This is a genomic window from Macrococcus equipercicus (assembly GCF_004359525.2).
GTDB lineage: Bacteria > Bacillota > Bacilli > Staphylococcales > Staphylococcaceae > Macrococcus > Macrococcus equipercicus.
This window is the reverse complement of record NZ_SCWC02000004.1, coordinates 1-194242: the sequence shown is the minus strand read 5'-3', so window position 1 is coordinate 194242 and position 194242 is coordinate 1. Positions and strand designations below refer to the sequence as shown.

The following is a 194242-nucleotide window of genomic DNA, read 5'->3' as shown; positions in this document are numbered from 1 at the left end:
GGGTATAATTCACCCCATCTGTCTGGTGACGATGGCAGAGAGGTCACACCTGTTCCCATACCGAACACAGAAGTTAAGCTCTCTAGCGCCGATGGTAGTTGGACTGACGTCCCGCGAGAGTAGGACGCTGCCGGGCAGAAACAATTGCGATGAGCCGCATCGAGACCGTTCAGGTCTCTTTTTTTTGCGTTCTTTTAAGGTCCCATTCGTTTATATAAACGAATGGGACCTTGAACATTACACTAACTCCTTCATTAACTTTGTAATCACTTCTTCTATCGCGGCGTCTTCCAGTCCACCAAATCCAAGTATAAATTTGTTGAATGCTTTGTCTTTATGGCACTGCATATAATCTTCCAGCATGCTGATCTTAATATTCATGTCGTCTATAATCGGCCGGATATCTTCGTTTCCCTTCACTTCTACTATAAAGTGCATGCCTGCAAACTCACCGGAGATATTAATCGCTTCTTTATAGTGTGCTAAAGCACTCAGTGCCAGTTCTGATTTACGCTTATAAATTTTACGCATACGGTTAATATTACGCTCAAACTCCCCGTCCTGCATAAACTGTGTGACGATATACTGCATATGTCTCGGCACAGTGATATTCGGCTTATTACTCAGCTGCTGATAACGTCTCAACAGAGGTTCAGGCAGTACTAAATAAGCCATCCGGATGCTTGGAAAAATAGATTTTGAAAATGTACTCATATAGATGACCTTATGACTGTTATCCATTCCCTGCAACGCCTTCAGCGGCCGTCCTTTATATCTGAATTCACTGTCATAGTCATCTTCTATAATGTAGTGCCCACTGTTTCTACCTGCCCAGGCAAGCAGTTCTGTGCGTCGTCCGGCTGACAGTACGGCACCTGTCGGAAACTGATGGCTGGGTGTGACATGCACGATGTTCCCCTGATTATGGATTTCGCTGACGATAATTCCTTCTGCGTCGACATCAATCGTTTTGAATGGCTTGTTTTCGTACTGCAGTACTTTTCGGATAGAAGGGTAGCCGGGATTCTCAAGAAGATAAGTGGCATCCGGCAGCAGACGTGTCAGAAGTGTAAACAGCTGCTCTGTTGAACTGCCGATAATAATCTGTTCATTGGTGCAGTGCACGCCGCGTGAATGGTAAAGATAACGTCTGATTTCATTCCGCAGTGCCGGCTCACCCTGGGCATCCCCACGTTCAAGCAGTATGCTGCTCTCTACTTCGAAGGCATCGCGGGCATATTTTCTGAACAGCTGGAATGGAAACTTAGCCTGATGGCTGTCTTCGATTGTCAGTGAAAGTGTATGATCTATCGTTGAAGGAAGATGAAGCTCAATTGAATTTTTTGGAGCACTATTGACTGTTTTAATATCTTCGACAAAATAACCGACTTTCGGCTTCGAGTAGATGAATCCTTCGTCCTGAAGCTGCTGATAGGCGATTTCTACGGTCGTCTGACTGATACTTAAATGCTGGCTCAGCTTGCGCTTGGACGGCAGTTTCTCAGCGAATGTCAGACGTCCTGCTAAAATATCATCTTTAATGAACTGATAGAGCTGCTGGTATAAAAAATCATTTCCTGTTAATGGATAAGTGAGTTGTTCCATGATTATCACTGACCTTATTATTTTTATGAAATCTGATACTTTTTTAATGTCAGTTATTATTATACAGTAAGGAATGTAATGAAATAAAGGGAGTGTAGTGAATGTCTAAAATTGTTGGTTCTGATAAAGTAAAACGCGGTATGGCTGAAATGCAAAAAGGCGGCGTCATCATGGACGTTGTTAACGCAGAGCAGGCGAAAATCGCAGAAGCTGCCGGTGCAGTCGCTGTTATGGCACTGGAGCGTGTGCCAAGTGATATCCGTAAAGCAGGCGGCGTTGCCCGTATGGCTGATCCACGTATCGTTGAGGAAGTCATGAACGCTGTATCTATTCCGGTAATGGCTAAAGGCCGTATCGGTCACATTACAGAAGCACGTGTATTAGAAGCGATGGGTGTAGACTATATCGATGAGTCTGAAGTGCTGACACCGGCTGATGAAGAGTTCCACTTGAAAAAAGATGAATTCACAGTGCCATTCGTCTGCGGCTGCCGCGATTTAGGAGAAGCAGCCCGCCGTATCGGTGAAGGTGCAGCAATGCTTCGTACTAAAGGGGAACCAGGTACAGGGAACATCGTTGAAGCTGTCCGTCACTTACGTAAAGTGAATGCGCAAGTCCGTAAACTGTCAGTAATGAACGATGATGAGATCATGACAGAAGCTAAGTTACTCGGCGCACCTTACGAAGTGCTGAAAGAAATTAAAGCACTCGGTAAACTGCCGGTCGTGAACTTCGCTGCAGGCGGCGTTGCGACACCTGCTGATGCTGCACTGATGATGGAACTCGGTGCTGACGGTGTATTCGTCGGTTCTGGTATCTTCAAATCTGAATCACCAGAGAAATTTGCGCGTGCAATCGTTCAGGCGACGACGCATTATCAGGATTACAAGTTGATTGGTGACCTTTCTAAAGAACTTGGTGCAGCAATGAAAGGCATCGACATCAACACACTGACACTAGAACAGCGCATGCAGGAACGTGGCTGGTAAGATGAAAATAGGAGTGCTTGCACTGCAAGGAGCAGTCCGGGAGCATTTAAGGCACATTGAGCTGAGCGGTCATACAGGAATCCCGGTGAAACGCGTTGAACAGCTCGATGATATTGACGGCCTTGTCCTGCCGGGCGGTGAATCAACGACGATGCGCCGGCTGATGGACTTATACGGCTTCACGGAATCATTAAGACAAAGTTCGCTGCCGATGTACGGCACATGTGCGGGGCTTATTCTATTGGCAGAAGATATTGTCGGTTATGACGAAGGTCATTTAAAGAAGATGGATATTACAGTAGAGCGTAATTCATTCGGCCGCCAAGTCGACAGCTTTGAAGCAGACCTTGACGTCAAAGGGATTGAGGAACAAGTCAATGCTGTGTTCATCCGGGCGCCGCATATCGCGTCAGTCGGACCGGAAGTCGAAGTGCTCAGTGAAGTGGATGGTAAAATGGTCGCAGTCAGACAGCACGATTACCTCGGCATCTCATTCCATCCGGAGCTCACCGACGATTATAAAATAATGAAGTACTTTATCGAAGAAATGGTCGCAAAATAAACAAGCCGCAGCAGCGGCTTGTTTTTTTGCTGTAAACAGATGATTTCTACTTGAATTAATATCGTGCTATAATGTTTTATTATAATTTAAGGAGTAAACAATGAATAATTTATCTTTAATAGAAGCAATAGAATCCCGTAAATCAGTGAAGGAATTTGACAGCAGCGTTAAAATTCCACGCGCAGAAATGGAAGAAATGATCGCCCTTGCGACAAAAGCTCCATCATCTATTAACTTGCAGCCGTGGCGCTTTGTGATTGTAGAGTCGGAGGAAGCAAAAGCCGCGATTAAAGACCTCGTGCGCTTCAACACACGCCAGCTTGAGACGAGTGCTGCTTTTATACTCGTCCTTTCTGATAATACGCATATTCATGATATTGAAAAGGTCTATGGTAAAAGCGTGAAACTTGGTTATATGCCGCAGGAAGTGATGACAACAAACGTCGCTGCTCTTAAAGAATCGTTATCGAACGCTCCCGAGAGCTATATTCAGATGCAGGGAATGATGGATGCAAATCTTGCAGCAATGCAGCTTATGCTTGTAGCGAAAGATTATGGCTATGATACAAATCCAATCGGTGGCTTTGAACGCGATGAAGTGATGGCTGCACTGTCCATCAATAAAGAGCGCTACATGCCTGTCATGTTCATCGCTATCGGTAAAGGTGTGAAAGCACCGCATGACAGTAGTCGTCACGAATTAGAGGAGATTATGTCCTATAACCACGGAGACGCTGACGGTATTGTCGGTAAAAGTTCATAATAAAAGCAGTCTGACTGATGTCAGACTGCTTTTTATTATAAGAAGAATCCTGCGATAGTTGCAGAGATAAATGAAACAAGTGTCGCACCGTAAAGTAATTTCAGACCGAAGCGGGCAACGACATCGCCCTGCTTGTCATTCAATGACTTGATGGCACCTGCGATGATTCCGATAGACGAGAAGTTCGCAAACGACACTAAGAACACTGAGACGATACCGATAGCACGTTCTGATAACTCACCTGTTTTATTGTTGACGATGTTTTGAACATCAAGCATCGCTACAAATTCATTCGAGACAAGTTTGGTTGCCATGATAGATCCTGCACGGACAGCATCATGCCAAGGGATACCTGTTAAAAATGCAAACGGCGCAAAGACGTAGCCGAGAATCGTCTGGAAGTTAACATGGCCAGGAGTGAATGCATCGACAATGCCGTTTAACATGGCGATTAGTGCGATGTAACCGATCAGCATAGCACCGACGATGATTGCTACTTTGAAACCATCGAGAATATATTCACCGAGCATTTCGAAGAATGATTGTTGATGCTCATTCTCAGTCATAATGACTTCATTTTCTTCTTCATCGGTTACGCGGTACGGATTAATGATAGATGCGATGATGAAGCCGCCGAATAAGTTCAGGACGATCGCTGTCACGACGTATTCAGGTTTGATCATCGAGAAGTAGGCACCGACAATTGATAATGATACGGTCGACATCGCTGACGCTGTCAATGTATAAAGACGGTGTTTCGGAATGTATGGCAGCTGCTTCTTCAATGAGATGAAGACTTCTGACTGACCGAGAATGGCTGAAGCCACTGCATTGTAAGACTCAAGCTTACCCATACCGTTGATTTTAGAAATCGCAAGGCCTAAATATTTGATGATGAACGGTAGTAGTCTTAAATACTGCAGAATACCGATCAATGCAGAAATGAATGTGATCGGCAGCAGCACTTGCGTGAAGAAGTTCTTCAGTGGTGCGCCCTTACTATCTACATTCACCATATTAGGGAAGACGAAGTTGACACCTTCTGCTGCGTATCCTAGCAGGTAACCGAATCCTTTAGCCAGATTATTGACTAAATATACGCCGCCTGGTGTTTTAAGCAGTAAGAAGGCGAGGAGAAACTGAATAACCATCATAATAGCGATATACTGCCATCTGACATTCTTTCTATCTGAACTGACAACCCATGCAAGCAGCAGGAAGACAGCTAAACCGATAAGACCAATTATATATTGCAAGTTTTAACACCTCTTTTATATTTGATAGCGCTATATTTTTTCGCTTTTAATATCATACTACATTTAAAATGGAAGCGGTACAAAAACTTAAAATTTTTGTAAATGCATGATAAACAGTATGTAAATACAGAATAAAACATATTGTTTGCACTTCAGAAAGAATGCTCATATAATAAAGTCAAAGATGGTCAAAAAGAGGTGAAGTCATGAAAAATATGTCGGATATCATTGAGCAGTATTTAAAGCAGCTGCTTGAGCAGAGCGGCGATGTCGTTGAGATTAAGCGCGCTCATATTGCGGAAAAATTTGATTGCGTCCCATCTCAGTTGAACTATGTCATTAAGACACGGTTTACTAACGAACATGGTTATGCCATTGAAAGTAAACGCGGTGGTGGCGGCTATATACGTATCACGAAAATTGAATCCAGTAATCAGTCTGCTTTCATCAATCATTTGAAAGACATGACTGGCAGTCAGATCACTCAGCAGAATGCTGAACATATTATAGAAGGTTTATATCAGAACGAACTGATTACATTACGCGAAAAACGTCTGTTGCTTGTGACTATTCACCGGGACGTACTCTATGTTGATGTCCCGTACCGCGATCACATACGTGCGAATATACTGCAGAACGTGCTGACTGTGCTTCAATATCAGTAGTCAGGAGAGGACGCTTATGAACTTTAATGAAGAAGAATTTACAATGAACCAGCTGCTTAAGCATCTGCTGGCATCCAGTGAACTGAACGGCCGGCAGGAACCCTGTCCGAACTGCGGGCTGACGCTGCGTGAATCGCTGCATATCGGTAAGTTCGGCTGCAGTAAATGCTACAGCACGTTCCAGGCATACTTGCCGCGTATTGTAGAACGCGTTCAAGCCGGTAACCAGAAGCACGTCGGTAAAGCACCACTGAAATCAGCAGAAAAAATTGCCCGCCGCAAGAAGATTGAAGAACTTGAACTGAAGCTGCAGGAACTAGTAGAATTGCAGGACTTCGAGCAGGCGGTTCATGTCAGAGATGAGATTAAAGCATTAAAGGAAAGCGAGGCGGAGTAAATGCTGGATAAACATTTGAGCCATACTTTAAGCGACTGGATGCAGCAGGAAACCGAGCAGCCGATTATATTAAGCTCTCGTATCCGTCTTGCAAGAAACCTTGAGAACTTCGTTCATCCGCTCATGTATGACGAGCAGACTGCGCTCGAAGTGCTTGAGGAAGTATCAGCAGTACTCAAGCCTCATTACGAAGAAGTGCGCTTAAGCGCACTCGACAAAAACGAACGTCAAATACTGGTCATCAAGCATTTAGTCAGCAAGGAGCTGCTCGCCCAGGACCACGGTGCTGTGTTTTTGAATGAGGATGAATCAGTCAGTATTATGGTCAACGAAGAAGATCATATCCGTATACAAGTGCTGGGGCCTGAACTGTCACTGGATGAACTGTACAGCAAGGCGTTAGCAGTGGACAGTCTGATCGACGAGAAACTGACATTGTCATTTGATGAGACGCTCGGTTACTTGACGACATGCCCGACCAATATCGGGACAGGACTGCGTGCAAGTGTGATGCTGCATCTGCCTGGACTGTCCATCATGAACCGGATGGGTCGTATTGCCCAGGCAATTAACCGCTTCGGCTATACAATCCGCGGGATCTACGGTGAAGGGACGCAGGCGCTCGGCCACGTGTACCAAGTATCCAACCAGCTGACGCTCGGTAAGACAGAAGAAGCGATTATTGAAGATCTGAAGCAGATTGTCGAGCAGATTATTACTGAAGAAGAAGGCATGCGTAAACGCCTCAAAGATTATGATTATATCGAGACGGCAGACCGTGTCTATAGAAGCCTTGGAGTTTTGAAATATGCTCAGCTGATCACTGCTGAAGAGGCAAGTTTAAGATTAAGTGAACTGAAAATGGGTATCGATATGGGAATAGTTGAACCGATGCCTTTTCGTTTCAACGAGCTGATGGTTGCGATTCAGCCGCCATTTCTAGCAACACTTGAAGAAGCTATACCCGTTAACGAAAAACGAGCTAAGATGCTGAGAGAGCATCTTTAAAGGAGGAACTATATCGTGTTTGGAAAATTAACAGAACGTGCGCAGCGCGTACTCGCTCACGCACAGGAAGAAGCTATTAGGTTACAGCATAACAATATCGGTACAGAGCATCTATTATTAGGCCTTGTCAGAGAACCGGAAGGCATTGCGGCTAAAGTATTAGCAACATTTGATGTAACAGAAGAAAAGATTATTACAGAAGTAGAACAGTTAATCGGTCACGGTTCTGAAATGTCAGGAACGATTCAATATACACCGCGCGCGAAGAAAGTCATTGAACTGTCACTCGACGAAGCGCGTAAACTGAACCACTCATTTGTCGGTACAGAGCATATTCTGCTCGGCCTGATCCGTGAAAACGAAGGAGTAGCGGCACGTGTGCTGGCAAACCTTGACTTGAACATCACAAAAGCCCGTGCACAAGTCGTGAAGCTGCTCGGCAGCCCGGAAATGAGCGCGAAAAACTCACAGGCGGCAAAATCTCATGCAACGCCGACGCTTGACGGCCTGGCCCGTGACTTGACTGTTATCGCTAAAGACGGCGTACTGGATCCAGTTATCGGACGCAGCAGCGAAATTACACGCGTCATCGAAGTATTGAGCCGCCGGACAAAAAACAATCCAGTGCTTATCGGTGAACCAGGTGTCGGTAAAACAGCGATTGTTGAAGGACTGGCACAGGCGATCATCAATAACGAAGTACCGGAAACATTGAAAGATAAACGCGTCATGAGTCTTGACATGGGTACAGTTGTCGCAGGTACTAAATACCGCGGGGAATTTGAAGAGCGCCTGAAAAAAGTAATGGAAGAAATCCATTCAGCAGGTAACATTATTCTGTTCATCGATGAGCTGCATACATTGATCGGTGCAGGCGGCGCTGAAGGTGCGATTGATGCATCTAATATTCTGAAACCTGCTCTTGCCCGCGGCGAACTGCAATGTATCGGTGCGACGACTCTTGAAGAGTACCGTAAATACATCGAAAAAGATGCAGCGCTTGAACGCCGCTTCCAGCCGGTCACAGTCAATGAACCGAACGTCGAAGATGCGATTGCAATCGTTAGAGGACTGCGTGACCGTTACGAAGCGCATCACCGCATCACAATCACAGACGAAGCGCTGGAAGCAGCAGTGAAGATGAGTGACCGCTACATTTCTGACCGCTTCCTGCCGGATAAAGCGATCGACTTGATCGATGAAGCAGGTTCTAAGGTGAGACTGCGTAATCATACAACACCGCCAAGCTTAAAAGAGCTTGAAACAGAACTCGAACAAGTGAAAAAAGAAAAAGATGCCGCTGTTCATTCGCAGGAGTTCGAACAGGCAGCCGCACTGCGTGACAAACAATCCAAGCTTGAGCAGCAGTTAGATGAAACAAAGAAAGAATGGAAGAAAACACAAGGGAAATCAGAGTCATCAGTCACTGCTGACGACATCGCACTTGTCGTTGCCCAGTGGACTGGAATTCCGCTGAACAAAATCGCGGAGACAGAATCCGCAAAACTGCTGAACCTTGAAGAAATTCTGCACAACCGTGTCATCGGTCAGTCCGATGCGGTGGAATCTATCTCAAAAGCAGTCCGCCGTGCACGTGCCGGACTGAAAGATCCGAAGCGTCCGATCGGCAGCTTTATCTTCCTTGGGCCAACGGGTGTTGGTAAGACAGAACTTGCAAAAGCATTAGCTGAAGCGATGTTCGGTGAAGAAGATGCGATGATCCGCGTCGACATGAGTGAGTTCATGGAGAAACATAGTGTGTCACGTCTTGTCGGTTCTCCTCCAGGCTACGTCGGCCATGAAGAAGGCGGCCAGCTGACTGAAAAAGTGCGCCGTAAACCATACTCAGTCATCTTATTCGATGAAATTGAGAAAGCTCATCCGGATGTCTTCAATATGCTGCTGCAAGTGCTCGATGACGGTCGCCTGACAGATTCACAGGGCAGGACAGTTGATTTCCGTAACACGGTAATCATCATGACTTCAAACGTCGGTGCGCAGGAATTGAAAGACAATAAGTTTGTCGGCTTCGGTGCAAGCGACGTCGGTCCGGATTATGAAACTATCCGCAAAACAATGATGGATGAACTGAAAAATCAGTTCCGTCCTGAGTTCTTGAACCGTGTCGATGACATCATCGTCTTCCACAAGCTTGAAAAAGAACATCTGAAAGAAATCGTGACGCTTATGGTCGAAGGACTGGCGAAACGTCTGAAAGAACAGGACATTGTCATCACATTGACTGACGCGGCTAAAGGCAAGATTGCTGATGAAGGTTATGACCCTGAGTACGGTGCAAGACCACTCGCACGTGCGATTCAGAAAAACATCGAAGACAAACTGTCAGAAGAACTGCTGCGCGGCGAAACATTAGCAGGACAGGACATTGTCATCGATTATCAGAATGATGAGTTCACTGTAGAGAAACAAGAACGCGTCACTGAAGAAGTATAAGCTGACTGATTAAATAATCATCGACCGTAAGATTAACACGGGACAACGCCCTTAATGCTGTTGCATTAGGGGTTTTATTGTATTGAAGAGTGAAACAGTTTACAATAATACCATATTGACACAGGAGGAAATTTTTTGGCGAAAACGAAATCAACGTTTGAATGCATGGCCTGCGGGTATCAATCTCCTAAATGGATGGGCAAATGCCCGAACTGCGGTGCCTGGAACCAGATGGAAGAAGTCATAGAACATAAAGCCAAAGGACCAAAAACCGCAATCACTGAATCATCTTCCAGTGAACGCGTCGAAAAACTTAAAAACATCACTAAAGAGAGCACGCCGCGCTCTACAACATATATTCGTGAATTTGACCGCGTGCTCGGCGGCGGCATTGTGCCGGGCTCGCTTATTTTAATCGGCGGGGACCCGGGTATCGGGAAATCAACGTTACTGCTGCAAGTATGTGCCCTCCTATCAAAGGATAACGCCGTGCTTTATATTTCCGGTGAGGAATCGGTCAGACAGACAAAACTGCGCGCTGACCGGCTGAAAGAAGACGCCGGTGAACTGAGCGTCTATGCAGAAACGAACCTCCAGATCATCCACGAAACAGTGAAGAAGACAAATCCGAAATTTCTTGTCATCGACTCCATTCAGACGATTTTCCACCCCGAAGTGACGTCAGCACCCGGTTCTGTATCACAGGTGAGAGAATGTACGCAGGAATTAATGCGCATGGCGAAGAACATGAATATCGCAACGTTCATCGTCGGTCACGTGACGAAAGAAGGCCAGATTGCCGGGCCGCGGCTGCTGGAGCATATGGTGGATACTGTACTCTATTTTGAAGGCGATACACATCACAGCTACCGTATACTGCGGGCAGTGAAGAACCGTTTCGGCTCCACGAATGAAATGGGTATTTTTGAAATGCGGAATACGGGGCTGAGCGAAGTACTGAATCCGTCAGAGATGTTTCTTGAAGAACGGACAAAAAACGTCGCAGGTTCCACGATTGTCGCGACGATGGAAGGAACGCGGCCGCTGCTTGTTGAAGTGCAGGCGCTGGTCACACCGACGACATTCCACAATCCGCGGCGTATGGCCACAGGGATTGACCATAACCGGTTGAGCTTACTGATGGCAGTGCTTGAGAAGAAGCAGGGCTTACTGCTGCAGCAGCAGGATGCTTATATTAAAGTTGCAGGCGGGGTCAAACTGGATGAACCGGCAGTTGATTTGAGCGTCATTATTAGTATCGCTTCAAGTTTCAATGATAAACCGACGCGTGGTGATGACTGTTTCATTGGTGAGGTCGGCCTGACAGGAGAAGTAAGGCGTGTCGCCCGCATCGAGCAGCGCGTACAGGAAGCGGCGAAACTTGGTTTCAAGCGTGCTGTCATACCGAAGAATAACATTGGCGGCTGGGACTTCCCGGACGGCATTGAGATTGTTGGTATTACAAATATTTCTGAAGCGTTGAGACTGGCATTTAATTAAGGAGGTGACGTTATGCTCAGAAGACTTGTCTTGTTATTATTTATTATTATCGGTGCTTCTCTCGGAATCTTTTTGATTCCGGAAGTTGTTAAAGTGTTCAGTTTGAATGTCCATCCACTCATCCTGAATAGTTATGTTGATGGCATAATCGGTATTATTGTCTTTTTACTATTGTTTTTCTGGTTGATTGATAAAGTGGTGGCATTAATCGAGGCAGGTGAAGGACTGCTGTTGAAGCGGAATTTCATGGAGATCATATTTGCGACGCTCGGTATGATGATGGGACTGATGATCGCATCGATGATTAGTCTGATCTTCGATACAATCGGCTTCCCGCTGCTGAAAAACACGATTCCAATCGCGCTCGCAGTCATTCTCGGCTACCTCGGATTTCAGGTCGGCCTGAAGAAGCGGGAAGAGATTCAAAGTCTCCTGCCGGAAAGATTTCAAGGCAGCAGACGCAAAGGCACAGATGCTGCAAAACTGCTGGATACGTCAGCGATTATTGACGGCCGTATTTTGAAGATTGTCCAGTGCGGCTTTATCGACGGAACGATTGTCGTGCCGCAAGGTGTGCTTGATGAACTGCAGCTGATTGCAGACTCAACAGATGGCCTGAAACGCGACAAAGGACAACGTGGCCTTGATATTCTGCAGGAACTGAAAGAAACAGGACATCCGGTGAAGTTTCACCCGGGGCATAAAGAGATTAAAGAAGTGGATCAGCTGCTCGTGAAAATGGCGGCAGAATCTAATGCCGGTGTGATTACGACTGATTATAACTTGAATAAAGTGTGCCAGGTTCAAGGCATTAAAGTATTGAACGTCAATGATCTGTCTGAAGCGATCAAACCAGTCGTGCAGCAGGGCGACCGCTTCAAACTGCTGATCACTAAGGCGGGTAAAGAAGAAGGTCAAGGCGTCGGCTATTTAGAAGACGGGACGATGGTTGTCGTGGAGCACGGCAAAAATTTGATTAACCAGGAGAAACTTGTGGAAGTGCAGTCGATACTGCAGACGTCGTCAGGACGCATTATCTTTACGAAGAAAGTGGCAGATAAATAATGTATACAGTGATTATTCCTGCAGCAGGGCAGGGCAGACGCATGGGCTGCGGTCATAATAAAGTGTTCCTTGAAGTGGATGGTATCCCGGTCATCAGACGGACAGTGGAAGTCTTCCAGGCACATACAGCATGCAGTGCGATTTACTTGGCCGCTAAAGAAGATGAAATCGGGCAGCTGACTACTTTGCTGCATGATTTCCCGAAAGTAAGAGGCATCATAGCAGGTGGCAGTGAACGTCAGTACAGCATTTATAATGTATTGAAAGTGATTCCGAAGACCGATATCGTCATGGTTCATGACGGTGCGCGGCCGTTTATTTCACATGAAACATTGGACGCGCTCTATGAGTCAGCGCTGAATAACCGGGCAGCCATCGCTGCAGTACCTGCTAAAGATACTGTTAAAGTCGTAGTCGACGGACAAGTCAGCAGCACGCCTGAACGCAGCACATTATGGCTTACTCAGACACCTCAGGCTTTTACATACGACGTGCTGCTGACTGCTTATCAAAGGGCGGAAGCCGATGGGTTTTTAGGGACGGACGACGCTTCGCTTGTCGAACGGACAGGTGTTATAGTTCATGTCGCTCAAGGCAGCTATGATAATATTAAACTGACGACACCGGAAGATTTATATTTTGCGGCAGCGCTATTGAAGAAAAGAGGGATATAATGTTTAGAATCGGCTTTGGTTATGATGTCCACCAGCTGGCTGCTGACAGGAAATTAATCATCGGCGGACTTGAGATTCCGCATGCCAAGGGACTGCTCGGTCATAGTGACGCTGATGTCTTACTGCATGCAATTACAGATGCGATGCTCGGTGCAGCAGCACTCGGTGATATCGGCAAGCTGTTTCCGGATACAGATGCGGCATTCAAAGATGCGGATTCCAAAATTCTGCTGAAGGAATCGTTCAATGAAGTGAAAGCTAAAGGTTATATGATCGGCAACATTGATGCGACGATTGTAGCAGAACGTCCGAAGTTCAGACCGCATATTGATACGATGCGCGGTATTATCAGCGAACTGCTGGAAGTAACGATTGATCAAGTGAATATCAAGGCGACGACTTCTGAGAAGATGGGCTTTTTAGGAAGAGAAGAGGGAATTGCCGCACAAGCTGTGGTATTATTAACAAATAATAATTAAATTGGAGTGACAGACATGGATAAAGTAAGAGTGAGATATGCACCTTCACCTACAGGTTTCCTTCATATCGGTAATGCGCGTACAGCATTATTCAACTATTTATTTGCGAAACATCACGGCGGTGATTTCATTGTCCGCATTGAAGATACGGATACAGCACGTAACGTTGAAGGCGGCGAGGAGTCACAGCTGCGCTACTTGAAATGGCTCGGCCTTGAGTGGGATGAATCCGTTGATAAAGACGGTGGTTATGGACCATACCGTCAGTCTGAACGCAGCGCTATCTACAATCCAATTGTCGAGCAGCTGCTTGCTGAAGACAAAGCTTATAAATGCTATATGACGGCTGAAGAGCTTGAAGCAGAGCGCGAATCGCAGATCAGCCGCGGCGAGATGCCGAGATACGGCGGACAGCATGCGCACTTGACTGCAGAACAGGAAGCGGCGTTTGTCGCTGAAGGACGTCAGCCGAGCATTCGTTTCCGTGTGCCGCAGGATAAAGTGTACACATTCAATGATATGGTCAAAGGCGACGTGTCGTTTGAGTCAAACGGTATCGGTGACTGGGTCATCGTGAAAAAAGACGGCATTCCGACGTATAATTTCGCGGTAGCGGTGGACGACCACTTTATGGCGATTACACACGTCATCCGCGGTGATGATCATATTTCCAACACGCCGAAACAGATGATGATCTATGAAGCACTGGGCTATGACATCCCGGTATTCGGTCACATGACACTGATTGTCAACGAAGACCGCAAAAAGTTATCAAAACGTGACGGCTCAATCATTCAGTTCATCGAGCAGTACCATGACCTCGGCTATCTGCCGGAAGCACTGTTCAACTTTATCGGCCTGCTCGGCTGGTCTCCGGTCGGCGAAGAGGAAATCTTCTCGAAAGAGCAGTTCATCGAGATGTTCGATGAACACCGTCTGAGCAAATCACCGGCCTTCTTCGATAAAGTGAAGCTTGCATGGATCAACAATCAGTACATGAAAGAGCAGGACCTGGATACAGTGTTTGAGATGACGCTGCCTCATATGACAAAAGCAGGGCTTGTACCTGAGAATCCAACGCCTGCTGAACTTGAATGGGCGAAAGAACTTGTCCAGCTGTACCAGCAGCAGATGAGCTATGCCGGTGAAATCGTGGAACTGTCTGAACTATTCTTCAAAGAAGAACTGACGTTGAACGAAGAAGCGACTGCAGTCGTAAACAGTGAACAAGTGCCTGAGCTGATGCGTGCTTTGACAGCGAAGCTTGAAGCGCTGGAAACATTTGATGCAGCAGCGATTAAAGCCGCGATCAAAGCGGTGCAGAAAGAGACGGGCATTAAAGGCAAAAACTTGTTTATGCCGATCCGCGTTGCCGTATCAGGCCAGACACACGGTCCTGAACTGCCGAACACGATTGAGCTGCTCGGCCGTGAGAAAGTGCTTGCACGAATCGCGCCTTACTGTGCTTAAGTGCTTGATATTTCATTAAAACGCCTTATAATAGAACTTAATCAGGAAGACAGAGTAAATAGTGTCAGACTAGTAGAGAGCATCCGGCTGGTGAAAGGGTGTGCTGACATGATTGAATGCACCTTCCGTTGTTTAATTTCATAATTTTAATGAGTGAATGATAGTAATCATTAATGAAGAGTGGAACCGTGTTTATTCAGTTAGGCACCTCTGGCGTAAGTCGGAGGTGTCTTTTAATTTGATGGAAAGAGAGGATACTGATGTTCACACGTATTAAAGATGACATTGCGATGGTATTCGAACAGGACCCCGCAGCACGCAGCCCGATTGAAGTATTCCTGACGTATTCCGGACTGCATGCTGTATGGTGGCATCTTGTCGCCCACTGGTTTTTTAACAGACGCTTGTTTTTTGCGGCGAGAGTCATCAGTCAAGTGTCCCGTTTCTTCACGGGTATTGAAATCCATCCGGGGGCGTCAGTCGGCAGACGGCTGTTCATCGACCACGGTATGGGCGTCGTCATCGGTGAGACTTGCACAATCGGTGACAATGTGACGATATACCAGGGCGTGACGCTCGGGGGAACGGGTAAAGAACGCGGGAAGCGCCATCCTGATATCGGTGATAACGTACTGATTGCGGCCGGTGCTAAAGTGCTCGGCAATATACGAATCGGCAACAATGTCAATATCGGCTCGAATTCAGTCGTGCTGAAAAACGTGCCGGACTGTACAACAGTTGTTGGTATTCCCGGCAGAATCGTCAGACAGTGCGGTATGAAAGTCGGCAAAAGCTTTGAGCATACAGATTTACCGGATCCGATTTTTGAGAAACTAAAAGAACTGGAACGCCAGATAGAAGCGACGAGAAATGGAGAGATTACAGATGATTACGTTATATAACACACTGACACGCAGCAAAGAACTGTTTGTGCCGATTGAAGAAGGTAAAGTGAAGATGTACGTCTGCGGGCCGACGGTCTACAACTATATTCATATCGGTAACGCACGCCCTGCGATCAGTTTTGACGTCGTACGCCGGTACTTTGAGTATCAAGGTTATGACGTCAACTACGTCTCCAACTTCACTGATGTGGACGATAAACTCATCCGCGCAGCCAATGAACTCGGCGAAACAGTGCCGGAAGTCGCTGACCGTTTTATCGAAGCTTACTTCGAGGACACGGAGGCGCTGAACTGCCGGCGCGCGACAGCCAATCCACGAGTCATGGAGCATATGGATGACATCATTGACTTCATCCAAGTGCTGATTGACAAAGGATATGCTTATGCCAACCAGGGCGACGTCTATTTCAGAACGCGTAAGTTCGACGGCTACGGCAAGCTCAGCCAGCAGTCCATCGATGAACTGAAAGTCGGCGCGCGTATTCAGCAGGGCGAACTGAAAGAAGATGCGCTTGACTTTGCGCTGTGGAAAGCAGCAAAACCTGATGAGATTAAATGGAACAGCCCATGGGGGGAAGGACGTCCGGGCTGGCACATCGAATGTTCAGTCATGGCGCGCAAACATTTAGGAGACACAATCGACATTCATGCAGGCGGCAGCGACTTGACGTTCCCGCACCATGAGAATGAGATTGCTCAGTCGGAAGCCCATAACGATAAGTCGTTCGCTCATTACTGGCTGCATAACGGTTTCATCAATATCGACAATGAGAAGATGAGTAAATCACTCGGCAACTTCATATTAGTGCATGACATCATTAAGGAGATCAATCCGAACGTCCTCAGATTCTTCATGATCAGCGTCCATTACCGCAATCCGATCAACTACAATTTGGAGCTGGTCAATGCGGCGAAGGCAGGCCTTGAAAGAATACAGAATGCTTATCAGGCACTTATTGAACGACAAGCCATTGCGGTCGATGTCGTCTCTCACCACGAAGTGATTGACGCCATCAATGCGATACTGTCGAAGTTCGAAGAAGCGATGGATGACGACTTCAATACAGCGAATGCGGTGACTAGCTGGTATGAGCTTGCGAAACTTGCGAATGTCTATAACGCGAATACATCGACTGACCTGTCCGTCATTGAACGCTTTCTTGAAGTGTTCGGTATTATGAGCGATGTGCTCGGGGTGGACTTGGAAGCAGACAATGGTCTGCTGGATGATGAAGTAGAGGCACTGATCGCAGAGCGCCAGCAAGCTCGTGCGGACAAAGACTTCAAACGCGCTGACGAAATCCGCGACCTGCTGAAGGCACAGAACATCATCCTTGAAGATACAGCGCAAGGAGTGCGTTTCCGCCGTGGTTAACGCTGCTCATCTCCATAATCCGCTGACGCTCGCCTATTTAGGAGACGCTATTCTCGACCTCCATGTCAGAGAACATGTCATACTAAAATTGCAGGCGAAACCTAATACGCTGCACCGCGCTGCAACGTTCTATGTATCCGCTAAAAGCCAGGCACAGACGTTCGATGCACTCGTTGACGCACAGTATTTCACTGAGCAGGAATTGGATGTATTAATGCGCGGACGCAATGCGAAGAGCCATACGAAAGCAAAAAATACGGATGTCGTCACTTATAAGAAGAGTACGGGGCTTGAAGCGGTCATCGGCTACTTGCAGCTGGCAGGAGAAGAGGGGCGGCTGAAAGAACTGCTCGACCAAATAGTGGCGCTATGTGAAGAGAGGGAACTGAAATGAACGAAGATATTATCGTCGGCAGACATGCGGTGAAAAGTGCTGCGGCGTCTGACCGCGAGATCAACAAAGTGTTTATTCAGGAAGGCATCAACAAGCAGCAGATCAAACCCATTCTCGACCTGCTGAAAGAACGGAAAATCATGGTGCAGCAAGTGCCGAAAAGCAAGCTGGACCAGATGAGCGATGTGCCGCATCAAGGTATCGCTGCACAGATTTCACCGTATGACTACACCGAGCTTGAAGATTTCATCGAAGCGGTAAAGGATAAGACGGCGACTGTCATGATTCTGGATGGCCTTGAAGACCCGCATAACTTAGGGTCGATCATCCGGACGGCAGATGCGATCGGGGTGGACGGTATCATTATTCCGAAGCGCCGCTCGGTCACATTGAACGCTACAGTTGTCAAAGCATCAACTGGCGCGATTGAACATGTGCCGGTCATGCGCGTGACAAACCTCGCTCAGACGATGGACCGGCTGAAAGAAGCAGGCTTCTGGATCTGCGGCACGGATGCACAGCAATCAGTGGATTACCGGAAGATGGACGCTGACATGCCGCTTGCGATTGTCATCGGTTCTGAAGGCGAAGGGATGAGCAGACTCGTCAAAGAGAAGTGCGACTTTCTTGTTCATCTGCCGATGGTCGGTCATGTCAACAGCCTGAACGCCTCTGTTGCGGCCGGACTGCTGATGTATGAAGTTTATAGAAAGCGTCATGCCATTGACTGATGAAGGCATTCTATACGATAGTGGATGGTTACAATGTCATCGGCCAGAGTGCACGGCTGAAAGCCATGGCACTTGAATCGCTCGAAGAAGCGCGGAAAACGCTGCTGCTTGACCTTGTCAACTATGATGCCAGACAGCAGGGCGAACTGATCTGTGTGTTTGATGCGTATGACGTGAAGCGGACGGAATCAACAGAAGTATTCCACGGCGTCCAAGTTATCTACTCCAAAGAGAAGGAAACAGCGGATTCAGTCATCGAACGTCTCGTCTATGATCTGTATGACAAACACATCACCCGTATTACAGTCGTGACAAGTGATTTGTCTGAACAGCATGCGATTTTCGGGACGGGTGCACTGCGCGTATCATCGCGTGAGTTTCTCGCAGAACTTGAAGAAGAGAAGGCGCTGCTCGCAAAAGACATGGAAGAAATGGACGCGTTTAAGCCGCGGACGAGAATAGCCATCGATGACGAGACAAAATTGCGGCTTGAGCGGCTGAGGCGTGGACTCGACAAGTAAATTTATTATCTTATGAGCAGACCTTGTCAATATTTGTCATCATATTGTAAACTTAAGTGAATACATTTAAGGAGTGTTAACTTTTGTTCAAAGTGCTGACATTCATTCTTTTTGAGACTGAAGAACGCTATGAGACGAAGTCGGATGAACAGTTAATTACTGAGCTTAAAGCAGGGGACGAGCAGGCATTTGAACTGCTTGTTGTCCGCATGCGGATGCTCATACTTACTTACTTGAGCCGTCACCGCGCTATAGATAATGATGATTTATATCAAGAGGCGCTGATTCTGCTGTATCACACTGCCATTGACTACGACCGGGCGAAGTGTGATACATTTAAACCCTATTACTTGCGGCTGCTGCAATATCGGATTATTGACTGGATCAGAAAAGAGCAGAACCGCCTGAAGATTCCGCTCATTAGTCTTGATGCACCGCTGTCCGGGGATAAAGAACGGACATTGACAGAAGAACTGGGCGACTATACGCAGGCATCGCCCGAATCCGTCAGCATTTATAATGAGCTGTCAGCACAGCTTGATCCAGTGACGCTCGGGCTGAGCCCGCTGGAATACCGCATGGCAAAACACTTGATAGCGGGGCGCACGCTGGAAGAGATTTCAGCGTGCGAAGACCGGGACGAACGCATCATCAGAAACGCTTATCACCGGCTGAAACAGAAGGTGCTCGGTCACTTGATGCGTTGACAAGTGAAACTTTACTTTGTATATTAAATAAGATTAAGGTGAACCTCATTGAAAAAAGTGGCATTAAATTGTTCGGTTTGCGGCAGTCGTAACTACACGGTGGCAAAAAAAGATTCAACAACGCGCATGGTGCTCAAGAAATACTGTAAAACATGCGATGCACATACGATTCATAAGGAATCTCTATAGGAGGCTTTAACATGCAGAAAGAAAACTTCTTCCAGGGCGTCGTCTCCGAAATGAAGAAGACGTCATGGCCGACAGGCAAAGAAGTAGTGCGCGATACGACAATCGTTGTCTTGACGGTACTGTTCTTTATTTTATTTTTCTTTGCAGTGGACCTTGGTATTACAGAACTAATCAAGCTAATTAATTAAGGAGGCACATTATGTCTGAAGAAAGTACAAAACATTGGTATGCAGTCCATACCTACTCCGGATATGAAAACAAAGTCAAGGATAATCTGGAGAAGCGTCTGGAATCAATGAACATGCAGGACCAAATCTTCCGCGTTGTGATTCCTGAAGAAGAAGAAACAACGATTAAAGATGGCAAGAAAAAAACATCACTGAAAAAAACATTCCCGGGCTATGTGCTTGTTGAACTCGTGATGACAGATGAATCATGGTATGTTGTCCGTAACACACCAGGCGTCACAGGATTTGTCGGCTCTGCAGGCGCAGGCTCAAAACCTAACCCATTATTACCTGAAGAAGCACGTTTCATCTTGAAATCAATGGGGATGTCCGAGAAAACAATCGACGTTGAACTGGAGATCGGTGAACAAGTGCGCGTGACTTCCGGACCGTTTACGAACCAAGTCGGTGAAATCAAGGAAATGGACGCTGAGAAGTACAAATTGACAGTACTGGTTGATATGTTCGGCCGGGAGACACCGGTAGAAGTAGAATTCGACCAGATCGAAAAGTTATAACGCACATCAAAAAATAACAGTAAAAATACACTTGCAATCGGCGCTAAAAAATGCTATTATTTTAGGGTCGTGCTATTAGCATGCGTGTTTGAGTGGGAGGGTAAATCTCATACCCTGTGACCACATCACGATATTATAGGAGGTGCACATCGTGGCTAAAAAAGTAATCAAAGTAGTTAAATTGCAAATCCCTGCAGGTAAAGCGAATCCAGCTCCACCAGTTGGTCCAGCATTAGGTCAAGCAGGTGTCAACATCATGGGATTCTGTAAAGAATTTAACGCACGTACTCAAGAACAAGCAGGTTTAATCATTCCAGTTGAGATTTCAGTATTTGAAGACCGTTCATTTACATTTATCACTAAAACGCCACCTGCAGCAGTATTACTGAAAAAAGCAGCAAACGTTGAAAAAGGTTCAGGCGAACCTAACAAAAACAAAGTTGCTACAGTGACTGAAGATCAAGTACGTCAAATTGCTCAAGAAAAAATGGAAGACTTGAACGCAGCAAGCGTTGAAGCAGCAATGCGTATTATCGCAGGAACAGCTCGCAGCATGGGATTTGAAATCAAATAATAAAAGTTTTTTGAAAGCAGACGTCGCGACGTCTGCTCTTGCATTGTTCTGCAGTGCAAACGTGGGAGGAAATTCCGCTAAAACCACTATAAGGAGGAAAATAAACAATGGCTAAAAAAGGTAAAAAGTATCAAGAAGCCGCTCAAAAAGTTGATCGTCAATCTTTCTACTCAGTAGAAGAAGCAATCAAACTTGCGAAAGAAACAAGCACAGTTAACTTCGATGCATCTGTTGAAGTTGCGTTCCGTCTAGGAATCGATACACGTAAAAATGATCAGCAGATCCGTGGTGCAGTTGTACTGCCTAACGGTACTGGTAAAACACAACGTGTATTAGTATTCGCTAAAGGCGAAAAATTAAAAGAAGCTGAAGCAGCAGGTGCTGACTACGCTGGTGACACAGAATACATCAACAAAATCAACCAAGGCTGGTTCGATTTCGATGTCATCGTTGCAACACCTGACATGATGGGTGAAGTTGGTAAACTTGGACGTGTCTTAGGACCTAAAGGTTTAATGCCGAACCCTAAAACTGGTACTGTAACAATGGACGTTACTAAAGCAGTGCAGGAAATCAAAGCAGGTAAAGTAGAATACCGTGCTGAGAAATCTGGTATCGTACATGCAGCAATCGGTAAAGTATCATTTGACGACGCTAAATTAGTGGAAAACTTCAACACGCTTAAAGACGTGTTAGCTAAAGCTAAACCAGCATCATCTAAAGGAACTTACTTCAAAACAGTCGCGGTTTCAACAACTATGGGCCCTGGTATTAAAGTGGACCCAAGCGAAATCCGTAACTAATTTATATTGACAGATTACAAACTACACGTTATAGTGTAGTTTGTGTTCATAACCTAAGACAGCAGGGGCGACAGCTTAATCATCCTGCCGAGGTGAAAATTGACTTGATAACGTTCAAGCACTTTTTGCCATAGGTGAAAAGTGCTTTTTTAATTCATATTAGAAAAGCACGAAAATCTAAATGGAGGTGTCATAATGTCTAAAGCAGTTGAACTTAAACAACAACAAACTGAAGTGATCACTGAGCAGTTCAAAAACTCAGTATCTACAATTATTGTTGACTACCGTGGTTTAACAGTTGCGCAAGTAACTGAACTACGTAAACAACTTCGTGAAGCAGGCATCGAATTCCGCGTATACAAAAATACGATGGTACGTCGTGCTGCTACTGCGGCAGGTATCGAAGGAATTGAAGAATTCCTTACTGGTCCTAACGCAATCGCATTCTCTAACGAGGAAGTTGTTGCACCTGCTAAAATCATTGCTGATTTCGCTAAAACAAATGAGAAATTAGAAATTAAAGCAGGTATCATCGAAGGTAAAGTGACTTCTGAAGCAGAAGTTAAAGCAATCGCTTCACTTCCTTCAAAAGAAGGTCTTATCTCTATGGTTCTTTCAGTATTACAAGCACCAATGAGAAACTTCGCTTATGCGGTTAAAGCAGTCGGCGAACAAAAAGAAACTGGTACAGAAGCAGCAGCACCAGCTGAAGCTCCTGCAGCAGAAGAAGCATCTGAATCAACAGAAGCATAAAATAAACTAATAAAAAAACGGAGGAAATAAAATCATGACTAAAGAACAAATCATCGACGCGATTAAAGAAATGTCAGTATTAGAATTAAACGACTTAGTAAAAGCTATTGAAGAAGAATTTGGTGTAACAGCAGCAGCTCCTGTAGCAGCAGCTGGCGCAGCAGCAGGCGCTGCTGAAGCAGAACAAACTGAATTCAACGTAGAATTAGTATCTGCTGGATCTTCAAAAATCAAAGTTGTTAAAGCTGTTAAAGAAGCAACTGGTCTTGGCTTGAAAGACGCTAAAGACTTAGTAGACAACGCTCCTAAAACTGTTAAAGAAGGCGTTTCTAAAGACGAAGCTGAAGAATTAAAAGCTAAATTAGAAGAAGCTGGCGCAGTAGTAGAAGTTAAATAATTTGTCACTTCCATTAAAAACCCGTTATTATTGATAACGGGTTTTCTTTTTATACTTTATAATTTTCACCTGCACTGGAGGTCAATGATGAGTCATTATTATAGTGAGGAACAGGATGTTGAGTCAAATCCGTCCATGTTCACTTACCGTTATGAATCTTACAGTCTTGAGCTGAAGACGGATAGCGGTGTCTTCTCAAAAGGCGGCATTGATTATGGATCGGACGTTCTGGTCAAAGCGTTTCTTAAGGATGCGGGCAGTTATCCGCGCATTCTTGATGTCGGCTGTGGCTATGGTCCGATCGGGCTGATGGTTGCTAAAGTGCGTCAGGAGAGCCTGGTCGATATGATTGATGTCAATGCCCGTGCGCTTAGCCTGGCAGAAGAAAATAAGAAGAATAACGATATTGATAATACACGTATTTATAAAAGTGATGCGCTCGATTCAGTAGCAGGCACATTTGATGCGATACTGACTAACCCGCCGATCCGTGCAGGGAAAGATGTCGTATCAAAAATTCTGGATCAAAGCTATGAGTTTCTTGATGGAGGCGGCGCGCTATTTGTCGTCATTCAGAAAAAGCAGGGTATGCCGTCTGCAAAGAAACGCCTGCAGCAGCTATTCGGAAATGTAGAAATTGTGACAAAAGACAAAGGCTATTATATTTTAAAGAGTGTAAAAGGTTGACCTTATAAAGGCAGTCTGTTATAGTAATAGAATGTAAAAATTTAAATTCAATAAGTGTGTACTTTTCTAGCTCATATTTGGCAGAACTAAGTCGAAAACAAACGAAAATGGGGTTTATTTAGATTCCGTTTTCTTTTTGTCTTATGTCTGCCGGAGAGTAAGGTAACCACAATTTTTGAGGGGTGAATCTGTTGACAGGTCAACTTATCCAGTATGGACGACACCGCAAACGTAGAAGTTACGCGCGTATCTCCGAAATTTTAGAACTACCAAACTTAATTGAGATTCAAACAAAATCTTATGAATGGTTCCTGAAAGAAGGCCTTCTTGAAATGTTCCGCGACATTTCTCCAATCGAAGACTTCACAGGTAATCTTTCTTTAGAATTCGTCGATTATAAATTGGGTGAACCAAAGTATGATTTAGATGAAGCCAAAAATCATGATGCTACTTACTCTAAGCCACTCCGTGTAAAAGTCCGACTGATCATCAAGGAAACTGGTGAAGTGAAAGAACAGGAAGTCTTCATGGGAGATTTCCCGATTATGACAGACACTGGTACTTTCGTGATTAATGGTGCAGAACGTGTTATCGTTTCTCAATTAGTGCGCTCACCGTCCGTCTACTTCAATGACAAAGTTGATAAGAACGGTAAAGTAAGTTTTGGTGCAACAGTTATCCCTAACCGTGGTGCTTGGCTGGAATATGAAACAGACGCGAAAGACGTTGTATTTGTTCGTATTGACCGTACGCGTAAATTACCGATTACGGTATTGTTACGTGCGCTTGGTTTCTCATCTGATCAGGAAATCGTTGATTTATTAGGTGAGAGTGAATACTTGCGTAATGCATTAGATAAAGACAACACAGATTCAGTAGAAACAGCATTGCTTGAAATATACGAGCGTTTACGCCCAGGCGAGCCACCAACAGTGGACAACGCAAGAAGCCTGTTATATTCTCGTTTCTTCGACCCAAAACGCTATGACTTAGCAAGCGTCGGTCGTTATAAAATGAATAAAAAACTTCATTTAAAACACCGTCTGTTCAATCAGACACTCGCTGAGCCGATTGTTGATGTTGAAACTGGTGAAATCGTTGCTGAGGAAGGCACTGTTCTTGACCGCCGTAACCTTGACAACATTATGGAAGTTCTTGAAAATAACGCAAACCGCAAAGTGTATGATTTGGAGAACGGTTTATTAGATGAGCCTGTAGAAATCCAGTCAGTGAAAGTCTACATCCCTGGTGATGAAGAAAAACGCACAACAACAGTTATCGGTAATGCATTCCCGGATGACGAAGTGAAATGTATTACACCAGCTGACATCGTTGCTTCTATCAGCTACTTCTTCAACTTACTGCATGGTGTCGGTGATACAGATGACATCGACCACTTAGGTAACCGTCGTCTGCGTTCAGTCGGTGAATTATTACAGAACCAGTTCCGGATTGGTCTGTCTCGTATGGAACGTGTTGTACGCGAACGTATGAGTATTCAGGACACTGAATCTATCACGCCGCAGCAGTTAATCAATATCCGTCCAGTGATTGCATCTACTAAAGAATTCTTTGGCAGCTCGCAGTTATCACAATTCATGGACCAGGCGAACCCATTAGCCGAGCTGACACATAAACGCCGTCTGTCTGCATTAGGACCCGGTGGTTTAACGCGTGAGCGTGCCGGCATGGAAGTACGTGACGTTCACTACTCTCACTATGGCCGTATGTGTCCGATCGAAACACCAGAGGGGCCGAACATCGGTTTGATCAACTCATTATCAAGCTATGCACGTGTGAATGAGTTTGGTTTCATCGAGACACCGTACCGTAAAGTCGACCCTGAAACAAATCAAGTAACATCACAGATCGACTACTTAACAGCAGATGAAGAAGATGCTTACGTTGTTGCTCAGGCGAATGCCCGTCTTGATGACAACGGTGCTTTCATTGATGACGAGATTGTCTGCCGTTTCCGTGGTGACAATACAACAATGGCCCGCGAACGTATGGACTACATGGACGTATCACCGAAGCAGGTTGTATCTGCTGCGACGGCTTGTATCCCGTTCTTAGAGAACGATGACTCCAACCGTGCATTGATGGGTGCGAACATGCAGCGTCAAGCAGTGCCGCTGATGATTCCTGAAGCACCATTTGTTGGTACAGGTATGGAACACGTCGCTGCCCGTGACTCAGGTGCCGCTGTCGTTGCGAAATACAAAGGACGCGTGGAACATGTTGAAGCACGTCAAATTAAAGTACGCCGTATCATTGAAGAAAACGGCAAAGAAATTGAAACAGATTTAGATACTTACAAATTATCTAAATTTGCTCGTTCTAACTCAGGTACATGTTACAACCAGCGTCCGATCATCGCTGTAGGTGATGTCGTGACAAAAGGTGAAATCTTAGCTGATGGTCCTTCGATGGAACTTGGTGAGATGGCACTTGGCCGTAACGTTGTTGTCGGCTTCATGACTTGGGATGGTTATAACTACGAGGATGCGGTTATTATGAGTGAACGTCTTGTGAAAGATGACGTCTATACTTCTATCCATATTGAAGAATATGAATCAGAAGCACGTGACACTAAACTCGGACCTGAAGAAATTACACGTGATATCCCGAATGTGTCTGATAACGCACTTAAAAACTTGGACGACCGCGGTATTATTTACGTCGGTGCAGAAGTTAAAGACGGCGATATTTTAGTCGGTAAAGTGACGCCTAAAGGGGTAACGGAACTGACAGCTGAAGAGCGTCTGTTACATGCAATCTTCGGTGAAAAAGCACGTGAAGTCCGCGATACATCACTGCGTGTGCCTCACGGTGCAGGCGGTATCGTTCTTGATGTTAAAGTCTTCAACCGTGAAGACGGCGATGAACTGTCTCCTGGTGTCAATCAGTTAGTACGCGTCTACATCGTCCAGAAACGTAAAATTCACGTCGGCGACAAAATGTGTGGTCGTCACGGTAACAAAGGTGTTATCTCACGTATTTTACCGGAAGAAGATATGCCGTTCATGCCTGACGGTACACCGATTGACATCATGTTAAACCCACTGGGTGTACCATCACGGATGAACATCGGTCAGGTTCTTGAGCTGCACTTAGGTATGGCGGCGAAAAACTTAGGCCTGCACGTTGCTTCTCCAGTATTTGATGGTGCGAGCGATGAAGATGTCTGGTCAACGATTGAAGAAGCGGGTATGGCTCGTGACGGTAAAACTGTCCTTTATGACGGTCGTACTGGTGAACCATTCGATAACCGTGTATCTGTCGGTGTCATGTACATGCTGAAACTTGCGCACATGGTCGATGATAAACTTCACGCACGTTCAACAGGTCCTTACTCATTAGTGACACAGCAGCCGCTTGGTGGTAAAGCCCAGTTCGGTGGACAACGTTTCGGTGAGATGGAAGTATGGGCACTTGAAGCATACGGTGCTGCCTACACATTACAGGAAATTCTGACGTACAAATCAGATGATACGGTCGGCCGTGTGAAAACATACGAAGCAATCGTCAAAGGTGAAAACATTCCTAAACCAGGTGTTCCTGAATCATTCCGCGTATTGATGAAAGAACTGCAAAGTTTAGGGCTGGATGTCAAAGTGATGGACAACAAAGACGAAGAAATCGAAATGCGCGATCTTGAAGATGATGACTTCATCGACAACAAAATCACGCTTGACCGCCAGCAGCAGGCTGAAATCACTGAATAATAACTGTCTGACGAGAAATGAGCATTAGAACAGCTTGAGTATTACTATTTCTGACAACTATTCTTACGACTTGTTAAGCCTTGGACGCTTTCCGCGGACGAAACGCGAGCCTGTAGTCTCGCTTGTTTCGTTTTTCCGCAGGAGTCGCCAAAGCAGACAATTCGTCACTAGAATTTTAGTTTGAATAATAGCAAACTTTGCATCGAGATTGTTACTGGCTGATGCCTAAGCATCAACCAGTAATAATTGGTGATGATATATTTAACAGTTAAGCTTGAAGATTATAAAATCAACTGTTGTCAGATGGTGTTAAATACTCATTCGCTTGATTAATATAAAACTTGAGGAGGTAGGGCTTTGATTGATGTAAATAACTTTCATTACATGAAGATAGGTCTCGCTTCACCTGAAAAAATCCGTTCATGGAGTTTTGGTGAAGTTAAAAAGCCGGAAACAATTAACTACCGTACATTAAAACCTGAAAGAGATGGTTTATTCTGTGAGAAGATTTTCGGTCCGACAAAAGACTGGGAATGTAGCTGTGGTAAATATAAACGTGTCAGATATAAAGGGATGGTCTGTGACCGTTGTGGCGTAGAGGTTACTAAATCTAAAGTACGTCGTGAACGTATGGGTCACATCGAACTTGCAGCACCTGTTTCTCATATTTGGTACTTTAAAGGCATTCCAAGCCGTATGGGCTTATTACTTGATATCTCTCCTCGTTCTCTTGAAGAAGTCATCTACTTCGCATCTTATGTTGTCGTAGACCCAGGTCCGACTGGTCTTGAGAAGAAATCATTGTTATCTGAACGTGAATACCGTGAGTATTACGACAAGTTCCCTGGTCAGTTCACTGCGAAGATGGGAGCAGAAGCAATCAAAGATTTATTGACATCTATCGATCTTGATGCGGAACTCAAAATGCTGCGTGAAGAATTAGAATCAGCAACTGGTCAGCGTTTAACTAGAGCAATCAAACGTCTTGAAGTGGTTGAATCATTCCGTAATTCAGGTAATGATCCATCATGGATGATCTTAGATGTGCTGCCGATTATCCCGCCGGAAATCCGTCCGATGGTTCAATTAGATGGTGGCCGTTTTGCGACAAGTGACTTAAACGACTTATACCGTCGTGTCATCAACCGTAACAACCGCCTGAAACGTCTTCTTGATTTAGGCGCTCCTGGTATCATCGTGCAAAATGAAAAGCGTATGTTACAAGAAGCAGTTGACGCATTGATTGACAATGGTCGTCGCGGCCGTCCGGTCACTGGACCAGGTAACCGTCCACTTAAATCACTGTCACACATGTTAAAAGGTAAGCAAGGTCGTTTCCGTCAGAACTTACTTGGTAAACGTGTCGACTACTCTGGTCGTTCAGTTATCGTCGTAGGTCCTAACCTTAAAATGTATCAATGTGGTCTGCCGAAAGAAATGGCACTTGAATTATTCAAGCCGTTCGTCATGAAAGAACTCGTTGAACGTGAAATCGCAACAAACATCAAAAACGCTAAAGGTAAAATCGAACGTATGGATGCAGAAGTATGGGACGTACTAGAAGACGTTATCCGTGAACATCCTGTTCTGTTAAACCGTGCACCGACACTTCACAGATTAGGTATCCAGGCTTTTGAACCAACACTTGTTGAAGGACGTGCGATCCGTCTTCATCCGCTTGTAACAACTGCTTACAACGCCGATTTTGATGGTGACCAGATGGCCGTTCACGTACCGCTGTCTAAAGAAGCACAGGCTGAAGCGCGTATGCTGATGCTTGCAGCACAGAACATCCTGAACCCGAAAGATGGTAAACCAGTTGTTACACCTTCTCAGGATATGGTACTTGGTAACTACTACTTGACGCTTGAGCGTAAAGGTTCTATCGGAGAAGGTAAGATCTTCAAAGATGCGAGTGAAGTCATTATGGCTTACACTAACGGCTATGTTCACCTGCACTCACGTATTGCAGTAAGAGCAAGTTCATTTAGTAACCCGACATTCACAGAAGAACAAAACAATAAGCTGCTTGTCACAACAGTAGGTAAAGTCATCTTCAATGAAATCATGCCGGAATCATTCCCGTACATCAATGAACCGACATTATCCAACCTTGAAGAGAAAACACCTGAGCAGTACTTCATCAATGCAACTGATTTATCAGAACATGGACTGCTTGAATACTTGGAGTCAACACCACTTGTCAAACCATTCAACAAGAAATTCCTCGGGCAGGTTATCGCTGAAGTATTCAACAAGTTCCACTTCACAGATACATCAACGATGCTGGATAGAATGAAAGACTTAGGTTTCAAATACTCTTCACGTGCAGGTATTACAGTAGGTGTATCTGATATCGTCGTATTACCTGACAAACAGGAAATCATCGGCCTTGCTGAAGAGAAAGTCGATAAAGTGACGAAACAGTTCACACGTGGTCTGATCACTGAAAGTGAACGTTACGCTGCAGTTATCGATATCTGGACGAAAGCGAAAGACGAAATCCAGGCGAAACTGATGAACTCCCTTGATAATCTTAACCCGATCTTCATGATGAGTGACTCAGGTGCCCGTGGTAACGCCTCTAACTTCACGCAGCTTGCGGGTATGCGTGGGCTGATGGCCAACCCGGCCGGCCGGATTATCGAGTTACCGATCAAATCTTCATTCCGTGAAGGTCTGACAGTACTTGAATACTTCATCTCTACTCACGGTGCGCGTAAAGGTCTTGCCGATACAGCACTGAAAACAGCTGACTCAGGTTACTTGACACGTCGTCTTGTTGACGTGGCACAGGATGTTATCGTCCGCGAAGCTGACTGCGGCACAGATAGAGGTTTACCGGTATCTGCTATTAAAGAAGGTTCAGAGTTGATTGAACCGTTCATTGAACGTCTTGAAGGTCGTTACTCCCGCGAGACAGTGCGTCATCCTGAAACAAAAGAAGTATTAGTGAGTGTAAACGAACTGATCACTGCTGAAATCGCTAAAAATATCGTCGATGCAGGCATTGAAGAGATGCATATCCGTTCAGCATTTACTTGTAACACACGTCACGGTGTCTGTGAGAAATGTTACGGTAAAAACCTTGCAACAGGTGAAAAAGTTGAAGTCGGTGAAGCAGTCGGAACAATCGCTGCACAATCTATCGGTGAACCAGGTACACAGCTTACAATGCGTACATTCCATACAGGCGGGGTAGCCGGTGCCGATATTACACAAGGTTTACCGCGTATTCAGGAGTTATTCGAAGCGCGTAATCCAAAAGGTCAGGCGATCATTTCTGAAATCAATGGTGAAGTCATTGAGATCAATATCGTGAAAGACCGCATGCAGGAAATCAAAGTTAAAGGCGAGAATGAAGTACGTCCGTACCTTGCACCTGCAACAGCAAGACTTAAAGTAGAAGTGGGCACAAAAGTCAGCCGTGGTGAAGTCATGACTGAAGGTTCTATCGAGCCGAAAGAACTGCTTGCAGTCGCTGGTCTGAATGCGACACAAAGCTACTTACTGAAAGAAGTACAGAAAGTTTACCGTATGCAGGGGGTAGAAATCTCAGATAAGCACGTTGAGGTCATGGTACGTCAAATGTTACGTAAAGTCCGCATCATCGAAGCAGGCGATACGAACTTGTTACCAGGCGCATTAGTCGATATTCACGTATTTACAGATGCCAACCGCGATGTCTTCAAAAACAGAAAACGCCCTGCAACTGCTAAACCAGTGCTGCTTGGTATTACAAAAGCATCACTTGAAACAGAAAGTTTCTTGTCAGCAGCGTCATTCCAGGAAACAACTCGTGTGTTAACAGATGCAGCAATTAAAGGTAAACGTGATGACTTACTTGGTCTTAAAGAGAATGTTATCATCGGTAAATTAATTCCAGCGGGTACAGGTATGAGACGCTACTCTGGCGTGAAATACGAAAAAGGAACTCCTGAATTTGAACCGGAAGAAGCATTCGTCACAGAATAATAATTAACGGATCCTTAATAGGATCCGTTCTTTTATTAATAGCATGATTTTCTCTTAAAAGCACTGTTGAAATTCCGTTTAAAATGCAGAGATTAATACAAGATATATTGTTGACAGTGAGTATGATAGGTGTTAGAATTATTAAGGTTGATGCAGAAGCGCTTTGGAGGATATGATGTCTAATGAAAAAGTTCATTCTAATCAATATGTAGTGGGTCTTAAGGAAACGCTTAAGGCATTAAAGGAACACCGTGCAGCGTCACTTGTGATTGCTGAAGATGTTCAAGTCCACTTATTAACCGATGTGCTGTTAATGGCACATGAGCAGCAACTTCCAATAACGTATAGTGATTCCAGTAGATCGCTCGGCGGTGAATTTGGAATTCAAGTGAGAGCGACTGTCGCAGCTCATTTGAAAAGTGGTTTGTAAGCCGCTAAACTTACAAAATTTTTATTTATCCAAAAAATGAACCACCTGGATGTGTGGAATTAAAGACCAGAGAGGAGGACAATTAAAATGCCTACTATTAACCAATTAGTTAAGAAGCCTCGTACTTCTAAAATTAAAAAATCAACTGCACCTGCATTGAACAAAGGTTACAACAGTCATAAGAAAAAAGCTACAGATGTTGCATCTCCACAAAAACGTGGTGTTTGTACTCGTGTAGGTACTATGACTCCTAAAAAACCTAACTCAGCGTTACGTAAATATGCACGTGTACGTTTATCAAATAATATCGAAGTTAATGCTTACATTCCTGGTATCGGCCACAACTTACAAGAACACAGTGTTGTACTTATTCGTGGTGGACGTGTAAAAGATTTACCAGGGGTACGTTACCATATCGTTCGTGGTGCGTTAGATACTTCAGGTGTTGACGGTCGTATGCAAAGCCGTTCATTATACGGTGCAAAACGCCCTAAAGCTAAAAAATAATATTTCATTTCTGTAAATATTACTGTCCCGCTAGACACTAAAACAGCAAACAAATATACTGTGGAAGGAGGATATACTCATGCCTCGTAAAGGACCTGTTGCAAAAAGAGACGTATTACCGGATCCAATTCATAATTCAAAATTGGTTACTAAATTAATCAACAAAATTATGATTGATGGTAAACGTGGTACTGCTCAAAAAATTCTTTATTCAGCTTTCGACTTAGTTCAAGAGCGTTCAGGCCGTGATGCGATGGAAGTCTTCGAAGAAGCTATCAACAACATCATGCCTGTATTAGAAGTTAAAGCTCGTCGTGTCGGTGGTTCTAACTACCAAGTACCTGTAGAAGTACGCGCTGAGCGTCGTACAACTTTAGGATTACGCTGGTTAGTTAACTACTCACGTCTTCGTGGTGAAAAAACTATGGAAGAGCGTTTAGCTAATGAAATCCTTGATGCTGCTAACAACACTGGTGGTGCTGTTAAAAAGCGTGAAGATACACACAAAATGGCGGAAGCAAATAAAGCATTTGCTCACTACCGCTGGTAAGATGAAAGTTGACCATAGGCATCTGCAATTTATTGCTGTACCTATGGTATCTTTCTAAATATAAACCATTTCCTGGAAGGAGAAAGAATACCCATGACAAGAGAATTCTCTTTGAAGAACACTCGTAATATCGGTATCATGGCCCACATCGATGCTGGTAAAACGACGACTACTGAACGTATTCTTTATTATACTGGCCGTATCCACAAGATCGGTGAAACGCACGAAGGTGCTTCACAGATGGACTGGATGGAGCAAGAACAAGAACGTGGTATCACGATCACTTCTGCTGCGACAACAGCACAGTGGCATGGTCACCGTATCAACATCATCGATACACCAGGACACGTAGACTTCACAGTTGAAGTTGAACGTTCACTGCGTGTACTTGATGGTGCTGTTACTGTACTTGATGCACAATCAGGTGTAGAACCACAAACAGAAACTGTATGGCGTCAGGCGACAACATACGGTGTACCGCGTATCGTATTCATCAACAAGATGGATAAAACTGGTGCGGACTTTGACTATTCTGTAGGAACTTTACACGACAGATTACAAGCGAATGCTCATCCTATTCAAATGCCTATCGGTGCTGAAGACGAATTCAACGCAATCGTTGATTTAGTTGAAATGAAACTTCACACTTATACAAATGACTTAGGAACTGACATCGAAGTAACTGACGTGCCTGAAGAATTTTTAGAAGATGCACAGGCGAAACGTGAAGCGTTAATCGAAGCAGTTGCAGACTTTAACGAAGAATTAATGGAAAAATACCTTGGTGGAGAAGAGATCAGTGCTGAAGAACTGAAAGCTGCTATCCGTCAGGCGACTTGTGACGTTGAATTCTTCCCGGTTTTAGCAGGTACTGCCTTCAAAAACAAAGGTGTTCAATTAATGCTTGATGCAGCAATTGACTACTTACCATCACCACTCGATGTTAAACCAATCGTTGGTCATACGGCTGATGATGAAGACGAAGCAATCGTAGCTAAACCTGATGACTCTGCGCCATTCGCAGCACTCGCGTTCAAAGTTATGACTGACCCATTCGTTGGTAAGTTAACATTCTTCCGTGTATACTCTGGTACATTGAACTCTGGTTCTTATGTACAGAATGCAACGAAAGGTAAACGTGAACGTGTCGGACGTATCCTGCAGATGCACGCTAACTCACGTGAAGAGATCTCGACAGTATATGCTGGAGATATCGCAGCAGCAGTAGGACTTAAAGATACGACAACAGGTGACACACTGTGTGATGAAAAAGTTCAAGTTATCCTTGAATCTATGGAATTCCCAGAGCCAGTTATCCACTTGTCAGTAGAACCTAAGTCTAAAGCTGACCAGGACAAAATGACTAACGCTCTTGTTAAATTGCAGGAGGAAGACCCAACATTCCACGCGCATACTGATCCTGAAACAGGACAAGTTATCATCGGTGGTATGGGTGAGCTTCACTTAGACATTTTAGTTGACCGTATGAAACGTGAATTTAAAGTTGAATGTACAGTTGGGGCGCCAATGGTATCTTACCGTGAAACGTTCAAAACAGCTGCACGCGTTCAAGGTAAATTCTCTCGTCAATCAGGTGGTCGTGGTCAGTACGGTGACGTTCACATTGAGTTCGAACCGAACGAAGTGGGAGCAGGTTTCGAATTCGAAAATGCTATCGTCGGTGGTGTAGTTCCTCGTGAATACATTCCTTCCGTCGAAGCTGGTCTTAAAGATTCAATGGAAAACGGTGTATTAGCCGGCTACCCATTAATCGATGTTAAAGCACGTTTAGTAGACGGTTCTTACCATGATGTCGATTCATCTGAGATGGCCTTCAAAGTGGCAGCATCTTTAGCGCTTAAAGAAGCAGCTAAAAAATGTGACCCAATCATCCTTGAACCAGTCATGAAAGTAGAAATCGTTATGCCTGAAGAGTACATGGGCGATATTATGGGCGACGTAACAAGCCGTCGTGGCCGTGTAGAAGGTATGGAAGCGCGTGGTAACGCTCAAGTCGTTCGTGCGTTCGTGCCACTTGCAGAAATGTTTGGTTACGCTACAAACTTACGTTCTAACACACAAGGTCGCGGTACTTACTCAATGGTATTCGATCACTACGAAGAAGTTCCAAAATCAATTTCTGAAGAAATCATCAAGAAAAATAAAGGTCAATAATCCCTTTAATCAACTCTGATTGATTTTTCCAATGAAATGCTTTATAACAGAGTTATAGCGTTACCTCATGAGGGTGAGAATCCCTCATGAGATATAATATACTTATATTCTAAGGAGAGATTTCAAAATGGCTAAAGAAAAATTCGACCGCTCGAAAACTCATGCCAATATCGGCACAATTGGTCACGTTGACCATGGTAAAACAACTTTAACAGCTGCTATCGCAACTGTATTAGCAAAAAAATTAGGTGGGGAAGCGCGTTCATACGATCAAATCGATAACGCTCCTGAAGAAAAAGAACGTGGTATCACGATCAATACTTCACACATCGAGTACGAAACTGAAAAACGCCACTACGCACACGTAGACTGCCCAGGACACGCTGACTATGTTAAAAACATGATCACTGGTGCTGCGCAAATGGACGGCGGTATCTTAGTAGTTTCTGCTGCTGATGGCCCAATGCCACAAACTCGTGAGCACATCCTGTTATCACGTAACGTTGGTGTACCTGCATTAGTAGTATTCTTAAACAAAGTTGACATGGTTGACGATGAAGAATTATTAGAATTAGTAGAAATGGAAGTTCGTGACTTATTATCTGAATATGACTTCCCAGGCGACGATGTACCTGTAATCTCAGGTTCAGCATTACGCGCATTAGAAGGCGACGAAGCATACGAAGAAAAAATCATGGAACTGATGAACGCAGTTGATGAGTACATCCCAACTCCAGAACGTGACTCTGACAAACCATTCATGATGCCAGTTGAGGACGTATTCTCAATCACTGGTCGTGGTACAGTAGCTACAGGACGTGTTGAACGTGGACAAGTTAAAGTCGGTGAAGAAATTGAAATCATCGGTTTAACTGAAGAACCATCTAAAACAACTGTAACTGGTGTTGAAATGTTCCGTAAATTATTAGATTACGCTGAAGCTGGCGACAACATCGGTGCTTTACTTCGTGGTGTATCACGTGACGATGTTCAACGTGGTCAAGTATTAGCTAAACCAGGAACAATCACTCCACATACTAAATTCAAAGCTGAAGTTTATGTATTATCAAAAGAAGAGGGTGGACGTCATACGCCATTCTTCTCAAACTACCGTCCACAGTTCTACTTCCGTACAACTGACGTAACTGGCGTAGTTAACTTACCAGAAGGTACTGAAATGGTAATGCCTGGCGATAACATCGAAATGGACGTTGAATTAATCTCACCAATCGCGATCGAAGACGGTACTCGTTTCTCTATCCGTGAAGGTGGACGTACAGTTGGATCAGGTGTTGTATCTGTAATCGAAAAATAATTCACAGTTGTGAATCAAAAAATCCGAAGAGGACGCTCTTCGGATTTTTTTGTTATTTTAAGTGACTTATTATTTAGTCAGCTGGTCCATGTTCTCTGCGATTTTCAGGAACACACGGACACCGTTCAGCAGGCCGTTTTCATCCAGATCGAATTTGGGATGGTGATGTGAGTAGTGCGCACCGATCGCTTCATTCATAACGCCGGTATAAAAGTAAGTGCCGGGGCGCTCTGCAAGGAAATAGCTGAAGTCTTCACCGCCGAGCGACGGTGCCTGCTGGATGACTTCATCGACTTCTGTAATACTTTCTGTCAATGCTTTCACCCATGCGGTTTCTTTCTCCGGGTTGAAGAGTGCCGGATAACCATCTGTATAGTCGAGTGTGATAGAGACGTTAGAGCCGATTTCAACAGCATGAATCAGTTCAGCCATGCGCTGTTTAATGAGTGTTTTCACTTCCCGCGTATAAGTCCGCACGGTCCCTGACAAGTAGGCGGAATCCGCAATGACGTTGAAGGCAGTACCGGCCTTGAACTCGCCGATGGTGACAACAGCTGTATCCATCGGGTTCACCGACCGGGAGATGATCGTCTGGAACTGAGTGATCAAGCTGCTCGCTGCGATGATTGCATCGTTTGTTTCATGGGGCGCCGCACCGTGTCCGCCTTTGCCTTGTATATGTAGTTTGAAAGCATCGGCATTTGCGTAGGCAGGACCTGGACAGAAGCCGACTGTGCCGGTCGGGATGTAGCTCGCTGTATGCGTGCCGAAGACATAGTCGACACCGTCAAGCGCGCCTGCTTTAATCATGGACTGAGCACCGCCCGGCAGCACTTCTTCTGCATGCTGATGAATGAGGACGATGTTGCCTGCAAGTTCTGCCTCGTGCTGCTTTAAAATGCGGGCAGTGATCAGCAGCATAGCTGTATGGCCGTCATGACCGCACGCGTGCATGACACCGGGCATTGTTGATCTGTACGGCACATCTTTCTCATCATCTATCGGCAGCGCATCAAAGTCAGCGCGGAACGCAACAGTCGGTCCGGGTCTTCCGCCTTTAATATAACCGAGCAGCCCATTGCCGCCGACGTCACGTGTCACCGGAATATTAAGTGCTGCTAAATAATCAGCGATATAATTCTTCGTGTTTTCTTCCTGAAATGACAGTTCAGGATGCTGATGGAGAAAACGGCGGATCTTAATCAGTTCGTCTTGATGTTGTGCGACTTCAGTTAACCAGCTCATCATTTGCCTCCTTCAAAGAAATCTTCTGCTGCCTGCAGGAATATTTTCACTGCATTCAGCATTCCTTTTTCGTCGATATCGAATTTCGGGTGGTGGTGCGGGAAATCTGCCTTGAAGTTCTCATTTCTTGTGCCGGTGTAAAAGAAAGCGCCGGGTACGCGTTGTAAGTAGTACGAGAAGTCTTCGCCGCCAAGTGCAGGTTCAATCTCTACGACTGATTCAACGCTGTCGATTTTGCGTGCTGCATTGACGATCAGGTCCGTTTCTTCTTTTGTGTTGACGACCGGCGGATAGCCTTTCAAATATTTCAGGTCATAAGTGATACCTGTTGTCGTCACAAGCCCTTCGAGACATTTCTTCAGCTCATCGTACATATGCTGCTGTGTTGCCGGGTCAAACGTCCGGATAGTGCCTGAGATCTTCGCTGTATCCGGGATGACGTTCGTCTGTTCGCCCGCCTGGAACGTTGTGATGGACAGTACAGCGGGTGTCGTCGGGTTCGTCTTTCTGGAGACGATGTACTGCAGGTCATTACAGAGCCGTATGCCTGCTGCCACTGGGTCTACCGTCGTATCAGGATGGGCTGCATGTCCGCCTTTTCCTTGCAGCGTAATCCAGAAGTCATCCGGGATCCCGGTCACCGTGCCGTAACGGTAGCCCACTGTGCCGACCGGGATGCTGCTTGAAACGTGCTGGCCGATAATCGCATCAACACCGCGGAGACAGTTATCTGCGACCATCTGCAGCGCACCGCCCGGGTCCACTTCTTCAGCATGCTGATGGATGAAGACGACGTTACCTTTCAGCTGGTCGCGGTGCTCGCTTAAAATCTTCGCTGTGATCAATAACACGGCTGTATGCGCATCATGTCCGCACGCATGCATCACGCCGGGAACCGTCGATTGATAAGGAACTTCTTTTTCGTCCTGGATAGGCAGGGCATCGAAGTCTGCACGGATGGCAAGCGTCGGCAGTTCTGGATCATTGATTATCCGGCCGACAACACCGCGTCCACCGACTCCGGTCTCTACTTCTATGCCGAGGGCCGTCAAATAGTCAGCGATATACTGAGGTGTTTTCTCCTCATGAAAGCTCAGTTCCGGATACATATGGAAATGGCGTCTGAGATCGATCAGTTCTTCGTACAAATTATCTGCATATTCATTGAGCATGGATGACACCTTCTTCTTCTAAAATAGCGAGGAACATGGTGAGTGCCCCGCTCATTGCATCTTCATCAAGGTCAAACAGCGGGTGATGATGCGGTGCCGTCGTCTTCTTCTCTTCATTGCCTGAGCCTGTCAGAAAGAATGCGCCGGGCTTCTCAAGAAGGTAGTAGGAGAAGTCCTCGCCGATCATCATCGGCGGTGCATCATCGAAGTCGAGGCCGGCACGTGCAGCTGCCCGCTTAATGACCTCGTAGCCCGCTTCGTGATTGACGACTGGCGGATAGCCTGTGACATAGTTCAACTCGTAAGTGATGCCTTTTGAGACGGCGAGCCCTTTTAATTCGTTTTCCAGTGCCGTGCGGATTGTCTGCTGCACATCCGCATCAAACGTGCGGACTGTTCCTGAGCAGGAAGCGCGGTCGCTGATGACATTGAACGTGTTACCGGCTGTCACTTTGCCGATAGTTAATACAGCATTGTCAATCGGATTGACGTTACGTGCGACAATCGTCTGGATGTTCATGATGAACTCTGCCATAACGACAACTGCATCTATCGTCGTATGCGGCTTCGCACCGTGTCCGCCGCGGCCGTAGATCGTGATATTAAACATATCAGGACTTGCCATTAACGGACCGGCTGCTGAGTGGATAGTGTTAGTCTCAAACTGACTCCAGAAATGGTTGCCGTAGACCGCATCTGCACCATCAAGGGCGCCGTCATCGACCATCGGGCGTGCACCGCCCGGCGCCAGTTCCTCGGCAAATTGAAAGAGCAGCACGACACTGCCGGACAGTTCTGATTGATGCGCTGACAGAATGGTTGCCAGGCTCAGCAGTGTTGATGTGTGACCATCATGACCGCATGCATGCATGACGTTCTTAACAGTCGACTGATAAGGCACCTCTTTCTCATCCTGAATCGGCAGTGCGTCGAAATCTGCGCGAAATGCGATGGTCGGTCCTGTGCCGCCGGTAATTTTAGCGACGATGCCGTGACCGCCGACTTGTTCGCGAAGCTCCAGGTTAGGTAGTGACGTTAAATGACGTCGTATGTACTGATATGTTTCTGTCTCATGGAAAGATAATTCGGGGTGCATATGTAAATATCTTCTTTGTGCGATCAGTGGATGCTGTTCTGCTGCTACGACTTCTGCTTTGTTCATATTATCCCTCCATTATGTCTATATTAGTCGATTTTATCAGACATTTCAGTATAATTAAATAGTATGAACTTTATGTTATGATAGAGGAAAAGGGAGAAGGAGACTGATTATGTCTAACGTGTTAAATGAATTTCTGACAACTAACTTAACTGAGCTGAAGGAAAACGGCCTATATAATGAGATCAACGTCGTGCAGGGGGCAAACGGGGCGAAGATTACGATCGACGGCAAAGAGCTGATCAATTTATCTTCCAACAACTATTTAGGACTTGCGACGAACGAGCGCCTGAAAACTGTTGCGAAGCAGGCGATTGACTCTCACGGTGTCGGTGCAGGGGCTGTCCGTACAATCAACGGTACACTCGACCTTCACATTGAACTGGAGGAAGCGCTGGCGAAGTTCAAAGGAACAGAAGCGGCGATTGCTTATCAATCAGGTTTCAATTGTAATATGGCTGCGATCAGTGCAGTCATGAACAAAAATGACGCGATTTTGTCTGATGAACTGAACCATGCTTCTATCATCGACGGCTGTCGTCTGTCTAAAGCGAAGATCATCCGCGTCAACCATTCAGATATGGCTGACCTGCGCGCGAAAGCAAAAGCAGCGGTTGAATCCGGTCTTTATAATAAAGTGATGTACATTACTGACGGCGTCTTCTCAATGGACGGCGACGTCGCAAAGCTTCCTGAAATCGTTGAAATCGCCCAGGAGTTCGACCTCATCACTTATGTGGATGATGCGCATGGAAGCGGTGTAATGGGGAAAGGGGCAGGCACGGTGAAACATTTCGGTCTGCAGGATAAGATTGACTTCCAGATTGGTACGCTGTCTAAAGCAATCGGTGTTGTCGGTGGTTACGTCGCAGGTACGAAAGACTTGATCGACTGGCTGAAAGTGGCATCACGTCCATTCTTATTCTCAACATCTCTTGCTCCTGGTGATACGAAAGCGATCACTGAAGCACTGAGCATTTTGACGGAATCGACAGAACTTCACGATAAGTTATGGGAGAACGGCGACTACTTGAAACAAGGCTTAAAAGAGCTCGGCTTCGATATCGGTCATTCTGAAACACCGATTACACCATGTATTATCGGCGACGAGAAAACGACGCAGCAGTTCTCAAAACGTCTGATGGAAGAAGGCGTCTATGCGAAATCTATCGTCTTCCCGACCGTACCGAAAGGCACAGGACGTGTCAGAAACATGCCGACAGCAGCACATACGACAGACATGCTGGACGAGGCACTGGCAGCTTACGCCAAAGTTGGCCGTGAACTGAATATCATTAAATAACAGCCACCGCATCATTGATGCGGTGTTTTCTTATGGTGTACAAATGATAATGAAAGCGGTAAAATAATAGTGAAAATAATGATTATGTACACTGTCTATGGACAGCTGTCGTTATAAGGAGTATGACTGATGAAAAGAATTATGATTACCGGTGCTTTAGGTCAGATCGGTACAGAACTGACTGTTAAACTACGTGAAATTTATGGTACAGACAACGTACTGGCGACAGATTTACGTCGCCCGGAAGAAGATAGCATTATACTTGCAGGGCCGTTTGAAGAGCTTGACGTGATGGACGCCGAGACAATGGAGCGCATCGCTGCAGACTTCAAGCCGGACACAATAATGCACATGGCGGCGCTGCTCAGTGCGACTGCTGAGAAGAACCCGGTGTTTGCCTGGAACTTGAACATGGGCGGTTTATTGAATGCGCTTGAGACAGCACGCAAACACGACATGCAGTTCTTTACGCCGAGCTCTATCGGTGCCTTTGGTCCAACAACACCAAAAGACAATACACCGCAGCTGACAATCCAGCGTCCGACAACGATGTACGGCGTCAATAAAGTGGCAGGTGAGCTGCTCTGTGACTACTACTATCACAGCTTCGGCGTTGATACACGTTCAGTGCGCTTCCCGGGTCTGATCTCACACGTGAAAGAACCAGGCGGCGGGACGACTGACTATGCCGTTGAAATCTACTTCAAAGCAGTGCGCGACGGCCGTTACGACAGCTATATCGATAAAGGGACGTTCATGGATATGATGTACATGGACGATGCTATCAACTGCATCATCGAGCTGATGGAAGCAGATGCTGACAAGTTAATCACGCGTAATGCGTTCAACGTGACAGCGATGAGTATCGATCCTGAAGCGGTCGCAGCAAGCATCCGCAAGTTCATCCCCGAGTTCGAGCTCGGCTACGATGTCGATCCGGTCCGTCAGGCGATTGCTGACAGCTGGCCGAACTCTATTGATGCAACAGAAGCGAAAGAACAATGGGGCTTCAATCCGCAGTTCGATTTAGACACAATGACTAAGACGATGCTTGACGCTATTAAAGCGAAATAACAGCAATAGAAGCTGGGACATGAGTCCCGGCTTTTTTAGTTGGCAGGCGCTGAAAACCGCGGTAAATCAATTTTAAATTCTCTAATATACATTATTAAAACATCCTTTTTTATAAATATTTATCTATTTCTCTAATTTTTCTAAAGCTATTTTAATATGTTGTAAATGATGCTCTCCATGCCATGCATAAAGACTTATCATTTGTTTTAAAGGAACTAACCCGTTTTCAGGGTGATGCATTGAACGCTCAAACTGTTCATCATTTAATGATTCTAAAACCTTTACCCATCTATTATGAATTCCAGTAATCATCATTATTGAATCATTAATATCATTTTTATTGTCACTTAGTTTAAACCATTCATTTTCCTCAAATGTAGATACACTTGGACAATTTTCCGTTAGAATTAATTTCGTTCTAATATATCCATGTAAATGACTATCAGCAATATGATGTATCAATGTTCTTACATCCCATGAGCCTTCACGATATTGTTGAGTTAATTGATTTTCATTTAAATTAACAGTAACTTGCGCAATTCTTTGAGATAAAGTCTTAATTTGATTAATCCATAGTTTAACTTGTTCTTTTTTAATATCCTTTGGTATTTCATATTTTCCTATTGGAAATTGATTTTTCATGGAATCACCTCAATAATATTTTATGAAATTAACAATCGTTATTAGCAACTGATTGTATTAAATTAATATTTTTACTTTTAAAGACTATTTGATGAAGTTTAATAATTTAATATCGTTCCATCAATATTGTTAAAATGATCTGACAAGATATATGTATTCATGATTTTTAATCCCAAATTCTCGGTCTTTCAAGTCCTGCAGTTCTCATATAATCTAATAATTGTCCTAGATGAACTGCTTCATGGAAAGTTACTCTTTCTATCATATCTCCAATTGTTCTTATATAACCTGCATCTTGAGTTCTATCAATTTTAATATTAGTAAGATTTTCTTCACTTATTTTTTTAATGAATTCTTTGTACTCATCTCTATATTTTTTTGAAACTATTATTAGTTCTTCAATGCTATTATCAATATTATCGTAAGGTGTTGGAATTTCATCAATGCTGCCACCTTTAATAAACATTTCATGGTACATGTATTCTGATTGTAATACATGTTTAATCATTTCATATATTGTTAAAGCATCTTTATCAGGCTTAAATTCATAATACTTTTTATCAATACTTTTCCAAACAATCTCACTACGTCTTCTCACTTCTGACATGTTTAAAATCAAGACATCTATACTATTCATAATACATCCCCTTTTAATTTAATTTATTGTTATATTTTATAATTCATAAGTAAATTATTATTCAATAACTGCTCTTCCTACAACAAAATTTGATTTCTCATTATTAATTACTACTATTTCACTCGGACTACCCATAGCAAACCCTTGATATACCTTTAATTCATCAAAAGATTGATTTATTACATCTCTAACATAAATCCCTAGTGCTGAAGCAGCTACACCAGTAGCTGAATCTTCAAAGTATCCTGTGTTATTAGGGAATTGTCTAGCATGATATATATTGTTTTCATCTTTTACAAAAGGATATAATCCAGTAGATCCAATTTTGTCACAGACTTCCCATAAATAATCGTAATTAGGCTTTAGTTCATTTAATTTTTCTAAATCTTTCAATTCGATAATTGTTTTAAATCTAGAAGTAGAAACGTTCTTCACAAGACTATCTGAAAGTTGATTTACAGATATATTCAAAGCATTGGCAATTTCAAGTTTATCAATATACTGGTTACTAATTTCAGGCTTACCTTGTTTTACTTTGACTTTGAAATCCGAATCGTCCCCTACAATCTCAATCTCTATAACTCCTGCCAATGTCCCTACTGAAAACTTATTTTTATCAAGAAACTTCTGTTCTTTAAGAACAGTTACACATGCTATCGTTGCATGAACGCACATTTCCATTTCTTTATTTGGAACAAAATATTTAAATTCATACTCATATGAAGAATTATTACTATTTAGAACAAATCCCACTTCTAATTTCATTTTTTGAGCTATACCTATCATATCATCGTAGGTTAATTTATCTGCCTCCAACACTACAGGGCAAGGATTACCACCTTTATTATTATATGCAAACACAGTTGTATTATAAATTTTCATATTAAAACTCCTCAGATAATTTTTATCTTATTATATGTTACATCCTCAAAATGTTATTACTTTAATTATATAGATATTTAAGTTACTTTTCTTTATTAATAATAAAAATTACCCCAACTCAGTTTATAATTAAATTGAGATATTCTAAATATTATTCATTTACGTCAGAAATGACTTTGATAAAAACTTGATAGGACTATTTTATTAACTTAAATATATTGCATATCAAAGACAAGGCGATTTCAAAGCACTATATAAAAACAGAATATCTAAGAGTCAATAACCTAGATAATGATTAACTTGGATTAGTCATCCCACAACTGATATAACAATTATCAACTAGGTAGAAATGAATGTAAAAATAGACAACTTACGTTACAAGAGAAAAGTAAAATACTAATTAATGCAAGTAAAATTTCAAAAACATATTGTACAAATTTTCTGATAATGATACATTAATAAGAAACAAAAATAAGTTTAAAGGTGATCTGATATGTAGAGATTTCTTTCTAATCAATAACAACGGACATAGACTTACAAGTCCAATAAAACTAAATAAAGAATTGTATTTGTACGTCTATGATCCTCTATATTAGGAGGGAATCATGAAAAGATATACAAATAACTTTAAATATTTATACTTTAGCCAGCTCTTCGCTAATACAAGTGATAATTTATACATCATTGCGCTCATTGCCTATTTATACGCAATGACAAATTCAGTTCAAACCAGTGCACTAATACCAATCTTCATTACATCAGCTTATTTTTTAAGTGGATTTATTGCACCTTACGTATACTCAAGATTTCAAAAGCAATATATTTTAGTTTTTAATCAAACGACGAAATGTTGTTTATTAATCACTCTTCTTTTGACAATGCGTTTTGAAATTCAAATGGTTTATATATTAGGTTTAGCTTTTCTCATTGCTTTTTTAGATGGATTTACAAATCCATTAAGCAATACGTTGATCCCCTATTTCGAGAAAAAAGAAAATATTCTTGGAGCAAACACAAAAATCAGTAGTATGAATAATATAGTTCAAATATCAGCTTGGGCACTAGGAAGTATACTATTAACTCTTCTTCATAGCGAAGGATTAATCATTACGTGTATAATATTTTCTATTATTTCAGTCATTTTTATTATGAAAATAAATTTTAGTATTAATACTGTAGAAAAAGAAATAGCAGGCTCAAAGAGTTTCAAAGAAGTCATACAAAGCAATGGTAATTCTAGCTACAGTAAATATTTAAACTGGAATACATTCTTAGCATCATTCGGCCATTCAGTTTGGATTGCAGCAATAATGATTGCTTTTGTAAAAGATTATTTAAATGCACCATCATTCTGGTTTGGAATTATCAATGCTACGTTCTTTATAGGTCTGCTTTTTGGAACAAAAATAATTCGTAAAACTACATCCTATAAAATTTTACACATATACTTTATTGGATATCTGGTGCTATCAATCATTACATTGTTATTTGGTATTAATCGTTTCCTCTTCTTTGCCGTACTTCTATCATGGCTTTATGGTGTTATTGAACAAATATTATCAATTACACTCCATACTGAAATACAAAAACAATTAAACCACGAACTGCTGATTGATACTTACACACTAAATCAGACGATATATAGTTTGGGATTCTGTATATCAACATTTGCTATGTCATCAATTGGAGACCACTCCAACTTGACGGTAGTATTTATTATTGCGTCATTAAGTTATTTATCAATATGTCTGCTCACTTATCGATTTAGAAAAATATTTTAAAGTTTAAAAACACGCTTCATTTTGAAAATTACTCAAATTGAAGCGTGTTTCTATTTCATTAAAGTTAAAATTTTCCTCTTTTTATGATGTGGTATCGTTTGATTATGTTTGCATCATTCATCAAAAGGATGATCAGCTTTTTTGATATCTTCAATATCTTCTAATCTCTACAGGCTTATATTCTCTAATAACTTTTTCTAGATTCTCAATTGAATCAGGAAATGCGATATTATTTCTATCACTCTCTGTTAGGAAGCCCTTATTTACCATCTCATCAAAGAACGATGCTAGTAAATCATAATATCCACTTTTATTATAAAGAATACACGGGCGATCATTTTGTCCAATCCTAGACCATGATATAACTTCAGAAATTTCTTCTAGTGTTTCAGGTCCACCCGGCAATGCCACACATACATCACCTATTGATAGTATTTTATTTTTTCTTTCTGACATATTTTCCACGATGATTAATTCACTTAATCCCGGATGTGAAATCTCTCTAGCAGCTAAGAACTTAGGCATTACACCAATCACTTCTCCACCATTTTCTAAGACCGTGTTAGCGATAGTACCCATTAAGCCAACATTTCCACCCCCATAAATAAGAGAATGATTATTATCTACAATCCATTTTCCTAGTTCAACAGCATTATCATTAAATTGAGCTTCATTGCCTTTGCTTGCTCCACAGTAAACTATAATATTCAAAATTATTCTCCTTTTTCACGTAATTTTTCGATTAATATATTAACGGCCGGTGCAATTAATTCACTTTTATTCATTTCAATATATTCTACAGCCGTTATTTCATTTGATTTTTGATACTCTTTAATACCATCATACATATAGCATCTTAATTCTACTTGATTTTCTATGTCTGGATAGGCAGGGCCAATAATAGTATCGTAATATGTTAACCTTACAGGATCTAATTCTACCGATAGTTCTTCCTGTATCTCACGCACTAAAGATTCTTTATCATCTTCTCCTGCCTCTATCTTACCACCTGGAAGATAATATTTTTCATTATCTCTTACCTTTACAAGCAGTATTTTATCACCTTTAATATCTACTAAATTTGAACATATATACTTAATCAATCCAATCGCCCCTAAAAATAATTTCTTATTTATTCGCCGATTGTAAAATTAAGCTAGACAACTAATAAAGCCTTCTGTGCTAAACTCAATATGTATTTCCGTCCAAAGAAAACATAAGGAGTTAGCACAAATGGCCTATACACATCTTACCACGGATGAACTTGCGTTCATAGAATCATATTACCACCAGAAAATTTCGGTCAGTGAGATCTGCCGGAGAATTAAGCGTTCAAGACAGACCGTCTATAATGTAATTAATGCACTCAAATCAGGTATATCTGCACTGGAATTCTATCAGAACTATAAGAAAAGAAAATCTCTTTGCGGAAGACGTAGAATCGTCCTTCCTAAGCATCAGATCAGTTATATTCAAAAAAGGATAGCCGACGGCTGGACACCTGACACCATCATAGGCAGAAATGAAGAACCTATCAGCTGTTCTGTCAAAACTCTGTACAGAATGTTCAGGGAAGATATTCTTCCTGTTCAATCACTTCCGATGAAAGGGAAAAGAAAACCTAACGGTCATCATGAGAAAAGAGGTCGTCAGACTTTCAAACGTCACATTTCAGAAAGAACAGTTGAATTTCCCGACTTTGATAAAGAGTTCGGTCATCTTGAAGGCGATACGATTGTTGGTCGTCGTCATGGCAGCGCAGTCATCACCCTTGTTGAACGCGTTTCTAAGATGATCATCACCCTACGACCGGAAGGTCGCAAGGCATCCGACATTGAAAAAGCATTAAACAGTATGTTCTCGGCTTTACCTTATCGTCTCTTTAAATCCATTACATTCGACTGCGGTAAAGAGTTTTCCAGCTGGAAGTCAATCAGTAACCAACACGATATATCTATCTTTTTTGCTGATCCAGGCACACCTTCGCAGCGTGGTCTTAATGGACATTCAAATGGTATGCTTAGAAGAAACGGTCTGGACAAAGATATGGATTTCAACACAGTTACAGACGATTATATTATTCAAGTTGCACATTCCCTCAATAATCGGCCAAGAAAATCTCTTGGTTACAGGACACCATTGGAAGCATTTATGAGTTTCATCGAAGATGAGAAGTTGTCTAGCTTATTTTGACAAACGAAAGCATAAAAAAATGAACATAAATGTAATCGTTCACAATATAAAATTATTTTAAATTTTCAAAAAACTTATCGTATTGTTTTTATAGTGTGCTATACTAACATACATTAAACCAGTAGAGGGTGTGTGATGATGATTAAACAACTAGAAGTCGTGAGAAGAGAACATCTAAAGGAGAAGCCGGACATGGCGACACTTGGATTTGGGACCGTATTCACCGACTATATGCTTTCGATGGACTACAATCCTGAACAAGGGTGGCATAATGCAGTCATTCTACCTTATCAGAACATCGAGCTGTCGCCAGCAGCGCAAGTGCTGCATTATGGTCAGGCAGTATTTGAAGGCATGAAAGCATATCGTACAGGAGACGAAGTGAGACTGTTCAGACCGGAAGAGAACTTCAGGCGGATGAACCAGTCGAATGCACGGCTCAATATGCCCGAAGTGGATATCGACTTTATGGTGGACACGCTGAAGCAGCTTGTCACGCTTGAAAAGGACTGGATTCCAACAGGCGAAGGACAGTCGCTTTATATCCGGCCGTTTGTTATTGCGACAGAAGCTTACCTTGGTGTCCGTGCAGCGACACATTATAAGCTGCTGATTATTTTATCACCAGTCGGCGCTTACTACGGCAGCGATCACTTGCTCGCGACTAAGATTTATGTGGAAGATGAATACGTGCGTGCAGTGCGCGGCGGCGTCGGCTTTGCCAAAGTTGCCGGGAACTACGCAGCGAGTTTAATGGCGCAGACGCGTGCAACAGAACTCGGCTATGACCAGGTGCTGTGGCTGGACGGTGTTGAACAGCGCTATGTAGAAGAAGTCGGCAGCATGAATATCTTCTTCGTGATTGACGGCACAGTAGTCACGCCGGAATTGAACGGCAGCATCCTGCCGGGCATCACCCGTAAGTCTATTCTTGAATTAGCGCAGCACTTAGGGTATCCGGTCGAGGAGCGACGCATTTCAATTGATGACGTGTTCGAAGCATCACAGGCAGGCACACTGCAGGAGATCTTCGGTTCAGGGACAGCAGCTGTCATTGCGCCGGTCGGGTCCGTGAAATACAAAGACCAGGAGCTTGTTGTGAACAATGGTCAAGCAGGGCTGGTGACACTGGATTTATACAATCATTACACCGGGATTCAAAACGGCACTGAAAAAGATCCGTTCGGCTGGTGCGTCAAATTATAAGATAAAGGAGCAATGTGTATGGAAGAAAAGATGACAACTCGTGAGTATTTATTTAATAGAATGGAAAAAGGAGCAGCAGGCATTTCGGCGGCTATTCTTGTCTCGCTCGGAATCGGCCTGCTGCTGAAATCCATCGGCGGGCTGACAGGTCTTGACCTGTTGCTGACCATTGGTACTGTTGCGACACTGCTTATGGCACCCGCGCTCGGCGCAGCGATTGCTCACAGTCTCGGGGCGAACAGCCTGACGGTCGTCTCTGCAATGATTGCGGCAGCGGTCGGCGCAAGTGCCGTGGCACCTGCGGGTGAGGCTTTCACGCTGAAGACCGGAGACCGGTCGGTGCAATCATCGCAGCGATTATCGCCACTTATGCCGGTAAGAAAGTGACGGGAAGAACATTCCTGGATTTAATGGCTGTACCGCTCGCTGCCGTATTGTCAGGCGGCATTGCAGGCTATTATTTATCAACAGTCATTGCACCGGCACTCGTAGTCATCTCAAAAGCCATTACATCATCTGTCGATGGTCATCCATTACTTGCGTCTGTTGTTATCGTCGTCGTCTTCGCTGTATTAGTGATGACGCCCGCTTCCAGTGCTGCTCTTGCAGTCGCGCTGCAGCTTGACCCGCATGCGAGTGCAGCAGCGCTCGTCGGTATTACCGCTCAATTTGTCGGCTTTACAGCCATCAGTCTGCGCGAGAACGATTTAGGAGGATTTCTGGCGCAGCTGATCTGCACGCCGAAAGTCCAGTTCCCGAACATCGTCCGCAATCCGAATATCTTGATTGCCCCACTGGTCGGTGCTGCTGTGGCAGGGCCGGTAGCAGTCCTTGTCTTCAAGCTCGGTGTACCGTCTGCTATCGCGGGACTCGGACTGAGCGGCCTGATCGCGCCGATACAGATTTTGACGGAGCAGGGCAGCGGCGTGCTGTTGAGTTATATGATCGCAGGCGTTGTCATCCCGCTGTTAGTCGCCGTTGCTGTGCACTATTTGTTGTTAAGAAGAGCCAACCTCGTCAAAACAGGGGACCTTGCATTACAAGTCAGTTAATCATCCTGCAGCTTTTGCTGCAGGATTTTTGTGTTATTATTTTGTTATTCAGTACTTGCTCAGTACAATAGTAGTATTGATAAGAAGAGGTGAGTGTATGGTACAGTTAATTGTCTTTGATAAGGACGGCACATTGATGGAACTCGGCAGCACTATCGTCAAGCTGGCAGATGATTTGATTAACGAATTCTCAGTACGCACACATATTCATGTGCCGAAGTCAGAGATTAAAGATGCGTTCGGCATGGTTGATGACAAGCTGGACATGGTGATGAAATCGAATGCAGCAAAAAGTATCGCCGACCGTCTGAGAGTGCTGCCGCATGGTGACCAGCTGGCTGACTGGACACTTAGTGAGATGGAGCATCTGTCTAATGATAATGAAGTCGACGACATCAAAATCATTAAAGGCGTGCCTGAAGTGCTGCAGCAGTTGAAAGAGCGCGGTTACAAACTCGCGATTGTTTCAGCTGACGATACAGAGTCCATGAATTTGTTCGTTGATAAATATGACATTCGTCAGTATTTTGATTTAATTGTCACAAGCGATAACTCGGTTCATCAGAAACCAGACCGCGGCTTAATGGATGAAATACTGGAGAAAATAGGAGTGGCACGCACAGAAACGATGATGGTCGGTGACACCGAGATGGACGTCATGCTCGGCAAAAACGGAGGCATCGCTCAAACAGTCGGCGTGCTGAGCGGCTCCGGCGATAAACAGGACTTACGCAGTGCCGACGTCATCCTCGACAGTGTTGCTGATTTAATCAATAGCGGCGTGCTGAATCAGTAGTCTATAGAAGAAGTGGCCTTCAAACAGGTCCTGAAGGCCAAAATTCTATAAAATCGACGAAAATCGACGAGAAGTGGCCTTCAAACAGCTCCTGAAGGCCAAAATTCTATAAAATCCACGAAAATCGACGAGAAGTGGCCTTCAAACGGGTCCTGAAGGCCAAAATTCTATAAAATCCATGGAAATTAGCGAGAAGTGGCCTTCAAACGGGTCCTGAAGGCCAAAATTCTATAAAATCCATGGAAATCAGCGAGAAGTGGCCTTCAAACAGCTCCTGAAGGCCAAAATTCTATAAAATCTACGAAAATCAGCGAGAAGTGGCCTTCAAACGGGTCCTGAAGGCCAAAATTCTATAAAATCCACGAAAATCGACAAGAAGTGGCCTTCAAACGGCTGCTGAAGGCCAAAATTCTATAAAATCGACGAGAAGTGGCCTTCAAATAACGCCTGAAGACCACTTCTTTTATTATCGCTGCTGAGATTTTCTATGTTCTTCGATTACACGGCCGATTTTCTCAATGACCGGATCTAATGTATCGATATTGTCAAAGACGTCATATTCATCAATGTGAATGCGGATGACCGGGCAGGCATTGAAGCTGTCGATCCATTGTTCATAACGGGCAAATAATGCACGCCAGTATAGTTCGTCTGTCTCGATCTCCATTTGACGGCCGCGTTCAGTGATGCGGCGGAGAACAGCGTCATAATCACATTCCAGGTAAATAAGGCAGTCCGGCTTCGGGAAGTACGGCGTCATGACCATCGCTTCGTAAAGCTGACGGTATGTCTCGAAATCTTCTGCGGTCATCGTGCCGCCTTCTTCGTGCATTTTAGCGAAGATGTCGACATCTTCATAAATAGAGCGGTCCTGAATGAATCCGCCGCCATATTCGAACATTCGTTTCTGCTCCTTGAAACGTTCAGCAAGGAAATAGATCTGCAGATGGAAACTCCAGCGGTCAAAATCATGATAGAACTTCTCGAGGTAAGGATTGTTATCGACTTTTTCAAATGATGTTCTGAAGTTTAGTTTTTCTGCTAAAGCTTTTGTCAGTGACGATTTGCCGACACCGACTGTTCCGGCAATCGTGATGACTGCATCGCTTGGTATTTTATACATGTTGTTCTCCAATCACTGTGTTTATTTGGCTGAGAATATATTGATAGTCCGCTTCATTATGGACAAAATCGAGGTGGGTTGTATCGATGCACAGGCTGTTCGGTGTCTGGTCGCATATGCGGTTGTAGTCCGCGGTTAACGTGCGCAGGTAGTCATCTGTAATCGCCGACTCGAACTCCCGGTTGCGTTTAGCGATACGTTCTTTTAAGACAGGCAGGTCCGCTGTCAAAAATAGCGTAATGTCCGGCTGGCGCAGTTCAGACGTCATGACGTCATAGATTTTCTCGAACATGCCGTATTCTTTGCTGTTCAATGTATTGCGCGCAAAAATCTTATTCTTCATAATATGATAGTCACTGACGATAGCCGTATCTCCTAAGTCGCTGATCTGCTTATAGCGGTTGCAGAGGAAGAACATCTCAGTCTGAAAGCTCCATTTATTGATATCGTCATAAAAATCACTCAGGAATGGATTCTCTTCTACGATTTCATACAGTGTATCCATATGCAAAGTGTCAGCAAGTTTTCTTGTGAGAGAACTTTTGCCGACACCGATTGGCCCTTCAATTGCAATATATAGTGTCATGTTTCTCTCCCGTAATGATAAAATGTATATGTTATTGTATCACAAAATAATGAAGGCGGATGACAAATGAATCATGAAACTTTTATGAAACTCGCAATCGAAGAAGCACATAAAGCAGGTGCTATCGCTGAAGTGCCTATCGGAGCGGTCGTTGTCCATCACGGAGAAGTCATCGGGCGCGGTCATAATCTGCGCGAGACGGGCCAGAATCCGACGTATCATGCAGAGATGATGGCGATCAATGAAGCAAGTGCGCACCTCGGCTCGTGGCGGCTTGAAGAATGCGTGCTCTATGCGACGCTTGAGCCGTGCGTCATGTGCTCCGGCGCGATTGTCATGAGCCGCATTCCTGTCGTTATATACGGCGCGCATGATCCGAAGGGCGGCTGCAGCGGCAGTCTGATGAATCTCTTGAACGAACCGCGCTTCAATCACCGGGCGACCGTCATCAGCGGCATCTGTCACGATGAGTGCAGTATGCTGTTAACGACGTTCTTCAGAGAACTCAGACAAAAGAAATTACTTGAGAAGAAGCGGGGTAACGAACTGATTTAAGGGTAAACGTATGACATGAAGATATAGGAGATGAATAAATGATTAAATTGATTGCCACTGATATGGACGGCACACTGCTGAACGCAGCCCATGAAATCTCGGAGGAAAATATAGCAGCGATTAAAGCCGCACAACATAACGGAGTAACTGTCGCTATTGCGACCGGCCGTGCTTTTTATGAAGCGAACACACCTGTCAAACCGACAGGACTGGTCGTCCCTTATATTTGTCTGAACGGGGCAGAAGTGCGCGATGAGGCATTCAATATTATGCATACATCGAGTTTAAGCCGCAGTCAGATTAGTAATATTACAGCGATTTTAGACCGCTATGATATTTTCTACCAAGTATATACGAACTTCGGGATTTACACAGAAGACGTTGATAAAGACTTGCAGATCTATATCGATATCGCTGATAAAGCAGGCAATGTGCCTGATGTCGACAAAATTAAAGCAGGCATTCAGAAGCGGATTGATCAAGGGACGCTGAAACAGGTCGACCGCTACGATGCGATTTATGAGCGTGACGGGGAACTAGTGCTGAAATTTCTCGCTTATGCCGCAGACCTCGACAAAATCGACAGGGCAAAAGCTGAACTTGCGCAGTACGAAAGTCTTGCGATCTCCGCGTCTTCCCGCGGCAATATTGAAATCACGCACAATGATGCGCAAAAAGGAATCGCGCTTCAGGCCATCGCTGACCAGCTGCATATTTCAATGGACGAGACGATGGCGCTCGGTGACAACTTAAACGATATTTCAATGCTCGAACGCGCCGGCTACTCTGTCGCCATGGCAAACGGCGCACCGGAAACAAAAGCCGCAGCAAAATACATCACTGAGTCGAATGAAGAGAGCGGCGTCGGCAAAGCTATCTTCAAATACTTACGAGAAGTGAACGGACTGGACGTTTAACTTGCGTACAACTTCACACGCACGACAGACAAAGAAAGCCATGCTCACTTGAGCATGGCTTTCTTATTGTGCTATCACCTGGATGACGCGCGCCGGCACTCCGGCAACGACGACATTGTCAGCGACATCGTTTGTGACGACAGCGCCGCTTGCAATAACACAGTTGTCGCCGATTGTGACACCGGGATTGATGACCGCGCGGCCGCCGATCCAGCAGTTGTGACCGATCTTGACGGGCTTCGCATATTCGACGCCGCTGTTCCGTTCTGCTGCTTTCACAGGGTGGGTCGCGGTGTAGATGTGAACGCCTGGAGCTATCATGCAGTTGTCGCCGATATCGACGCGGGCAACGTCCAGTATCGTCAAGTCGTAGTTGGCGTAGAAGTTCTCACCGACATGAATGTTATAACCGTAGTCGACTTTAAAATTACTTTCAATCCAGATAGTCTCACCGGTCGCACCGAGAATCGCTTTGATGCGCTGTGCACGTTCTCTTTCAAGATTCTCAGGCACGGCGTTGTAGCTTCTCGTCGCAAGTTTCGCCTGAATGCGGTCGTTCACCAGCTCAGGGTCATGCGGATTATACAGTTCGCCTGCCAGCATCTTCTCTTTTTCAGTCATCAGTGGCTCCTATTTAGTGTAACGTAACCGCGCGAAAGCGTCGTGCTGATGAATGGACTCTTCGTTGCGGCATTCAATCTCAAAGCCGGTGACAAAGGGTAAATCCACTAAATCTGCTGCAATCAGACGCAGTAAGTCTTCAACGAAGCGCGGATTTTCGTAGGCGCGTTCAGTCACTGCTTTTTCGTCTGTCCGTTTTAAGATCGGATAGAGCATGCTTGAGGCGTTCGCTTCCATCGCATCGAGCAGCTGCTCTTTAAAGTCGTCAGGCAGCGCTGCTGTCAGCTCTGCTGTCACGGTGACGACACCGCGCTGGTTATGCGCAGAATATTCGCTGATCTCTTTCGAGCACGGGCATAATGTCGTCACATCCGCCTGAATGGTAATAGCTTGTGCCGTCACTTTTTCATCAGCGACAGTCATGGAGAACGTCACATCCGCATGGCCGACCGCCTTTAAGTTAGTGACCGGACTGAAGCGGTCAAAAAACCAGACTGCAGAAGCATCGACTGTCGCATTTTGCTGTCTCATTGTCGTCTGCAGTGTGATAAGCACTTTTTTCAGCGTGTCGAAATCAAGCGGCAGCCCTTGATCATAGTGCGCCTCCACTGATTCGAGAATGCGGCTCATGTTGATGCCTTTTTCGTCCTGCGCTAAGTGCGTCGATAAGCTGAATGTGCCGGCCGTCTGAAAGTCACCGAGTCTGACCGGGTATGTTAAGTTTTTAATACCGACATGGTCGATTTCGAATAAAAAGTCTTTTTTTGAGCTTTGAAGGTCAGTCATGAGTGCTTTTTCGGTCGGTTTCGTCCCCTTGACGGGATCGACTGAACCGAAATGCTTCCAGCGGCCTTCTCGCGTAGCTAAATTATAATCCATAGTTATCTCCTAATTACTTCTCATTAATCACCGATGTGATAGCTGTAGAATCGTTCTATTTTAAACCACATATTTGCTGCGGCTTCTGCTTCCTGTGTATCTGCTGCAAGTGAGGCAAGCATCGGGCCGGTCTGTGATGCATGGGCTTCCAGCACGCGCTGCTTTCTGTCGCTGTAACCATCGATATCGACAGTGATGTCCGGCTCGCCGAGGTCCTCGAATGTATCATTACTGAAAGCGACGAGATGCAGCTTCGGCCGTTCGCTTGCAGGCAGGCGGCGTACTGCTTCAACAACCGCAGCCGCTGTTGCTTCGTGGTCCGGGTGGACAGAGTAACCCGGATAAAATGAAATGATCAGTGACGGCTTCAGCTCATCGATCAATGCACCGACCATATTAGCAAGGTCGCTTGTCTTTTCAAATTCGAGTGTTTTATCCCGGTAGCCCATTTTACGTAAATCAGTAATGCCGATCGCTGCAGCTGCTGCCTCAAGTTCTTGCTCGCGAATATGAGGCAGTGATTCACGTGTCGCGAACGGGGGATTGCCTAAGTTGCGGCCCATCTGACCGAGTGTCAGGCAGGCATAAGTAACAGGGACACCGCTGTCAATGAACTTGGCAAGCGTTCCTGAGACACCGAATGCCTCATCATCGGGATGGGGAAATACGACTAATACTTGTGATTCTTCCATAGTTACACCTCTTATAACGGGAACGGTGTTCTGCTGATTTCAAGAGCAGCTGCCAGCTGTCCCTGGAAATTATGTCCTGCGAGCAGGAATTCACCGTTTTCTGTGATTTCGTAATGCGTTAAACCTTGTACATATACCCAGCCGCCTTCAAGCTTCAGACCGATGCGAAAAGGCTCTTTGCCGCCGCCGGTAATTTTCGCCTGAACATAAGTGACCTGAATATTGCGTAAAAATGTGCCGGCGTTGAACACCTGCTTGTCGAAATGAGAGGCGTAGGCACCATTGGTCGTTTCGACATGTAAATAGACAGGCTGACCTTGATATTCTTCTAAGTGCTGCTGCACTGTTTCCTGGTTAATTAATTCCATCGTCAGGACTCCTTCGTTATTGATACTTTACTATTTTACTAGAACTTGTTGAAAAATTATACCGTTTGAGCTTGATTGTCACTCATTATTGTCACTGACGCATAAAACGCCCTGGCGACTTACAGACAGAGCGCTGTACTTGTGAGTCGGCCAAGGCGTATCGATTGAGTTATACTTCTTTTGTCTGTACGTCGATTTTTTCGACTTTGTTATAAGCGCCGTGCTGTACAGGACCGACGAAGTCATTCATCTTCCAGCCGTTTTTAATCGCTGATGCCACGAATGCTTTCGCGTTGATCACTGCTTCGCGTGGTGTTAAGCCGTTTGCTAAGTTCGCTGTCACAGCCGCTGCAAATGTACAGCCTGCACCATGGTTATAAGATGACTGGAATTTATCCGTTGTCAGCAGTGTGAACGTCTCACCGTCGTAGTACAAATCAACTGCTTCTTCGCCTTCCAGCGCTTTGCCGCCTTTAATGACGACGTGCTGTGCGCCGCGGTCATGAATGATCTGTGCCGCTGTCTTCATAGCTTCTACAGAAGTCAGTCTGCCGAGGCCGGATAACTGTCCTGCTTCGAACAAGTTCGGAGTAACAACTGTTGCGATCGGCAGCAGTTCTTTGATCATCGCTTCAGTATTTCCCGGGTTAAGTACTTCATCTTCACCTTTACAGACCATAACAGGGTCGACCACGAAATATTCAGCGTCAGAATCTTTGAATGCCTGAGCGGCACGGCCGATGATTTCTTCAGTGCCGAGCATCCCTGTTTTAATCGCGTCCGGCTTAATGGATAAAGCAGTTTTCAATTGCTTGTCCAGCAGTTCAATCGGCAGTGCCGTCACATCATGGCTCCACGTTTCAGGGTCCATTGCGACAACCGCAGTCAGTGCGACCATACCGTATGTGTTATGCTCCTGGAATGTTTTCAGGTCAGCCTGCATGCCTGCTCCGGCACTTGTATCTGAACCTGCAATCGTTAAAGTTTTCTTCAAAGCCATTTTGACATACCCCATTCTTAATGTGTTTGTTAATATCATATCAGAAATAAGGGTATGACAAAATAAAATGCTTCAATAATATGATACAATTTATGACGAGGTGAATGAGATGAACTGGGAGACGATTTTCAAGGATATTAAAGACAAGCATGATTTCACGACGATGGATGATTTTCTGGAGAACGCTTATGCTGTTAAGACCGTTTATCCGGCGCGCAAGAATATATACAACGCCTTCAAGTACACGCCGTTTGATCAGGTCAAGGTCGTCATTCTCGGGCAGGACCCGTATCACGGACCGAATCAGGCGCATGGTCTGGCGTTTTCCGTGAAGAACGGGACGAAGATTCCGCCGTCACTGCGCAATATGTACAAGGAGCTTGAAGCGGATATCGGCTGCACGAGAATAACCGGCGAACTGACCGGGTGGGCAGAAGAAGGTGTGCTGCTGCTGAACACGGTGATGACCGTGGAAGATGGCGCTGCGCATTCCCATAAAGGCATCGGCTGGGAGACGTTCACGAATGAAGTGATCCAGGCAGTGAGCGACTATAAAGCGCATATCGTCTTTATACTGTGGGGGAAACCTGCCCAGTCGAAACGCCCACTGATTGACGAGACGAAGCATCACGTCATCACGAGTGTCCATCCGAGTCCGCTCAGTGCATCACGTGGCTTCTTCGGATCAAAGCCGTACAGCAGGACGAATGACTATCTTAAGGCGCATAACATTCCGCCGATCGACTGGTGTAAGGAGGTATTGATGGATGAATCAGCAGCTGATTAAGCAGATAGAACATGAACTCGCACTTGCGAAGACGGCCGGGTCTCAGGCAGCATTCGAAAAACATATGTATGCCATTCAGACGCTGGCAGCACTTTGTTCAAGCACCGGCAGTCACGAACCGACAGCCATATCGTCTATTAAGACCGATGAGATTTCAGCGGCGGAACTGAAGATGATGGGCGGTACGATTAAAGGAACAACGGCAGTAACAGACGACGGCCATGGTAATGGCGCGTCACTATTTGATTTTTAGGAGGACATTTAAATGAAGACATTTTTAATTATCGGTGCGATTAATGCACTGCTGGCAGTGGCACTTGGTGCGTTCGGTGCGCACGGACTGGAAGGGAAGCTGACGCCGAAATATCTGGGTATCTGGGAGAAGGCAGTGCAGTATCAGATGTACCACGCTCTTGGCCTGCTCGTGCTCGGCGTGCTGTCAGGCACAACATCATTGAACTTGAATGTAGCGGGCTGGCTGATGACCCTCGGCATCATCTTCTTCAGCGGCTCACTGTATGTACTTGCAGTGACACAGATCAAAGTGCTGGGCGCCATCACACCGCTCGGCGGCGTGATGTTTATTGCTGCATGGGTCATGCTCGTCATCGCAGCATGGAAATTATAAAAACCAAGCCGGATGGCTTGGTTTTATTTGTTGTAGCGATTGCTGCTAGAACGTTTATTCAGTTGACGCTGGATGATCGGTAATAAGATTGGGCTTAATCTGATTAAGAGACGAATTAATCTGCTCATAGTTATGCTCCTCATTTCACTAGTATTTATTAACCTATAACCGGAATTCAGCCGGTTTAAACATTACGCCTTCTTCAGCATGAAGTAGAATGGAATGCCGACAAGCACGATGATGATAGAGTAGAATGCGCCGAGGAAGTCACTCTGCAGCGTGCTGACAATGATGAATAATCCGCCGAGTATAGCAACGACCGGGATAATCGGATAGAGCGGCACTGAATAGCTCCTTGTCGCTCCTTTATTGCGCTTACGCAGCAGGAACAGTCCGACGAACGCCATAATATAGAAGACATAAATGACAAAAATACATATTTCTGATAAGTAATCGGCATTGACGATAGACGGCACAGCGAGTGTCAGCAGGACAAGCAGCAATCCTAACACATAGACAATCAGCAGCGCGCCAACTGGTGTTTTCGTTTTCGGGCTGATATAGCTGATAGCTCGTGAGAACGGCAGCAGTTTATCATCTGCCATCGCAAACGGCACGCGCGGGAATGTCATAATCTTACCATTCAGACAGCCGAAAATAGAAATGATGACACCGATGTTCACAAACTTCGACCCTAAGCCGCCGAACAGTACTTTCGCCGCTTCTGCTGAACTCGTATTGCCGAGTCCGACGAGTGTTTCAGCCGGAATGACGTGGAAGACAGCGATATTGATGAAGACGTAGGCCAGTGTTACGACTGATAAGCCGACCAGCATCGCGAGCGGCAAGTTGCGCTTCGCATTTTTCATCTCGCCCGTTAAGTTCGTCAGCATGATCCACCCGTCATAAGCGAACAACGTCGCAAGGACGGCACGGCCGAAATTGATCTGGTCTTTGTCGACGATCAAGTGTGTCACGTCCTGATTGAAAATAGTTGCCTTGCCCCATAGCAGCCCAAAAATGATGATCGCAAATACCGGAATGAGCTTCGCGACAGTAGTGATATTCTGCATCGCACCGCCGAGCGATGTGCCTATCATGTTCATCACGACGATAAATGTCAGGGCAGCGATACCGATCCAGACACCTGTCGACTGGTTAAGATTGAAAAAGTTAGAGACAAGAATACCGAAAAATAATGTCAGTGATGCGATGATGGCAGGGCCGTAAATAACAGTCTGCACCCAGCCTGTCAAAAAGCCGAAGAAGCGGCCGTAGATGTCACGGATATAGGCATATAATCCGCCGGTCTTCGGAATTTGAGCGCCGACTTCTGAAATAGTCAGTCCGGCAGCAAGCGTCAGTATACCTCCAACTACCCATGCCCATATAGCCATATTGCTTGATCCTGCGTGGTTAAGCACGACAGCGGGCTTAACGAAAACTCCCGAGCCGATAATAGTTCCTATGACAATAGTGATGGCTGTCCAAAATCCTATCGTCTGCTGTAATCCTTGCTTATTCTCCATAATTGTTCTCCTTTAATACACTAATTGATTCAAATATAACATGAAGTGTAATACAAGAATATATTTTTTTGAAATAATAAAGCAGCCATTATCCACTGTTATTTCTTAGTGATGAAGTCAAGCAGCTGGCATAAAAGTTTATCTTTTTTACTGAAACGGCTTGATTTCCAGACCATTCTTCATTATGATTGATGAGAATGATTCTCATTCGCGAAGGAGTTTGACATGAAGCTACGTTATTTTATTATTGCGCTCTTTGTTCTGTCGATCATATCCATCTTCATCGGAGTAGTAGAGGTCACGCCGAGAAGCTTGCTGGAGTTATCAGAGAACGACAAAAATATATTATTGAACAGCCGGATTCCGAGAACAGTGTCAATTATTCTCGCCGGTGTCGCTTTGAGTGTCGCAGGTTTGTTGATGCAGCAGCTGACGCGCAACAAGTTCGTGTCGCCGACGACAGCCGGAACGATGGATTTTGCGAAGCTCGGCATTTTGATTGCTATGATCTTTTTTACTGACGCGCATATCCTTATCAAGTTATCGTTTGCTATCGTCAGTGCGATCATCGGAACAATGGTGTTCATGAGTATCGTCAGACGGATCAAGTATAAGGATGCCATCTTCATTCCGCTCGTCGGTCTGATGCTCGGTAACATTGTATCGAGTCTGGCGACGTTTATGGCGCTCCGGTTCAACGCTATGCAGAGTATCGGCAACTTTTTTGTCGGTGATTTCTCGATGATAACGACCGGGCGCTATGAAGTGCTCATCATCATTGTGCCGATGGTCATTCTGATCTATTTCTTTGCCCATCATTTCACGATAGTCGGCATGGGTGAGTCGTTCAGCCGGAACCTTGGTATTTCATACGACAAATTCATGAACATCGGCATCGTCATTGCAGCGATTGTTTCTGCGACAGTTGTCGTGACCATCGGTGTGCTGCCGTTTTTAGGGCTCATCGTGCCTAACATCGTCAACTTGTTCATCGGTGACCATCTGCAAAAGACACTGCCGTTCACTGCACTGCTCGGTGCCATTCTTGTCATGGTCGCCGACATCTTCAGTCGATTGATCATCTTTCCGTATGAAATCCCGATCGGACTGACGCTTGGTATACTCGGCAGTGTGATATTCATGACACTGCTCTTGATAAGGAGAAAAAGCTATGCAGAAAAAATATAATGCTATCATACTGCTCAGCGTCGTCCTTATTATATTGATTGCCTCATTCATCGTCATCCAGCTGAACTTTAATATTCTCGGTTACGTATTGCCTTCACGGCTGAAAAAAGTCGCAGCTATTCTGCTCGTCGGCGCAGCCATCGGTGTATCATCGCTCGTCTTTCAGACATTGACCGAGAACAATCTGCTGACACCGTCAGTCATCGGCCTGGATGCTGTGTATTTATTCATCCAGACCATCCTTATCTTTGTGTTCGGAACATTCAGCGCGTTACTGGCGAATACATATGTGAACTTCTTCATCTCAGTGATTCTGATGATTCTGTTCACGCTCGGCCTGTTCAAACTCGTCTTCAAGAAGAGCGTCTCTGTCTACTTCATCCTGCTCTTCGGGATGGTCATGGGGACATGCTTTCAAAGTCTGTCAAACTTCATGCATATGGTCATGAACCCGGACGATTTTCTGATGCTGCAGGACAGAATGTTCGCGAGCTTCAACACAGTGAATTCACGGCTGCTCGGCATCTGTGCTGTTATTATTCTCATCATGCTCTTCATCATTTATAGAAAGAGTCATGAACTGGATGTGCTGAGCCTCGGTAAAGTGCATGCGATGAATCTCGGCATCGATCTCGATAAGCTGACCCGAGCCCTGCTGCTGGTCGTCGCCGTGCTGGTCAGTGTATCAACAGCACTTGTCGGTCCGATTACATTCCTCGGCATTATTGTCTGTAACGTCACTTATCAGTTCATGAAGACATTTGAACACCGTCTGCTTATTCCAGCGACGATTGCTATCTCAGCGATTACGCTCTTAGTCGGTCAGATGATGACGCAGTATTTATTTGACGGGAATACAGAAATTACAATTATGATCAATTTTGCAGGCGGTCTGTATTTTATCTACTTACTCTTTAAGGAGGGTGCACATGATTAACATCGAACAACTGTCAGTCCATATAGGAAAGAAACCGATATTGAACAATGTGACTACGCGTATTAAAGAAGGTGCCATCACTGCTATCATCGGTCCGAATGGTGCCGGGAAGAGCACGCTGCTGAATGCGGCAACCCGGTTGATTGACACGGATACCGGCACAGTTTATCTGGACGATGAGAACATTATGACAATGAAAAGTGATGCCGTTGCGAAGAAATTAGCTGTACTGAAGCAGAGCAATCATACGAATCTTAAAATTACTGTGAGAGAACTGGTCAACTTCGGGCGTTTCCCTTATACAAAAGGTCGCCTGTCAAAAGCAGACTATGCGATAGTAGACGAGGCGCTGGACTATATGGCACTTACTGATATGCAGGACCGCTATCTGGATGAACTGTCAGGCGGACAGCGTCAGCGTGCCTACATTGCAATGACGCTTGCCCAGGACACGGATTACATTTTCCTGGATGAACCGTTGAACAACCTGGATATGAAGCATTCTGTGCAGATGATGCAGCTGCTTCGCAAGCTCGTCCGTGAAAAACAGAAAACGATTGTCATCGTCATTCATGACATCAACTTTGCGTCATGCTACGCGGACTACATCATCGCCTTAAAAGATGGTGAAGTGCTGCTGGATGGCAGTAAGGACGATGTCATTACTACAGCAGCGCTGAAAGCTGTCTATGACATGGATATTAATATTGAATGTATATTCGGCCAGCAGATCTGCGTCTATTTTGATGATGAGAAAACAGTGGATGAATTTATCGAAGAAGTTCAGCTGGTGTAATCAGCAGTCATTGAAAGGAGTGTTGCCGGGGATTTAGTAGTTGATCGGGCATACTAAGCGGGGAAATCATACAATTATAAAGGAGCAGAAAATGAAGAAATTATCATTAGTGTTATTAACTTTAGTGTTTATCCTGACGCTTGCAGCTTGCGGGAATAAGTCAGCGGAGAAAGAAAAATCATCAACAGCAGGTGCGTCGAAAGAGACAGTGAAGATTAAATCATCTTACCAGGTCATGGGTGAGAAAGAAGACGGCAGCGATGCGAAAAAAGTGACAGAAACTGTTGCAGTACCGAAAAATCCGAAAAAAGTAGCGGTGTTTGATTACGGTGCACTTTCTACAATACAGGAATTTGGTGTGGAAGATCGCGTTGTCGGTCTGCCGAAAGGAGAAGGCAACCGCTCACTGCCTAAGTTCCTTGCGTCATTCAAAGATGACAAATATACGAACTTAGGGACACTAAAAGAACCAAACTTCGAGAAGCTGGCTGAAATAAACCCTGAATTAATTCTTATCTCTGGCCGCCAGGCAAACAGTAAAGTGCTGGATGAAATGAAAAAAGCAGCACCTGACGCGACCATCCTTTATGTTGGTACAGATGATAAAGATTACATTGGCAGTGTGAAAGAAAACACTGAAAACCTCGGCAAAATTTTTAATAAAGAAGACAAAGCGAAGCAGCTCATTCACACGCTGGATATGAAGATCAAAGAAGTGAAGAAATTGACAGCGGCATCAGACGCAAAAGGATTATTCGTGCTGGCGAATGAAGGCGAGCTGTCTGTCTTCGGTAAAGGCGGCCGCTTCGGTTTCATCCATGAAGTGCTTGGCGTCAAAGAAACAGACGACCACATTAAAGCAGAAGGCCATGGTCAGGTCATTAACTTCGAATACTTGAACGACAAAAACCCGGATATTATCTTTGCGATGGATAGAGGCGTCGCAGTCGGCGGTAAGTCATCAAGCAAACAGGCACTGTCAAATGAAGTGATTAAAGATGTGAATGCCGTTAAAGAACATAAGATTATCGAGCTCAATCCGTATCTCTGGTACTTCTCAAGTGGCGGTGCGAAAACAACTGTGCAGCAAATTGAAGAGATTGAAAAAGGCTATAAATAGCATCATCCCGCAAAATACCCCGGTACCTTTAACAGGTACCGGGGTATTTTACAGCACTATACTTCAAACAGCGGCGCAAGATCTTCTGTAGTCAGCAGGTGACCGACGAAGAACTCGCCGAACTCTGCATAACGTGCAGATACTTCATCAAAGCGCATTTCGTAGATCAATTTTTTGAATTGGAGAACGTCGTCTGCGAATAACGTGACGCCCCATTCATGGTCATCAAAGCCGACCGAACCTGTGATGAACTGCTTGACTTTACCGGCATAGCTGCGGCCAATCAAACCGTGTGAACGCATCATGCCTTTACGGGCATCCATATCGAGCATATACCAGTTATCTTCTGGTGTACGGCGTTTGTCCATCGGATAGAAGCAGACATAGGCTGAACGTGGCACTTCAGGGTAAAGGCGTGCTCTCACGTGCGGATTCTGATAAGGATCGTCGTTGGATTCTCCTGCTAAGTAGTTGCTCAGCTCAATGACGGAGACATATGAATACGTCGGGATTAAATAATCTGTGAGTGCGAGTTTGTTGAATTCATTCTCAAGGGCGTTCAAGTCTTTCATTTCAGGGCGCAGAAGCCAGAGCATTAAGTCGGCTTTTTGTCCTGTAATATTGTAAAGGGCATATGAGCCTTCTTTAGCGGCATGGTTGTCGTCCAGCTTAGCGACGAACGCTTTAAGTTCATCGACCATCGCATCCCGGTCTGCCTTGTCCAGCACTTTCAAGCTCGTGAAATCGATTGTGTAGAATAAGTGCAGGCTGTACCAGCCGTCTAGAGTAATTGCTGCTTCGTTCATTTCGTCATCTCTCCTTACGATTTGTCACTTCTAATATACCATAATCCACTGAAAATTCCGCATTCATAGTTTTACAAATTGATGACGTGAAATAATAGGTGAAATGTCATATAATGAATAAGGAAATTAACATAAGAGAAGCATTAGGAGGCTACTATGGCTAATTTATTAGATGTATTAAAAAACAATCTGCAAGGTAAAAACGTGAAGATCGTCTTACCGGAAGGTGACGACGAACGCGTCCTGCAGGCAGCGGTTGAATTGAACAACAGTGATTTCGTGTCACCTGTCGTCTTAGGTAACACGGAAAAAGTGACTGCACTGGCTGACCAGCTGGGTATTGCGATTGACGGTATCGAGCTGCTGGACCCTGCGACAAGCGACCTGCGTGAAGAACTGATTGCTGCCTTTGTTGAACGTCGTAAAGGTAAAGCGACTCAGGAGCAGGCTGAACAGTTGCTGAACGACCCGAACTACTTCGGCACAATGCTCGTCTACACAGGTAAAGCAGCAGGATTAGTATCCGGTGCGGCACACTCAACAGCAGATACGGTCCGCCCGGCACTGCAGATCATCAAAACAAAACCAGGCGTTGCCCGTACGTCAGGCGTCTTCTTCATGATCCGCGGCGATGAGCAGTACGTCATGGGTGACTGTGCGATCAACCCGACACTTGAAGCATCTGACTTAGCAGAAATCGCGATTGAAAGTGCGAAGACAGCTAAAGCGTTCGGTATGGAGCCGAAAGTTGCGATGCTCAGCTTCTCTACTAAAGGGTCGGCAAAAACTGACGAGACAGAGAAAGTCGTTGAAGCGACACGCTTAGCTAACGAAAAATTAGCTGGGGAAACAGAACTTGCAGGAACTGTCATCGATGGCGAATTCCAGTTCGATGCTGCATTCGTTCCTTCAGTGGCAGCAAAAAAAGCGCCGGAATCTTCAATTCAAGGTGATGCGAATGTCTTCGTATTCCCAAGTCTTGAAGCGGGTAACATCGGTTACAAAATTGCGCAGCGCCTAGGCGGATTTGATGCAGTAGGACCGATTCTTCAAGGTTTGAACTCACCAGTCAATGACTTATCACGTGGCTGCTCAACAGAAGATGTTGCTTCTTTAGCGATCATCACAGCAGCGCAAACACTTTAATGAACTTGTTTCATGACGAGTGGCAATATGTTGACCACACGACAGGACTGCAGCCGATGCAGTCCTTCAGTTTTGATGATACATTCTGCCATCTGACCGGCACGCTCGGCTGGCAGAGTGTCGTCAGAACGTGGGTGCATCAGCATGTCGTCATACTCGGGATTCATGATTCACGGCTGCCGCACTTGAAAGACGGCATCAGGTATTTAAATGATGCAGGCTACGGTGCCATCGTCCGTAATTCCGGTGGACTCGGCGTCGTGCTGGACAGCGGCGTCCTCAACATTTCACTCATATTCAACGGCGGCAGAAGTTTCTCGATTGATGCCAGTTACGACTTGATGTATGAACTTGTTAAAGAGATGTTTAAAGACGCGGGCGTTATAGCGGCGAAGGAGATTGCCCACTCCTACTGTCCCGGCAGCTATGACTTAAGCATCGACGGCCGTAAGTTTGCCGGCATCTCGCAGCGCCGCGTCCGCGGTGGCGTCGCCGTGCAGATCTATTTGTGTGTGGAAGGAAGCGGCAGCGCGCGCGCTGAACTGATGCGTGACTTTTATGAGCAGGCGCTGCAGAACGAAGAGACGAAGTTCAGTTATCCTGACATTCATCCTGAAGATATGGCGAGCTTGAGTGAACTGCTGCAAGTAGAACTGACGGTAGAAGACGTCTTGTTCAAATTGCTTGCTGCTCTGAAGTCTCTCGGTGCTGCACTGACTCAGAAAGAGATGACAGATGAGGTATGGTCGTTGTATAATGACTACTTCGACCGGATGATTGAACGTAATGATAAGATGATCAAAAATATGAAGGATGTGAGTAACGATGCGTAATAAATTTCAGATCTGTGACGACTGTCAGGCAGTGAACATTAGAACGCTGCTGCCGAAGCTTCGGAAAATGGATCCAGACGCAGAAGTGGAAATCGCATGTCAATCCTACTGTGGTCCAGGACGAAAGAAAACATTCGCATTTGTTAACAACCGTCCATGTGCGGCATTGACTGAAGATGAGCTGATGGAGAAAGTCGCTAAACGACTCGCACAAAAACGCGACCCTGAAGAGGAAGCAAGACTTGCAGCACGTAACGAAGAACGTAAGCGCCGCCAGGCAGAAATCGATGCTAAGCTGAAAGCGAAACGAATGAAATAATATGAAGACGCACGGCTCTCATGGCCGTGCGTCTTTTACTATCTTGTCAACTGAGCGCTTTTACATTCCTACATACTTCTTTATTGTAAATTTACAGTCGCTTTACATGTGGATGCTATATTTAAGTGGAATATAGACTATGGACTAGGGGTGACAATCTGATGGAGCGTGTCTTGATTACGGGTGCACGTGCACCGATTTCCTATGCAGTTGTACAGCAGCAGGTCGCACTTGGACGCCGCGTGTTTCTGACGGATTCTACCAGCAAGGTCAGCATCAAGAACTCTAAGTTTATCGAACAGTTTATTGTGACGACATCGCCGCGTTTTTCAACTGAAGAATACATCCGCGAGATCAACAATACTGTTAGAAAATATCGCATCGATGTCATTATCCCGTTGAATGAAGAATCGTTCTACTTATCGCTGTACAAGCACCGGCTGCTCGCACCGGTATGGGTCGAAGAGATCACGAAGATGCTGTCTGTCCATAATAAATATAACTTTACGCGGCTGATTGACGCCATGGGCTTTAAAGTGCCGGATACAGCTTATGTGTCAAATCAGGCGGAGCTGACGGATTTTATCGCTGCTTTCCCGGGTGATGACTATATCGTCAAGCAGCCTTACGGACGTTTCGGGCAGTCCGTGCGCAGGCTGACACGTATGGAACTTGAGAACAGCAATTTCATCGAGTTCCCGTTTATGATACAGACATTAATCAAAGGAACAGAGTGGTGTTCCTACTCTGTCGCTCTCGGCGGCCGCACGTTATCGACGTCCCTTTACTTATCCAATGCTCACGAGAGCTATAACTGCTCGACGCATTTCCATTCCCGGAAAAATGACGAGCTGAAGGCGATTATCGAATCGATTATCCGTCAGCTGAACTGGTCCTACCAGATAGCATTTGACGTCATTAAGTGTGACACGACAGGTGACTATTATTTCATTGAATGTAATCCGCGGGCGACGAATGGTGCGCTGTTCATGGAGCCCGCTGTCTGGGACTTAAACGTCTGTGAACCGAAATATGAAGCACGTCAGCTTATTTTCGTCTCATTTTACAACTGGCTGCTGCGGCCGAAGAAGCATAACTTCGACAAGCTGAAGTACGGCAAAGATATTTTCTGGCATCCGAGTGAGAAAGTGATCTTCTTCGAACAGCTGATCAGCGGGGCACAGTGGTGGCTCTCGGCTAAGCAGCAGAAAGTCACAGTCAATAAGATCACGACATACGATATCGAATGGAACGAAGATATCGTGAATCTATAGAAGTTGAGGGCAGCATATGATCTATCACACATTAAACGCGCTGCCGATTGCGCAGCTGACTGATATGCCGGTGGATATTGATTACCTGGCTTATATGATGGCCGGTATCGACAGAGGCATCCGTAATGTCCATGCAGACGTGCAGGTGATGGCGGTCAGCGGCCAGCTTGTCCCGGTCAGCATTAAAGACGGGCGTCATCATGACAGCTGGATCCATTCATTCACCGCACAGTATATCGATGAGATGATCGCAGAAGTGGACCGCATGACGCTGAAGCCCGTTATGAAGCGGTCAGCGTCACTGCTGCTCGGTGCAGGCCGGCTGCTGCTTCGTCTGACGAAAGAGCAGACAGTCACGGTGTTTCCGTCATTTATGTCGACGACGCTCTATACAGACAGCCAGTTTGAGCACGTTGGGCGCATCACTGAAGAGCTGACACGATGTTTTCCGCATCATGCAATCGTCTTTCGGACATTGAACACGGTGCATGACGATAGAGCAATCCTCTGTCTTCAGTCAGCAGGTTATAAACCGCTCATTTCCCGTGCGGTTTATTTGTTCAATCCGAATGAAGCACATTCTAAAAATGAACGTAAAGATCTGAAGAAGGATATTAAGCGCTTCAACAAAAGCGGCTATACAGTGACAGACCAGCTGACGGAAGACGAGTTCAGCCAGCTGCTGCCGCTTTATGAGCAAGTATATCTCGAGAAGTATTCCGTCCATAATCCGCATTACACAGAAGCGTTCTTCAAGTTTCTCTATGATGAGCTCAAGCTGCAATGGTTCATCGTCAAAGATCAGAGCCGCATTATTTCATTTATGGCAGTGCAGCAAGTCGGCGACACGTTGTTTCCGGCTTACTTCGGTATGGACCAGTCGGTGAAAGGCCTGTACTTCATGACGAGCGGCCTGCTGTATCAGTATGCCATCGACAACGGACTTAAAGTCAACAACAGTGCCGGCGCTAAAGATTATAAGCTCGCGCGCGGTTCACGGCCGGCGCTTGAATATCATCTCGTCTATAGCGGCCACTTGACGGGTACACAGAAGCTTGCCTATCAGCTGTTCACTGCAGTCGCGACACCGCTCGGCGCGCTGCTGCTAAAACGACTGCAGTTCAACTAAATATATTTATTTTTCTGACAATAATGCTATAATTAGACTACATATATTTTAGGTGGTGATGACTTGGCAATAGAAACGAAAAGGGCAGTGCTTGCAGATCTGCCGCGTATTGTAGAGATTTATAATTCAACCGTAGCAAGTCGTCAAGTTACTGCCGATACTGAGCCTGTCACTGTAGAAAGTCGGACTGCCTGGTTTAATAACCATTCAGATAAGCGTCCGATTTTTTTGTTTTTACAGGACGGAGAAACAGTCGGCTGGCTCAGCTTTGAGACATTTTACGGCAGGCGGGCCTACAACAAGACAGTTGAAGTCAGTCTTTATTTAGACGAACAGTTCAGAGGGCGCGGCATCGGGCAGCAGGCGGTCGCTATGATGAAGGACATTGCAGCGACGCTTGACATTGAGACGCTGCTTGCCTTTGTATTTTCGCATAATACGCGTGCGCTCAAGCTGTTCGGTCGGAACGGCTTCGAAGAATACGGCAGACTGCCTGATGTAGCGGTAATGGACGGGGATAAGTATTCATTATCGATTCTGGGATTTAAATTAGATTAGGAGAGACAACAATGGTTAAAGTAAGACAAGCAGAACGACACGATATACCGGCAATTAAGAAGACAGCGACAATGGCATGGCACGATGCCTATCAGAACATTATGGCGGCAAACACGATTGTGCAGTTTTTAACAGCAGCATACAGCGATGAGCGCTTGGAGAAAAGACTGAATGACTCACTGTTTCTCGTCGCCGAGGAACAAGGTGAAGTTATCGCTTTTGCGAACTTCATCAACGGCCGTGAACTTTATTTGGCGGCGATCTATGTGATGCCCGGCTACCAGCGTAAAGACGTCGGTACAGCGCTGCTGCAGGAAGGCATCAAGCGCTTTGACGACTACACGGCATTGTTCGTCGAAGTCGCAAGCGACAACCAGGGTGCACGGAATTTCTATCATAAGCACGGCTTTGAACTCGTCAGAGAATATGAGGAAGAGATTTTCGGAGAGAAGATACTGACAGGGCTGCTGGAAAAACGATTGAACTTGGAGTGATGCGAAGTAGATTGCTGTAGTTCATGACGCACATCAGCAGTATGCTGTGCGGAACGTTTCGAGACCTATCTATATGGGGGTCTCCTTTTTTTGTGGTAAACTTTAGTTAACATTCATCTAAGGAGAACGCTATGTCCTATCAATTTCAGAAAATGCCTGAAGAAAAAGTGTTTAAAGATCCTGTACACCGCTACATTCATGTCAGAGATCAATTGATATGGGATTTGATCAAGACGAAGGAATTTCAGCGTCTGCGCCGGATCAAGCAGCTCGGCACGCTCTATTTGTCGTTTCATTCGGCTGAGCACTCGCGCTTCAACCATTCGCTCGGCGTCTATGAAATTGTGCGCCGGATGATTGACGAAGTGTTCCACGGCAGGCCTGAGTGGCATGACGAAGACCGGCCGCTCGCTCTATGCGCGGCACTGCTGCACGACTTAGGTCACGGCCCGTTCTCGCACTGCTTCGAGAAGATCTTCAACACTGACCACGAGGAATACACGCAGGCCATTATTACAGGTGACACAGAAGTGAACGCCGTGCTGTCACGTGTGCACCCGGGGTTCGCAGAAGAAGTGGCGGAAGTCATCAACAAGACGCATCCGAATAAGCTCGTCATCTCGATGATTTCGTCGCAGATTGATGCGGACCGCATGGATTATTTGCAGCGCGATGCCTACTACACAGGCGTCAGTTACGGCAGCTTCGATATGGAGCGCATATTAAGACTGATGCGGCCGACTGAAGATGAAGTGATGATCAAAGAGAGCGGCATGCATGCGGTGGAAGATTATTTGATGAGCCGCTATCAGATGTACTGGCAGGTGTACTTCCATCCGGTCAGCCGCGGCGGCGAAGTGCTGCTGAACCGCTGCTTCAAACGCGTGAAAGTACTGTATGAAGCGGGCTACGACTTCAAAGCGCTGCCGACTTACTTGCTGCCGTTCTTTTCCGGCCGTGTCTCCGTCAAAGACTACTTGCGGCTTGATGAGACAGTTGTCTTCTATTATCTGCAGGAGTGGATGGAAGAAGACGATGCGATTTTAAGTGATTTGTCACGGCGGTTCGTCAACCGGGACTTGTTCAAGTATTTGCCGTTTGACGGCTCGGTCATTACGACCGGTGAGCTGACAGAACTGTTTGAACGTGCCGGCATTGACCCGGAATACTACTTTGTCTCTGACTCGTTCAGCGACCTGCCATATGACTATGACCGGCCGGGCTCGAATAACAACCGCAAGCCGATACATCTGTTGACCCGCTCCGGCCGCGTTAAGGAAATCAGCACGCAGTCGGTCATCATCAGCAGTATTACCGGCGTGAACCGCATGGACTATAAGCTGTATTATCCGAAAGAACTGATCCTCGGCATTGAAGACCTCGAAGTCCGGGGCGCCATCATTAATCTGCTGAATGAATTGAACTAGGAGTGATAAGATGAGTAATTTTCAATTCAATATTATAAAAAACGACCCGCTGGATGGTCATAAAGGGACGAACATCGGTGCCATCAGTCTCGACAACGTCGCACCTGTCTTCATCGATGTGCTGGAACAGCGTGCCTTCATCGATATCGGTGCGATGCACGCAAGAAGTGAAGTCGAAAAACGCGTCAAGTGGATTGATGACGAAGAAGCAGTGAAAGGTGACGCGGCAAAGCCGTACTGGCTCGTCTGGGTGACGACAGAACGCGGTAAGGACGGCCCTTATTACGCCGGCGTGACCGCCTGCTATATGCTCGTCAACAAAGAGAAGAAGCGCGCCTTCAAACGCATGCATGAACATGTCAATATGATGGACAAATCGATGAAGCACCACGTTATTGTTGACCATATCGGTGATGGCAATAAGCGTGTGCTTGCAGATTTCCTGAAAAATCATAACGCTGAGATGTGGGAGCATTCAGCAGACACACTTAAAGAACAACTTTTTGTGTCATAATTGTGAACATATTTTCGCTGCCTTGTATTTTAAAGGTGGTAGAAGTAAAATGACGGTAGCTATAAAAATAGCTAGGACACTAAAGAAAGCAGGTCTCTGTACCTGCTTTCTTTAATTTTTGCTATAATAAAATACAGGTGATAATTATGAAAGTCTGGGTCACAACAGAACAGAAGCTGAAGCAGAATAATGAAGTGATGAAGTATCATAACGAGGTAGAAGGAACACTGACAAAGCGCCGCGTTCCTTATGTCTCATATACAGAAATGCTGGACGGTGAACCGATTGATGTGCGCGTCAAGATGGACCCCGCGGGCATCCGCATTTCAAGGCGCGGTGCTGTGAAGATGGATTTTCTGTTCGTCTACGGTGAAACGACGCAGAACGTCTATACGACGCCTGCCGGACGCACTGTGATGGATGTGACAACGACCAGACTCGATTATAAGGCATTGTCTACAGGCGGTCGGCTGATCATTCATTACAAGCTGAGTGAGCGGGGCGAGGACCTCGGACAATTCAAATATCAATTAGACTATAAGGAGAGCGCTATATGAATATCGTCAACCAGTTAAAGGACACTTTAATAGAAGAAATCAAGGCGGCTATTATTAAGGCGGAATTAGTGACTGAAGTTCCTGAAATCAAGATTGAAGTACCGAAAGATACAGCTAATGGAGACTATGCGACGAACATCGCCATGGTGCTGACGAAGCTTGCGAAGCGCAATCCGCGTGACATAGCAGCGGCTATCATTGATCACCTGGATACATCAAAAGCACATGTCGAAAAACTGGATATCGCAGGCCCGGGTTTCATCAACTTTTACATGGATAACAGCTATTTGACAGATATCATTAAAGAGGCGCTCACAAAAGGTGCGGCGTTCGGCCATCATCCGGGCGACCGCAGCGAACACGTGCTGCTGGAATACGTTTCAGCGAATCCGACAGGCGACCTGCATATCGGTCACGCCCGTAATGCCGCAGTCGGCGATACGCTCGCCAATATTTTAGCGGCGGCAGGCTATAGTGTGACGCGTGAATATTACATCAATGATGCCGGTAAACAGATTGAGAATCTCGCGTATTCGATTGAAGCGCGTTATTTGCAGGCGCTTGGCCGGGAAGCGGCACTGCCGGAAGACGGCTACCACGGTAAAGATATCATTGCGATCGGTGAAGACATCGCGAACAACGAGCCGGGTTATGCGTCTCTTACTAAAGAAGAACGCATTAAAGCCTTCCGCAAGCTCGGCCTTGACTATGAGATGAAGAAATTAAAGCAGGACTTAGCAGATTTCAACGTGCACTTTGACAACTGGTTCAGTGAAACATCATTGTACGAATCAGGTGCCATCAAGCGTGCGCTTGAGACGATGACGGCGAACGGCTATACGTTCACGGCAGAAGACGCGACGTGGCTGCGCACGACAGATTTCGGTGATGACAAAGACCGCGTGCTGATCAAGAATGACGGCACGTATACGTACTTCCTGCCGGACATCGCGTATCACTACGACAAAATCAAGCGCGGCAACGATGTGCTGATCAACTTATTCGGTGCCGACCACCACGGTTACATCCCGCGTCTCAAAGCATCTCTTGAGACGTTAGGTGTTTCTTCAAGCCGCCTCGAAGTGCAGGTGATGCAGATGGTACGCCTGCTGCAGGACGGCCGGGAAGTGAAGATGAGCAAACGGACAGGAAATGCCATCACGCTGCGTGACATTATGGACGAAGTCGGTGTCGATGCAGCCCGTTACTTCTTGACGATGCGCAGCCCGGATACACACTTTGACTTTGACATGGAACTCGCAAAAAGTCAGTCAAGCGACAACCCGGTATACTACGCGCAGTATGCACACGCGCGTATATGCTCCATCATCCGTGCGGCAGCTGAGCAGGGCATTACAGTCGATGCGGCCGCTGACTTATCACTTATTACGAATGACAAAGCGTTTGAACTGCTGAAACGTGTCGCTGACTTCGAAAGCACGATCGACAGCGCAGCGGAATACCGTGCACCGCACCGCATGACGAATTATATTCAGGACTTAGCAAGTCATTTCCATAAATTTTATAACGCAGAGAAAGTACTGACAGATGACCTTGAGAAATCAAAGGCACATATCGCCCTGATTGAGGCCGTCAGAATCACCCTGCATAACGCACTTGCATTAATCGGCGTCACTGCGCCCGAACGGATGTAATAATTTAGCCCGGAACATCATCTCTTCAGGGAGAAGAATGGTGTTCCGGGCTTTTTTGCATCATAACTCCGGGACTTGTGATGCAATTCCGGTTTTTTGCATCATAACTCCGGGACTTGTGATACAATTCCGGTTTTTTGCATCATAACTCCGGGACTTGTGATACAATTCCGGTTTTTTGCATCATAACTTTGACACTTGTGATGCAATTTCTTTCTTCTTCGCTATAATGAAGAAAAAGGAGGTCGTTATGAAAAAACTACTGTTAATTATTTTATTAGTCCTGACCGGATGTCAGCACGCTGCTGCGCCGACAACCAAAAAATCTATGCGTATTATTAGTCTCATGCCGAGCAATACGGAAATACTATACCGCCTCGGCCTCGACCGGAATATTGTCGGTGTGTCGACGGTCGATGACTATCCGAAAGATGTCGCGACTAAACAACAGTTCGATAGTTTCAACTTAAATAAGGAGGCGCTGCTTAAAGCACAGCCGACACTGATTGTCGCGCATGAATCCGCGAAAGCCGCAGAGGAGAAAATTTTATCAGCGCTGCAACAAAAGGGCATCAAAGTCATATACGTCAAAGATGCGACGAGTCTCACAGAAATTGATGACACATTCATGCAGATTGCGAAAGCGACAGACCGCGTTAAAGAAGGCAGACAACTGTCGGCGGAAGTCAACAAGGAGATCAAAGAAGTCAGCAGGAAATATCCAGCGGCAGCCGGCAGCCGTGTCTTTATGGAAGTATCCGGGGAACCTGAAATATATACCGGCGGCCGCGGGACGCTGTTCGACGATATGCTGACGACGCTGCATGCAACAAATGTCTTCCATGATATAGAAGGCTGGCAGCCGGTATCAAAAGAAGCAATCGTCCGCAAAAATCCTGACATCTTAATCACAACAAGCGGTCAGCAGGAAGCGGATTACAGAAAAACCGTCGACGGCCGCGGCGGGTTCCGCCAAGTTACAGCGGTCAAGAAATCGCGTGTCTATGCATTGAATGATGACCTGCTGTCACGCCCGGGTCCAAGAATTGCGAAAGGACTGGAAGCACTTGCGGCAGTACTCGCTGATAAGTAAAGCTGTCCTGCTCACACTGCTCGTCGCAGTGGCGGCGCTCCAGCTGTTGATCACACCAAACGGACCCGCGTTGCCTCATGGACTCGTCGAGCGGGCCATTCTGCTGGATATCCGGCTGCCGAGGCTGCTGCTCGGACTGCTGGCAGGTTTTATACTCGCTGTGACCGGCATGGTGTTCCAGACTATCTTCAATAACCGGCTTGCGGATTCTTTTTCGCTCGGTCTGGCAAGCGGCGCAAGCTTTGGCAGTGCTGTCGCGGTCGTCTTCGGCCTCTATAGTTTGACTGCCTTATCGAGCATTGCATTCAGCGTGCTGACGCTGCTGCTTGTTATACTGCTGACCCACCAGTTGTTCCAGGGCCATCAGCAGACCGGGATGGTGCTGTTCGGCATGTTTATCAACTTCTTTTTCTCGAGTGCCTTGTACGGGCTCGTGCTGCTTAAGCCGGCCGAGTCCCGCTCGCTGCTCAATTATTTATTCGGCAGTGTCGGCGCTGCGGAATGGCATGACATTATCGTGCTGACGCCGGTCACTGTGCTATGTACAAGCTGGCTGCTCTACAACGCCCGTGCTGTTGCCATCGTCTCGACCGGCGATACGATGGCAACAGGCCTCGGTATCAGCACGACGACATTCGTCTACAGTGTGCTTGCCGTCGCGTCAATCATGACAGCCGTGCTGATCAGCATGGCAGGGATTATCGGCTTCGTCGGCCTGCTCGTCCCGCAGCTGTGGCGTGTGCCCGACTGCTTCTCAGTGAGGCTCATCTGGACAGGGCTCGCCGGCAGTGTTACAGTCATTCTCTCGGATTTCCTGGGAAATGTTATACTGGCTCCCGTGCAAATACCGGTCAGCATCATTCTGGCATTTCTCGGGCTGCCGCTCTTACTCGTCATCACCATCCGGACTATTAAAACATCAACTATCAAAACTGAATAAAGTGAGGAACCATCCATGGAAACAATATACCGTTATAGCAAAGGCAGCTGGGAAAAATTTTTTATTGAGGCAGAGCAGATAAAGCCGCACGCGCAGTCGTGGACGGCCCGATTCGCTGACCTCGAGAGCTTTGACCGGAACATCGTGAAAATTGATTCAGAAGAAGATTTCAGTGATATGTGGGGTTACTACGTCTACTATCAGAGCCTCGAGGAGGAGCATGACAATCAGGCGTTTAAGTTTTACTTGTCAGCAGAAGAACTGATACTGATCAATCTTGATGTCGCCCGGCTGATGAACACGACCGACGAAGAACTGCTCGTCGATTACAGCAGACGGTCACCGATCGATAACTTCATGGTCATCTTAAAGCATGCGACGTCGACATATATGGCACAGATTGACCGTTTTGAAGATGTGCTGCATGACATACTGTGGGAAGTCAAGGAGCGGAACAACATCAATATTATGGACGCCGTCGCCAAAGCAGACCACCAGCTGCTGCTCTGCAAGACGCAGGTCGTGACGATCACTGAAATCTTCATGGTCGTTCAGGAAGCGTTCTGCAGCGAGCTGCAGGATAACAAATACTTCAACCAGCTGAAGCTGCGCTTAGAGCGGGCGAAATTTCTGATCGACTCCTACGAGCAGGAGATTGATGCGCTGCTTGACTTTGAAAACTTGGTCTCATCATACCGGGGCAATGAGATTTCAAAGACACTCACGGTCTTCACAACACTGTTCGCTCCAGCGACCGTGCTCGGAGCGATATGGGGGATGAACTTCAAAAATATGCCGGAGCTTGACTGGAAGTACGGCTATTTGATTGCGCTCTTGTCCATTATGGCTGTGACGCTTGCTGTTTACTTCTACTTGAAAGGCAAAGGCTGGACGGGCGACCTGCTGGACACTAAGAAAAGAAGGAAATTTTTCTAGTGCATGAGCCACTGATGCAGTGCCGCGATATGGAGCGCGTTGGAAAAACGGCCGTCAGCGATTGCCTGCTCGATTTCGCGGAGCGTCATGAGCTGAATGGTGATGTGTTCGAATGGCTCAGGTGACGGCGTGCTCGTCTGTCTTGCTTCTGGAATATGGACGGTCGTACAGCGATTGGTCATAAAAGCAGGGTTTGCATGCATGGCACCGATAATTTGACCGTCCCCGCTGTAGCCTGTCTCTTCCTGCAGTTCGCGTACGGCCGCTGCAATGACGTCTTCGCCGGGCAGGGTGACGCCGCCCGGAAATTCGAGCACATCGGCTTCGATGCCGATGCGAAACTGTGATTCCACGATGAACCGGCCGGCCGTCTCAGCGATAATCGTGACCCAGTCAGGCGCGTCCACCTGGTAGAAAGTGCCCATCTGATGATTGAGTTCAAGCTCAACAGTATGGACTTTAAATATGCGGTAGTCATGGCTTGCAAGCTGTTTTTTATGCATGGCTTCTCTTCCTTTCTGCGGGCGTTCTGTTACTATTTTAGCAAAACGGGTAAAAGAATAAAAAATTGGAGGAGTTACCAATGCTGAATGCCGTTTTATTTGATCTGGATGGAACGCTGCTCGACCGCGACAAATCACTCAAAATGTTTCTGGAAGACCAGTACGAGCGTTATCGTGAATATATGGTGAATGTCCAGCGTGCTGACTTCATCAATTATTTCATAGACTTTGATAACCATGGCTACGTGCCGAAAACAGCAGTATACGATCAGTTATTCGCCGCTCTCGACATCAGTTATATTAAGCCGTCTGACCTGCTGCGTGATTTCGACGATAAATACCCGCATTTTGCTTACAGCTATGACGATACACTGGAAACACTTCGCCGGCTGCAGGCGCGGGGTTATAAGCTCGGTATCATCACTAACGGCTCAACAAAGCATCAGACGATGATCATTGATGTGCTCGGACTGGAAACGCTCGTCACCGGCTTTGTCATTTCAGAGGAAGTCGGCTACCGAAAACCGTCGCCCCGGATTTTTGAGGTGATGCTTGACCAGTTAGGTGAGCGTGCAGAAGACTGTATGTTCGTCGGCGACCATCCTGATAATGACGTCCGGGCGAGCCGGGAACTCGGGATGATTCCGGTCTTCAAGGACAACGGCTACTTCGAGCGGCCGTCCGGTTACTGCATCACCCGGTTGACGGAGCTGCTTGATATAGTGGAAGAACTGCATGCAAACAGCTGATTACAGCAAGATGAAGGAGATGATTCAATGGATTCTAAGCTTCATGTTACAGAGCCGGTCACAGCGGCCGGCGGCGTGTTCGAACGCATCAACGTGGAAGCGAGGGCAGATTTGACGTCTAGCGTCGAGACGAATGAACTGACGCTCGGCACGGCTGGTGACTTGTTCATTGAAGGGCGGCTGAATGCACCGTACATCAGCAATAAAGGGATACTTGACGTCATGGATACTATTGAGACTGAAGCGCTGTCCAATCATCAAGACGCCGTTGTCAAAGCAGGCGACCAAGTCAACGCCCGTACTATCGATAATGACGGTACGCTTGACTTCGGCCGCAGCCTGCGGGCAGACACACTGCACGCATCAGGAACCGTGACTGCAGGCTTTGCCGCAGTGACCACATTCCAGTCTTCCGGCAAGCTCACAATTGACCAGCTGAGCGGGGATGATGTCCATATTAAAGCGGCACTTAACAGCACAGTCAACTTCATCAATGCGGCACATGTCACTGTCAAAGCACAGCGCGAAGCACTGCTCTTTAAAGACGATGATGCGCGACTTGTCGTCAAAGAGATAGCAGGGAACGATATTGTCATTGAAAATGTCGTGGCCGACCTTGTGCGTGGTGACCGGGTCAGTATCGGGCAGAACTGCATAATCAAAGTCGTTGAATATACGGAGAGTTATCAGCTGGATGACTCTTCTGACGTTTATGAACTCGGAAAGATATCAAGAGATTAGGAGAAAATTATGAATATAGTGATTAGCGAGAAAGATACGGCCATCTATTACGAACTGTCGGGAAGGGGTTATCCGCTTGTCCTCCTCCACGGACAGTATATGAATTCAACGATGTTTGATACATTTGACCAGGAGTTCGGTGAGGATTATCAGCTCATCAAAATCGATTTACGAGGTCACGGTTATTCTGATAAGCCGCTGCATATTAACCTTGATGACTATATTTCAGATGTATTGTCAGTGCTTGATGAACTTTACGTCAAAAAAGCGCATTTTCTAGGCTACGGACTCGGCGGCATGGTGGCACAAGCCATCGCTATCCGCTACCCCCACCTTGTGCAGCGGCTCGTGCTGGTCAGCGTCGGTAACGAACCGTTCAATGATTCAGAGGAGCGGTTCCACCTGGAGTTTGCCAACTTGCTGCGGACGATGAAGCAGAAGGATCAGGATAAGCTGCTGGCTCAGTACATGTACCATGACCGGAAGACAGTTGAACGCTGGAAGCGCCGGCTGAAGGATACGGAGACTACAATGACAAACCTCGAGCGGAAAGCCGTCAACTATTCAACAGAGGATGTCGATCTGCTCAGTCAGTCGCATTTAATTAGTGCACCAGCGCTTGTTGTCAGCGGTGAGCATGACCATATCATCCGTCCGGATCACGGCCGGACATTGAGTGAAAAGATTCCGAACGCTACTTACATGCTGTTTGAAAACAGCGGTCATGCACCGATGATCGAAGAAAAAGACCGTTTCGTCCAGAACGTTAAAATATTTTTAGCACCTGAGCTGGACATTTAATTCCATATTATTTCTATTACAGTGATTAATGATTTACAATCACTGTATTTTATTGTAAAATAATTACATAAAAAACAATAAAACAGCTGATAGAAATGAGGGAGTGCACTGAAAAGCCTTGGATATCAACTATTAATGATTATCGTGCTGGTAATAGTTCTGGCAGGATGCAGTGACGACCGGAAAATAGTAGCAGAGCCGAAAGACACAAAACCACAGCCGCAGACCATGACTAAGACAGAGCTGATTCACCTGACCGCTGCCGCAAAGAACCGCCCTGCAGTGACAGCCGACAACTGGACGGTGCAGGACATCGAGTATAGACAGGTGACGTTCTACTATATAGCAGAAATAGACGAAGTGATCAAAGAGATGAGTCCGGATTTGACGACAAAGACCGCGACCGCCTATTTCAAAACGATGAAAGCAAACATAGCGGCCTATAACGAGAAGCAGAGTAAACTCCAGACCTCGAGCCGGATGACCGAAGTGAAAGGCAATGTCGGAGCAGCTAACGCCAACTATTTAAGCGCGCTCGATAAAGTCGTCACCGGCCTTCAGACGAAAGATGATGCACTGAAGGAGGAAGGATTCTCGCAGTTCGTATCGGCCCATACTTATTTGAACGCTGCCATTTATGAACTGGCTGACGCACCATCAGAAGAGACGACGGCTCCTCTGTCAGAGCAGCCGGTCATTAAAGAAACTTATACACTGGATGATTCAACCAAATAATATTATGAAAAGCGGCCGGTGCGTCATTTTATTGCGAAGTTATCAATTAATTTTGGATGACTTATGATATTCTTTAGTTAAACATCCCGCAAATCGGGTAGTGTTAATTAAAGGAGGGCTCAGACGATGACTACTTTTAAATCTGGTGGGTCTGTAGCAATTGCTTATGAAGTAACCGGTCACGGAGAACCTCTTATACTTATTCATGGAATCAACGGCAACCTTGAAATGTTTTATCACAACGTCGAAGAATTGAGTAAGCATTATCAGGTGATCACTTATGATCTTAGAGGTCACGGCAGATCGGACAGACCCCTTAACTACACAATGGATAATCATATTGATGACTGTTTTCGTTTAATGCAGCATTTGAAGCTCAAACGGGCGAATATACTCGGCTTCTCATTAGGGGCGTATATTGCGCTTGGATTTGCGATCCAATATCCTGAATACGTGAATAAATTAATTCTAGTCGGCGGTAAAGGACATGGTGAGGTCAGTTCTTATGCCCGGCTGATGATAAAGCACCGGCATGAGATTAAAGGGCTGACTAAAGAGCAGGTGCTGGATAAGCTGCATCCTTATATTTATCATAATACTGATATCGTAGACGACTGGCTGCTGAAAGTTAAAGACTATGCGACGATGACTTCGAACGAAGAAGCGATCGCCTCACGCAGCATGGCTAACTTTGATTACAGAGATGAGCTGAAGTTCATCGATAAGGATGTGCTGCTCATCGTCGGTGAGCATGACGGCTTGAATCCGCCGGAAGAGAGCGAAGCGATTGAACATGAAGTCAAACGGAGCTTCCTGCTTGAGTTTCAACACTCCGGCCATGCACCGCTCGTAGAAGAACACGCGCGGTTTAATGACACGGTCATCCGCTTTTTGAGTTAATTCACTGGGAGAGCCTTTCTGGATTGGAAAGGTTTTTTTGTGGTATATATGAGTTAAGTCGATTGAAGGAGACTAAGGCGATGGCTAACAATTATTATGACGACAGTACGATATTTGACAACTACGGTGAAATGCAGCGGTCTCAAAAAGGGCTGGAAGCAGCAGGGGAATGGGAAGCATTCAAGAAGATGATACCTGAGTTACACGGTGCACATGTCCTTGATCTCGGCTGCGGTTACGGCTGGCACTGTGAATATGCGGTCGAACAAGGAGCTGAGCGCGTCGTCGGCATCGATATTTCCGAGAAGATGCTCGAGCGGGCGAAGCAGCAGCCGCATGCAGATCAGGTGACTTACATTCAAGGGAGTCTTGATGACCTGGAGCCGCTGAACTTTGAAGCGCATGAGTTTGACGTTGTCATGAGCAGCCTTGCCCTGCATTATCTCCCGAGTTTCAGCGACGTCGTTGAAGCAGTGAAAGATGTGCTGACGATCAACGGGACGTTTGTCTTCAGCGTGGAACATCCGATCTTCACGGCGCACGGCTCACAGGACTGGCTGTACGATGAGGCCGGCAATAAAGTGAGCTGGCCGGTGGATAACTACCACCGGGAAGGCGAGCGGCAGACGAATTTCCTCGGTGAGCCGCTCACTAAATACCATAAGACCATGACGCATTACTTGAGCGTGCTGATCGACCATAACTTTGTCATTAAAGGAATTGATGAACCTGTGCCGTCAGAGCGGCTCATCAATGAGAACCCGGATATGAAGGATGAGCTGAGGCGTCCGATGATGCTGATTATTGCTGCCAGACGCAAGTAGACTGCCGGACAGGCAGTTTTTTTATGAGAAGAAAAGGGGTAGGACAATGTATAGAGGACAATACGGCATCAGATGGACGTTTTTTGTCACGGGCCTTGCGATTATCGGGCTCGGCATCGCCTTGATGCTGAGAGGGAAGCAGTTCGGACTGAGCAGCTGGGATGTGCTGCACTACGGATTGTGGAAGCAGTTCGGACTGTCGATCGGGCTGTGGAGCATTCTGATGGGGATTGTCGTTGTGCTGCTGACGATTCTCATCACGCGTCAGTATCCGCGGGTCGGCGTCTTTGTCAACATGCTGACCATCGGGACGTTTATCGATATATTCAATGGTCTGCTGCCGGACGCCCACAGCTTTGCCGCTCAGCTCATGACTTATACAGCGGGCATTGTCATCATGACGTTCGGCATCGCGCTCTATATTACACCGCAGCTCGGAGCAGGACCGCGCGATACGTTCATGCTGCTGCTCATTGAGAGAACGCGCTTTGACTTGAAGACCGCCCGCACGATCATGGAGCTTGTCGTCCTGCTCATCGGCTGGCTGCTCGGCGGACCAGTGTCAGTCGGCACGATCATCATCACCTTCATGCTCGGCCCGTTCATCCAGCTCTGGCTGCCCTATACACGGAAGCTGCTGGAAATATGGGTGAAAGCAGAACACGCACAATGAAACGAAGTCGATGTGACTTCGTCTTTTTATGTGTGTTACAATTAATAACTGAATACAACAGTATATCTTAAAATTTATATAAGCGATAAGCTGATTGAGGTGCAGAATGTTTGATAAAGAATTAGATTTAACAGCGATGGACATAGAACAGATCCGGAAGTTCGAACGTCCGCTCGCTTACTATTTAACGAAGCAGAAAAACGACTCATTGAAAGAAATATGCCGGTTCTTCGGCATTAAAGGCTATTCCGGCAAAAATAAAGAGGCGCTTGTTGCGCTGATCAATGACTTCGTGTTCAAAGACAACGCAGCGGCGGACAAAATGTTCGACGACATGGCAGTGGAAGAGTATAACGTCCTCAATCATCTGCTGATATCAGACCATTATGCGGAAGCATTCGATGCAGAGCTGGCACCGCATCACCTGATCTTCTCAGGAAGCGGCTATGCCTTCATGCCGTCAGACGTCAAAGAATACTTAAGAGCGTATGTCGTTGAGAGAAGCGGCGCAGAAGGTCAGGACGATGAAGTGAAGGCATTGGTCAGTGCGGTCAATCTGTACGGCTACTTCTCACTCGACCACTATGCGGCAGTGCTGAAGAAATACTTGAACATCGAGATGACGGCTGCTGACCTGGAGCGCGAACTGGCAGGCGTTGCGACGCTGAAAGACGGCTTTGTGCTCAACCCATTGATGTCTGAGAGCATGTTCAGCGGGCAGGGCGTGGATACCGAGCGGACGTATTACATGCCGGACACGTGGGACGAGTTCCAGCAGTACTTTGCGTTTGAATATCATCCGGAGACACGTGAGCTGACAACGCTGCTTGACCATCTGGAGCAGTACTTGACGACACCGCTGCGCCGGAAAGACTTAATAGATTCTGTCATCGTCATGATGAAGATGATGGATCATCCGAAACACTTGATGAACATCATCACCGATCTTGAGCAGGAAGGGATACTGGCATCTGTGCCGCAGCAGCCGACAGAGCTGTATTTAATCGCGGCGTTCAGAACGGTCCGCAACTGGCATCTCGGCGGCCATCAAATGCTGGAAATCGCAGCAGCAGAAGGCAGTAGACGCACAGCACCGATGCGGGTCATCAACAAACAAGTGAAGAAGAAATCAAAGAAACGCAGAAAGAACATGAATGTCAGCAGGTTCAAGAAATAACGGGTTCAAACTTACCTCTTAATCAATATATTATTATTCCCGCTATCAAATCGCTATAATAGAGGAGTAATAAAAATGAAGATAGAGGAGAGGTAGCTATGTCAGTTTATCAATTTGAAGCGACGGACAGCAAAAATGACAGTTACAAGCTGGATAAATATCGGGGGCATGTGCTGCTCATCGTCAATACAGCGAGCAAATGCGGTTTGACAGGGCAGTTCGATGGGCTTGAGCAGTTATATCAGGAGTATAAAGACCGCGGTCTTGTTGTTCTTGGTTTCCCGTGCAACCAGTTTGCGAATCAGGAGCCGGGTACTGCGGAAGAGGCAGAGGCGGCATGCCGTCTGAACTACGGGGTGACTTTCCCGATGCATGAGAAGATTGATGTCAACGGCGACAATACACATCCGCTGTTCAAATACTTGAAGAGTGAGACGAAAGGTCTGCTCGGCAGCGCCGTCAAATGGAACTTCACTAAGTTTCTTGTCGACAAAGAAGGCAATGTCGTTGAGCGTTATGCGCCGCAGACAGAGCCTGGCAAGCTGAAAGGCGATATCGAAAAATATCTCGAAGCTTAATAAGTCAATTCCCTTATATTTCTTCTTGATTATGTGTAAACTAGTAAGTAGAAGTTGAGCGTCATGAAGGAGATTTAAATGAGCAGAGAAACAAACAATAGACCTATATGGGGAACGGTGTACCGTGTCCTTAACATTGCTGTGATCATGATGATTTTAGCGCGCTGGTTCACGCCTCTGAATATCGGACTGTATATTATTCTGGCACTTGCCGCTCTACTCATTGTAGGGCTGCTTGATAGCCTGGACCGGAACCGCCTGAGAGAAAATCGCAGCCGTCATATATTTGATGCGATCATATTAGTGCTGTTCATGATCCTCTATTCGAGTTAACAAAAGCTGGCCCCACAAAGTGAGGCCAGCTTTTGTTATGCAGCAAGCTTTCTCGTATCGACACCGTATAACTGGCATAATGAATCGATGAGATCATCATCGGCGGCAGAGTGGCCGCTTTCCATGTCAGTGAGTTCTTTGTCAGTCAGTCCGGCAAAGTCTGCCGCTTCTTTAATGGAATAGCCGGCAAGGACACGCAGCTTGCCGAGCAGTGTGCATACATGGACGCTGTATTTTAAGTCAGGTGTCTGAAGCTCATTCATTCGCTCACGCTCTTTCATGTTAATATTAAATAAATTTAATCACATGAGGCTGAACGTTGCTATTAAAATGTCGTGTCATTGAGAAATTTGAATATTACCTATGTATTAATGCATATTAGCGAAAATTTCAGTTATCCCGTATACTAATGATGAAATCAGTGAAGTGGAGTGGAACTATGAAGTTATTAACGATTCTCGATTATTCAAATATTGTCGCCCTGCTGCTCAGTACAGTGCTTGTGCTCGGATTGAAGTTCGCGGGCTGGGATTCACTGGCGATATCAGCATTGATGATTTTAATGCTGCTGCTCGTTGTTGTCAACCGCTTCAAAAACAAGAAATATCGTGCAGCAGCATTACCGGTCGTTGTAACAGCGCGTGACCGCCTGTTCGGCTATGCAAGTATTGCTATCATGGTGCTGCTCTTCGTCATCGTGCTGTTATTTCCGGGCTTAAGGTAAGTCAGCAGGCATGTTCAAACATGATGGATTACAGGACAGGCTCGTCGCTGATATGAATAATCGCATCGGCATCCATTTTTATCGGGTCTTTTCCGACTTCAACAGCTGAGTAATTGTAAAATGTAATGAACTTCAATACTTTGATCAATGTCTGGTCGTTGTTCAGACTTTCAAGTATTTTGTCGAAGCCGAGTCGCCTGCAGCGTAAGCGCATGAAAGACGGGGCATTTCTGTAATCATCGTTATTGTATATGGAACATACCCAGCGGTTGCCGAGGTAATCAAAAATCTCTATATCGCGTGCTATCTCCATAAGATTTAACCTCCTGGACAATGTTTTACTTAAGTAAGAATAACACGAAAAGCCTTATAATAATATAAAAACTATTGGCGGGCTGAAGACTTATATCCAAACACATACGTTAAAAAATAATATGCTCAAATGCATTTTTTTATCTATATGAAAATAATTAATTTACATTATATTACCAGTCCATATGACGCTGGTCGTCACAGATCACGAAAACAGGGTAAAAGATGATGGATACGATATAAGGGGGAGATAGCGGTGAAAGTAACAACAGAGCGATTCGATGAATATCATGGACGCGAGGTTAAGAAGTACACGATAACGACAGACGACATGGTGTTCGCGTTTCTTGATTTCGGTGCCGCGCTTCATAGTGTCATGATGCCTGACAAAGAAGGAAGGAAGAAGAACGTCGTCATCGGCTTTTCGACAGCTGCCGACTATGTGGAGAGCGGCGGCTTCTACGGTATGACACTCGGCCGTGTCGCCGGCAGAATCGCGCACGGCACATTTGAATTGAACGGGGAGACGTATCATCTGGCTAAAAATTTAGGTGACCATCACCTGCACGGCGGCGGCACGATGAGCTACCGCGTCTATGACACGGAAGTCAGCGTCCGTGAAGACGGCAGTGAAATTGCGCTGATCATGACGACAGAAGTGAAGTCGGCAGAAGATCATTACCCGGGCAATATGCGGGTGCAGGTGACGCATACGGTCAATGACCAAAACGCCTGGACCGTGCATTATCAGGCAGTGACCGATGAAGACACACTGTTCAATCCGTCGAATCACAGCTACTTCAACTTGAACGGTATGACAGGTGACGTCACGGGGCAGTTATTGACCATTAACAGTCAGCAGGTTGCTGAGACTGATGACGAACTTATTCCGACGGGACGTCTGCTAGTACCAGACGTCGATTACAGCACTGAGCAGCGCGTGGCGGCAGGGCTCGACACACCATACGTGCTCGCCGGTGACCCGGATGACGTACGCATCACGCTCCGGGACGATGACTCCGGGCGCAGGCTCGATATTAAGACAGACCGTCCGGCAGTCATCGTCTATTCTGCAGGCGGCGTCGACTTTACAGCGTCAGACAGTTTTCATGTCGGAGACGGTGCAGCTATCGCACTTGAGACGCAGGTGCTGCCGGACGCCATCAACAAGCCTGAGCTCGGTGAAGTGAGAGTGCTCGGCTCAGAGACGTTCCAGTCATCAACCAGCTATTATTTCAGTATAGAAAAATAACCAGCTACGAGACAGCTGGTTTTTCTTTGTGCCAGAAAAAAGTGACGGCAAGCGCGGCGACTAAGACAAGCGCGCTGAAATAGAACGGATAGTTCAAGTCGATGTCGAAGAGAATGCCGCCGATCACTGGTCCGAGCACGTTGGCAAATGACGTGAAGAAGGAATTCATCCCGCCGACAAAGCCCTGCTCGTCACCTGCGATACGCGACAAATAAGTCGTGACCGCGGGACGGATCAAGTCGAAGCCGATGAACACGGTGAACGTCACAAGCATGATCATCCAGTATGTTGTGACGACTGTCATCATCACGACGAGGGCGATGGAGACAGCGATGGACCAGCGGACGATGCTGATCTCACCGATCTTGCGGGTGAGCCGTTCAAACAGCAGAATCTGTGCCGCTGCACCGACGACCGCGCCGCCGGTAATGGCAACCGCGATATCAAACGGTGTGAAGCCGAACTTATGATTGGTATACAGGCTGAAGAACGACTCGAAGGCAGCGAGGCCGAATGATGAGATCAGTATGACGATAAACGCATAGAGAAACATCGGCTGCAGTAACTTCCGCGAACTGTTCTCACCGCCTGGCGTTGTCTTCGCCTGCCGCTCAGGTTCCTGCAGTGCAAGCAGCGCCGTGACGGCAATGAGCAGGGCGATGACTGACGCCGCGAAAAACGGGACGCGGGAGCCGAAGCCTGCCAGGAAGCCGCCGATACCGGGACCGATGATCAGCCCCGTGCTGATGGCCGCTGACATATAGCCGATTGCCTTGGCGCGTGTCTGAATGCTTGTGACATCTGCAATGAACGCAGTCACTGCCGGCATGACGAGTGCCGCACTCAAGCCGCCGAGTATACGTGAGAGAAAGAGCCATTCTGTCGCTCTGCCGAGGCCGAAGAGCAGCTCAGATACGCTGAAGACAATGAGACCGACGACAATGATGACTTTCCGGCCGAGCCGGTCCACGAGCTTCCCTGTAACCGGCGAGAAGATGAGCTGCGTCAGCGCGAATGAAGCCGTCAAATAACCGACGACCGAGCCGCTGATATGCAGTTCATTCATAATCGTCGGCAGCACTGGTATGACGAGACCGATGCCGAGGAAGATGATGAACATGATGGCGAGCAAAATGCTGAGTGTTATATTCTTAGTCATAGCAGCCTCCTTAAGCTTTACTACTAGTATGACAAATCGCACGGCTTCGTCAAGGAAGTGGTCCCGGCCGGAACTATGAAATACAAAATATTCTTGAACTTTCTTTGTGTCTCGTGCGCAATTAACATATAATGAAAACAAAATATAGGAACGGGAATGATTGCCATGGATTATAGAGAAGCATTGATGAATTTAAGCGACCAGGATTTAAGATTTATATACAGCCATCTGATTGATGAAGATACTACCGATGTGCACCGCATTGAACTGATTGAATCCATCCGCCAGCTTGTGCTGTCTGAGGACTATATGACGCAGATGCTGACAATGATGCCGGAAGATGAGTATCAGCTGTACATGAATGCCGTGAATCAGGGGCATGACTTTGTGCCGCTGCCGGCAGAACGCATGCTGTTCACGCTGCAGTTCTTAATGATGTTCGAAAGCAGGAAAGGGCTGATGATTCCGCATGACCTGGTCGATGCCGTCAAGGCGCTCGACAAGAGCGCGATTGCCGCACGCCGTACGCAGGTCGACCAGGAGAAGGCATTCATTACAGGTATTATCTTCTTATACGGCTATGTGCACGAGCAGCATATCGCGAAGCTCTATCGCACTTACTTCGAGGAGCCGCTGCCGGTCGATAAGCTGGACGAGTGGATGACGATTCTCGGCTTGAAGCGCGTGAACGATATCGTGATGATGCCTGCGATCTATGACAGCTACGACGGTCAGGAGACACCGGCTTATTCACCGAACTATTACTACGAGCCGGCGACACTCGAAGAACTCGCGCAGTTTTCACGGCCGGACCATCACCGCCATACGCCTGCCATGCAGAATCTGCTCGACTTCATCGCGTTGCATACGGAAGAAGATAACCGCGAGGAAGTCATGGATACAGCAGTCTTCCTGATTGTCGCGAGCAATGATGCCAACGTGACGATGGAGGAGCTGATTGATTTATTCGCCGGCAGCTTATCAGACGAGGCGTTTGAGACGTTTGAGTCATTATACATGAAGACGCTTGAGACAACACGCCTCTGGATATACGGTGGCATGACCGTAGAAGAAGTGAAGGCGGCCGCCGATGAACGCGAGAAAGTCGAAGAAGAAGAGAAAGAGAAGAAGGTCATTAACTTCGACGTCTTCAGACAGAACTGACGATGGAACTGCTGCTGACCATATTAGTCATTGCCGGCGTGCTCTACATCGCAAGACGCGGTCTGACGATAGCCGCACTGCTCGGCCTGATGCTGCTGCACCGCGTGCTGCTCGTCGTGCTGAGAGTGACGTGGTACCATATGGACTACCGTTCAGCTGCCGCTCAATTGCTCAGCCCGTGGACGCTCATTGTCTTAGCCGCTTTAATTAGTGTGCTGATAGCGGGCAGAGTCACGCAGAAACGATACTAGAGATGAGGAAAATCAGATGAAACGACTCAGTATACTGTTAGTACTGCTGCTTGCAGCATGCGGCAATAAGACCAATGTCCAGCCGGACCATGTCGCATCAGTGCAGGAAGCGCCGGACTACGGCGCGCTGACGAAGCAGCAGCTGACCGCCTACTTTAAAGTGCTGCCCGCGGCCCTTAACGCTAAAGATTACAAGCGTATCGAACGCTATATTCAGCCGCAGTCTAAAGCGGCCGAGTATATTAAGCAGACGATGGCGACCGACCGCTTTGACCATTACACGATTAAGCGTGTAACGATCGATAAAGTCTCGGTGAAAGGGACAGCGACTGAAGCTGTCGTCACCCGCATCATGTCATCCCGTGCAACAAAAGAGCAGCTGACGACAGTCGTGACTGTATTCGACATGCGCTATGACAAGGCGGCGCGTCAGATGCGGATCACTGATTTCAACGACAGCTCCGTCCAGGTCAGTAAAAGTGATGCCGAAACTTGTGTCATGAGCGGCCTGAAGTCGCAGTGCAGCGGACTGACGGAGCATGAACTTAAGCAGTCGTACAACAAGCTTGTCACGTCAGGCAGACTTCCGCAGTCGGCGCTTACTGACTGCCTGAACTGTGCCATTAAAGATTCACTGGCGATCCAGGCGGAGAAAAGTGCCGCGCAAGTGGCCGGTCCGATGACCGTGCAGGAAGCAGTCGCACTCGTCGACCGTACTTACCGGACGCGTGTCGAACAGGCACAAGGGACTGCTGTCACTTTCACTTATCACGACAGTCAGCCGGCAGCAGATGCCGGCGGTAAATACTATGCAGTCCAGGCCACAGCTGGTAACCAGCTGGTGCAGTCGTTCAAAGTTTATCTGCATTCTCACGAAATTATCGCTGAATAACAAAGAAGAGTTCTGCGACGTTGTCGCAGAACTCTTTTATTTACTCGCCGCCGACTTCAGTCTTGTAGTCGGCATTGTCAGTGAAGCGTTCTTTCTGTTCAGTAACGAGTCCGTCGCCGTCGACATCGACACCGTCGATGCTCTGATCGAAGTCTTTCGTCAGTGCTTCAGGTTTAGTCGTGCCGCTTTCTTTCGGGTCGACACCGTCAATACTGCTGTCATATTGTTTGTTATCCTCAGTCATCATATATCCTCCCTTGTCTTACGGTCTTGTCTGACCAGCAGTCTGATGATCTCATCGTTCTGCTGAATGAGCCGCTGCTGGTTACGCTGCTGCAGAATGAGCAGCCCGGTCATCACTATCAGCAGCAGGACCGGAATTAACAGTGGCAGCAGCGCGAGGAAGAGTCCCGCCGCACTGATGCCGAACAGCCCTGTCACTATTCATCGTCCTCTGCAATCATCTCGTTATCCATCAATGGGTCAGGATCCAGTTCTTCAACGCCTGCGTCAGGTGCAACGCCTAGTGAATCGTTCACAAGTGCTGCTTCTTCCTGGTCAGTCGTTATCGTTTCATTTGTCAGTTGATTGCGTTCTGTCTCTAAACCTTCGTAGTTTTCTTCAGCCATGTTAGTCGCTCCTTTTCTGGTCATCTTCATCAAATAAGTCGTCTATCAGCTGTTCCAGCTGATTCGTATCTTGTTTATCGTCATGATGAGAGACGGACGGCGTGTCCTGCTCTTCACCGAACTCATCTTTCTCAGTCATCAGCGTTCCCCTCACTTATAAAAAAGGCACGTTGCAGGCAACGTGCGCTGTTATTATTGTTCGTCTCTTGATGTATCGTCTCTGTCCGGGCCTGCTTCCATGTCTTTTCCTGCCTCAGCATTGTCGCCATTAAAGCGTTCAGAGATCAATTCTTTCCCTTTGTCCATATATTCATCTTTATTCTCGTCGAAATGCTGTTGCCCTTTGTCTTTCAAATCATCTAAACTTTTGTTGAAATCCATTAACAATCACTCCATTTCATCTAGTTTAACTGCCCTTTATATTTACCACGTATAGCGCACGTTAAACATCAGCGCTAAATGGCGAAGTAGAGCAGCGCGACGAAATGACACGCCGCACCCATCAATATGAAGAAGTGCCAGATCATATGGAAGTAATGACGGGACTTCTGCGCATAAAACCATGACCCGATGGAATAGGCCAGCCCGCCCGCGATAATAAGCATGACAAACGTCACGCTGACTTTCGTCCACAGTATCGGAAACAAGATGATGCCGAGCCAGCCCATGATTAAATACATGGCGAGACTGACTTTCGGATTGACGTGGACAGAGAGCGCCTTGTATAAGATGCCGCCGATTGTAATGACCCACTGGATGATCATGATTGTCCAGCCGAGCCCGCCGCCGACAAGGCTCAGTGCAAGCGGCGTATAGCTGCCGGATATCGCCACGTAGATCATGCTGTGGTCGATGATGCGCATGACATATTTATGCGGAGAGTTATAAGGCATCAGATGATAGATCGCCGATGACAGAAACATCAGGAAAATACTGATGAGAAAGACGGATATACCAATCGAGAAGACCGTGCCGCCCATCATATAGCTTTTCACAGCGAAGTAGGGGAGAGAGAGCAGGATGAACAAGGCAGGTACGCCGTGCGACACTGAGTTGCCGACCTCTTCCCCGAGCTTCAGCTGCCGGATATGTTTAAAGTTATTTGCTTCCATCATTATCACCTTTAAGTTTGACCTATCATCAGTGTAACACGAAATAGCCGGCATTCAGCTGCAGATGAATCTGCAGAATAAATAAAGAGCAGCATAGTCACGCACTGATGCATTGTAGCAGTCGCTACGAGCGGCGAAATATTTACAAAAAAATAATGGTCTGCAATAAAAATTCTGAATTTACGCCGTTTGTTCGCTGCATAAACTTTATATATAGCTAATAATTACTGAAACTATAGTCGCTGACAAAGTTTTAGGGGCGAACATCAGAACTGTTCATACGCCTACGTTTAACGCTAATATTGCGATGATCTGTTCGGGATAGCAGATGACCGCTTAAGACTAAGTATGACGGTAAATGAAAGAAAACTGTAACACTGTGACAGAAAAGAATATGTCATAATGTTGTCATATCTCAAATAACGGAGGACCACTGTTTGAAGAAAAAAGTTTATATCATGGCCACTACAGCCACTGCTGTTGCAGCAGCATACAGTCATCAGGCTGAAGCAGCAACATACACTGTCAAAGCAAATGATTCATTATGGTCTATCGCCAGCAAATACAACACATCGGTCACTGCACTCAAAAAATTAAACAACTTGACTTCAAACCTGATCTTTCCGAATCAGCCTCTTGTAGTCTCAGGCACCGTGACTACTGACAAACCGGCCGCGACAACGACCGTCACAACAAAGCAGCAAGAGACAACTGCTGGATCACATACGGTGCAGTCAGGTGAAAGCCTGTATATCATCGCCATGAAATATGGCACAACATACACGAAACTGATGGAGCTGAACAACTTAAGCTCTTACTTGATCTTCCCGGGCCAGCAGCTGAAAATATCAGCCGCAGCGTCGACAACAACGACGACATCGTCGACGACAACAACGACGACAACGACACCATCATCGACAACAACAACTGCGGGCGGTACGAAGTACACGGTGCAGGCAGGCGATTACTTATCCAAGATTGCAGTGCAGTACGGCGTCACTGTTGAGCAGCTGAAGCTTTGGAACGGCCTGACATCAAACATCATCTACCCGAACCAGCAGCTGGTCGTGTCAAAAGCGGTCACGACGACCACGTCTCCAGCCAAGCAGGCACCGCAGCAGACGACGACGTCTCCAGTCTTCAATCATCCGAACTGGTATGATTACGGACAATGCACATGGTATGTGTTCAACAAACGGGCGGCAATCGGTAAAGGCATCTCGACTTACTGGTGGAATGCCAACAACTGGGCAAACGGTGCCCGTAACGACGGCTATACAGTGAACCGCATACCGGAAGTCGGTGCGATCGCGCAGACAGCGATGGGCGCACTCGGTCACGTCGCCTTCGTCGAGCGGGTCAATGCTGACGGTACGATCCTCGTCTCAGAGATGAACTACTTGACGCCGCCGACTGTAGTAGGATACAGAACACTGACACGCACGCAGCTGACGCAATACGTCTTCATCCATTAACATTGACAACACATCCTCCGGGGTGTGTTTTTTTGGCCGCAAAAATAGCACACGCAGCTGCGTGTGCTTCATTATTAGTTCTTTTCGCACGCGACATTATCATGGTCGCGGTCCAGCTTCTTCTTGTAGGACGGATGCTTGTAAGTGATGCCGTATGGATAGTACTTTCTGACTGCCGTGCAGTTTGTTAAGACTAAAGGTGCGTTCTTCAGCTTCACTGAAGTCGGGCTTGTGCTGAACACCGGTTTAGTAACGACCGGTTTAGTAACGACGGGCTTTTTCACGACCGGCTTTTTCACGGCTGGTTTTGCAGCTGCTTTCCTGACGATGAACCCTTCACCGTAAGGATTGACGTAGCCTGCTGTCTTCCAGATGCGAAGACGTGAGAGCTTCGCATGAGACTGCGCATGGTTCAGCATGCTCAAATAATGGTGCTGCTGGTAGATGTAGCCGACGCGGGCATAGCCGTTATAGACGAGTCTTTCGTTCAGCATCGTGCTGCCGCTGTACAAATACACAAGGTGGCGGCCGTAGCGGTCGGTCCTGCTGCCAGTATCATACTGGATGGACAAGTTGCCTGACTGTGCGAGTTTCGTCAAGTAGCTTTTAGCTTCCAGACTGTACGGCTGGACGGCTGTGCCGGGCTTGACGGATTCCGGTGTGTCGGTGAGCAGCAGGCGGAGCGTGATGAGCTGTCCGGTCGTCGTCTTGACTTTCAACGTGTCGCCGTCGACCGTTCTTGTATAGAAGACTTTCTGGCGGGCAGCGGCATGGGAATCCGGCAGCGTGCTGAGTGACAGTGTGACGAGCAGGAAGAAACTGAGAGCAATACGTACGAATGACATAGATTTTTTCTCCTTTTGTGTATAGAGTGCATATATTTAGCTTTTATTATACAGAATAATGAGCGTGTTAGCCTACATAATTTTTTACGGCACAAAAAAAAACTGCCCTCGCGGCAGTCTAAAAGTTGCTCATCAGTTCCTTGATCAGTGTATCGAGTGCAGCGTCGACGATTCTGTAGAGTGCCTGGCGGAGCTGTTCGACGAAATCGGTCTCTTTGTCGCGGTCTTCCTGTGTCGTGTTGAACCCTTCGCCGTCTTCGTTGACGTAACCGTCCATCGACCATATGTTAAGCTGATGCTGCTTGGCGTAACGCTGGGCGTCCTCAAGCTCTTTGAGATGGTCCTTCTGCTGATAGATGTAACCGACGCGCGCATATCCTTTACGGACGAGCTGTTCGTTGACCATTGTATCACCGCAGTACAAGTAGACGAGCTCGCGCTTATAGCGGTCGTAGCGGCCTTTCGAATCGTATTCAATCGACAGCGGGCATGTCGATACGAGTGACTCTGTGTACTTCGCCGCTTCCAAGCTGTACGGCTGGACCGGTGTGTTCGGCTTCTTCGACTCCGGCGTGTCGACGAGCAGCAGCCGGATCGTTTTTTTGCGGCCGTGCTGCTTGATGCTCAGCGTGTCGCCGTCAATCGCCCGGTCGAACGTCACCGGTATTCTCTTCGCTTCTGCGGTCGTCGTGAGCATGAGCAGACATGTCAATGTTAAGAGCAGTGCTTTCATATATAATGTCATATGATACCTCCCAAAGATTTATTCATTATAACATGAATGGATATGATAGAATAACAGGTAAATGAGGTGGAATGATGAAACAAGGTTTATTACTGACTGTCATTTTAGCGGCAGTCGCAACGCTCCTCGGCAACGCCGTACCGCTCGTCGGTGCTGCCGTGTTCAGCATCATACTCGGTATACTCGTCCGGCAGTTCGTGCCGCTGACGCGCTATGAACCCGGCATTAAGTTTGCCGGCAAGAAAGTGCTCCAGTGGGCGATCATCCTGATGGGCTTCACGCTGAGCTTCAGCACAGCAGTGACGCTCGGCGTCTCGTCACTGCCGATCACGCTGACGACGATTACAACGGCACTCATCTGCAGCTACGTCATCGGCCGCGTCATGAATATCCCGGCACGCATACGTACATTGATCGGCGTCGGCACAGCGATATGCGGCGGCTCGGCGATCGCAGCGGCAAGTCCGATTATTGAAGCGGACGATGAGGAGATCGCGTTCTCCATCTCGACGATCTTCCTCTTCAACATCATCGCTGTCTTCCTGTTCCCTGTACTCGGCCATTTGATGCATATGACGTCAGAAGGCTTCGGCTACTTCGCAGGTGCAGCCATCAACGACACAAGCAGCGTCGTCGCAGCGGGGTATACATTCAGCAAGGACGCAGGAGACACGGCGACCATCGTCAAGCTCGTCCGCGCACTCATGATTGTCCCTGTCTGCCTGCTGCTTGTCGTCATCAAAGTCAGACAGCAGACACGCACCGTCTCAGTCCGCAGGATCTTCCCGTGGTTCATCCTGTACTTCTTCCTGGCAAGCGTGATCGCAAGCATCATCCCGCTGCCGGACGTACTCGTCACCGTCATCAAGCACATCGCGGCGTTCATGATCGCGACCGCACTTGCCGGCATCGGCCTGTCCGTCGACTTGAAGTCATTCAAAGCGATCGGCTGCAGACCTGTCGCACTCGGTGCCGTCACCTGGTTCGTCGTGACCATCACGACCCTCATCATGCAGCAAATACTCGGTATATGGTAGGTGAATCCCATGCAGAAGAAACTGACCTTCACAATCATACTCGCAGTCATCGCCGTGCTGCTCCAGCAAAACAACGCAGAATAATAATCACTAGGAGGCACTTATGAGCACACATTATTTCTGGTTGAACTGCGGCTACAACCGCTTCAATCACTTCGAAGAGCTGACCGGCCAGATCTCGGTCTTTGACTCATCGGTCCACTTCAACCCGTCGGAAGGCTACACGGCGTTCAAGCGCGCACGGCTCGGCGATAAAGTCATCTTCTATCAAGTGCAGAACAAAGTCGGCCTGCTCGGCACAGGGACAGTTGTCAAATACGACGAACCGAGGCGCGGCAAGATCATCATCCACTTCAAGCTGGAAGAAAAGCTGCAGCCGCTCAAGAAAGAATACCTGGAGCGCAGCGAACAGCTGAAGACAACGCTCTACCGGATGAAAGAGCAGCTGCTCAATCCGCTCAGTGAAGAAGACTTCAACCAGATCCTTGCCGTCGGCCGCGGCGAAGAGAAGATCAACCGCTACTTCATGATGAAGGAGATGGAGAACTTCGTGAAAGACCAGGAGTACACCATCTTCGTCCGGACGGTGAACGGCATCAATCGTAACGGCTTCAAGCATTACGAGGAGATGCAGCAGGGCGATAAGGTCATCATCTATAGAACCATCCCTGAACGCGGTGTGTACGGGGTCGCAGAAGTTGTGTCAGGGATGCAGAAACTGCCCGTCATCCAAGGGCGGACCGACTCAACCGCCATCATCATCAAATACTTAGGCGACATCGAACCGAAGACCATCTATGACCTCGACCGTGAGCCGCTGCTGCGGGCGCAGTACTTCCTCGCCGAGAACTGGAACGAATCCGTGACCGAACTGACGAAAGTGCAGTACGAAGTCATGCTGGAAGAAGGCGACAAGAAGCCGGAGCCGCTGACGACAACGCCGTACCTGCACGAACTGATCAAGCAGGCGAAGCGGCCCGCAAAGCCCGTCGTCACGACAACGAAGACATTCGTCACACCGAGCGGCAGAAAGTACGAAGACAAACCCGTCACAAAGCAGGCCAGACCAATCGCGAAACCCCGAGCGACAGACAAGCGCATCCACCTGTTCATGGCAGGCCATATGCCGAACCCGCATGCCGTCGTGATGAACTACATGAAGCTCGCAGCAGACACACCTTACTACGTCGCCGATCATACGTGGACGATGGGTGTGCTCTACGGCCACTACGTCGAAGCAGAGCAAGTGACGTTCCACCCCGGCGTGCTGACGAAGCACCTGGCAGAAAACACACTCATCATCGAGAACATCGAGCAGCTGGACGCAGATGCGTGGAAGCCATTCCTCTATGCCATGCAGGGACAGACCGTCCACCTGCCGTTCCAGCATAACGGCACACCCGCGACCATCGGCAGAGACGCGACCTATAACGTCGACCCGAACTTCCGCATCGTCGGCATCACCAGCCAGACAGCAGAAGAGATCAAAGCACATTATCCCGCTGCCATGCATCCGCTGATCAAAGTGTATCAGTTCAAATAAATATGTCATAAAAGCTTATCGCCCGCGATAAGCTTTTATATTTGAAAGGTTGCAATTAAAAGATTATGATGAAAATATATTATATTCTAAAGCGGAGCAGGTGAGGCAGTGACCAACAAATTAATAGTGACAGTCTTCGTCATGACGTTTATAGCAGTGCTGCTGAACAAAACAGAAACCTTCGCAAAAGAAGTGGGGAGCGAGAACTTGCTGCTGCTAGGCATGAATACAGGCAGAATAGACATTAATGCATTGACAGCGGCATTCATCATATCCTTAATCGGGGGTATCTATATTATCGTGGAAAGAAAACGTGAGCGGTAATAAGAGTCTTTGAGCAAGGATTTTTTTAACGGGCAGGCTAGACACTTTACCAGGCAAATAACAACAATTAATTGTATAACATCTACCTAAAAATAAATTCTACTAACTGATAACAGGATGAATAAAAACATAGTCAAAGTAGTAGGTTTAGGATAAAATGTATGTACGATACTTGTAAATGTCTGTTAAAGGCAGAAAGGTAGGTAGTCATGCCTGTGAGGAAAAGTCTGGAAACATCTATGAATTTCTATGAAGTACTGGATAAAAAGTATAAACGCTTAAGCGGTTTCACGGCGCAATATAACTTAAGTATTTATGAGTTTCATCTGCTGCTTGTCATCTATAAAAGTAAGACCATACAGCTGCGGGATATTATTAAGAATGAACTGATGAAAGTGAATCAAGTGAATAAATCAGTGAAGAATCTGTACGATAAGAAGCTGATCAATAAAGTGAGACTGCCAATGGATGAGCGGACAGTGGAGCTGTCGATCAAAGAAGACAGTCTGCCTAAGGTCGAGAAGATGATCAAAGAGTTTGCACATGAAGTGGAAAAGTTGCAAGTTGAAGAACTTGTAGAAGTAAAGCAAGAGTCGTAAACATTTACGGCTCTTTTTATTATGCCTAAAAAGTTTAATATTACTATTCTGTAAAGAGTGTTTAGTTTATTAATATAATGTTAGATAAGTTGGAATATTTTTATTGTGAACTGTTTTTACTATTTAATCTTATGGAATTATTAAACTGATTAGCTACGAAAAATTTTATAAACAAATTATGAAAAATTCAATGGGGAGTTAAACACTGTATTAAACTTGTTATAGGTAAAATCTTATAAATGCTTTTCCACTACTCAGAGATATAAGATGTCCTTTTTAATGAATCTTTTAATCAGTTGATGCTGATTCTCTTTTGTTTCTCTTTTCGAGGGAGGAACAAAAGATGCGCAAAATAAACGTTAGTGACTTGTTTAAGATATTATGCAAGACAATTGAATTCAGAATCGTTGTCAGAAGTGATGTTCTTTAAGAATTGAGGGGTCAGTAGACTTACTTTGTGTAGAAGCTCAATAACTACATCAGCAACCACAATACCATTCTTTCAAATAATTTTTAAAAGGAGTTCATAACGTGATTGTCTTTCTGCCAAGGCTAGAACTATAGCATCATTTTTTGATTATGACCCAATTACTGGATCTATCTCTCAATGTCCAAATATCTCCTGACAAACGATATTTTATAAAAAAAGAATGGTTTTCTCCATTTCAAAAAAGTCTAAATTTTAAGGTTCACTCCACTTTTACGTTCGCTTCAAAAAATGTATATTTCTCAAATTTTTTTAAAAGGGATATCTATTATTGTGGTTACAATATATTGTGAATTGTGTATAATTAAAGTAAAAAAATAAACGATAAGTAAGGTGAATTGATATAATTGTTCTTATTTATATCAGTATTTAATTATTAGATAAATAGTAATTAAGTCAGATATTTACCGTTGAAAGGAGAAAAATGAAAACTATACTAGTTACGGGTGGAACAGGTTATATTGGCTCTCACACTGTACTAGAATTATTAGATAATAACTATAATGTTGTAATCGTTGATAATTTTAGTAATTCAAGCCCTATTGTAAAAAATGCGCTCGAAAAATTAGCTGGCAGAAAAATAATTTTATATAACATTGACATCTGTGATAAAAAAGCGCTTGAGCAAATATTTAAAAAGCATTCTTTTTCAGGGATTATTAACTTTTCATCCTACAAGGCTGTTGGAGAGTCGGTAGCTCTTCCTTTAAAGTACTACAATAATAATATGAAAGGGATTCTGACATTACTTGAAGTGATGGAGAATTACAAAGTGTTTAATTTAGTTTTCAGTTCGTCAGCGACTGTTTATGCTGAAGATAATGAGATGCCTCTTGTGGAAAATGATAAGCTTAGCACAGACAATCCTTATGCGAGAACTAAACTGATGACAGAGGAAATATTACAGGATGTTGCTGATGCTGATTGCAAGTGGAGATTTATTGCATTGAGGTACTTTAATCCGTTAGGAGCACATAAGAGTGGTGAAATTGGAGAGTCTCCAAATGGTATTCCTAATAATCTAGCACCTTTTATTACACAGGTAGCTATCGGCAAGATTAAACAGTTATCAGTTTTTGGTGCTGACTATAATACACCAGATGGAACTGCTATAAGAGATTATGTTCATGTCAATGATCTAGCAACTGGTCATAAATTAGCACTTGATTTATTGTTGAACACAGATGCAGCAGTCAGCTTTGAAACAATCAATTTAGGAAGTGGAAAAGGATATAGCGTATTGGAGGTTATTTCAGAATTTGAAAAAGTAATTGAACGAAAAATTCCTTATCACATTACAGCTAGAAGAACAGGAGATATGGAGCAATCGTTAGCAGATATTACTAAAGCAGCGCAACTATTGGATTGGCGTCCTCGGTATCAATTAAGTGATATGTGTGAAGATAGCTGGAGATGGCAGACGCGACATCCTGACGGATATAAGCAATAAAACTTCAAATTATAGTGAGGCGTATTTAGTGAAGAAAAAAATTTTGATTACTGGAAAAAATGGCTATGTCGCAAAACGCTTTTTTAAATACTTTACAGAAATTGGGCATGTGGTAGAAATCATTAGTTTAAGAAATAATGATTGGAAATCTATTGATTTAAGTAATTTTGATGTATGTATTCACTTAGCTGGTTTAGTGCATAATAATAATCCTAATGCAGATTTAGAAGAATATATGAAGATTAATGCTTATTTAACAAAGGATTTAGCAGTACATTGTAAAAAAAATAATATCAACCATTTCATCTACTTCAGCACAATGTCAGTATTTGGTAATGTGGGTGTATTAAATCATCCTACTATTATTACTGAAAATTCACCATTACAGCCGAATACTTATTATGGTATTTCAAAGTTGAAAGGTGAAGAATTGATTGTTGAGTTAATAGATGACACTTTTAAAGTGACTGTAATCAGGCCGCCAATGATTTATGGAAAAGGAGCCCCAGGAAACTTTAAAAAACTAGCAAAATTTGCAAACCTTTTTCCTGTCAATCCGAGTATTTATAACGAACGAAGTGCATTATATATTGAAACACTTGAAAAATATATGGCTGAGATTATTAATCATACATATACTGGTTTTTTTCATCCTCAAAACTCAGAATATTTAAAAACGAAAGACGTCATCAACACGATCAGAAATGCAGCTGATAAAAAAACTATTAATTTACCAGTTTCACCTGTAATTAATCTTTTAATTTCCAAAGTAACAGTTTTAAATAAGTTATATGGTAATTTAATTTATGATCGCCATATCGACCACAATAAAATAACAATAGAAAATGAAATGCCACTTACTGAGACAATTATCAAATCAAATAGTTAATCAATATGGCGTTTGTATATTAAGAATGAATTTAAGTTTCTTTGTCGACTAAATAAAAAATAAACCGCTAAGTTATAACCTAACGGTCAAGTGTTTAAAGCTAATGCCGTTTATAACCAGATTTTTCACGAGCAACTGGCAAAATTTTATATCCGTATGGAAACAATAACAAGAATTCAATAAACAAGGCAGTAAAAATGATAGTTAAAATGTAATGCAGTAAAGAATAAGGAGGCTGCCAGAACCAACTTGGCATATATGTGCTCAGCCCTCCAATAATTAAGAGATGAACAAGATAAAAACCCATCGACAGATTCCCTACATAGGTAATAAAATGTTGTAACTTAGTATCTTTAATTTTATCATATAGCAAAAAAAAGAATAAAGTAAAAATTGGAACGTACACAATATTGAGAACTCTATCAGATTGAAATAAATGTGGTAAATCTATTTCAATTAACATTGCCATTATACAAATTACCACAAATAGTATAAGAGTAAAAAAATACTTTACAGTATATCTTCTAATTTCTTCGGTATAATATGCCAAGACACCACCCATAAAAAAGTAACCGATCCAGCTTAATAGTATAGCTCGAAAATAAATAACTTTAAAAGGATTATCAGAACGAACAAAATACCACAATATCATTATTATTAGGGAAAAAAGCGTATATTTTATGATGTTCTTTTGATTGATAACACGAGCAATAAATGGAAAAATTATGTAAAATTGTAGTACGATAATTATGAAATAAAGATGTACATAACCTTCTCCTAGAAATAAATATTGTAAAATTTTATGTGAATTAAAAGGATGAGTGTGTGTTGCCTGTCCCACCACTAAATAAATAGCGGTCCAAAAAAGGTAGGGTATATATATTTTATTGAATCGAGATATATAAAAGGGTTTAATCATAATTTCTTTAGTTTTTGTCGAATTAAATAGAAGGAACCCGCTAATTAGCGCAAAGATAGGTGTACCGACTCTGGCAAGTTGATTGATTGTTAAGTTAAGTTGGTTTGCTAAGGTATAATGTGTATTATCGTATCCTAAAGTTATATGTGTTAAAACAACTAATAAACAAGCGATGCCTCTTATAAAAGAAATTTCGTGATAATAAATCTTGTTCATAACTTTTCAACCTTTCGTAATAAAAAATAGTTAAATTAAAGAAATTTAGAAACAATTAAAAACATTCTCCCGATAAGAGAATGTTTTTAATTTTAAGGCGACTTGTTCATCTGCTATACTGCCGTTCGATTTCATGTACTTGTCCATTATATTGACGCTCTATTTCATTAATTTTTCCTGTAAGGATACGATTAGCTTCCATTCTCTGGCCATCAGCTTGTCGATACTTGTCCTCAGGACCGGAAGATTGTTCTAATATCTCCGCATTCCTATAAGCTTGATTGTGTTCAGCTTTAGCATTATTGATTCGCTGTCTCTTTATAGTCTCGGCTTTTTTTAAGAATGCTTCTTTAGAAGAGACGGCAGCATTGCGGTTGAATTTCGTAGTATCATGAACAGATAGACTGGCCCTACTACTTTTAGTCGTTAGTGCTTTAGTAGCCATCGTCTCCTCAATCTTATCATTTTTACTTGATTGCCGGCTTTGTTCTTTTCCTTTTCTAATCATCTCATTTTCATTATTAAAACAAGCAGATAACAATAAAGAAAAAAGTAATAACGCAATGAATAAACAATTTTTCGACCACATCATAGCGTATCCCCTTTTTGGATTATATGATTATCATACCATGGGAAAACATATAATTGTATAGTTAAAGAAGATGTGAAAAGAAAAATAAAATATAATATATGTTTTTCCTGATTATATTATATAATGAAATCAATAATCAATGGGGGATATAGTTATGATAAATGTTGCATTGGTACATGAAGGAAAAGCATATTTGCCTGAAATTGCGGCTTACGAAAAATACCTTAATAAACATCCGCAGTTTAAAGCAGAAGTAGTATCAGAAGTCAAACCAGGAATGGACTATGACATTGTATGGAAAGTGATGGGATTTGATCCAGTAAAAACTAAGGGTGCAGTTCTTATTCATGAATATAATACGTTAACCGTAGGCAAAAACAGAGCTATTAAAGATGTAGTGAAAAAATTATTTAATACAAAGCCGAATGGACGAGTATACCAGTCTGAATTCATGAAAGATTTTTACAATTTTAAAGATAAAGCACCATTTATTTTTAGAGAACAAGGCATTGATCAATCTTATTTTAATGTAGTCTCTGAAAAAATTTATGACTTTGTATATATAGGTAGCATGGATGAATCGAGACAACTAGACGCAATGTTTGAATTTTTTAGCAAGACCCCAAAATGGACGCTGTTATTAATAGGGACACCGAATGAAAAGTTAAAAGCACAGTACAGCAGTTGTGAGAATATTATTTATACAGGACGATTAGAACAAAGTGAGATACCAGCCTATGCCTCTAAAGCTCGTTACGGTTTAAATTACGTACCAGATATATATCCATTCAATGAGCAGATATCAACAAAACTATTAGAATATTGTGCTCTGAATTTAAAAATTGTCACTTTACCGGGGAGATGGGTTAATAATTTTGAGTCTAGTAGTCAGGCGAAGTTTTTTAAAGTGAAAAAGAATTTATCTAATTTAACAGCAGAAAATCTTAATCAATTTGATTTTATTACACCGGATGTTCGTAACTTAGAATGGAATAAGCTATTAGAAAATTCTGGGCTTATTCCTTTCTTGCTGGATTTATCCAACAATAAGGCTGAACAATAAATACGTTAGTATCCATCAATAACTACAATAAAACCTACTAAGGAACTTTTCAAAGGCGGAGGGTAATATGGTAAATGTACTTTTTTCAGCAGGAGTTTATCGACACATTGCAGTCTTTCACATCCCTTATATCAAGTTATTACAAGAGAAAGGGTATGATGTCTATGTGGCATCTACCGAAGATTATGGGAACAGTAAAGAGAAGTTAGAGCAGTTAAACGTTAAATGTATCGATATTCCTTATAATAGAAATCCCTTATCAATCGATAACTATATAGCTTACAAAGGAATAACTGAACTCTTTAAACGTATAAAGTTTGACATCATTCACGTGCATTCGCCTGTTGCTGCTTTTTTAGTCAGAGGAGCAAGAAAATATGTTCCTAATGGTAAAATGATTTACACTGCACATGGTTTCCATTTCTTTAAAGGTGCCCCATTAAAAAACTGGCTGTTTTATTTTCCATTAGAATTAATCAACGTCAAAAATACTGATGTGCTTATTACTATTAATAGTGAAGATACAGAGACTGCAAAAAAGCTAGGGTTTCCAGAATATAAAGTAGTACATATTAATGGTGTAGGGGTAGATATAGATATAGATTCGTTCTCAGAAGAGGCGAAACGATCATTAAAACAAGCGCTTAAAATTTCTGAGGAGAAATGTATTATTACATATGTAGCAGAATTTAATAATAATAAGAATCATATGTTCTTATTAAGGAATTGGAAGAAAATCAAGGAGCAGGCGCCGAATGCTGTACTTCTTCTTGCTGGACTAGGTCCTAATGTTAAAATGTATAAAAATTATATCGAACAGGAAGAATTAGCAGACATCCAGTTCCTTGGATATAGAGATGATATGGATAATATCCTTCAAATTAGTGATGTAATTACACTTTTAAGCTTTAGAGAAGGTTTACCAAAATCAATTATGGAAGGCATGGCCCATAACTTACCTTGTGTGGTCACTAATACAAGAGGACTGAGAGATTTAGTCGACCATTATTACAATGGCTTTGTTATTGAGCAAGGAGATGATTTACAGCTGATCAAGTCATTTGTTACATTAATCAATAATCCTGTATTGCGTCAACAAATGGGAAGCAAGAGTCGTGAGAAGATTAAAAACTTTAGTTATGATGCGGTCATTAAAGAATATAGGAAAGTATATGACCAAAAATAAGCAGGAGCAATTTGTATCATGAATAAAAAAAATTTTTTATGGATGTTTATAGGCACAGGCTTAGGAGCAGTAATGAGCTTGTTGATGAATATTCTATTGGCTAGAAGTTTGACAAAAGTTGAATTTGGGATTTTTGGTCTAGGTATTACATTTATTAATATATCATCTGTAATTATCGGTTTTGGATTGGCAGATTTTATTGTTAAAATTTTTGCGGTGGAGGGCAGAAGAGCATATAGGTATGTTACACCGAGTTTATACTTATTTTTAATTAGTTGTCTGGTAAGCATATTGATTATTATTATAGTGATACTATTACCTATATACGACATATCAACGAGATATTTTCTTCTATTGATTATCCCTAATATTTTACTTCAAGGTATTTATTCTATTAATAATTCAATTAACCAAATTGAAGAGAATTTTAAATATGTGGCGCTAAGCAATTTCTTAGTATACTTCATAAGGTTTCTTGCCGCACTTCTTACTGTAATAAGCTTTAATAATATTATTTCGTTAGGTTGGTATATTTTTATTCTATCTATGCTAGGATTATATCCGTTAATCAAGGTAGTAAGTAAGTTATGGAAGCAACAAATTATTGTCCCGGTATATGCAGATGCACCTATTCCACCAAACGAATCTATAGTTAATACATTCAAACAAACATATCCTTTTGGATTTATTGGAATTTTTTATTTTATTTATTATCAAAGTAATATTATAATGCTTTCTATATTACAAGGCCCAGAAGCTGTAGGCGAATACAACAGTGCGTTTATAATCGTTGCTTTGGCCTTTATGTTCCCTGATTTGATTTTTAGAAGAATGTACTATACTAGAATACATACATGGGCTACGCACAACCCTCTTAAATTACAAGAATTTAATAATAAAAGTTCATTGTATTTATTAATATTAGGGATCGCTGCGATGATTTTTATCTGGCTGAATGCCAACTGGCTTATTCTGTTTACAGCCGGTCCTAAATATTTAACTGCTACTTTTTATCTACAGTTATTAAGTATAGCAATCCTGTTTAAATTTTTTACTGCTGTTAATGGAACTATTTTATCTACTCAAAATATGGTTTATACAATGATGAAGATTAACGGCTTGATTGCAATATTGAACATCACCATCAATATTATTATTATTCCGATTTATGGAGTGAAAGGCGCGGTTGTGACTACATTAATTTCAGAAGGTATGATGGCATTATTGGTTTACATCACTTCACATAAGTATTTGAATAGAATAGTTAATGAATTTAAGAAATAATAATTATACTAAATGTGAAACTAAGTATAATTGAACTAGAAGTAAACATTTGGAGGTAAAATAATGCAAAGTAGTATTGATTTAATGAAAAGTATTGAAGCATTGAAGAGAGGATGGAAAATCATTATAGGATTAACGATATTCTTCTCTTTAATAGCAAGTCTTATATCTTATTTCTTACTTACTCCTATTTACCAGTCAGAAGTCACATTGCTTGTAAACCAAGAAACACATTCCAATAATAATAATGATGCAATAGATTTGCAGACTAACCTACAATCCATATCCACGTATGCTAATATTACTCATCTTCCAGATACATTATTACCCGTAATTGATAAATTGAACTTAAAGATGGAACCGGAGGAGTTAGCGGGTAAAGTGAATACTAAAGTTGTGAAAGATTCAACTCTACTAACCATTGTTGTCAACGATCCTTCGCAGAAACGAGCTACTGATATTGCCAATGAAATTGCTAATACCATGGTTCAGCAGGACTCTCTCGATCTTAATAATTTGATAATTGCATCTAAAGCGAGAGTCGTTAAAAATCCTAAGCCTATTGAACCTACTCCGTTAATCAATATGTTTGTCGGAGCCCTGCTAGGATTTTTAATAGGTACACTGATTGTTTTAGGTAAGAGCTTGAGTGACCGCTCATTAAAAACTTCAGAAGAAGTTGAAAGAGAAATAGGTGTATCTGTAATAGGAAATATTCCATACATAAAATAATTCAAATGAGGTGATATAATGTTTAAAAAACATAAAAGTAAAATTAAAGGGAATTCTAATAGTATTCGTAAATTAATTACATTGCAAGACCCAAAGTCACCGATTACTGAGCAGTTTAGAATACTTAGGACCAATATAAGTTTTTCTTTTCCTGACAAACAGTTAAGAACTTTACTCGTCACTTCTTCTGTACAGCAGGAAGGTAAATCTACAATTTCTGCTAACTTAGCTGTAGTATTCTCGCAAACTAATCAACGCGTACTCTTTATTGATGCAGATTTAAGAAAACCCACCGTACATAATACATTTAATTTGAAAAATGCAGTAGGACTGTCTACACTGCTAACGTCACAAAGTCAGATTAAGGATAGTATTCAGAAGACAAAACTTGAAAATTTAGATATCTTAACATCAGGACCCATTCCACCCAATCCTGCCGAGTTGCTGGAGTCTGATTCTTTCTCAATGCTAATAGAAGAGCTGCAAAAAGTATATCATCTGATTTTATTTGACAGTCCGCCAATTCTCTCTGTGACAGACTCACAAATCATATCGTCTAAAGTAGACGGTAGTCTATTAGTAGTTGATAAACAAGATAATAACAAAAATAATGTTAAAAATGCAAAAGAATTAATTACAGTGAGTAATAATGCCAAATTAATAGGAATTATCTTTAACAATGATGAATATAATGCAGAAAAATATTATGTTTATGAATAAGTTGAAAAATGGAATATATTAATTAACAGAAATATTGTTGCTGTTAAAATTTAGGAGTAAGATTTATGGAGAAAAGTATTAAGAGTATACTATTCATAGCGATATTATTCATTACCTATATTTTTATTTTAAATACTACATTGTATTATTTAAGTATTGCTATTGGCTATCACGGACTCGCAATTCCTTTGTTAGGTGGTGGAGACGATGGTGAATTTTATTATAATAATGCTTTAATCCTTAAAAATGGAGGAAACGCAATTATCACATCTGTCCACGTCTCTGTACTTGGCTATCTTTTAAAGTTACTCAATACTGATTACATTTTTGTTTTGAAGATGTGGAATATTATTGGAGCAATTATATATACTTTGGTTAGTTATTTTCTAATCAGTATACTGGTTAATAAAAAGTTAATCTTTTATGTATATACTTTATTATTATTATTAACTAGCGTCTATATAAGCTTTATTTACAATATATCAATATCGCTATTAAGAGACATTTGGATTATAGACTTTTACTTATTATCTATAGTTTTGTTAATACTTTTTCTTAAATCTAAAAATTTTATAAAACTTCTATATTTAGTTCCTTTAACGTTATCGATTGTTCTGCTAATGAACTATAGGGATTATGCTGCAGCAAGCTTTATTATTGCAAGCATTATTTTTATTATATTCAATAGAAAGAATCATAATGCGAATCCACTTTGGATTATTTCTTCACTTATTATAGCTATCGGCATCTATTATACATTTTTAAGAAACTTAGCGCTTCCAATTGTCGGATTAAGCATGTACGATGCATTGGAATATAGACAAATGGGTACGGAAATGTTTGGTGGTGGTAGTCAAATGAACATTTCCTTAAATCAATCGAACTATATTTTGTTTCTAGGAAATTACATTTACAGCCTAATTAGCAATGCTATTGGTCCATTACCCGTTCAAATTCGTAGTTTCAGTTCATTAGTCCTTTTTCTATTGGAATCATTGCCAATTATAGGAATGTTAATATACCTATGGTACAAACGTGTTGACTTAGTTTACGAGGATAGACTACTACTAGTACAAAGTTTAGTGTGGTTTATGTTCATTGGTGTTACGAATGACAATATGGGTACAGCAGCAAGATTAAGAATACCAGGCTATATTTTTATATTTATTATTTTTGCCAAAACCTTTTCTACATATTATTGGGGAAGGGAAAAGCATAGTATTAAACAAAAAATTAATCTATAGTATATTAATAAATATTTTTAGAAAGAGTGAAGTGAATGATCAAAAGAAGTTTTGATTTATCGTCTTCTTTAGTGGGCTTAGCGGTCATTTCTCCTGTTTTAGTTGTAACAGCGATAGCTATTAAGGCTGACTCTAAAGGACCGATTTTATTTAAGCAGCAGCGTCCAGGTCTAGATAATAAATTATTTACTATTTATAAATTTAGATCAATGGCTGTCGACACTCCAAATATTGAAACAGCTAAATTGGGTGAAGGAGTTTCTTATATCACACCGGTTGGGAAATTTATTAGAAAGACATCTATTGATGAATTACCGCAGCTAATTAATGTAGCTAAAGGCGAGATGTCTATAGTAGGACCACGGCCAGCACTTTATAATCAATATGAATTGATTGAGAAAAGAACAGCCTTAGGCATCCATAAAGTCAAACCTGGTATTACTGGGTATGCTCAAGTCATGGGTCGTGACGAGATTTCAGATGATGAAAAAGTTAGATATGATAAGTATTATGTAGATCATCAAAGTTTTATGTTCGATATGTGGATTATATGGGAAACTATTAAAGGCGTAGTGACTTCAAAAGGCGTCAGTCACTAAGCAGGAATAATGGATATCATCATTATTGGTCGTGGTGGCTTTTCTTACGTTGTCGAAGAGGAAATGAATCAATTAAATGATTATAATGTTATAGGTTATATGGATTCGTCTTTTAAAAATAGTAGCATAATAGATGAGAAATATCATTTAAGCATGTTCGATACTCTAACTGTTCCGCCAGATGTTCATTATTTCATTGCAATAGGTAATAATAGTATACGCAAGAAAATTATCGATGAACTTAATATTAATAACGAGCGTTTTATTTCCATTGTTTCTGTTCATGCTATAGTAAGTCCGACGGTAAAATTAGGTTATGGATCTTACATCGGTGCGGGTGTTATTGTAAATGCCAATACAACGATTGGAAACCATACTATTATTAATACTAATGCTACTATAGAACATGATTGTAACATCGGAGATTTTTGTTTAATTAATACATCAAGTACACTCTACAGTCAAACAAAAATCGAAAATGATTCTGTTGTTAAAGTGGGAAGTACTATAGTACTCAAACAACCTGAATAATAATCTATTTATAAAAAAACCCTAAAAACGATTTATCGTTTTTAGGGTTTTTTTAGTGTGAGTAATACTGTTTTTAGTAACAGTGTTAAAATCCCCAAACAAACGAATAATCTACATCAATTGATTTAGATCAGCAGTGATTTTTAAGATGACGTTAGCGACACTAGTGAAATATGACCTATTCATTTGTCTGAGCTTTGTATACACTATTAATGTAAGCGATATCATTTAAGGGGAGATAGAAAGATGATTTCAGACAGCAAGAGGGGAAAACGTCAGATTAATGTTTGGTTTGCTTTAGTTCCATTGGTCTTTATGATTGTCAGTATGATTATTACTGTTGTCTTCCTGCAACAGGCACCACACATTCCGTTGATGATCGGCACTGCACTGGCAGCGATTGTCGCTTATTTCCACGGTTATACTTGGGAAGAAATCGAAGAAATGATGTATAAGGGGATAAAGCTCGCACTACCTGCGATTGTCATCATTATTCTAGTCGGTCTTGTCATCGGTGCATGGATCGGCGGCGGCGTGGTCGCAACGATGATTTATTATGGTCTTAAGTTGATCACACCGTCCATGTTCTTAGTGACAATCTGCCTGATCTGCGGCATCGTGTCACTGGCCATCGGCTCGTCGTGGTCAACGATGGCGACTGTCGGTGTCGCCGGCATGGGTATCGGGCTGAGCATGGATATTCCGGCAGGCATGATTGCCGGGGCTGTTATTTCCGGCAGTTACTTCGGCGATAAGATGAGTCCGTTATCCGACACGACAAATTTGGCTGCCGGCCTGACGGGCACTAATCTGTTCGACCACATTAAGCATATGTTCTATACGACGATACCAGGACTTCTGATCGCGCTCGCTGCTTATTTCATCATCGGCCGCCAGTTTAACGCCAGTCACTTGAATACGTCGAAGATTGATTCGATCAGTGATGAGATGAGTCAGCAGTTCGTTATTACACCTTGGTTATTGCTTGTGCCGGTCATTGTCATCGTTCTTGTCGCACTGAAAGTACCTGCTGTGCCGGCGCTTGTCGTCGGCATTCTGCTCGGCTCGGGGGCCCAGCTGTTCGTGCAAGGTGACTCACTTAACGTAGCAGCTTCAACACTCCAGGAAGGCTATGTGCTGAAGTCTGATAATGCATTGATCAGCGAGCTGTTCAACAAAGGTGGACTGGAATCGATGTTCTTCACGATTTCGATGACTATCGTCGCGATGACGTTCGGCGGCATCCTTGAATACAGCGGCATGCTGACAGCAATCATCGAGCAGATCTTAAAGGTCGCTAAAGGCACAGCAGGCTTAATTGCTGCGACTGTAACGAGCTGCTTTGTGACGAATGCGACGTGTTCTGAGCAGTACATCAGTATCGTCGTGCCGAGCCGCATGTACATTAAAGCGTATATTGACCAGAACCTCCATCCGAAGAACTTGTCACGCGCGCTTGAAGACGGCGGCACATTGACAAGCGTCTTCATTCCGTGGAATACATGCGGGGTATTTATATTTACAACATTGAATGTAGGGGTCATGGAATATGCGCCTTTTGCCATACTGAACTATGTCATTCCGGTCATTTCTATTCTTTACGGTATCACCGGCTTTAAGATTGTGAAGATGAGCAGAGAAGAACGCGAATACTTCACCGAGAAATCTCTGGCAGCATAATAAAGAAGCGGCTGAATAATCAGCCGCTTCTTCATGTCTTAAACCCTTTCCACTCTTTCACCTGACGCTCAAATGTCTCATCGTCCACCATGATCCGGTTCAATAGAGACCGGTAATTGTCTGTTGTGATGGCGTGCGGTGCGAGGATATAGGCGTAGTCGAATCCTGCCTGTTCAACGACGTTCATCGTCTTATCATTGGCGTTACCGTATGGGTAGGCGAACGACTTGGCGTCAATGCCGAGTTCTTTCTTCAGTGTCGCTTTGCTTTTCAGTAGATCTGCTTTGAACTCCGCTGCTGGTACTTTGTTGAAGATCGGCTTGTTATCAAGCAGCTCATGCATGTTATACGTATGTGAGCCGAACGTGATGAGCCCGCTGTCTTTCATCTTGCGGAGTTCTGTCCACGTTGCGAGCTTGATGTTGTTGAAGTCTTTGTTGCCGACCTGCCCTGCGATGACGAAGACAGTCGCCGGTACATGGTATTTCTTAAGAATCGGCAGTGCATTTGTATACGTCGTTTCGTCTCCGTCATCGAACGACAGCCAGACGCAGCCTGCCGGGAAGCGCTGTGTTTTGTAGCTCTCTTCCAGCTGCTGCTCTGACACAAACGTCGCGCCGTGTGCTGTCATCCATTTGAGCTGCGCTTCGAAGTCATCTTTGAACACGTTGTACCGATTAAGCTCGTTGCTGTTCGACATCAGCTTCAGCGTGCGTTCGTACAACGTACCGCTTCGAATGCGGTGGTAGTTAAGCGCAAGACAGCTGTTGTGCGCTTCAAGCGGTTTGTAGTGTTCGTGCTTTTTCTCATCGGTGATGTTGTGATAAGTGAACAGGCCGATGACGAGCAGGCTGACGGCAATGAGTGCATATGTCAGAAATGTTTTGATGTTTGGCATAATCAGGACTTCACTTTCTTATCCACTAATGGGTTTTGTTTGAACGTGATGGTTTTCGCCTGCTGCAGCTGGATGTAGATGTCGTGACTGATGTAGTCGAGCTGCATGAGTTCTTCTTCTGTCGTCGGCCCCGGATATTTCCGGCGGTTCAGTCTGCCGTAGCGCAGCTTGTTGTACAGCCCCCAGAAATAAAGTGCGCCGAAGATGAAGATGGTGTAATAGAGCAGGGACAAGCTGAAGCTGATGATGTCCTTGTTCTTTAAGTTCAGTATGATCTTGACGATGTTGACGATATCGACCGGCAGGTTGAAGAATGCTGCGACAAAGAAAGTGACGGCGTACAGTACGTAGAACCAGAGCAGGATGGATAGGATGAACAGCACGGTTTCGATGACCGGGTTTTTCTTCGTTCTGACGATTAAGTCGTTTCTTCTCTGTTTCCTCTGTCGGGACTTGACCATACTGCATAACCTCCTTTGATTCGAGACTTGATCGCTTTAGGGAACGCGACGACCGCGATGGCCGCATTGACGATCCAGTAGATGAACGGATACCATGCCACCCAGAAGTACATGGCGGAGACGTTGTCATACTTCGCATCGATGATGAGCGACACGACCAGCTGGATGACAGCGACGATGGTCAGTGTGAACGCTGAGAACGTGAGCAGCAGTATTAAGTCCTGCAGTGACTTGACCTGAAAGAGCATGTAGTAGATGCTGAGCAGAAACAGTGAGTAGCTCCAGAATATGCTGACCCACTGCTCGATATAGATCGGCCATAGTCTGCGGTATTTCCAGCTCTTTAAGACGCCCCAGTGGCGGAAGATGACTTCCTGACCGCCCTGTGCCCAGCGGACGCGCTGCTTCCAGTAGCCGCCGAGCTTCTCCGGCACAAGCATCCAGCACAGTGCCTGCGGTTCATAGCGGATATCCCAGAACCGCTCGTGGAACTTCCATGACACGGAGATGTCTTCTGTGATCATATCGACGTCCCACAGTCCGACGTCGACGAGCGCTTTCTTACGGAAGGCGACGATCACCCCTGACACGGTCATGATCTTGCCGATGATGCGCTGCGTGCGTTTGATGGAGCCGATGATGGAGGCGTACTCTACGACTTGCAGTTTACCGAGCAGCGTGTCACGGTTACGGATGCGCGGGTTGCCGGTGACAGCAGCCACGCGTTCTCCTTTATGGAAGAAATGTTTGATGAGATGGTACGGTGCATCGTTGTCGATGATCGCATCTGAGTCGACGCAGAGCAGATATTCTCCGTGTGAGGCGAACAGGCCGAGCCTGAGTGCGTTCGCTTTCCCGCGGTTCTCCTGATTGTCGATGGCGCGTACAATGTCGTACGTCGCAGCGAGCTCGTTGATCAGCTGAGCTGTGTTGTCTTTTGAGCCGTCGTTGATGCAGATGATCTCTTTCTTCGGATAGTCGAGCTTGATCAAGTTCTCGACTGTTTCCCGCACAGTGTCCTGCTCGTTGTAGCACGGCACAAGGATGCTGATGAGCGGCCAGTCGATATCGGTCGGGATGGCGTCAGATGCCGCTCCTTCCCGGCGCAGGAAGTAGATGATGGAACCTGCGAGCCAGACAATGGCCATCAATAGCGGATAGAGAAACACGAAGCTTGACCAGCCGCTGATAAGTGTAGTAATCATGTAAGTGCTCCTTATGTGATGGATTTGACAGGCTGTGACTCGTTGCCGTGCCGTGTTCTTTTCTGTTCATACATGGCTTCGTCCGCCTTCGCGAGGAGCGCATCCAGTGTCGTGCCGTCTGCACCGTATTCACTGCAGCCGTAGCTGATGCCGGTATAGAGCACGTGCTCCGTCACTGCGAAGGGCAGCTTGAACAGATTGTCGAGCTTTAATGTGGCCGGGAAATAAGGATTGCTGTAGTCAGAGGAGGTGATGATGACAAACTCATCGCCCGCCAGTCTGAATAACTGTTCACCGTCAGCAAGTGAGCCGGTGATCCGCTGGCAGATGCTTGCGAGCAGCTCATCTCCTGTCACATGGCCGTATGTGTCATTGATTGCTTTGAAGCGGTCAATGTCAAACAGGCAGATGTAATGATGCTGGTCAGCGTGGTTACGGGAAAGCTCGTCAAAGTGACGGTACAGTGCTCTTCTGTTTGGAATGCTTGTGACTTTGTCCAGATAAATGTCAGTCTGCAGGCTGCTCAGCTTCTCAGTCATTTCCGCGTTGAACAGACGCAGGCGGAAATGCGAGTTTTTCGCCGGCTCCTCAGAGAAACTGCCGTTTTTCACTTCATCCAGTGCATATTTCATATTATTACTGAGCAGGCGGATGGCGATCATGCAGGACGTATACAGCAGCAGTGTGACGATAACAGTGAGCAGCAGCAGTGCTCCCGGTACATTATGCGTATTCATATGGATCAGCACATTCGCACCGACGAAAGAGGCGCTGATCAGCAAGCTGAAAATAAAGCAGGAGACAGCGAGCACTAAAGTATAATCGAATTGTTTCATAATAAAATCCTTTCATGCGACGGCTGACAGCCGCTGGATAATCGTTGAGCAGAAATATTAAATCTTACACAACCATTTTAGCAGCAATATAGTGCTGACGCTGTAACTTATAAGTTCTTGTTTACCACTTACGGCCTGCTGCTAAACAATGCCGGTTCGCGGGGTGAACTCAGTGAGCGTCGTGCGTTCCATCCCGCAGTCAAGGCAGATGTAGAGCGTCCTGTCAGGCAGGACGACGGCCAGCTGCTGGTGAGGACATGTGGCTTTATCATGCAGAAATTCTCCCTGTGTTAAATGAGCGATTTCGTCAGGCGTCAATTCTTTCATAATCATCCTCCTTTTAGAGCAATTATAACTAAACTCCCGGCAGCTGTTAACATAAATGCCTGTCCAGGCAGCATAGTAGCTAGTTTCCCGTATTATCCGCCTTAAGGTGGATGCAATTTTGTAAAGATAAGTGTACAATATTGCTGAGGTGGAGAGATGAAGAAAAGAAAAGGCTGTTTTATTCCGTTAATTATTTTAAGTTTAGTGATCATTGCCGGCGCCGGCTTTCTCGGTTATTCCTATTTCAAGGTGAAAGGCACAGCGGATTCTATCCATAAGCCGATCGAGAACCGGAAGAAATCGGAGCTGCGGGACAGCGCCGTTGCAATCGACAGGAAAGACCCGATATCAGTCGCTCTGTTCGGTGTCGATTCCAATGTCACGCGTCTTGCGACAGGAGACGCAGGCCGCAGTGACACGATCATGCTCTTAAGCATCAACCCGAGCACGAAGAAGACGGTGATGGTGTCAATACCGCGCGATACGTACAGCACGATGGTCGGTAAAGGGACGCAGGAAAAAATCGCCCATGCCTATGCATACGGCGGCGCTGCAATGGCAGTCAAATCAGTCGAGCAGCTGATGGGTGTGCCGATTGATTACTACGCAACGATCAACATGGACGGCATGAAAGACATGATCGATAATGTCGGCGGCGTTAAAGTCGTCAGCAACGCGACGTTCACAGTGCGTAACTATCAGTTTGTGGAAGGCCAGGCTATGAAGATGGACGGCAATACGGCGATGGCATTTATCAGAAGCCGGAAAGAAGACGGGTCAGGCGGAGACTTCGGCCGTCAGGAACGTCAGCAGCTGGTCGTGCAGGCACTGGCGAAGAAAGTGCTCAGCGTCGGTTCCGTAAGCAAGCTTGACGGCATGCTGAAGACGATATCAGGCAACGTCGTGACGGACTTGTCATTCAATGAGCTGGAGAGTCTCGGCACAAGCTACACAGCGGCACTGGATCACGTGGAGAAGCACCAGCTGGACGGTACCGGCCAGACATTGGACGACGGCCTGTGGTACTTCATGGCAGACGAGAAGAACAAGCAGCACATTAAAGCGTTATATATGAAGAACTTGAATAAATGAAAGAAGCTCCGGCCGTCTGGCCGGAGCTTTAAATCATTTTTCTGACGGTGAGCTGGTAGATGATGTTGATGAGCATCGCACTCACCGCGATGATGCAGAGCGCGAAGTGCTGCGACTGCCCTGTCGCATAGCCGTACAGTGTGATGACGAGCATCGCAGCCGGCAGCAGAATGTTGGTCAGCTTGAAAGCATTGTAGAGGCCGGTGAAGATGACGAGCATCTCTTCTTTGTTCAGTGACTGGATGAGCCGGTCATCAAAGTCCGGCTCAAAGCTGTTCGGCAGCTCGCGTTCCGGGTACAGTGTGTTGATCAGGCTGTAGCCGTAATAGCGGATGACGACGGCGAACAGCAAGACGATGACACTTGTCACGGCTAACCAGACGGGTGCATGATTGAGCGTGACGAGTAAAATGGAGCCGAGCGCGAAATAAAAGGCGATGATGAGGGCGATGTTCATCAGCGAGAACTTTTTGAACGACTGACGGTCCTGCTCAGCGTGCGCGAGCGACGGGTCATTATCGACTTTGTAGGCGAGGCGGCTGTAGACGAGACCGATGAGTCCGGCGATGACGGCCGCGCTGATGACGAAGATAATGTAGTTGTCCGTCAGCAGCAGCAAGGCGACAGCACTTTTCCATAAGTCGATAGTGAAGAGCATGACAGCAAGGATAATGACAAGCACAGCAGGGATGATATATTTATTAAACATAGGACACTCCTTTTTTAATGTATTATACCCCGAAATTTTGGGTAAAGACATATTGTGTCAGCATTCATTATAATATAGGAGGAATTTCTACATGGAAAAAGCTAAAAAAGAAACAAAGGCCACTTCAAAGAAAGTCACTAAAGCACCGAAAGAGCGGCAAGAGTCACCGGTTATTGATGTCTTGAATCAGCAGGTCGCGAACTTCACAGTGATGTACACGAAGCTGCATAACTATCACTGGTATGTGAAAGGTCCTAACTTTTTCTCGCTGCATGTGAAATTCGAGGAGCTCTATACAGAAGTCGGTCAGTATCTGGATATGACAGCTGAACGTGTGCTTGCGATCAACGGTCATCCGGTTGCCACGCTGAAAGAATGTCTGGAGCAGTCAATCGTCAAAGAAGCCGGTAAGCATTTGACGGCTGAAGAGATGGTCAAAGACTTGTCCAATGACTTGCAGCAGCTGATCGAGCAGCTGAAAGAAGGACAGAATACAGCTGAGGAAGCAAAAGACGAAATGTCAGCTGACATGATCTTAGAGATGATCACGCAGTTCGAGAAACATAACTGGATGCTTGCTTCTTACTTAGGGAAATAATAGCAGCTGAATAATATGACATGGGCCGTATTCCTGGGATGCGGCCCATGTCACGTTTTTGCTGCTTCGCCGTGGCATCCACTTTAATATGATTATTACCGCTGGATAATGTATAATTGACATGATTATAAAGGAGGAATTTTTTTATGGAATTAGCTAAATATATTGATCACACCTTATTGAAACCAGAAGCAACGACCGCGCAGATTGACACACTTGTCTCTGAGGCGAAGGAGCACGGCTTTATGAGCGTCTGTGTCAACCCGACGCACGTCAAGCGCTGTGCGGAAGCGCTGGCAAGGACTGACGTCTTAGTCTGCACGGTCATCGGCTTCCCGTTAGGCGCAGCGACATCTGCTGTGAAGGCATTCGAAACGAAGGATGCGATCCAGAATGGTGCCGGCGAGGTCGATATGGTCATCAACATCGGCGCCCTGAAAGAAGGTAACGACGCGCTTGTCCTTGAAGACATTCAAGCAGTGGTTGCGGCAGCAGGCGGTGTGACGACGAAAGTCATCATCGAGACAAGTCTGCTCAATGACGACGAAAAACGCCGTGCATCACGTCTTGCGAAAGAAGCGGGCGCAACGTTCGTCAAGACATCAACGGGTTTCTCTACAGGCGGCGCGACTGTTGAAGACGTGAAGCTGATGCGCGAGACAGTGGGCCCGGACATGGGTGTTAAAGCATCGGGCGGCGTGCGTTCGACTGACGACGTCAATGCGATGATCGAAGTGGGTGCGACGCGTATCGGCGCGAGCGCGGGCGTGCAAATTCTGCAGGGGCAGACAACAGACGGGAACTACTAACCGTCTGCTTTTTTATCTGAATAAGGGGAGGTCATATCATGAGAATGGTGGACATTATTGCGAAGAAACGCGACGGCGGCGAACTGTCGCAAGAAGAGATTGAATTCTTCATCACAGGTTATACAAACGGAGAGATTCCGGATTATCAGGCGTCTGCTCTTGCGATGGCGATTTATTTTCAGGATATGAATGATGACGAGCGCGCGAGCTTGACGATGGCGATGGTGGAAAGCGGGGACCAGATTGACTTGTCAGCAATCGACGGCATTAAAGTCGACAAGCACTCCACAGGCGGCGTCGGCGATACGACGACACTTGTGCTGGCACCACTCGTTGCAGCGCTCGGTGTTCCAGTCGCCAAGATGAGTGGACGCGGACTGGGTCATACAGGTGGTACAATTGACAAGCTGGAAGCGGTGGAAGGGTTCCACGTGGAAATTACAGAGGACGAGTTCACGCGTCTTGTGAACGAGCATAAAGTGGCAGTCATCGGTCAGTCAGGCAATTTGACGCCGGCTGACAAGAAGCTGTACGCACTGCGCGATGTGACAGGGACGGTCAACAGCATCCCGCTGATCGCCTCAAGCATTATGAGCAAGAAGATTGCAGCAGGCGCAGACGCAATCGTGCTTGATGTCAAGACAGGTGCCGGCGCATTCATGAAGACCGACGAAGATGCAGAACGTCTGGCGCGTGCTATGGTGAAGATCGGCAACAACGTCGGCCGCCGGACGATGGCGATCATCTCTGATATGAGTCAGCCGCTCGGGTTTGCGATCGGTAATGCGCTGGAAGTGCAGGAAGCGATTGAGACACTGCGCGGCGAAGGGCCGGAAGATTTGACGGAGCTCGTGCTCACGCTCGGCAGCCAGATGGTCGTGCTCGGCGGCAAGGCTGACAACTTGGATGCAGCGCGTGTGAAGCTCCAGCAAGTCATTGCCAACGGAGCCGCACTTGAGAAGTTCCGCGACTTTTTAGTGAACCAGGGTGGTGACGGCAGTGTCGTGGATGATGTGTCGAAGTTACCGCAGGCAGCTTACACGATTGAAGTGCCGGCGCAAGCAGGCGGGGTCGTCAGCCGCATCGTTGCAGACGAAATCGGCGTGGCGTCCATGCTACTAGGTGCGGGCCGTGCGACGAAAGAAGATACGATAGATCTTGCGGTCGGCTTGATGCTCCGCAAAAAAGTCGGCGACAAAGTAGAAGCAGGCGAGTCACTTGTGACAATTTATGCGAACCGCGAAGACGTGGCAGACGTCAAACAGAAAATCTATGACAATATCGAGATCAGCGCGCATGCTGACGCACCGACGTTGATTCATACGATTATCACAGAGTAGGAGTGGTTATTATGACTAAAGCATTTAACAGAATCCATCTAATCGTCATGGACTCCGTCGGCATCGGTGAGGCACCGGATGCGGCTGACTTCGGCGATACTGGCAGCCATACGCTGAGAAACACACTGGCAGGCTTCGGTGAATCACTGCCGAACTTGCAGCAGCTCGGACTCGGTAACATTGAAGCGCTGCCGGGCGTCGCAGCGGTCGATAAGCCGGAAGCCTTCTATACGAAGCTCAGCGAATCGTCTGTCGGCAAAGATACGATGACCGGCCACTGGGAGATCATGGGGCTGAATATTGACAAGCCGTTCAACGTCTATCCGGACGGTTTCCCGGACGAACTGGTGGCAGCCATCGAAGAACTGTCAGGGCGGAAAGTCGTCGCGAACAAGCCGGCGTCAGGCACAGAGATCATTGAGGAATATGGCAGGCATCAAATGGAGACCGGTGACCTGATTGTCTACACTTCTGCTGACCCGGTGCTGCAGATTGCGGCACATGAAGATATCATTCCGCTGGATGAACTGTATGACATCTGCGAGAAAGTCCGCGAGCTGACGAAAGACCCGAAATATTTGATCGGCCGCATTATCGCCCGGCCGTATGTCGGTGAGCCGGGCAACTTCAAGCGGACAGCGCACCGCCATGACTACGCGCTGAAACCGTTCGGCCGTACAGTGATGAATGAGCTGAAAGATAACGGCTTTGACGTCATCGCCATCGGTAAGATCAATGATATTTATGACGGCGAGGGCGTGACAGAAGCGATCCGCACGCAGGACAACATGGACGGCATGGACAAGCTGATTGAAGTGGTCGGCCGTGACTTTGAAGGCTTGAGCTTCCTGAACTTAGTGGACTTCGATGCATTGTACGGTCACCGCCGCGACAAAGCAGGCTATGCGAATGCCATTAAAGCATTCGACGACCGGTTAGGCGAACTCATTCCGAAGCTCCGTGAAGATGACCTGGTCATCATTACGGCGGACCACGGGAACGACCCGACCGCACCAGGCACTGACCACACGCGTGAATATGTGCCGCTCCTGATGTTCAGTCCGAAAGTGAAGGATTACCATAAGCTTGCCAGCCACGACACATTCGCGTCAATCGGTGCGACGATCGCTGATAACTTTGGTGTACCGCTGCCTGAGTTCGGCCGCAGCTATTTAGGTGACATGAATGTTTAGGCGGCTGCTGTACGGCACGGTTTATACGGTGGCCGGCGTGCTGCATTTCACACGGGAGGAGAACTTCCGTAAGATTGTGCCGAAAGTATTGCCGTGCCGCAAGTTCATCGTCCAGGCGTCCGGCGTCATGGAAGTGCTGTTCGGCTTGAGCCTGCTGTTAAGAAAGCCGGGCCCGAAGACAAAGCGGCTGCTGCAGCTGTTTTTAGTCGCAGTCTTTCCGGCGAACGTCTATATGGCGGCGAACAATATCGACCTGAACGGCAGAAAGCTGCCATGGTGGGCGCTGTGGGGCAGACTGCCGCTGCAGGGATGGCTGATTAAAGAGATGGATAAGTTGTAGAAGAGAGTCGATGACGACTCTCTTTTTTCTGCGGCGCGAAAAAAGCGAATTTTGATGAAAAGTGTGATTTTCGTGAAAATCTGCAGCTTGTGAGCGTGATTTCTTCAAAAGCTGCCAGGTTTTCTTGAAAAACTGCAGCGGCGCGAAAAAACGTCATTCACGTAGACGTGTTATTATAGTGGCGGAGGTGAGCTGTTGCTACTGAAAAGCTATAGTAAAAGTCATGAATTTGTCTATCTTGAAGCGCTGGAAAAACGGGTGACGCTGGTCGATGAAGATTACCGGCAGTTAATGAAGCACCGGTCAGGACTGGACGGGGAGAAGCAGTTTTTCAAGCTGCTTGAATCGCTCGATAGTGTTGTCATCTGGGATCTGCTGCTGGAAGCGGAAGACTACGCGCAGTATGATTTCATCGTGATTGCGGGCGGTCATGTGCTGCTCTTTGATGTCAAGAATAACGGCGGGATTTATCAGTATGACCAGGGGAATATGATCGGCAGAAACGCACGCATTATTAAAGATTACCGGCCGCAGCTGGAACGCGCCCGCTACATGCTCGACAAAGTGCTGCAGGACAGCGGCATCACAGCGAAAATAACAAGCCGGATTGTCTTTATCAACGAAACATTCCGCCTTGTCGGGTTTGACGGTGATGCGCGGGTCGTATTTCCGGCGCAGTGCCCGCAGATTGTCGATTATTTAAACACATTGGAAGTGACACCGCGCGACATCGCCATCGGAAAAACACTCGTCGCGAAGCACGCTGGCCATTATCCGTACAGTAACAGGAAGACTACTGATTATGAGTGTGTTGATTCACGGCTGCGATGTATGGACTGCCGGCAGCTGTTTACGCCAGTGCTGTATCAGCAGTACGTGGACTGCAGCTGCGGTCATTCAATGAAGCGGGAAGCGGTGATGATGGCCAACCTGCATGAACTGATGCTGATTAAGAACGACTCGTTTACGATTGCAGAAGCGATGGACTGGACGATGAGTTCCAGAACGACCGTCAAGCGGTTTCTAAGGAAACATGCGATTAAAATGGGCAATAACCGGTCGACAAAATACAAGTTGAAGCCGTTTGAAGGCCAAAATTCAGATGGAGTCCGCTGAAAAGAGTGAGAAGTGGCCTTCAGGAGCCGTTTGAAGGCCAAAATTCAGGGGGTGACCGCTGAAAAGAGTGAGAAGTGGCCTTCAGGAGCCGTTTGAAGGCCAAAATTCAGATGGAGTCCGCTGAAAAGAGTGAGAAGTGGCCTTCAGGAGCCGTTTGAAGGCCAAAATTCAGGCGATGACCGTCAGATTGAGTGAGAAGTGGCCTTCAGGAGCCGTTTGAAGGCCAAAATTCAGGCGGTGACCGCTGAAAAGAGTGAGAAGTGGCCTTCAGGAGCCGTTTGAAGGCCAAAATTCAGATGGAGTCCGCTGAAAAGAGTGAGAAGTGGCCTTCAGGAGTGGTTTGAAGGCCAAAATTCAGGGGGTGACCGCTGAAAAGAGTGAGAAGTGGCCTTCAGCAATTAGCTGAAGGCCACTTTTTGTTCTCCTGTTAAGGAGTTATCCTTCGATTTGACGCTGGATGGCTCTCAACGTATGGAGCCAGTCGACGATATCGTCGAAGTTGTCAGTATGATGAGTATAGCAGTAGTCTATGAAGCAGGTCGCATCATCGACTGCACAATGATGATGGAAGTCACTGATGAGTTCTGCCCGGTAGCGTTTCAGCTCTTCCGCTGTGATCAGCTCAGCTTCAGCAGTGTAACGAGCAAGCGCATCTTCTCTGCCATATGTCTCAATGAGCTGCAGCCGTTCTTTTCTGTTGAACATGACATCATCTCCGTATTCACATCATACTAAGAAACGGTCGGCCATGCGGTTAATTTTCAGTTAAGTAATTGTAAATAAAGTAAATACGTGACGACATTCAGCCTTAGCTGTTAGAGGAAACTTTTTTAGGTGGGACATGCATTACAGCACAGTAAAAGGGTATACTAGTATTATTCTATAGACGAAAGGGGTTCAACTATGGGCTGCCCATATCATTATGAAGAACCGGTCCGTCGCCCTGGCAAATCCAGATACACTCTTGGAGTACTGCTTGGTGCGCTGGCAATCGGAGCAACAGTTATAGCATTAACAAAGAAATCATCCAGTGAGGGGGCTGACGCGCCTAAGCTGTTCGAAAAACAGAAGACACCGAACCAGTATATCGGTCAGGAGTTCTACATGCCGCATTTTATGCTGAAAAACTTCCATGTGACACCGAATGAGACGGGCGTATCAGTGCGCATCGACTATACGATTGATGACATACTGTACAACCATCTGATGCATAACACACCGCACTACACATTCAGATTCACACTGCCTGAAGAATACAGACAGTCATTTGAAGGTGACGGGACGGCGGAAGTGATCGGTGACTTAGTCTACGGCACAGGCGACCGTAAAGACTATGCCGTGACATTCGACTTCAAGCAGCGTGAAGACGCTGATAAGAACACTGCCGCGAAATTGAATGAAAGAACCGGGAAATACAAACTCGACATCGTAGATAACCAGCTGAAAGTGTTGAATAACTTTGATGATGTGTATGGCGCGGTGAATATCATCCGCTTCTAAATATTAAAAAAGCAGTAGCACTGCTTTTTTATTTAGAATAATTTTAGACAAATAAACTGCGGTGTCTGGAATGACTTTTTAGGACCACAGCTTGACAGCAATGATGAAAATCTTTATACACTGCAGCTCGATCTGCAAGTTTTCAAAGAACGAAGCACGACCGGATAGAACTATTTGATGGCAGGGTGGCTGATGGTGCTGCTGCCGGTCATCGTTCTGTTCTTTATGCTCTACAAATACTTCATCCAAGGTTCCAACATTACCGGACAGAGTTCGGTCGATAAATAAAATCCCGCTAATAACAGCGGGATTTTTTTGTTATTATATGAAAAGTGGCCTTCAGGAGCCGTTTGAAGGCCAAAATTCCGGAAAAATGAGTGAAATCAGTGAGAAGTGGCCTTCAAGAGCCGTTTGAAGGCCAAAATTCCGGAAAAATGAGTGAAATCAGTGAGAAGTGGCCTTCAGGAGCCGTTTGAAGGCCAAAATTCCGGAATAATCACCATAATCAATAAAAAAGTGGCCTTCAAATTAACGCTCTGTTTGAAGGCCACTACTCTCAATAATTAATCCTGATAAATGATAGACCATTTGTCTTTATGAGCTAACATGTCTGTCGCGAGTGCTTGTGCGCCTGCCAGGCTGTGGCTTGCTGCCCAGCCGCACTGCACTTCGTTGCAGGCCGGCACGGCTGTTGCTGTCAGCACGTCGTTCAATGTCTGCTCTAAAATGACAAGGACGTCATCGTAGTCCGCATGGTTGATGAGCGATAAGTAGAAGCCGGTCTGGCAGCCCATCGGTGAGATGTCGACGACTTTGTCGGTATGATTACGGATGTTTTCTGCCATTAAGTGTTCCAGTGAATGAAGCGCCGGCATCTCCATATGTTCTTTGTTCGGCTGCTTGAAACGGATGTCATATTTATGGATGACATCGCCGTGCTGTCCTTCTTTAATGCCTGCCAGGCGGACAAATGGTGCCGCGACTTTTGTGTGATCAAGGTTGAAACTTTCCACATTCATCTTCTGCATGTTGACACTCCTTATTGAATGGCTTTAAAGCCTTGTTTTAAGTCTTCCAGTAAGTCTTCACTATCTTCAATACCCACTGAGATACGGACTAATCCATCTGTAATACCTAGTTCAAGGCGGCGTTCACGTGGAATAGAAGCATGCGTCATCTGGCTCGGTACTGAGATCAAGCTTTCGACGGCGCCGAGAGATTCTGCCAGCGTAAAGTACTCAAGCGAGCGGACGAGCAGTTCTGCTTGTTCTTTAGAACCGACGTCAAAGGCGATCATTCCACCGAAACCGGTCGCCTGGCGTTTCTGTACAGCAAGCTGCGCCGCACCGAGCTGACTTGGATGGAAGACAGCTGTCACTTGACTGTTGCTGTCCAGATAATCGACGATTTCAAGCGTCGTTTTCTCCGTCTGCTCCATACGCAGAGCGAGCGTTTTAATGCCGCGGATCAACAGAAAGCTGTCCTGTGGTCCGAGCACGCCGCCGACTGAGTTCTGGATGAACCCTAACTGCTCCGCAATCGCGGCATCTTTTGTGACAAGCAGACCTGCGACAACGTCACTGTGACCGCCGATATATTTAGTCGCTGAGTGCAGCACGATGTCTGCCCCGAGGTCAAGCGGATTCTGGAAGTAGGGTGTCATAAATGTATTGTCGACGACAGAGATCAAGCCGTGCGCGCTTGCGATGGCGGCCATGCGTTCAATATCTGTGACGTTCAGCAGCGGGTTAGTCGGTGTCTCGATGTAGAGCATCTTTGTGTTCTCTGTAATCGCTGCTGTCACTGCTGCTTCGTCCGTCGTATCGACAAACGTTGATTTGACACCGATACGGTCGAATACTTTCGTGAATACGCGGTATGTACCGCCGTAGACATCAGAACCGACGACGATATGGTCGCCGGCATTCAGCATCATGATGACCGCTGATACAGCTGCCATCCCTGAACCGAAGGCAAAGCCGTCAGTGCCGTGCTCGAGGTCTGCGATGAGTGACTCAAGTGCGGACCGCGTCGGATTTTTTGTCCGTGAATATTCATAGCCCTGACGGAGTCCGCCGATTCCGTCCTGCTTGTACGTGCTTGTCTGGTAGATAGGCGTGGAGACTGCCCCGGTAAATTCATCGGTCGTACGGCCGCCGTGAATCATCATTGTTTTCTTTTTCATTATAACGCTCCTTAATCATATATATGCTGTGATAAATAACGGTCGCTTGCATCCGGGAAAATAACAACGATATTTCCCTGGACATAAGGTGCCTGGTTCAGTGCTGCAGCAAGTGCAGCGCCCGATGAACTGCCGACCAGCAGCCCTTCACGTCGTGCCAGTTTTTTCACTGCATCAAACGCGGCGTCATCAGTAATGGTCTCAATCGCGTCAATCAGTTCCCGTGTCATAAACTTCGGCCATACTTCCACACCGATACCTTCTGTGCGGTGTGACCCGCTGTCACCGCCGTTTAAGATCGAGCCGACTGGTTCAACGACGACCGTGCGCGCACCTCTTGGCTTCAGCCGTTCAGCGAGACCGGTGAACGTCCCGCCGCTGCCTGCACCGGCAACAATCATCGCGACCTCACCGAGTTCAGCGGTCAGTTCATTTGCCAGTTTATCATAACTTGCGGGATTAGCTGACGATTCAAACTGATTCGTATAGTAGGCGCCGGTCCTCTTTGCGTCTGCCGCGGCTGCTGCACGGGCGCCGAGCATACCGTCAGCAGTCGCGGTCATGATCAGCTCTGCGCCGAGCGCCCGCATGATCGCCTGCTTCTCAATACTGAATTTCTCAGGAACATAGAGGCGGAGTTTCAAGCCGTGCGCGAGGCAGGCGAGAGCGAGGCCGATGCCTGTATTGCCGGCAGTCGCCTCTACAACTTCACCGGTGCTAATGTCACCGCGGCGCACAGCCTCGTCGATCAAATGACGGCCGAGCCGGTCTTTCACGGAGCCGCCGAGATTGTACATCTCAAGCTTTGCGAACAGGCGCACACCTGCCGGCAGCTCAAATGCTGTCAGTTCGACAAGCGGTGTGCCGCCGGTTAAGTCAGCAGGCTTGTGATATGTCTTTTTAGTGAGGACCGTCAGATGAGCGAAGTTGTTCAGCTGCACCGACTCAAAGTTGAAGCCGTGCTGCTTTGCGATGGCCATGATTGTCTCTTTCAATGGATAGTATTCGCGGTTCAAATCCTCGACCAGATGATGATGGCCGAGCGCCTCGTAATGGCGGATGATGTGCTGTTTCTCGTCCCGGCTGTTGAACATCGTATCAAGGATGACGATGCGGCCGCCGTCATTGAGCAGTGTGCCGTACTGTTTGATGGCTGCTGACTTTTCCGTGTCCGTCAGATGATGGAAGGCGAACGAACTGATGATCGTATCGGCTTCGGTCGCATCAAAATGCAGGAAGTCACCTGTCTTGAATGACAGGCCGGTCTTCTGCTCGCCGATTGCCGCCATCTCAGGGCTTGGTTCGTATGCGGTCACTTCCAGTCCTTTGTTCAGGAGCAGCAGCGTCAAATTGCCGGTACCGGGACCGAATTCAATCGTCCGTCCTTCAGCGCGCTTTGCTGCTTCCTTCAGCATAAACGTGTAGTTCTCGAACACATCTTTGTACTCTGGATTATGGCCGCTCACTGCCTCGTCATAATTCACAGCCCATTCCTCAAAAATATCCATAAAAGATAAAGCCATTATGCCACCTCTTCTTTTTCCTACTGATTAACTCGGGATTAATAATACCATGAATGTCTTGTAGTGACAATGAAATGATTTGTGAAAATGCCGGCATCATACTATAATACTTCCAACAGAGAAGTCTGATTATTGTGATTTCTAAGGAGGGAGTTAGATGAGAAGAGTCATAGTGGAGCCTTATGACAGCATATGGCAGCATCTCTACATTGAAGAAGCACGGAAGCTCCGCGACGTGTTCAAAGACCAGCTTGTGGCCATCCATCATATCGGTTCGACAGCTGTGCCGGGGCTGGCGGCGAAACCGGTCATCGATATCATGCCGGTCGTCAAAGATCTTGCGTCGGTCGATGACTTGACCGACTGTCTCACAGCGCTCGGTTACACGGTGCACGGTGAGAACGGCATACCGGGCCGCCGCTATTTCCAAAAAGGCGGTGACAACCGTACGCATCACGTTCATGTGTACCAAAAAGGAGATGCCAATATCGTGCGGCATCTGGCGTTTCGTGACTACTTGCGGACGTTCCGCGGTGAGATGGAACGCTATCAAGCCCTGAAGTTCGAGCTTGCACAGCGCTATCCGTTTGATATCGCGTCCTATATCGAAGGGAAGAATATTTTCGTCCTGGTGATGGAGCAGAAAGCATTGTCCTGGTATAACAATCATTCGTTGCTGCCGAAAGAACTGATTTCGTGAGAGCTGGGCTTTTTTCTTAAATTTTCCTTAAAAATTAAGGGACGCTATTGAATCCGGTCATGTTTAATGCTATAACAAATGGCAAAGAGGTGAGAGGATGACAAGCGTCCTGATAATTGAAGATGAGATTGAGATTGCTGAAATGATTCGTTTCATTCTGCTGAAAGAAGGCTTTGAGCCAGTAAATATCGCGCTGAACTGCAAGGAAGCGGAAGACCGGCTGGCCGTTCACCATGACACGTATATACTGGACATCAATCTGCCGGACGGCTCAGGGTATAAGCTTGCTGAGCAGATCAGAAGCTTCTCGAAGGCACCGATCCTCTATGTCTCAGCGAATGTCACTGACGACGACAAGCTGAAAGGCTTCGCTACAGGCGCAGATGATTATATTACAAAACCTTTTAACCCGCTTATTTTAGCGGCACGCGTCAAAGCGAATGCCCAGCGTTATGTACGCGATTACCGGAATGTTGCGTTTTTCTTTGATGAGCGGAAAGCAGAGCTGATTGTGGACGGCAGGACGTATCACCTGTCCGGCAAGCAGTATTTACTGATGCAGTATTTGTACGAAAACCAGAACAGGGTGCTGACGAAAGAAGAGATTTACGAGGCAGTGTGGGAAAATCGCTTCGTCGATGAGAACACAGTAATGGTCCATGTCAGAAAGCTGAGAGAGAAGCTCGAGGACAATCCGAGTGAACCGAAGCGGCTGCTGACCGTCCGCAGTGTCGGCTATATTTTAAAAGTAGGCATTGAAGAATGAGCATCGGACGGAAATTCACATGGCGTTTCATCAATTATTTCCTATTATTATATGTATTGATCAATGTCGCTGTCATCGCGCTCTTCATTTATTTGACCATCCGCTGGGACGGCACGCTGCTCACCGGTGACCTCACGACTGAGTCGACGTCAACGATGCAGTCACTGATCAACACGAAGGGCGGCATCTCCATCAAGCAGCCGCTCCGGGATGCACTGAAGAAGAATGACAGCATGCTGCTTATTAGAGATGAGAACGGCAGGACACTAAAAGTCTTCAACCAGAACAATGAACAGCTGCACGGGCTGTACTGGTATTATATTCAAGATATAACGACATGGTCGCTGACACCTGACCGCCAGGCGGTTTTAATCAGCCGGAAGCCGATCGTCAAGGCGGCGGAGCTGTTTGACTTAAGGCAGGACGACAAGCTGAAGCGCTATATGAATCAGCATGAGCTCGGTTTATTCATGCAGAGTTCACGAGCGGCGGAGCTGAAGAAGATCCATGGTGATTTCTCGACGAAGCTTATTGAGAAGGCGTGGTTCCAAGATTTAAACGGGGATAACTTCAATGACTACAATATCCGGGAGACGCTGCGCGACGGCCGCTACTACTTGTTCGTCCAGAAAAATCCGAGCGTGCTCGACAAGCAGATCATCTTTGACGAGAACGGCGTGTTCAAAGATCAGGCCTTTATGTCGGACATAAAGAATTTCCTGCTGTGGTACCTCGGCTTTTCCGTCCTCGTATTCGGTATCATACTGACGCTTGCGCTGATTCTCGGCTACCGGCTGACACGGCCGCTCGTCCATTTTATCGACTGGGTGAAGCAGCTGCAGAGCGGGACTTATGTAGTGCCGGAGAACGACAAAGTATATCGGCGTGGCCGTCTGCGCCGAAAGTACCGCATGTATACGTCTGTCGATGAATCGATTAAAGAGCTGACGACGAAACTCCGGATGGATGAGGCGTATCAGAAGCGGATCGGCAAGCTGCGTGAGGAATGGATCGCAGGAATCAGTCATGACTTGAAGACGCCGCTCAGCTCGATTTACGGCTACAGCAAACTGCTGACAAGCGACATCGAGATCACGGGCGAGGAACGGCAGCGATTTGCCGAGATCATTGAAGATAAAGCGCTCTACATCGATACGTTGATCAAAGACTTGAACATGACTTACGAGCTGAAAAGCGATGTGCTGGAATTCAATAAGGAAGCAACGCCTATTGTGCCTTATATCAATCAGTTTGTCGATAACTACAATCAGCCGAACTTGCGCTATGTCAATCAGACGGATGCAGTCGTGTTGATTGACCGCGAACGGATGAAGCGGGTGCTGCTCAACATTATATCGAATGCCTTCGTACATAACGATAATGTTGACGTCTGGCTCAACACGACAGCAGTGGACGATGCGCTGGTCATCACGATTGCGGACAACGGCAGCGGCATCAACAAAGAAGAACTGCCTTATATATTCAACCATTATTATCGAGGGACGAATACGACCGCTGACACTAACGGCTCCGGCCTCGGTCTCGCGGTTGCGCAGCAGATTGTCCGCAGCCATAACGGCCGGATAGAAGTCGAGAGTTCGGTCGCAGGGACACAGTTCAGAATTTATCTGCCGCTTAATGAGACGTGAAATAAATGAATTTTCAGTCAATAATAGGTTGACGTTTCCAGCAAACAATTGTATAGTGTTCAATAACAATTCAATCACTTATCAAGACGGATCGAGGGAACGGCCCAATGACGTCCAGCAACCTACCTTACGGCAAGGTGCTAATTCCTACCAGCAGCAGCTGGAAGATAAGAAGAAGAGGCATTCCTTATCTGACAGGGATGTCTCTTTTGTTTTCTTGAATGAGTGGAACAGGAAGGAAATGAAACCATGACAACTAATTCAACGGCAGCAATCGCCTATACAGAAAGCATCACCCGCTATATCGCAGCACATGAAGACGACATTATTAAGATCAGCCATGCCATCCATGCACGGCCGGAGCTCGGCAACGAAGAGTACTTCGCGCAGGAGCAGCTGTCAGAGCTGCTGGAAAGAAACGGATTTGACGTTGTCCGTGACATCGCAGGCCATCCGACCGGTTTCATCGCGACTTATAAAGCGGCGCAGCAAGGGCCGGTCATCGCGTTTTTAGCGGAATATGATGCGCTGCCTGACCTTGGACACGCATGCGGCCATAATATTATCGGCACGAGCAGTGTCCTTGCCGCTTTGGCACTGAAGACCGTGATCGATGACATCGGCGGCGTCATCAAAGTATTCGGCACACCGGCAGAAGAAGGCGGCGTGAACGGCAGCGCGAAAGCGACTTATGTCAAAGCCGGCCTGTTTGATGACTGTGACGTCGCGCTCATGGTCCATCCGGGACATGAATCATACCGCACAGTGCCGACACTTGCCGTCGATGTATTTGAAGTCGAGTTTTTCGGCAGAAGTGCTCATGCCTCAGAGAATGCCTTCAACGGCGTCAACGCGCTCGACATGATGATCAGCTTTTTCAATGGTGTCGGACAATTGCGACAACATATTAAACCAAAAGACAAAGTTCATGGTATTATATTAAATGGTGGCGCAAGTGCCAATATTGTACCGGATTATACGAAAGCAAGATTTTATACGCGCGCGCTCAGCCGTCGTGATTTAAACGGGCTGACAGAGAAAGTGGAACGCATCGCAGCAGGTGCCGCGGAGATGGCCGGTGGTCAGTACAGACTGAATCATATTCAAAACGGTGTCGATGAATTTATAGTGAATGACCGTCTGGATGATCTGTTTGAACGGCATGCTGCGCTTCACGGCGAAGTGATTCAGCACGATGACTTTGGCTTTGGGTCTACGGACACCGGAAATGTGAGCCATGTCATTCCGACGATTCACCCGCACCTTAAGATCGGTCCGTCCACATTGATCGGGCATACGTATGAATTTGAGCAGGCCGCAGCAAGTGCTGAAGGCGACCGCGCGCTGCTGCAGGGTGCCCGTATAATGGCGACAATGGCAGTTGAGCTAATCACACAACCAGCTGTCCTTGACGAAATCAAGGAGCTGCATCAACATCTGAAGGGGTAAATTAATGAACAATTTCGCTGCGAAACTACCGCTGACACTACACAAACTATATGGTGATCATGTAGTTTTTACGTCCCGCCCGTCGTTCGGCAAAAATCCATGGCTGACGACTGAAGGACATCAATCCAATATGCTGACAGCCCGTGAACTGCTGATCGCTGATATGCCGGTCATTGTCCACGAAGCAGCAGTCGGCGACAAATCACGCGCCTTATTTGAAGCAGCCGGTATCGCTATGCCGGAGAACTTCCGCAGTTATACGGATGAAGCTTCTTATAATGCGCGGCTCAGAGAAGCAGAGAACAACGGAGAAAAGATTTTCTTTCAATATACCCATGAAGCAGAATATGTGAATTCTGAGACGTCATATGTAGACCGTGCGACGTTCATCGCACTGAACAACAAGATGCGTCTAGCGGAATGGACGAAAGGTAAATTTCTGCCGCACCGTGAAGTAGTGAATGTCAAAGTGCTGGCCGACAAACTTCGTGACTGGGAATTCCCGTATGTACTGAAGCCGGCGGACGACCACCCGACAGCAGGCGGTTACGGCGTGATGATCTGTTATAATGATAAGGATTTGAAAAAAGCATTGCAGCGCATCGGGGAAGCAGAAGGCGCGAGTGATTTCATCATCGAAGATTTCATTCAGACGACTGCCAACTACTGCGTGCAGTATGCTTACAGTGATGAACTGGGGATGAAGTACTTAGGTGCCTCAATCCAGAATACAGATGAATATGGGAAATATAAAGGCAACACGACGGCAGAGCATGTGCCGGAGCACGTCATTAAAGCCGGGCAGGAAATTATGCAGAACGGCGTTGACGCAGGTTACCGCGGCATCGCAGGATTCGATCTGCTGCTGGATGACAAGGACCATGTTTATGCAATCGACTTGAATTTCCGTCAGAATGGCTCAACGTCATTGCTGCTGATTAATGATTTACTGGCAGGAGAACACAAGAAATTCCTCGGCTATTATTCCAATATCGAGAACAGTAAGTTCTATGACCGCATTATGCAGGAAGTAAAATCCGGTCAGCTGTTCCCGCTCGCTTATTATGACGGCGATTTCTACAGCAAAGATCAGACGATATCGCGCTTCGTCGGCATATGGCACGGCACAAAAGAAGAAGTGGCAGCAAAAGATGCAGCATTGGCTGCTTTTAACTCATAATGGAAATCCCGCAGCTGACTTTAGTCAACTGCGGGATTTTTTTGGCTTGAAGTGAAAGACGGCAGCCGTTTGAAGGCCAAAATTCAGGAGAAGATCGTCAGACTAAGTGAAAAGTGGCCTTCAGGAGCGGTTTGAAGGCCAAAATTCAGGAGAAGATCGTCAGATTGAGTGAAAAGTGGCCTTCAGGAGCGGTTTGAAGGCCAAAATTCAGGAGAAGACCGTCAGACTAAGTGAAAAGTGGCCTTCAGGAGCCGTTTGAAGGCCAAAATTCAGGAGAAGACTGTAAGACTAAGTGAAAAGTGGCCTTCAGGAGCGGTTTGAAGGCCAAAATTCAGGAGAAGACCGTCAGACTGAGTGAGAAGTGGCCTTCAGGAGCCGTTTGAAGGCCAAAATTCAGGAGAAGACCGTCAGACTGAGTGAGAAGTGGCCTTCAGCAGCCGTTTGAAGGCCAAAATTCAGGAGAAGACTGTCAGACTGAGTAATAAGCTGACGGCCGCACTATGATTAACGGGCAGCTGCTTCCATTAGACGCATCGTTCCGACGGCGCCTGAGAATTCACCATTTTCGATGAAATAAGGTTTAAAGCCGCGGAGAACAGTGTAGTCCATGACGACTTCGCGCAGCAGGGCGTTGCCTAAAAATGAGGAGCCGATATAGACGACATGCTCTGTCTTGAATTCACGGGCTGCATGAATAGAAATTGTTGTCACTGTTTCACCGACGACACCCATGACTGCTGCCAGCTTGTCATCAGCTGTGAATGTCATGTCATGCATATTGTGGAGCACATTACCGAAGTTCGCAGCTGTCAAATCACCCGGAATCGGCGTCTTATCCCCTTTATAAATATGTTTGACTTTCAAGTCGATCTTCTCACGGTCGCCTGCTGCCGCACGTGACGTCACTTCACTGAAGTCAGTGATGCCGGTCAATAAATAACTTAAACCTTGGATCATGCCGCCGCCTGCACCAGTACCGCCTGCACGCAGCTGATTCTCACCGTCGACAAAGTGAATGGATGTGCCGGTGCCGACGTTGGCAAATATATAGTCAGCAAGCGCGATGTCATGCTGCTCAAGAAAACTCTGGATGCCTCTGAACGTCGCGTCAAACTCAATCGACTGAAACGCCTGCTGCGGAATGAGTGACTGCAGATAAGTCGCCTTGCCGCCGGTCAGTGCAACGTCAGCATCCGGCAGTGCTGCAAGCCATGCTGCGACTTCTGTAATCTCAGTAGAAGGCTGCTTTTTGAACGTGAGCTGCCCCTGGTCCTCAACCGCAATTTTAATTAATGTGCCACCTGCATCAATACCAATTTTCATGTCATTACCTCGTTCTGTTGTGATAGCTCTATTCTAGCCTCTCATATCCCGCTGTACAATAAAAAAAGGAACGGGTGCAGTCCCGTTCCTTTTCTGAGTTGCCTAGGTACATTCATTATAACAGTAAACAATAATGATTTAAATGCATTTTCAAGTTTTTTAAATAATTTTTATTATCATCTGCATTTATTTCGCGCGTCCTGCCGTAATAACCGTAAGAATTTTCAGATTATTGTTGACTGAACGTTCATTCATTATGTAGAATGAACGCAAAGGGGTCAAGGGGGTAGTAGGTTGATTTATTTGAACTGGCTGTTATTTCTAGCTGTGACAGGCTATGCGGTTTATTTGTTTATATATTTAGTGAGGACGCGCTATCAGTTCATCAAGCTCGGCAAAAAGCATGAGTTCAATGCCGCGCGTGATGAACGGATTCATAAAGTGCTCGTCAATGTGTTCGGCCAGAAGAAGCTGCTGAAAGATAAAAAGTCCGGGACGATTCATGTCATGTTTTTCTACGGCTTTCTGCTCGTGCAGTTCGGGGCGATTGATCTGATCATTAAAGGATTATTGCCCGGGAAACATCTGCCGTTCGGACCGGTGTATCCGCTGTTCACATTTTTCCAGGAGCTTGTGACGTTGATGATACTTGTCGCAGTAGTCTGGGCGTTCTATCGACGTTACATTGAACAGCTGGCACGCCTGAAGCGAGGCTGGAAGGCAGGGCTTGTGCTGATCTTTATCGGCGGCCTGATGCTGTCGGTGCTGTTTGCAAACGCGATGCAGCTGCTCTGGCATGGTGAGAGCGGCGTGTGGTCGGAACCGATTGCGTCAGCGATTGCAGCTGTCTTCCGGTTCATTCAGCCGGCTGCTGCACCGCTGTTCTTTCTGTTCTGGTGGCTGCACTTATTATTCCTGCTGGCATTCCTTGTCTACGTGCCGCAGTCCAAACACGCCCATTTAATCGCGGGGCCGGCCAACGTCTATTTGAACCGCACGCGGCCGACCGGTAAGCTTGACACCGTCAACTTTGAAGAGGTGGATGAAGAAGCACCGGCGTTCGGTGTATCACAGATCGACCAGTTTACCGACAAGCAGCTGCTCGACTTATATGCCTGCGTCGAATGCGGCCGCTGCACGAATATGTGTCCGGCGTCCATCACCGGCAAAACTTTGTCGCCGATGCACATCATCACGAAGCTGCGCGACCATTTGACGCTGACCGGTGCCGCCGTCACGAGCAAGTCGCCGTGGGTGCCGGCACCGCTCTTCGCCGGGACGCTCGGCAATCAGCTCGCACTAAGCAGCAGTCCTGTAGAGCTGTATCATCCGGCGATGGTCGGTGACGTCATAACAGAAGATGAACTATGGGCGTGCACGACGTGCCGGAACTGTGAAGACCAGTGCCCGGTGATGAATGAACATGTCGATAAGATCATCGATATGCGCCGCTATCTCGTCATGACAGAAGGCCGCATGAAGCCCGACGCACAGCGTGCCATGCAGAACATTGAGCGGCAGGGCAACCCGTGGGGACTGAACAAGAAAGATAAGGAAAAGTGGCGTGACGATTATCCGGACATCACTATTCCGACGGTGAAAGAACTAGGGGACACGCCGTTTGAGTACTTGTTCTGGGTGTCGTCCATGGGCGCATTTGACAAACGGTCGCAGAAAATTGCCGCGAGCTTCTGTGAGCTGCTGAATAAAGCAGACGTCACATTTGCGATTCTCGGCAATAAAGAGCGGAATTCCGGTGACACGGTGCGCAGGCTCGGCAATGAGTTTCTGTTCCAGGAGCTTGCCGACAAGAACGTGAAAGACATCGAGAAGACCGGTGCGAAGAAGTTGGTCACAATCGACCCGCACGCCTATCATACGTTTAAAAATGAATATCCGGACTTCGGACTCGACATTGAAGTGAAGCATCATACCGAGCTGCTGGCGGAACTTGTCGCAGCAGGGCGGCTGCAGCCGACCGAGACGCTTGACGAGACAATCACGTATCATGATTCATGTTATCTCGGCCGCTACAACGACATTTACAGCGCACCGCGCCAGCTGCTCAATGCGCTCGGTGCAGATGTCGTCGAGATCAAGCGCAATCGTCAAGATGCCATGTGCTGCGGCGCGGGCGGCGGCATGATGTGGACGGAGGAAGAAGGGGAACGCGTCAACATCAACCGGACGGAGCAGGCGCTCACAACCGGTGCGACAACGATCGCCACAGCCTGTCCGTTCTGTCTGACGATGATTTCAGACGGGACAAAGGCGCTTGAAGTGAACGACCACGTCGCGACGAAAGATTTAGCAGAGTTATTGAATGATTCCATAAAAAAAGGGGTAGTGTAAAGATGACTGAGGTAGTAATAGTTGCTGGCAAGAGAACACCATTTGGTAAGCTCGGTGGAAGCCTGAAAACGAAGACCGCGGGAGAACTCGGTGGCATCGCCATCAAAGGGGCTTTAGACAGTATCAGTCTTGAACCTGACAAAGTGGATGCGGTCATTATGGGCAACGTGCTGCAGGCCGGCCAGGGCCAGCTGCCGTCACGCCAGGCGCAGCATCATGCCGGTATTCCATTTCATGTGCATACGGAGACGATCAACAAAGTATGTGCATCAGGTATGCGCGCGGTGTCTCACGCGATGGACCAGCTGAAGCTCGGCCATTACGAGGCCGTTGTTGCAGGCGGCATGGAGTCGATGTCAAACGCCGTCTTTTATTCAAAGGATATGCGCTCCGGCAAGATGATGGGGAACGTCGAATTTATTGACGGCCTCATCTACGACGGCTTGACATGCAGCTTCACAGGCGGTCATATGGGTGTCTACGGCGACAAGACGGCAGCGAAGTTCAACTTGTCACGCGCAGCTCAGGACCAGTTCAGCTTTGATTCTCATCAGAAGGCCGTGGCGGCGATTGATGCCGGACTGTTCGATGATGAGATCACTCCGGTTGAAGTGAAAGGACGTAAAGAGACCGTTATCGTCGATAAGGACGAAGCGCCGCGCCGTGATACGACGGTCGACAAGCTCGCGGCACTGAAGCCTGCGTTCGTCAGAGAAGGCGGCACGGTGACTGCCGGGAACGCACCGGGCATTAACGACGGTGCCTGCGTACTGATCTTAATGACGAAAGAACGCGCAGCAGCTGAAGGGCTGGACGTCCTTGCGACGCTCATCGCCCACAGTGAAATCGGCGTTGCGCCGGAGCGCTTCCCTGAAACGCCGGGACTCGTCATCAATAAGCTCCTTGAAGAACAGCAGCTCACGGCAGATGATATCACGCTCTTTGAGATGAACGAAGCATTCAGCGCGGTCGCACTTGCCAGTCAGCACATTGCACAACTACCATCAGAAAAAATAAATCAAAATGGCGGGGCAGTAGCTCTCGGCCACCCGATCGGTGCGAGCGGTGCCCGTATTATTCTGACGTTGATTCACAGCTTAAAACGTGCAGGCGGAGGAAAAGGAATCGCAGCGATATGCAGTGGCGGTGGTCAGGGGGATGCTGTTCTCCTGGAGGTATAACAGTGGAATATAAAGGATCGCAGATTGATATCGTACAATACAATGAGAGATACCGCGAACAGCTGGAAGCATTTGAACTGGAAGAGCGTCAGCTCATCTATTCATCACTACCGAAAGAAGTGCTGGACGAAGGGCTGATGGACCCGAACAGACGTCCGTGCATCGTGCTTAATAAAGAAGGACAGGTCGTCGGCTTCTTCGTGCTGCATCAGTTTTATCAGCATGAAGGGTATGATACACCGATTAATGCAGTGTATGTCAGAAGTCTGTCCATCAATGCGAAGCTTCAAGGGTCAGGCTACGGCACGGAGATTATGATGAACATCCCTTCATTCGTGCAGACGGTGTTCCCGGATTTTGAAGACTTGTATTTAGTTGTCGACGCTGAGAATCAGGCAGCGTGGAACTTATACGAGCGTGCAGGATTCCTGCATCTCGCGACGAATCCTGAAGGACCGCTCGGTAAAGAGCGGCTGTATTATCTCGACCTTGAAGGGAAGTATGTCTCTAAACTGCGCTTAGTGCAGCAGCACGGTGACATCGCGCTTGAAAAAGACGGCACAGCAGTAGGTCGCATCAAGCTTGATGTTCAAGGGGACACTGCTTATATCATAACGTTTGAAGCGGATGACGCCGCGGTAAGGGAAAGCGCCCTCCGTCAGCTCTCGACATTCGTGCGCAAAAATGAACCGGATGTCCTCAAGCTCGTCGTCAAGACAGCTGAGCCGGATGAGTACTTGAATGCTAATTTTGTTCATATGGACCAGCAGGAGCCGGACGTACTGACAAAATTAATCCAATATTAAAATGATGCAGCTGGATCCATGAATGGTTCAGCTGTTTTCATGCACAAAGGGGTAAGGGGAATGGATTTTAATTTGACTGATGAGCAGCAGATGCTCAGAAAAATGGTGCGGGAATTTGCGCTTGAGCAGATTGCACCGAGCGTAAAAGAGCGTGACAAAGAAGCGCGGTTTGACCGCGCGCTGTTTACAGCGATGGGTGAGCTCGGACTGACGGGAATCGTCATTCCTGAAACATATGGGGGCGCCGGAATGGATTACTTGAGCTATTCCATCTGTCTCGAGGAGCTGTCGAGAGTCGACCCTTCAATCGGTGTCACACTGTCTGTACATGTCTCGCTCGGCTGCGTGCCGATCTACCGCTTCGGCTCAGAATTCTTGAAGACGCGGTATTTGCCGAAGCTGACAAGCGGGGACTATCTTGCAGCTTATGCACTCAGTGAGCCTGACGCCGGCAGCGATGTCCAGGCGATGAAACTGACGGCACGTGCTGTCGACTCGGGTTACATACTGAACGGCACGAAGACTTGGATCACATCCGGCGGTCATGCAGATATTTACATCGTATTCGCTCGGACGGACGATGGCATGACGTGCTTTGTCGTTGATAAAGAGCTGCCGGGATTTACGGTCGGCAAGAAGGAAGACAAGCTCGGGCTTCGGTCATCGGCGACGACAGAAATCATTTTTGATGACGTCTTTGTTAGTGATGACCACGTGCTCGGGGAAGCGGGCGAGGGCTTCAAAGTGGCGATGGCAGCTCTGGACGGCGGCCGTATGGGCATTGCCTCGCAGGCAGTCGGTATTGCTCAAAGCGCGCTTGACCATGCGCTCGACTATGCCAACACGCGCAGCACGTTCGGCAAAAAGATCATTCTGCATCAAGGTATCGGCTTTATGCTTTCGGATATGGCAGCAGAAATACAAGCTGCACGATTAGTGACGCGGCAGGCCGCCTGGTATTTGTCTGAGGGCCGGCCGAGCACGATGATGAGCAGCATGGCGAAACTGCTGGCAGGGGACATAGCGATGAAAGCGGCGGTTGATGCGGTGCAAATATTCGGCGGCAACGGCTATACGACGGATTATCCGGTGGAGCGCATTATGCGTGACGCGAAGATTACGCAGATTTACGAAGGGACGCAGCAGATTCAGCGGCTCGTCATTTCAAGACAGCTCATGCACTAGCAGAATTTACTGGAAAAACAGTCGGGTTCTTGATATGATGAACTGTGAATAACAATCGACTGAACGAGCTGAAAGGACGAACATTAATGAAAATCAGTGAATATACAAAAGAAATGATGAACGAAAATTCATTCATTGACCTTGCCTACCTTTATTTAAGCGAACAAGGCAAAGATACCGGCCTGTACGATATGATAGATGAATTCAAGAAAATCGGCGGTTACAACGACGAAGAAATCGAAACGCGTGTACTGCAGTTCTACACAGACTTAAATACAGACGGCCGTTTCCTGTCAACCGGCGAAAACTTATGGGGGCTCCGCGACTGGTACTCTGTCGATGATATCGAAGAGAAAATCGCGCCGACTGTTCAGAAGTTTGATGTTCTTGATGAGGACGAAGATGATGCGAACATCGTTCTTCTCGGAGAAGAAGAAGTAGAAGACGACCTGGATCTTGTGGTCCAGGGCGGCGCTGACGAGGAGAACCTTGAAGACCCTGAAGATGAAGAAGTGGAAGACGAGATCGATACAGCAGGTCTTGTTGTAGAAGATGAAGAGTTCGACGAGGATGAAGACGAAGAAGACTATGAAGACTACGAGGAAGAAGAGGAATAAGTTTCTTCTCTATGTTGACATTTGATTGAAAAGTGATTATTATTTTACTTGGGCTCCTTTAATTAGGACAAATGTATAAACCGATACGCTCCCTTTGCGATATGCAAAAGGAGCGTTTTTTATTTTTTTATTCAGGAGGAACGTAATGACTAAATTTATATTTGTGACTGGCGGCGTTGTTTCGTCGTTAGGTAAAGGGATTACTGCAGCGAGCTTAGGGCGATTATTGAAAGACCGTGGGCTGAACGTCACCATCCAGAAATTTGACCCGTATTTGAACGTTGACCCGGGTACGATGAGCCCGTATCAGCACGGCGAAGTGTTCGTCACTGATGACGGCGCGGAGACAGACCTTGACCTTGGGCACTATGAGCGTTTCATCGATATTAACTTGAATCAGTATTCCAACGTGACAGCGGGTAAAGTTTATTCCCACGTGCTGAAGAAAGAGCGCCGCGGCGACTATTTAGGCGGTACAGTGCAGGTCATCCCGCACATTACGAATGAAATCAAATCACGTCTGCTGCTTGCCGGTGAGAGCACGAAGGCAGACGTCGTCATCACTGAAATCGGCGGGACGACAGGTGATATTGAATCACTGCCATTTTTAGAGTCCATCCGTCAGATTAAAAGCGACCTCGGCCGCGAAAATGTGATGTACATTCACTGCACGCTGCTGCCGTATATCAAGGCAGCGGGAGAAATGAAGACGAAACCGACGCAGCATAGTGTGAAAGAACTGCGCGGCCTCGGTATCCAGCCGGACATGATCGTCGTCCGTACAGAATACGAAATGACGCAGGACTTACGCGATAAAATTGCCTTGTTCTGTGACATCGACAAAAAGTCAGTCATTGAATGCCGTGACGCTGACACATTGTATCAAGTGCCGCTTGCACTCAAAGAACAGAAAATGGATGATATCGTCATCAACCGCCTTGGTCTTGAAGCTGCAGAAGAAGCAGAACTGACTGAATGGACAAAATTACTTGAGACTGTACGTAACTTAAACGGTAAAACGCGCATCGCGTTAGTCGGTAAATATGTCGCGCTGCAGGATGCTTACTTGTCAGTAGCGGAAGCATTGAAGCACGCAGGTTATGAGTTCGGCAAAGAAGTAGAGATCAAATGGATCAATTCAGAGCATTTAGATGTCACGAACTTCAAAGATGAACTGAAAGACGTCGACGGTATTTTAATTCCAGGTGGCTTTGGTGAGCGCGGTATTGAAGGCAAGATTTTAGCGACGCAGTATGCGCGTGAAAACAACATTCCGTTCCTCGGCATCTGCTTAGGTATGCAGCTCGCGACTGTTGAGTTCGCACGTAATGTCGTCGGCCTTGAAGGCGCGCATTCAGCAGAGCTTGATCCGAACACGCCGTACCCGGTCATCGCGCTGCTGCCTGACCAGAAAGATGTCGTTGATCTCGGCGGCACATTACGTCTTGGCTTATACCCATGTCAGCTTGTTGAAGGCACAAAAGCCCATGAAGCTTATGGTGAAGCTTTAGTAGAAGAACGCCACCGTCACCGTTATGAGTTCAACAATGAATTCCGTCAGCATCTGGAAGCTAAAGGACTGGTGTTCTCTGGCACATCTCCTGACGGCCGACTCGTTGAAATCGTCGAAATTCCGGACCATAAATGGTTTGTCGCATGTCAGTTCCACCCGGAATTCCTATCACGTCCGACAAGACCACAGAAATTATTCAGAGGATTTATCGAAGCAACGCTTAACTAATAATAAAAGCCGCTCATCATGAGCGGCTTTTATGTATGAATGAAGCTTGGAGAAGTGGGAAGTGGCCTTCAAACGGCTCCTGAAGGCCACTTCTCCCCGAGTTCGGCGGTCAACACCTGAATTTTGGCCTTCAAACGGCTCCTGAAGGCCACTTCTCCCCGAGTTCGGCGGTCAACACCTGAATTTTGGCCTTCAAACGGCTCCTGAAGGCCACTTTTCCTCGAGTTCGGCGGTCAACACCTGAATTTTGGCCTTCAAACAGCTCCTGAAGGCCACTTCTCCTCGAGTTCGGCGGTCAACACCTGAATTTTGGCCTTCAAACGGCTCCTGAAGGCCACTTCTCCTCGAGTTCGGTGGTCATCACCTGAATTTTGGTCTTCAAACGATCAATCAGTCTGTCTCTTCTTCCAGCAGTTCTTTCATTCCGGCATAGATAGCGTAGTAGATGTAGTTCATCGCCATTAAGTGGGGCTTGATAATACGGCTGAAGTCTTCCATCGGCACGAGCGCACGCGGCGTTGACAGATCGATGAAGTTCATGCTGTTGATGCGTTCGTCTTTATTGCAGACGAGCACATAATCGATGTCGAACTCGTCAAGGTCTTTAATGTATTCGATAACGGCGTCGTCATATGTATCTGCCATTAAGAGCACGCGGTCAGTACGGTCAAGCACGGACTCCGTGATCATTTTCTCAGCGCCGAACAGGCTTTCTTCGCTTTCAACGATGAAATCTTCGAAGTATCTCAAGTCACCGAAGCCTTTGACAAAAATTCTGCCTTCACCGACGACCGCCTGGGCGAGGAGACGCGAGGCGATGTCAATCTCTGTTTCCTGGGCGTCGATTTTTTTGAATATACCGTTCAGCTGCGTATTGAATATCTTTAACATTTTAATCCTTCTTTCTCTCCATTTATAGTACAATTCTATTATAAAAAGGGGACTGAAGACAATGGTACGCATTTTAGTGATTGATGATGAAGATAATATCAGGCTGCTGCTAAAAGAAATATTCGCGCTCTACGGCTTGACGATGGATGAAGCAGAAAACGGCAGAGTCGGCCTGGACAAGCTTGCCGCTGCCCATTATGACCTTGTCTTCATGGACAAACGCATGCCGGTCATGAGCGGATTTGAAACACTTGAACGGCTGCGGGAAGTGAGCGATGTGCCCGTCTATCTCATCTCTGCCTATCAGACGAGTGAAGAGATGGAGGCGTTTATAAGCCTTGGTATAGAAGGGATTTTAATGAAGCCGTTTTCAATTGAAGAAGTGGCGGAAATTGCTTTGAAATATCGCTGAAACAGGTTCTAATGTTATGCAAATACGCGAATTGTCTGATATACTAATGACATAAAATTGTGCAGCAGCACACAAGGAGGATTTTTTCATGCCATTAGTTTCTATGAAAGAAATGTTAATCCAGGCTAAAGAAGGCGGTTATGCGGTAGGTCAGTATAACATCAACAATTTAGAGTTCACGCAGGCAATTCTTGGCGCTTCTCAAGAAGAGAACGCACCCGTAATTCTTGGCGTGTCTGAAGGCGCTGGAAAATACATGGGCGGATTCTACACTGTAGTGAAAATGGTTGAAGGTTTAATGAAAGACATGAACATCACTGTTCCTGTAGCGATTCACTTAGACCACGGTTCAAGTTTCGAGAAATGTAAAGAAGCGATCGATGCCGGCTTCACATCTGTCATGATCGATGCTTCTCACCATTCATTTGAAGAGAACGTTGAAATCACTAAAAAAGTAGTAGAATATGCACATTCTAAAGGAGTTTCTGTAGAAGCTGAATTAGGTCGTGTCGGCGGTCAGGAAGATGACGTCGTATCTGACGGTGTTGTCTATGCAGATGCTCGCGAATGTCAGGAACTTGTCGAAAAAACAGGTATCGACTGCTTAGCACCAGCTCTTGGTTCAGTACACGGTCCTTACAAAGGTGAACCAAACCTTGGATTCAAAGAAATGGAAGAAATCGGCGCTGCGACTGGTCTGCCATTAGTATTGCACGGTGGTACGGGTATCCCGACTAAAGACATCACACGCTCTATCTCTTTAGGAACAGCTAAAATCAATGTCAACACTGAAAATCAGATCGCATCTGCTAAAGCAGTGCGTGATACATTGAATAATGATGCTGACGTATACGATCCACGTAAATATCTTGGACCTGCACGTGAAGCTATCAAAGCGACTGTTCAAGGTAAAATCCGCGAGTTCGGTACATCTGGCAAAGCGTAATTTACTGGGTGTCAACACAAACACATCAGCTCCGCTGATGTGTTTTTTTTTCTTGACTCGTCGTGTAAAACTGAATTATATTTAAGGTCGCGCATTCTATGTTTTGCAATCATTCAACGACTTAGTTTACAATACAATAAATAATGAACGATGATAAGATTTTTAATGGAGATAGAAAAGGAGTACTGACATGTCACAAGAAGTAATCAAGATTAGAGGTGGAAATCCTCTGCGCGGAAAGGTGCAGATCAGCGGCGCTAAAAACAGTGCGGTCGCGTTAATTCCTGCGACACTGATGGCTGACGGTGTCGTAACGCTTGAAGGTCTGCCCGAAATTTCAGACGTTGTCACATTGATGAGCCTGCTTGAAGATCTGAACATTAAGACAGAGCTTGACGGAGATCTGCTGAAAGTCGATTCAAGCGAAGCAATCAACCTGCCACTGCCTAACAACAAAGTACAGTCATTACGTGCTTCATACTATATGATGGGCGCGATGCTCGGTCGCTTCAAGAAATGTACGATTGGTCTGCCGGGCGGCTGCCCGCTCGGACCACGTCCGATTGACCAGCACATTAAAGGATTCGAAGCTTTAGGCGCTAAAGTGACGAATGAAATGGGCGCGATGCATCTGGAAGCTGAAGAGCTGATCGGTGCAAAGATCTTCATGGATGTCGTCAGTGTCGGTGCGACCATTAATATTATGCTGGCTGCCAGTATGGCAACAGGTAAGACGGTCATCGAGAACGCGGCGAAAGAGCCTGAAATCGTCGATGTCGCAACACTGCTGAACAATATGGGCGCTAAAATCCGCGGCGCAGGAACAGATACACTGAAGATTGAAGGTGTGCCGCAGCTGCACGGTACAAAGCATACGATTATTCCTGACCGTATCGAAGCGGGGACTTATATGTGTGCCGCAGCTGCCATGGGTGAGGAAGTCGTCATCGAGAACATCATCCCGCTGCACATGGAGCCTTTAACAGCGAAGCTCGTTGAAATGGGCGTCGACATTGAAGTGGGAGAAGATAAAGCAGTCATCCGTAAATCCGGACCGCTCGCTCCGCTGACGATCACGACGAACGTTTATCCGGGGTTTGCGACCGACTTGCAGCAGCCGTATACACCACTGTTATTTTTAGCGACCGGTGAAAGCACGGTTACTGACACGATTTATCCGGCACGCTTCAACCATGTAGCGGAGCTTGCAAGAATGTCTGCGGACATCAAGGAAGCGGGCGGCACTGCGACAATCAAGCCGTCAAAGCTGACCGGCGCAGAAGTCGCAGCAAGTGACCTTCGTGCAGGTGCCTGTCTCGTCATCGCGGGTCTGACTGCAGAAGGTGTGACGACTGTCTACAACGTCAAGCACATCGACCGCGGCTACAGCGGTATCGTCGAGAAGTTGAAAGCATTAGGCGCAGACATCTGGCGTGAGACAATCGAAGACTAACAGCAACCTCCTTAACAGGAGGTTTCTTCTTTTATATATATTATATATTTGATATATTTTTTATACCGTGGTATAATATGTCAGTGAGGTGAAAGATATGGAAATATGTCCTTATTTAGAGGAAACGTTTAAAATTCTTGGGCGCAGCTGGAATGGTTTGTTGATCAATTATCTTTCACGCTGTGATGACCGTGCGGCCCACTTTTCAGACATCAAACGCGATTTGAAGTCCATTACACCTAGAGCATTAAGCCTGAAACTCGGCGAACTGGCAGAGTGGGACTTAGTGGAGAAGAAAGTCATAACGACGACACCATTATCAATCAAATATGTGCTGACGGACAAAGGCTATGCGTTAAGTCAGGCGATGATTCCTATAGAACAATGGGCCCAGAATAACCTGGAGCTTGCAGAAGAAGTGAACAGTCATTAATATGGCTGTTTTTTTTATGGCTGTATATATTTCATTTATTCTGGATTGTTGATAATCATGGGTAGGACTTAATGATAAATGTGTTATACTATTGCTGAAAGTTATATCACGTTGGACAAAGGAGAATGACGATGGAACGTAGTTTATCGATGGAGCTAGTACGAGTGACTGAGGCGGCTGCTCTGCAGAGTGCACGCTGGGTCGGCAAAGGGCTGAAAAATGAGGCGGATGACGCAGCGACCACTGCCATGCGTGAAGTATTTGATACAATTCCGATGGATGGTGTTGTCGTTATCGGTGAAGGGGAGATGGACGAGGCGCCGATGCTTTATATCGGTGAGGAGCTCGGAACTAAAGAAGGTCCTGAAATCGACATCGCAGTCGACCCGCTTGAAGGGACGACGCTTGTCGCTGAAGGAAGCTGGAACGCGATGACTGTTCTTGCTGTCGGCGACCGCGGCACATTGCTGCATGCACCGGACATGTACATGGAGAAAATCGCCGTCGGACCGGAATGTGTCGGCGTCGTTGATATATCAAAGAGCGTCACTGAAAATCTGCATGCAGTGGCGAAAGCGAAGAACAAAGATATTACTAACGTCACGGCAACACTGCTGAACCGTGAACGTCATGCAGCGATCATCAAGGAAATTCGTGCGGCAGGTGCCCGCATCAAGCTGATTGAACACGGCGACGTCGCAGCTGCGATCAACACAGCGTTTGATTTCACGGGCGTCGATATTCTCTTCGGTTCAGGCGGCGCACCGGAAGGCGTCATCGCGGCGGTCGGCATTAAAGCGCTGGGCGGTGACTTCCAGGGTATTCTGCTGCCGGAAGACAGCGAGCAGGAAGAACGCTGCCGCAACATGGGTATTGAGCCGAATACTGTATTGAAGCTGGATGACATGGTCAAAGGGGACGATGCGATCTTTGCGGCGACCGCGGTCACTGACGGCGAACTGCTGAAAGGTGTGCAGTTCAAAGGAGGATTCGCTGAGACGCATTCACTTGTTATGCGTGCGAAATCCGGCACAGTCCGCTTCATTCAAGGACGCCATAGTCTTGAGAAGAAACCGGGTCTGACAATGGCCGGCAATGAAACGATTTAATCATCAGCCAGCATGTGTCTGCATGCCGGCTTTTTCTTTGACATTGTATTGATTCATGATAAACTATTGAAGTTATCCACGCATGCCCTCACATCCTCCGTACACTACACTATTAAACAGAAGGTGCTATATGATAGAAAAACAACGCACAAGCCCGCAGTATGAATCTTTTGATGCGCTTTACAAGAACAGTACAACGAAAGAACTGACAGCACGCGCAAAAGAACTAGGACTTGTCAATTACAGTAAACTCAATAAAAAAGAACTGGTTCTTGCGGTCATGGAGAAACAGATGGAGCAGGACGGCAACTACTACATGGAGGGTATTTTAGATGATATCCAGGTGGACGGCTATGGTTTCCTGCGCACGGTCAACTATTCTAAAGGTGAGAAGGATATTTATATCTCTGCCAGCCAGATTCGTCGTTTCGAGATCAAGCAGGGCGACAAAGTAACGGGGAAAGTCCGTCGCCCGAAAGAGAACGAGAAGTATTACGGCCTGCTGCAGGTGGACTTCGTCAATGACCAGAATGCAGAGGAAGTGAAGAAACGACCGCACTTCCAGGCGCTGACGCCGCTTTACCCGGACCGCCGCATTAAGCTTGAGACAACGAAGACTGCTTATTCCACGCGTATTATGGACCTTGTGACGCCGATCGGTTTCGGCCAGCGGGGCATGATTGTCGCGCCGCCGAAAGCCGGCAAGACTTCCCTGTTGAAAGAGATCGCGAACGCCATCTGCACGAATCACCCGGAAGCGAAGCTCTTCATTCTGCTCGTCGGTGAACGGCCGGAAGAAGTGACGGATTTAGAGCGTTCAGTCGCACAGGCAGAAGTTGTGCATTCCACGTTTGATGAACCGCCTGAGCACCACGTCAAAGTAGCAGAGCTGCTGCTCGAGCGTGCGAAGCGTCTCGTTGAACTCGGGGAAGATGTCATCATTCTCATGGACTCCATCACGCGCCTTGCCCGGGCATACAACTTAGTGGTGCCGCCGAGCGGCCGTACGTTATCAGGGGGACTGGATCCCGCGAGCCTCCATCGTCCGAAAGCCTTTTTCGGTGCTGCGCGTAACATTGAAGCGGGCGGCAGTCTGACCATCCTTGCGACTGCGCTCGTTGAGACCGGTTCACGTATGGACGATATGATCTACGAGGAGTTCAAAGGGACAGGCAACATGGAGCTGACGCTTGACCGCAAACTTGCTGAGAAACGCGTCTATCCGGCCATCGACATCCGCCGCAGCTCGACGCGTAAAGAAGAGCTGCTGCTTGAACCGAAAGAGCTCGAGATGGTATGGCAGCTCAGAAACTTGTTCACTGAGCAGCAGGACTTCACTGAACGGTTCCTGCGCCGTCTGAAGCAGAGCAGCAGCAATGATGACTTCTTCAGCCAGCTGGGTGACCGCATCGCGATGAGCGCGAAAACCGGTAAGCCGATCATTTAATTAACAGTTGCAATTTGACGGTTAACCCTATATAATATGTAAGTATTGACGTGAAATATCACGAATAACTCTGTTCCAGATGGTTCAGGGCAAAGGAGCTGAAAATAATGAAACAAGGAATTCACCCGGAATACCGCAAAGTAATCTTCTTAGATTCTACAACTGACTTTAAATTCTTAAGCGGTTCTACACGTTCTTCAAACGAAACAATGACTTGGGAAGATGGTAACGAGTATCCAGTTATCCGTTTAGATATCTCTTCAGATTCTCACCCATTCTACACAGGTCGTCAGAAATTCGCTTCTGCCGATGGTCGTGTTGAGCGTTTCAACAAAAAATTCGGTCTTAAAAGCAGCAACGAATAATTTGCTAAAAGAAGTTCCACATTCAGCATGGCTGAGTGGTGGAACTTTTTTTGTACATAAGATAGTGCACAAACTGTGGTATAATAAAGCGATTATGTGTAAAAAAGGTGGCCGTAACTATGTATGAAAGTTATCCCGCAGGTTGGATAGAATGTATTGCAGGAAGTATGTTCAGTGGTAAGAGTGAAGAGCTCATCAGACGACTGAGACGCGGCTTATATGCCCGGCAGAAAGTTGTCGTCTTCAAGCCGGAGATTGACAACCGTTACAGTGATGATGCAGTCGTCTCTCATAACGGCTCTAAAATAGAGGCGCATAACGTCGCATCCGCGTCGCATATTTTGCAGTACGTGACGCCGGACATCGATATTGTGGCGATCGACGAAGTGCAGTTCTTTGATGCAGAGGTTGTCGGTGTTGCGACGCAGCTTGCTGAAGCAGGGCACCGCGTCATCGTCGCCGGACTCGACATGGACTTTAAAGGCGTGCCCTTTGATCCAGTGCCGGAGCTCATGGCAATCAGTGAACACGTGACGAAGCTGCAGGCCGTATGTGCAGTATGCGGCTCTCCGTCATCAAGGACACAGCGGCTGATCAACGGAGAACCCGCGCATATCAATGACCCGATCATTATGATCGGCGCTAAAGAAAGCTATGAACCGAGATGCCGCGAGCATCATATTGTGAAGGAGGATTAATATGTTTGATCAATTAGAAATCGTAGAGCAACGCTATGAACAGTTAAATGAACTGCTGAGTGACCCGGATATCGTATCAGACCCTGACAAACTGCGTCAGTATTCAAAGGAGCAGTCTGATCTGCATAAGACGGTTGAAGTATATAGAAGCTATAAATCAGTGAAAGAACAGCTGGAAGAAGCGCTCGACATGATGGGAGAGACATCGGACCCTGAAGAAGAAGCGATGATCAAAGAAGAGATCAATGAACTGAAGCCGCAAGTTCCGGCGCTGGAAGAAGCGCTGAAAGTGCTCTTAATCCCGAAAGACCCGAATGACGATAAAAACGTTGTCATGGAGATCCGGGGTGCTGCCGGTGGAGACGAAGCAGCGATCTTCGCAGGTGATTTATTCCGTATGTACTCACGCTTTGCTGAAGAGCAGGGCTGGAGAATCGATGTCATGGAAACGAATGAATCGGACCACGGCGGCTATAAAGAGATCAGTTTCACGATCGTCGGCAACGGGGCATACTCCAAGCTGAAATTTGAAAACGGTGCCCACCGCGTGCAGCGTATTCCGGCGACAGAAAGCGGCGGCAGAATCCATACGTCAACAGCGACAGTCGCAGTACTGCCTGAAGTAGAAGACGTTGAAGTGGACATCAGAACAGAAGATCTGCGTATTGAAACATACCGTTCAAGCGGTTCCGGCGGTCAGCACGTCAACACGACTGACTCAGCGGTGCGTATCACGCATATTCCGACCGGACTTGTCGCGACGAGCTCAGAGAAATCACAGATCAAAAACCGTGAGAAAGCACTGAAGCTGCTGAAAACACGTGTCTACGACAAAATGCTGCAGGAAGAGCAGGCGAAATACGCAGAACAGCGTAAGTCGGCTGTCGGCACGGGCGACCGTTCAGAGCGTATCCGCACGTATAACTATCCGCAGAACCGCGTGACGGATCACCGTATCGGCCTGACCATCCAGAAGCTCGACCAGATCATGGAAGGTAAAGTCAGTGAAGTCATCGAAGCGCTGACCATCGCGGAGCAGACAAGTAAGCTTGAAGCATTGAACGATGGTCTGCTGTAAGCCTGCTGAGCTCGTCAAAGCTGGCAGCCGGACACTCAGTGAAGCCGGGCAGCCGCCCGTCGGTGCCTTGTTCCTCATGATGGACCTCTTCGACTTGTCACAGCTTGCTATCACGCTCGGCAGCAGGACGCTCAGCCACGAAGAGGCAGCGCGCTACGCGGCGGGCATACAGGCATTGTGCCGCGATGTGCCGCTCGCTCATATTACGGGCTTCCAGGAATTCTACGGCCGGCGCTTTAACGTGACGGCTGATACGCTTGTACCGCGTCCGGAGACCGAGGAACTTGTGCTGAAAGTACTGTCGACGAAACGTTCAGGTGTTGCGGCAGATATCGGCACGGGAACAGGGTGCATCGCTGTTACGCTTGAGCTTGAAGGCGACTATACGGTGCACGGGACTGATATCAGTACAGCGGCACTGGCCATTGCCCGGGAAAACGCACGCGCGCTCGGCAGCCGTGTGAATTTCCACCACGGCGATCTGCTTGAGCCGCTTATCGCATCGAACATCAAGCTCGATATACTTGTATCTAATCCACCGTACATCGCGGCTTCCGAGCGCGCGCTCATGACGCAGTCAGTGCTCGGGCATGACCCGCACTTAGCGCTCTTTGCCGACGATGACGGTCTCGCGTTATATAAGCGGATGATTGAACAGCTGCCTCGAGTCATGAAGGACAACGGTTATGTCTTCTTTGAGATCGGCCACAGCCAGGGGCCGGTGCTGACAAATTATATTACTGAACGTTACAACGTCACTGTTCATGTCGAACAGGACATTAATCAGCTGGACCGTATTCTCTGGTTCAATTGGTGTGAATAAGTTATGCACAACTCAGAAAAGTTATACACAATTTGTGCATAACTTTTTCTTTTGTAATAAAATATACGGAAAGAAGGGAGTTACAGTGATGAAAACATACGTTTGGGATGTTCGTAACTATGTGGATGAGTTATCCACATATCCACAAATCACAGAAATTATCGCGGCATTCGAGGCCGACGCACTGGTCGCCATACCGACAGAGACAGTGTATGGTCTGGCTGCCAATGCTTATAGTCCGGCGGCAGTAGGGAAAGTGTACGCGGCGAAAGGCCGGCCGAGTGATAATCCGCTGATTGTCCACATTCATCAGCTGGAGCAGCTGGACTTTATCGAGTATATTCATCCGGCAGCGCGCAGACTGATGGCGGCGTACTGGCCGGGTGCGATCTCATTTATTCTGCCGGTGAAGCCCGGCATGCTTGCGCCGCAGGTGACTGCCGGCCTGCCTTCTGTCGCAGTCAGAATGCCGAAAGACCCTATCGCCCGCCAGCTGCTTGAACTTACGAAGCTGCCGCTTGCAGCGCCGAGCGCGAACTTAAGCGGCCGCCCGTCCCCGACGCAGTTTGAGCATGTCAGAGAAGACCTGGACGGTAGAATATACGGGATCATTCAAGGGCCGGACAGTGAGCTCGGCATTGAAAGTACGGTGCTCGACTGCACGAGCTATCCATTCAAGATTGCCCGGCCCGGCAGCATTACCGAGACCATGCTTGAAGAAGTGGTGCCGGGCTGTGTGACGGAAGCGGATTATCAGTCAGCTGCGCCGATAGCACCAGGCATGAAATACCGCCACTATGCACCGAACAGCCCGATGACACTTATTGAAGGGGGCATCCGCGAGCGGCTGGCCGTTGACCGCGAGACGGCAGTCATCGCCCCGGAAAGCGTCCGTCCGCTCATCGACGGTGGTCACTTCTACCCGCTCTGTGCGGATGAAGATGATATTGCGACGGCCGCGACCCATCTTTATGAGGTGCTGCGAGCGATCGACCATAACCATGACGTGACGCGTATTATTATGAGCGGCTTTAAGCGTTCGGAACAGACGCGCGCACTGATGAACCGGATCGACAAAGCATCGGCCGGCAAATAAAGGAGGATTATGATGAGAATAGTATTTGTCTGTACCGGTAATACATGCCGCAGCCCGCTCGCTGAAAGCATCGCCCGGTCACTGTCTGAGCAGCATGATTTCGCCTCGCGCGGTCTGGCCGCCTATAACGGTGCACCTGTCTCCTTTTATTCGGCCGCACTGATCCGTGAGCATGCGCTGCCGGAGCCGTCAGCGGCCGAACAGTTTCAGCCGGAAGATGCGCACGCGGACTTAATACTGACGATGTCCAGCAGTCATCAACAGCACATCAAGGCGCTCTATCCTGAAGCCAATGTCTATATGCTGAGTGAGTTTGCAGCGGGTGAAACAGCGGGCATCGCTGACCCGTACGGCGGGGACAGAAGCGCTTATCAGCACGCTTATAACCAGATCGCCGAGTACGTCAGACAGTTGTTAGAAAAATTGGACAATACCCAATAAATGCTCGAGGAAAAAAACTAAATAAGATATAATGAAGTGTAATTGCTAAAAGGAGGTCATTCATATGAAAGTTGCCATCGCAAGCGATCACGGCGGCTATGCCTACAAGGAAGCTATTAAGAAACGTCTTGACGAGCTGCAGGTGAGTTATGAGGATTTTGGCACGCATTCGCCGGATTCTGTTGATTATCCGGATTATGCACGTCCTGTCGGTGAAGCAGTGACTAGCGGCCGGGCAGACCGGGGGATTTTAGTGTGTGGAACCGGCATCGGCATGAGCATCGCAGCAAACAAAGTGAAAGGGATCCGCTGTGCGCTTGTGCACGATGTCTTCACCGCGAAACTGACACGTCAGCATAATGACTCGAATGTCATCGCTATGGGTCAGCGGGTCATCGGTGAAGGACTGGCACTGATGATCATCGAGACATGGCTGAACGAATCATTTGAAGGCGGGCGTCACCAGAAACGTCTCGACAAACTGAGCCGGCTGGAAGAAGACTATGGCAGACATTAATCAGCTGCTGACAGAGCTGAAGGCCATCCAGTTCTTTAAGCCGGGTGAGTTATGTGTCATCGGCTGTTCAACGTCTGAAGTCATCGGCGAGAAGATCGGCACGCACAGCTCTGATGAGGTGGCCGCAGAACTATTGGCGGCATTCCAAAGCGTGGCAGCAGAAACAGGGGTCACTTTCTGCTTTCAAGGGTGTGAGCATATCAACCGTGCGCTGACGATGGAGCGGGCGACGGCAGTGCGCTGCGGGCTGCCCCCTGTATCCGTCGTTCCGGTCAGAACTGCTGGCGGCAGTATGAGCGCTGCCGCCTACCGGGGGATGACAGACCCGGTCGTTGTGGAGCATGTCCAGGCGGACTGCGGCATCGACATCGGCCAGACATTGATCGGCATGCATATCAAGCATGTGCAGATTCCGGTCCGCGTGCCGACGAAGATGGTCGGCAGTGCCGTCGTGACGATTGCCGCGCACCGGCCGAAGCTGATCGGTGGACCACGCGCGACATACAATTAGCACTTCAAACTACAGAAAAGAGGGAAATATATTGTCTACTTTAAAAGCACAGGATCAACAGTTATGGGAAGCAATGCAGCAGGAGCAGGCACGACAGAATAACAACATTGAACTGATCGCATCTGAGAACTTTGTGTCTGAGGCCGTCATGGAAGCACAAGGCTCGGTTTTGACGAACAAGTATGCAGAAGGTTATCCAGGCAGACGTTACTACGGCGGCTGTGAATTTGTCGACGTCGTAGAAAACCTGGCGCGCGACAGGGCAAAGGCGTTATTCGGAGCGGAACATGCGAACGTTCAGCCGCACTCCGGCTCACAGGCGAACATGGCAGTTTATCGTGTCGCATTAGAAGCAGGCGATACAGTGCTCGGCATGGACTTGAACCACGGCGGACATTTGACGCACGGGTCTAAAGTCAACTTCAGCGGCATTGACTACAAGTTTGCAGCGTACGAAGTGGACAAAGAGACAGAAGCGATCGATTATGCTGAAGTCAGACGTCTGGCTAAAGAACATCAACCGAAACTGATCATCGCCGGTGCATCAGCGTATGCCCGTCAGATCGACTTCGCTGAATTCCGCTCTATCGCGGATGAAGTCGGCGCAAAGCTCATGGTCGACATGGCGCATATCGCAGGACTTGTCGCTGCGGGACTTCATCCAAACCCAGTGCCGCATGCGGACTTCGTGACGACAACAACGCATAAAACATTGCGCGGACCACGCGGCGGCATGATTCTGTGTAAGGAAGAGTATGCTAAAGCGATCGACAAAGCGATTTTCCCGGGTATTCAAGGCGGTCCGTTAATGCATATCATCGCAGCGAAAGCAGTCGCGTTCGGTGAAGCGCAGCAGCCTGAATTCAGCACCTATCAGCAGCAGGTCATCAACAACGCCAAAGCACTGAGCGAAGCGCTGAAAGCACGCGGCTTCCGCATCGTTTCTGACTATACAGAGAACCATGTGTTCTTAATTGATGTGACGACGGTCGGCCTGACAGGTAAAGCTGCAGAACATGCGCTGGATGCTGTCGGTATTACGACGAACAAAAATACGATTCCGTTTGACAAAGAAAGCCCGTTTGTGACAAGCGGTGTCCGCATCGGTACACCAGCTGTGACAACGCGTGGTTTCAAGGAAGACGACATGACAGAAATCGCAGCGATCATTGCTGACGTGCTGCATGACCATGAGAATAATGACGTGCTGGAGGCGGCGCAGCAGAGAGTCACAGCGCTGACTGACAAATTCCCGCTGTACAGCAAGTAAGCAGGACTAAAAGATAAAAGGATTGAGGTGCACTATGGGTAAAGTACATGTCTTTGACCACCCACTGATTCAACATAAATTAAGCTATATTCGTGACGTGAATACAGGCACGAAGGAGTTCCGTGAGCTGGTCGATGAAGTCGGCATGCTGATGGCGTACGAAGTATCGCGTGACCTTGAGCTGCAGGATGTGACGATTGATACGCCGGTGACGACGATGACCGCTAAACGGCTGTCCGGTAAGAAAATGGCAGTCGTACCGATTCTGCGTGCCGGTCTCGGCATGACAGACAGTGTATTAAAGCTGATTCCGGCGGCACGTGTCGGCCATATTGGTCTGTACCGTGACCCTGAAACATTCCAGCCGGTTGAATATTTCGCGAAGCTGCCGCAGGATATTGAAGAGCGTGACTTCATCGTTGTTGACCCGATGCTTGCGACAGGCGGCTCTGCGATTGAAGCCATCAGCTCGCTGAAAAAACGCGGAGCGACTAAAATCCGTTTCATGTGCCTGATCGCCGCACCAGAAGGCGTCAAGCTGCTCGAAGAAGCACATCCTGATGTCGATATTTATATCGCAGCGCTCGATGAGAAGTTAAATGATCACGGTTATATCGTTCCCGGCCTCGGCGATGCAGGGGACAGACTGTTCGGCACTAAATAATAAGTAGGAGTTATTGACGATGAAAAAAATTATGACGATTTTTGGTACGAGACCGGAAGCCATTAAAATGGCGCCGCTTGTACTGCAGTTAAAGAAAGATCCTGAACTTGAACCGATCGTAGTCGTGACAGCGCAGCACCGTGAAATGCTGGATCAAGTGCTTGATATCTTCAATATCACGCCGGACTATGACCTTGACATCATGAAGGCAGGACAGACACTGACTGAAGTGACAGCACGTGTCCTCAGTGGCCTGGAATCAGTCATTAGAGAAGCGCAGCCGGACATGATCTTAGTGCACGGCGATACGACGACGACGTTTGCAGGCAGCCTTGCAGCCCTGTATAACGAAGTAGCGATCGGTCACGTGGAAGCAGGTCTTAGAACTTGGCAGAAATATTCACCGTTCCCTGAAGAGATGAACCGTCAGATGACAGGTGTGCTTGCGGATCTGCACTTTGCACCGACTGAAGAAGCGGCAGAGAATCTGCTGCGCGAAAACAAACCGGCAGACCGCGTCGTCATCACCGGCAACACGGCAATTGATGCCTTGAAGACAACGGTCCATGATAATTACGAGAGCGATATTATCGACACAGGTGATGAGAAGATCATCTTGCTGACTGCGCACCGCAGAGAAAATATCGGCCAGCCGATGCATAACATCTTCAAAGCAGTCCGACGTATTGTAGATGAGCATGATGATGTGAAAGTCGTCTATCCGATGCACAAAAACCCGAAAGTCCGCGAGATTGCAGGATTATATCTTGCCGACCATGACCGCATCGCACTGATTGAACCGCTGGACGTCATCGATTTCCATAACTTCGCGAGCCGCAGTCACTTCATATTGACGGATTCCGGCGGCGTGCAGGAAGAAGCGCCGTCACTTGGTAAACCGGTCATCGTGCTCCGCGATACTACTGAACGTCCTGAAGGTGTCAAAGCAGGGACATTGAAGCTTGCTGGTGTTGAAGAAGAAGACATTTACCGTCTGACAAAAGAGCTGCTGACAGATGAGAAAGTGTTCAATGCGATGAGCCAGGCAAGCAATCCTTACGGTGACGGCAGAACGTCAGAACGTATTTGTGAACATATTAAATATTATTTCGGCTTGACAGATGTTAAACCACAACCATTCAAGGTCGAAGGAAAATAAAATTATTCAATTTAACGCTTAATAATGATAAAGGCATATATGTGTCGGAAATGTGAACTATTTGTGAAGAATTATTTACACGAGTTTTTCGGAGAGCATTGACACATATTTTGCCCTATATTATCATAAACTTTGGAATGAAACGGTTTTCATCTCCGTGAAATCGTATTCTAAGGAGACATAATTATATGTCTGAATTCAAGATTTTCTTTAAGTTTTATCTGCAGTATTTTCTCTATTTAATCCTCGCTGTTCTTGTCATTTTTTTATTTACAGGAAGCAGCTTTGCATTAGGATTAATCATCGGTACGGTAGCGTCTGCTATCAGTGCTTTTGTGTGGCAGCACTACCTTAATCGTGCGATTAACAGTGATTCGCTTCACATCTCAAGTGGCTCAGGTCTACGCTTGTTAATAGCAGTGACGGCCTGTCTCTTCTGGGTGAGATTTCCTGATGCTGTCAGCATTTACGGAATCGCACTTGGCCTCGCTTTAACGTATGTGATGATCCTCATACATACATTCATCAGTTTGAAACAATAATACATAATAGGAAGAGGTGAAGAAATGGAACACGGATCACCGCTTTATACTTGGCACGTCATGGGTCATAACATCATCTTCAATCTAAGTTCTATCTTAATGGTTATTCTTACCGCGCTGATTGTCTTATTGATTGCAGTACTATGTACACGACGCCTGAGTGTCAGACCGGCAGGTGCCCAGAACTTTATTGAATGGGTCTTCGACTTTACCCGCGGGATTATCAACAGCAACATGGACTGGGGCAGAGGTGCGCGTTTTCACTTTTTAGCAGTCACATTGCTTCTGTTCATCTTTGTCGCGAATATGCTCGGCTTACCGTTTGCGGTCGTTACTGGTCATACACTGTGGTGGAAATCACCGACAGCGGATGCAACAGTGACGCTGACATTATCGACGTTAATCGTTGTACTGACTCATTACTATGGTATTAAGATGCGCGGTGCAGGAAACTACTTCAAGAGTTTCGCACAGCCGGTCTGGTTCATGGTACCGTTCAAGATTATTGAAGAGTTCTCATCAACATTGACACTCGGTCTTCGACTTTACGGTAACATTTTCGCAGGTGAAGTATTACTTGGCTTACTATCTGCTATTGCAGCAGGAGGCGTGCTGGGCTTCTTCGGCGCCCTTATCCCGCTCATTATCTGGCAGGCATTCTCAATTTTTGTCGGCGCAATTCAGGCCTACATTTTCGTCATGTTATCAATGGTATATATGTCACACAAAGTGTCGGAAGACCATTAATATAAAAAATACAAAACAATTATATTTCTTAGGAGGAAATTATTAATGAATTTATTAGCAGCAGCAATCGCAATTGGTTTAGCAGCACTTGGCGCAGGTATCGGTAACGGAATGATCGTATCACGTACAGTTGAAGGTGTTGCTCGTCAACCTGAAGCACGTGGTCCATTAATGACAATCATGTTCATCGGTGTTGGTTTAGTTGAGGCCCTGCCAATCATTGCGGTAGTAGTAGCGTTCATGGTAATGAACCGTTAATTTGATATCAACTCGTTAAGGGCGAAGTCTAACAAGATTTCGCCATTCATTTATGAACATAACTGCGGTGAAAGGAGCGTTAAGACGTGAATTACTTTATTTTAGGTCATACTGCTAATACAGCAGCGACAGGCGTTCAATGGGGAACGATTCTTGTCACTTTACTTACATTTTTAATCTTACTGGCACTGCTTCGTAAGTTTGCGTGGGGTCCACTGAAAACTATCATGGATGAGCGTGAACACACCATCAATTCAGACATCGACAGTGCAGCGGCGCAGAACGCAGACGCTAAGCGCTATGCAGAAGAAAATAAAGCATTATTACAGCGTACACAGACAGAAGTACAGACGATACTTGAAAATGCAAAAACTCAGGCAAAACGTGAACACGAGGAAATTCTTCATGCGGCAAACTCAAGAGCAAACAAACTGGTTGAGGATGCGCAAGTCGAAATCGAGAACGAAAAACAGCGTGCAATTGCTGACATCAATGACCGTGTAGCGGAACTTTCTGTATTGATTGCTTCTAAAGTCATCAATAAGGAAATCAATGAAGCTGACCAGCAGAATCTTGTTCGCCAGTTCATTCAAGAGGCAGGCGATAAATAATGGCACAAGTTGCTAAAAAATACGCTGAAAGCTTATTCGAAGTCAGCCGTGACAGCGGCGTTCAGGAAAGTGTCCATGCTGACCTGAAAGAAATCAACTTAGCGGTCAGCAGCCAGCCGGCTTTCCAGCTGTTTGCAGAAGATCCTAAAGTCTCAAAAGAAGCGCGTATCCGCTTCGTCAAAGAAACATTCGGTGGTGCAGACCAGCCGCTGTTGAACTTACTGCAAATACTCGCAGAACGTAAACAGCTGAGCTTGCTGCCGGCGATTGCTGACAGTTTTGAGTCTTATTATAACGAATACAATGAACAACAATATATGAAGGTTGAATCTGTTTATGCGTTGACCCGTGAAGAACTGGACGCTATCGGCCAATCATTCATCCAGCGTACCGGCTACAAAAAGCTGCTGCTTGATAATGTCATCAATCCACAGCTGATTGGTGGTATCCGGGCAACAATCGGTACGACCGTATACGACGATTCAATCCAGAACAATCTTAAACAATTAGAGAAATCATTTCACCAACAATAATACGAAGGAGTGACATCAATGGCCATCAAAGCTGAAGAAATCAGTGCGTTACTGAAATCCCAGATCGCGAACTACGAGTCCGGCATCACTGTAACCGATGTAGGTACTGTAATCCAGGTCGGTGACGGTATCGCGTTAGTTCATGGTCTGAACAATGTTATGGCAGGGGAACTTGTTGAATTCCATAACGGTGTATTAGGTCTTGCACAAAACTTAGAAGAAAACAACGTAGGTGTCGTTATTTTAGGCCCTTACACTGAAATCAAAGAAGGCGACGAAGTTAAACGTACAGGACGTATTATGGAAGTTCCTGTCGGTGAACAATTAATCGGCCGTGTCGTTAACCCGCTTGGCCAACCGATTGACGGTAAAGGTCCATTGAATACGACTAAAACACGTCCAATCGAATCACCGGCTACCGGCGTTATGGACCGTAAGTCAGTAGACGAGCCATTACAGACAGGAATTAAAGCCATCGATGCCTTAGTGCCGATCGGTCGCGGCCAGCGTGAATTAATCATCGGTGACCGTCAGACGGGTAAGACAACAGTCGCTATCGATACAATCCTTAATCAGAAGGATGAAGATATGATCTGTGTGTATGTTGCCATCGGTCAGAAAGAATCTACAGTCCGTACTGCAGTAGAAACTTTACGTCAGCACGGTGCGTTAGACTATACAATCGTTGTCTCAGCTTCTGCATCACAGCCTGCACCATTACTATACCTTGCTCCTTATGCAGGTGTCGCGATGGCTGAAGAATTCATGTTCAACGGTAAACACGTCTTAATCGTCTATGATGACTTAACGAAGCAGGCAGCTGCTTACCGTGAGCTGTCATTATTATTACGTCGTCCGCCAGGTCGTGAAGCATATCCAGGGGATGTCTTCTATCTGCACAGCCGTCTGTTAGAGCGTGCTGCGAAGTTAAATGATACGTTAGGCGGCGGTTCAATCACTGCTCTGCCATTCGTTGAGACACAGGCAGGAGATATCTCAGCTTACGTTCCAACAAACGTTATCTCAATTACAGATGGTCAGATCTTCTTACAATCTGATTTATTCTTCTCAGGTGTACGTCCGGCGATCAACGCAGGTCTCTCTGTATCACGTGTCGGTGGTTCAGCGCAGATCAAAGCGATGAAAAAAGTAGCAGGGACACTACGTCTTGACTTAGCGTCTTACCGTGAGCTTGAGTCATTCGCGCAGTTCGGTTCAGACTTAGACCCGGCAACGAAAGCGAAACTCGAACGTGGTAAACGTACAGTTGAAGTACTGAAGCAGGATCAGAACAAACCATTAACAGTGGATAAACAGGTTGTTATCCTTTATGCACTGACTAAAGGCCACCTTGATGATATTCCGGTTGAAGATATCACTCGATTTGAAGATGAATTCCTTGGCTGGGTCGGCAACAATGCGCCGCATCTGTTCGAAGAAATCCGCGAGACTAAAGGTCTGCCGGCAGATGAAAAATTCATCGAAGCGATCAACGGCTTCAAGAAAGTCTTCAAAAAATCTGTATAATACAAGCGATATATCATGTAAATAAGGTGGTGACACAATGAGTTCACTGAGAGAGATTAAAAACCGTATTACATCGACTAAAAAGACGAGTCAGATCACAAAAGCGATGCACATGGTATCCAACTCCAAACTCCGCCGCGCAGAAGAAAACGCGAAAAGCTTCTATCCTTACATGGATAAAATGCAGGACACGATTGCAAGTATCGGCAGCGGCAACGACAGTTCTCATCCGATGCTGACGAAGCGTCCGGTGAATAAGACAGGATATTTAGTCGTGACAAGTGATAAAGGTCTTGCAGGTCCATATAATGCGAACGTGCTTAAAAGTGTAACGCAGCAGATCAAAGAACGTCACAATGATAATAAAGAAGCTTACGCTATTTTAGTCATTGGCCGTGTCGGCCGTGATTTCCTTAAGTCACGTGGCTACAATGTTGTCGATGAAGTCACTGGCCTGCCTGAGCAGCCATCGTTCAAAAACGTCAAGGAAATAGCGCATAACGCTGTGCACCGTTTTGAGACAGGTGAATTTGATGAGCTGTATGTTCATTTCAGTCATTTTCTCAGCGTGCTTGAGCAGGAAGTGCAGGAACGCCGCGTGCTCCCGGTCAGCCAGGACAATTTAGCCGGCGGAGCTGCTGCAAACTATGAGTTTGAGCCGGATAAAGAGGCGATTCTTGAAGTCATCCTGCCGCAGTATGCAGAGAGCTTGATTTACGGGGCCCTGCTTGATGCGAAGGCAAGTGAACATGCTTCCCGTATGACAGCGATGAAGAACGCGACAGACAATGCAAAAGAATTAATCGACGACTTATCTTTACAATATAACCGTGCACGTCAGGCGGCAATCACTCAGCAGATCACTGAGATTGTCGGCGGGGCAGCCGCACTGGAATAATCTTTAGGAGGAAATCATAATGGCAGTAGGTCACGTAATTCAAGTGATGGGTCCAGTCATTGACGTTAAGTTCGAAAATGGCCAGTTACCAGCGTTAAACAACGCGTTAACTTTAGAAATTCAACGTGAAGACGGCGCTACTAAACTTGCTTTAGAAGTTGCCCTTCATTTAGGTGACGATGCAGTACGTACAATCGCGATGAGCTCCACTGATGGCGTTCAACGCGGCGCAATCGTTACTGATACAGGAGCACCGATTTCAGTACCAGTTGGTGATGTGACTTTAGGTCGTGTCTTCAACGTACTTGGAGAGAAGATTGACCTGGAAGATGAACTTGGCCCGGAAGTGCGCCGCGACCCGATTCACCGCGAAGCACCGAAGTTCGAAGAGTTATCAACTAAAGTTGAGATTTTAGAGACAGGTATTAAAGTAGTAGACTTATTAGCACCGTACATTAAAGGTGGTAAAATCGGTCTGTTCGGTGGAGCGGGTGTAGGTAAAACCGTTCTTATCCAGGAACTGATCAACAACATCGCACAGGAACACGGCGGTATTTCAGTGTTCGCAGGCGTCGGTGAACGTACACGTGAAGGTAACGATTTATTCCACGAGATGAGTGACTCAGGCGTTATCAAGAAAACTGCCATGGTCTTCGGTCAGATGAACGAGCCGCCTGGTGCGCGTATGCGTGTGGCATTGTCAGGCCTGACAATGGCGGAATACTTCCGTGATGAACAAGGGCAGGACGTTCTGTTATTCATCGACAATATCTTCCGTTTCACGCAGGCCGGTTCTGAAGTATCAGCACTGCTCGGCCGTATGCCGTCAGCCGTTGGTTACCAGCCGACACTTGCAACTGAGATGGGTCAGCTGCAGGAACGTATCACATCTACTAACGTAGGTTCAGTTACTTCTATCCAGGCTGTATTCGTACCAGCCGATGACTACACTGACCCGGCGCCGGCGACAGCATTCGCCCACTTAGATGCAACGACTAACTTAGAGCGTAAACTGACTGAGATGGGTATTTATCCGGCAGTAGATCCGCTCGCTTCGACATCACGTGCGTTAACGCCGGCAGTTGTCGGTGAAGAGCACTATCAAGTCGCGCGTGCTGTACAGCAGACGTTACAGAAGTACCGCGAATTACAGGATATCATCGCTATCCTTGGTATGGATGAGTTATCTGATGAAGATAAAAAGACAGTTAACCGCGCACGTCGTATTCAGTTCTTCTTATCACAGAACTTCCACGTCGCTGAACAGTTCACAGGCCAGAAAGGTTCTTATGTACCGGTCCAACAAACAGTACAGGACTTCAAAGCCATCCTTGAAGGTAAATATGACCATATCCCTGAAGATGCGTTCCGTCTAGTCGGCGGCATCGAAGCAGTCCTTGAACAGGCTAAAGGTATGGGCGTACAAGTTTAAACTACTTAGGAGGAACGAAATATGAACACACTTGCGTTAAATATAGTCACTCCTAATGGCTCAGTTTATTCTACTGATCAGGCTGAACTGATTGTACTACAAACTGAAACAGGTGAAATGGGTGTCATGGCCGGACATATTCCAACTGTTGCACCCTTGAAGATCGGCGAAGTGCGGACGACAATCGCAGGCAAACAGCTTCATGTAGCGGTATCTGAAGGATTCGCAGAAATCAGACCGACAGGCGTCTCTGTTCTTGTGCAGTCTGCCGAGCAGGCTGACGCGATTGACATTGAACGTGCGAAAGCTTCGTTAAGCCGTGCGGAGGAACGTCTTGCGTCAGATAAGCAGGAGAACATTGATTACCACCGTGCTGAAAAAGCATTGCACCGTGCAATGAATCGACTGGATGTCGCAAAATTCCGCTAAGTCATAGATAGGACATATTATGTCCTATCTTTTTTATTTGGAGAAGGAGGGGGAGTCATGCAGGATGTCGGAATATACGCACTCATCCATATTATCGTGCACGTCATCTGCGTATGCGTCAGCTTCTGGGCGCTGCAGTCACTGCGGACGGACCAGTGGTTTAAAGCGAACCATACGAGTCAGATTCAAGTGCTGCTGATTTTAATGAGCTTTGCGCTCGGCAGTCTAGTCAGCAATTTCATCATGGATATCATCTATTTTTCACAGCAGCTGACGTGGATGTAAAAATATTTTCAATAATTATGAGGTTTTTTTACTGACGGCATCGCTGCTTCTGTTATAGTATATATAATGTATATATAGGTTTTGGAGGATACTTTGGATGGATACAATTTTAGTAAGAGGTGGCAGAAGACTCACAGGTACTGTTAAAGTTGATGGTGCTAAAAATGCGGTGCTCCCTATTTTAACAGCATCAATACTCGGTTCTACCGGTGTCAGTACATTTCACAATGTCCCAGCGTTATCAGATGTAGCAACAATCAGCCATGTACTTGCAGGATTAAACATCGATGTCACAGCACAAAGTAACAATACATATGTCGTGGATGCAGCAGGTGAGCTCAATCATATAGCAGCCTATGAATATGTCAGCAAAATGCGTGCGAGTATTTTAGTGATGGGGCCGCTGCTTGCGCGTCTCGGCAAGGCAAAAGTCGCTATGCCGGGCGGCTGTGCAATCGGTTCACGTCCGATTGAACAGCACTTAAAAGGATTGACCGCACTTGGTGCGAATATCGTTCAGGATAACGGCTACTTAGTAGGAACAGTGGACGGCCGGCTGAAAGGTGCGAATATTTATCTTGATTTTCCGAGCGTCGGCGCCACCCAGAACATTTTAATGGCAGCAGTGCTTGCTGACGGCACAACCGTCATGGATAATGTGGCGAAAGAACCTGAAATTGTCGCACTTGCGGATTACTTGAATGCGATGGGCGCAGATGTCACTGGAGCGGGGACAGACCGCATTACAGTGAACGGCGTAGCAGCGCTTCACGGGGCAGAGCATACCATTATTGCTGACCGGATAGAAGCGGGGACTTTCATTATCGCAGCAGCGATCACACGCGGTGATGTGTTTGTTGAAGGTGCCCGTGCTGACCATATGTCTTCTCTTTTGTCGAAGCTTGAAGAGATGGGTGTGCAGCTGACTGTTCAGGATAACGGCATTCGTGTCTCTGCACCGGAAGCATTGACAGGCGTAGAAGTGAAGACAATGCCTCATCCAGGCTTCCCGACAGACATGCAGGCGCAGATGATGGCGCTTATGCTGACGGCGGACACAGCAAGTCACATGACAGAGACAGTGTTCGAGAACAGATTCATGCATGTGGATGAGTTCATCAAGATGAACGGCAGCATTAAAGTGAATAACCGCACTGCCCTTGTGCAGAAGCAGAATCTTCACGGTGCTGCAGTTAAATCTACAGATCTGCGTGCATCTGCATCACTTGTCCTGGCAGGACTTGCTGCAGAAGGCTATACACGCGTCACAGAATTATCACACCTGGACCGTGGTTATGTGAATTTCCATGGCAAGCTGAAAGCATTAGGTGCTGATATTGAACGGACAGGAGATCGCAAAGAACGAGCAGAAGTGAGGTAGTTGCTATGCAGACTAATAGAATGGAATTCATCCATCGTAAACTCCCGTTAATGACAGTACTATTGATTGTCATTATTTTATCGCTGCTTTTATTTTTAGTCGGTCTGATGGTCGGCTATGGTATTTTACATTCACCGATTGAAGTATTAAATCCGGGGACATGGACCCATATTTTGAAATTGACAGGAGCTGCTTAAATGGAAACGATTATGACATTTGATGAAATCAAGAAAGTGATACCGCACCGCTATCCTTTCCTGCTGATTGATCGCATCGTCGAACTGGAAGATGGCAAACGCTGCGTCGGCCTGAAGCAGGTCAGCGGCAACGAACCGTTTTTCCAAGGTCATTTTCCGGACTATGCAGTGATGCCCGGCGTATTGATTGTCGAAGCATTAGCGCAGGTCGGCGCAGTTGCCATGCTGCGTATGGAAGAGAATCAAGGGAAGCTTGCATTATTTGCAGGCATTGATAAATGCCGCTTCAAAAAGCAGGTCACACCAGGTGATACATTATTACTTGAAGTGGAGATCGTGAAAATTAAAGGGCCGATCGGCAAAGGAACAGCAAAAGCTACAGTGAACGGCGAAGTCGCGTGCAGCTGTGAAATCACTTTTGCGATTTCTGACAATCAATAAAAGGAATGGATTAAATCCATTCCTTTTTTTTGTGGCGTTCGACTATTCTTTTTCTTTTAGCTTTGGTTTGGAGACCATCATCCGGTTGAAGACCGTGATCAGTTCGCTGCCGCTTAAGCCGTCTTCGACCAGCTGTTCGAGCAGCTGTTCTGCATAGGCCTGCCGGGGCGTGTAAATATGACATTCAAAGATAACGGATATTTTATCCTGCAGCTGTTTAATGTTCTGAATCGTCGCTTCAAACAAGGCGGGGTCATTGGATGTTCTTGTAATGACCACGCGTGTATCGAGCAAGGTGGCGGATTTCTGATAGTCCTCCATCTTCTCCAGATGAATATCATCGATTAATATTTCGAGCAGCCAGCCGGTGCCGCTGTTTTCCTTGTTAATAATAATACCATCATATAATATATATTCATTAGTCGCTTCGTCCTCGACTATTTGGAAACGCACTGCTTTAAATGTCTTCATTTCCATCCCTCCACGTTCATTATAGAATACCCCTGTTATTAGTCAAAACTATCATAACATGCGTTTTTTCTGAAATTACAGTGTTTGGCTGCAGATTATGAAGAAATGTTGTAATTTCATCAGAATCTGCATGTTTTTTCAGTCATTTCATCAATTTCTGCAATTGTTCAAAATAAAATCTTCCTATTATATTTGTTGTAGAAGGGAGGTGACTTATGATAAACAAAGTCGTTCTTGTAGGTCGGCTGGCCAATGTGCCGAAGTCCAATCAATCCGGCTCAAAAACCGGCACTGTATGTGTGACATTTCCGCTGGCAATTGAACGCGGCTATAAACCAAAAGACGAAAATGCACAGACCGTCGATTTTCTGCATTGCAAGGCATTCAATAAAACAGCTTCAAATATTATGCAGTACTGCAAAAAAGGTTCGACGGTCTGTATTACAGGGCAGATCCACAGCAACAAATATCAGAAGGCCGGAGAAGAGAAACCGCAGTACTTCACAGAAATAGTCGTCGAGAATATTAAATTCCTGCCGAACTTCGGTGTCATTAAAACCGGCGATATACTCCCGCAGACACCTGATGAAATATGGGATGAACTGTCAGACGCTGAAAAGACTCATGCCATTATGATAGCCAAAGAATCAATCGTCAAGCAGTTCATCAGTGAACAGTCAGAGCCGCTTAACACTGAACCTGTAAAAGCTGAGACACATGCTGTGATCAGTGAAGAGGAGAGCAGGAAGTTCATGGAGCAGCTGGATGCTATCGGCGACGAAGCTCATTCAGAGCAGCAACAAGAATCATCTTCTCAAGAACCTGTTACTGCTTAACCGCACTTTCATTACTCACACCCACAACTACCTCTTCAGTCGTGCTGTCTGGAGGGGTATTTATATTGATATCATTCTGTAATATTTACGTAATTTAAAACTATAACTTATCATATGGCTGTAACCATAGCATTTCTATTACGTGATAAAGTATTAGTCATATAATACTAAAGGCGGAGGAGCATGATGAGAAAGATAGCAGTCGTTGCTGCGGCCGTTGTAATCTCCAGCATCATTACAATGACTCAGGCAGAAGCTGAAATGAACAACCATGAACACAGCCAGTCATTATGGGTGATCGCTGACAAATATGATACAACGATAACAAACATGAAAAAAGCCTACCGAGAGAAATCGGCTGTCATCCATTGCGATGAATCAGTGGACGGCTTATTGATGAAAACAGAAGCGTTCCAGCAGAGCGCCAAATAAAAGCTGACGATTGTATGAGCTGCCATCGATTGTCCATTCTATTGCTAAATAACCAGGAGATGACAACAAGTACTAATCTTTAGATTGGTACTTTTTTCCTGTAACATTACAGAAAGATAACATTGAATTTGATAATTTTATGTAAAAATAGTGTTAAATTCATGACTCTAAAGCGTTTTAAAACTATTTTAAATGAAAAAAGTAAAATATTTCTATTTGTAATGCTGCTGTAATAAAGACCCGTATCTTTTATTTGTCTGTAACCTATGAAATATTATTATCTGTTATATTATTAGCAGAGTATTAAATGCCTAGGAGGAAAAACAAATTATGAAAAAATTATTAGCCGTTACAACAGCAGTAGCTGTTTCAGGATCTTTCGCTGCAACTGCAGATGCAGCTGAACACACAGTTCAATCTGGTGATACGTTATGGAGTATCTCTAAAAACTACGGTACATCAGTAGACGCTATTAAAGCTGAAAATGGATTAAGATCAAATCTTATCTTACCTAACCAAGTGTTAAAAGTTAATGAAGAATCAAATCATACAGCTACAACGACATATAAAATTGTTTACGGCGATACACTAGGAAAAATCGCTGCTAAATTCAACGTGACTGTTGCTCAATTAAAAGCATGGAACAATTTATCATCTGATTTAATCATCGCTGGTAAATCATTAAACGTTGCAGGTTCAGCTCAAGCAGCACCAGCAGTCGTTCAAGCAGCTCCAACAGCTCCTAAAAGAGTATACACAGCACCTCAAGTAGAATATAAAGCACCAGTACAGCAGGCACCAGTACAGCAGGCACCAGTACAGCAGGCACCAGTACAGCAGGCACCAGTACAACAGGCGCCAGTACAGCAGGCACCTGTTCAACAAACTACACAAACAACTCAATCAACACAAACAACTCAATCAACACAAACAACTACTGCAACAACACAAACAGCAGCTTCAGGCAGCGGCTTAAACTGGGCAGCAATGGCAGCTTGTGAATCAGGCGGCAACCCAGCAACAAATACTGGTAACGGTTTCTACGGTTTATATCAGTTTGACGTACAAACTTGGCGTTCAGTAGGCGGCTCAGGTCTTCCGTCACAAGCATCAGCAGCTGAGCAGACTAAACGTGCACAAATTCTTTACAGCCAACGTGGTTCTCAGCCATGGCCGGTATGCGGTGCCCGCTTATAGGCATCACTCAAAGTCATCCTTCACGGATGGCTTTTTTTATTTGCTTTTTATGCTTTTGTCCGCTATCCTTGAACTAATCAAATAACCTATTGACTGCTGGGGGTGCCGTAACGGCTGAGATGACTTCGTCAAACCCTTTTACCTGATCTAGATAATACTAGCGTAGGAAAGCGTCCTTCTTATGAGGCCTTTTTCTGCGGAAAATAGGTTTTTTTAATTTTAAGGAGGATATTTAATGTTTACAGATGAACTGAAGAAGCAGGCAGACCCGATTATTGAAGCGATTTATAACGACGATTTTATTCAAGGGATCATTAGAGGCGATATTAATAAAGATGCTATCCGTCATTATTTGAAGGCGGATCACTTGTATTTAAACGAATTCGCTAAAATTTACAGCCTGCTGATTGCTAAGCTTAACGACCGTGAAGGCATCAACTTCCTGCTTGGCCAGATTGACTTTGTGCTGAATGGTGAAATTGCGGCTCATCAGACAATGGCTGATTATGTCGGAGAAGATTACGACGTTATTATTAAAGACGGTGAGTGGTATCCGTCAAGCGACCACTATATTAAACATATGTATTACAATGCCTTCCGCTATGATGATGCGAGCTTCACGATATGCGCCATGGCGCCATGTCCATATGTCTACCAGCAGCTGGCGCTGAAAATAGCAGCGCGTCATGAGTTAACAGGTAATCCGCTGAAGCCGTGGGTTGATTTCTATACGGTCAACATGGATGAACTCATGAATCATCTGGACCGCTGGGTCAATAATTTCGCTGAACAGGCGACTGAATATGAACGCGATATATTACGCCGTAATTTTCTGGAAAGCTGTGTGCATGAGCGACGCTTCTTCAATATGGCGGCAAGGCAGGAGGAGTGGATATTCCATGCTGAAAACAGCACTATCAATAGCGGGAACTGATCCGACGGGCGGCGCCGGAACGACCGTCGACCTTAAAGTATTTCAGTCGCGCGGCGTATACGGTATGAGCGTCGTGACAAGTATCGTCGCGCAGAACACAACAGGTGTGCAGCAAGTATTCGATCAGCCGCTTGAAGTCGTTGAAGCGCAGCTGAACAGTGTCTACAGCGATATCGTGCCGGATGCGGTGAAGACCGGCATGCTGGTATCAAGCGATGTCATGGATGTCGTCAGACCGTACATTTTGAAACATCGTATCCCTTACGTCATCGATCCGGTGATGGTCGCTAAAAGCGGTGACGACCTGCTCGATGAAGCGGGTAAAACGGCCGTGCGCTATAAGCTGCTGGACCTTGCGACGGTCGCGACACCAAACTTACCGGAACTTGAACGTATTCTTCAGATGACCATCGAAACGAAAGAAGATATCGATAAGGCCGGCAAAATGTTCGTCAATGAAATCGGTGCGCAGTCGGTCGTCATTAAAGGCGGTCATATGGAAGGTGACGCCACAGATTACTTATTTACGAAAGCGGGCTGCATCGAACTGACAGCACAGCGGACGCCGACGCATCATACGCACGGCACCGGCTGTACATTCGGCGCTGTCATCACAGCAGAACTTGCTAAAGGGCGCACGATTGAAGACAGCGTCCGGACAGCGAAAGCTTATATTACAAGCGCAATAATAAATACGCCGAAACTTGGCCGTGGTAATGGACCGGTCAATCATTTCAGCTATCCACTGGAGGATGTATGATGAGAATCAATGAAGTAAGAGAACATGCACCACTTGTCCTATGCATCACAAATGATGTCGTCAAGAACTTCACGGCGAACGGACTGCTGGCACTCGGCGCAAGCCCGATCATGGCGATTGATGAAGCGGAACTTGAAGAGCTGATCGAACACTGTGGTGCAGTGCTGATTAATATCGGGACATTGTCGACTGCAGTGATGCCGTCCATTGAAACAGCAATACAGGCAGCGAACAAGCATCATGTACCGGTCGTGCTGGATCCAGTGGCATGCGGCGCGACAAACTTCCGGAAGGAATTCTGTCTGAAGCTGCTGCGCCAATATCATATCAGTGTCATACGCGGCAATGCATCTGAACTGCAAAGTCTGTCCGCGGAAGTGGCGATGAAAGGAACGGACAGTGATACGTCGCTTAATACAGCAGTTGTTGCCAGAGCAGCGGGCGAGTATTTTAATACGGCGGTCGTTGTGACAGGAGCGATTGATGCTGTCTATGTCGACGGGACAGTGATGAAGCTCGCTAACGGCACGCCGATGCTGACGAAAGTGACAGGCGGCGGCTGCTTATTAGGAGCAATCGTCAGTGCTTTTATATATAATGAAGTCAAACCGACATTGTCTATGCTGACAGAAGCAGTAAGCTTTTATAATATCGCCGCTGAACGCGCGGCGCAGCGTGATAATGGGACTCTGCCCGGGCATTTTCAAATTAACCTGCTGGATATGCTGCAGGAGACAGGAGAAAGTGAGATAGCAGAGAATATGCGAGCGGAAGAAGTGGATTAAATGTTTGAGCGACGGATGCTGCAGCTTTATTTTATTTGCGGAACGACGGATGTTCCGGGCGGCAATATTGAACAGGTACTCAAAGAAGCACTTACAGCAGGTATCACAATGTTTCAGTTCAGAGAAAAAGGCGATGGTGCATTGACCGGCGACGCTAAATTAGCGATGGCACTGAAGCTGAAAGAACTATGTCTGCATCATCAAGTACCTTTTATTGTGAATGACGACTGGGAACTCGCGGTCCGGATTGCTGCGGACGGCGTCCATCTCGGTCAGGACGACCAGGACATCAAGGAAATCATCAATTATTTTCCGGATAAGATTATCGGTCTGTCTGTGAGCGATTTCCAGGAATATGACCGGTCTGACCTTACGCACGTTGATTATATCGGTGTCGGTCCAGTGTACGAGACGAGCTCAAAGAGTGATGCAAAGAAACCCGGCGGTATCGAACTGATCCGCAAAATGAGGCTGTACGATGAAGATATCCCGATTGTAGCGATCGGCGGCGTTACGAATAAGAACTGTGAACCGATTTTAAAAGCAGGGGCAGACGGTGTCTCTACAATTTCATCAATTGCTCGCAGCAGCAATATTGAACAAGATGTGAAAGCTTATCTTCATTATTATCAGAAAAACTGATAATCATTAAAGGAATAGTTTAATACACGTTAAAAATATGGTAAAATAACCTCTATGTGAAAGAATACTATGAGGTGAAGAAATGAAGAAAAAGGCAATATTGCCATTATTGTTCGGTGTTATGATTTTTCTGGCCGGGTGTGACTACTCTAAGGAATCCAACCGAAACGGCTTTTTCTATGATACATTTGTACGTCCGCTTGACCATCTAATTCACTGGTTAGGTGCTAATATGGGCCATAACTACGGCCTTGCGATTATCGCGATTACATTGATTGTCCGTCTGGCATTGTTCCCGTTCATGATGAAAACATACAAAAACCAGAGCGTCATGAAAGAGAAGATGAACTTGATTCAGCCGCAGCTGAAAGCAATCCAGGAAAGAGTGAAACACGCGCGCACGCAGGAAGAGAAGATGGCAGCTAACCAGGAGATGATGGCGTTATACAAAGAAAACAACATCAATCCATTGAACATGGGCTGTCTGCCGCTGCTTATTCAGCTGCCGATCGTTACAGGGTTGTTCTATGTGCTGAAATATCCGTCAACAGGCGGGATTACTGAATATCCGAACTTCTTATGGTTCCATCTGACAAAACCAGATATTATCATGACGATTATTGCGGGTCTTGTCTATGCGCTGCAGGCTTATGTTTCTATGCAGAACATTCCTGATGAGCAGAAAGCACAGATGCGTATGATGATGTTCATCTCACCAATCATGATTGTGTGGATGTCATTTATCTCACCAGCTGCCCTGCCGTTATACTGGGCAGTCGGTGGATTGTTCCTTGTCTTCCAGACATGGCTTGGCAACAAATTCTACAAGAAGAAAGTTCATGAAGATATGAAGCCGTTAGTAGAGGCACATGCACAGAATCAGGCGGCCGCTGCTAAAAACACGACAGTTGCACCGAAGAAAAAGAAAAGAAAATAATAGTGATTACTTAACGGATGCCCGCGGGCATCCGTTTTTTTCATATAAAACTAAGGACTTATAACTATTTCAGCAAGTTCCACTTTCTGGCAGTGCTTAGTGTTGTCGCAACAGGTGTTAAGCTGGATCCCGAAAATCCGCTGGCATCAGCCTTCCAGTTCGCGCTCGGCGATATCGGCCCGAAAATCTTCGGCCTTGTTCTGCTGGCAGCCGCACTGACATCTGTTATTGGTGCAGCATACACGAGTGCTTCATTCCTGAGAAGCTTCCATCCTTTCTTTGAGAAGTACAATAACATTGTCATCATCGTCTTTATTGTCTTTTCTACTCTCGTCTTCGTCTTAATCGGTAAACCGGTCAAACTATTGATTTTAGCAGGCGCATTCAACGGTCTGATTTTACCGGTCACATTGACGGCGATTTTGATCGCTTCACAGAAGAAATCAATCGTCGGCGATTATAAACACCCGAAGTGGATGCTCGTCTTCGGCATATTTGCAGTTATCGTCACTATCTTTGCAGGTTACATGTCACTGCAGGGGTTAGGACAGCTGTGGAATTCATAATTAAAAAACGGAAATCCTGTCATAGGATTTCCGTTTTTGTTTGCGTTATTTTAATGCCATTCCTGCTTGAAGCGGTCGACAAACGCCTCCATGTATGCCGTCCGCTCTTCGGCAAGCTGCCGGCCTCTAGTAGTGTTCATCAGCTCTTTCAATGTGAAGAGCTTCTCGTAGAAGTGATTGATGGCAGTCGACTGCGCCCGGTAATCTGCTGTCGCTAAATCTCTCGGCGCGCGGTCAGGGTCATACATCACATCGCCGAATGCACCAGCATACATGAATGTCCGGGCGATGCCGATCGCGCCGAGCGCATCGAGCCGGTCGGCGTCCTGAACTACTTTTCCTTCCAAGGAACGGAGTTTACCGGCGTTTTTGCCGCCTTTAAAGCTGATATATTGTAAAATATGGGTAATCGCTGCCCGCTTGTCAGCAGCGAGCTGGACGCTGTCAAAGAACTGCTCCAGCTGCTGCCATGCACGTGCTGGTTCTACAAGCTTATCGTCGACCGTGTCATGAAGCAGCGCTGCCATCTCGACGATGAACAAGTCTGCCTGCTCTTCCCGGCCGATGAGCAGTGCCATTTTTCTGACCCGCTCAATATGGCTGTAATCGTGACCTGATGAATCCCCAGAGTGTACATTCATTACAAATAATTCTGCCGCTGTTATGATAGGTTGCATTGCGTTAGTTTTTCCTTTCCGCTTCAGTTTACTTTATAAGTTTAACGTAGTATAATGTGTTTACTTTAAATATCTGAATATTAAAACAATTAGGAGTGATAATCATGGAAACTACTTATACTTACAAACTGACACATCCGCAAAAGATGGCAGCTTTCGGTTTTCTGGCACTTCACACTGTATTCTTCTTGAGTATTGCCTGTGATTTCATGTTTTTTCATATTTAAAGAATCGGTGATATCAGGCGTGCGACTGCTTCTTTTATTTTTATCCATGGTGTGCGCTGGCTGTAGATTTCTTCAGTCAGCTCACTTGATACTTTTATATCTTCCTCAAATGTCTTTCTGACTTTCACCGCAAGCTCACGGTCATAGATGAAGGCATTGACCTCGAAGTTCAAATCAAAGCTTCTTACATCCATGTTTGCTGTTCCCACACTTGCAATTTCATCATCTATCACAATAGTTTTGGCATGAAGGAACCCGTTCTCGTAAATGAATACTTTCGCTCCTGTTTTCAGCAGTTCACCGACATTCGAATAAGTCGCCCAGTAGACGAATGGATGATCCGGCTTATTAGGAATCATTACATTGACGGCAACTCCTGATAACGCAGCTACTTTCAGTGAATCGAGAAACGACGTATCCGGGATGAAGTAAGGCGTTTGTATGTAGATGGATTTCTTGGCATCACCGATCATCTTCAAGTAACCGTATTTAATCTGCTGCCACTGGTCATCTGGTCCACTTGAGGCAATCTGGATGCCGACACCGCCGCCGCTCTGCACGTCAGGGAAGTACTGTGGTTCGTGTATCATCCGATGACGGTTGGACTGCGAGTTCCAGTCGAGCATGAATCTCAGCTGCAGCGCATTGACCGCATCGCCCTCCAGACGAAGATGTGTGTCACGCCAGTAGCCGAAGCGTTTGTTCAGTCCCAAATATTCATCGCCGACGTTGAACCCGCCGACGTAGCCGATACGGCCGTCGATAACGACGATTTTCCTATGGTTCCGGTTATTCAGGCGGAAGTTGATGAGCGGCAGTATGGACGGGAAGAACGCTTCGACATGACCGCCGAGCTTTTTAAAGTCTTTGAACTTTGATAACGTCAGCGTTCTCGAACCCATATCATCATAGAGCATTCTGACTTCGATGCCTTCTTCAAGCTTCTGCTCGAGGGCGTCGATGATCTCTTTGCCGATACCGTCTTTTTTGAAAATGTAATACTGAATATGAATATGATCGGTCGCATTCAATATATCGGCAATCAGCCGGTCGAATTTTTTGCGGCCGTCCGTGAACACTTCGACTTTGTTGTCAGTCGTTAAAAATGCCGGCTGGTTCATCAGCATCATGCGGATCATGTCTTTATGTTTATTGATTTCCGCCGTCGGTTCACGCAGCAAATTGTTGTCGAGCGCCACGAGCTGTTCATTAATGACTGTCTCAAGACCAATCTTATCTTCTTCGTCCAGCCTGAACAATGTCTGGCGCTGAATCTGCCGGCCGAACAGCAAGTACAGTATAAACCCTAAAATCGGCAGGAAGAACAGGACGAGCAGCCAGGCCCATGTAGAGGCGGCGGCTCTCCGCTCCAGAAAGATGAGAATGAAGGCCAGGAATATATTGAAGATAAAGGCGATAAACAGCAGCGTAGAGAAAATCTGAGGGAGTTCCCTCGAAAGAAAATCAAGCATAGTCACGGCCTCCTTTTGATTACTGTTTATTATACATGACATCCGATATTTATGACTGTTTGAGCATGAAGTTCAGGCGATTTACATGATGCATATAAATTTTTCGAAAACTTTACACAAATAGGTCCATGGCCCTATGGATAATGCTGAATAATTTGGGTAGAATATAATTATTAAAGAGACAGGAGAGATTGTTATGCCGAATACACAGGACAAAATGAAGAACGTTGTGAATCTCTTATCCACGCTCGGTGTCAATATTTCTAAAACAAAATCGCGCCTTGAAGTGATGCGGACGCTGCCGCACGTCGCACCTGCTAAACTGAAATAACATTTATTAAACATAATAATCAATAAAAGACCGATGACATGTCATCGGTCTTTTATTGATTGGTTTGAATGATGATAGAAGATGCTGAGGGCGATGCCGATGCCGCACATCTGAGCCCAGAGCGCGCTGCCGCCGTAACTGATGAAGGGCAGTGGAATGCCGGTGATCGGAACAAGCTGGATCGTCATACCAATGTTCTGGAAGACGTGGAAGACAAGCATACTCAGGAAGCCGATCAGAAATAGTGCACTGAAAGGATGATCCGCATGCTGGGCAAGTCTGATCAAGTGAATGAACAGTGCAAGAAACAGGACGAGTACGATGATCGCACCGATAAACCCGAATTCTTCACCGATGACAGAGAAAATGAAGTCCGTATGATTTTCAGGAATATAGACTTCGCCGTTTTTAAATCCTTTGCCGAACAAGCCGCCGGAACCGATAGCCTTCATGGATTCTACTAAGTGGAAGCCGTCACCTTCGCTGTAAGCGCCGGGGTCAAGCCATGAGTTGATCCGGCCGAGCTGATAAGTCTGAATGCCGAGTACTTTTTCAATCCATGACGGCCGGTAAATAATGCCGAGTATCAATGTTGTGCCGATAGCCGCGACTCCGATGAGGAACGGTGCAAGAATGCGCCAGCTGACGCCTGACACGATGACTGTACCGAGAATGATGGAGAGCAGCACGAGCGTCGTTCCTAAGTCATTCTGCAGCAGGATCAGTCCCATCGGCAGCAGCGCCGTGATGAATATTTTAACGAGCAGCATAACATCTGTCTGCAGCGTCTTGTTGAATGTGAAGCGGTTATGCCGGTAAATGACATTCGCAAGTGCCAGCATCAAAGTGATTTTCATGAACTCTGACGGCTGCAGACTGATTGGACCGAGCCTGTACCAGCTCTTCGCACCATTGATGATCGGTGTGAAGGAGGAGTCGGGCAGCACATAAAGTCCAAGCAGTGCGAAGTTCACAAGGAAATAAACCGGCCAGACGAATTTCCGCAATGTTTTTGGACTGATGAACATGAGCGTGAGTGCGATAATGAAGCCGAGCGCATAATACAGCACTTGACGTTTGGCAAAATTTGTCTCGTATTGCTGACCTGCCATAGCAGATGTGATGATTGTCAGGCTGACCGCTGCGAACAGCATCAGCAGAACAATCAGCCACCAGTCTACTTTGTCGAGCCGGAAATGTTTGCGTGATAAGACCATGAATAGCTCCTTACTGTAGATAATAGTTATATTATACCTTATGAGACCTGAAGTTTAAAATGCAGTTGTGATAAAATAATGCAACACAGGTTTTATCGTGATAGTATTACTATATTAACATGTTGGAGGAAGATTATGACTAAAGAAAATATTTGTATCGTTTATGGCGGCAAAAGCGCCGAACATGATGTTTCTATATTAACAGCGCAATCAGTGATCAACGCGATGGATAAAGAAAAATATGCAATCGATATCATTTATATCACTAACGATGGCGAGTGGATCAAAGGTCAGCCGATCAGCGGGCCGATAGAAGATGCTGAAGTGCTCCGTCTGACGAAGAGCGATGATGCACCTATTACGCATTTACTGCGGCAGGCAGTGAACGGCGGCACTTATGATACCATCTTCCCGCTGCTGCATGGGCCGAACGGTGAAGACGGAACGATTCAAGGATTGTTCGAAGTGCTGGACTTACCTTATGTCGGTAACGGTGTGCTATCCGCATCAAGTTCAATGGATAAGCTTGTCATGAAACAGCTGTTTGCCAACCGTGGACTGCCGCAGCTGCCTTATGTCAGCTTTCTCCGCAGTGAATTTGAAAAATACCGCAGTAATATTATCGAGCTGGTCAATACGAAACTTCAGTACCCGGTATTTGTTAAGCCGGCAAACCTCGGTTCATCGGTCGGCATCTCCAAATGTACTAATAAAGAAGAGCTCATCAGAGGAATTGAAGAAGCGCTGCAGTTTGACCGCAAATTAGTGGTGGAACAAGGAATTGAAGCCCGGGAGATAGAAGTAGCGGTACTTGGCAACGACAATCCGGAAACAACATTGCCGGGTGAAGTCGTTAAAGACGTCAGCTTCTATGATTACAAAGCGAAGTATAAAGACGGCAACGTGAAGCTTCAGATTCCTGCTGATATTCCGTCAGAAGTCGCAGAGACACTCCGCAATATGGCAGTAGAAGCATTCAAGGCGACGGACTGTTCAGGTCTTGTACGGGCGGACTTCTTTGTGACTGAAGATCATACAATCTATATTAATGAGACGAATGCGATGCCGGGCTTCACGAAGTTCAGCATGTACCCGCTGCTCTGGCAGAACATGGGTGTATCTTACAGTGAACTCATCACACGTCTGATTGAACTGTCAAAAGAGCGCTACGCTGACAAGAAAAAAATAAAGTATAAAATGGACTGATTGACATGATAAAACGCACATTACAGGAAATCGCACAGATGGCCGGCGGAACAGTCAGTGACGCCTATAAAACGACCGAAGTGGCAGGAGTCGCCATCGATTCCCGGAAAATCACTGAAGGTGTTCTGTTCATCCCTTTTAAAGGAGAGCAGACGGATGGTCATCGCTTTGTTAGTCAGGCGATAGCGGACGGTGCTGCCGCAAGCTTCTGGCAGGAGGATGTGCCGGGTGCTCCGGCGGACTTACCGCTCGTGATGGTGGACGACTGTCTACAAGCATTGCAGCGCTTAAGCAGAGCCTATCTTAAAGAAGTGAAGCCGAAAGTCATCGGGATTACCGGCTCTAACGGCAAGACAACGACAAAAGATATAGTTAGTGCAGTGCTGTCACCTGTCTTCAAAGTCAAGAAAACACTCGGTAACTATAATAATGAAATCGGGCTGCCGCTGACAATCTGCCAGCTGGATGACGACACTGAAATCTCCATACTTGAGATGGGGATGTCAGGTTTCGGGGAAATCTCACTGCTGTCGACACTTGCTGAACCGGATGTCGCAGTCATCACGAATATCGGGGAGAGCCATATGCGTGACCTGGGTTCACGAGCAGGCATTGCCAGGGCGAAGTTTGAAATTACCGACGGCCTCAGCGGACTATTCATCTATGACGGCGATGAGCCGCTGCTTGCGCCTCTTGCTGAAACGTATAAGGGCGAACGGGCAGCGCTCGGCCTGAATGAAGATAACCCGTACCGCATCACTGATATCCATATGACCGACGGCGCTATTCAGTTCAAAGTGACGCCGTCTGACACCGTATTAACGCTGCCGATGCTCGGCATCCATAACGCCCGGAACGCGGCGATCGCTATTTTGATCGGCAGACGTTTCGGCCTGACAGACGAAGCGATCAATATGCATCTTCAGCAGCTGGAGATGACGGGTATGCGGATGGAACAGCTCGCAGGACCGAACGGCAGTCTGCTGATCAACGATGCTTATAATGCGAGCCCGACGAGCATGAAGGCCGCTATCGATACAGTGAATGGGATGACCGGCGATAAATATATCGTGCTGAGCGATGTACTGGAGCTTGGTCCTGATGAAGAGCAGTATCACCGTGAAGTCGGCAAGTATTTTGACGGCAGGCAAATGACGGTTATTACGACCGGCCGGGCGGCTGAACATATTCATGATGAAGCGAAGAAATTGACGACCGCTTATCATTTTGATGATAAAGGGGCAGTCGCAGAATTTTTACGCCCGCGGCTGACGGCTGATACAGTTGTGCTGTTCAAAGCAAGCCGCGGCATGGCACTGGAAACGATTATCGAAAATATTTCGAACTAATTATGTAAGCGCATACGTCATTGAGCCGTCCACATCAGGGCGGCTTTTATTATAAGGACGACCAGTGAAATGAGAGATGGGTCATTTGCTATTAACCGGCTCAGGTGGTAGTATAGAGAAGTTAACGCGAGAGCATAGTGAAAAATCACACAGATGTTTAGTAACAAGCGACTATAAAGGAGAAAATAATTTTGCAAAAATTTAGAGAATTAGGTATCAGCGAGCCTACAATCAATGCGCTGGAAAAATTAGGGTTTACAGATCCTACCCCTATCCAATTGGATAGTATTCCCCACACAATGGCGGGAAGAGACGTACTTGGTCAAGCACAGACAGGTACTGGTAAAACGGGTGCATTCGGTATTCCGTTGATCGAGAAAGTAAAAAATAATGAGGGCATCCAAAGTTTAATTCTGGCGCCAACTCGTGAACTTGCTGTGCAGGTGGCTGACCAGCTGAAAGCATTCGGCCGCGGCCAAGGCATTCAAGTGACAACTATTTTCGGTGGTATGCCGATTGACCGTCAGATCAGAGAGCTGAAGAAGAAACCTCAAATCGTTGTCGGTACACCAGGACGTGTCATCGACCATTTAAACCGTCGTACTTTAAAGACAGACCAGATCAATACATTGATTCTTGATGAAGCAGATGAAATGATGAACATGGGGTTCATCGATGATATGCGTTTCATCATGGATAAACTACCGAAAGAAAACCGTCAGACATTACTCTTCTCAGCGACAATGCCTAAAGCGATCCAGGAACTTGTTCAGAAGTTCATGAATGATCCTATCGTTGTTAAGACGATGACAAACGTCGACTCTAATCCGGATATCGATGAATATTACACAATCGTCAAAGAACTTGAGAAGTTCGATACATTCACAAGCTTCCTCGATGTTCACAGCCCTGAACTTGCAATCGTCTTCGGCCGTACAAAACGCCGTGTTGACGAACTGACAAGCGCGTTAATTTCTAAAGGCTACCGTGCAGAAGGTCTTCACGGTGACATCACTCAGGCGAAACGTCTTGAAGTACTGAAAAAATTCAAGAACGATGCGATCGACATCCTCGTTGCAACAGACGTTGCTGCACGTGGATTAGATATCTCGGGCGTATCTCACGTCTATAACTTCGATATCCCGCAGGACGTTGAAAGTTACACGCACCGTATCGGTCGTACAGGCCGTGCCGGTAAACATGGTATGGCGATTTCATTCGTCAACCCGATCGAAATGGATTATATCCGTCAGATCGAAAAAGAGAAGAACCGCACGATGAAAGCCCTGCGTCCACCAACACCAGGCGAAGTGATGAAAGCCCGCGAAAGCGAAGTGAAGAAGAAAGTTGCTGAATGGGTGGCGAAACCTTCTGAAGAACGCGTTGAATCTATCGCAGCTAATCTGCTTGAAGAATATGGTGACGTGAAATTAGTCACTGCTCTGCTGCAGGAGCTGATTCAGTCAAACAGCGAAGTCGATGTTCAATTGACATTCGAAAAACCACTTGGCCGTAAAGGCGGTAAATCATCTTACGGACGTCGCGGCGGCAGCGCAGGCGGCAGCCGTAACTTCAAACCGGGTCAGAAACGTCGTGACAGCAAAGACGGTCGTCGTAAACCACATGACCGCAGTGCTGGCGCAAGCAAACCAAAAACATTCAAAGGCCGTACATTTGCGGACCATAAAAAATAGTAAGCCTGAAAAGTTAAATTCCGTTAGTGGAGTTTAACTTTTTTATTTTTTACTGTAGTCTATGGAGGAATAGGGGGCTTCTGCTTTAGTGATGAAGCAATCTTGATGGTATGATATGTAGAAGCACTACAAACGATTAAAGGCGTATGACTGAGAGGAGGAGATGACCATCATTGCAGGAATCGGTACAGATGTTATAGAAATAGAACGTATTGCAGCACTGATGAGCGAAAAATTTATTAAGCGTATTTTGCACCCGGCGGAGATTGAACTGCTGGCTGATATGTCACATGATGCCCGCAGAATCAGTTTCACGGCCGGCCGGTTCGCCGTCAAGGAAGCTTATTCAAAGGCTTACGGTACAGGTATCGGCAGTAAATTCCGCTTTAATGATATATGCTGTCTGAATGATGCAAAAGGCAAACCTTACATCCATGACAGTCAGTACAACGTCCATGTCAGTATCGCGCATTCCACTACGGTCGCCACTGCTTTTGTTGTGCTGGAAGATAAGTAACACACAGCAGCAGATGAACAAATTTTCTGCCTTACTTTTATCAATAGACACATCATTTATGTTAAAATCTACGTAATTCCATTTGAGGTGAAGAAATGACCACAAAATATTATCGTCCCAGTTATATCAATGTTGACTTAGACGCCATCAGCCACAATTTCAACGCTGTGCAGCGGCTGCATCCTCACAAGACGGTGATCGCTGTTGTCAAAGCTAATGCCTATGGACTCGGCGCGGTGCAGGTTGCAGGGCATCTGATGGATAACGGTGCAGAATTTTTCGCAGTAGCGACACTGGACGAAGCGATAGAGCTGAGAATGCACGGCATTAAAGCGAAGCTGCTTATTCTCGGTATCATCGAGCCGGAAGATATCAACAAGGCCCTGCGTCATCGTGTGGCGCTGACAGTGCCCGGCATAGACTGGCTGAATGAGGCACTGTCCTATCTTAAAGAAGATAGCGATAAATCGCTCTGGCTGCATGTCAAAGTTGACACCGGCATGAACCGGATCGGCATACGGGATGTGGAGGAGTATCGTGCAGTCACTGAAGTGGTCAGACAGCACCCGGGACTTGTCTTTGAAGGTGTATTTACACATTTCAGTTCTGCTGACGTAGATAACAGCTTGACCGCTGAAGCTTATGACCGCTTTCTTGCCGTCATCAGTGAAGACCGGCCTGAGTTCATCCACTGCCAGAACTCTGCAGCGGCGCTCCGCTATGATATGTCGGAATGCACAGCACTGCGGTTCGGCATCAGTATGTACGGCTATTATCCGTCCCCGTTTATTCAGGAACAGGCGCCGCTTAAACTGAAGCCTGCGATGCAGCTTGTCAGCACGGTCAACTTCGTCAAAGAACTGGCAGCTGGTGACAGCGTCAGCTACGGCGCAGTGTACACGGCAGCAGCTGATGCAAAGGTCGCGACACTGCCGCTGGGTTATGCTGACGGTTTTCTGCGCAGTATGGAAGGCTATGCGGTTAACATTAACGGCGCTGACTGCAGAATCGTCGGCCGTATTTGTATGGATCAGCTGATGGTCGTTGTTGATGACAGTGTCCGTGTCGGCGACAAAGTGATACTGATCCATAACAAACGTAAGTCAGGTCAGTCGCTTGAGCAGGCGGCGGAACAGCAGCAGTCCATCAACTATGAAGTGCTGTGCAATTTAAGCAGACGGCTGCCGAGAATTTACCATACAAGCGGCGAGCAGACAGTTTATAATGAATTACTGAAATAAAGATAGTCTTTATTATATGCATTTGGTATGATTATCTTAATTCGTTGTTTGAATGGGGGAAGCTCATGAAGAAGTTTGAACAATTACTTGCTGAAGGATATCAATCAATGGCAGAACTGAACTTGATGATTTCTTACGAGCAATTTGAACTCGAGTGCGAGGCAAGCGAACAGAGTGATCGCTTCTTTGCATCTGAAGATGGTGAATAAATGAAACGCGGGGATGTTTATTTAGCGGATTTATCTCCTGTGAAAGGTTCTGAACAAGGTGGCAAAAGACCGGTTGTCATCATTCAGAATGATGTGGGAAATAAGTTCAGTCCGACAGTGATTGTAGCGGCTATAACCGCCAAAATTAATAAAGCGCGCATTCCGACACATGTAGAAATCGGACGGACTAATCATCAGCTGGATAAGGATTCAGTGATTCTGCTGGAGCAGATCAGAACGATTGATAAAAACAGATTGATAGATAAGCTGACTGTATTATCTCCTGACAAAATGGATGAGGTCGATGAGGCGCTTGAAATCAGTCTTGGCCTGAGTGGCCGGTCTCAGGAATAATATTGTCCGATGAATGTCTGAGACTTTAGGAGACTAAAGTCTTTTTCATTGGAGAGAGATAGGGGGTATTAAATGAACCATATAGATACACTCGTAGAGAAATACAATATCATTTTTGATAAGTATATCGCATCTAAGAAGGAAGAAGATTTAGATGGTCTGCAGGACTTGAGTTTTGAGGCTATAGAGCACGACATTTCGCCGGAAGAAGTCGTATCACTGCATAAAGATCTGATGCTTGAGAAAGAACTGACGGCGGAAGAAGCGAAGTACTCGATGGATGTGCTGCTCGAAATGATTATGGGTTTCGGCTTCTCCTACCGTGATTATAAAGCACTGGTCCGCAAAATGGAGGCGCACGATAAAGAGATGGATGTCGCGGTCAGTCTGCAGTCAATGATGCTGAAGACGGCGATTCCTAAGCTCGACAGCATAGAAATCGGTGCAATCAGTGTGCCGGCACAGCGGGTGAACGGTGATTACTTCAACTTGATCGACCATAAAGACGGCACGATGAGTTTTGCGGTTGCCGATGTCATCGGTAAAGGTATCCCGGCAGCTCTGGCGATGAGCATGATCAAGTTCGGTATGGATTCCTACGGGCATTCCCAGCTGCCGAGTGACGGCTTGAAACGACTGAACCGGGTCGTTGAAAAGAACGTCAACCAGAATATGTTTGTCACAATGTTCTATGGTCTCTATGAAGAAGTGAACAGTAAGTTTTACTACAGTTCTGCGGGTCATGAACCCGGCTACATTTACAGAGAACAAACGGATTCTTTCCAGGAGTTGAATGCCCGGGGCATTGTCCTCGGAATCAATCCGTCGACTCGTTATGACCAGAAAGAGCATCAGATTGAAATAGGGGATATGATCATCGTCTTTACAGACGGCTTCTCTGAAATCCGCCGGCTCAACGGTGAGTTTGTCAGTACCGAAGAGCTGCTCGAAATCATTAGGGAGTATAAGCATCTGCATCCACAGGATATCGTGCAGGTGGTCTACGAGGAGCTGCTGAAACAGCAGGATCCGAAAAAACGGGATGATTTAACTATCCTTATCATTAAAAAAATTCATTAAGTGTTATATGTTTATACATAAACAAATAGGGTATAACAAACAGATTATTATAAACTGCCATAGCTAATTAGGAGTGTATCAGATGAACTTGAATATTGAAACAGTAGAACATGAGACTCACTATGATATTAAAGTAGCGGGAGAACTGGACGTTTATACAGCTCCGGAACTGCTTGAAGTACTGCAGCCGCTGCGCCAGAAAGGAACGCACGACATCCGCTTGAATATCAGCGAAGTGAGTTACATGGACTCCACTGGTCTCGGACTTTTTGTCGGTACGTTAAAGGAACTGAATAAGCATGGCCATGAACTGTATGTGTTAGGCGCGAACAGCCGAATTGAGCGTCTGTTCGACATTACCGGTCTGAAAGATCTGATGCATGTTAATGAGGGGACGGAGGTTGAGTGATGTCAAACTATGATTATGTAGAAATGCGTTTTCCTGCGTCAGCTGAATATGTAGGACTTGTCCGTCTGACATTATCCGGTATACTAAGCAGAATCGGCGCCTCTTATGATGACATCGAGGATTCTAAGATCGCAGTATCAGAGGCAGTGACTAATGCAGTGAAGCATGCTTATCAAGATGAAGTGAAAGGCGATGTGCTTGTCGGCTATGTCATCTTTGAGGACAAAGTAGAAGTCATCGTCTCAGATTCAGGGCAGAGCTTCGACTACGAGAAGACGAAGGCAGAACTAGGACCTTATAATGAAGACGAGAATGTCGATTTTATCCGCGAAGGCGGCCTCGGCTTATTCCTGATTGAATCGTTAATGGACGAAGTTAATATTAAAAAAGATGCAGGTGTAACAATCAGCATGACGAAGTATATCGCAGGGGAGCAGGTGCAACCTGATGGCGAAAGACTCAACAGCTTATAATGATGTAACACCCGAAGAAATCAATGCGTGGATCAAACTGTATCAGGACACACAGGATGAGATGGCCCAGACGACATTGGTCGAGCACTATCAGAAGCTGGTTGAATCTTTGGCATACCGTTACTCTAAAGGACAGAGCCATCATGAAGACTTAGTTCAAGTGGGAATGGTCGGCTTACTCGGTGCAATCAACCGGTTCGATGTGTCTTTTGAACGTAAGTTTGAAGCTTTCCTTGTGCCGACAGTCATCGGTGAAATCAAGCGCTACTTGCGCGATAAGACGTGGAGCGTCCACGTGCCGAGGCGGATCAAGGAAATCGGCCCAAAAATAAAAAAAGCGACTGACGAGCTGACGAACCAGCTGGGACGTTCTCCTAAAATCTCTGAGATTGCCGGCTTCCTGGAAGTCACAGATGAAGAAGTGCTGGAAGCGATGGAGATGGGGCAGAGCTATAACGCCCTCAGTGTCGATCATTCCATCGAAGCGGATAAAGACGGTTCGACAGTGACGCTTCTTGATGTGATGGGCAAGCAGGAAGACGGCTATGAACTGACTGAGAAGCGGATGATCCTTGAGAAGATTATCCCGATCTTATCTGATAGAGAACGGCAGATTATTCAGTGTACATTCATCGAAGGTCTGAGCCAGAAAGAAACCGGTGAAAAAGTAGGTCTGAGTCAGATGCATGTTTCAAGATTGCAGCGTACAGCAATTAAGAAACTGAGAGATGCCGTACAGAATAGCGAATAATTTTCAGCATGTGCCATAAAGGTACATGCTTTTTTATGTTACACTCGTTATGAATCAAGGAGGTCATTATGGAACAGCATATTATGAAACTTATCATCAATAAACTTCCGTATAAGGAAGAGCAGATCAAGTCAGTGCTCAAGCTGCTTGAGGACAAGAACACAGTACCGTTTATCGCCCGTTACCGCAAGGAAGCGACAGGTGGTCTTGATGAAGTGGAGATCAAGACGATTGAGACGGAATACAGCTACATGGCGGCGCTGCAGAAGCGAAAAGATGAAGTCATCCGTGCGATTGAGTCACAGGGATTATTGACGGCGGAACTGAAGCAGGACATTTTAAGCCAGGTGAAGCTGCAGCGTGTCGAAGATCTGTACCGGCCGTTCAAACAGAAGAAAAAAACGCGCGCGACAGAGGCGAAGCGTAAAAACTTAGGACCATTGGCAGAGCAGCTGTTTGAATTCAATGATATGAATATCGACAAAGTAGCGGCTCAGTTTCTATCTGAAGAAGTTCAGACGACTGATGATGCGATCAGCGGCGCGAAAGATATTATCGCCGAACAAATCGCCGATGAACCGAAATATCGAAGCTATATTCTGAAGTTTGTGCAGGACAATGCACATATTACAGCTTCGAAGAAACGCGGCGCTGAAGATGATAAAGGCATCTTTGAGATGTACTATGCTTATGACGAGCCGGTTAAATCCATCGTGCCTCACCGCATTCTTGCTTTGAACAGAGGAGAAAATGCAGGGGTGCTTAAAGTCTCGTTCGATATAGCGCTTGACAGACTGGCACTATATTTAAGAAATCAAGTAGTCAGACGCCGGACGAATACGCTCCACTTATTTGAGGAGGCCATTACGGACAGCCTGAAGCGGCTCATACTGCCGTCCATTGAGCGCGAAGTGAGAAATGAGCTGACAATGAAAGCCGAGACACAGGCCATCGATATATTCGCTGTGAACTTGAAGAACCTGCTGCTGCAGGCACCGCTGAAAGGGAAGGTCATCCTTGGAGTCGACCCGGCCTATAGAACGGGCTGTAAACTGGCAGTCATTAATGAATACGGCACCTTTGTCGCGAAGTCTGTCATGTATCCGCACCAACCGGTCAATAAAAAGCATGAAGCGGAGCAGATCTTCGTCGATATCATCAAGCGGCATCATGTTGAGCTGATCGCTATCGGTAATGGAACGGCCAGCCGCGAAACAGAGCAGTTCACAGCGGAGATGATTAAGAAGCATAAGCTTGATGTATCATTTATCATCGTCAATGAAGCGGGCGCATCTGTTTACTCTGCAAGCGACCTTGCCCGCCGGGAATTCCCGGACTTTAAAGTTGAGGAGCGGAGCGCTGTCTCCATCGGCAGACGTGTCCAGGATCCATTGAGTGAACTTGTGAAGATCGACCCGAAATCAATCGGTGTCGGCCAGTACCAGCACGATGTGAACCAGAAGGCATTGAGCGAAGCATTGACGTTTGTCGTTGAGACGGCTGTCAACCAGGTCGGTGTGAATGTGAACACCGCATCGTCGCCGTTGCTGCAGTATGTCTCAGGACTGTCGACTACTGTCGCAGAGAACATTATTAAATACCGCGAAGAAGCAGGGCCGATTAAACACAGCAGAGAAATCGCCGGCATCCCGCGTCTCGGCAAAAAGACATTCGAGCAGAGTATCGGCTTCCTGCGCATACTAGACGGCACTGAGCCGCTTGATAGAACAGCGATTCACCCGGAGAGCTACAAAGCGGCTTACCAGCTCCTCAAAGAAATAGGGTCCTCTGTCGATGAACTCGGTACAGCCCCGCTGCAGGCCAAACTGAAGCAGCTGGATAAACAGGCACTCTCTAAGCAGCTGGACATCGGGCTCCCGACACTGGAAGATATCATCGCCGCCTTAATCGCCCCGGGACGTGACCCGCGCGATGCTTATCATGTACCGTTGCTGAAGTCAGACGTCTTGTCACTTGCCGACTTAAAAGCAGGGATGAAACTGTCAGGAACCGTGCGCAATGTTGTCGACTTCGGTGCATTCGTTGATATCGGCGTGAAACAGGACGGTCTTGTCCATATCTCGAAGCTGTCTGACAAATTCGTCAAGCACCCGACTGATGTCGTCAGCGCAGGAGATATTGTTGATGTCTGGGTTGATGGTGTCGACCTCGACAAAGGGAAAGTCGCTTTGACGATGAAGGCACCAGAGTGACAGAGGAAGAACTGCAGCAATTAGTAGAAGCGGTGTCACTTGAATGGTTCGAACGACCGTTTCGTCATACCGCAGTCTTCAATCGCAGGCTGAGGACGACAGGCGGCCGTTATTTCCTGCGTACGCACAATCTGGAATTCAACTACAGACAATACGAAGCCTATGGAATAGAGACGTTAACCGCGATTATTAAGCATGAGCTTTGTCACTATCATCTTCATATAGAAGGGAAAGGTTACAAGCATCGTGATCGTGACTTCAAGGTGCTGAGCAGTCATGTAGGCGCACCGCGATATTGTGAGGCGCTGCCCGAGCATCACTACAGCTATGAATATCACTGCGTTCACTGCGGTCAAGTCTACTTGAGGAAACGCATGATTGATCTCAGTAGATATAGCTGCGGCAAGTGCCGCGGGAAGTTACAGCTGACACGTAAAGTATAATTTTACGTGTCAGCTATTTTTATGTTGACTTAACCGCTGATTCGTCTTATGATTATATTCGTTGTTGAAATAAAGGCCCCTTGGTCAAGCGGTTAAGACACCGCCCTTTCACGGCGGTAACACGGGTTCGAATCCCGTAGGGGTCACTTTAAAAAAAATAAAAAAACTTTATTAAAAGTATTGACTTCATGGCAGATACATAATATAATAAATCTTGTCGCTAAAACAGACAAACGAAGTAAATGCCGGCTACGCGCGGTCGTGGCGGAATGGCAGACGCGCTAGGTTGAGGGCCTAGTGGGAGTTAATCCCGTGGAGGTTCAAGTCCTCTCGGCCGCACTAATTATTTGAATAAGCGGGTGTAGTTTAGTGGTAAAACCTCAGCCTTCCAAGCTGATGTTGTCGGTTCGATTCCGATCACCCGCTCCATATAACTATTAATAATGAACAGTGAACATTGAAAACTGAATGACAATATGTCAACGTTAATTCCAATAATTTGAGTACTTTAGTACTTTCAGAGTGACTGGCTTAAGCAGTCAACGAGCTTTTATCAGACAAACTATTATGGAGAGTTT

General features: G+C 46.2%; 214 protein-coding genes, 3 tRNA genes, 1 rRNA gene, 3 pseudogenes, 2 riboswitches and 1 other annotated feature. Of the genes and pseudogenes, 171 read left to right on the top strand and 50 right to left on the bottom strand.

What is annotated here, in order from left to right:
- The first annotated feature begins 21 nt into the window (after nucleotides 1–21).
- Nucleotides 22–136 (top strand): 5S ribosomal RNA (gene rrf / locus ERX35_RS07565).
- Nucleotides 137–237: 101 nt separating this feature from the next.
- On the opposite strand, the gene pdxR is transcribed toward rrf, so the two are convergent.
- Nucleotides 238–1605 (bottom strand): MocR-like pyridoxine biosynthesis transcription factor PdxR, encoded by a 1368-nt coding sequence (gene pdxR, locus ERX35_RS07560; protein ID WP_149459317.1) that lies wholly within the window; start codon nucleotides 1603–1605, stop codon nucleotides 238–240.
- A gap of 101 nt (nucleotides 1606–1706) precedes the next feature.
- On the opposite strand from pdxR, the gene pdxS reads away from it, so the two are divergent.
- The 3 genes from pdxS to ERX35_RS07545 all read left to right on the top strand — a co-directional run bounded on the left by pdxS (nucleotide 1707) and on the right by ERX35_RS07545 (nucleotide 3919).
- On the top strand, nucleotides 1707–2594 hold the full coding sequence (gene pdxS / locus ERX35_RS07555) for a pyridoxal 5'-phosphate synthase lyase subunit PdxS (protein WP_149459316.1): 888 nt from the start codon (nucleotides 1707–1709) through the stop codon (nucleotides 2592–2594).
- A 1-nt stretch (nucleotide 2595) separates the two neighbouring features.
- The gene (pdxT, locus tag ERX35_RS07550; protein ID WP_149459315.1) at nucleotides 2596–3156 is read left to right on the top strand and encodes a pyridoxal 5'-phosphate synthase glutaminase subunit PdxT; all 561 of its coding nucleotides are present in this window, start codon (nucleotides 2596–2598) and stop codon (nucleotides 3154–3156) included.
- A gap of 100 nt (nucleotides 3157–3256) precedes the next feature.
- Nucleotides 3257–3919, top strand: coding sequence for a nitroreductase family protein (locus tag ERX35_RS07545; RefSeq protein WP_149459314.1), 663 nt, complete (start codon nucleotides 3257–3259; stop codon nucleotides 3917–3919).
- Between the two features lie 35 nt (nucleotides 3920–3954).
- Here ERX35_RS07545 and ERX35_RS07540 read toward each other — a convergent pair whose 3' ends face one another.
- Nucleotides 3955–5175: a NupC/NupG family nucleoside CNT transporter gene (locus ERX35_RS07540; RefSeq protein ID WP_149459313.1), complete on the bottom strand. Its 1221-nt coding sequence runs from the start codon at nucleotides 5173–5175 to the stop codon at nucleotides 3955–3957.
- A gap of 206 nt (nucleotides 5176–5381) precedes the next feature.
- On the opposite strand from ERX35_RS07540, the gene ERX35_RS07535 reads away from it, so the two are divergent.
- The 30 genes from ERX35_RS07535 (at nucleotide 5382) to tuf (ending at nucleotide 36348) form a co-directional block, all read left to right on the top strand.
- Nucleotides 5382–5840, top strand: a complete 459-nt coding sequence (locus ERX35_RS07535) for a CtsR family transcriptional regulator (RefSeq protein ID WP_149459312.1) — start codon at nucleotides 5382–5384, stop codon at nucleotides 5838–5840.
- A 16-nt stretch (nucleotides 5841–5856) separates the two neighbouring features.
- Nucleotides 5857–6237 carry a UvrB/UvrC motif-containing protein gene (locus ERX35_RS07530; protein ID WP_149459311.1) on the top strand — a complete coding sequence of 127 codons (381 nt, stop codon included), beginning with the start codon at nucleotides 5857–5859 and terminating at the stop codon, nucleotides 6235–6237.
- Complete coding sequence (locus ERX35_RS07525) at nucleotides 6238–7245, top strand: protein arginine kinase (RefSeq protein ID WP_149459310.1); 1008 nt, start codon at nucleotides 6238–6240, stop codon at nucleotides 7243–7245.
- A gap of 12 nt (nucleotides 7246–7257) precedes the next feature.
- A complete protein-coding gene (locus ERX35_RS07520; protein ID WP_149459309.1) occupies nucleotides 7258–9699 on the top strand; it encodes an ATP-dependent Clp protease ATP-binding subunit in 2442 nt (813 codons plus the stop codon).
- A gap of 135 nt (nucleotides 9700–9834) precedes the next feature.
- A complete protein-coding gene (gene radA, locus ERX35_RS07515) occupies nucleotides 9835–11199 on the top strand; it encodes a DNA repair protein RadA (RefSeq protein WP_149459308.1) in 1365 nt (454 codons plus the stop codon).
- A 12-nt stretch (nucleotides 11200–11211) separates the two neighbouring features.
- Nucleotides 11212–12264: a PIN/TRAM domain-containing protein gene (locus ERX35_RS07510; protein WP_149459307.1), complete on the top strand. Its 1053-nt coding sequence runs from the start codon at nucleotides 11212–11214 to the stop codon at nucleotides 12262–12264.
- Nucleotides 12261–12938, top strand: coding sequence for a 2-C-methyl-D-erythritol 4-phosphate cytidylyltransferase (ispD, locus tag ERX35_RS07505; protein ID WP_149459306.1), 678 nt, complete (start codon nucleotides 12261–12263; stop codon nucleotides 12936–12938). The genes ERX35_RS07510 and ispD overlap by 4 nt, the downstream gene beginning before the upstream one ends.
- Nucleotides 12938–13417 carry a 2-C-methyl-D-erythritol 2,4-cyclodiphosphate synthase gene (gene ispF, locus ERX35_RS07500; protein WP_149459305.1) on the top strand — a complete coding sequence of 160 codons (480 nt, stop codon included), beginning with the start codon at nucleotides 12938–12940 and terminating at the stop codon, nucleotides 13415–13417. Before ispD ends, ispF begins: the two co-directional genes overlap by 1 nt.
- 15 nt (nucleotides 13418–13432) lie before the next feature.
- Complete coding sequence (gene gltX, locus ERX35_RS07495; RefSeq protein WP_149459304.1) at nucleotides 13433–14887, top strand: glutamate--tRNA ligase; 1455 nt, start codon at nucleotides 13433–13435, stop codon at nucleotides 14885–14887.
- A gap of 260 nt (nucleotides 14888–15147) precedes the next feature.
- Nucleotides 15148–15789, top strand: coding sequence for a serine O-acetyltransferase (gene cysE / locus ERX35_RS07490; protein ID WP_149459303.1), 642 nt, complete (start codon nucleotides 15148–15150; stop codon nucleotides 15787–15789).
- Nucleotides 15773–17167: a cysteine--tRNA ligase gene (cysS, locus tag ERX35_RS07485; RefSeq protein WP_149459302.1), complete on the top strand. Its 1395-nt coding sequence runs from the start codon at nucleotides 15773–15775 to the stop codon at nucleotides 17165–17167. The genes cysE and cysS overlap by 17 nt, the downstream gene beginning before the upstream one ends.
- A complete protein-coding gene (locus ERX35_RS07480; protein WP_149459301.1) occupies nucleotides 17160–17561 on the top strand; it encodes a Mini-ribonuclease 3 in 402 nt (133 codons plus the stop codon). Before cysS ends, ERX35_RS07480 begins: the two co-directional genes overlap by 8 nt.
- Nucleotides 17558–18292, top strand: coding sequence for a 23S rRNA (guanosine(2251)-2'-O)-methyltransferase RlmB (rlmB, locus tag ERX35_RS07475; protein ID WP_149459300.1), 735 nt, complete (start codon nucleotides 17558–17560; stop codon nucleotides 18290–18292). The genes ERX35_RS07480 and rlmB overlap by 4 nt, the downstream gene beginning before the upstream one ends.
- Complete coding sequence (locus ERX35_RS07470; protein ID WP_149459299.1) at nucleotides 18292–18813, top strand: NYN domain-containing protein; 522 nt, start codon at nucleotides 18292–18294, stop codon at nucleotides 18811–18813. The genes rlmB and ERX35_RS07470 overlap by 1 nt, the downstream gene beginning before the upstream one ends.
- A 92-nt stretch (nucleotides 18814–18905) precedes the next feature.
- Nucleotides 18906–19520, top strand: coding sequence for a sigma factor (locus ERX35_RS07465; RefSeq protein ID WP_246143142.1), 615 nt, complete (start codon nucleotides 18906–18908; stop codon nucleotides 19518–19520).
- Nucleotides 19521–19568: 48 nt separating this feature from the next.
- Complete coding sequence (gene rpmG, locus ERX35_RS07460) at nucleotides 19569–19709, top strand: 50S ribosomal protein L33 (RefSeq protein WP_149459297.1); 141 nt, start codon at nucleotides 19569–19571, stop codon at nucleotides 19707–19709.
- A gap of 11 nt (nucleotides 19710–19720) precedes the next feature.
- Nucleotides 19721–19897: a preprotein translocase subunit SecE gene (gene secE, locus ERX35_RS07455; protein ID WP_149459296.1), complete on the top strand. Its 177-nt coding sequence runs from the start codon at nucleotides 19721–19723 to the stop codon at nucleotides 19895–19897.
- A gap of 11 nt (nucleotides 19898–19908) precedes the next feature.
- Nucleotides 19909–20454 carry a transcription termination/antitermination protein NusG gene (gene nusG, locus ERX35_RS07450; RefSeq protein WP_149459295.1) on the top strand — a complete coding sequence of 182 codons (546 nt, stop codon included), beginning with the start codon at nucleotides 19909–19911 and terminating at the stop codon, nucleotides 20452–20454.
- Between the two features lie 151 nt (nucleotides 20455–20605).
- Nucleotides 20606–21028: a 50S ribosomal protein L11 gene (gene rplK, locus ERX35_RS07445; RefSeq protein ID WP_149459294.1), complete on the top strand. Its 423-nt coding sequence runs from the start codon at nucleotides 20606–20608 to the stop codon at nucleotides 21026–21028.
- 107 nt (nucleotides 21029–21135) lie between these two features.
- Nucleotides 21136–21831, top strand: coding sequence for a 50S ribosomal protein L1 (rplA, locus tag ERX35_RS07440; RefSeq protein WP_149459293.1), 696 nt, complete (start codon nucleotides 21136–21138; stop codon nucleotides 21829–21831).
- Nucleotides 21832–21865: 34 nt separating this feature from the next.
- Nucleotides 21866–21991: a sequence feature (ribosomal protein L10 leader region), on the top strand.
- 35 nt (nucleotides 21992–22026) lie between these two features.
- Nucleotides 22027–22584, top strand: coding sequence for a 50S ribosomal protein L10 (gene rplJ / locus ERX35_RS07435; protein WP_149459292.1), 558 nt, complete (start codon nucleotides 22027–22029; stop codon nucleotides 22582–22584).
- 34 nt (nucleotides 22585–22618) lie between these two features.
- Nucleotides 22619–22981 (top strand): 50S ribosomal protein L7/L12, encoded by a 363-nt coding sequence (gene rplL / locus ERX35_RS07430; RefSeq protein ID WP_149459291.1) that lies wholly within the window; start codon nucleotides 22619–22621, stop codon nucleotides 22979–22981.
- A gap of 87 nt (nucleotides 22982–23068) precedes the next feature.
- Nucleotides 23069–23668 (top strand): class I SAM-dependent methyltransferase, encoded by a 600-nt coding sequence (locus ERX35_RS07425; RefSeq protein ID WP_149459290.1) that lies wholly within the window; start codon nucleotides 23069–23071, stop codon nucleotides 23666–23668.
- Nucleotides 23669–23859: 191 nt separating this feature from the next.
- Nucleotides 23860–27396 carry a DNA-directed RNA polymerase subunit beta gene (gene rpoB / locus ERX35_RS07420; RefSeq protein WP_149459289.1) on the top strand — a complete coding sequence of 1179 codons (3537 nt, stop codon included), beginning with the start codon at nucleotides 23860–23862 and terminating at the stop codon, nucleotides 27394–27396.
- A gap of 357 nt (nucleotides 27397–27753) precedes the next feature.
- Nucleotides 27754–31371 (top strand): DNA-directed RNA polymerase subunit beta', encoded by a 3618-nt coding sequence (gene rpoC / locus ERX35_RS07415; protein WP_149459288.1) that lies wholly within the window; start codon nucleotides 27754–27756, stop codon nucleotides 31369–31371.
- Nucleotides 31372–31546: 175 nt separating this feature from the next.
- Nucleotides 31547–31801, top strand: coding sequence for a ribosomal L7Ae/L30e/S12e/Gadd45 family protein (locus tag ERX35_RS07410; RefSeq protein WP_149459287.1), 255 nt, complete (start codon nucleotides 31547–31549; stop codon nucleotides 31799–31801).
- 87 nt (nucleotides 31802–31888) lie between these two features.
- On the top strand, nucleotides 31889–32308 hold the full coding sequence (gene rpsL, locus ERX35_RS07405) for a 30S ribosomal protein S12 (RefSeq protein WP_149459286.1): 420 nt from the start codon (nucleotides 31889–31891) through the stop codon (nucleotides 32306–32308).
- Nucleotides 32309–32387: 79 nt separating this feature from the next.
- A complete protein-coding gene (rpsG, locus tag ERX35_RS07400; RefSeq protein ID WP_133443661.1) occupies nucleotides 32388–32858 on the top strand; it encodes a 30S ribosomal protein S7 in 471 nt (156 codons plus the stop codon).
- A gap of 93 nt (nucleotides 32859–32951) precedes the next feature.
- Complete coding sequence (gene fusA / locus ERX35_RS07395) at nucleotides 32952–35033, top strand: elongation factor G (RefSeq protein WP_149459285.1); 2082 nt, start codon at nucleotides 32952–32954, stop codon at nucleotides 35031–35033.
- Nucleotides 35034–35160: 127 nt separating this feature from the next.
- A complete protein-coding gene (gene tuf, locus ERX35_RS07390; protein WP_149459284.1) occupies nucleotides 35161–36348 on the top strand; it encodes an elongation factor Tu in 1188 nt (395 codons plus the stop codon).
- Between the two features lie 69 nt (nucleotides 36349–36417).
- On the opposite strand, the gene ERX35_RS07385 is transcribed toward tuf, so the two are convergent.
- Genes ERX35_RS07385 through ERX35_RS07375 form a run of 3 tightly spaced genes read right to left on the bottom strand, consistent with a single transcriptional unit; the run spans nucleotide 36418 to nucleotide 39927 of the window.
- Nucleotides 36418–37593 (bottom strand): M20 metallopeptidase family protein, encoded by a 1176-nt coding sequence (locus ERX35_RS07385; protein WP_149459283.1) that lies wholly within the window; start codon nucleotides 37591–37593, stop codon nucleotides 36418–36420.
- The gene (locus tag ERX35_RS07380; RefSeq protein WP_170234576.1) at nucleotides 37593–38765 is read right to left on the bottom strand and encodes an amidohydrolase; all 1173 of its coding nucleotides are present in this window, start codon (nucleotides 38763–38765) and stop codon (nucleotides 37593–37595) included. Before ERX35_RS07380 ends, ERX35_RS07385 begins: the two co-directional genes overlap by 1 nt.
- Nucleotides 38755–39927: an amidohydrolase gene (locus ERX35_RS07375; RefSeq protein ID WP_149459281.1), complete on the bottom strand. Its 1173-nt coding sequence runs from the start codon at nucleotides 39925–39927 to the stop codon at nucleotides 38755–38757. Before ERX35_RS07375 ends, ERX35_RS07380 begins: the two co-directional genes overlap by 11 nt.
- A gap of 109 nt (nucleotides 39928–40036) precedes the next feature.
- Between ERX35_RS07375 and ERX35_RS07370 the strand changes: the two genes are divergently transcribed.
- Together ERX35_RS07370 and ERX35_RS07365 are read left to right on the top strand one after the other, a co-directional pair.
- Nucleotides 40037–41227, top strand: a complete 1191-nt coding sequence (locus tag ERX35_RS07370; protein ID WP_149459280.1) for a glycine C-acetyltransferase — start codon at nucleotides 40037–40039, stop codon at nucleotides 41225–41227.
- Between the two features lie 129 nt (nucleotides 41228–41356).
- Nucleotides 41357–42301: an L-threonine 3-dehydrogenase gene (locus tag ERX35_RS07365; protein WP_149459279.1), complete on the top strand. Its 945-nt coding sequence runs from the start codon at nucleotides 41357–41359 to the stop codon at nucleotides 42299–42301.
- 123 nt (nucleotides 42302–42424) lie between these two features.
- On the opposite strand, the gene ERX35_RS07360 is transcribed toward ERX35_RS07365, so the two are convergent.
- The 3 genes from ERX35_RS07360 to ERX35_RS07350 all read right to left on the bottom strand — a co-directional run bounded on the left by ERX35_RS07360 (nucleotide 42425) and on the right by ERX35_RS07350 (nucleotide 44462).
- Entirely contained in the window at nucleotides 42425–42943 is a 519-nt protein-coding gene (locus ERX35_RS07360; protein WP_149459278.1) for a YfiT family bacillithiol transferase, read from the bottom strand.
- A gap of 166 nt (nucleotides 42944–43109) precedes the next feature.
- Complete coding sequence (locus ERX35_RS07355) at nucleotides 43110–43580, bottom strand: DinB family protein (RefSeq protein ID WP_149459277.1); 471 nt, start codon at nucleotides 43578–43580, stop codon at nucleotides 43110–43112.
- A gap of 57 nt (nucleotides 43581–43637) precedes the next feature.
- A complete protein-coding gene (locus tag ERX35_RS07350; protein ID WP_149459276.1) occupies nucleotides 43638–44462 on the bottom strand; it encodes a PhzF family phenazine biosynthesis protein in 825 nt (274 codons plus the stop codon).
- Nucleotides 44463–45067: 605 nt separating this feature from the next.
- Here ERX35_RS07350 and ERX35_RS07345 point away from each other — a divergent pair.
- Complete coding sequence (locus tag ERX35_RS07345; RefSeq protein ID WP_149459275.1) at nucleotides 45068–46243, top strand: MFS transporter; 1176 nt, start codon at nucleotides 45068–45070, stop codon at nucleotides 46241–46243.
- A 150-nt stretch (nucleotides 46244–46393) separates the two neighbouring features.
- On the opposite strand, the gene ERX35_RS07340 is transcribed toward ERX35_RS07345, so the two are convergent.
- Both ERX35_RS07340 and ERX35_RS07335 read right to left on the bottom strand, forming a co-directional pair.
- Nucleotides 46394–46954 carry an LOG family protein gene (locus ERX35_RS07340; protein WP_149459274.1) on the bottom strand — a complete coding sequence of 187 codons (561 nt, stop codon included), beginning with the start codon at nucleotides 46952–46954 and terminating at the stop codon, nucleotides 46394–46396.
- Nucleotides 46955–46956: 2 nt separating this feature from the next.
- Nucleotides 46957–47346 (bottom strand): NUDIX hydrolase, encoded by a 390-nt coding sequence (locus ERX35_RS07335; RefSeq protein ID WP_149459273.1) that lies wholly within the window; start codon nucleotides 47344–47346, stop codon nucleotides 46957–46959.
- Nucleotides 47347–47476: 130 nt separating this feature from the next.
- On the opposite strand from ERX35_RS07335, the gene ERX35_RS07330 reads away from it, so the two are divergent.
- The 4 genes and pseudogenes from ERX35_RS07330 to ERX35_RS07315 all read left to right on the top strand — a co-directional run bounded on the left by ERX35_RS07330 (nucleotide 47477) and on the right by ERX35_RS07315 (nucleotide 51490).
- On the top strand, nucleotides 47477–48436 hold the full coding sequence (locus ERX35_RS07330) for an IS30 family transposase (protein WP_149459272.1): 960 nt from the start codon (nucleotides 47477–47479) through the stop codon (nucleotides 48434–48436).
- Nucleotides 48437–48574: 138 nt separating this feature from the next.
- The gene (locus tag ERX35_RS07325) at nucleotides 48575–49642 is read left to right on the top strand and encodes a branched-chain amino acid aminotransferase (protein ID WP_149459271.1); all 1068 of its coding nucleotides are present in this window, start codon (nucleotides 48575–48577) and stop codon (nucleotides 49640–49642) included.
- 12 nt (nucleotides 49643–49654) lie between these two features.
- Nucleotides 49655–50694: pseudogene (locus tag ERX35_RS07320) on the top strand (PTS sugar transporter subunit IIC).
- A 97-nt stretch (nucleotides 50695–50791) separates the two neighbouring features.
- The gene (locus ERX35_RS07315; protein ID WP_149459270.1) at nucleotides 50792–51490 is read left to right on the top strand and encodes an HAD family hydrolase; all 699 of its coding nucleotides are present in this window, start codon (nucleotides 50792–50794) and stop codon (nucleotides 51488–51490) included.
- A gap of 466 nt (nucleotides 51491–51956) precedes the next feature.
- On the opposite strand, the gene ERX35_RS07310 is transcribed toward ERX35_RS07315, so the two are convergent.
- Together ERX35_RS07310 and ERX35_RS07305 are read right to left on the bottom strand one after the other, a co-directional pair.
- Nucleotides 51957–52613, bottom strand: coding sequence for a deoxynucleoside kinase (locus tag ERX35_RS07310; RefSeq protein WP_149459269.1), 657 nt, complete (start codon nucleotides 52611–52613; stop codon nucleotides 51957–51959).
- Nucleotides 52606–53199: a deoxynucleoside kinase gene (locus tag ERX35_RS07305; protein WP_149459268.1), complete on the bottom strand. Its 594-nt coding sequence runs from the start codon at nucleotides 53197–53199 to the stop codon at nucleotides 52606–52608. The genes ERX35_RS07310 and ERX35_RS07305 overlap by 8 nt, the downstream gene beginning before the upstream one ends.
- 66 nt (nucleotides 53200–53265) lie before the next feature.
- Here ERX35_RS07305 and tadA point away from each other — a divergent pair, with 66 nt between their 5' ends.
- Both tadA and ERX35_RS07295 read left to right on the top strand, forming a co-directional pair.
- Nucleotides 53266–53754, top strand: coding sequence for a tRNA adenosine(34) deaminase TadA (gene tadA / locus ERX35_RS07300; RefSeq protein ID WP_149459267.1), 489 nt, complete (start codon nucleotides 53266–53268; stop codon nucleotides 53752–53754).
- A gap of 38 nt (nucleotides 53755–53792) precedes the next feature.
- Nucleotides 53793–54671 carry a Cof-type HAD-IIB family hydrolase gene (locus ERX35_RS07295; RefSeq protein ID WP_149459266.1) on the top strand — a complete coding sequence of 293 codons (879 nt, stop codon included), beginning with the start codon at nucleotides 53793–53795 and terminating at the stop codon, nucleotides 54669–54671.
- Nucleotides 54672–54734: 63 nt separating this feature from the next.
- Here ERX35_RS07295 and ERX35_RS07290 read toward each other — a convergent pair whose 3' ends face one another.
- From ERX35_RS07290 to thiD (ERX35_RS07270), 5 genes are all read right to left on the bottom strand, one after another.
- Nucleotides 54735–55295: a sugar O-acetyltransferase gene (locus ERX35_RS07290; RefSeq protein WP_149459265.1), complete on the bottom strand. Its 561-nt coding sequence runs from the start codon at nucleotides 55293–55295 to the stop codon at nucleotides 54735–54737.
- 6 nt (nucleotides 55296–55301) lie between these two features.
- Nucleotides 55302–56171, bottom strand: a complete 870-nt coding sequence (folE2, locus tag ERX35_RS07285) for a GTP cyclohydrolase FolE2 (protein ID WP_149459264.1) — start codon at nucleotides 56169–56171, stop codon at nucleotides 55302–55304.
- 23 nt (nucleotides 56172–56194) lie between these two features.
- On the bottom strand, nucleotides 56195–56863 hold the full coding sequence (gene bshB2, locus ERX35_RS07280) for a bacillithiol biosynthesis deacetylase BshB2 (protein ID WP_149459263.1): 669 nt from the start codon (nucleotides 56861–56863) through the stop codon (nucleotides 56195–56197).
- An 11-nt stretch (nucleotides 56864–56874) separates the two neighbouring features.
- Complete coding sequence (locus ERX35_RS07275) at nucleotides 56875–57231, bottom strand: YojF family protein (RefSeq protein ID WP_149459262.1); 357 nt, start codon at nucleotides 57229–57231, stop codon at nucleotides 56875–56877.
- 169 nt (nucleotides 57232–57400) lie between these two features.
- Nucleotides 57401–58231, bottom strand: coding sequence for a bifunctional hydroxymethylpyrimidine kinase/phosphomethylpyrimidine kinase (thiD, locus tag ERX35_RS07270; RefSeq protein WP_149459261.1), 831 nt, complete (start codon nucleotides 58229–58231; stop codon nucleotides 57401–57403).
- Nucleotides 58232–58340: 109 nt separating this feature from the next.
- Between thiD (ERX35_RS07270) and ERX35_RS07265 the strand changes: the two genes are divergently transcribed.
- From ERX35_RS07265 to ERX35_RS07255, 3 genes are read left to right on the top strand one after another with little or no spacing between them, the layout of a single operon-like run.
- Nucleotides 58341–59018, top strand: a complete 678-nt coding sequence (locus ERX35_RS07265; protein ID WP_149459260.1) for a uracil-DNA glycosylase — start codon at nucleotides 58341–58343, stop codon at nucleotides 59016–59018.
- On the top strand, nucleotides 58999–59271 hold the full coding sequence (locus ERX35_RS07260) for a DUF5327 family protein (protein WP_149459259.1): 273 nt from the start codon (nucleotides 58999–59001) through the stop codon (nucleotides 59269–59271). The genes ERX35_RS07265 and ERX35_RS07260 overlap by 20 nt, the downstream gene beginning before the upstream one ends.
- 12 nt (nucleotides 59272–59283) lie before the next feature.
- On the top strand, nucleotides 59284–59646 hold the full coding sequence (locus ERX35_RS07255; RefSeq protein ID WP_149459258.1) for a DUF423 domain-containing protein: 363 nt from the start codon (nucleotides 59284–59286) through the stop codon (nucleotides 59644–59646).
- 191 nt (nucleotides 59647–59837) lie between these two features.
- Here the strand turns inward: ERX35_RS07255 and ERX35_RS07250 are convergent, their stop codons facing one another.
- A complete protein-coding gene (locus tag ERX35_RS07250) occupies nucleotides 59838–61178 on the bottom strand; it encodes an APC family permease (protein ID WP_425463263.1) in 1341 nt (446 codons plus the stop codon).
- Nucleotides 61179–61400: 222 nt separating this feature from the next.
- On the opposite strand from ERX35_RS07250, the gene ERX35_RS07245 reads away from it, so the two are divergent.
- The 4 genes from ERX35_RS07245 (at nucleotide 61401) to ERX35_RS07230 (ending at nucleotide 65216) form a co-directional block, all read left to right on the top strand.
- On the top strand, nucleotides 61401–62363 hold the full coding sequence (locus tag ERX35_RS07245) for an ABC transporter permease (RefSeq protein WP_149459256.1): 963 nt from the start codon (nucleotides 61401–61403) through the stop codon (nucleotides 62361–62363).
- Nucleotides 62347–63300, top strand: a complete 954-nt coding sequence (locus ERX35_RS07240; RefSeq protein ID WP_149459255.1) for an iron chelate uptake ABC transporter family permease subunit — start codon at nucleotides 62347–62349, stop codon at nucleotides 63298–63300. The genes ERX35_RS07245 and ERX35_RS07240 overlap by 17 nt, the downstream gene beginning before the upstream one ends.
- Nucleotides 63293–64096, top strand: coding sequence for an iron ABC transporter ATP-binding protein (locus ERX35_RS07235; protein ID WP_149459254.1), 804 nt, complete (start codon nucleotides 63293–63295; stop codon nucleotides 64094–64096). The genes ERX35_RS07240 and ERX35_RS07235 overlap by 8 nt, the downstream gene beginning before the upstream one ends.
- A gap of 91 nt (nucleotides 64097–64187) precedes the next feature.
- A complete protein-coding gene (locus ERX35_RS07230) occupies nucleotides 64188–65216 on the top strand; it encodes a ferrated catecholamine ABC transporter substrate-binding lipoprotein SstD (protein WP_149459253.1) in 1029 nt (342 codons plus the stop codon).
- Between the two features lie 56 nt (nucleotides 65217–65272).
- Here ERX35_RS07230 and hemQ read toward each other — a convergent pair whose 3' ends face one another.
- Nucleotides 65273–66022, bottom strand: coding sequence for a hydrogen peroxide-dependent heme synthase (gene hemQ, locus ERX35_RS07225; RefSeq protein WP_149459252.1), 750 nt, complete (start codon nucleotides 66020–66022; stop codon nucleotides 65273–65275).
- Between the two features lie 156 nt (nucleotides 66023–66178).
- Here hemQ and pta point away from each other — a divergent pair, with 156 nt between their 5' ends.
- The 14 genes from pta to ERX35_RS07155 all read left to right on the top strand — a co-directional run bounded on the left by pta (nucleotide 66179) and on the right by ERX35_RS07155 (nucleotide 78897).
- Nucleotides 66179–67168 carry a phosphate acetyltransferase gene (gene pta / locus ERX35_RS07220; protein ID WP_149459251.1) on the top strand — a complete coding sequence of 330 codons (990 nt, stop codon included), beginning with the start codon at nucleotides 66179–66181 and terminating at the stop codon, nucleotides 67166–67168.
- Entirely contained in the window at nucleotides 67168–68001 is an 834-nt protein-coding gene (locus ERX35_RS07215) for a lipoate--protein ligase family protein (RefSeq protein WP_149459250.1), read from the top strand. The genes pta and ERX35_RS07215 overlap by 1 nt, the downstream gene beginning before the upstream one ends.
- Nucleotides 67994–68320: a YuzB family protein gene (locus ERX35_RS07210; protein WP_149459249.1), complete on the top strand. Its 327-nt coding sequence runs from the start codon at nucleotides 67994–67996 to the stop codon at nucleotides 68318–68320. The genes ERX35_RS07215 and ERX35_RS07210 overlap by 8 nt, the downstream gene beginning before the upstream one ends.
- A 161-nt stretch (nucleotides 68321–68481) precedes the next feature.
- Nucleotides 68482–69594 (top strand): ATP-grasp domain-containing protein, encoded by a 1113-nt coding sequence (locus ERX35_RS07205; protein WP_149459248.1) that lies wholly within the window; start codon nucleotides 68482–68484, stop codon nucleotides 69592–69594.
- A gap of 16 nt (nucleotides 69595–69610) precedes the next feature.
- Nucleotides 69611–70723, top strand: coding sequence for a peptidogalycan biosysnthesis protein (locus ERX35_RS07200; protein ID WP_149459247.1), 1113 nt, complete (start codon nucleotides 69611–69613; stop codon nucleotides 70721–70723).
- A gap of 69 nt (nucleotides 70724–70792) precedes the next feature.
- On the top strand, nucleotides 70793–71281 hold the full coding sequence (locus ERX35_RS07195; protein ID WP_425463262.1) for a GNAT family N-acetyltransferase: 489 nt from the start codon (nucleotides 70793–70795) through the stop codon (nucleotides 71279–71281).
- 11 nt (nucleotides 71282–71292) lie between these two features.
- Nucleotides 71293–71775 (top strand): GNAT family N-acetyltransferase, encoded by a 483-nt coding sequence (locus ERX35_RS07190; protein ID WP_149459245.1) that lies wholly within the window; start codon nucleotides 71293–71295, stop codon nucleotides 71773–71775.
- Between the two features lie 131 nt (nucleotides 71776–71906).
- Nucleotides 71907–73202: an HD domain-containing protein gene (locus tag ERX35_RS07185; RefSeq protein ID WP_149459244.1), complete on the top strand. Its 1296-nt coding sequence runs from the start codon at nucleotides 71907–71909 to the stop codon at nucleotides 73200–73202.
- Nucleotides 73203–73212: 10 nt separating this feature from the next.
- Complete coding sequence (locus ERX35_RS07180; protein WP_149459243.1) at nucleotides 73213–73716, top strand: YwhD family protein; 504 nt, start codon at nucleotides 73213–73215, stop codon at nucleotides 73714–73716.
- Nucleotides 73717–73862: 146 nt separating this feature from the next.
- Nucleotides 73863–74273: a YwiB family protein gene (locus ERX35_RS07175; protein WP_149459242.1), complete on the top strand. Its 411-nt coding sequence runs from the start codon at nucleotides 73863–73865 to the stop codon at nucleotides 74271–74273.
- A complete protein-coding gene (gene argS, locus ERX35_RS07170) occupies nucleotides 74270–75928 on the top strand; it encodes an arginine--tRNA ligase (protein WP_149459241.1) in 1659 nt (552 codons plus the stop codon). The genes ERX35_RS07175 and argS overlap by 4 nt, the downstream gene beginning before the upstream one ends.
- A 250-nt stretch (nucleotides 75929–76178) precedes the next feature.
- Nucleotides 76179–77021, top strand: coding sequence for an ABC transporter substrate-binding protein (locus tag ERX35_RS07165; protein ID WP_246143139.1), 843 nt, complete (start codon nucleotides 76179–76181; stop codon nucleotides 77019–77021).
- Nucleotides 76975–77961, top strand: a complete 987-nt coding sequence (locus tag ERX35_RS07160; RefSeq protein WP_170234575.1) for a FecCD family ABC transporter permease — start codon at nucleotides 76975–76977, stop codon at nucleotides 77959–77961. The genes ERX35_RS07165 and ERX35_RS07160 overlap by 47 nt, the downstream gene beginning before the upstream one ends.
- Nucleotides 77962–77976: 15 nt before the next feature.
- Nucleotides 77977–78897, top strand: a complete 921-nt coding sequence (locus ERX35_RS07155; protein WP_149459238.1) for a magnesium transporter CorA family protein — start codon at nucleotides 77977–77979, stop codon at nucleotides 78895–78897.
- On the opposite strand, the gene ERX35_RS07150 is transcribed toward ERX35_RS07155, so the two are convergent.
- Nucleotides 78894–79400, bottom strand: coding sequence for an NUDIX hydrolase (locus tag ERX35_RS07150; protein WP_149459237.1), 507 nt, complete (start codon nucleotides 79398–79400; stop codon nucleotides 78894–78896). The two genes, ERX35_RS07155 and ERX35_RS07150, sit on opposite strands and share 4 nt — an antisense overlap.
- Before the next feature lie 80 nt (nucleotides 79401–79480).
- Here ERX35_RS07150 and ERX35_RS07145 point away from each other — a divergent pair, with 80 nt between their 5' ends.
- The 10 genes from ERX35_RS07145 to ERX35_RS07100 all read left to right on the top strand — a co-directional run bounded on the left by ERX35_RS07145 (nucleotide 79481) and on the right by ERX35_RS07100 (nucleotide 86911).
- Nucleotides 79481–80149 carry an HAD family hydrolase gene (locus ERX35_RS07145; RefSeq protein ID WP_149459236.1) on the top strand — a complete coding sequence of 223 codons (669 nt, stop codon included), beginning with the start codon at nucleotides 79481–79483 and terminating at the stop codon, nucleotides 80147–80149.
- 27 nt (nucleotides 80150–80176) lie between these two features.
- The gene (locus ERX35_RS07140) at nucleotides 80177–80890 is read left to right on the top strand and encodes a hypothetical protein (protein ID WP_149459235.1); all 714 of its coding nucleotides are present in this window, start codon (nucleotides 80177–80179) and stop codon (nucleotides 80888–80890) included.
- Nucleotides 80891–80899: 9 nt separating this feature from the next.
- On the top strand, nucleotides 80900–81691 hold the full coding sequence (locus ERX35_RS07135) for an alpha/beta fold hydrolase (protein WP_149459234.1): 792 nt from the start codon (nucleotides 80900–80902) through the stop codon (nucleotides 81689–81691).
- A 144-nt stretch (nucleotides 81692–81835) separates the two neighbouring features.
- Nucleotides 81836–82426 carry a hypothetical protein gene (locus ERX35_RS07130; RefSeq protein WP_170234574.1) on the top strand — a complete coding sequence of 197 codons (591 nt, stop codon included), beginning with the start codon at nucleotides 81836–81838 and terminating at the stop codon, nucleotides 82424–82426.
- A 126-nt stretch (nucleotides 82427–82552) separates the two neighbouring features.
- Entirely contained in the window at nucleotides 82553–83326 is a 774-nt protein-coding gene (locus ERX35_RS07125) for an alpha/beta fold hydrolase (protein ID WP_149459232.1), read from the top strand.
- 80 nt (nucleotides 83327–83406) lie between these two features.
- The gene (locus ERX35_RS07120; protein WP_149459231.1) at nucleotides 83407–84150 is read left to right on the top strand and encodes a class I SAM-dependent methyltransferase; all 744 of its coding nucleotides are present in this window, start codon (nucleotides 83407–83409) and stop codon (nucleotides 84148–84150) included.
- 46 nt (nucleotides 84151–84196) lie between these two features.
- Nucleotides 84197–84823 (top strand): YczE/YyaS/YitT family protein, encoded by a 627-nt coding sequence (locus ERX35_RS07115; RefSeq protein WP_149459230.1) that lies wholly within the window; start codon nucleotides 84197–84199, stop codon nucleotides 84821–84823.
- 106 nt (nucleotides 84824–84929) lie between these two features.
- Nucleotides 84930–86000 (top strand): hypothetical protein, encoded by a 1071-nt coding sequence (locus ERX35_RS07110; RefSeq protein WP_149459229.1) that lies wholly within the window; start codon nucleotides 84930–84932, stop codon nucleotides 85998–86000.
- A 98-nt stretch (nucleotides 86001–86098) separates the two neighbouring features.
- A complete protein-coding gene (locus ERX35_RS07105; RefSeq protein ID WP_149459228.1) occupies nucleotides 86099–86578 on the top strand; it encodes a glutathione peroxidase in 480 nt (159 codons plus the stop codon).
- 78 nt (nucleotides 86579–86656) lie between these two features.
- The gene (locus tag ERX35_RS07100) at nucleotides 86657–86911 is read left to right on the top strand and encodes a hypothetical protein (protein WP_149459227.1); all 255 of its coding nucleotides are present in this window, start codon (nucleotides 86657–86659) and stop codon (nucleotides 86909–86911) included.
- 35 nt (nucleotides 86912–86946) lie between these two features.
- Here the strand turns inward: ERX35_RS07100 and ERX35_RS07095 are convergent, their stop codons facing one another.
- Complete coding sequence (locus ERX35_RS07095) at nucleotides 86947–87174, bottom strand: helix-turn-helix domain-containing protein (RefSeq protein ID WP_170234573.1); 228 nt, start codon at nucleotides 87172–87174, stop codon at nucleotides 86947–86949.
- Nucleotides 87175–87350: 176 nt separating this feature from the next.
- On the opposite strand from ERX35_RS07095, the gene ERX35_RS07090 reads away from it, so the two are divergent.
- A complete protein-coding gene (locus ERX35_RS07090; protein WP_149459225.1) occupies nucleotides 87351–87635 on the top strand; it encodes a hypothetical protein in 285 nt (94 codons plus the stop codon).
- A 28-nt stretch (nucleotides 87636–87663) separates the two neighbouring features.
- Here the strand turns inward: ERX35_RS07090 and ERX35_RS07085 are convergent, their stop codons facing one another.
- Complete coding sequence (locus tag ERX35_RS07085) at nucleotides 87664–87948, bottom strand: hypothetical protein (RefSeq protein ID WP_149459224.1); 285 nt, start codon at nucleotides 87946–87948, stop codon at nucleotides 87664–87666.
- 255 nt (nucleotides 87949–88203) lie between these two features.
- Here ERX35_RS07085 and ERX35_RS07080 point away from each other — a divergent pair, with 255 nt between their 5' ends.
- The gene (locus ERX35_RS07080) at nucleotides 88204–89199 is read left to right on the top strand and encodes an aldose epimerase family protein (protein ID WP_149459223.1); all 996 of its coding nucleotides are present in this window, start codon (nucleotides 88204–88206) and stop codon (nucleotides 89197–89199) included.
- A 4-nt stretch (nucleotides 89200–89203) separates the two neighbouring features.
- On the opposite strand, the gene ERX35_RS07075 is transcribed toward ERX35_RS07080, so the two are convergent.
- Entirely contained in the window at nucleotides 89204–90358 is a 1155-nt protein-coding gene (locus tag ERX35_RS07075; protein ID WP_149459222.1) for an MFS transporter, read from the bottom strand.
- Nucleotides 90359–90523: 165 nt separating this feature from the next.
- On the opposite strand from ERX35_RS07075, the gene ERX35_RS07070 reads away from it, so the two are divergent.
- The 3 genes from ERX35_RS07070 to ERX35_RS07060 are packed head-to-tail and all read left to right on the top strand — an operon-like array spanning nucleotide 90524 to nucleotide 92665.
- Entirely contained in the window at nucleotides 90524–91522 is a 999-nt protein-coding gene (locus ERX35_RS07070; protein WP_149459221.1) for a hypothetical protein, read from the top strand.
- A 2-nt stretch (nucleotides 91523–91524) separates the two neighbouring features.
- Nucleotides 91525–91773 carry a hypothetical protein gene (locus ERX35_RS07065; protein ID WP_149459220.1) on the top strand — a complete coding sequence of 83 codons (249 nt, stop codon included), beginning with the start codon at nucleotides 91525–91527 and terminating at the stop codon, nucleotides 91771–91773.
- A gap of 16 nt (nucleotides 91774–91789) precedes the next feature.
- Complete coding sequence (locus ERX35_RS07060) at nucleotides 91790–92665, top strand: TcaA NTF2-like domain-containing protein (RefSeq protein WP_149459219.1); 876 nt, start codon at nucleotides 91790–91792, stop codon at nucleotides 92663–92665.
- A 40-nt stretch (nucleotides 92666–92705) separates the two neighbouring features.
- Here ERX35_RS07060 and ERX35_RS07055 read toward each other — a convergent pair whose 3' ends face one another.
- From ERX35_RS07055 to trhA, 6 genes are all read right to left on the bottom strand, one after another.
- Nucleotides 92706–92909 (bottom strand): hypothetical protein, encoded by a 204-nt coding sequence (locus ERX35_RS07055; protein WP_149459218.1) that lies wholly within the window; start codon nucleotides 92907–92909, stop codon nucleotides 92706–92708.
- The gene (locus tag ERX35_RS07050) at nucleotides 92909–93106 is read right to left on the bottom strand and encodes a hypothetical protein (protein WP_149459217.1); all 198 of its coding nucleotides are present in this window, start codon (nucleotides 93104–93106) and stop codon (nucleotides 92909–92911) included. Before ERX35_RS07050 ends, ERX35_RS07055 begins: the two co-directional genes overlap by 1 nt.
- Nucleotides 93106–93294, bottom strand: coding sequence for a hypothetical protein (locus ERX35_RS07045; RefSeq protein ID WP_149459216.1), 189 nt, complete (start codon nucleotides 93292–93294; stop codon nucleotides 93106–93108). The genes ERX35_RS07050 and ERX35_RS07045 overlap by 1 nt, the downstream gene beginning before the upstream one ends.
- Nucleotide 93295: 1 nt before the next feature.
- Nucleotides 93296–93433 carry a hypothetical protein gene (locus ERX35_RS11435; RefSeq protein ID WP_170234572.1) on the bottom strand — a complete coding sequence of 46 codons (138 nt, stop codon included), beginning with the start codon at nucleotides 93431–93433 and terminating at the stop codon, nucleotides 93296–93298.
- A 53-nt stretch (nucleotides 93434–93486) separates the two neighbouring features.
- Entirely contained in the window at nucleotides 93487–93675 is a 189-nt protein-coding gene (locus tag ERX35_RS07040; protein ID WP_149459215.1) for a hypothetical protein, read from the bottom strand.
- A 74-nt stretch (nucleotides 93676–93749) separates the two neighbouring features.
- Nucleotides 93750–94406, bottom strand: a complete 657-nt coding sequence (trhA, locus tag ERX35_RS07035) for a PAQR family membrane homeostasis protein TrhA (RefSeq protein WP_246143138.1) — start codon at nucleotides 94404–94406, stop codon at nucleotides 93750–93752.
- A gap of 437 nt (nucleotides 94407–94843) precedes the next feature.
- Here trhA and ERX35_RS07030 point away from each other — a divergent pair, with 437 nt between their 5' ends.
- Nucleotides 94844–95881, top strand: coding sequence for a LysM peptidoglycan-binding domain-containing protein (locus ERX35_RS07030; protein ID WP_425463259.1), 1038 nt, complete (start codon nucleotides 94844–94846; stop codon nucleotides 95879–95881).
- Nucleotides 95882–95955: 74 nt separating this feature from the next.
- Here ERX35_RS07030 and ERX35_RS07025 read toward each other — a convergent pair whose 3' ends face one another.
- Together ERX35_RS07025 and ERX35_RS07020 are read right to left on the bottom strand one after the other, a co-directional pair.
- On the bottom strand, nucleotides 95956–96726 hold the full coding sequence (locus ERX35_RS07025) for a thermonuclease family protein (protein WP_149459213.1): 771 nt from the start codon (nucleotides 96724–96726) through the stop codon (nucleotides 95956–95958).
- A gap of 118 nt (nucleotides 96727–96844) precedes the next feature.
- Entirely contained in the window at nucleotides 96845–97471 is a 627-nt protein-coding gene (locus tag ERX35_RS07020) for a thermonuclease family protein (protein ID WP_149459212.1), read from the bottom strand.
- A gap of 74 nt (nucleotides 97472–97545) precedes the next feature.
- On the opposite strand from ERX35_RS07020, the gene ERX35_RS07015 reads away from it, so the two are divergent.
- The 6 genes from ERX35_RS07015 to ERX35_RS06990 all read left to right on the top strand — a co-directional run bounded on the left by ERX35_RS07015 (nucleotide 97546) and on the right by ERX35_RS06990 (nucleotide 103800).
- Nucleotides 97546–98508 carry a YeiH family protein gene (locus ERX35_RS07015; protein WP_246143137.1) on the top strand — a complete coding sequence of 321 codons (963 nt, stop codon included), beginning with the start codon at nucleotides 97546–97548 and terminating at the stop codon, nucleotides 98506–98508.
- A 103-nt stretch (nucleotides 98509–98611) separates the two neighbouring features.
- Nucleotides 98612–100051, top strand: coding sequence for an EVE domain-containing protein (locus ERX35_RS07010; RefSeq protein WP_149459210.1), 1440 nt, complete (start codon nucleotides 98612–98614; stop codon nucleotides 100049–100051).
- A 108-nt stretch (nucleotides 100052–100159) separates the two neighbouring features.
- Complete coding sequence (locus ERX35_RS07005) at nucleotides 100160–100375, top strand: hypothetical protein (RefSeq protein WP_149459209.1); 216 nt, start codon at nucleotides 100160–100162, stop codon at nucleotides 100373–100375.
- Between the two features lie 239 nt (nucleotides 100376–100614).
- Nucleotides 100615–100974 (top strand): transcriptional regulator, SarA/Rot family, encoded by a 360-nt coding sequence (locus tag ERX35_RS07000; RefSeq protein ID WP_149459208.1) that lies wholly within the window; start codon nucleotides 100615–100617, stop codon nucleotides 100972–100974.
- 911 nt (nucleotides 100975–101885) lie between these two features.
- On the top strand, nucleotides 101886–102911 hold the full coding sequence (gene galE / locus ERX35_RS06995; RefSeq protein ID WP_149459207.1) for a UDP-glucose 4-epimerase GalE: 1026 nt from the start codon (nucleotides 101886–101888) through the stop codon (nucleotides 102909–102911).
- Between the two features lie 28 nt (nucleotides 102912–102939).
- Nucleotides 102940–103800, top strand: a complete 861-nt coding sequence (locus ERX35_RS06990; RefSeq protein WP_170234571.1) for an NAD-dependent epimerase/dehydratase family protein — start codon at nucleotides 102940–102942, stop codon at nucleotides 103798–103800.
- 100 nt (nucleotides 103801–103900) lie between these two features.
- On the opposite strand, the gene ERX35_RS06985 is transcribed toward ERX35_RS06990, so the two are convergent.
- On the bottom strand, nucleotides 103901–104935 hold the full coding sequence (locus ERX35_RS06985) for an acyltransferase (RefSeq protein ID WP_149459205.1): 1035 nt from the start codon (nucleotides 104933–104935) through the stop codon (nucleotides 103901–103903).
- 106 nt (nucleotides 104936–105041) lie between these two features.
- Nucleotides 105042–105527: a hypothetical protein gene (locus ERX35_RS06980; protein ID WP_149459204.1), complete on the bottom strand. Its 486-nt coding sequence runs from the start codon at nucleotides 105525–105527 to the stop codon at nucleotides 105042–105044.
- Between the two features lie 154 nt (nucleotides 105528–105681).
- On the opposite strand from ERX35_RS06980, the gene ERX35_RS06975 reads away from it, so the two are divergent.
- From ERX35_RS06975 to nhaC, 9 genes are all read left to right on the top strand, one after another.
- Nucleotides 105682–106590, top strand: a complete 909-nt coding sequence (locus ERX35_RS06975; protein WP_149459203.1) for a glycosyltransferase family protein — start codon at nucleotides 105682–105684, stop codon at nucleotides 106588–106590.
- A gap of 67 nt (nucleotides 106591–106657) precedes the next feature.
- Entirely contained in the window at nucleotides 106658–107776 is a 1119-nt protein-coding gene (locus tag ERX35_RS06970; protein ID WP_149459202.1) for a glycosyltransferase family 4 protein, read from the top strand.
- A gap of 18 nt (nucleotides 107777–107794) precedes the next feature.
- Nucleotides 107795–109060 (top strand): oligosaccharide flippase family protein, encoded by a 1266-nt coding sequence (locus ERX35_RS06965; RefSeq protein ID WP_149459201.1) that lies wholly within the window; start codon nucleotides 107795–107797, stop codon nucleotides 109058–109060.
- A gap of 63 nt (nucleotides 109061–109123) precedes the next feature.
- Complete coding sequence (locus tag ERX35_RS06960; RefSeq protein WP_149459200.1) at nucleotides 109124–109792, top strand: YveK family protein; 669 nt, start codon at nucleotides 109124–109126, stop codon at nucleotides 109790–109792.
- An 18-nt stretch (nucleotides 109793–109810) separates the two neighbouring features.
- Nucleotides 109811–110512, top strand: a complete 702-nt coding sequence (locus ERX35_RS06955; RefSeq protein WP_149459199.1) for a CpsD/CapB family tyrosine-protein kinase — start codon at nucleotides 109811–109813, stop codon at nucleotides 110510–110512.
- A 65-nt stretch (nucleotides 110513–110577) separates the two neighbouring features.
- Complete coding sequence (locus ERX35_RS06950; protein ID WP_149459198.1) at nucleotides 110578–111756, top strand: hypothetical protein; 1179 nt, start codon at nucleotides 110578–110580, stop codon at nucleotides 111754–111756.
- Between the two features lie 38 nt (nucleotides 111757–111794).
- Nucleotides 111795–112355 (top strand): sugar transferase, encoded by a 561-nt coding sequence (locus ERX35_RS06945; RefSeq protein WP_149459321.1) that lies wholly within the window; start codon nucleotides 111795–111797, stop codon nucleotides 112353–112355.
- A gap of 9 nt (nucleotides 112356–112364) precedes the next feature.
- Entirely contained in the window at nucleotides 112365–112886 is a 522-nt protein-coding gene (locus tag ERX35_RS06940) for an acetyltransferase (protein ID WP_149459197.1), read from the top strand.
- Between the two features lie 246 nt (nucleotides 112887–113132).
- The gene (nhaC, locus tag ERX35_RS06935) at nucleotides 113133–114566 is read left to right on the top strand and encodes a Na+/H+ antiporter NhaC (protein ID WP_149459196.1); all 1434 of its coding nucleotides are present in this window, start codon (nucleotides 113133–113135) and stop codon (nucleotides 114564–114566) included.
- A gap of 31 nt (nucleotides 114567–114597) precedes the next feature.
- On the opposite strand, the gene icaB is transcribed toward nhaC, so the two are convergent.
- From icaB to ERX35_RS06910, 5 genes are all read right to left on the bottom strand, one after another.
- On the bottom strand, nucleotides 114598–115464 hold the full coding sequence (icaB, locus tag ERX35_RS06930; RefSeq protein WP_149459195.1) for an intercellular adhesin biosynthesis polysaccharide N-deacetylase: 867 nt from the start codon (nucleotides 115462–115464) through the stop codon (nucleotides 114598–114600).
- Between the two features lie 2 nt (nucleotides 115465–115466).
- Entirely contained in the window at nucleotides 115467–115925 is a 459-nt protein-coding gene (locus tag ERX35_RS06925) for a hypothetical protein (protein WP_149459194.1), read from the bottom strand.
- Nucleotides 115883–117130 carry a poly-beta-1,6-N-acetyl-D-glucosamine synthase gene (gene pgaC / locus ERX35_RS06920; RefSeq protein ID WP_149459193.1) on the bottom strand — a complete coding sequence of 416 codons (1248 nt, stop codon included), beginning with the start codon at nucleotides 117128–117130 and terminating at the stop codon, nucleotides 115883–115885. The genes ERX35_RS06925 and pgaC overlap by 43 nt, the downstream gene beginning before the upstream one ends.
- A gap of 11 nt (nucleotides 117131–117141) precedes the next feature.
- Nucleotides 117142–117966, bottom strand: coding sequence for a GGDEF domain-containing protein (locus ERX35_RS06915; protein WP_149459192.1), 825 nt, complete (start codon nucleotides 117964–117966; stop codon nucleotides 117142–117144).
- Nucleotides 117967–118107: 141 nt separating this feature from the next.
- Nucleotides 118108–118293 carry a hypothetical protein gene (locus ERX35_RS06910; RefSeq protein WP_149459191.1) on the bottom strand — a complete coding sequence of 62 codons (186 nt, stop codon included), beginning with the start codon at nucleotides 118291–118293 and terminating at the stop codon, nucleotides 118108–118110.
- Between the two features lie 156 nt (nucleotides 118294–118449).
- Here ERX35_RS06910 and ERX35_RS06905 point away from each other — a divergent pair, with 156 nt between their 5' ends.
- Complete coding sequence (locus tag ERX35_RS06905) at nucleotides 118450–119385, top strand: LCP family glycopolymer transferase (protein ID WP_149459190.1); 936 nt, start codon at nucleotides 118450–118452, stop codon at nucleotides 119383–119385.
- 28 nt (nucleotides 119386–119413) lie between these two features.
- Here the strand turns inward: ERX35_RS06905 and ERX35_RS06900 are convergent, their stop codons facing one another.
- Nucleotides 119414–120094 (bottom strand): hypothetical protein, encoded by a 681-nt coding sequence (locus ERX35_RS06900; protein WP_149459189.1) that lies wholly within the window; start codon nucleotides 120092–120094, stop codon nucleotides 119414–119416.
- A 211-nt stretch (nucleotides 120095–120305) separates the two neighbouring features.
- Between ERX35_RS06900 and ERX35_RS06895 the strand changes: the two genes are divergently transcribed.
- The 6 genes from ERX35_RS06895 to ERX35_RS06870 all read left to right on the top strand — a co-directional run bounded on the left by ERX35_RS06895 (nucleotide 120306) and on the right by ERX35_RS06870 (nucleotide 125490).
- Nucleotides 120306–120692, top strand: a complete 387-nt coding sequence (locus ERX35_RS06895; RefSeq protein WP_246143141.1) for a Dps family protein — start codon at nucleotides 120306–120308, stop codon at nucleotides 120690–120692.
- 146 nt (nucleotides 120693–120838) lie between these two features.
- A complete protein-coding gene (gene deoC / locus ERX35_RS06890) occupies nucleotides 120839–121501 on the top strand; it encodes a deoxyribose-phosphate aldolase (RefSeq protein WP_149459187.1) in 663 nt (220 codons plus the stop codon).
- A 38-nt stretch (nucleotides 121502–121539) separates the two neighbouring features.
- Nucleotides 121540–122841 carry a pyrimidine-nucleoside phosphorylase gene (locus ERX35_RS06885; protein ID WP_149459186.1) on the top strand — a complete coding sequence of 434 codons (1302 nt, stop codon included), beginning with the start codon at nucleotides 121540–121542 and terminating at the stop codon, nucleotides 122839–122841.
- Between the two features lie 11 nt (nucleotides 122842–122852).
- Nucleotides 122853–124034, top strand: a complete 1182-nt coding sequence (gene deoB / locus ERX35_RS06880) for a phosphopentomutase (protein WP_149459185.1) — start codon at nucleotides 122853–122855, stop codon at nucleotides 124032–124034.
- Nucleotides 124027–124374, top strand: a complete 348-nt coding sequence (locus ERX35_RS06875) for a DoxX family protein (protein ID WP_149459184.1) — start codon at nucleotides 124027–124029, stop codon at nucleotides 124372–124374. The genes deoB and ERX35_RS06875 overlap by 8 nt, the downstream gene beginning before the upstream one ends.
- 195 nt (nucleotides 124375–124569) lie before the next feature.
- Nucleotides 124570–125490: a nuclease-related domain-containing protein gene (locus ERX35_RS06870; RefSeq protein WP_149459183.1), complete on the top strand. Its 921-nt coding sequence runs from the start codon at nucleotides 124570–124572 to the stop codon at nucleotides 125488–125490.
- A 435-nt stretch (nucleotides 125491–125925) separates the two neighbouring features.
- On the opposite strand, the gene ERX35_RS06865 is transcribed toward ERX35_RS06870, so the two are convergent.
- A complete protein-coding gene (locus ERX35_RS06865) occupies nucleotides 125926–126195 on the bottom strand; it encodes a hypothetical protein (RefSeq protein ID WP_149459182.1) in 270 nt (89 codons plus the stop codon).
- 198 nt (nucleotides 126196–126393) lie between these two features.
- Here ERX35_RS06865 and ERX35_RS06860 point away from each other — a divergent pair, with 198 nt between their 5' ends.
- Entirely contained in the window at nucleotides 126394–126990 is a 597-nt protein-coding gene (locus tag ERX35_RS06860; protein WP_149459181.1) for a hypothetical protein, read from the top strand.
- Nucleotides 126991–127553: 563 nt separating this feature from the next.
- Here the strand turns inward: ERX35_RS06860 and ERX35_RS06850 are convergent.
- The 4 genes and pseudogenes from ERX35_RS06850 to ERX35_RS11585 all read right to left on the bottom strand — a co-directional run.
- Nucleotides 127554–128018 (bottom strand): S-ribosylhomocysteine lyase, encoded by a 465-nt coding sequence (locus ERX35_RS06850; protein ID WP_149459180.1) that lies wholly within the window; start codon nucleotides 128016–128018, stop codon nucleotides 127554–127556.
- 11 nt (nucleotides 128019–128029) lie between these two features.
- Entirely contained in the window at nucleotides 128030–129175 is a 1146-nt protein-coding gene (locus tag ERX35_RS06845; RefSeq protein WP_149459179.1) for a bifunctional cystathionine gamma-lyase/homocysteine desulfhydrase, read from the bottom strand.
- Between the two features lie 11 nt (nucleotides 129176–129186).
- On the bottom strand, nucleotides 129187–130092 hold the full coding sequence (locus ERX35_RS11590; protein ID WP_246143140.1) for a PLP-dependent cysteine synthase family protein: 906 nt from the start codon (nucleotides 130090–130092) through the stop codon (nucleotides 129187–129189).
- A 45-nt stretch (nucleotides 130093–130137) separates the two neighbouring features.
- Nucleotides 130138–130683, bottom strand: a pseudogene (locus tag ERX35_RS11585) (methyltransferase domain-containing protein); the annotation flags it as partial.
- A gap of 172 nt (nucleotides 130684–130855) precedes the next feature.
- Here ERX35_RS11585 and ERX35_RS06835 point away from each other — a divergent pair.
- The 5 genes from ERX35_RS06835 (at nucleotide 130856) to ldmS (ending at nucleotide 136442) form a co-directional block, all read left to right on the top strand.
- The gene (locus ERX35_RS06835) at nucleotides 130856–131398 is read left to right on the top strand and encodes a GrpB family protein (RefSeq protein ID WP_149459177.1); all 543 of its coding nucleotides are present in this window, start codon (nucleotides 130856–130858) and stop codon (nucleotides 131396–131398) included.
- A gap of 97 nt (nucleotides 131399–131495) precedes the next feature.
- The gene (locus tag ERX35_RS06830; protein ID WP_149459176.1) at nucleotides 131496–132164 is read left to right on the top strand and encodes a response regulator transcription factor; all 669 of its coding nucleotides are present in this window, start codon (nucleotides 131496–131498) and stop codon (nucleotides 132162–132164) included.
- Nucleotides 132161–133813 carry a sensor histidine kinase gene (locus ERX35_RS06825; RefSeq protein WP_149459175.1) on the top strand — a complete coding sequence of 551 codons (1653 nt, stop codon included), beginning with the start codon at nucleotides 132161–132163 and terminating at the stop codon, nucleotides 133811–133813. Before ERX35_RS06830 ends, ERX35_RS06825 begins: the two co-directional genes overlap by 4 nt.
- A 75-nt stretch (nucleotides 133814–133888) precedes the next feature.
- Nucleotides 133889–133987: riboswitch (SAM riboswitch) on the top strand.
- Nucleotides 133988–134062: 75 nt separating this feature from the next.
- Nucleotides 134063–135262: a M20 family metallopeptidase gene (locus ERX35_RS06820; protein ID WP_149459320.1), complete on the top strand. Its 1200-nt coding sequence runs from the start codon at nucleotides 134063–134065 to the stop codon at nucleotides 135260–135262.
- Nucleotides 135263–135266: 4 nt separating this feature from the next.
- A complete protein-coding gene (gene ldmS, locus ERX35_RS06815) occupies nucleotides 135267–136442 on the top strand; it encodes an L-aspartate--L-methionine ligase LdmS (protein WP_149459174.1) in 1176 nt (391 codons plus the stop codon).
- Nucleotides 136443–136946: 504 nt separating this feature from the next.
- On the opposite strand, the gene coaW is transcribed toward ldmS, so the two are convergent.
- Nucleotides 136947–137765 (bottom strand): type II pantothenate kinase, encoded by an 819-nt coding sequence (coaW, locus tag ERX35_RS06810; RefSeq protein ID WP_149459173.1) that lies wholly within the window; start codon nucleotides 137763–137765, stop codon nucleotides 136947–136949.
- A gap of 294 nt (nucleotides 137766–138059) precedes the next feature.
- On the opposite strand from coaW, the gene ERX35_RS06805 reads away from it, so the two are divergent.
- The 6 genes from ERX35_RS06805 (at nucleotide 138060) to ERX35_RS06780 (ending at nucleotide 145647) form a co-directional block, all read left to right on the top strand.
- Nucleotides 138060–140117 (top strand): (Fe-S)-binding protein, encoded by a 2058-nt coding sequence (locus ERX35_RS06805; RefSeq protein WP_149459172.1) that lies wholly within the window; start codon nucleotides 138060–138062, stop codon nucleotides 140115–140117.
- 2 nt (nucleotides 140118–140119) lie between these two features.
- On the top strand, nucleotides 140120–141298 hold the full coding sequence (locus tag ERX35_RS06800) for an acetyl-CoA C-acetyltransferase (RefSeq protein ID WP_149459171.1): 1179 nt from the start codon (nucleotides 140120–140122) through the stop codon (nucleotides 141296–141298).
- Entirely contained in the window at nucleotides 141295–142104 is an 810-nt protein-coding gene (locus ERX35_RS06795) for a GNAT family N-acetyltransferase (RefSeq protein WP_425463261.1), read from the top strand. Before ERX35_RS06800 ends, ERX35_RS06795 begins: the two co-directional genes overlap by 4 nt.
- Nucleotides 142105–142164: 60 nt before the next feature.
- Entirely contained in the window at nucleotides 142165–143289 is a 1125-nt protein-coding gene (locus ERX35_RS06790; protein ID WP_149459169.1) for an acyl-CoA dehydrogenase, read from the top strand.
- A gap of 86 nt (nucleotides 143290–143375) precedes the next feature.
- Nucleotides 143376–143906: a DNA-directed RNA polymerase subunit delta gene (gene rpoE / locus ERX35_RS06785; RefSeq protein ID WP_149459168.1), complete on the top strand. Its 531-nt coding sequence runs from the start codon at nucleotides 143376–143378 to the stop codon at nucleotides 143904–143906.
- Between the two features lie 145 nt (nucleotides 143907–144051).
- On the top strand, nucleotides 144052–145647 hold the full coding sequence (locus ERX35_RS06780) for a CTP synthase (RefSeq protein ID WP_149459167.1): 1596 nt from the start codon (nucleotides 144052–144054) through the stop codon (nucleotides 145645–145647).
- A gap of 390 nt (nucleotides 145648–146037) precedes the next feature.
- Here the strand turns inward: ERX35_RS06780 and ERX35_RS06775 are convergent, their stop codons facing one another.
- Nucleotides 146038–146538, bottom strand: a complete 501-nt coding sequence (locus ERX35_RS06775; RefSeq protein ID WP_149459166.1) for a DUF2529 family protein — start codon at nucleotides 146536–146538, stop codon at nucleotides 146038–146040.
- Between the two features lie 61 nt (nucleotides 146539–146599).
- Here ERX35_RS06775 and ERX35_RS06770 point away from each other — a divergent pair, with 61 nt between their 5' ends.
- From ERX35_RS06770 to fabZ, 30 genes are all read left to right on the top strand, one after another.
- Nucleotides 146600–146950, top strand: a complete 351-nt coding sequence (locus ERX35_RS06770; protein WP_149459165.1) for a response regulator — start codon at nucleotides 146600–146602, stop codon at nucleotides 146948–146950.
- A gap of 88 nt (nucleotides 146951–147038) precedes the next feature.
- Nucleotides 147039–147896 (top strand): class IIb fructose-bisphosphate aldolase FdaB, encoded by an 858-nt coding sequence (gene fdaB / locus ERX35_RS06765; protein WP_149459164.1) that lies wholly within the window; start codon nucleotides 147039–147041, stop codon nucleotides 147894–147896.
- Nucleotides 147897–148086: 190 nt separating this feature from the next.
- The gene (locus ERX35_RS06760; protein WP_149459163.1) at nucleotides 148087–149349 is read left to right on the top strand and encodes a UDP-N-acetylglucosamine 1-carboxyvinyltransferase; all 1263 of its coding nucleotides are present in this window, start codon (nucleotides 148087–148089) and stop codon (nucleotides 149347–149349) included.
- A 97-nt stretch (nucleotides 149350–149446) separates the two neighbouring features.
- Nucleotides 149447–149782 (top strand): winged helix-turn-helix transcriptional regulator, encoded by a 336-nt coding sequence (locus ERX35_RS06755; RefSeq protein ID WP_149459162.1) that lies wholly within the window; start codon nucleotides 149447–149449, stop codon nucleotides 149780–149782.
- A 131-nt stretch (nucleotides 149783–149913) separates the two neighbouring features.
- The gene (glpX, locus tag ERX35_RS06750; RefSeq protein WP_149459161.1) at nucleotides 149914–150891 is read left to right on the top strand and encodes a class II fructose-bisphosphatase; all 978 of its coding nucleotides are present in this window, start codon (nucleotides 149914–149916) and stop codon (nucleotides 150889–150891) included.
- A 130-nt stretch (nucleotides 150892–151021) separates the two neighbouring features.
- Nucleotides 151022–152338 carry a transcription termination factor Rho gene (gene rho, locus ERX35_RS06745; RefSeq protein WP_149459160.1) on the top strand — a complete coding sequence of 439 codons (1317 nt, stop codon included), beginning with the start codon at nucleotides 151022–151024 and terminating at the stop codon, nucleotides 152336–152338.
- Between the two features lie 107 nt (nucleotides 152339–152445).
- A complete protein-coding gene (locus ERX35_RS06740) occupies nucleotides 152446–152703 on the top strand; it encodes a type B 50S ribosomal protein L31 (protein ID WP_149459159.1) in 258 nt (85 codons plus the stop codon).
- A gap of 119 nt (nucleotides 152704–152822) precedes the next feature.
- Nucleotides 152823–153401, top strand: coding sequence for a thymidine kinase (locus ERX35_RS06735; RefSeq protein WP_149459158.1), 579 nt, complete (start codon nucleotides 152823–152825; stop codon nucleotides 153399–153401).
- 1 nt (nucleotide 153402) lies between these two features.
- Nucleotides 153403–154479, top strand: a complete 1077-nt coding sequence (prfA, locus tag ERX35_RS06730) for a peptide chain release factor 1 (RefSeq protein WP_149459157.1) — start codon at nucleotides 153403–153405, stop codon at nucleotides 154477–154479.
- Nucleotides 154466–155302 (top strand): peptide chain release factor N(5)-glutamine methyltransferase, encoded by an 837-nt coding sequence (gene prmC / locus ERX35_RS06725; protein ID WP_149459156.1) that lies wholly within the window; start codon nucleotides 154466–154468, stop codon nucleotides 155300–155302. Before prfA ends, prmC begins: the two co-directional genes overlap by 14 nt.
- 88 nt (nucleotides 155303–155390) lie before the next feature.
- Nucleotides 155391–156398, top strand: a complete 1008-nt coding sequence (locus ERX35_RS06720; protein ID WP_149459155.1) for an L-threonylcarbamoyladenylate synthase — start codon at nucleotides 155391–155393, stop codon at nucleotides 156396–156398.
- Between the two features lie 12 nt (nucleotides 156399–156410).
- Nucleotides 156411–156839 (top strand): low molecular weight protein arginine phosphatase, encoded by a 429-nt coding sequence (locus ERX35_RS06715; RefSeq protein WP_149459154.1) that lies wholly within the window; start codon nucleotides 156411–156413, stop codon nucleotides 156837–156839.
- A gap of 64 nt (nucleotides 156840–156903) precedes the next feature.
- Nucleotides 156904–157356: a ribose 5-phosphate isomerase B gene (rpiB, locus tag ERX35_RS06710; RefSeq protein ID WP_149459153.1), complete on the top strand. Its 453-nt coding sequence runs from the start codon at nucleotides 156904–156906 to the stop codon at nucleotides 157354–157356.
- Entirely contained in the window at nucleotides 157343–157867 is a 525-nt protein-coding gene (locus ERX35_RS06705; RefSeq protein ID WP_149459152.1) for a TIGR01440 family protein, read from the top strand. The genes rpiB and ERX35_RS06705 overlap by 14 nt, the downstream gene beginning before the upstream one ends.
- 31 nt (nucleotides 157868–157898) lie before the next feature.
- Nucleotides 157899–159137: a serine hydroxymethyltransferase gene (glyA, locus tag ERX35_RS06700; RefSeq protein WP_149459151.1), complete on the top strand. Its 1239-nt coding sequence runs from the start codon at nucleotides 157899–157901 to the stop codon at nucleotides 159135–159137.
- 34 nt (nucleotides 159138–159171) lie between these two features.
- Entirely contained in the window at nucleotides 159172–159801 is a 630-nt protein-coding gene (gene upp, locus ERX35_RS06695) for a uracil phosphoribosyltransferase (protein ID WP_149459150.1), read from the top strand.
- A gap of 19 nt (nucleotides 159802–159820) precedes the next feature.
- The gene (gene wecB / locus ERX35_RS06690) at nucleotides 159821–160960 is read left to right on the top strand and encodes a non-hydrolyzing UDP-N-acetylglucosamine 2-epimerase (RefSeq protein WP_149459149.1); all 1140 of its coding nucleotides are present in this window, start codon (nucleotides 159821–159823) and stop codon (nucleotides 160958–160960) included.
- 188 nt (nucleotides 160961–161148) lie between these two features.
- The gene (locus ERX35_RS06685; RefSeq protein ID WP_149459148.1) at nucleotides 161149–161502 is read left to right on the top strand and encodes an ATP synthase subunit I; all 354 of its coding nucleotides are present in this window, start codon (nucleotides 161149–161151) and stop codon (nucleotides 161500–161502) included.
- A 24-nt stretch (nucleotides 161503–161526) separates the two neighbouring features.
- On the top strand, nucleotides 161527–162249 hold the full coding sequence (gene atpB, locus ERX35_RS06680) for a F0F1 ATP synthase subunit A (protein ID WP_149459147.1): 723 nt from the start codon (nucleotides 161527–161529) through the stop codon (nucleotides 162247–162249).
- A 45-nt stretch (nucleotides 162250–162294) separates the two neighbouring features.
- Nucleotides 162295–162507, top strand: a complete 213-nt coding sequence (gene atpE / locus ERX35_RS06675) for a F0F1 ATP synthase subunit C (protein WP_149459146.1) — start codon at nucleotides 162295–162297, stop codon at nucleotides 162505–162507.
- A gap of 86 nt (nucleotides 162508–162593) precedes the next feature.
- The gene (locus ERX35_RS06670) at nucleotides 162594–163118 is read left to right on the top strand and encodes a F0F1 ATP synthase subunit B (RefSeq protein WP_149459145.1); all 525 of its coding nucleotides are present in this window, start codon (nucleotides 162594–162596) and stop codon (nucleotides 163116–163118) included.
- On the top strand, nucleotides 163118–163651 hold the full coding sequence (locus ERX35_RS06665) for a F0F1 ATP synthase subunit delta (protein WP_149459144.1): 534 nt from the start codon (nucleotides 163118–163120) through the stop codon (nucleotides 163649–163651). Before ERX35_RS06670 ends, ERX35_RS06665 begins: the two co-directional genes overlap by 1 nt.
- Nucleotides 163652–163669: 18 nt before the next feature.
- Complete coding sequence (atpA, locus tag ERX35_RS06660) at nucleotides 163670–165178, top strand: F0F1 ATP synthase subunit alpha (RefSeq protein WP_149459143.1); 1509 nt, start codon at nucleotides 163670–163672, stop codon at nucleotides 165176–165178.
- 37 nt (nucleotides 165179–165215) lie between these two features.
- On the top strand, nucleotides 165216–166076 hold the full coding sequence (gene atpG / locus ERX35_RS06655) for an ATP synthase F1 subunit gamma (protein ID WP_149459142.1): 861 nt from the start codon (nucleotides 165216–165218) through the stop codon (nucleotides 166074–166076).
- A gap of 19 nt (nucleotides 166077–166095) precedes the next feature.
- Nucleotides 166096–167508, top strand: a complete 1413-nt coding sequence (gene atpD, locus ERX35_RS06650) for a F0F1 ATP synthase subunit beta (protein WP_149459141.1) — start codon at nucleotides 166096–166098, stop codon at nucleotides 167506–167508.
- A 21-nt stretch (nucleotides 167509–167529) separates the two neighbouring features.
- On the top strand, nucleotides 167530–167937 hold the full coding sequence (locus ERX35_RS06645) for a F0F1 ATP synthase subunit epsilon (protein WP_149459140.1): 408 nt from the start codon (nucleotides 167530–167532) through the stop codon (nucleotides 167935–167937).
- A 57-nt stretch (nucleotides 167938–167994) separates the two neighbouring features.
- Nucleotides 167995–168222 carry a DUF1146 family protein gene (locus ERX35_RS06640; RefSeq protein ID WP_149459139.1) on the top strand — a complete coding sequence of 76 codons (228 nt, stop codon included), beginning with the start codon at nucleotides 167995–167997 and terminating at the stop codon, nucleotides 168220–168222.
- Between the two features lie 97 nt (nucleotides 168223–168319).
- Entirely contained in the window at nucleotides 168320–169603 is a 1284-nt protein-coding gene (gene murA / locus ERX35_RS06635) for a UDP-N-acetylglucosamine 1-carboxyvinyltransferase (protein ID WP_149459138.1), read from the top strand.
- Nucleotides 169604–169608: 5 nt separating this feature from the next.
- Entirely contained in the window at nucleotides 169609–169800 is a 192-nt protein-coding gene (locus tag ERX35_RS06630; protein ID WP_211359996.1) for a DNA-directed RNA polymerase subunit beta, read from the top strand.
- Nucleotides 169801–170241: a 3-hydroxyacyl-ACP dehydratase FabZ gene (fabZ, locus tag ERX35_RS06625; RefSeq protein ID WP_149459137.1), complete on the top strand. Its 441-nt coding sequence runs from the start codon at nucleotides 169801–169803 to the stop codon at nucleotides 170239–170241.
- Nucleotides 170242–170283: 42 nt separating this feature from the next.
- On the opposite strand, the gene ERX35_RS06620 is transcribed toward fabZ, so the two are convergent.
- A complete protein-coding gene (locus tag ERX35_RS06620) occupies nucleotides 170284–170712 on the bottom strand; it encodes a YwpF-like family protein (protein WP_149459136.1) in 429 nt (142 codons plus the stop codon).
- A gap of 215 nt (nucleotides 170713–170927) precedes the next feature.
- On the opposite strand from ERX35_RS06620, the gene ERX35_RS06615 reads away from it, so the two are divergent.
- The 9 genes and pseudogenes from ERX35_RS06615 to ERX35_RS06575 form a co-directional block, all read left to right on the top strand.
- A complete protein-coding gene (locus ERX35_RS06615) occupies nucleotides 170928–171548 on the top strand; it encodes a single-stranded DNA-binding protein (protein WP_149459135.1) in 621 nt (206 codons plus the stop codon).
- 186 nt (nucleotides 171549–171734) lie between these two features.
- The gene (locus ERX35_RS06610; protein ID WP_149459134.1) at nucleotides 171735–171980 is read left to right on the top strand and encodes a hypothetical protein; all 246 of its coding nucleotides are present in this window, start codon (nucleotides 171735–171737) and stop codon (nucleotides 171978–171980) included.
- A 330-nt stretch (nucleotides 171981–172310) separates the two neighbouring features.
- Complete coding sequence (locus ERX35_RS06605; protein WP_149459133.1) at nucleotides 172311–173177, top strand: transglycosylase family protein; 867 nt, start codon at nucleotides 172311–172313, stop codon at nucleotides 173175–173177.
- Between the two features lie 88 nt (nucleotides 173178–173265).
- A riboswitch (TPP riboswitch) is annotated at nucleotides 173266–173363 on the top strand.
- A 49-nt stretch (nucleotides 173364–173412) separates the two neighbouring features.
- Nucleotides 173413–174111, top strand: a complete 699-nt coding sequence (tenA, locus tag ERX35_RS06600) for a thiaminase II (protein WP_149459132.1) — start codon at nucleotides 173413–173415, stop codon at nucleotides 174109–174111.
- Entirely contained in the window at nucleotides 174077–174871 is a 795-nt protein-coding gene (gene thiD, locus ERX35_RS06595) for a bifunctional hydroxymethylpyrimidine kinase/phosphomethylpyrimidine kinase (RefSeq protein ID WP_149459131.1), read from the top strand. Before tenA ends, thiD (ERX35_RS06595) begins: the two co-directional genes overlap by 35 nt.
- Nucleotides 174871–175656, top strand: a complete 786-nt coding sequence (gene thiM, locus ERX35_RS11545) for a hydroxyethylthiazole kinase (RefSeq protein ID WP_246143135.1) — start codon at nucleotides 174871–174873, stop codon at nucleotides 175654–175656. Before thiD (ERX35_RS06595) ends, thiM begins: the two co-directional genes overlap by 1 nt.
- Nucleotides 175657–176298, top strand: coding sequence for a thiamine phosphate synthase (thiE, locus tag ERX35_RS11540; protein WP_149459129.1), 642 nt, complete (start codon nucleotides 175657–175659; stop codon nucleotides 176296–176298).
- 82 nt (nucleotides 176299–176380) lie between these two features.
- Nucleotides 176381–177235 carry a membrane protein insertase YidC gene (gene yidC, locus ERX35_RS06580; RefSeq protein WP_149459128.1) on the top strand — a complete coding sequence of 285 codons (855 nt, stop codon included), beginning with the start codon at nucleotides 176381–176383 and terminating at the stop codon, nucleotides 177233–177235.
- An 83-nt stretch (nucleotides 177236–177318) separates the two neighbouring features.
- Nucleotides 177319–177801: pseudogene (locus ERX35_RS06575) on the top strand (divalent metal cation transporter); the annotation flags it as partial.
- Between the two features lie 50 nt (nucleotides 177802–177851).
- Here ERX35_RS06575 and ERX35_RS06570 read toward each other — a convergent pair.
- Nucleotides 177852–178442: an HD domain-containing protein gene (locus tag ERX35_RS06570; protein WP_425463258.1), complete on the bottom strand. Its 591-nt coding sequence runs from the start codon at nucleotides 178440–178442 to the stop codon at nucleotides 177852–177854.
- 140 nt (nucleotides 178443–178582) lie between these two features.
- Between ERX35_RS06570 and ERX35_RS11650 the strand changes: the two genes are divergently transcribed.
- Entirely contained in the window at nucleotides 178583–178705 is a 123-nt protein-coding gene (locus ERX35_RS11650; protein WP_281290585.1) for a hypothetical protein, read from the top strand.
- On the opposite strand, the gene cls is transcribed toward ERX35_RS11650, so the two are convergent.
- Nucleotides 178702–180177, bottom strand: a complete 1476-nt coding sequence (gene cls / locus ERX35_RS06565; RefSeq protein ID WP_149459125.1) for a cardiolipin synthase — start codon at nucleotides 180175–180177, stop codon at nucleotides 178702–178704. The two genes, ERX35_RS11650 and cls, sit on opposite strands and share 4 nt — an antisense overlap.
- Before the next feature lie 196 nt (nucleotides 180178–180373).
- On the opposite strand from cls, the gene ERX35_RS11645 reads away from it, so the two are divergent.
- Nucleotides 180374–180508: an Lmo0850 family protein gene (locus tag ERX35_RS11645; protein ID WP_254249839.1), complete on the top strand. Its 135-nt coding sequence runs from the start codon at nucleotides 180374–180376 to the stop codon at nucleotides 180506–180508.
- Nucleotides 180509–180549: 41 nt separating this feature from the next.
- Here ERX35_RS11645 and ERX35_RS06560 read toward each other — a convergent pair whose 3' ends face one another.
- Nucleotides 180550–181725 (bottom strand): FtsW/RodA/SpoVE family cell cycle protein, encoded by a 1176-nt coding sequence (locus tag ERX35_RS06560; RefSeq protein WP_149459124.1) that lies wholly within the window; start codon nucleotides 181723–181725, stop codon nucleotides 180550–180552.
- Between the two features lie 135 nt (nucleotides 181726–181860).
- Here ERX35_RS06560 and ERX35_RS06555 point away from each other — a divergent pair, with 135 nt between their 5' ends.
- From ERX35_RS06555 to ERX35_RS06480, 16 genes are all read left to right on the top strand, one after another.
- Nucleotides 181861–182931: a D-alanine--D-alanine ligase gene (locus ERX35_RS06555; protein WP_149459123.1), complete on the top strand. Its 1071-nt coding sequence runs from the start codon at nucleotides 181861–181863 to the stop codon at nucleotides 182929–182931.
- A gap of 5 nt (nucleotides 182932–182936) precedes the next feature.
- Nucleotides 182937–184280, top strand: coding sequence for a UDP-N-acetylmuramoyl-tripeptide--D-alanyl-D-alanine ligase (locus ERX35_RS06550; RefSeq protein ID WP_149459122.1), 1344 nt, complete (start codon nucleotides 182937–182939; stop codon nucleotides 184278–184280).
- Between the two features lie 191 nt (nucleotides 184281–184471).
- Entirely contained in the window at nucleotides 184472–185974 is a 1503-nt protein-coding gene (gene cshA, locus ERX35_RS06545; protein ID WP_149459121.1) for a degradosome RNA helicase CshA, read from the top strand.
- Between the two features lie 169 nt (nucleotides 185975–186143).
- Entirely contained in the window at nucleotides 186144–186491 is a 348-nt protein-coding gene (gene acpS, locus ERX35_RS06540; RefSeq protein WP_149459318.1) for a holo-ACP synthase, read from the top strand.
- 95 nt (nucleotides 186492–186586) lie between these two features.
- A complete protein-coding gene (gene alr, locus ERX35_RS06535) occupies nucleotides 186587–187732 on the top strand; it encodes an alanine racemase (RefSeq protein WP_149459120.1) in 1146 nt (381 codons plus the stop codon).
- Nucleotides 187733–187797: 65 nt separating this feature from the next.
- Nucleotides 187798–187941 (top strand): antitoxin MazE, encoded by a 144-nt coding sequence (locus tag ERX35_RS06530; protein ID WP_149459119.1) that lies wholly within the window; start codon nucleotides 187798–187800, stop codon nucleotides 187939–187941.
- The gene (locus ERX35_RS06525) at nucleotides 187942–188295 is read left to right on the top strand and encodes a type II toxin-antitoxin system PemK/MazF family toxin (RefSeq protein WP_149459118.1); all 354 of its coding nucleotides are present in this window, start codon (nucleotides 187942–187944) and stop codon (nucleotides 188293–188295) included. It begins immediately after the preceding gene.
- 81 nt (nucleotides 188296–188376) lie between these two features.
- Complete coding sequence (locus ERX35_RS06520; RefSeq protein WP_425463260.1) at nucleotides 188377–189375, top strand: SpoIIE family protein phosphatase; 999 nt, start codon at nucleotides 188377–188379, stop codon at nucleotides 189373–189375.
- A gap of 82 nt (nucleotides 189376–189457) precedes the next feature.
- The gene (locus ERX35_RS06515; protein WP_149459116.1) at nucleotides 189458–189784 is read left to right on the top strand and encodes an anti-sigma factor antagonist; all 327 of its coding nucleotides are present in this window, start codon (nucleotides 189458–189460) and stop codon (nucleotides 189782–189784) included.
- A complete protein-coding gene (rsbW, locus tag ERX35_RS06510; protein ID WP_149459115.1) occupies nucleotides 189781–190257 on the top strand; it encodes an anti-sigma B factor RsbW in 477 nt (158 codons plus the stop codon). Before ERX35_RS06515 ends, rsbW begins: the two co-directional genes overlap by 4 nt.
- Nucleotides 190232–191008, top strand: coding sequence for an RNA polymerase sigma factor SigB (gene sigB / locus ERX35_RS06505; protein WP_149459114.1), 777 nt, complete (start codon nucleotides 190232–190234; stop codon nucleotides 191006–191008). The genes rsbW and sigB overlap by 26 nt, the downstream gene beginning before the upstream one ends.
- 68 nt (nucleotides 191009–191076) lie before the next feature.
- Nucleotides 191077–193221, top strand: coding sequence for a Tex family protein (locus tag ERX35_RS06500; RefSeq protein WP_149459113.1), 2145 nt, complete (start codon nucleotides 191077–191079; stop codon nucleotides 193219–193221).
- On the top strand, nucleotides 193218–193664 hold the full coding sequence (locus tag ERX35_RS06495; protein ID WP_149459112.1) for a SprT family protein: 447 nt from the start codon (nucleotides 193218–193220) through the stop codon (nucleotides 193662–193664). The genes ERX35_RS06500 and ERX35_RS06495 overlap by 4 nt, the downstream gene beginning before the upstream one ends.
- 74 nt (nucleotides 193665–193738) lie before the next feature.
- Nucleotides 193739–193810 (top strand) — tRNA-Glu (locus ERX35_RS06490).
- A gap of 109 nt (nucleotides 193811–193919) precedes the next feature.
- Nucleotides 193920–194003: transfer RNA gene (locus tag ERX35_RS06485), tRNA-Leu, on the top strand.
- 16 nt (nucleotides 194004–194019) lie between these two features.
- A tRNA-Gly gene (locus tag ERX35_RS06480) sits at nucleotides 194020–194093 on the top strand.
- Nucleotides 194094–194242: the final 149 nt, after the last annotated feature.

What these genes read in the sequence shown, in the direction of transcription:
- pdxR (WP_149459317.1), bottom strand. Translation starts at nt 1,605, where the DNA reads ATGGAACAACTCACTTATCCATTAACAGGAAATGATTTTTTATACCAG.
- pdxS (WP_149459316.1), top strand. Translation starts at nt 1,707, where the DNA reads ATGTCTAAAATTGTTGGTTCTGATAAAGTAAAACGCGGTATGGCTGAA.
- pdxT (WP_149459315.1), top strand. Translation starts at nt 2,596, where the DNA reads ATGAAAATAGGAGTGCTTGCACTGCAAGGAGCAGTCCGGGAGCATTTA.
- ERX35_RS07545 (WP_149459314.1), top strand. Translation starts at nt 3,257, where the DNA reads ATGAATAATTTATCTTTAATAGAAGCAATAGAATCCCGTAAATCAGTG.
- ERX35_RS07535 (WP_149459312.1), top strand. Translation starts at nt 5,382, where the DNA reads ATGAAAAATATGTCGGATATCATTGAGCAGTATTTAAAGCAGCTGCTT.
- ERX35_RS07530 (WP_149459311.1), top strand. Translation starts at nt 5,857, where the DNA reads ATGAACTTTAATGAAGAAGAATTTACAATGAACCAGCTGCTTAAGCAT.
- ERX35_RS07525 (WP_149459310.1), top strand. Translation starts at nt 6,238, where the DNA reads ATGCTGGATAAACATTTGAGCCATACTTTAAGCGACTGGATGCAGCAG.
- ERX35_RS07510 (WP_149459307.1), top strand. Translation starts at nt 11,212, where the DNA reads ATGCTCAGAAGACTTGTCTTGTTATTATTTATTATTATCGGTGCTTCT.
- ispF (WP_149459305.1), top strand. Translation starts at nt 12,938, where the DNA reads ATGTTTAGAATCGGCTTTGGTTATGATGTCCACCAGCTGGCTGCTGAC.
- gltX (WP_149459304.1), top strand. Translation starts at nt 13,433, where the DNA reads ATGGATAAAGTAAGAGTGAGATATGCACCTTCACCTACAGGTTTCCTT.
- cysE (WP_149459303.1), top strand. Translation starts at nt 15,148, where the DNA reads ATGTTCACACGTATTAAAGATGACATTGCGATGGTATTCGAACAGGAC.
- cysS (WP_149459302.1), top strand. Translation starts at nt 15,773, where the DNA reads ATGATTACGTTATATAACACACTGACACGCAGCAAAGAACTGTTTGTG.
- rlmB (WP_149459300.1), top strand. Translation starts at nt 17,558, where the DNA reads ATGAACGAAGATATTATCGTCGGCAGACATGCGGTGAAAAGTGCTGCG.
- ERX35_RS07470 (WP_149459299.1), top strand. Translation starts at nt 18,292, where the DNA reads ATGAAGGCATTCTATACGATAGTGGATGGTTACAATGTCATCGGCCAG.
- secE (WP_149459296.1), top strand. Translation starts at nt 19,721, where the DNA reads ATGCAGAAAGAAAACTTCTTCCAGGGCGTCGTCTCCGAAATGAAGAAG.
- nusG (WP_149459295.1), top strand. Translation starts at nt 19,909, where the DNA reads ATGTCTGAAGAAAGTACAAAACATTGGTATGCAGTCCATACCTACTCC.
- rplA (WP_149459293.1), top strand. Translation starts at nt 21,136, where the DNA reads ATGGCTAAAAAAGGTAAAAAGTATCAAGAAGCCGCTCAAAAAGTTGAT.
- rplJ (WP_149459292.1), top strand. Translation starts at nt 22,027, where the DNA reads ATGTCTAAAGCAGTTGAACTTAAACAACAACAAACTGAAGTGATCACT.
- rplL (WP_149459291.1), top strand. Translation starts at nt 22,619, where the DNA reads ATGACTAAAGAACAAATCATCGACGCGATTAAAGAAATGTCAGTATTA.
- ERX35_RS07425 (WP_149459290.1), top strand. Translation starts at nt 23,069, where the DNA reads ATGAGTCATTATTATAGTGAGGAACAGGATGTTGAGTCAAATCCGTCC.
- ERX35_RS07410 (WP_149459287.1), top strand. Translation starts at nt 31,547, where the DNA reads ATGTCTAATGAAAAAGTTCATTCTAATCAATATGTAGTGGGTCTTAAG.
- rpsL (WP_149459286.1), top strand. Translation starts at nt 31,889, where the DNA reads ATGCCTACTATTAACCAATTAGTTAAGAAGCCTCGTACTTCTAAAATT.
- rpsG (WP_133443661.1), top strand. Translation starts at nt 32,388, where the DNA reads ATGCCTCGTAAAGGACCTGTTGCAAAAAGAGACGTATTACCGGATCCA.
- fusA (WP_149459285.1), top strand. Translation starts at nt 32,952, where the DNA reads ATGACAAGAGAATTCTCTTTGAAGAACACTCGTAATATCGGTATCATG.
- tuf (WP_149459284.1), top strand. Translation starts at nt 35,161, where the DNA reads ATGGCTAAAGAAAAATTCGACCGCTCGAAAACTCATGCCAATATCGGC.
- ERX35_RS07385 (WP_149459283.1), bottom strand. Translation starts at nt 37,593, where the DNA reads ATGAGCTGGTTAACTGAAGTCGCACAACATCAAGACGAACTGATTAAG.
- ERX35_RS07380 (WP_170234576.1), bottom strand. Translation starts at nt 38,765, where the DNA reads ATGCTCAATGAATATGCAGATAATTTGTACGAAGAACTGATCGATCTC.
- ERX35_RS07375 (WP_149459281.1), bottom strand. Translation starts at nt 39,927, where the DNA reads ATGAACAAAGCAGAAGTCGTAGCAGCAGAACAGCATCCACTGATCGCA.
- ERX35_RS07370 (WP_149459280.1), top strand. Translation starts at nt 40,037, where the DNA reads ATGTCTAACGTGTTAAATGAATTTCTGACAACTAACTTAACTGAGCTG.
- ERX35_RS07365 (WP_149459279.1), top strand. Translation starts at nt 41,357, where the DNA reads ATGAAAAGAATTATGATTACCGGTGCTTTAGGTCAGATCGGTACAGAA.
- ERX35_RS07360 (WP_149459278.1), bottom strand. Translation starts at nt 42,943, where the DNA reads ATGAAAAATCAATTTCCAATAGGAAAATATGAAATACCAAAGGATATT.
- ERX35_RS07355 (WP_149459277.1), bottom strand. Translation starts at nt 43,580, where the DNA reads ATGAATAGTATAGATGTCTTGATTTTAAACATGTCAGAAGTGAGAAGA.
- ERX35_RS07350 (WP_149459276.1), bottom strand. Translation starts at nt 44,462, where the DNA reads ATGAAAATTTATAATACAACTGTGTTTGCATATAATAATAAAGGTGGT.
- ERX35_RS07345 (WP_149459275.1), top strand. Translation starts at nt 45,068, where the DNA reads ATGAAAAGATATACAAATAACTTTAAATATTTATACTTTAGCCAGCTC.
- ERX35_RS07330 (WP_149459272.1), top strand. Translation starts at nt 47,477, where the DNA reads ATGGCCTATACACATCTTACCACGGATGAACTTGCGTTCATAGAATCA.
- ERX35_RS07325 (WP_149459271.1), top strand. Translation starts at nt 48,575, where the DNA reads ATGATTAAACAACTAGAAGTCGTGAGAAGAGAACATCTAAAGGAGAAG.
- ERX35_RS07315 (WP_149459270.1), top strand. Translation starts at nt 50,792, where the DNA reads ATGGTACAGTTAATTGTCTTTGATAAGGACGGCACATTGATGGAACTC.
- ERX35_RS07310 (WP_149459269.1), bottom strand. Translation starts at nt 52,613, where the DNA reads ATGTATAAAATACCAAGCGATGCAGTCATCACGATTGCCGGAACAGTC.
- ERX35_RS07305 (WP_149459268.1), bottom strand. Translation starts at nt 53,199, where the DNA reads ATGACACTATATATTGCAATTGAAGGGCCAATCGGTGTCGGCAAAAGT.
- tadA (WP_149459267.1), top strand. Translation starts at nt 53,266, where the DNA reads ATGAATCATGAAACTTTTATGAAACTCGCAATCGAAGAAGCACATAAA.
- ERX35_RS07295 (WP_149459266.1), top strand. Translation starts at nt 53,793, where the DNA reads ATGATTAAATTGATTGCCACTGATATGGACGGCACACTGCTGAACGCA.
- folE2 (WP_149459264.1), bottom strand. Translation starts at nt 56,171, where the DNA reads ATGGATTATAATTTAGCTACGCGAGAAGGCCGCTGGAAGCATTTCGGT.
- bshB2 (WP_149459263.1), bottom strand. Translation starts at nt 56,863, where the DNA reads ATGGAAGAATCACAAGTATTAGTCGTATTTCCCCATCCCGATGATGAG.
- ERX35_RS07275 (WP_149459262.1), bottom strand. Translation starts at nt 57,231, where the DNA reads ATGGAATTAATTAACCAGGAAACAGTGCAGCAGCACTTAGAAGAATAT.
- thiD (WP_149459261.1), bottom strand. Translation starts at nt 58,231, where the DNA reads ATGGCTTTGAAGAAAACTTTAACGATTGCAGGTTCAGATACAAGTGCC.
- ERX35_RS07265 (WP_149459260.1), top strand. Translation starts at nt 58,341, where the DNA reads ATGAACTGGGAGACGATTTTCAAGGATATTAAAGACAAGCATGATTTC.
- ERX35_RS07260 (WP_149459259.1), top strand. Translation starts at nt 58,999, where the DNA reads ATGAATCAGCAGCTGATTAAGCAGATAGAACATGAACTCGCACTTGCG.
- ERX35_RS07255 (WP_149459258.1), top strand. Translation starts at nt 59,284, where the DNA reads ATGAAGACATTTTTAATTATCGGTGCGATTAATGCACTGCTGGCAGTG.
- ERX35_RS07245 (WP_149459256.1), top strand. Translation starts at nt 61,401, where the DNA reads ATGAAGCTACGTTATTTTATTATTGCGCTCTTTGTTCTGTCGATCATA.
- ERX35_RS07240 (WP_149459255.1), top strand. Translation starts at nt 62,347, where the DNA reads ATGCAGAAAAAATATAATGCTATCATACTGCTCAGCGTCGTCCTTATT.
- ERX35_RS07235 (WP_149459254.1), top strand. Translation starts at nt 63,293, where the DNA reads ATGATTAACATCGAACAACTGTCAGTCCATATAGGAAAGAAACCGATA.
- ERX35_RS07230 (WP_149459253.1), top strand. Translation starts at nt 64,188, where the DNA reads ATGAAGAAATTATCATTAGTGTTATTAACTTTAGTGTTTATCCTGACG.
- hemQ (WP_149459252.1), bottom strand. Translation starts at nt 66,022, where the DNA reads ATGAACGAAGCAGCAATTACTCTAGACGGCTGGTACAGCCTGCACTTA.
- pta (WP_149459251.1), top strand. Translation starts at nt 66,179, where the DNA reads ATGGCTAATTTATTAGATGTATTAAAAAACAATCTGCAAGGTAAAAAC.
- ERX35_RS07215 (WP_149459250.1), top strand. Translation starts at nt 67,168, where the DNA reads ATGAACTTGTTTCATGACGAGTGGCAATATGTTGACCACACGACAGGA.
- ERX35_RS07210 (WP_149459249.1), top strand. Translation starts at nt 67,994, where the DNA reads ATGCGTAATAAATTTCAGATCTGTGACGACTGTCAGGCAGTGAACATT.
- ERX35_RS07205 (WP_149459248.1), top strand. Translation starts at nt 68,482, where the DNA reads ATGGAGCGTGTCTTGATTACGGGTGCACGTGCACCGATTTCCTATGCA.
- ERX35_RS07200 (WP_149459247.1), top strand. Translation starts at nt 69,611, where the DNA reads ATGATCTATCACACATTAAACGCGCTGCCGATTGCGCAGCTGACTGAT.
- ERX35_RS07190 (WP_149459245.1), top strand. Translation starts at nt 71,293, where the DNA reads ATGGTTAAAGTAAGACAAGCAGAACGACACGATATACCGGCAATTAAG.
- ERX35_RS07185 (WP_149459244.1), top strand. Translation starts at nt 71,907, where the DNA reads ATGTCCTATCAATTTCAGAAAATGCCTGAAGAAAAAGTGTTTAAAGAT.
- ERX35_RS07180 (WP_149459243.1), top strand. Translation starts at nt 73,213, where the DNA reads ATGAGTAATTTTCAATTCAATATTATAAAAAACGACCCGCTGGATGGT.
- ERX35_RS07175 (WP_149459242.1), top strand. Translation starts at nt 73,863, where the DNA reads ATGAAAGTCTGGGTCACAACAGAACAGAAGCTGAAGCAGAATAATGAA.
- argS (WP_149459241.1), top strand. Translation starts at nt 74,270, where the DNA reads ATGAATATCGTCAACCAGTTAAAGGACACTTTAATAGAAGAAATCAAG.
- ERX35_RS07165 (WP_246143139.1), top strand. Translation starts at nt 76,179, where the DNA reads ATGAAAAAACTACTGTTAATTATTTTATTAGTCCTGACCGGATGTCAG.
- ERX35_RS07155 (WP_149459238.1), top strand. Translation starts at nt 77,977, where the DNA reads ATGGAAACAATATACCGTTATAGCAAAGGCAGCTGGGAAAAATTTTTT.
- ERX35_RS07150 (WP_149459237.1), bottom strand. Translation starts at nt 79,400, where the DNA reads ATGCATAAAAAACAGCTTGCAAGCCATGACTACCGCATATTTAAAGTC.
- ERX35_RS07145 (WP_149459236.1), top strand. Translation starts at nt 79,481, where the DNA reads ATGCTGAATGCCGTTTTATTTGATCTGGATGGAACGCTGCTCGACCGC.
- ERX35_RS07140 (WP_149459235.1), top strand. Translation starts at nt 80,177, where the DNA reads ATGGATTCTAAGCTTCATGTTACAGAGCCGGTCACAGCGGCCGGCGGC.
- ERX35_RS07135 (WP_149459234.1), top strand. Translation starts at nt 80,900, where the DNA reads ATGAATATAGTGATTAGCGAGAAAGATACGGCCATCTATTACGAACTG.
- ERX35_RS07125 (WP_149459232.1), top strand. Translation starts at nt 82,553, where the DNA reads ATGACTACTTTTAAATCTGGTGGGTCTGTAGCAATTGCTTATGAAGTA.
- ERX35_RS07120 (WP_149459231.1), top strand. Translation starts at nt 83,407, where the DNA reads ATGGCTAACAATTATTATGACGACAGTACGATATTTGACAACTACGGT.
- ERX35_RS07115 (WP_149459230.1), top strand. Translation starts at nt 84,197, where the DNA reads ATGTATAGAGGACAATACGGCATCAGATGGACGTTTTTTGTCACGGGC.
- ERX35_RS07110 (WP_149459229.1), top strand. Translation starts at nt 84,930, where the DNA reads ATGTTTGATAAAGAATTAGATTTAACAGCGATGGACATAGAACAGATC.
- ERX35_RS07105 (WP_149459228.1), top strand. Translation starts at nt 86,099, where the DNA reads ATGTCAGTTTATCAATTTGAAGCGACGGACAGCAAAAATGACAGTTAC.
- ERX35_RS07100 (WP_149459227.1), top strand. Translation starts at nt 86,657, where the DNA reads ATGAGCAGAGAAACAAACAATAGACCTATATGGGGAACGGTGTACCGT.
- ERX35_RS07095 (WP_170234573.1), bottom strand. Translation starts at nt 87,174, where the DNA reads ATGAATGAGCTTCAGACACCTGACTTAAAATACAGCGTCCATGTATGC.
- ERX35_RS07090 (WP_149459225.1), top strand. Translation starts at nt 87,351, where the DNA reads ATGAAGTTATTAACGATTCTCGATTATTCAAATATTGTCGCCCTGCTG.
- ERX35_RS07085 (WP_149459224.1), bottom strand. Translation starts at nt 87,948, where the DNA reads ATGGAGATAGCACGCGATATAGAGATTTTTGATTACCTCGGCAACCGC.
- ERX35_RS07075 (WP_149459222.1), bottom strand. Translation starts at nt 90,358, where the DNA reads ATGACTAAGAATATAACACTCAGCATTTTGCTCGCCATCATGTTCATC.
- ERX35_RS07070 (WP_149459221.1), top strand. Translation starts at nt 90,524, where the DNA reads ATGGATTATAGAGAAGCATTGATGAATTTAAGCGACCAGGATTTAAGA.
- ERX35_RS07065 (WP_149459220.1), top strand. Translation starts at nt 91,525, where the DNA reads ATGGAACTGCTGCTGACCATATTAGTCATTGCCGGCGTGCTCTACATC.
- ERX35_RS07060 (WP_149459219.1), top strand. Translation starts at nt 91,790, where the DNA reads ATGAAACGACTCAGTATACTGTTAGTACTGCTGCTTGCAGCATGCGGC.
- ERX35_RS07055 (WP_149459218.1), bottom strand. Translation starts at nt 92,909, where the DNA reads ATGACTGAGGATAACAAACAATATGACAGCAGTATTGACGGTGTCGAC.
- ERX35_RS07045 (WP_149459216.1), bottom strand. Translation starts at nt 93,294, where the DNA reads ATGGCTGAAGAAAACTACGAAGGTTTAGAGACAGAACGCAATCAACTG.
- ERX35_RS11435 (WP_170234572.1), bottom strand. Translation starts at nt 93,433, where the DNA reads ATGACTGAGAAAGATGAGTTCGGTGAAGAGCAGGACACGCCGTCCGTC.
- ERX35_RS07040 (WP_149459215.1), bottom strand. Translation starts at nt 93,675, where the DNA reads ATGGATTTCAACAAAAGTTTAGATGATTTGAAAGACAAAGGGCAACAG.
- trhA (WP_246143138.1), bottom strand. Translation starts at nt 94,406, where the DNA reads ATGGAAGCAAATAACTTTAAACATATCCGGCAGCTGAAGCTCGGGGAA.
- ERX35_RS07025 (WP_149459213.1), bottom strand. Translation starts at nt 96,726, where the DNA reads ATGTCATTCGTACGTATTGCTCTCAGTTTCTTCCTGCTCGTCACACTG.
- ERX35_RS07020 (WP_149459212.1), bottom strand. Translation starts at nt 97,471, where the DNA reads ATGACATTATATATGAAAGCACTGCTCTTAACATTGACATGTCTGCTC.
- ERX35_RS07015 (WP_246143137.1), top strand. Translation starts at nt 97,546, where the DNA reads ATGAAACAAGGTTTATTACTGACTGTCATTTTAGCGGCAGTCGCAACG.
- ERX35_RS07010 (WP_149459210.1), top strand. Translation starts at nt 98,612, where the DNA reads ATGAGCACACATTATTTCTGGTTGAACTGCGGCTACAACCGCTTCAAT.
- ERX35_RS07000 (WP_149459208.1), top strand. Translation starts at nt 100,615, where the DNA reads ATGAATTTCTATGAAGTACTGGATAAAAAGTATAAACGCTTAAGCGGT.
- galE (WP_149459207.1), top strand. Translation starts at nt 101,886, where the DNA reads ATGAAAACTATACTAGTTACGGGTGGAACAGGTTATATTGGCTCTCAC.
- ERX35_RS06985 (WP_149459205.1), bottom strand. Translation starts at nt 104,935, where the DNA reads ATGAACAAGATTTATTATCACGAAATTTCTTTTATAAGAGGCATCGCT.
- ERX35_RS06980 (WP_149459204.1), bottom strand. Translation starts at nt 105,527, where the DNA reads ATGATGTGGTCGAAAAATTGTTTATTCATTGCGTTATTACTTTTTTCT.
- ERX35_RS06975 (WP_149459203.1), top strand. Translation starts at nt 105,682, where the DNA reads ATGATAAATGTTGCATTGGTACATGAAGGAAAAGCATATTTGCCTGAA.
- ERX35_RS06970 (WP_149459202.1), top strand. Translation starts at nt 106,658, where the DNA reads ATGGTAAATGTACTTTTTTCAGCAGGAGTTTATCGACACATTGCAGTC.
- ERX35_RS06965 (WP_149459201.1), top strand. Translation starts at nt 107,795, where the DNA reads ATGAATAAAAAAAATTTTTTATGGATGTTTATAGGCACAGGCTTAGGA.
- ERX35_RS06960 (WP_149459200.1), top strand. Translation starts at nt 109,124, where the DNA reads ATGCAAAGTAGTATTGATTTAATGAAAAGTATTGAAGCATTGAAGAGA.
- ERX35_RS06955 (WP_149459199.1), top strand. Translation starts at nt 109,811, where the DNA reads ATGTTTAAAAAACATAAAAGTAAAATTAAAGGGAATTCTAATAGTATT.
- ERX35_RS06950 (WP_149459198.1), top strand. Translation starts at nt 110,578, where the DNA reads ATGGAGAAAAGTATTAAGAGTATACTATTCATAGCGATATTATTCATT.
- ERX35_RS06940 (WP_149459197.1), top strand. Translation starts at nt 112,365, where the DNA reads ATGGATATCATCATTATTGGTCGTGGTGGCTTTTCTTACGTTGTCGAA.
- nhaC (WP_149459196.1), top strand. Translation starts at nt 113,133, where the DNA reads ATGATTTCAGACAGCAAGAGGGGAAAACGTCAGATTAATGTTTGGTTT.
- icaB (WP_149459195.1), bottom strand. Translation starts at nt 115,464, where the DNA reads ATGCCAAACATCAAAACATTTCTGACATATGCACTCATTGCCGTCAGC.
- ERX35_RS06925 (WP_149459194.1), bottom strand. Translation starts at nt 115,925, where the DNA reads ATGGTCAAGTCCCGACAGAGGAAACAGAGAAGAAACGACTTAATCGTC.
- pgaC (WP_149459193.1), bottom strand. Translation starts at nt 117,130, where the DNA reads ATGATTACTACACTTATCAGCGGCTGGTCAAGCTTCGTGTTTCTCTAT.
- ERX35_RS06915 (WP_149459192.1), bottom strand. Translation starts at nt 117,966, where the DNA reads ATGAAACAATTCGATTATACTTTAGTGCTCGCTGTCTCCTGCTTTATT.
- ERX35_RS06910 (WP_149459191.1), bottom strand. Translation starts at nt 118,293, where the DNA reads ATGAAAGAATTGACGCCTGACGAAATCGCTCATTTAACACAGGGAGAA.
- ERX35_RS06905 (WP_149459190.1), top strand. Translation starts at nt 118,450, where the DNA reads ATGAAGAAAAGAAAAGGCTGTTTTATTCCGTTAATTATTTTAAGTTTA.
- ERX35_RS06900 (WP_149459189.1), bottom strand. Translation starts at nt 120,094, where the DNA reads ATGTTTAATAAATATATCATCCCTGCTGTGCTTGTCATTATCCTTGCT.
- ERX35_RS06895 (WP_246143141.1), top strand. Translation starts at nt 120,306, where the DNA reads ATGTACACGAAGCTGCATAACTATCACTGGTATGTGAAAGGTCCTAAC.
- deoC (WP_149459187.1), top strand. Translation starts at nt 120,839, where the DNA reads ATGGAATTAGCTAAATATATTGATCACACCTTATTGAAACCAGAAGCA.
- ERX35_RS06885 (WP_149459186.1), top strand. Translation starts at nt 121,540, where the DNA reads ATGAGAATGGTGGACATTATTGCGAAGAAACGCGACGGCGGCGAACTG.
- deoB (WP_149459185.1), top strand. Translation starts at nt 122,853, where the DNA reads ATGACTAAAGCATTTAACAGAATCCATCTAATCGTCATGGACTCCGTC.
- ERX35_RS06875 (WP_149459184.1), top strand. Translation starts at nt 124,027, where the DNA reads ATGTTTAGGCGGCTGCTGTACGGCACGGTTTATACGGTGGCCGGCGTG.
- ERX35_RS06865 (WP_149459182.1), bottom strand. Translation starts at nt 126,195, where the DNA reads ATGTTCAACAGAAAAGAACGGCTGCAGCTCATTGAGACATATGGCAGA.
- ERX35_RS06860 (WP_149459181.1), top strand. Translation starts at nt 126,394, where the DNA reads ATGGGCTGCCCATATCATTATGAAGAACCGGTCCGTCGCCCTGGCAAA.
- ERX35_RS06850 (WP_149459180.1), bottom strand. Translation starts at nt 128,018, where the DNA reads ATGCAGAAGATGAATGTGGAAAGTTTCAACCTTGATCACACAAAAGTC.
- ERX35_RS06845 (WP_149459179.1), bottom strand. Translation starts at nt 129,175, where the DNA reads ATGAAAAAGAAAACAATGATGATTCACGGCGGCCGTACGACCGATGAA.
- ERX35_RS06835 (WP_149459177.1), top strand. Translation starts at nt 130,856, where the DNA reads ATGAGAAGAGTCATAGTGGAGCCTTATGACAGCATATGGCAGCATCTC.
- ERX35_RS06830 (WP_149459176.1), top strand. Translation starts at nt 131,496, where the DNA reads ATGACAAGCGTCCTGATAATTGAAGATGAGATTGAGATTGCTGAAATG.
- ERX35_RS06825 (WP_149459175.1), top strand. Translation starts at nt 132,161, where the DNA reads ATGAGCATCGGACGGAAATTCACATGGCGTTTCATCAATTATTTCCTA.
- ERX35_RS06820 (WP_149459320.1), top strand. Translation starts at nt 134,063, where the DNA reads ATGACAACTAATTCAACGGCAGCAATCGCCTATACAGAAAGCATCACC.
- ldmS (WP_149459174.1), top strand. Translation starts at nt 135,267, where the DNA reads ATGAACAATTTCGCTGCGAAACTACCGCTGACACTACACAAACTATAT.
- coaW (WP_149459173.1), bottom strand. Translation starts at nt 137,765, where the DNA reads ATGAAAATTGGTATTGATGCAGGTGGCACATTAATTAAAATTGCGGTT.
- ERX35_RS06800 (WP_149459171.1), top strand. Translation starts at nt 140,120, where the DNA reads ATGACTGAGGTAGTAATAGTTGCTGGCAAGAGAACACCATTTGGTAAG.
- ERX35_RS06790 (WP_149459169.1), top strand. Translation starts at nt 142,165, where the DNA reads ATGGATTTTAATTTGACTGATGAGCAGCAGATGCTCAGAAAAATGGTG.
- rpoE (WP_149459168.1), top strand. Translation starts at nt 143,376, where the DNA reads ATGAAAATCAGTGAATATACAAAAGAAATGATGAACGAAAATTCATTC.
- ERX35_RS06780 (WP_149459167.1), top strand. Translation starts at nt 144,052, where the DNA reads ATGACTAAATTTATATTTGTGACTGGCGGCGTTGTTTCGTCGTTAGGT.
- ERX35_RS06775 (WP_149459166.1), bottom strand. Translation starts at nt 146,538, where the DNA reads ATGTTAAAGATATTCAATACGCAGCTGAACGGTATATTCAAAAAAATC.
- ERX35_RS06770 (WP_149459165.1), top strand. Translation starts at nt 146,600, where the DNA reads ATGGTACGCATTTTAGTGATTGATGATGAAGATAATATCAGGCTGCTG.
- fdaB (WP_149459164.1), top strand. Translation starts at nt 147,039, where the DNA reads ATGCCATTAGTTTCTATGAAAGAAATGTTAATCCAGGCTAAAGAAGGC.
- ERX35_RS06760 (WP_149459163.1), top strand. Translation starts at nt 148,087, where the DNA reads ATGTCACAAGAAGTAATCAAGATTAGAGGTGGAAATCCTCTGCGCGGA.
- ERX35_RS06755 (WP_149459162.1), top strand. Translation starts at nt 149,447, where the DNA reads ATGGAAATATGTCCTTATTTAGAGGAAACGTTTAAAATTCTTGGGCGC.
- glpX (WP_149459161.1), top strand. Translation starts at nt 149,914, where the DNA reads ATGGAACGTAGTTTATCGATGGAGCTAGTACGAGTGACTGAGGCGGCT.
- rho (WP_149459160.1), top strand. Translation starts at nt 151,022, where the DNA reads ATGATAGAAAAACAACGCACAAGCCCGCAGTATGAATCTTTTGATGCG.
- ERX35_RS06740 (WP_149459159.1), top strand. Translation starts at nt 152,446, where the DNA reads ATGAAACAAGGAATTCACCCGGAATACCGCAAAGTAATCTTCTTAGAT.
- ERX35_RS06735 (WP_149459158.1), top strand. Translation starts at nt 152,823, where the DNA reads ATGTATGAAAGTTATCCCGCAGGTTGGATAGAATGTATTGCAGGAAGT.
- prfA (WP_149459157.1), top strand. Translation starts at nt 153,403, where the DNA reads ATGTTTGATCAATTAGAAATCGTAGAGCAACGCTATGAACAGTTAAAT.
- prmC (WP_149459156.1), top strand. Translation starts at nt 154,466, where the DNA reads ATGGTCTGCTGTAAGCCTGCTGAGCTCGTCAAAGCTGGCAGCCGGACA.
- ERX35_RS06720 (WP_149459155.1), top strand. Translation starts at nt 155,391, where the DNA reads ATGAAAACATACGTTTGGGATGTTCGTAACTATGTGGATGAGTTATCC.
- ERX35_RS06715 (WP_149459154.1), top strand. Translation starts at nt 156,411, where the DNA reads ATGAGAATAGTATTTGTCTGTACCGGTAATACATGCCGCAGCCCGCTC.
- rpiB (WP_149459153.1), top strand. Translation starts at nt 156,904, where the DNA reads ATGAAAGTTGCCATCGCAAGCGATCACGGCGGCTATGCCTACAAGGAA.
- ERX35_RS06705 (WP_149459152.1), top strand. Translation starts at nt 157,343, where the DNA reads ATGGCAGACATTAATCAGCTGCTGACAGAGCTGAAGGCCATCCAGTTC.
- upp (WP_149459150.1), top strand. Translation starts at nt 159,172, where the DNA reads ATGGGTAAAGTACATGTCTTTGACCACCCACTGATTCAACATAAATTA.
- wecB (WP_149459149.1), top strand. Translation starts at nt 159,821, where the DNA reads ATGAAAAAAATTATGACGATTTTTGGTACGAGACCGGAAGCCATTAAA.
- ERX35_RS06685 (WP_149459148.1), top strand. Translation starts at nt 161,149, where the DNA reads ATGTCTGAATTCAAGATTTTCTTTAAGTTTTATCTGCAGTATTTTCTC.
- atpB (WP_149459147.1), top strand. Translation starts at nt 161,527, where the DNA reads ATGGAACACGGATCACCGCTTTATACTTGGCACGTCATGGGTCATAAC.
- atpE (WP_149459146.1), top strand. Translation starts at nt 162,295, where the DNA reads ATGAATTTATTAGCAGCAGCAATCGCAATTGGTTTAGCAGCACTTGGC.
- ERX35_RS06665 (WP_149459144.1), top strand. Translation starts at nt 163,118, where the DNA reads ATGGCACAAGTTGCTAAAAAATACGCTGAAAGCTTATTCGAAGTCAGC.
- atpA (WP_149459143.1), top strand. Translation starts at nt 163,670, where the DNA reads ATGGCCATCAAAGCTGAAGAAATCAGTGCGTTACTGAAATCCCAGATC.
- atpG (WP_149459142.1), top strand. Translation starts at nt 165,216, where the DNA reads ATGAGTTCACTGAGAGAGATTAAAAACCGTATTACATCGACTAAAAAG.
- atpD (WP_149459141.1), top strand. Translation starts at nt 166,096, where the DNA reads ATGGCAGTAGGTCACGTAATTCAAGTGATGGGTCCAGTCATTGACGTT.
- ERX35_RS06645 (WP_149459140.1), top strand. Translation starts at nt 167,530, where the DNA reads ATGAACACACTTGCGTTAAATATAGTCACTCCTAATGGCTCAGTTTAT.
- ERX35_RS06640 (WP_149459139.1), top strand. Translation starts at nt 167,995, where the DNA reads ATGCAGGATGTCGGAATATACGCACTCATCCATATTATCGTGCACGTC.
- murA (WP_149459138.1), top strand. Translation starts at nt 168,320, where the DNA reads ATGGATACAATTTTAGTAAGAGGTGGCAGAAGACTCACAGGTACTGTT.
- ERX35_RS06630 (WP_211359996.1), top strand. Translation starts at nt 169,609, where the DNA reads ATGCAGACTAATAGAATGGAATTCATCCATCGTAAACTCCCGTTAATG.
- fabZ (WP_149459137.1), top strand. Translation starts at nt 169,801, where the DNA reads ATGGAAACGATTATGACATTTGATGAAATCAAGAAAGTGATACCGCAC.
- ERX35_RS06620 (WP_149459136.1), bottom strand. Translation starts at nt 170,712, where the DNA reads ATGAAGACATTTAAAGCAGTGCGTTTCCAAATAGTCGAGGACGAAGCG.
- ERX35_RS06615 (WP_149459135.1), top strand. Translation starts at nt 170,928, where the DNA reads ATGATAAACAAAGTCGTTCTTGTAGGTCGGCTGGCCAATGTGCCGAAG.
- ERX35_RS06610 (WP_149459134.1), top strand. Translation starts at nt 171,735, where the DNA reads ATGAGAAAGATAGCAGTCGTTGCTGCGGCCGTTGTAATCTCCAGCATC.
- ERX35_RS06605 (WP_149459133.1), top strand. Translation starts at nt 172,311, where the DNA reads ATGAAAAAATTATTAGCCGTTACAACAGCAGTAGCTGTTTCAGGATCT.
- tenA (WP_149459132.1), top strand. Translation starts at nt 173,413, where the DNA reads ATGTTTACAGATGAACTGAAGAAGCAGGCAGACCCGATTATTGAAGCG.
- thiD (WP_149459131.1), top strand. Translation starts at nt 174,077, where the DNA reads ATGCTGAAAACAGCACTATCAATAGCGGGAACTGATCCGACGGGCGGC.
- thiM (WP_246143135.1), top strand. Translation starts at nt 174,871, where the DNA reads ATGAGAATCAATGAAGTAAGAGAACATGCACCACTTGTCCTATGCATC.
- thiE (WP_149459129.1), top strand. Translation starts at nt 175,657, where the DNA reads ATGTTTGAGCGACGGATGCTGCAGCTTTATTTTATTTGCGGAACGACG.
- yidC (WP_149459128.1), top strand. Translation starts at nt 176,381, where the DNA reads ATGAAGAAAAAGGCAATATTGCCATTATTGTTCGGTGTTATGATTTTT.
- ERX35_RS06570 (WP_425463258.1), bottom strand. Translation starts at nt 178,442, where the DNA reads ATGAATGTACACTCTGGGGATTCATCAGGTCACGATTACAGCCATATT.
- ERX35_RS11650 (WP_281290585.1), top strand. Translation starts at nt 178,583, where the DNA reads ATGGAAACTACTTATACTTACAAACTGACACATCCGCAAAAGATGGCA.
- cls (WP_149459125.1), bottom strand. Translation starts at nt 180,177, where the DNA reads ATGCTTGATTTTCTTTCGAGGGAACTCCCTCAGATTTTCTCTACGCTG.
- ERX35_RS11645 (WP_254249839.1), top strand. Translation starts at nt 180,374, where the DNA reads ATGCCGAATACACAGGACAAAATGAAGAACGTTGTGAATCTCTTATCC.
- ERX35_RS06560 (WP_149459124.1), bottom strand. Translation starts at nt 181,725, where the DNA reads ATGGTCTTATCACGCAAACATTTCCGGCTCGACAAAGTAGACTGGTGG.
- ERX35_RS06555 (WP_149459123.1), top strand. Translation starts at nt 181,861, where the DNA reads ATGACTAAAGAAAATATTTGTATCGTTTATGGCGGCAAAAGCGCCGAA.
- ERX35_RS06550 (WP_149459122.1), top strand. Translation starts at nt 182,937, where the DNA reads ATGATAAAACGCACATTACAGGAAATCGCACAGATGGCCGGCGGAACA.
- alr (WP_149459120.1), top strand. Translation starts at nt 186,587, where the DNA reads ATGACCACAAAATATTATCGTCCCAGTTATATCAATGTTGACTTAGAC.
- ERX35_RS06530 (WP_149459119.1), top strand. Translation starts at nt 187,798, where the DNA reads ATGAAGAAGTTTGAACAATTACTTGCTGAAGGATATCAATCAATGGCA.
- ERX35_RS06525 (WP_149459118.1), top strand. Translation starts at nt 187,942, where the DNA reads ATGAAACGCGGGGATGTTTATTTAGCGGATTTATCTCCTGTGAAAGGT.
- ERX35_RS06515 (WP_149459116.1), top strand. Translation starts at nt 189,458, where the DNA reads ATGAACTTGAATATTGAAACAGTAGAACATGAGACTCACTATGATATT.
- sigB (WP_149459114.1), top strand. Translation starts at nt 190,232, where the DNA reads ATGGCGAAAGACTCAACAGCTTATAATGATGTAACACCCGAAGAAATC.
- ERX35_RS06500 (WP_149459113.1), top strand. Translation starts at nt 191,077, where the DNA reads ATGGAACAGCATATTATGAAACTTATCATCAATAAACTTCCGTATAAG.